Origin of the sequence: Janthinobacterium sp. HH102 (genome assembly GCF_001758625.2) — a bacterium.
Taxonomy (GTDB): Bacteria; Pseudomonadota; Gammaproteobacteria; order Burkholderiales; family Burkholderiaceae_D; genus Janthinobacterium.
On record NZ_CP062062.1, the window covers coordinates 2625370 to 2848423 of the forward strand.

General features: G+C 63.8%; 220 protein-coding genes and 2 tRNA genes (2 of these 222 running past the window's edge). 136 read left to right on the plus strand and 86 right to left on the minus strand.

What is annotated here, in order from left to right; all coding sequences use genetic code 11:
* The 7 genes from JAB4_RS11990 to JAB4_RS12020 all read left to right on the plus strand — a co-directional run.
* Positions 1 to 306: the final stretch of a site-specific integrase gene (locus JAB4_RS11990; protein WP_070221331.1), read on the plus strand. 852 nt of this gene lie to the left of the window's left edge; the window shows 306 of its 1158 coding nt (coding positions 853-1158); the start codon falls outside the window, past its left edge; it ends in the stop codon at positions 304 to 306.
* A gap of 1 nt (position 307) precedes the next feature.
* Complete coding sequence (locus tag JAB4_RS11995) at positions 308 to 841, plus strand: hypothetical protein (protein ID WP_070221332.1); 534 nt, start codon at positions 308 to 310, stop codon at positions 839 to 841.
* Positions 838 to 1080: a hypothetical protein gene (locus JAB4_RS12000; RefSeq protein WP_070221333.1), complete on the plus strand. Its 243-nt coding sequence runs from the start codon at positions 838 to 840 to the stop codon at positions 1078 to 1080. Before JAB4_RS11995 ends, JAB4_RS12000 begins: the two co-directional genes overlap by 4 nt.
* Positions 1077 to 1688: a dATP/dGTP diphosphohydrolase domain-containing protein gene (locus JAB4_RS12005; protein WP_083287120.1), complete on the plus strand. Its 612-nt coding sequence runs from the start codon at positions 1077 to 1079 to the stop codon at positions 1686 to 1688. Before JAB4_RS12000 ends, JAB4_RS12005 begins: the two co-directional genes overlap by 4 nt.
* Complete coding sequence (locus JAB4_RS12010) at positions 1685 to 1936, plus strand: hypothetical protein (RefSeq protein ID WP_070221334.1); 252 nt, start codon at positions 1685 to 1687, stop codon at positions 1934 to 1936. Before JAB4_RS12005 ends, JAB4_RS12010 begins: the two co-directional genes overlap by 4 nt.
* Before the next feature lie 117 nt (positions 1937 to 2053).
* Entirely contained in the window at positions 2054 to 2440 is a 387-nt protein-coding gene (locus tag JAB4_RS12015; RefSeq protein WP_070221335.1) for a hypothetical protein, read from the plus strand.
* 25 nt (positions 2441 to 2465) lie between these two features.
* On the plus strand, positions 2466 to 2960 hold the full coding sequence (locus JAB4_RS12020) for a hypothetical protein (protein ID WP_070221336.1): 495 nt from the start codon (positions 2466 to 2468) through the stop codon (positions 2958 to 2960).
* A 100-nt stretch (positions 2961 to 3060) separates the two neighbouring features.
* Here the strand turns inward: JAB4_RS12020 and JAB4_RS30930 are convergent, their stop codons facing one another.
* Positions 3061 to 3195, minus strand: a complete 135-nt coding sequence (locus JAB4_RS30930; protein ID WP_265334728.1) for a hypothetical protein — start codon at positions 3193 to 3195, stop codon at positions 3061 to 3063.
* Positions 3196 to 3320: 125 nt separating this feature from the next.
* On the opposite strand from JAB4_RS30930, the gene JAB4_RS12025 reads away from it, so the two are divergent.
* The 30 genes from JAB4_RS12025 to JAB4_RS12170 all read left to right on the plus strand — a co-directional run bounded on the left by JAB4_RS12025 (position 3321) and on the right by JAB4_RS12170 (position 28975).
* Positions 3321 to 4985 carry a hypothetical protein gene (locus JAB4_RS12025; protein WP_070221338.1) on the plus strand — a complete coding sequence of 555 codons (1665 nt, stop codon included), beginning with the start codon at positions 3321 to 3323 and terminating at the stop codon, positions 4983 to 4985.
* A gap of 104 nt (positions 4986 to 5089) precedes the next feature.
* Positions 5090 to 5455, plus strand: a complete 366-nt coding sequence (locus JAB4_RS12030; protein WP_227742143.1) for an HNH endonuclease — start codon at positions 5090 to 5092, stop codon at positions 5453 to 5455.
* Positions 5456 to 5650: 195 nt separating this feature from the next.
* Positions 5651 to 6124: a terminase small subunit gene (locus tag JAB4_RS12035; protein ID WP_070221340.1), complete on the plus strand. Its 474-nt coding sequence runs from the start codon at positions 5651 to 5653 to the stop codon at positions 6122 to 6124.
* Positions 6121 to 7809 (plus strand): terminase large subunit, encoded by a 1689-nt coding sequence (locus JAB4_RS12040; protein WP_070221341.1) that lies wholly within the window; start codon positions 6121 to 6123, stop codon positions 7807 to 7809. The genes JAB4_RS12035 and JAB4_RS12040 overlap by 4 nt, the downstream gene beginning before the upstream one ends.
* Positions 7810 to 7812: 3 nt before the next feature.
* Positions 7813 to 9126, plus strand: coding sequence for a phage portal protein (locus JAB4_RS12045; RefSeq protein WP_070221342.1), 1314 nt, complete (start codon positions 7813 to 7815; stop codon positions 9124 to 9126).
* Positions 9104 to 9952 (plus strand): head maturation protease, ClpP-related, encoded by an 849-nt coding sequence (locus JAB4_RS12050; protein WP_070221343.1) that lies wholly within the window; start codon positions 9104 to 9106, stop codon positions 9950 to 9952. Before JAB4_RS12045 ends, JAB4_RS12050 begins: the two co-directional genes overlap by 23 nt.
* A 35-nt stretch (positions 9953 to 9987) precedes the next feature.
* The gene (locus JAB4_RS12055; RefSeq protein WP_227742172.1) at positions 9988 to 11238 is read left to right on the plus strand and encodes a phage major capsid protein; all 1251 of its coding nucleotides are present in this window, start codon (positions 9988 to 9990) and stop codon (positions 11236 to 11238) included.
* 52 nt (positions 11239 to 11290) lie between these two features.
* Positions 11291 to 11452 (plus strand): hypothetical protein, encoded by a 162-nt coding sequence (locus tag JAB4_RS12060; protein WP_175444740.1) that lies wholly within the window; start codon positions 11291 to 11293, stop codon positions 11450 to 11452.
* A gap of 3 nt (positions 11453 to 11455) precedes the next feature.
* Positions 11456 to 11797, plus strand: coding sequence for a head-tail connector protein (locus JAB4_RS12065; protein ID WP_070221345.1), 342 nt, complete (start codon positions 11456 to 11458; stop codon positions 11795 to 11797).
* The gene (locus JAB4_RS12070; RefSeq protein WP_070221346.1) at positions 11797 to 12144 is read left to right on the plus strand and encodes a head-tail adaptor protein; all 348 of its coding nucleotides are present in this window, start codon (positions 11797 to 11799) and stop codon (positions 12142 to 12144) included. The genes JAB4_RS12065 and JAB4_RS12070 overlap by 1 nt, the downstream gene beginning before the upstream one ends.
* A complete protein-coding gene (locus JAB4_RS12075) occupies positions 12141 to 12629 on the plus strand; it encodes an HK97-gp10 family putative phage morphogenesis protein (protein ID WP_070221347.1) in 489 nt (162 codons plus the stop codon). The genes JAB4_RS12070 and JAB4_RS12075 overlap by 4 nt, the downstream gene beginning before the upstream one ends.
* 7 nt (positions 12630 to 12636) lie before the next feature.
* On the plus strand, positions 12637 to 12858 hold the full coding sequence (locus JAB4_RS12080) for a hypothetical protein (protein ID WP_070221348.1): 222 nt from the start codon (positions 12637 to 12639) through the stop codon (positions 12856 to 12858).
* Positions 12855 to 13262, plus strand: a complete 408-nt coding sequence (locus JAB4_RS12085) for a DUF3168 domain-containing protein (RefSeq protein WP_070221349.1) — start codon at positions 12855 to 12857, stop codon at positions 13260 to 13262. The genes JAB4_RS12080 and JAB4_RS12085 overlap by 4 nt, the downstream gene beginning before the upstream one ends.
* A 72-nt stretch (positions 13263 to 13334) precedes the next feature.
* Positions 13335 to 13787 carry a hypothetical protein gene (locus JAB4_RS12090; protein WP_070221350.1) on the plus strand — a complete coding sequence of 151 codons (453 nt, stop codon included), beginning with the start codon at positions 13335 to 13337 and terminating at the stop codon, positions 13785 to 13787.
* 112 nt (positions 13788 to 13899) lie between these two features.
* Positions 13900 to 14328, plus strand: a complete 429-nt coding sequence (locus tag JAB4_RS12095; protein ID WP_070221351.1) for a hypothetical protein — start codon at positions 13900 to 13902, stop codon at positions 14326 to 14328.
* Positions 14329 to 14363: 35 nt separating this feature from the next.
* Complete coding sequence (locus tag JAB4_RS12100) at positions 14364 to 14753, plus strand: hypothetical protein (RefSeq protein WP_139143646.1); 390 nt, start codon at positions 14364 to 14366, stop codon at positions 14751 to 14753.
* Between the two features lie 86 nt (positions 14754 to 14839).
* Positions 14840 to 15010, plus strand: coding sequence for a hypothetical protein (locus tag JAB4_RS12105; RefSeq protein WP_175444741.1), 171 nt, complete (start codon positions 14840 to 14842; stop codon positions 15008 to 15010).
* Positions 15011 to 15135: 125 nt separating this feature from the next.
* Positions 15136 to 20313: a tape measure protein gene (locus tag JAB4_RS12110; RefSeq protein WP_070221353.1), complete on the plus strand. Its 5178-nt coding sequence runs from the start codon at positions 15136 to 15138 to the stop codon at positions 20311 to 20313.
* Positions 20310 to 21779 (plus strand): hypothetical protein, encoded by a 1470-nt coding sequence (locus JAB4_RS12115; protein ID WP_070221354.1) that lies wholly within the window; start codon positions 20310 to 20312, stop codon positions 21777 to 21779. The genes JAB4_RS12110 and JAB4_RS12115 overlap by 4 nt, the downstream gene beginning before the upstream one ends.
* The gene (locus JAB4_RS12120; RefSeq protein ID WP_070221355.1) at positions 21776 to 22795 is read left to right on the plus strand and encodes a hypothetical protein; all 1020 of its coding nucleotides are present in this window, start codon (positions 21776 to 21778) and stop codon (positions 22793 to 22795) included. Before JAB4_RS12115 ends, JAB4_RS12120 begins: the two co-directional genes overlap by 4 nt.
* The gene (locus JAB4_RS12125) at positions 22792 to 23052 is read left to right on the plus strand and encodes a hypothetical protein (protein ID WP_139143647.1); all 261 of its coding nucleotides are present in this window, start codon (positions 22792 to 22794) and stop codon (positions 23050 to 23052) included. The genes JAB4_RS12120 and JAB4_RS12125 overlap by 4 nt, the downstream gene beginning before the upstream one ends.
* On the plus strand, positions 23049 to 23795 hold the full coding sequence (locus JAB4_RS12130; RefSeq protein WP_070221356.1) for a hypothetical protein: 747 nt from the start codon (positions 23049 to 23051) through the stop codon (positions 23793 to 23795). The genes JAB4_RS12125 and JAB4_RS12130 overlap by 4 nt, the downstream gene beginning before the upstream one ends.
* Before the next feature lie 48 nt (positions 23796 to 23843).
* Positions 23844 to 24674, plus strand: coding sequence for a hypothetical protein (locus JAB4_RS12135; RefSeq protein ID WP_070221357.1), 831 nt, complete (start codon positions 23844 to 23846; stop codon positions 24672 to 24674).
* A complete protein-coding gene (locus tag JAB4_RS12140) occupies positions 24674 to 25918 on the plus strand; it encodes a tail fiber domain-containing protein (RefSeq protein ID WP_193725213.1) in 1245 nt (414 codons plus the stop codon). Before JAB4_RS12135 ends, JAB4_RS12140 begins: the two co-directional genes overlap by 1 nt.
* 174 nt (positions 25919 to 26092) lie before the next feature.
* Entirely contained in the window at positions 26093 to 26422 is a 330-nt protein-coding gene (locus tag JAB4_RS12145) for a hypothetical protein (RefSeq protein ID WP_227742144.1), read from the plus strand.
* On the plus strand, positions 26419 to 26856 hold the full coding sequence (locus JAB4_RS12150) for a D-Ala-D-Ala carboxypeptidase family metallohydrolase (protein ID WP_070218204.1): 438 nt from the start codon (positions 26419 to 26421) through the stop codon (positions 26854 to 26856). The genes JAB4_RS12145 and JAB4_RS12150 overlap by 4 nt, the downstream gene beginning before the upstream one ends.
* Positions 26853 to 27248 (plus strand): hypothetical protein, encoded by a 396-nt coding sequence (locus JAB4_RS12155; protein WP_070218205.1) that lies wholly within the window; start codon positions 26853 to 26855, stop codon positions 27246 to 27248. Before JAB4_RS12150 ends, JAB4_RS12155 begins: the two co-directional genes overlap by 4 nt.
* The gene (locus JAB4_RS12160; RefSeq protein ID WP_070218206.1) at positions 27245 to 27544 is read left to right on the plus strand and encodes a hypothetical protein; all 300 of its coding nucleotides are present in this window, start codon (positions 27245 to 27247) and stop codon (positions 27542 to 27544) included. The genes JAB4_RS12155 and JAB4_RS12160 overlap by 4 nt, the downstream gene beginning before the upstream one ends.
* A 102-nt stretch (positions 27545 to 27646) precedes the next feature.
* A complete protein-coding gene (locus tag JAB4_RS12165) occupies positions 27647 to 28435 on the plus strand; it encodes a DNA adenine methylase (protein ID WP_070308432.1) in 789 nt (262 codons plus the stop codon).
* 177 nt (positions 28436 to 28612) lie between these two features.
* Positions 28613 to 28975, plus strand: coding sequence for a hypothetical protein (locus tag JAB4_RS12170; protein ID WP_070308433.1), 363 nt, complete (start codon positions 28613 to 28615; stop codon positions 28973 to 28975).
* Between the two features lie 60 nt (positions 28976 to 29035).
* On the opposite strand, the gene JAB4_RS12175 is transcribed toward JAB4_RS12170, so the two are convergent.
* The gene (locus tag JAB4_RS12175; protein ID WP_070222009.1) at positions 29036 to 30271 is read right to left on the minus strand and encodes a site-specific integrase; all 1236 of its coding nucleotides are present in this window, start codon (positions 30269 to 30271) and stop codon (positions 29036 to 29038) included.
* 536 nt (positions 30272 to 30807) lie between these two features.
* Here JAB4_RS12175 and JAB4_RS12180 point away from each other — a divergent pair.
* Positions 30808 to 32412: a methyl-accepting chemotaxis protein gene (locus tag JAB4_RS12180; RefSeq protein ID WP_070222007.1), complete on the plus strand. Its 1605-nt coding sequence runs from the start codon at positions 30808 to 30810 to the stop codon at positions 32410 to 32412.
* A gap of 57 nt (positions 32413 to 32469) precedes the next feature.
* Here the strand turns inward: JAB4_RS12180 and JAB4_RS12185 are convergent, their stop codons facing one another.
* Genes JAB4_RS12185 through JAB4_RS12195 form a run of 3 tightly spaced genes read right to left on the minus strand, consistent with a single transcriptional unit; the run spans position 32470 to position 35331 of the window.
* Complete coding sequence (locus tag JAB4_RS12185) at positions 32470 to 33579, minus strand: hypothetical protein (protein ID WP_070222005.1); 1110 nt, start codon at positions 33577 to 33579, stop codon at positions 32470 to 32472.
* Entirely contained in the window at positions 33576 to 34529 is a 954-nt protein-coding gene (locus JAB4_RS12190; protein ID WP_175444742.1) for a PoNe immunity protein domain-containing protein, read from the minus strand. The genes JAB4_RS12185 and JAB4_RS12190 overlap by 4 nt, the downstream gene beginning before the upstream one ends.
* Positions 34468 to 35331 carry a PoNe immunity protein domain-containing protein gene (locus JAB4_RS12195; RefSeq protein ID WP_070300497.1) on the minus strand — a complete coding sequence of 288 codons (864 nt, stop codon included), beginning with the start codon at positions 35329 to 35331 and terminating at the stop codon, positions 34468 to 34470. The genes JAB4_RS12190 and JAB4_RS12195 overlap by 62 nt, the downstream gene beginning before the upstream one ends.
* Before the next feature lie 278 nt (positions 35332 to 35609).
* Here JAB4_RS12195 and JAB4_RS12200 point away from each other — a divergent pair, with 278 nt between their 5' ends.
* The 7 genes from JAB4_RS12200 to JAB4_RS12230 all read left to right on the plus strand — a co-directional run bounded on the left by JAB4_RS12200 (position 35610) and on the right by JAB4_RS12230 (position 40955).
* Positions 35610 to 36215 (plus strand): hypothetical protein, encoded by a 606-nt coding sequence (locus JAB4_RS12200; protein ID WP_070221997.1) that lies wholly within the window; start codon positions 35610 to 35612, stop codon positions 36213 to 36215.
* Positions 36216 to 36489: 274 nt separating this feature from the next.
* The gene (locus JAB4_RS12205; RefSeq protein WP_175444749.1) at positions 36490 to 37029 is read left to right on the plus strand and encodes a DUF2325 domain-containing protein; all 540 of its coding nucleotides are present in this window, start codon (positions 36490 to 36492) and stop codon (positions 37027 to 37029) included.
* A gap of 70 nt (positions 37030 to 37099) precedes the next feature.
* Positions 37100 to 37924, plus strand: a complete 825-nt coding sequence (locus JAB4_RS12210) for a TlpA disulfide reductase family protein (RefSeq protein WP_070221995.1) — start codon at positions 37100 to 37102, stop codon at positions 37922 to 37924.
* A 237-nt stretch (positions 37925 to 38161) separates the two neighbouring features.
* Positions 38162 to 38437, plus strand: coding sequence for a metal/formaldehyde-sensitive transcriptional repressor (locus JAB4_RS12215; protein WP_070218310.1), 276 nt, complete (start codon positions 38162 to 38164; stop codon positions 38435 to 38437).
* A gap of 10 nt (positions 38438 to 38447) precedes the next feature.
* Positions 38448 to 39419 (plus strand): CDF family Co(II)/Ni(II) efflux transporter DmeF, encoded by a 972-nt coding sequence (dmeF, locus tag JAB4_RS12220; RefSeq protein ID WP_070218309.1) that lies wholly within the window; start codon positions 38448 to 38450, stop codon positions 39417 to 39419.
* A gap of 91 nt (positions 39420 to 39510) precedes the next feature.
* Complete coding sequence (locus JAB4_RS12225) at positions 39511 to 39852, plus strand: zinc ribbon domain-containing protein YjdM (protein ID WP_070218308.1); 342 nt, start codon at positions 39511 to 39513, stop codon at positions 39850 to 39852.
* A 68-nt stretch (positions 39853 to 39920) separates the two neighbouring features.
* Entirely contained in the window at positions 39921 to 40955 is a 1035-nt protein-coding gene (locus JAB4_RS12230) for an RNA methyltransferase (protein WP_070218307.1), read from the plus strand.
* An 80-nt stretch (positions 40956 to 41035) separates the two neighbouring features.
* On the opposite strand, the gene JAB4_RS12235 is transcribed toward JAB4_RS12230, so the two are convergent.
* Both JAB4_RS12235 and JAB4_RS12240 read right to left on the minus strand, forming a co-directional pair.
* Positions 41036 to 41449, minus strand: coding sequence for a hypothetical protein (locus JAB4_RS12235; protein WP_070218306.1), 414 nt, complete (start codon positions 41447 to 41449; stop codon positions 41036 to 41038).
* Positions 41450 to 41522: 73 nt separating this feature from the next.
* Positions 41523 to 41750 carry a hypothetical protein gene (locus JAB4_RS12240; RefSeq protein ID WP_070218305.1) on the minus strand — a complete coding sequence of 76 codons (228 nt, stop codon included), beginning with the start codon at positions 41748 to 41750 and terminating at the stop codon, positions 41523 to 41525.
* Between the two features lie 126 nt (positions 41751 to 41876).
* On the opposite strand from JAB4_RS12240, the gene JAB4_RS12245 reads away from it, so the two are divergent.
* Complete coding sequence (locus JAB4_RS12245) at positions 41877 to 42554, plus strand: phosphoribosylanthranilate isomerase (RefSeq protein ID WP_070218304.1); 678 nt, start codon at positions 41877 to 41879, stop codon at positions 42552 to 42554.
* On the opposite strand, the gene JAB4_RS12250 is transcribed toward JAB4_RS12245, so the two are convergent.
* From JAB4_RS12250 to JAB4_RS12280, 7 genes are all read right to left on the minus strand, one after another.
* Positions 42551 to 43459 carry a LysR family transcriptional regulator gene (locus JAB4_RS12250; RefSeq protein WP_070218303.1) on the minus strand — a complete coding sequence of 303 codons (909 nt, stop codon included), beginning with the start codon at positions 43457 to 43459 and terminating at the stop codon, positions 42551 to 42553. The two genes, JAB4_RS12245 and JAB4_RS12250, sit on opposite strands and share 4 nt — an antisense overlap.
* A gap of 198 nt (positions 43460 to 43657) precedes the next feature.
* Positions 43658 to 44185 (minus strand): 4'-phosphopantetheinyl transferase superfamily protein, encoded by a 528-nt coding sequence (locus JAB4_RS12255; protein ID WP_070218326.1) that lies wholly within the window; start codon positions 44183 to 44185, stop codon positions 43658 to 43660.
* A gap of 9 nt (positions 44186 to 44194) precedes the next feature.
* Positions 44195 to 48250: a Pls/PosA family non-ribosomal peptide synthetase gene (locus JAB4_RS12260; RefSeq protein ID WP_070218302.1), complete on the minus strand. Its 4056-nt coding sequence runs from the start codon at positions 48248 to 48250 to the stop codon at positions 44195 to 44197.
* Positions 48251 to 48398: 148 nt separating this feature from the next.
* Complete coding sequence (locus JAB4_RS12265; RefSeq protein WP_070218301.1) at positions 48399 to 49103, minus strand: anaerobic ribonucleoside-triphosphate reductase activating protein; 705 nt, start codon at positions 49101 to 49103, stop codon at positions 48399 to 48401.
* On the minus strand, positions 49096 to 49293 hold the full coding sequence (gene nrdD / locus JAB4_RS30935) for an anaerobic ribonucleoside-triphosphate reductase (RefSeq protein ID WP_070218300.1): 198 nt from the start codon (positions 49291 to 49293) through the stop codon (positions 49096 to 49098). The genes JAB4_RS12265 and nrdD overlap by 8 nt, the downstream gene beginning before the upstream one ends.
* A complete protein-coding gene (locus tag JAB4_RS12275; RefSeq protein ID WP_070218299.1) occupies positions 49290 to 51038 on the minus strand; it encodes a ribonucleoside triphosphate reductase in 1749 nt (582 codons plus the stop codon). Before JAB4_RS12275 ends, nrdD begins: the two co-directional genes overlap by 4 nt.
* A gap of 118 nt (positions 51039 to 51156) precedes the next feature.
* Positions 51157 to 51573, minus strand: coding sequence for a hypothetical protein (locus tag JAB4_RS12280; protein ID WP_070218298.1), 417 nt, complete (start codon positions 51571 to 51573; stop codon positions 51157 to 51159).
* Between the two features lie 164 nt (positions 51574 to 51737).
* Here JAB4_RS12280 and JAB4_RS12285 point away from each other — a divergent pair, with 164 nt between their 5' ends.
* From JAB4_RS12285 to JAB4_RS12295, 3 genes are all read left to right on the plus strand, one after another.
* Positions 51738 to 52772: a peptidase U32 family protein gene (locus tag JAB4_RS12285; RefSeq protein ID WP_070218325.1), complete on the plus strand. Its 1035-nt coding sequence runs from the start codon at positions 51738 to 51740 to the stop codon at positions 52770 to 52772.
* Between the two features lie 78 nt (positions 52773 to 52850).
* Positions 52851 to 53747, plus strand: a complete 897-nt coding sequence (locus JAB4_RS12290; RefSeq protein ID WP_070218297.1) for a U32 family peptidase — start codon at positions 52851 to 52853, stop codon at positions 53745 to 53747.
* Between the two features lie 76 nt (positions 53748 to 53823).
* Positions 53824 to 54306, plus strand: a complete 483-nt coding sequence (locus tag JAB4_RS12295; protein WP_070218324.1) for an SCP2 sterol-binding domain-containing protein — start codon at positions 53824 to 53826, stop codon at positions 54304 to 54306.
* Between the two features lie 21 nt (positions 54307 to 54327).
* On the opposite strand, the gene JAB4_RS12300 is transcribed toward JAB4_RS12295, so the two are convergent.
* Entirely contained in the window at positions 54328 to 54591 is a 264-nt protein-coding gene (locus JAB4_RS12300; protein WP_070218296.1) for a heavy-metal-associated domain-containing protein, read from the minus strand.
* Between the two features lie 248 nt (positions 54592 to 54839).
* On the opposite strand from JAB4_RS12300, the gene JAB4_RS12305 reads away from it, so the two are divergent.
* The 15 genes from JAB4_RS12305 (at position 54840) to JAB4_RS12375 (ending at position 73996) form a co-directional block, all read left to right on the plus strand.
* The gene (locus tag JAB4_RS12305) at positions 54840 to 55709 is read left to right on the plus strand and encodes a transporter substrate-binding domain-containing protein (RefSeq protein ID WP_070218295.1); all 870 of its coding nucleotides are present in this window, start codon (positions 54840 to 54842) and stop codon (positions 55707 to 55709) included.
* A 270-nt stretch (positions 55710 to 55979) separates the two neighbouring features.
* On the plus strand, positions 55980 to 57662 hold the full coding sequence (gene aspT / locus JAB4_RS12310; RefSeq protein WP_070218294.1) for an aspartate-alanine antiporter: 1683 nt from the start codon (positions 55980 to 55982) through the stop codon (positions 57660 to 57662).
* A 56-nt stretch (positions 57663 to 57718) separates the two neighbouring features.
* On the plus strand, positions 57719 to 59407 hold the full coding sequence (aspT, locus tag JAB4_RS12315; protein ID WP_070218293.1) for an aspartate-alanine antiporter: 1689 nt from the start codon (positions 57719 to 57721) through the stop codon (positions 59405 to 59407).
* A 69-nt stretch (positions 59408 to 59476) separates the two neighbouring features.
* Entirely contained in the window at positions 59477 to 61087 is a 1611-nt protein-coding gene (locus JAB4_RS12320) for a bifunctional aspartate transaminase/aspartate 4-decarboxylase (protein ID WP_070218292.1), read from the plus strand.
* 178 nt (positions 61088 to 61265) lie between these two features.
* Positions 61266 to 62675, plus strand: coding sequence for a TolC family protein (locus tag JAB4_RS12325; RefSeq protein WP_070218291.1), 1410 nt, complete (start codon positions 61266 to 61268; stop codon positions 62673 to 62675).
* 2 nt (positions 62676 to 62677) lie between these two features.
* On the plus strand, positions 62678 to 63652 hold the full coding sequence (locus tag JAB4_RS12330) for an HlyD family secretion protein (RefSeq protein ID WP_070218290.1): 975 nt from the start codon (positions 62678 to 62680) through the stop codon (positions 63650 to 63652).
* 6 nt (positions 63653 to 63658) lie between these two features.
* Positions 63659 to 64840, plus strand: coding sequence for an ABC transporter permease (locus JAB4_RS12335; RefSeq protein ID WP_070218289.1), 1182 nt, complete (start codon positions 63659 to 63661; stop codon positions 64838 to 64840).
* A complete protein-coding gene (locus JAB4_RS12340) occupies positions 64837 to 65997 on the plus strand; it encodes an ABC transporter permease (protein ID WP_070218288.1) in 1161 nt (386 codons plus the stop codon). The genes JAB4_RS12335 and JAB4_RS12340 overlap by 4 nt, the downstream gene beginning before the upstream one ends.
* 112 nt (positions 65998 to 66109) lie before the next feature.
* The gene (locus JAB4_RS12345) at positions 66110 to 67690 is read left to right on the plus strand and encodes an AAA family ATPase (protein ID WP_070218287.1); all 1581 of its coding nucleotides are present in this window, start codon (positions 66110 to 66112) and stop codon (positions 67688 to 67690) included.
* Positions 67691 to 67692: 2 nt separating this feature from the next.
* Positions 67693 to 68160, plus strand: coding sequence for a hypothetical protein (locus tag JAB4_RS12350; protein ID WP_139143648.1), 468 nt, complete (start codon positions 67693 to 67695; stop codon positions 68158 to 68160).
* A gap of 9 nt (positions 68161 to 68169) precedes the next feature.
* Positions 68170 to 69141 carry a hypothetical protein gene (locus JAB4_RS12355; protein WP_070218285.1) on the plus strand — a complete coding sequence of 324 codons (972 nt, stop codon included), beginning with the start codon at positions 68170 to 68172 and terminating at the stop codon, positions 69139 to 69141.
* The gene (locus JAB4_RS12360) at positions 69138 to 70913 is read left to right on the plus strand and encodes a VWA domain-containing protein (protein WP_070218284.1); all 1776 of its coding nucleotides are present in this window, start codon (positions 69138 to 69140) and stop codon (positions 70911 to 70913) included. Before JAB4_RS12355 ends, JAB4_RS12360 begins: the two co-directional genes overlap by 4 nt.
* Positions 70914 to 70995: 82 nt before the next feature.
* Entirely contained in the window at positions 70996 to 71589 is a 594-nt protein-coding gene (locus JAB4_RS12365; protein WP_070218283.1) for a hypothetical protein, read from the plus strand.
* Positions 71586 to 72965 (plus strand): AMP-binding protein, encoded by a 1380-nt coding sequence (locus JAB4_RS12370; RefSeq protein WP_070218282.1) that lies wholly within the window; start codon positions 71586 to 71588, stop codon positions 72963 to 72965. The genes JAB4_RS12365 and JAB4_RS12370 overlap by 4 nt, the downstream gene beginning before the upstream one ends.
* Entirely contained in the window at positions 72962 to 73996 is a 1035-nt protein-coding gene (locus JAB4_RS12375) for an AAA family ATPase (RefSeq protein ID WP_070218281.1), read from the plus strand. Before JAB4_RS12370 ends, JAB4_RS12375 begins: the two co-directional genes overlap by 4 nt.
* A gap of 118 nt (positions 73997 to 74114) precedes the next feature.
* On the opposite strand, the gene JAB4_RS12380 is transcribed toward JAB4_RS12375, so the two are convergent.
* The gene (locus tag JAB4_RS12380) at positions 74115 to 75107 is read right to left on the minus strand and encodes a GyrI-like domain-containing protein (protein WP_070218280.1); all 993 of its coding nucleotides are present in this window, start codon (positions 75105 to 75107) and stop codon (positions 74115 to 74117) included.
* A gap of 49 nt (positions 75108 to 75156) precedes the next feature.
* Entirely contained in the window at positions 75157 to 76443 is a 1287-nt protein-coding gene (locus tag JAB4_RS12385; RefSeq protein WP_070218279.1) for an aminotransferase class I/II-fold pyridoxal phosphate-dependent enzyme, read from the minus strand.
* Between the two features lie 252 nt (positions 76444 to 76695).
* On the opposite strand from JAB4_RS12385, the gene JAB4_RS12390 reads away from it, so the two are divergent.
* Positions 76696 to 77871 (plus strand): hypothetical protein, encoded by a 1176-nt coding sequence (locus JAB4_RS12390; RefSeq protein WP_139143027.1) that lies wholly within the window; start codon positions 76696 to 76698, stop codon positions 77869 to 77871.
* 40 nt (positions 77872 to 77911) lie between these two features.
* Here the strand turns inward: JAB4_RS12390 and JAB4_RS12395 are convergent, their stop codons facing one another.
* The 10 genes from JAB4_RS12395 to JAB4_RS12440 form a co-directional block, all read right to left on the minus strand.
* Entirely contained in the window at positions 77912 to 78832 is a 921-nt protein-coding gene (locus JAB4_RS12395) for a PfkB family carbohydrate kinase (RefSeq protein ID WP_070218278.1), read from the minus strand.
* Positions 78829 to 80475 carry an alpha-amylase family glycosyl hydrolase gene (locus tag JAB4_RS12400; RefSeq protein WP_070218277.1) on the minus strand — a complete coding sequence of 549 codons (1647 nt, stop codon included), beginning with the start codon at positions 80473 to 80475 and terminating at the stop codon, positions 78829 to 78831. The genes JAB4_RS12395 and JAB4_RS12400 overlap by 4 nt, the downstream gene beginning before the upstream one ends.
* Before the next feature lie 2 nt (positions 80476 to 80477).
* A complete protein-coding gene (gene malG, locus JAB4_RS12405) occupies positions 80478 to 81368 on the minus strand; it encodes a maltose ABC transporter permease MalG (RefSeq protein ID WP_070218276.1) in 891 nt (296 codons plus the stop codon).
* Positions 81369 to 81378: 10 nt separating this feature from the next.
* Positions 81379 to 82890: a maltose ABC transporter permease MalF gene (gene malF / locus JAB4_RS12410; protein ID WP_071650135.1), complete on the minus strand. Its 1512-nt coding sequence runs from the start codon at positions 82888 to 82890 to the stop codon at positions 81379 to 81381.
* 148 nt (positions 82891 to 83038) lie between these two features.
* The gene (malE, locus tag JAB4_RS12415) at positions 83039 to 84259 is read right to left on the minus strand and encodes a maltose/maltodextrin ABC transporter substrate-binding protein MalE (protein WP_070218275.1); all 1221 of its coding nucleotides are present in this window, start codon (positions 84257 to 84259) and stop codon (positions 83039 to 83041) included.
* Between the two features lie 110 nt (positions 84260 to 84369).
* Positions 84370 to 85455 (minus strand): sn-glycerol-3-phosphate ABC transporter ATP-binding protein UgpC, encoded by a 1086-nt coding sequence (gene ugpC, locus JAB4_RS12420; RefSeq protein WP_070218274.1) that lies wholly within the window; start codon positions 85453 to 85455, stop codon positions 84370 to 84372.
* Positions 85456 to 85539: 84 nt separating this feature from the next.
* Positions 85540 to 87177, minus strand: coding sequence for an alpha-amylase family glycosyl hydrolase (locus JAB4_RS12425; protein ID WP_070218273.1), 1638 nt, complete (start codon positions 87175 to 87177; stop codon positions 85540 to 85542).
* Positions 87178 to 87494: 317 nt separating this feature from the next.
* The gene (locus JAB4_RS12430; RefSeq protein WP_070218272.1) at positions 87495 to 88508 is read right to left on the minus strand and encodes a substrate-binding domain-containing protein; all 1014 of its coding nucleotides are present in this window, start codon (positions 88506 to 88508) and stop codon (positions 87495 to 87497) included.
* A gap of 299 nt (positions 88509 to 88807) precedes the next feature.
* On the minus strand, positions 88808 to 90025 hold the full coding sequence (locus JAB4_RS12435; protein ID WP_070218271.1) for a carbohydrate porin: 1218 nt from the start codon (positions 90023 to 90025) through the stop codon (positions 88808 to 88810).
* Positions 90026 to 90245: 220 nt separating this feature from the next.
* Positions 90246 to 91805: an MFS transporter gene (locus tag JAB4_RS12440; protein ID WP_070218270.1), complete on the minus strand. Its 1560-nt coding sequence runs from the start codon at positions 91803 to 91805 to the stop codon at positions 90246 to 90248.
* A 107-nt stretch (positions 91806 to 91912) separates the two neighbouring features.
* Between JAB4_RS12440 and JAB4_RS12445 the strand changes: the two genes are divergently transcribed.
* The 3 genes from JAB4_RS12445 to JAB4_RS12455 all read left to right on the plus strand — a co-directional run bounded on the left by JAB4_RS12445 (position 91913) and on the right by JAB4_RS12455 (position 96012).
* Positions 91913 to 92839 (plus strand): LysR family transcriptional regulator, encoded by a 927-nt coding sequence (locus JAB4_RS12445; RefSeq protein WP_070218269.1) that lies wholly within the window; start codon positions 91913 to 91915, stop codon positions 92837 to 92839.
* A 324-nt stretch (positions 92840 to 93163) separates the two neighbouring features.
* Positions 93164 to 94273, plus strand: coding sequence for a patatin-like phospholipase family protein (locus JAB4_RS12450; protein ID WP_070218268.1), 1110 nt, complete (start codon positions 93164 to 93166; stop codon positions 94271 to 94273).
* 92 nt (positions 94274 to 94365) lie between these two features.
* A complete protein-coding gene (locus JAB4_RS12455; RefSeq protein WP_070300539.1) occupies positions 94366 to 96012 on the plus strand; it encodes a methyl-accepting chemotaxis protein in 1647 nt (548 codons plus the stop codon).
* Between the two features lie 282 nt (positions 96013 to 96294).
* On the opposite strand, the gene JAB4_RS12460 is transcribed toward JAB4_RS12455, so the two are convergent.
* The 4 genes from JAB4_RS12460 to JAB4_RS12475 form a co-directional block, all read right to left on the minus strand.
* Positions 96295 to 96903, minus strand: a complete 609-nt coding sequence (locus JAB4_RS12460; protein ID WP_071650134.1) for a hypothetical protein — start codon at positions 96901 to 96903, stop codon at positions 96295 to 96297.
* Between the two features lie 168 nt (positions 96904 to 97071).
* A complete protein-coding gene (locus tag JAB4_RS12465; protein WP_070218266.1) occupies positions 97072 to 97596 on the minus strand; it encodes a hypothetical protein in 525 nt (174 codons plus the stop codon).
* A 195-nt stretch (positions 97597 to 97791) separates the two neighbouring features.
* The gene (locus tag JAB4_RS12470) at positions 97792 to 98049 is read right to left on the minus strand and encodes a hypothetical protein (RefSeq protein ID WP_139143649.1); all 258 of its coding nucleotides are present in this window, start codon (positions 98047 to 98049) and stop codon (positions 97792 to 97794) included.
* Between the two features lie 433 nt (positions 98050 to 98482).
* Positions 98483 to 98902 (minus strand): hypothetical protein, encoded by a 420-nt coding sequence (locus tag JAB4_RS12475; RefSeq protein ID WP_070218265.1) that lies wholly within the window; start codon positions 98900 to 98902, stop codon positions 98483 to 98485.
* Between the two features lie 205 nt (positions 98903 to 99107).
* Here JAB4_RS12475 and JAB4_RS12480 point away from each other — a divergent pair, with 205 nt between their 5' ends.
* The 7 genes from JAB4_RS12480 to JAB4_RS12510 all read left to right on the plus strand — a co-directional run bounded on the left by JAB4_RS12480 (position 99108) and on the right by JAB4_RS12510 (position 104291).
* Positions 99108 to 99572: an SRPBCC family protein gene (locus tag JAB4_RS12480; RefSeq protein ID WP_070218264.1), complete on the plus strand. Its 465-nt coding sequence runs from the start codon at positions 99108 to 99110 to the stop codon at positions 99570 to 99572.
* A gap of 272 nt (positions 99573 to 99844) precedes the next feature.
* Positions 99845 to 100615, plus strand: a complete 771-nt coding sequence (locus tag JAB4_RS12485; RefSeq protein ID WP_071650133.1) for a creatininase family protein — start codon at positions 99845 to 99847, stop codon at positions 100613 to 100615.
* A 57-nt stretch (positions 100616 to 100672) separates the two neighbouring features.
* The gene (locus JAB4_RS12490) at positions 100673 to 101950 is read left to right on the plus strand and encodes a YncE family protein (RefSeq protein WP_070218263.1); all 1278 of its coding nucleotides are present in this window, start codon (positions 100673 to 100675) and stop codon (positions 101948 to 101950) included.
* 11 nt (positions 101951 to 101961) lie between these two features.
* A complete protein-coding gene (locus JAB4_RS12495; protein WP_070218262.1) occupies positions 101962 to 102567 on the plus strand; it encodes a pyridoxamine 5'-phosphate oxidase family protein in 606 nt (201 codons plus the stop codon).
* Between the two features lie 71 nt (positions 102568 to 102638).
* The gene (locus JAB4_RS12500; protein WP_205602343.1) at positions 102639 to 103010 is read left to right on the plus strand and encodes a VOC family protein; all 372 of its coding nucleotides are present in this window, start codon (positions 102639 to 102641) and stop codon (positions 103008 to 103010) included.
* Between the two features lie 27 nt (positions 103011 to 103037).
* A complete protein-coding gene (locus JAB4_RS12505) occupies positions 103038 to 103373 on the plus strand; it encodes a hypothetical protein (RefSeq protein ID WP_070218261.1) in 336 nt (111 codons plus the stop codon).
* A gap of 279 nt (positions 103374 to 103652) precedes the next feature.
* On the plus strand, positions 103653 to 104291 hold the full coding sequence (locus JAB4_RS12510) for a phasin family protein (protein WP_070218260.1): 639 nt from the start codon (positions 103653 to 103655) through the stop codon (positions 104289 to 104291).
* Between the two features lie 106 nt (positions 104292 to 104397).
* On the opposite strand, the gene JAB4_RS12515 is transcribed toward JAB4_RS12510, so the two are convergent.
* The gene (locus tag JAB4_RS12515) at positions 104398 to 105420 is read right to left on the minus strand and encodes an alpha/beta hydrolase (protein WP_083287128.1); all 1023 of its coding nucleotides are present in this window, start codon (positions 105418 to 105420) and stop codon (positions 104398 to 104400) included.
* A gap of 105 nt (positions 105421 to 105525) precedes the next feature.
* On the minus strand, positions 105526 to 106416 hold the full coding sequence (locus JAB4_RS12520) for a LysR family transcriptional regulator ArgP (RefSeq protein ID WP_035817600.1): 891 nt from the start codon (positions 106414 to 106416) through the stop codon (positions 105526 to 105528).
* Between the two features lie 204 nt (positions 106417 to 106620).
* Here JAB4_RS12520 and JAB4_RS12525 point away from each other — a divergent pair, with 204 nt between their 5' ends.
* Positions 106621 to 107226, plus strand: a complete 606-nt coding sequence (locus JAB4_RS12525) for a LysE/ArgO family amino acid transporter (RefSeq protein WP_070218259.1) — start codon at positions 106621 to 106623, stop codon at positions 107224 to 107226.
* On the opposite strand, the gene JAB4_RS12530 is transcribed toward JAB4_RS12525, so the two are convergent.
* On the minus strand, positions 107227 to 108657 hold the full coding sequence (locus JAB4_RS12530) for a coniferyl aldehyde dehydrogenase (protein WP_070218258.1): 1431 nt from the start codon (positions 108655 to 108657) through the stop codon (positions 107227 to 107229).
* A 147-nt stretch (positions 108658 to 108804) separates the two neighbouring features.
* On the opposite strand from JAB4_RS12530, the gene trxC reads away from it, so the two are divergent.
* From trxC to JAB4_RS12555, 5 genes are all read left to right on the plus strand, one after another.
* Entirely contained in the window at positions 108805 to 109257 is a 453-nt protein-coding gene (gene trxC / locus JAB4_RS12535; protein ID WP_070218257.1) for a thioredoxin TrxC, read from the plus strand.
* Between the two features lie 70 nt (positions 109258 to 109327).
* Positions 109328 to 109849, plus strand: a complete 522-nt coding sequence (locus JAB4_RS12540; protein ID WP_217494554.1) for a MarR family transcriptional regulator — start codon at positions 109328 to 109330, stop codon at positions 109847 to 109849.
* Positions 109846 to 110592, plus strand: coding sequence for a HEAT repeat domain-containing protein (locus tag JAB4_RS12545; protein ID WP_070218255.1), 747 nt, complete (start codon positions 109846 to 109848; stop codon positions 110590 to 110592). Before JAB4_RS12540 ends, JAB4_RS12545 begins: the two co-directional genes overlap by 4 nt.
* 17 nt (positions 110593 to 110609) lie before the next feature.
* Entirely contained in the window at positions 110610 to 110945 is a 336-nt protein-coding gene (locus tag JAB4_RS12550; protein ID WP_070218254.1) for a DUF6616 family protein, read from the plus strand.
* Positions 110946 to 111019: 74 nt separating this feature from the next.
* Entirely contained in the window at positions 111020 to 111598 is a 579-nt protein-coding gene (locus tag JAB4_RS12555; protein WP_217495070.1) for a DUF1287 domain-containing protein, read from the plus strand.
* Here JAB4_RS12555 and JAB4_RS12560 read toward each other — a convergent pair.
* Positions 111567 to 113039 carry a PLP-dependent aminotransferase family protein gene (locus JAB4_RS12560; RefSeq protein WP_070218252.1) on the minus strand — a complete coding sequence of 491 codons (1473 nt, stop codon included), beginning with the start codon at positions 113037 to 113039 and terminating at the stop codon, positions 111567 to 111569. The two genes, JAB4_RS12555 and JAB4_RS12560, sit on opposite strands and share 32 nt — an antisense overlap.
* A 103-nt stretch (positions 113040 to 113142) precedes the next feature.
* Here JAB4_RS12560 and JAB4_RS12565 point away from each other — a divergent pair, with 103 nt between their 5' ends.
* Positions 113143 to 113583, plus strand: coding sequence for a carboxymuconolactone decarboxylase family protein (locus JAB4_RS12565; protein ID WP_070218320.1), 441 nt, complete (start codon positions 113143 to 113145; stop codon positions 113581 to 113583).
* Positions 113584 to 113663: 80 nt separating this feature from the next.
* Positions 113664 to 113960, plus strand: coding sequence for a hypothetical protein (locus JAB4_RS12570; protein WP_070218319.1), 297 nt, complete (start codon positions 113664 to 113666; stop codon positions 113958 to 113960).
* 354 nt (positions 113961 to 114314) lie between these two features.
* Here the strand turns inward: JAB4_RS12570 and JAB4_RS12575 are convergent, their stop codons facing one another.
* Complete coding sequence (locus JAB4_RS12575; protein WP_070218251.1) at positions 114315 to 115490, minus strand: multidrug effflux MFS transporter; 1176 nt, start codon at positions 115488 to 115490, stop codon at positions 114315 to 114317.
* 189 nt (positions 115491 to 115679) lie between these two features.
* On the opposite strand from JAB4_RS12575, the gene epsC reads away from it, so the two are divergent.
* Positions 115680 to 116618 carry a serine O-acetyltransferase EpsC gene (epsC, locus tag JAB4_RS12580; RefSeq protein WP_070218250.1) on the plus strand — a complete coding sequence of 313 codons (939 nt, stop codon included), beginning with the start codon at positions 115680 to 115682 and terminating at the stop codon, positions 116616 to 116618.
* A gap of 82 nt (positions 116619 to 116700) precedes the next feature.
* Here epsC and JAB4_RS12585 read toward each other — a convergent pair whose 3' ends face one another.
* From JAB4_RS12585 to JAB4_RS12605, 5 genes are all read right to left on the minus strand, one after another.
* Positions 116701 to 117180 carry an META domain-containing protein gene (locus JAB4_RS12585; protein WP_070218249.1) on the minus strand — a complete coding sequence of 160 codons (480 nt, stop codon included), beginning with the start codon at positions 117178 to 117180 and terminating at the stop codon, positions 116701 to 116703.
* 73 nt (positions 117181 to 117253) lie between these two features.
* Positions 117254 to 118156 carry a subclass B3 metallo-beta-lactamase gene (gene bla, locus JAB4_RS12590; protein ID WP_070218248.1) on the minus strand — a complete coding sequence of 301 codons (903 nt, stop codon included), beginning with the start codon at positions 118154 to 118156 and terminating at the stop codon, positions 117254 to 117256.
* A gap of 107 nt (positions 118157 to 118263) precedes the next feature.
* The gene (locus JAB4_RS12595) at positions 118264 to 119664 is read right to left on the minus strand and encodes an LLM class flavin-dependent oxidoreductase (RefSeq protein ID WP_070218247.1); all 1401 of its coding nucleotides are present in this window, start codon (positions 119662 to 119664) and stop codon (positions 118264 to 118266) included.
* 3 nt (positions 119665 to 119667) lie between these two features.
* Positions 119668 to 120495, minus strand: coding sequence for a MetQ/NlpA family ABC transporter substrate-binding protein (locus JAB4_RS12600; RefSeq protein ID WP_070218246.1), 828 nt, complete (start codon positions 120493 to 120495; stop codon positions 119668 to 119670).
* A 108-nt stretch (positions 120496 to 120603) separates the two neighbouring features.
* Positions 120604 to 121818, minus strand: coding sequence for an acyl-CoA dehydrogenase family protein (locus JAB4_RS12605; protein ID WP_070218245.1), 1215 nt, complete (start codon positions 121816 to 121818; stop codon positions 120604 to 120606).
* Between the two features lie 279 nt (positions 121819 to 122097).
* Between JAB4_RS12605 and ssuE the strand changes: the two genes are divergently transcribed.
* The 5 genes from ssuE to JAB4_RS12630 are packed head-to-tail and all read left to right on the plus strand — an operon-like array spanning position 122098 to position 126555.
* Entirely contained in the window at positions 122098 to 122718 is a 621-nt protein-coding gene (gene ssuE / locus JAB4_RS12610; protein ID WP_070218244.1) for an NADPH-dependent FMN reductase, read from the plus strand.
* A 24-nt stretch (positions 122719 to 122742) separates the two neighbouring features.
* The gene (locus JAB4_RS12615) at positions 122743 to 123741 is read left to right on the plus strand and encodes a sulfonate ABC transporter substrate-binding protein (RefSeq protein WP_070218243.1); all 999 of its coding nucleotides are present in this window, start codon (positions 122743 to 122745) and stop codon (positions 123739 to 123741) included.
* Between the two features lie 12 nt (positions 123742 to 123753).
* Positions 123754 to 124914, plus strand: a complete 1161-nt coding sequence (gene ssuD, locus JAB4_RS12620) for an FMNH2-dependent alkanesulfonate monooxygenase (protein WP_070218242.1) — start codon at positions 123754 to 123756, stop codon at positions 124912 to 124914.
* A gap of 1 nt (position 124915) precedes the next feature.
* A complete protein-coding gene (ssuC, locus tag JAB4_RS12625; protein ID WP_070218241.1) occupies positions 124916 to 125707 on the plus strand; it encodes an aliphatic sulfonate ABC transporter permease SsuC in 792 nt (263 codons plus the stop codon).
* Positions 125708 to 125724: 17 nt separating this feature from the next.
* Entirely contained in the window at positions 125725 to 126555 is an 831-nt protein-coding gene (locus JAB4_RS12630; protein ID WP_070218318.1) for an ATP-binding cassette domain-containing protein, read from the plus strand.
* On the opposite strand, the gene JAB4_RS12635 is transcribed toward JAB4_RS12630, so the two are convergent.
* Together JAB4_RS12635 and JAB4_RS12640 are read right to left on the minus strand one after the other, a co-directional pair.
* The gene (locus JAB4_RS12635) at positions 126512 to 127222 is read right to left on the minus strand and encodes an HAD-IA family hydrolase (protein ID WP_070218240.1); all 711 of its coding nucleotides are present in this window, start codon (positions 127220 to 127222) and stop codon (positions 126512 to 126514) included. The genes JAB4_RS12630 and JAB4_RS12635 overlap by 44 nt on opposite strands.
* 55 nt (positions 127223 to 127277) lie before the next feature.
* Positions 127278 to 127733 (minus strand): META domain-containing protein, encoded by a 456-nt coding sequence (locus JAB4_RS12640; RefSeq protein ID WP_070218239.1) that lies wholly within the window; start codon positions 127731 to 127733, stop codon positions 127278 to 127280.
* A 149-nt stretch (positions 127734 to 127882) separates the two neighbouring features.
* Between JAB4_RS12640 and JAB4_RS12645 the strand changes: the two genes are divergently transcribed.
* From JAB4_RS12645 to JAB4_RS12665, 5 genes are all read left to right on the plus strand, one after another.
* A complete protein-coding gene (locus JAB4_RS12645) occupies positions 127883 to 128818 on the plus strand; it encodes a hypothetical protein (protein WP_070218238.1) in 936 nt (311 codons plus the stop codon).
* Positions 128815 to 130290, plus strand: coding sequence for a PLP-dependent aminotransferase family protein (locus JAB4_RS12650; protein ID WP_070218237.1), 1476 nt, complete (start codon positions 128815 to 128817; stop codon positions 130288 to 130290). Before JAB4_RS12645 ends, JAB4_RS12650 begins: the two co-directional genes overlap by 4 nt.
* A 138-nt stretch (positions 130291 to 130428) precedes the next feature.
* On the plus strand, positions 130429 to 131604 hold the full coding sequence (locus JAB4_RS12655) for a benzoate/H(+) symporter BenE family transporter (protein ID WP_070218236.1): 1176 nt from the start codon (positions 130429 to 130431) through the stop codon (positions 131602 to 131604).
* Positions 131605 to 131689: 85 nt separating this feature from the next.
* A complete protein-coding gene (locus JAB4_RS12660) occupies positions 131690 to 132421 on the plus strand; it encodes a CPBP family intramembrane glutamic endopeptidase (protein WP_070218235.1) in 732 nt (243 codons plus the stop codon).
* A gap of 32 nt (positions 132422 to 132453) precedes the next feature.
* Positions 132454 to 132993, plus strand: coding sequence for a gamma carbonic anhydrase family protein (locus JAB4_RS12665; protein ID WP_070218234.1), 540 nt, complete (start codon positions 132454 to 132456; stop codon positions 132991 to 132993).
* On the opposite strand, the gene JAB4_RS12670 is transcribed toward JAB4_RS12665, so the two are convergent.
* The 7 genes from JAB4_RS12670 to JAB4_RS12700 form a co-directional block, all read right to left on the minus strand.
* Positions 132969 to 133907, minus strand: a complete 939-nt coding sequence (locus JAB4_RS12670; RefSeq protein ID WP_070218233.1) for a fatty acid desaturase — start codon at positions 133905 to 133907, stop codon at positions 132969 to 132971. The genes JAB4_RS12665 and JAB4_RS12670 overlap by 25 nt on opposite strands.
* Positions 133907 to 134224, minus strand: a complete 318-nt coding sequence (locus JAB4_RS12675; protein ID WP_034782889.1) for a DUF3144 domain-containing protein — start codon at positions 134222 to 134224, stop codon at positions 133907 to 133909. The genes JAB4_RS12670 and JAB4_RS12675 overlap by 1 nt, the downstream gene beginning before the upstream one ends.
* A 71-nt stretch (positions 134225 to 134295) precedes the next feature.
* Positions 134296 to 134766: a gluconokinase gene (locus tag JAB4_RS12680; RefSeq protein WP_070218317.1), complete on the minus strand. Its 471-nt coding sequence runs from the start codon at positions 134764 to 134766 to the stop codon at positions 134296 to 134298.
* 32 nt (positions 134767 to 134798) lie between these two features.
* A complete protein-coding gene (locus JAB4_RS12685) occupies positions 134799 to 135302 on the minus strand; it encodes an OmpA family protein (RefSeq protein ID WP_083287130.1) in 504 nt (167 codons plus the stop codon).
* Positions 135303 to 135318: 16 nt separating this feature from the next.
* Positions 135319 to 136578: a diguanylate cyclase gene (locus JAB4_RS12690; RefSeq protein ID WP_070218314.1), complete on the minus strand. Its 1260-nt coding sequence runs from the start codon at positions 136576 to 136578 to the stop codon at positions 135319 to 135321.
* A gap of 8 nt (positions 136579 to 136586) precedes the next feature.
* Positions 136587 to 137168, minus strand: a complete 582-nt coding sequence (locus JAB4_RS12695) for a YfiR family protein (RefSeq protein WP_227742145.1) — start codon at positions 137166 to 137168, stop codon at positions 136587 to 136589.
* 193 nt (positions 137169 to 137361) lie between these two features.
* Positions 137362 to 139014: a Na+/H+ antiporter gene (locus tag JAB4_RS12700; RefSeq protein WP_070218232.1), complete on the minus strand. Its 1653-nt coding sequence runs from the start codon at positions 139012 to 139014 to the stop codon at positions 137362 to 137364.
* A gap of 194 nt (positions 139015 to 139208) precedes the next feature.
* Here JAB4_RS12700 and JAB4_RS12705 point away from each other — a divergent pair, with 194 nt between their 5' ends.
* The 4 genes from JAB4_RS12705 (at position 139209) to JAB4_RS12720 (ending at position 144137) form a co-directional block, all read left to right on the plus strand.
* The gene (locus tag JAB4_RS12705) at positions 139209 to 140507 is read left to right on the plus strand and encodes a cytochrome c (RefSeq protein WP_070218231.1); all 1299 of its coding nucleotides are present in this window, start codon (positions 139209 to 139211) and stop codon (positions 140505 to 140507) included.
* Positions 140508 to 140531: 24 nt separating this feature from the next.
* Positions 140532 to 140999 carry a (2Fe-2S)-binding protein gene (locus tag JAB4_RS12710; RefSeq protein WP_070218230.1) on the plus strand — a complete coding sequence of 156 codons (468 nt, stop codon included), beginning with the start codon at positions 140532 to 140534 and terminating at the stop codon, positions 140997 to 140999.
* A complete protein-coding gene (locus JAB4_RS12715) occupies positions 140992 to 143310 on the plus strand; it encodes a molybdopterin cofactor-binding domain-containing protein (protein WP_070218229.1) in 2319 nt (772 codons plus the stop codon). The genes JAB4_RS12710 and JAB4_RS12715 overlap by 8 nt, the downstream gene beginning before the upstream one ends.
* A gap of 161 nt (positions 143311 to 143471) precedes the next feature.
* Positions 143472 to 144137 (plus strand): hypothetical protein, encoded by a 666-nt coding sequence (locus tag JAB4_RS12720; RefSeq protein ID WP_070218228.1) that lies wholly within the window; start codon positions 143472 to 143474, stop codon positions 144135 to 144137.
* A 56-nt stretch (positions 144138 to 144193) separates the two neighbouring features.
* Here the strand turns inward: JAB4_RS12720 and fghA are convergent, their stop codons facing one another.
* The 7 genes from fghA to JAB4_RS12755 form a co-directional block, all read right to left on the minus strand.
* Complete coding sequence (gene fghA / locus JAB4_RS12725) at positions 144194 to 145063, minus strand: S-formylglutathione hydrolase (RefSeq protein WP_070218227.1); 870 nt, start codon at positions 145061 to 145063, stop codon at positions 144194 to 144196.
* 56 nt (positions 145064 to 145119) lie between these two features.
* Positions 145120 to 145983, minus strand: a complete 864-nt coding sequence (locus JAB4_RS12730) for an NAD-dependent protein deacetylase (protein ID WP_070218226.1) — start codon at positions 145981 to 145983, stop codon at positions 145120 to 145122.
* Between the two features lie 48 nt (positions 145984 to 146031).
* On the minus strand, positions 146032 to 146703 hold the full coding sequence (gene lepB, locus JAB4_RS12735) for a signal peptidase I (RefSeq protein WP_070218225.1): 672 nt from the start codon (positions 146701 to 146703) through the stop codon (positions 146032 to 146034).
* 163 nt (positions 146704 to 146866) lie between these two features.
* Entirely contained in the window at positions 146867 to 147112 is a 246-nt protein-coding gene (locus JAB4_RS12740) for a hypothetical protein (RefSeq protein WP_070218224.1), read from the minus strand.
* Entirely contained in the window at positions 147109 to 147360 is a 252-nt protein-coding gene (locus JAB4_RS12745) for a hypothetical protein (RefSeq protein WP_070218223.1), read from the minus strand. The genes JAB4_RS12740 and JAB4_RS12745 overlap by 4 nt, the downstream gene beginning before the upstream one ends.
* 126 nt (positions 147361 to 147486) lie before the next feature.
* Entirely contained in the window at positions 147487 to 149061 is a 1575-nt protein-coding gene (locus JAB4_RS12750) for an oleate hydratase (RefSeq protein WP_070218222.1), read from the minus strand.
* Between the two features lie 79 nt (positions 149062 to 149140).
* On the minus strand, positions 149141 to 149683 hold the full coding sequence (locus JAB4_RS12755) for a GNAT family protein (RefSeq protein ID WP_070218221.1): 543 nt from the start codon (positions 149681 to 149683) through the stop codon (positions 149141 to 149143).
* 83 nt (positions 149684 to 149766) lie between these two features.
* Here JAB4_RS12755 and JAB4_RS12760 point away from each other — a divergent pair, with 83 nt between their 5' ends.
* Entirely contained in the window at positions 149767 to 150159 is a 393-nt protein-coding gene (locus JAB4_RS12760; protein WP_070218220.1) for a VOC family protein, read from the plus strand.
* Position 150160: 1 nt separating this feature from the next.
* On the opposite strand, the gene JAB4_RS12765 is transcribed toward JAB4_RS12760, so the two are convergent.
* On the minus strand, positions 150161 to 150745 hold the full coding sequence (locus JAB4_RS12765) for a DinB family protein (RefSeq protein ID WP_070218219.1): 585 nt from the start codon (positions 150743 to 150745) through the stop codon (positions 150161 to 150163).
* Positions 150746 to 150908: 163 nt separating this feature from the next.
* Between JAB4_RS12765 and JAB4_RS12770 the strand changes: the two genes are divergently transcribed.
* Complete coding sequence (locus tag JAB4_RS12770) at positions 150909 to 151898, plus strand: HDOD domain-containing protein (protein ID WP_070218218.1); 990 nt, start codon at positions 150909 to 150911, stop codon at positions 151896 to 151898.
* Positions 151899 to 151937: 39 nt separating this feature from the next.
* Here the strand turns inward: JAB4_RS12770 and JAB4_RS12775 are convergent, their stop codons facing one another.
* From JAB4_RS12775 to JAB4_RS12810, 8 genes are all read right to left on the minus strand, one after another.
* Positions 151938 to 152639 (minus strand): ABC transporter ATP-binding protein, encoded by a 702-nt coding sequence (locus JAB4_RS12775; protein WP_070218217.1) that lies wholly within the window; start codon positions 152637 to 152639, stop codon positions 151938 to 151940.
* Between the two features lie 4 nt (positions 152640 to 152643).
* Positions 152644 to 153357, minus strand: a complete 714-nt coding sequence (locus tag JAB4_RS12780; RefSeq protein WP_070218216.1) for an ABC transporter ATP-binding protein — start codon at positions 153355 to 153357, stop codon at positions 152644 to 152646.
* The gene (locus tag JAB4_RS12785) at positions 153350 to 154312 is read right to left on the minus strand and encodes a branched-chain amino acid ABC transporter permease (protein ID WP_070218215.1); all 963 of its coding nucleotides are present in this window, start codon (positions 154310 to 154312) and stop codon (positions 153350 to 153352) included. Before JAB4_RS12785 ends, JAB4_RS12780 begins: the two co-directional genes overlap by 8 nt.
* Positions 154309 to 155181 (minus strand): branched-chain amino acid ABC transporter permease, encoded by an 873-nt coding sequence (locus tag JAB4_RS12790; RefSeq protein ID WP_035817692.1) that lies wholly within the window; start codon positions 155179 to 155181, stop codon positions 154309 to 154311. The genes JAB4_RS12785 and JAB4_RS12790 overlap by 4 nt, the downstream gene beginning before the upstream one ends.
* A gap of 104 nt (positions 155182 to 155285) precedes the next feature.
* Entirely contained in the window at positions 155286 to 156452 is a 1167-nt protein-coding gene (locus JAB4_RS12795) for an ABC transporter substrate-binding protein (RefSeq protein ID WP_070218214.1), read from the minus strand.
* 60 nt (positions 156453 to 156512) lie between these two features.
* On the minus strand, positions 156513 to 158051 hold the full coding sequence (locus JAB4_RS12800; protein ID WP_070218313.1) for an AMP-binding protein: 1539 nt from the start codon (positions 158049 to 158051) through the stop codon (positions 156513 to 156515).
* 11 nt (positions 158052 to 158062) lie between these two features.
* A complete protein-coding gene (locus tag JAB4_RS12805; protein ID WP_070218213.1) occupies positions 158063 to 159217 on the minus strand; it encodes an acyl-CoA dehydrogenase family protein in 1155 nt (384 codons plus the stop codon).
* 51 nt (positions 159218 to 159268) lie between these two features.
* Positions 159269 to 160093 carry an IclR family transcriptional regulator gene (locus JAB4_RS12810; protein ID WP_070218312.1) on the minus strand — a complete coding sequence of 275 codons (825 nt, stop codon included), beginning with the start codon at positions 160091 to 160093 and terminating at the stop codon, positions 159269 to 159271.
* A gap of 269 nt (positions 160094 to 160362) precedes the next feature.
* On the opposite strand from JAB4_RS12810, the gene JAB4_RS12815 reads away from it, so the two are divergent.
* Together JAB4_RS12815 and JAB4_RS12820 are read left to right on the plus strand one after the other, a co-directional pair.
* Complete coding sequence (locus JAB4_RS12815) at positions 160363 to 162348, plus strand: TonB-dependent receptor (protein ID WP_139143650.1); 1986 nt, start codon at positions 160363 to 160365, stop codon at positions 162346 to 162348.
* Positions 162349 to 162375: 27 nt separating this feature from the next.
* Positions 162376 to 162912 carry a molybdopterin-dependent oxidoreductase gene (locus JAB4_RS12820; RefSeq protein ID WP_227742146.1) on the plus strand — a complete coding sequence of 179 codons (537 nt, stop codon included), beginning with the start codon at positions 162376 to 162378 and terminating at the stop codon, positions 162910 to 162912.
* A gap of 57 nt (positions 162913 to 162969) precedes the next feature.
* Here the strand turns inward: JAB4_RS12820 and JAB4_RS12825 are convergent, their stop codons facing one another.
* Genes JAB4_RS12825 through JAB4_RS12835 form a run of 3 tightly spaced genes read right to left on the minus strand, consistent with a single transcriptional unit; the run spans position 162970 to position 165833 of the window.
* Complete coding sequence (locus JAB4_RS12825) at positions 162970 to 163899, minus strand: alpha/beta hydrolase (RefSeq protein WP_070218211.1); 930 nt, start codon at positions 163897 to 163899, stop codon at positions 162970 to 162972.
* The gene (locus JAB4_RS12830) at positions 163896 to 164759 is read right to left on the minus strand and encodes an alpha/beta hydrolase (RefSeq protein WP_070218210.1); all 864 of its coding nucleotides are present in this window, start codon (positions 164757 to 164759) and stop codon (positions 163896 to 163898) included. Before JAB4_RS12830 ends, JAB4_RS12825 begins: the two co-directional genes overlap by 4 nt.
* 12 nt (positions 164760 to 164771) lie before the next feature.
* Positions 164772 to 165833: a sugar phosphate isomerase/epimerase gene (locus JAB4_RS12835; protein WP_070218209.1), complete on the minus strand. Its 1062-nt coding sequence runs from the start codon at positions 165831 to 165833 to the stop codon at positions 164772 to 164774.
* A gap of 140 nt (positions 165834 to 165973) precedes the next feature.
* On the opposite strand from JAB4_RS12835, the gene JAB4_RS12840 reads away from it, so the two are divergent.
* Positions 165974 to 166582, plus strand: a complete 609-nt coding sequence (locus JAB4_RS12840; RefSeq protein WP_070218208.1) for a TetR/AcrR family transcriptional regulator — start codon at positions 165974 to 165976, stop codon at positions 166580 to 166582.
* Positions 166583 to 166601: 19 nt separating this feature from the next.
* Here JAB4_RS12840 and JAB4_RS12845 read toward each other — a convergent pair whose 3' ends face one another.
* On the minus strand, positions 166602 to 166973 hold the full coding sequence (locus tag JAB4_RS12845) for a flagellar basal body protein (protein WP_034757354.1): 372 nt from the start codon (positions 166971 to 166973) through the stop codon (positions 166602 to 166604).
* A gap of 214 nt (positions 166974 to 167187) precedes the next feature.
* On the opposite strand from JAB4_RS12845, the gene JAB4_RS12850 reads away from it, so the two are divergent.
* The 5 genes from JAB4_RS12850 to JAB4_RS12870 all read left to right on the plus strand — a co-directional run bounded on the left by JAB4_RS12850 (position 167188) and on the right by JAB4_RS12870 (position 171869).
* Positions 167188 to 168330, plus strand: a complete 1143-nt coding sequence (locus JAB4_RS12850) for a CocE/NonD family hydrolase (protein WP_070218207.1) — start codon at positions 167188 to 167190, stop codon at positions 168328 to 168330.
* A 111-nt stretch (positions 168331 to 168441) separates the two neighbouring features.
* Positions 168442 to 169941, plus strand: coding sequence for an NYN domain-containing protein (locus tag JAB4_RS12855; protein WP_139143651.1), 1500 nt, complete (start codon positions 168442 to 168444; stop codon positions 169939 to 169941).
* A 100-nt stretch (positions 169942 to 170041) separates the two neighbouring features.
* The gene (locus JAB4_RS12860; protein WP_070222989.1) at positions 170042 to 170659 is read left to right on the plus strand and encodes a hemolysin III family protein; all 618 of its coding nucleotides are present in this window, start codon (positions 170042 to 170044) and stop codon (positions 170657 to 170659) included.
* Positions 170660 to 170740: 81 nt separating this feature from the next.
* Complete coding sequence (locus JAB4_RS12865) at positions 170741 to 171622, plus strand: LysR family transcriptional regulator (protein WP_070222987.1); 882 nt, start codon at positions 170741 to 170743, stop codon at positions 171620 to 171622.
* Between the two features lie 22 nt (positions 171623 to 171644).
* Positions 171645 to 171869, plus strand: coding sequence for a hypothetical protein (locus tag JAB4_RS12870; RefSeq protein ID WP_070289679.1), 225 nt, complete (start codon positions 171645 to 171647; stop codon positions 171867 to 171869).
* Positions 171870 to 171885: 16 nt separating this feature from the next.
* On the opposite strand, the gene JAB4_RS12875 is transcribed toward JAB4_RS12870, so the two are convergent.
* Together JAB4_RS12875 and JAB4_RS12880 are read right to left on the minus strand one after the other, a co-directional pair.
* Positions 171886 to 174771 (minus strand): EAL domain-containing protein, encoded by a 2886-nt coding sequence (locus JAB4_RS12875; protein WP_070222984.1) that lies wholly within the window; start codon positions 174769 to 174771, stop codon positions 171886 to 171888.
* Positions 174772 to 174924: 153 nt separating this feature from the next.
* Positions 174925 to 175701, minus strand: coding sequence for a transferase spermidine synthase (locus JAB4_RS12880; RefSeq protein WP_070222982.1), 777 nt, complete (start codon positions 175699 to 175701; stop codon positions 174925 to 174927).
* Between the two features lie 163 nt (positions 175702 to 175864).
* Here JAB4_RS12880 and JAB4_RS12885 point away from each other — a divergent pair, with 163 nt between their 5' ends.
* The 3 genes from JAB4_RS12885 (at position 175865) to JAB4_RS12895 (ending at position 178387) form a co-directional block, all read left to right on the plus strand.
* Positions 175865 to 176140 (plus strand): hypothetical protein, encoded by a 276-nt coding sequence (locus JAB4_RS12885; RefSeq protein WP_070222980.1) that lies wholly within the window; start codon positions 175865 to 175867, stop codon positions 176138 to 176140.
* Positions 176141 to 176177: 37 nt separating this feature from the next.
* Complete coding sequence (locus JAB4_RS12890) at positions 176178 to 177329, plus strand: GGDEF domain-containing protein (RefSeq protein WP_070222978.1); 1152 nt, start codon at positions 176178 to 176180, stop codon at positions 177327 to 177329.
* A gap of 89 nt (positions 177330 to 177418) precedes the next feature.
* Positions 177419 to 178387 (plus strand): IS1595 family transposase, encoded by a 969-nt coding sequence (locus tag JAB4_RS12895; RefSeq protein ID WP_070308434.1) that lies wholly within the window; start codon positions 177419 to 177421, stop codon positions 178385 to 178387.
* Positions 178388 to 178403: 16 nt separating this feature from the next.
* Here JAB4_RS12895 and JAB4_RS12900 read toward each other — a convergent pair whose 3' ends face one another.
* Complete coding sequence (locus tag JAB4_RS12900; RefSeq protein ID WP_070300480.1) at positions 178404 to 178742, minus strand: hypothetical protein; 339 nt, start codon at positions 178740 to 178742, stop codon at positions 178404 to 178406.
* Between the two features lie 294 nt (positions 178743 to 179036).
* Between JAB4_RS12900 and JAB4_RS12905 the strand changes: the two genes are divergently transcribed.
* The 4 genes from JAB4_RS12905 to fdhD all read left to right on the plus strand — a co-directional run bounded on the left by JAB4_RS12905 (position 179037) and on the right by fdhD (position 183448).
* Positions 179037 to 180119, plus strand: coding sequence for an ionic transporter y4hA (locus JAB4_RS12905; RefSeq protein WP_070219547.1), 1083 nt, complete (start codon positions 179037 to 179039; stop codon positions 180117 to 180119).
* 163 nt (positions 180120 to 180282) lie between these two features.
* Positions 180283 to 181740 carry a Ppx/GppA phosphatase family protein gene (locus JAB4_RS12910; protein ID WP_070219545.1) on the plus strand — a complete coding sequence of 486 codons (1458 nt, stop codon included), beginning with the start codon at positions 180283 to 180285 and terminating at the stop codon, positions 181738 to 181740.
* A gap of 93 nt (positions 181741 to 181833) precedes the next feature.
* Positions 181834 to 182553 (plus strand): hypothetical protein, encoded by a 720-nt coding sequence (locus tag JAB4_RS12915; RefSeq protein WP_070219543.1) that lies wholly within the window; start codon positions 181834 to 181836, stop codon positions 182551 to 182553.
* Between the two features lie 67 nt (positions 182554 to 182620).
* A complete protein-coding gene (gene fdhD / locus JAB4_RS12920) occupies positions 182621 to 183448 on the plus strand; it encodes a formate dehydrogenase accessory sulfurtransferase FdhD (RefSeq protein WP_070219542.1) in 828 nt (275 codons plus the stop codon).
* On the opposite strand, the gene JAB4_RS30635 is transcribed toward fdhD, so the two are convergent.
* Positions 183424 to 183930, minus strand: coding sequence for a hypothetical protein (locus JAB4_RS30635; protein ID WP_139143652.1), 507 nt, complete (start codon positions 183928 to 183930; stop codon positions 183424 to 183426). The two genes, fdhD and JAB4_RS30635, sit on opposite strands and share 25 nt — an antisense overlap.
* 146 nt (positions 183931 to 184076) lie before the next feature.
* Between JAB4_RS30635 and JAB4_RS12930 the strand changes: the two genes are divergently transcribed.
* Positions 184077 to 184838 carry a GNAT family N-acyltransferase gene (locus tag JAB4_RS12930; protein WP_070219538.1) on the plus strand — a complete coding sequence of 254 codons (762 nt, stop codon included), beginning with the start codon at positions 184077 to 184079 and terminating at the stop codon, positions 184836 to 184838.
* On the opposite strand, the gene JAB4_RS12935 is transcribed toward JAB4_RS12930, so the two are convergent.
* The 3 genes from JAB4_RS12935 to JAB4_RS12945 form a co-directional block, all read right to left on the minus strand.
* Positions 184771 to 190248, minus strand: coding sequence for a CHAT domain-containing protein (locus JAB4_RS12935; RefSeq protein ID WP_070219536.1), 5478 nt, complete (start codon positions 190246 to 190248; stop codon positions 184771 to 184773). The genes JAB4_RS12930 and JAB4_RS12935 overlap by 68 nt on opposite strands.
* Before the next feature lie 266 nt (positions 190249 to 190514).
* A complete protein-coding gene (locus JAB4_RS12940; RefSeq protein ID WP_034757399.1) occupies positions 190515 to 190802 on the minus strand; it encodes a hypothetical protein in 288 nt (95 codons plus the stop codon).
* Between the two features lie 181 nt (positions 190803 to 190983).
* The gene (locus JAB4_RS12945) at positions 190984 to 191676 is read right to left on the minus strand and encodes an ABC transporter ATP-binding protein (RefSeq protein WP_070219534.1); all 693 of its coding nucleotides are present in this window, start codon (positions 191674 to 191676) and stop codon (positions 190984 to 190986) included.
* Positions 191677 to 191997: 321 nt separating this feature from the next.
* On the opposite strand from JAB4_RS12945, the gene egtD reads away from it, so the two are divergent.
* Positions 191998 to 192990 carry an L-histidine N(alpha)-methyltransferase gene (gene egtD / locus JAB4_RS12950; protein WP_083287134.1) on the plus strand — a complete coding sequence of 331 codons (993 nt, stop codon included), beginning with the start codon at positions 191998 to 192000 and terminating at the stop codon, positions 192988 to 192990.
* Positions 192991 to 192997: 7 nt separating this feature from the next.
* Complete coding sequence (egtB, locus tag JAB4_RS12955) at positions 192998 to 194230, plus strand: ergothioneine biosynthesis protein EgtB (protein WP_083287135.1); 1233 nt, start codon at positions 192998 to 193000, stop codon at positions 194228 to 194230.
* A 35-nt stretch (positions 194231 to 194265) separates the two neighbouring features.
* Here egtB and JAB4_RS12960 read toward each other — a convergent pair whose 3' ends face one another.
* The 5 genes from JAB4_RS12960 to JAB4_RS12980 all read right to left on the minus strand — a co-directional run bounded on the left by JAB4_RS12960 (position 194266) and on the right by JAB4_RS12980 (position 199760).
* Positions 194266 to 195876, minus strand: coding sequence for a methyl-accepting chemotaxis protein (locus tag JAB4_RS12960; RefSeq protein ID WP_343216248.1), 1611 nt, complete (start codon positions 195874 to 195876; stop codon positions 194266 to 194268).
* Between the two features lie 331 nt (positions 195877 to 196207).
* Entirely contained in the window at positions 196208 to 197914 is a 1707-nt protein-coding gene (gene leuA, locus JAB4_RS12965) for a 2-isopropylmalate synthase (RefSeq protein WP_070219528.1), read from the minus strand.
* Between the two features lie 354 nt (positions 197915 to 198268).
* A complete protein-coding gene (locus JAB4_RS12970) occupies positions 198269 to 198556 on the minus strand; it encodes a barstar family protein (protein WP_070219526.1) in 288 nt (95 codons plus the stop codon).
* Complete coding sequence (locus JAB4_RS12975) at positions 198553 to 199215, minus strand: hypothetical protein (RefSeq protein ID WP_083287136.1); 663 nt, start codon at positions 199213 to 199215, stop codon at positions 198553 to 198555. Before JAB4_RS12975 ends, JAB4_RS12970 begins: the two co-directional genes overlap by 4 nt.
* Positions 199216 to 199313: 98 nt before the next feature.
* Positions 199314 to 199760: a hypothetical protein gene (locus JAB4_RS12980; protein ID WP_070219524.1), complete on the minus strand. Its 447-nt coding sequence runs from the start codon at positions 199758 to 199760 to the stop codon at positions 199314 to 199316.
* A 178-nt stretch (positions 199761 to 199938) separates the two neighbouring features.
* On the opposite strand from JAB4_RS12980, the gene JAB4_RS12985 reads away from it, so the two are divergent.
* The 6 genes from JAB4_RS12985 to JAB4_RS13010 all read left to right on the plus strand — a co-directional run bounded on the left by JAB4_RS12985 (position 199939) and on the right by JAB4_RS13010 (position 207105).
* On the plus strand, positions 199939 to 200847 hold the full coding sequence (locus JAB4_RS12985) for a patatin-like phospholipase family protein (RefSeq protein ID WP_070219522.1): 909 nt from the start codon (positions 199939 to 199941) through the stop codon (positions 200845 to 200847).
* 70 nt (positions 200848 to 200917) lie between these two features.
* The gene (locus JAB4_RS12990) at positions 200918 to 201325 is read left to right on the plus strand and encodes a heme-binding protein (RefSeq protein WP_070219521.1); all 408 of its coding nucleotides are present in this window, start codon (positions 200918 to 200920) and stop codon (positions 201323 to 201325) included.
* Between the two features lie 295 nt (positions 201326 to 201620).
* Entirely contained in the window at positions 201621 to 202799 is a 1179-nt protein-coding gene (gene carA, locus JAB4_RS12995) for a glutamine-hydrolyzing carbamoyl-phosphate synthase small subunit (protein WP_070219520.1), read from the plus strand.
* The gene (gene carB / locus JAB4_RS13000) at positions 202792 to 206022 is read left to right on the plus strand and encodes a carbamoyl-phosphate synthase large subunit (RefSeq protein ID WP_070219519.1); all 3231 of its coding nucleotides are present in this window, start codon (positions 202792 to 202794) and stop codon (positions 206020 to 206022) included. The genes carA and carB overlap by 8 nt, the downstream gene beginning before the upstream one ends.
* A 163-nt stretch (positions 206023 to 206185) precedes the next feature.
* On the plus strand, positions 206186 to 206662 hold the full coding sequence (gene greA, locus JAB4_RS13005; protein ID WP_034757428.1) for a transcription elongation factor GreA: 477 nt from the start codon (positions 206186 to 206188) through the stop codon (positions 206660 to 206662).
* Positions 206662 to 207105 carry a DUF4149 domain-containing protein gene (locus tag JAB4_RS13010; RefSeq protein ID WP_175444743.1) on the plus strand — a complete coding sequence of 148 codons (444 nt, stop codon included), beginning with the start codon at positions 206662 to 206664 and terminating at the stop codon, positions 207103 to 207105. Before greA ends, JAB4_RS13010 begins: the two co-directional genes overlap by 1 nt.
* A 203-nt stretch (positions 207106 to 207308) precedes the next feature.
* Here the strand turns inward: JAB4_RS13010 and JAB4_RS13015 are convergent, their stop codons facing one another.
* Positions 207309 to 207779: a YhbY family RNA-binding protein gene (locus tag JAB4_RS13015; RefSeq protein ID WP_010397237.1), complete on the minus strand. Its 471-nt coding sequence runs from the start codon at positions 207777 to 207779 to the stop codon at positions 207309 to 207311.
* Positions 207780 to 207821: 42 nt separating this feature from the next.
* Between JAB4_RS13015 and JAB4_RS13020 the strand changes: the two genes are divergently transcribed.
* The 6 genes from JAB4_RS13020 to JAB4_RS13045 all read left to right on the plus strand — a co-directional run bounded on the left by JAB4_RS13020 (position 207822) and on the right by JAB4_RS13045 (position 213296).
* Positions 207822 to 208505, plus strand: a complete 684-nt coding sequence (locus JAB4_RS13020) for an RlmE family RNA methyltransferase (protein WP_070219517.1) — start codon at positions 207822 to 207824, stop codon at positions 208503 to 208505.
* A gap of 202 nt (positions 208506 to 208707) precedes the next feature.
* Entirely contained in the window at positions 208708 to 210588 is a 1881-nt protein-coding gene (ftsH, locus tag JAB4_RS13025; protein WP_035817778.1) for an ATP-dependent zinc metalloprotease FtsH, read from the plus strand.
* A 115-nt stretch (positions 210589 to 210703) separates the two neighbouring features.
* Positions 210704 to 211537, plus strand: coding sequence for a dihydropteroate synthase (gene folP / locus JAB4_RS13030; RefSeq protein WP_070219516.1), 834 nt, complete (start codon positions 210704 to 210706; stop codon positions 211535 to 211537).
* A gap of 38 nt (positions 211538 to 211575) precedes the next feature.
* Positions 211576 to 212913 (plus strand): phosphoglucosamine mutase, encoded by a 1338-nt coding sequence (gene glmM / locus JAB4_RS13035; RefSeq protein ID WP_070219515.1) that lies wholly within the window; start codon positions 211576 to 211578, stop codon positions 212911 to 212913.
* Between the two features lie 137 nt (positions 212914 to 213050).
* Positions 213051 to 213127, plus strand: a tRNA-Pro gene (locus JAB4_RS13040).
* Positions 213128 to 213221: 94 nt separating this feature from the next.
* Positions 213222 to 213296: transfer RNA gene (locus JAB4_RS13045), tRNA-Arg, on the plus strand.
* A 71-nt stretch (positions 213297 to 213367) separates the two neighbouring features.
* Here the strand turns inward: JAB4_RS13045 and JAB4_RS13050 are convergent.
* The 3 genes from JAB4_RS13050 to JAB4_RS13060 form a co-directional block, all read right to left on the minus strand.
* Positions 213368 to 213547 carry a hypothetical protein gene (locus JAB4_RS13050; RefSeq protein ID WP_070219514.1) on the minus strand — a complete coding sequence of 60 codons (180 nt, stop codon included), beginning with the start codon at positions 213545 to 213547 and terminating at the stop codon, positions 213368 to 213370.
* Between the two features lie 159 nt (positions 213548 to 213706).
* Positions 213707 to 214273: a PEP-CTERM sorting domain-containing protein gene (locus tag JAB4_RS30640; RefSeq protein ID WP_070300314.1), complete on the minus strand. Its 567-nt coding sequence runs from the start codon at positions 214271 to 214273 to the stop codon at positions 213707 to 213709.
* Positions 214274 to 214579: 306 nt separating this feature from the next.
* Complete coding sequence (locus JAB4_RS13060; RefSeq protein ID WP_175444744.1) at positions 214580 to 215131, minus strand: GbsR/MarR family transcriptional regulator; 552 nt, start codon at positions 215129 to 215131, stop codon at positions 214580 to 214582.
* A 137-nt stretch (positions 215132 to 215268) separates the two neighbouring features.
* Between JAB4_RS13060 and cydD the strand changes: the two genes are divergently transcribed.
* The 6 genes from cydD to JAB4_RS31020 form a co-directional block, all read left to right on the plus strand.
* Positions 215269 to 216969, plus strand: a complete 1701-nt coding sequence (gene cydD, locus JAB4_RS13065) for a thiol reductant ABC exporter subunit CydD (RefSeq protein WP_070219512.1) — start codon at positions 215269 to 215271, stop codon at positions 216967 to 216969.
* Entirely contained in the window at positions 216966 to 218648 is a 1683-nt protein-coding gene (locus tag JAB4_RS13070) for an ATP-binding cassette domain-containing protein (RefSeq protein ID WP_070308436.1), read from the plus strand. Before cydD ends, JAB4_RS13070 begins: the two co-directional genes overlap by 4 nt.
* 125 nt (positions 218649 to 218773) lie before the next feature.
* Positions 218774 to 220351 carry a cytochrome ubiquinol oxidase subunit I gene (locus JAB4_RS13075; RefSeq protein WP_070222089.1) on the plus strand — a complete coding sequence of 526 codons (1578 nt, stop codon included), beginning with the start codon at positions 218774 to 218776 and terminating at the stop codon, positions 220349 to 220351.
* Between the two features lie 13 nt (positions 220352 to 220364).
* Positions 220365 to 221519 (plus strand): cytochrome d ubiquinol oxidase subunit II, encoded by a 1155-nt coding sequence (cydB, locus tag JAB4_RS13080; protein WP_070222087.1) that lies wholly within the window; start codon positions 220365 to 220367, stop codon positions 221517 to 221519.
* A gap of 173 nt (positions 221520 to 221692) precedes the next feature.
* A complete protein-coding gene (cydX, locus tag JAB4_RS13085) occupies positions 221693 to 221818 on the plus strand; it encodes a cytochrome bd-I oxidase subunit CydX (protein ID WP_070222085.1) in 126 nt (41 codons plus the stop codon).
* Positions 221819 to 222356: 538 nt separating this feature from the next.
* Positions 222357 to 223054: the 5' end (the start) of a methyl-accepting chemotaxis protein gene (locus JAB4_RS31020; RefSeq protein WP_275527856.1), read on the plus strand. 862 nt of this gene lie beyond the right edge of the window; 698 of the gene's 1560 nt are visible here — the first part of the coding sequence; it begins with the start codon at positions 222357 to 222359; the stop codon falls past the right edge of the window.

Consider the following 223054-nt stretch of genomic DNA (forward strand, 5'->3'; position numbering starts at 1 on the left):
CACAGGCTGCGCGGCACGTTCGCCACCATGCTGTCGGAGCAGGGCGTGCCGATCCAGACGATCCAGGCCGTGATGCGCCACAAGTCGCCGATGACCACCATGGCCTACCTGGAGAAAAACCGGGACACGGCGGCGCAGGCGCAGAACGATATCGCCGAGAAAATCGGTTTTGGGCGTGGCGAGAAAGTGGCGGGAGGCACCACGCAAACCCGCATGGATACAGACCTTCATGATTATCATCAGTCATCAGTTGATGGCAAATCGGGCCTCGATTCGGGGTCAACGGAACCAGCACCAGGAGAATAAATTGAACCCTAAAGATCACGTCCTGCGCGAAGTCGTCAACAGCTTGCGCGACATCGCTGTTGAGTTTCACGGAGCCGATCAGCTGCGCGAACGGCTGCGCGCCGCGCTGGCGCCGCTGCTCGATCAGCCGCCGGCCGCCGCCGAGCAAAAGCCCTTCATGTTCGCCATCATGGGACCAGACGGCACGGCACATATCGAAGAAAGCTGTGTCAGCAGCACCGCCAGCCAGCTGGCGCATGAGGTGAATTGCTTGAACGATTCCTCCGATACCGGCTACAGCATAGTTCCCGTCTTCCTGTCGGCATGCGCCCAGGCAGACTCTGGCGACGCCAAAAATGCAGCACGGTATCTGCATCTTCGGAACAAAATGTGTTTTACGTCATCGAGCGACGAGCTGCCAACTATGGCGCTGAGTTCCGCTATCCCCGCGCCAAATCATGACGTACATCACGACTGGTTTGCTGATCGGTTTGATGCCAGTGCTGATGCCGCCGTCGATGCCGACATGGCCCGTACTGAGGAAGACGACGAATGAGCAGCCGCGGCCCAATACCGGCGCCGGAAACACCGGCCGAGGCGGCGTACAAGCGCGACCGCGCCTTGTTGCGCGCGCTGTACACCTGCCAGCCCGTGCTGTTCGACGGCAAGCAGCACTTCCTGCACAGCATGTCTCCCCAGGTGCTGGGCGGCGGCGTATCGACAACTATTTACCTGATGGGCGACGCGACACCGCGCCAGCCCGGCGAAATCACTTTTATGGAGCAAGCGCAATGAGCCATCTTTTGGGCGCAAACCCAAGCTTTGCGATTTTGGATGAGTTGACTGACGCTGATCTCGTAGGCGCGTTGCATGCCAACGCGATCGACACCTTCCCCAGCGTGAACGGTTTTCCTGAGTTGCAAGTATCTGCCACCAATGTTCCTGGCATCCGCAGCGTAGTTTCAGCATGCCTCTCCATCATCGCCGAGCGTGCAGGTGCCCAATATCGGGCGGGTGCGAATGCAGCGCATGGCGAGGTGACGAGCGCATCCCAGGGAGTCGGCGATGTGACCAGTGAGGCAAGAGGAAGCGGTGCGCGCTTCAACTACGGCAAGCCGGATTACTCCCTGATCCCACTGACCACCTTGGCCGACGAGGCGCGCGTGTGGGCCTATGGCAAGGAAAAGTACGCGGCCTGGAACTGGGCCAAGGGCATGGCCTGGTCGATCCCGTTTGCCTGCCTGATGCGGCACATGGCAGCCTGGCAGGCCGGCGAAGAGTGCGATGCTGAATCGGGCCTGCCACACCTGGCGCACGCCATGTGCAATCTGCGCATGCTCACGCTCTATGCGACTAATTATCAAGAGGGTGATGATCGCCCGACAAAGGAACTGCAGCCATGAACCAGACACGACTCGGATCGCTGATCGAGGCCATTATCAATGTGGTGATCGGCTTCGCCATCAACTTCACCGCCAACATGCTGATCTTCCCGCTGTTTGGCTTTCACATCACCGCACGCGATAACCTGCTGCTGGGCCTGATCTACACGGTGATCAGCGTGGCGCGGTCGTACTGCATTCGCCGCTGGTTCAACGCAAAGCTGCACATGCTGGCACAAGCGGCGGCCACGGCGATTAAGAGGAATTGAGCAAAAGCGTTGGCGGGAAAGTGGCGAAGACCACCCCGCAACCCCGCATATTTCCTCATGTTCATGATTATTGTGAATCATCGGTTAAAAGCACCACCAACAACGAAAGGACGAAAAATGTTCAACTTCACATTTCCCTGGACCAAGCGCCGAGAAGCGCGCAAGGCAGCAGAACAGAAGGCGCGCCAGGATGCCGAGTTCGTGAGCGCCATCGTTGCCGTCAGCATGCGCGGTCACGAACGGGCGCAGCGGGCGCGCGCCGATGTCAGTACGGCACCAAGGCGCGCCAGCCAGGCCAGCACCATCTACAGCGCTCCAGAAAATAGCGAAGCGCCACCGAGCAGCTGGGCGCCGGTCAGCGCGCTGTCGCACCTGGTTGCCGGCGGCGGCACGTTCGATGGTGGAGGCGCTTCAGGCGACTGGGGTGGGTCGAGCTGCTCCTCCAGCGGCAGCGACTCGTCATCTGGATCGTCGGACAGTGGCAGCAGCTGCTCATCGGACTAAATTGCAACACAGCACAGGGATTGACATGCAACGAGAAAAAATTACGCTGGGATGGGCCGGCAAGAGCGCACCAGTGGCCGATATCACTTTCGTCGAGGTCGAGGACGAGGTTGTGGCACCAGATGCCCTGGCAGCGCCTTCGCGCGTCGTACTGGCGGTCACCGCGTGGACCGATCCTGAGCCGCTCGACCTGTGTCTTGAATTGTGGGCTGCCTGGATGGCGCACGATGCTGACCGCGACTTGGGCGTCAAAACGATGCGCGGACTGAGTGGGGAGGGGGATGGTCGCGGCGTGGATATGCACGAGGCGCAGCAGGCAACCGACACGCGCATCGCCCAGGCCACTGATGCGATGATCGATAGTATGGCGCGCATACACATCTGGGCGATCTACAATCTGTGCAGCCAGGCCACACCATGGAGGTTCCCAAACGCAGTATTTGCAGACGTTGCTATGGAGGCGCGCGCCGAGTTGGCCCAGCGCCTTAAAAATAATGTGTGCACTGCTGTTCTGTTCTGATATGATTCGTTCATAGGCGGTTTTCGCACGCCTAAACAAAAGCCCGCCTCTTTGCCGACGCGGGCTTTTTGCATTCCAGATCTCCGCCTTTCCCTGGGCTTTAGCCGCTGACCGCTTCGTGCGCCAGCGGCCTTTTTATTTGAGGTGTTCGATGAACCCGCGTCACTACCGAGACATGATCGTCCGCGCTGTGGGCGAGGCCGACGGCAAGACGCTTGGCCTCATAGTCGAGCATGTAGTTGACGCCGAACGCGCTAAGGAAATACTGCGCGCGAACGGGTACGGCGTGGCGGGCTTGTCTGCCAGTGCAACGGCCGCCCTTGTGCCACAAGTAAAACCAACTGAAAGAAAGCCACTTCCATGACCGTCCGCCTGCTGAAACCATACGCCCAGCGCCCTGTTGGTGCTATCGCCACGTTCGACGCAAGTACTGAGGCGGGCATGATCGAAGCCAAGCAGGCATCTGCTGACCTGACAGGTGGCTTTGAATACTTCTTACCGCGTCCAGGGATGAAACTGCAGGTGCCGCAGATTGCCGTTGGATCGCTGACTCTGCGGCCGGCCGAGCAAGCTCCAGCAGTCTTGCCTGAAGGTCAGGTGCTGAACGTATCAGGCATTGCGGGCACTGTTGGCAAAGTACATCGCCTCGACCCGACTGGCGGCAATACACCGCTGCAGTCGTGGACCATCGGTGCTGGTGCGTTGGCGCCTATCGGGGGGTATGCTGGCGAGCAGCGTTTTTTGCTGACTTGTTCGGCAGGCATTATTGATGCAACAGTTCAGAATGGCGCCGCTACTGCGCTGCAGCCCCGTAGCGGCCTGCTTGCCGCGCAATTGGCTGCTGCGCCGCGCAACCGCTTGTTGGTGGCGCCCATGGGCGCGGAGACTCAGACGTATGTAAACTTCGCAACATTTACTTGGCTGATGATCTTGCAGGTTGACGTGCCGTACGATGCTGCGCGGCCCATCCTATTCAATGCTGCCGCCAATGATATCCCTGGCCTGGTCTGCTGCGCTGCTGCCGGCGTAAATGCTGCTGATAAGACTGGCAATACACTTACATGGGTCGCCAGCACATTCGCGGGAGCCGCAACGGGGACCCAGAAAGCTGGCGCAGCTGATCGCCCGAGCGTCACCGCACCCGATTTCATCCCGGTCGCGGCAGTCCCGCGCACCGATGGCGGCCCTGGCTATCTGCTGTATCTGCGGGTCTGCGTGCCTACCGGTGGCACACTGACCAGCAGCCTCAGTATTAATACCGATCTGGTGCAACTCAACAGCCTAGGTAGCGGCATGATGTATTCCAACCGCGCGGGGGGCGATTTTGTTTCGACTGGGCAGGCCGCATATAACCCAGGCGCATCGCGTGGCGATTCCCCGATATGGGGCGTAGAACTCATCGTTCGCGGCCAGGCTGTGAGCATTTTAAATGCTGGCGACTCGATCACGCGTGCGCAGGCCTCGGCTGAGTTCAAGAGCCAGAATATGTTCCAGGTTGCAGCAAAACGTTTGAGCATGACGAAAGCCAGCATCCCGATCAGCAATGCGAATTGCGGCTGGTCCGGCCAGAAAAGCATTCAATACTTCGCACGCTTAAGCGACTTGCTGGCGGTAGTTCGTCCTACGATGGCCGTTTACGCGCCATTCTCGCCAAATGATGATCCGGGCACTGGTACGTTGACGCAGCCCATGGTGGATGGCATGCGCTGGCGCGTGTCGCAGTTTGTCGACGTGTGCCGTGCTGCACAGATCATCCCAGTGCTGTGGACAGGACTGCCCGCACTGAAAGGCTGGAATGTGGCATCTGATAACAGGCGCAAAGCGTTCAATGCTGAGCTGTTGTCGCTGTACGGCAAGGTGGCGGTGGTCACGGACTTTGATGCAGTGCTGAGCGACGGCGCCAGCCCGGCAGCGATTATCGCCGGCATGAGTGATGGTACCCATCCATACGACAACGCCATGAAACTGTTGGCAGATCGCTTTGAGACGGACGTGCTTGCGCCAGCCCTCAAGCTGCTCTCATAGTCCGAGGGAAGTACGATGCTTATTATTGAAACCGGCGGCGCCGGTCTAATGGCCATCTGATGGGGCGTCTGGCAGCGCTCAAGCCGCGTTTGCAGCAGCAGGCCATGAGCCGTGCGCCAGTGATGCAGCCAGGCTCATGGCGCACCGATCAAACGAGCAGCACCAAGCGCGGCTACGGCTACGCCTGGCAGAAGGCCCGCGCCGGCTATTTGCGCAGCCATCCGCTTTGCGTGTACTGCCTGCGTGATCCGGCCTATGCGGCCATCCGTGACATGGCGCCCAGCACGGCCATTTTGCGCTGTGCCGAGTTGGGCTTGGCTGCGCCCATGGCCTCCGTGGTCGACCACATCGAGCCGCATCGTGGCGACCAGGTGCTGTTCTGGAACAAGGCCAATTGGCAGTCGCTGTGCGGCACCCATCACAGCGCAGATAAGCAGCGCGAAGAGGCGGCCCATCGGCGTGGCGAATAGATGGCGCAAAAGCAACATCAGGAAATGTTTCAAAAAAGAAATGTTGAGATTGTGGAAAAATAACAACATGCATCAAAAGAAATATTTCAAAAAAGCAATATCGGGGGAGGGGGGCGAAAAGTTCCCGACCTCTCGCCGACCTAGACCGCGTCCTCTCCCACGCGCAGAATTTTTCCTTCACTGAGGGTTTTGTTAATGGCTTTAACAGGCAAAAAGCGTGCGTTCGCCGATGCCGTTTTGGCCGGCCGCAGCAATAAGGAAGCGGCGATCATGGCCGGGTACAGTCCGGCGACAGCATCGGCCGCCGGATCGCGCCTTGTTAAAGACCCGGCCGTAGCTGAGTACCTCAAGGCGGCGCGCGCCAGCGCGGCATCTGGCGCACCGGCGGCGCTGCCGACAGCCGTTCCACCGGCACGCCCCACGTTCGACTTGAACCGCGCGCTGCAGCATACGGACCCGAAAACGTTCCTGATGGCGGCGATGAACGATATCGAACTTGGCGAGAAGCTGCGCATCGATGCCGCAAAGGCCTTGATGCCCTTTGTGCACAAGAAGCCTGGCGAGGTGGGAAAGAAAGAGGAAAAACTGGATGCGGCACAAAAGGCCGCCGGCGGTCGCTTCGGCGCGCCACCCCCGCCGCCGCGCTTGGTATCTGGCGGCGGTAAATGACACCGCATCCAGAGTGGACGACGGCATGCCACGACTGGGAAACGCGCATTGTTGCAGGCCTTCCGCTGACGCCATGCCCGCCGCTATATCCTGACCAGGCTGCCGCGGCGTGGGCGATTTTTTCCGAACTGCGCATGGTGGACGCGCCCGGCAGCCCGAAGATGGGCGAGGTGGTCAAGCCTTGGGTGCGCGATTTTGTAGAGGCCATCTTCGGCGCATACAACCCGGAGACTGGCCGCCGGTTGATCAAAGAGTTCATGCTCCTGATCAGCAAAAAGAATGGCAAGTCGACCATCGCCGCCGGGATCATGCTGACGGCGTTGCTGCTGAACTGGCGCCTGGAGGGCGAATACATCGTCCTGGCACCAACGAAAGAGATCGCCGACAACAGCTACAAGCCGATGGCGGCAATGATCAAGGCTGATGACGAGCTGGCCGTGATGCTGAAGGTGCAGGACCATATCCGCACCATCACCCACCTCACCACCAACGCGACACTGAAGGTGGTGGCGGCCGATGGCGAGACAGTGTCGGGCAAGAAGGCCATCGGCGTATTTATCGACGAGCTGTGGCTGTTCGGTAAAAACCCGCGCGCCGACGCCATGCTGCTGGAAGCGACGGGTGGCCTGGCCTCGCGCCCCGAGGGTTTTGTTATTTTCGCTACGACGCAATCAGACGACCCGCCTGCTGGCGCGTTTCTGTCCCGGCTGCTGTATGCACGTGGCGTGCGCGACGGGACGATTCATGACCCGGCGTGCTACCCCATTCTGTATGAGTTCCCGGAGAGCATGCTCAAGGCTGGCGCGCACCGGGAAGTGGCGAACGCCTACGTGACGAACCCGAACATGGGCACATCGGTCGATGAGGAATTCATCGCGCGAGGCTTCCGCCAGGCGCAGGAAAAGGGCGAAGTGGAGTTCCGCGGCTTCCTGGCCAAGCACTTGAATGTACAGATCGGCCTGGCGCTGATGTCGAACCGCTGGCCGGGCGCCGATTTTTGGGAGCAGCAGGGCCTGCGCCCGGCGCTGACCTTGGACGATCTGCTGGCGCGCAGCGAAGTGGCCACCGTCGGCATCGATGGCGGCGGCTTGGACGACCTGCTGGGCCTGGCGGTGATCGGCCGCGAGCGCGAGACGCGCCGCTGGCTGCTGTGGACCAGGGCTTGGGCGCACCCCTCGGTGATGGAGCGGCGAAAAAGCGAGGCCGCCCGCTTCGAAGACTTCGCCAAGCAGGGCGACCTGGTGCTGGTCGAGCGCATCGGCGAGGACGTGGAGCAGGTGGCGGCGGCCGTGCTGCAAGTGGAGCAATCCGGGCTGCTCGACAAGGTGGGCGCCGACTCGGCCGGCATTGGCGCCATTCTCGATGCCATGGTCGAGGCCGGCGTGCCGCAGGAAAAAATTGTTGCTATTTCTCAGGGCTGGCGCCTGGGCGGTGCGATCAAGACCACCGAGCGCAAGCTGGCCGAGGGCGTGATCGAGCACGGCGGCCAGCCGATGATGGCCTGGTGCGTAGGCAATGCCAAGGTCGAACCGCGGGGCAATGCCATTTTAATTACCAAGCAGGCTTCCGGGTCCGCCAAGATCGACCCGCTGATGGCGACCTTCGATGCTGTATCCCTGATGGAACTAAATCCGCCGGCGCAAGGTGGCTCGGTGTATGAATCGCGCGGCATAAGGACTGTTTAACCCATGAGTTTATTCGATTTCTTCCGGCCATCTGCAGCGCCGGAGGCCAAGTCACGCCCGGACGAACCGGGTGATGCCCCGATACCTGTCGCCGCCGAGCCGTCGGCACCGAACATCCAGGCATCGACAGGCACCCTGTTCGCCGGCCTGGACGACCCTGACCTGCTTGCCTTCATGCGCACCGGCAGCGAGACCGCCTCGGGCGCCTATGTCAATGCGTCGAAGGCGCTGCAGAACATGGCCCTGCTGCGCTGCGTCACGCTGATCTCGGAATCGATCGGCATGCTGCCGCTCAACCTGGTCGAGCGTGGCGACGAGAAGCGCTATGCCACCGAGCACCCGCTTTATGACATTTTGAAGGCCAAGCCGAACAGCTGGCAGACGGCGTACGAGTTCAAGGCGCTGATGCAGCTGCGCGTCATGATGCACGGCAACGCCTACGCCCGCGTGATCTGGTCGCGCGACCAGGTGCTGCGCCTGATCCCGATGTGTCCGAAACGCGTGAAGGCAGAGCTGGACGACAGCTGGAACATGGTCTACACGTACACCCGCAAGGATGGCCGCCAGATCCCGCTGCCGGCGGAAGAAGTATTCCACCTGCGCGACCTGTCCGAAGATGGCGTGACTGGACTGTCGCGCGTGCGTCTGGCACATGAAGCCATCGGCATCGCGCTGCAGGCCGAGAAGGCTGCAGCACGCCTGTTCAAGAATGGCGTCATGGCTGGCGGTGCGCTCTCCGCGCCCAATGCACTCAGCGACACCGCCTTCGACCGCCTGAAAAACTCGATCAACGAGAAGACCGGCGCCGAGAATTCCGGCAAGTGGATGATCCTCGAAGAGGGCCTCAAGGCTGAAAAATGGGCCAATACGGCCGCCGATGCCCAGCACATCGAGAACCGTAATCACCAGATCGAGGAAATCGCTCGTGCCATGGGCGTGCCGCGCCCGCTTCTGATGATGGATGACACGTCCTGGGGCAGCGGCATCGAGCAACTGGCCATCCTGTTCATCCAGTTCTCGCTGCAACACTGGTTCACGATCTGGGAGCAAGGCATCGAGCGCACGCTGCTGTCGAAGGAAGACAACAAGAAGCTGCGTGCCAAATTCAACGAACGCGCGCTGCTACGCGGCACCTTGAAGGACCAGGCCGAATTCTTTACCAAGGCGCTGGGCAGCGGCGGCCATGCGCCGTGGATGACACAAAACGAAGTGCGCGAGCTGCAAGACCTGGCCCGTTCCAATGACAAGGGCGCAGACGAGCTGCGCGCGCCCGCTAACCAAGCGAAAACACCCAATGACCCTGTTAAAACTGCCTGAAATCAACGCCGCCCAGGGCCTGGGCAACATCCAGTTCGACATGCGCCCTGACGCCCTCGAGCGCTGGGAGCCGGGCATCCGCGCGGCGGCCGACGACGACGGCCCCACCATTTCCATCTACGACCGCATCGGCGAGTCTTACGACGGCGAAGGTGTGACCACCAAGCGCATTTCCGCCGCCCTGCGCAACATCGGCGCGCGCGACGTGACGGTGAACGTCAACTCGCCCGGCGGCGACTTCTTCCAAGGCGTTGCCATCTACAACCTGCTGCGCGAGCACAGGGCCAAGGTCACCGTCAAGGTGATGGGCATCGCCGCCTCGGCCGCGTCCGTGATCGCCATGGCTGGTGACGAGATCCTGATGGGTGACGGCGCCTTCCTGATGATCCACAACGCCTGGGCCATGGCGATCGGCAACCGCCACGACATGATCAAGGCATCCGAGCAGCTGGCGCCCTTTGATGCGGCCATGGCATCCGTCTACGCCGCCCGGTCCGGGCTGAGCGCGGCGGAAGCGGCCGCCATGATGGACAAGGAAAGCTGGATGGGCGCAGCCCAGGCCGTCGAGCAAGGCTTCGCCAGCGGCATCCTGGCGCGCGAGCAGATGGGGCACGATCCCGAGGCCAGCGCCGACACGAAATATCTTGCGATGGTGGAAGCGGCCATGGCCCGGGCGGGGCATTCCCGCTCCGTGCGCCGCGAAGCCATCAAGTCCCTGTTTTCTGGCACGCCGGGCGCTGCTGGAAAAATCGCCACGCCGAGCGCTGGCACCAAAGAAGTAGCAGCGTCACTGCAAACCCTGATCAACAATCTGAAAGGCAAATAATGAAAAAAGTAATGATGACCAGCATCGCCACGGCGATGATCGCCAGCGCCCTGGCGGCGCACGCTGCCCAGGCCAGCCAACCCGTTCCGCGCGGCATCGTGGCGGTGCGCGCCGACGGCGATGTGAATGCGCTGATCGAAGGCGTCAACAAGGCATTCCATGATTTCAAGGCCGAGCACACCAAGCAGCTGGACGAAATCAAGAAGGGCAACGCCGACGCGCTGCAGGCGCTGAAGGTGGACAACATCAACGCCGATATCGCCAAGCTGCAGGCGGCTGTCGACAAGGCCAACGAGCAGATCGCTGCGTCCGCAATGAATGGCGGCGGCGCGGCCCTGAAGGACAAGGAATATACCAATTCCTTCCAGTCCCACATGCAACGTGGCACCGTCGAAGCGAGCATGAACAAAGGCGCTGCTCCAGAAGGCGGTTTTCTGGCGCCAACCGAATGGGATCGTACGATCACCGATCGTTTGCTGGTGGTATCGCCAATGCGCGGTATCTGCTTCGTGCAGCCGACGTCGAAAGACAGCTTCACCAAGCTGTTCAACAACCGCGGCGCGACCTCGGGCTGGGTGGGTGAGGCCGCTGCGCGCCCAGAAACCAATACGCCAACGTTCGGCAGCTTGACCTACAAGCCTGGTGAGATTTACGCCAACCCGTCGGCAACACAGCAAATGCTCGACGATGCCGAGGTCAATCTGGAGGCCTGGCTGGCTGGCGAAGTCGATGGTGAATTTGCACTTCAGGAAGGCGCTGCATTCCTGTCTGGCAATGGTGCTGACAAGCCAACCGGCATCCTGACCTACATTACCGGCGGCGCCAATGCGGCGGCACACCCTTGGGGCGACATTAAAACCGTCGCCAGCGGCTCGGCGGCCGCCTTGACCTCGGATGGCATCATCGACCTGATCCATGCCCTGCCCGAAGAGTACACGGGCGATGCGCGCTTCATCATGAGCCGTACGACCCAAGGCTCGATTCGCAAAATGAAGGATGGCCAAGGCAACTACCTGTGGCAGCCGTCCATGCAGGCAGGCCAGCCTGCAACCCTGTCGGGTTACTCCATCACTACGATGCCCGGCATGCCGGCGGTAGCGGCCAACAGTACGCCGATTTTGTTTGGCGACTTCCGTCGTGGCTACATGATCGTCGACCGTATGGGCATTCGCGTGCTGCGTGATCCGTACTCGAAAAAGCCTTACGTCCAGTTCTACACCACCAAGCGCGTCGGCGGTGGCCTGCTGAACCCCGACACCATCAAAGCCCTCAAGGTCTCGGCATAACTGGAACGCCCCGGTCCACCCCGGCCCGGGGCCGCTATTGAAAGGAAAAATCATGATTTTCAGTAAAGAGTTTCTCGGCGTGCGCGACGGCGAAATCTATCCCGAAACGTTTCAGCCGGGCGATGAATGCCCGCCCGAACTGGTCGATGCGGCGCAGAGCCTGGAAGTGCTCGAAGTGCCTGAAGCGGTCGAGTCGAAGAAAAAGGACAAGTAATCCATGTTCCTGACACCTGAACTGGCCAAGGGCTACCAGCGCATCGTCGGCAACGATGAGGACGACGTGATCGCCCTGATTCTTTCGGCTGCCGAGCGCAACGCGCTGGTCTACCTGAACCGCCAGGTGTTCGCCGACAGTGCCGCCATGGAAGCGGCCATCACGGCCGGTACCGCCGGCGAGTTTCCGATGGTAATCGAGGACGATATCAAGCTCGGCATCCTGAAGCTGTTCGGCGACATGTACGAAAACCGCGAGGACAGCGTGCTGGCCGTGTCGGTGGCGCGGTTGCCGCTGGGCTCGCGCGAGCTGCTGCGCCCGCATCGCATCGGGAATGGCGTCTGATGCGCGCCGGCCAGCTGGACCGTCGAATCACCATCGAGCGCCCGGGCATGGTGGAGGGCGAGTATGGGCCGCAGCCTGGCGGCTGGGTGTCGGTTGCCGCACGCGTGCCCGCCCAGGTCAAGGATGCCCTGCCCAGCAAGTCGGAAACGGTGCAGGAGGGTATGGCTGTGGCCACCCGGCCGGCACGGCTGCGCATGCGGTATTTGCGCGGCATCACTTCCGATATGCGCATCACGCTGCATGGCGACATTGACGAGTTTTTCCAGATCGTTGGCGCCCCGGCCGAGATTGGCCGCCGGGAATGGTTGGAAATGACAATCGAGCAATATTCAACCCAGGGGCAATGATGGCTGACGACCGCAATATCACCGGCGGCAAGGCGCTGGACGATTTCCTCAAGTCCTTGCCGGCCAAGATCGAGCGCAACATCATGCGCTCGGCGCTGCGCCAGGGCGCCAACGTGTTCAAGGCCGAGGTGCGCGAAAACATTCCCGTCGACAGCGGCGAGCTGCGCCGCAGCGTGCGCGTGGTCACCAAGGCAAAGGGCGGTCGGGTTACGGCATCCGTGCGCGTGGGCAACAAGCGCGCCTGGTATGGACACATGGTGGAGTTCGGCACCAAGCCTCACAAGATCGTGCCGAAGAAGAAGGGCGCCCTGGTCATTGGCCAGACCCGCGCCATGGTGGTCGATCACCCGGGCGCCAAGCCCCATCCGTTCATCCGGCCGGCGTTTGACGCCAAGCCGGCCGCCGCCATCGCTGCCGTGGGCGCGCAGATCCGCAAGCGCCTGACCGCCGAGGGCATCAATGTGCCAGCGGCTGAAACCGACTAGGACGACCATGAAAATCAAGATGCTCAAAACTATCCCGGGCTCGACCGACGGCGTGACCGTGATCGAGCTGCAGGCCGGTACCGAATACGACATGACCGACGCCGCGCGCGGCGAGCGCCGTGCTGCTGCCTACATCCGCCGCGGCGAGGCCGTCGAAGTCATCGCGGCCGCCGCTGGCGGCGACCAGGCGGCAGTGGTGCCAGTTCCGCGGCCGCGCGGCAAAAAATGAGCGCAGTCAAAGTCATCCGTGCCTTGCTGACCGCGCATGCACCAGTGCTGGCCCTCGTGCCGGAAGAGCGCATCGTGGCCGGTACCGTGCCGCAGGGTACGCTGTTGCCCGCCATCGGGCTGACGGAGATCAGCCGCGTCGAGATGCCTACAGCATCGCTGTCGCAGCGCGCCGTCCAGGTGACGGCGCGTGTGCAGGTGACGGTGCACACCAGAACGTACCCGGAACAGAAGGCCGTGCTGCAGGCCGCCAGGCTGGGGCCAGGCGCGCATACCGGCACCGTAGCCGGTGTCTTGGTGCGCAGCGTGATGCGCGACATCGTCGGGCCTGACCTGAAGGATGAAGCGGCCAGCATTTTCGAGCAATGCCGCGATTTCAAGGTTGTTTTCGTCGAAGCAAATTAGTACTTCCCCGGTTGTATCAGCCCGCCCGCACCGCAATCCTGCGTGCGGGCTTTTTTATTGAAAGGTATCAAAATGGCATTCGAAAATGATTTCGAGACAGTCGCCGGCACCAAGCTGTATGTGTGCGCGACCCGCCCGGCCGACAACACGGTAGCGGCCTTCGCGGCGCTCACCTGGGTCGAGGTGGGCGACATTACCAACGTCGGCGGCGTGAAGGGGCGCGAATACAGCACTTCCACGCTGGCGACCGTCAGCAACGCCCATGACCGCGAAAAGAAGGGCTCCTACAAGTTGCCCAACGCGGAAATGGAATGCGCCTGGGTCGAAGACGACGCCGGCCAGATCCTGATCGAAGCGGCGGCCAACGACTACACCATCCCTGCGTTCAAGGTCGTCAAGCAGGGCGGCGGCATTCGCTACTTCACGGCCCAGGTCATGAAGTTTGTCGAAAACCTGGGCGGTAGCAACGACACCGTCAAGGGCGCTTTCACCCTGCTGCGCCAGAGCGACACCCTCACCGCGTAACAGCGGCAACCTCACGGCCTCGGCCACCCCTGCACCGACCTGGTCCGCTTCGCCCTTCGAGGGGCGGGCGGGCCTGGCACGGGCATTTATTCCCTCGAAGAAAGGCTTCACCATGTCCAATATCAAAAAATTCGCAGTCGACGAAACCAGCACGTTGCACCTGAAGGACGCCAATGACGACCTGATGTACGCCGATGGTGCAGACGGCAACCCGGACAAGAACAAACCCATGCGCATCAAGCTGTACGGCCCCGGCTCCAAGCAGTACGCCAAGGTGCAGGCCGCCAGCAACAACAAGCTGTTCACCCGCCTGAAGAAAAAAGGCAAGGAAGACCAGTCGGCGGAAGACCAGGCGCAGGAAGGTGCCGACAAGCTGGCAGCCCTCACGCATTCGTTCGAGAACATCAGCTACGACGACCTGACCGGTGAAGCGCTGCACAAGGCCGTGTACCTGGACGAAACCATCGGCTTCATTCCTGCCCAAGTCAACGGCCATCTGGGTGACTGGGCAAATTTTACGAAGACCTCGGCGAAGAACTAAGCCTGTTCGTGCGGTACAGCGCCTGGCTCGGCGCCGTGCCCGAGGCAAAAGAGGGCGCGCGGGCCGACAGCGCCGCGCTGTCGCGCCGCGAACGGATCGAGCGCGACGGTGGCGAAATTGAAACGCCGCCGTTCGACCAGGGCGATTACCTGATTGGCTACCTCTACGAGGTGGGGCCTACCGTGGCGGCCGGCATGGGCGCCGGCCCGGTGACATTTACCGAGATTGCCGCATGGCAGGCGGCGCGCGGCTTCGAGCTGGAGCCATGGGAGGCGCGCCTGCTGCGGCGCCTGTCGATCGACTACCTGGCCGAGTCGCACCGAGCTACCAAGCGGGATTGCCCTCCGCCGTGGGGTGGATCTGTTGCCGTTCGCGTCAGCGCCGACCGTGCATCAGCACGGGCCTTGGAGTTGTTTCTTGCATAGCAGGGGAAAAGCAAAAAGCCCGAACGCGGCAAACGTATCGGGCTTTTTTAATTCAGCATTCAATCTCGACTTGAAAGTGAATATACATGAAGTATACCCCGAAAAATAAAGTGAAGGTGGAGGGAAAGATGAACCAAAAGGATGCCGGGATTGTCGGTAAGCGCCTTGCTGCGGCGGCAGTGATTGCCGCAATCGGAATTGCCATCGGCTCAGCCTGTGCAGGATTGGCGCTCACATTGAAGCTGTTCTTGCAATAAAGACTGCCGCATCCGTAGTGCGGCAGTGCTTCACCAGTAAATTTTAAATACCCCATCACTCGCCTTCAGCGGGTTTTTTTTCGTCCACGCTACCCACGAGGTGGCTTTTTGTTATTGGAAAAGCAATGATTGTGGGTGATATGGAAATCCGGCTTCGCGCCGACATTGCTCGGCTGCAGGCCGACATGAACCAGGCGCGTCGCGTCGTCACGGAAACACAGGACAAGATCAACGCGGCCGCCAATGCCATGAAGACGGCGCTGGCCGGCATCGGCATCGGCGCCGGCCTGGCCGAAATCATCAAAATGGCCGATGAATACGCCAAATTCACGGCGCAGTTGCGCTTGGCGTCGACGTCCGTCGCCGATTACGCCGCTTCCTATGAGGCGGTGAAGCGTATCGCGAAAACATCGCAGCAGGATCTGGCCAGCACGGGGGTGCTGTATGCGCGAATTGCCAACGGCACGCGTGAACTCGGCACCACGCAAAAGCAAGTGGCTGCCATCACCGAGACCGTCAACCTGGCGCTGCGCGTGAGCGGCGCCACGGCAACCGAGTCGGCGTCGGCCCAGCTGCAGCTGTCGCAGGCGTTCGCGTCGGGCACGCTGCGCGGCGAGGAATTCAACGCCGTGAACGAGGCGGCGCCGCGCCTGATGAAGGCGCTGGCTGACGGCATGGGCTTGCCGGTGGGCGCGCTCAAGGCGATGGCGGGTGAGGGGTTGATCACTTCCAACATCATGGCCACGGTGCTGCCGAAGGCGTTGGAGTCGCTGCGTGAGGAAAGCAAGAATATCCAGACGATTTCGGGCGCCTTTACCGTGCTGAAAAATGAAATGCTGGAGTTTTTCGGCATCCAGGCTCAGGCCAATGGCACCGTAGCGATGATTACCAGTGCAATTCGGTTGCTCTCCGAAAATCTGGGAGGGCTGGTAATTATCCTTAAAACGCTGACTGCGTATCAAATCGGTACGTGGTTGGCAACCTGGGTGGCCAAGACGTATCAGCAGGTATCGGCAAGCATTGCCCTGCGAGCTGCTACGGTGGCAGCGGCTGAGGCCGAAATGGCAAGAACTACGACTCTTGTGGCGCAGTCGCAGGCAGCCATCACCGGTCTTGCAGTCACGCATGAGGCTACGCTTGTCAGGCTGCGCTCGGCAAATGCCGACATTGTTGCTGCTCAAGCCGCAATCGCTGCGGCCAGTGCTGCCGGTGCATTAAGTTTTGCACTTCGCACACTGCGATTGGCAACGGCAGAGCTTGCGGTCGCAGAAACGTTGCGAGCTGCGTTTCTGGTAGAGTCCGCCGCGCTTGATCGCGCCAAGGTCGCGGCTCTTGCGCAGCTTACAGCGGCAACGGCTGCGCAGGCCGCCGCCCAAGCAGCTTTGAATGGCGTCACTGCCGCAGGCATTACGGCCGCCGGTGTCGCGTCCAAAGCGATTGGATTCTTGGGTGGGCCAATCGGCGCGATCATCCTGCTGCTTGGTACTGCGGCCCTGGCATGGGAGGTGTTCGGGAAAAAAGCCAAAGCAGCCAATGAACAAGCGGCTGAATCTTTTGAAGAGGCCCATGCCCGGATCATCAAGGCCCTTGATACCCAGATCGATAAGCAGCAAAACCTGCTGCAGCTTAAAAATCTCGGCCTGACCAATCAACAGGCGGAAAAAGAACTGCCCATCATCAAGCAGCTGGAGGCGGCAACCAAAAGGATGGGCGACCTCAATGCGCGTGCTGGTGATTTTGCAGGAATCAGTAACGACGATGCAATTTTCAAGCGCATTGAGTTGAACAAGCAGATTAATGAATTGCTTGAAAAGCAAGCAAAAGCTACCAAGGGCGCGGCCGATGTTGCGAAGGTCACGGGAAACGAAGCCTATAACGAGTGGAAAAAGACCTATGCCACCCGCGAAGAGCAGCGTGCCGCCGAGATCGCCGACCTGAAATCGCGCAATTTGAATGCGGAGCAGTACGCCGACATTCTGGGCCGCATCAATTTGAAGTACGCCGACAAGGGTGCGGCAGCCGGGCTGAAAAAAGAGGAGCAAGCCTATGCGACCCTGATCGCCAGCATCCGCGAGAAGATCGAGGCCGGGCGCTTGGAGAATGCCACCGACGTCGATGCGACCGAGAGCCAGAATCTGCGCATCAAGCTGGAAGAGGAAATCAAGACAGGCAAGCTGAAACTGGCTGACGCGCACCTGATTGTGGCACGCGCGGCGCTGGAGGAACTGGCAGCTGAGGAAAAGATCGCCAAGGCCCGTGCCACGGAAAAGGATGTATCCGCGCGCATTCAGGAAAGCACGCTGGCGCGCCATGACTCCGCCGCGGCGCTTGCGGTGGAATACCAAATGATGGGCAAGTCCAGCGACGCACGTGAATTGGCCATGGTGGCGGTGCGCGAGCAGACGGCGCTGGAAAAGTTCCTACTGCAGGAAAAACTGGCCGGCAAGGCGGTCACCGAGGACCAGATCAAGCGCCTGACGGATGAGGCAGCCGCGCGCGTGCGTGTCGAGCAGGCCACACTGGCGCAGACCAAGGCGCTGGGCTATGCCGCCCAGCTGGCCGACGAGAACCGCCGCTTTGCTGCCGAATCGCTGTTTGACGAAAAGGCGCGCGCTGCCGCGCTGCTAAAAAACGACGCCGCCATGTGGCAAGAGCGCATTGCCTTGGCAGGTGATGGTACCGAGGCCCAGAAGCGCCTGCAGGAACAATACTTGACCTGGTACAGCAACCAGCTGGCCAAGCCCGAGATCGAAGCCAACCGAAAAATGTGGGAATCGATCGATACGACTGCACACGATACGTTCGTGTCCATCTTCGATTCGGGCAAGTCGGCTTTCGACCGCCTGCGCGACACCCTGAAAAACGGGCTGCTGGACCTGCTGTACCAAATGACGATCAAGAAATGGATCCTGAACATCGGCGCATCGGTATCGGGCGGCGGCGCGGCTGGCCTGGCATCAGCCGAAGGCCTGGGCCTGAGCGGCGGCGCGGCTGGCGGAGGCTTGGGTGGCATTGCTAGCCTGGCACAAAGCGCCAAAACGGCCTACACCATCGCCACTCAGGGATTCTCTGGCGTGGCCGCAGGCATCGGCGGCAGCATTGCCACATTGGGCAATCTTTTCGGCTCATCGGCGGTATCTGCGTTCGGTACGGGCATGAGTCTGACTGCTGCGCAGGCCAGCACAGCTGCAGCGGCCTACGGCTCGGCTGGTATGGCCGGCACCGGCTCGGCGCTGACTGCCGGTGCAGCAGCTGGGCCTCTGGTTGCCGCAGCTGCAGGCATTGCCGCGGGGGTGTTGGGTGGCCGAGCAATTTCGGGCCAGTACGGTAGCAACTCGACCGTAAACGTCGGCACTGGTATTGGCGCAATCGCTGGGGCATTCATGGGTGGCCCCATCGGCGCGGCGATCGGCGGCGCCCTGGGCGGCGTAATTGGCGGCATTGGCAATCGCATCTTCGGCATGGGCGACAAGAAGTACGGAGAAACGGGGATCACCGGCACGCTGTCCGGTACCGGCTTTAGCGGTACCGAGTATGCCAAATGGACGCAAAAGGGTGGCTGGCTGCGTAGCGACAAGTCGGACACGGACCGCAAAGCCGTCGACGCCACGACGTCCAATGCGTTTGTGGAGACCTACGCCGCCATTCGTAACGTCTCTGCCACCCTGGCCAATACGCTGGGCATCGATACGTCCAGCCTGGCCACGCGCGCCCAGGCGCTCAACATCAACCTGACCGGCCTTACCACTGAAGCGGATCGGATGGGCGCCGTGACCAAGTTCTTTGAAGGTGTCGGCAATGCCATTGCCGTCGAACTGCTGCCCAATGTCGGCCAGTTCAAGCAAGGGAACGAAGAACTGAGCGTCACCTTGCAGCGCGTGGCCGGAAATTACGCCGGCGTCGACGCTGCGCTGCAGCTGATCGGCCGCACATCGCAAGAGGCCTTCGGCGCTGTGGGCGTCGCCACCATTGGCGCGCGCGAAAACCTGATCAAGCTGGCCGGCAGCCTGGACTCGCTCTCCAGCGGGACCAGCTTCTTTTCCGAAAACTTCCTGACGGAAGCCGAAAGGATGGCGCCCGTGCTCTCGACCGTGGCCGATACGCTGGGTAAGCTCGGCATGGCCGGCACCACGACCATGGACGATTACAAAAAGAAGGTGCTGGGTCTGAACCTGGCCAGCGCGGCGGACCAGGAGCTGTACATCAAGTTGCTGGCTCTGGCGCCCGCGTTCAAGGCGGCATCGGATTACAGCAGCCAGCTGGCCGCCGCGACGGGCAACTATGCCGCCGTGGTCAAAACGGCCAGCGAGATCGCCAGCGAGCGGATGGATCTGCAGAAACAGCTGAACGAGCTGACGAAAAGCGAAACGGAACTGCTGGCCATCCAGCGCTCCAGCATCGCCGCCGTCAACCGTGCACTGTTCGACCAGGTGCAGGCCGCCAAAGCGGTGGTCTCAGCCAAGGATGCACTGGGCAAGGCCTACGAAAAGGAATCGGCCGCAGCCCAGACGGCGCTGGATAAATCGAAGTCGTGGGTGGCGACCTTGAACAGCCTGAACGACAGCATGGCCCTTGGCGGCCAGTCCGTGCTGACGCCGGAGCAAAAGTATGCCGAGGCGCGAGCCCAGTTCGAGAAGACCCTGGCGGCGGCAAATGCCGGCGACACGACGGCGCAGTCCGGGCTGTCGGCTGCCGAGCAGGCCTTCTTGACGGCATCGCAGGTAGTCAACGCCTCGGATGCGAAGTACGCGGCGGATTACGCGCGCGTCATCGCCGCCAACCAGGACGCTGCCAAGTGGGCCTCCGCTCAGGTCGACGTGCAGCAGGCCAGCCTGGACGCCCTCAAGGCCCAGGTGTCGGGCCTGATCACCATCAACGACAGTGTGCTGACGGTGGCGCAAGCCATCGCCAACCTGCATGCCGCGATGGGCACGGCGACCGGCCTGGGCGTGCAGTTCGACGGTTCCCATGCCGGCGGCCTGGCCAATGTGCCGTTTGACGGCTACGCGGCCGAGCTGCACCGCGGCGAAGTGGTAGTGGATGCGCAAGCGGCCGCTGCCATGCGCCGGTATTTCGGTGGTGCGCCAAGCCAGGGCGGCGGCAACAACGACGCCCTGGTGGCCGAGATCAAGAGCCTGCGGGAAGAGGTCAAGGGCTTGCGTGCCGATCAGGACAAGCAGACCGGCGCCGCCATCCAGGCCACAGTCGAATCGAACGCCGTTGCCGCGAAAACCGTGGTCGAGGGCGTTGATAAATCTGCCCGGGCAGCCGCTCGGGTGAAACAGGTGGAGTACAGTAAATGACAGATGCACAATTCCTGGAGTGGCTGGAGACACCTTCGGCCATTCGCATGGTGCTCATCGAGGTGCAAGTGAACGTGGCCGGTCAGGAGGTGACGCGCTATATCGCCTCCCGACCGTACCTCACCGGGCCGCTCGAGGTGCCGGCGAACACCGAGTATCTGCCTCTGGCCACCGGTGGCCTGGCCTTTACCGAGCAGGTCAGCCTGACGGGCGAGGCGGGCTTGTCCGGCGGTGATATCGAGCTGGACAATGCTGATGGCGCGCTCGATAGCTGGCTCGCCGACGTCTGGCGAAACCGGCCGATCAAGGTCTGGTCGGGCGACCTGCGTTGGCCGCGCGTGGATTTTCGCCTGGTCTTCGACGGCATCATTGCCGACGTTGGCAGCACGGACCGCAATTCCATTAACCTGGCGCTGCGCGACAAGCTGCAGCGCCTGGACACGCCGATTACCGAGGCCAAGCTGGGCGGCGTTTCGACAAACAAGGATGTAACGCTGCCCATTCCGCTCGGCGAATGCCACAACGTGACGCCGCTGCTGACGAACCCGGCGACGCTGGAATACGGGTTTCTCGGTGCTGTCGAGTCGATATTCGAGGTGCGCACCAACGGCAAGCCGGTGCCGATCACGGTCGACAACGCGACGGGCCGCTTCAAACTGACTATCAACCCGCTGGCCAATGCGGTGACGGCCAGCGTGCAGGGTGACAACGTCGGCGGCTATGCGCCCCGTATCGCGCCGCTGGTGCAGCGCATCGCCACCGGCTACGGCAAGGTGGAGGACCGTTTTACTGCCGCCGACCTGGACCTGCTCAACCTGGCCGCCTTCGATGCCGCGCACCCGCAGCTGGTGGGCCTGTATGTGTCGGACCGGACCAATCAGGCACAGGCTATCCAGCAGCTGGCGGCCAGCGTGGGCGCGCAGGCGCTGATGTCGCGCACCGGCAAGCTGCGCCTGATCCAGATCGCGTTGCCGGCCGCCGGCGTGCCGGTGGAGATCGGCCCCGACCAGATGCTGGAAGGCTCGCTGCATCCGGCTCAGCGCCTGGCGGTGGTGGCGGCCGTCAAGATCGGATACGACCGGAACTGGACCGTGCAGGCCAACCTGACGACCAGCATCCCGCCCGCGCATGCCGATCTGTACGCCACGGAATGGCTGACGGAGACGGTGGTCGATGAGGTGGTTAAGGCACGCTACCGCTTGACCGATGATCCGCCTCAAGTCGATACCTGCCTCAAAACCACTGAAGACGCGCACGCGGAAGCGGCGCGGCGCCTGGCGCTGCACAAGGTGCAACGCACGATTTACGAGTTTGACGGGGAGCCGGAGATGATGCTGTTGGAGCTGGGGCAGCCTGTGGTGCTGCGCGATAAGCGTTTTGGCCTGCAGGACGGCGCGCCTGGCGTGGTGGTGATCCTGTCGCCATCGTGGCTGACCGGCCGCGTCACCGTCGGGGTGTTGGTATGACCCCCATCGGCGGTACCCGTGACCGCTTGATCATGAACACCGTGCCGCGCTTCGAGCCGGCCAACGATCGCGTGCTGCTGCTGGCGGCGACGGCGCAGGCCTTCAAGGTGGCGGCCACGACAATCGCGGCGCCGGCCAGCATTGATTTCACGGCCGGGCTGGTAAATATGCAGGGCCAGGTGGCATTCTCCGCCAGCAATGCCAGCGTGCTGACGCGCGTCGGCAACGTGGCCACGCTGACGTATGGCGGCATGGTGGGCGAGAGCGTGACGATCACGGCCAGCATCGTGTCCGATGGCCTGACCTATACGGCCAGCCAGACCGTCAGCAAGATATTTGACGGCGTGACCGGCAATTCCTCGCGCGTTTGCTACAGCAAGACCAGCCTCTCCTCGCTGGCCACCGCCCCGGCAACGATCAGCACGGAGGGTAGCACGTCGTTCCCACCGCTCAATACCTGGGGCGCGGGTACGGTGTGGGAGGGATCGCCGCAGGCCTTTGGCGCCGGCGAATCGCTGTACCGGTCCGACGGCATTTTCAATCCGGCCAGCGGCACCACAAGCTGGGCCGCGCCCTACCTCAACGCATTGAAGGTGGGGCAGCTGAGCGCGATCAGCGCCGATCTTGGTCAGGTGACGGCGGGCGACATTTACAGCGCGACGCTGCATGGCGGCGCCGGGTATCCCTCCAGTAATTACGGCTGGCCCAGCAACGGCGGCACTGGCTTTCATTTGAGCGCCCAAGGTTTGCTTATCGGCAATATCAACGTGCCAGGTGGATTTTTCCAGCTGTCGAGTTCTGGCTATTTTGAAATGCCAGGGCTGACTGTGACCCCCGGATCAGCGGGATCCGCACCGATTGCAAAGTTTTCCGGGGAACTTGTGTCGGCCACCGGAACGATTGGCCTGTTGCGCAGCCGGGCAACTGGCGGGCGTATCGAAATCGCTGGTGACGCTATTAAAATTTTCGATGACTTCGGTACTCGGCGCGGCGTATTTGGGAACCGCGAAACATGAAATATGGACTGACACTATATAAGCCTGACGGCACAGTGCTGGTCAGATCGGAGAGTTTTGGTATCGTATTTGTTGACCTGATGGTCATAACGCCGGGCATGACTGCAGTCCGAGCATTTCCCGCATTCACCGGGCGCACGTTTAAGACACTAAGTGGCTCATTGGCACAACTGAGCTACCCAGGTGGGGTGCCGACAGTTTCTGTCGATGGATCTGAATTTAAAAAAATTGAAAAAATATATATCTTCTCTTTATGAAATTCGGAATCCATATTGAAAATAATGACGGTGGGCTGATTCTTTCTGCGGAAAGCCCGGGTCTGGCCTACATCGGCTCGGCGCCTTTCATCGGGTCGGCTGATGAGCCCGGCTCTCCCAGCACGGCGAAGGTGTTGGGCCGCTACCGTATATCTTCGATAAACGAGCCGCTGGTTTTCATCGAACTGGTGCCAGGCGCGCTGTTCAACGTCTATTCGGTGACGCTGTCGGCCAGCAACACGTGGGACATCTTGGTCTATTGCTCAGACGTCTCCGGTGGAAGCGGGGCTATTCCGACTGCTCGGGTGGCTACCGTCCATTGTTTCGCCCCACTTGTTGGTCCTGTGAGTAGCGGATATGGGTTTTGGCTATTTGATGCCGCCGGAAACTGCACATTTGATCTTGGCGCCAAGATGATCATGCCGCGTGCCATTGGCGAGTTCCCCGCAGCGACTCCTCCTCCCGACTCGTTTGATCTGCAAAGCTACGCAATACCAAGCATGGCACGCCCCGCGATTTGCGGCCTTGCCGACGGCGTCGGATCGAGAGGGTTGGTTAACATTTCCGGCTCGGGAACCTCGACGGAACTCGATTTTTCTGGCGCTTTTTTATTCCGCGCTCCCAGCACATTGGACCGAACGCAAATGTGCGTCTATGCGGAGCCTGTTGACATTCCGCCATTCGCGCTGCGAATGCGCTACCGCGCCAGCACCGTACTGCTCATTGATATGGCAGATTATTAATACTAAATTTTGGGATAACGACATGACCCACAAAGAGCTGGCGACACCATGAGCAACCTGCGCATCATCTACGACAATGCTGGCGACCGCGCCGTGCTCTCTGCATCCAGCCAGGCCGGCGCGCTGGGCCCGGCCAACCTGCAGCGCGGGCGCAAGTCCGCAGTGCTGCGCTCGGTCGGCACAACCCTGACCATCACCGCGACGCTGCCGCTGGGCGAGATCTTGGGCGGCGTGGTCCTGCCATTCTGCAACCTGACTTCGAATGCCAAAATGCGCGTGCGCGGCTATACCGCGCCAGGCGATGCCGTGCCGGCGATTGATACCGGCCTGATCCTGGCTTGCGCCTATGCACCACTGGGCGCCTGGGACTTTGGCGCTACGGCACTGGCGGTCAATGCCTTTTCGTTTGGCGGCGGCGCCTATGCTCGGGCCTGGTTCCCGCGCAAGACCGCGCGTCATTTTGTGATCGACCTCGCCGACCCTGGCAATCCCGCCGGCTACATCGAGTGCTCGCGCTTGGTGATGGGGAATTACTGGGAGCCGGAGAACAACGCCAGCTACGGCGCCAGCGTGACGCCGCTCGACACATCGACGCTCTACAGGACGGCCGGTGGTGAGCAGCGGGTTGCCGCTGGCAGCACCTACCGCAAGTTGTCTTTGCCGCTCGAGCACATGACCCCGCTGGATCGCGCCGCCGTGTGGCGCCTGGTGCGCGGCAGCGGCAAGCGCCTGCCGATTCTGGTGAGCCTGTTTCCTGACGATGCTGATCCCGAGCTCGAGCAAACCCACCAGCTGTACGGCCGCCTTGCTGAACTGGCCGCCATCTCGACACCGTATTTTCAAACCTATGCAACATCGCTTGATATCGAGGAGCTGTAATGGCAGACATTTTTTACGCGGGCATGCCGGACTGGCTCGACGCGCTCAATCAGTTGGCGAATGGGCAACTGGAGCCAATTCAGGTCGACTGGAACGCTATGCCCGGCTCCATCAAAGCGATCCTGAACAAGCCGATCCTGGCGGCCGTGGCTACATCGGGTAGTAAAGGCGACATTGGCCTCGGCAACGTCGACAACACCAGCGATGCCAACAAACCGGTGTCGATCCTGCAACAGGCAGCGTTGGACGGAAAGGCAGCCAAAGGCAGCAAGGCTGATGCTGGACTGTCCAACGTCGACAACACCAGCGATGCCAACAAACCGGTGTCGATCCTGCAACAGGCAGCGTTGGACGGAAAGGCAGCCAAAGGCAGCAAGGCTGATGCTGGACTGTCCAACGTCGACAACACCAGCGATGCCAACAAACCGGTGTCGATCCTGCAACAGGCAGCGCTCAATTTGAAGGTGAATGCGGCAAGTCCGAGCACCACTGGTACCTGGTCGCATAGCGGTGGGTCGCTATCGTTGAATTCCGGCGCGGCCAATTGGGGATCACTCGGCTCGGCCTCGGCGAGTTCGTCGTACCTCGCATTTATTCGGGGGGGAACTAGTGCACCCGCAGGGTACATCGGCACAGATGGCGGGGGGGTTATTAGTGGTGGCAGCGGCACCAATCTAGTGCTGAGAGCAACTAACTACTTACAGTTGGGGGCCGATTCAGGAGCTGTCCTGCCGATTACCGACGCTACGGCAACCTTCGGTTCTTCGGGCTACCGCTGGACGAATTCATATTTCACGGTGTCGCCGACCATCACGTCTGATGCGCGCGAGAAAGACAGGTTTCGCGTACTCACTCCCACTGAGATCGCGGCAGCCGCTGACCTGGCACGAGCGATTGGAGTCTACCGCTGGAAAACCGCAATAATGTTGAAGGGAGACGGTGCCCGCGAACATATCGGGCCGACAGTCCAGGCCGCGATACAGATCATGGAATCGTACGGTCTCGACCCGTTCAAATATGGATTCATCTGCTACGACTCGTGGCAGGGAGGAACCATCGAGCATGCGGCCATCGAGGCGACAGACGACCGGGAAATGCAGGCAGCATGGACGGAAACGATTCCCGCCGGTGACCGGTACGCATTCCGCTACGACGAGTTGAATCAGTTTATCGCGGCAGGTTTCGAAGCGCGCCAGGCCGCAATCGAGGCCCGGCTCGCCGCCTTGGAAAGCGCAGTTCCGTAATTTTACGTCGTTGACTTACAGCAATCTAGCCGCCTCCGGGCGGCTTTTTCATTTCCACCACCTGAAAGGCACTACATGGCCATCGAAACAACCGCCGCCGGCGGCGCACTGATCAAAATTTTTGGCATTCCGGTCCTGGCCGGCGCTGCCGCAACTTCACTGGGATTCATGTTCATGTGGCCAAAAACAGCCAAGGAAGCGGGCGTACGCTTCTTCGTCACCATTCTCTTTTCCGCCCTGATGGGTCCGGCCTTGGTCGTGGTCGTGCGCAACTGGGCGCCAAGTCTGTTCGACAGCGCGCGCGCCGTCGCCGTGCTGTACGGCAGCGACCCGGCCCTGGGCTTCCTGTTCATCGCTGCGCCGCTGATGGTGGCCGCCGGCTTGCCCGCCTGGTGGGTGCTGGGCGCCACGGTGCGCTGGCTCGACAAGCGCAAGGACAAGGACATCGGAGAGCTGGCACGCGACGCGGCCGCCATCGTCAAGGACGTGCGGGGTGGCCTGTGAACCTGAGCCCACATTTCGGTCTGGCCGAGCTGGTCGCCTCGCAGGTGGCCACCCGCCAGGGCATCGACAACGCGCCTGCACCCGCCATCGTCGCCAACCTCACGCGCCTGGCCGCGCTGCTCGAGCAGGTGCGCGCGCTGGTCGGCGCGCCCATCGCCATTTCCAGCGGCTACCGCTCGCCGGCGCTGAACAAGGCCGTGGGCGGCGCGGCCAGCAGTGCGCACGTGCTGGGCCTGGCCGCCGATATCAGCACGGCCAAGCTGGCGCCCAAGGCGCTGGCCCTGCTGATCCGGCAAAGCGATATCGCCTTCGACCAGCTGATCTACGAGGGCACATGGGTGCACATCGCGCTGTCGGCCAGCGCGCCGCGGCGCCAGGTGCTGACGGCCAAGTTCGCCGGCGGCGGCGTCAGCTACGTGGCGGGCATCGTATGAGCGCCCTGGGCGCGCTGGCGGGCGCCGCCGTCAGCGGAATCTGGAAGGCGGCGGCCATTGTCCTGGCCGGTGTTCTGCTGGCTGTTGCCAGCTCCACCGGTACCGGCTGGTGGCTGGCCGCCAGCGACCGTGACACCGCGCGCGCGGCGCTGGTGCTGGAGCAGGGCGTCACCGCTGCGCTGCGGGCCTCGATCGGCGAGCAAAACCGCGCCATCGATGGCATGGCCAAGGCAACCCTGGCGGCGCAGGAGCGCGGCGCCGCGGCGCAGGCGGCGGCAGCTGCCAATGGCAAGAAATACGACGCGGCCCTGGCGAAGGTCGTTGGCGTGCGTGCAACGACCTGCGACGAGGCCATGCCGGCCGTCAGGCAGATCCTGGAGGGCGTGCGATGAAAAAGGAAACCTTCAACTTGACCAAATTGGCATGTTTGGCCATGGCCTTGCTGCTTGTAGGCTGCACCAGCGCGCCGCCGGCGGTGCAGCGAGTCGAAGTTCCCGTCTTCACACCATGCGTAAAGGAGGTGCCGCAGCGCCCGGTCTACGAATTCGACCAGCTGGCACCAGCTGTAACGGATGGCGAGATCGTCCTGGCGCTGGCACGGGACTGGCCGCACGGCCGGAAGTATGAAGTGGAACTGGAGGCAGTAATTGCGGGCTGTATTCTGCCAGATGAAAAAGCAGAGCGCTGATTGTCGCTGCGCTAACAGCGGCAATCAGCCGGTGAAGCCTGGTGAGTGGGCTTGGATTGCTTCATGGGAGGAATTCAACTTTACCACTAGGAGGTACACATTTTGGCATTACCCATCATCCCTTGGATCGGCGGCAAACGACGCCTGGCTGACCGCATCATCCCGCAATTTCCGCCTCACACTTGCTACGTCGAGGTTTTCGCCGGCGGCGCCGCGCTGTACTTCATGCGGCCGCCGGCCGAGGTCGAAGTGCTGAACGACGTCAACGGAGAACTGATCAACCTGTATCGCGTCGTGAAGTGCCACCTGGAGGAATTCGTGCGCCAGTTCAAGTGGGCGCTGTCGAGCCGCGAGGTGTTCAAGTGGCTGCAGGACACGCCTCCGCATACACTGACGGACCTGCAGCGCGCGGCGCGCTTCTTCTACTTGCAGCAGCATGCCTTCGGCGGCAAGGTCGACGGGCAGAATTGGGGCACGGCCACGACCGCGCCGCCGCTCAACCTGCTGCGCATCGAGGAGAACCTGTCGGCCGCGCACCTGCGTCTTTCTAGCGCCTACATCGAAAACTTGGACTGGTACAAGTGCATGGAGCGCTACGATCGGCCGCATACTCTGTTTTACCTGGACCCGCCGTACTGGGAGACGGCCGGGTATGGCGTGGAGTTTGAATTTGCCCAGTACGAGAAGATGGCCGAGCTGATGGCCAGGCTGAAAGGCAAGGCCATCTTGAGCCTGAATGACCACCCTGACATCCGGCGTGTGTTTACCGACTTCCAGATGGATACAACCGGCATTCAGTACAACGTGGGCGGAGGTGGTAAGGCAGTCGAGCGCAGCGAACTGATTATTTACAGCTGGGATAAGGCAGCCGAGCCAGCTGGATTGTTCTAAGTCCAGGCGGCCGGGCGTGCAGACGTCTGCACGCTCGGCCGATGTTTACTTTACAGCCCTCAAAGTTTGGATATACTGTATGGATATACAGTATATTGAGGTGTTGCCGTGCTTGTAATAGCAGCAAAATTATATTCCGATCAAGGTGTGCCCTTGCCTCGGCACAGGGAAATTACCTTGCGCTATACGGCCGTAGGTAAGTTTTCGATGAATGAGGGCTATGAAAAAGACTTCGGGCGAACCGTGCGTGTGGCGAATTTGTGGCCAATCGGCGGCGGAGACTCCATACTTCCGACTTTGTATGACGCTGCCATTGTGTGGGTGGGGGATGGGATGTTGCGGGTCCGTGGATTTGAAATCAACCCCATGACCAAGGCTCATGTAGCAATGGCTTGGGGTGCGGAGATTGTGGCAGATCAGCGGCCTGGACGAGTACTGGCGCCACTTGATGGAGAAACAGAGATTTCAGTGATCACCACTCAAGCGGATCTGGAAAAAGCGGTCGCAGCCCGAACTGGCCCTGCGCAGTGGAAGCGCTGAAATTTGATTGCGTTGGAAAATAAGAAAAACCGTAGGAAAATGCAAAAAAAGATTGCAAGCCTACACTGATGCCCCGTGGATGGCTGTCACGCTCGCGACGACTGGGACGGAGTTGCAGTAGTTCGACCAGACCTGCATCAGCAGGATGCGTTTCTCCAGCAAGTCGCCCCGGCGATACGCTGCCTCGACCTTATCTGGCAAGCTGTGCGCCAGCGCATGCTCACAAACCTCGCGCGGGAACGAGTTTGCAACCGATTCGGAGCACCAGTCGCGGAACGTCGACCGGAAGCCGTGCACGGTGATATCGTGCCGATTCATCCTGCGCAACACCGCCGTCAGGCTCATATCAGATAGTGGTGTTGCCTTTTTGCTCCCTGGAAAAACATGCTTCTCCACGCGCGGCATCTGCTTGAGCAGAGTAATCGCCTCGGTCGACAGCGGAATACGGTGCTCTCGCCCGGCCTTCATGCGCATAGCCGGTATGGTCCACAGGGCACAGTCCAGGTCAATCTCCTCCCATACGGCGCCACGAACCTCGCCAGATCGGGCTGCGGTTAGGATCGCAAATTCCACGGCGCGCGCTGACATGCCTTCGCGCTGGCGCAGATCTTTCATGAACTCGCCCACATCCTGCCACGGCAGGGCAGGGTGGTGCTTCACCCGCCCCAGCTTGCCGGGATCCGCCAGCAGGTTATCTAGGTGGCCGCGCCAACGGGCCGGGTTTTCGCCCATGCGGTACTTGCTGACGGTCGCCCAGTCCAGAATGCTCTCGATGCGGCCCCGCAACCTGGTGGCTGTCTCCGTCTTTTCCTGCCAGATAGGGCTGAGCACCTTAACCACCAGGCCGGTATCGACGGCGGCCACAGGCAAGTCACCAATAAACGGCGCGGCGTAAGTCGCCAGTGTGTTCTCCCACTGCTCCGCGTGTTTGGCGTTCTTCCAGCTGCCACGGTGCGCTGCGATGTAGGCGCCGGCGCATTGGTTGAACGTGATGGCCCGAGCGCGGTCCAGCGCATCGGTCAGCTTGTCGGCCGCGCGAGTATCCAGTGGGTCTTTTCCTTCCAGCAGCAGCGCCCGGCAATCTCGCGCCTTGCCGCGCGCCTCGGCCAGGGTTACCGTGTGCACGGCTCCAAGGCCCATTTCGCGCTGCTTACGCTCCCGCGTGTAGCGGAAGATCCAGCTCTTCGTGCCAGTCTTCGACACCTGCAGGTACAGGCCGGCGCCGTCGCCGAAATAGCCTGGTGTTTTTGCCTTGCTTACTGCCAACGCTGTCAATTTTTCGACCGTGCGTGCCATTGCCTACCCCCATTCCTACCCACATATCAAGCACGGATTTTACCGCACTCAAGCGACACCAAGCGGACTAATTGGCAAAAAAAACTCATGAATTCAAGGGCGTAGAGGGGTCTAGCGGCATTTGCCGGACGCCAATTAGGCGGACACCGTCTCCGCCAGAATCAAATAAAAAAGCCTCCCCTGCGGGAGGCTTTTTTATTTGTCTGGACGGAACGGTGGGATTCGAAGACGGAGCGCCCTGAAGGGCGCGCAGGCTCTCCGAATCGCCCATCTGCCGCGCCCGCGCGGCCCCGTTGGCCGCTGCGCGGCCAACGCCGTCCCCTCATCTCAGGCAGTAGCGGCCAGCGCCTGCGCCGGCCTCTGCGGGCGCCTGCGCCAGCCTTTGCTCAGCAAGAGATTCTTTTTCACCGCATTCAGCCCAATCCCCTTAAAAAGTTGCATAATCCACAAATGCCGCGCAGAAATTTCATACTGGCCAGCGCGGCCTATGCCGGCGGCATTGACGGCATGGTCCGGATAAACGAGGGGGTACGCACATGCAGCTGCTTCGCCAAGTCAAACTGTCGCGCCGGCTGGCCTTGTTGGTCGCCATCTTTTCGCTGGGCCTGATCGTGTATGGCGGCTGGTCGCTGCGCGTGTTGCACGAACTGAAGGTCAACGGTCCCGTATATCACCGCATCGTACAGGGCAAGGACCTGGTGGCCGACGTGCTGCCGCCGCCGGAATACATCCTCGAATCGTATCTGGTCGCCTTCCAGCTGATGGCGTCCGAAGACAGAAGCGCGCAAGACAAGCTGGTCGAACGCCTGAAAACCTTGAAGGCCGAGTACGACACGCGCCATCAGTTCTGGCGTACCCAGGATCTCGATCACGATATCGCCGAAGCCTTGCTGACGCAGGCGCATGCCCCTGCCGTGGCATTCTATGAGACGGCATTCACGCGCTTCATCCCGGCGCTGCAGGGGCAGGACAAGGCGGGCGTGGCCACTGCCATGGCGGCCATGGCCGCCAGCTACGACAGCCATCTGGCGGCCATCAACCGCGTGGTCGACATGACCAGCAAGCGCTCGGCCGCGTTCGAGACCGAATCGGCCGACAAGGCACGCTCGGCAACCGTGCTGCTGGCGGGCTTGCTGCTGGCATCGCTGGGCGTCAGCATCGCCGGCGCCTTGCTGATCAGCCGCAGCATTACCGGCCCCTTGCAGGAGGCGTTGCTGGCCGCGCAGAGGGTGGCGGCCGGCGACTTGAGCAATCGTGTAGACAAGCGCTTTTCCGACGAGCCTGGTCAATTGCTGCAGGCCCTCGAAGCGATGAATGGCAGCCTGTCGCACACCGTGGGCCAGGTGCGCAGCAGCACGCAAAGCATCACTATTGCTTCGCGCGAAATCGCGGCCGGCAATTTCGATCTGTCATCGCGCACGGAGGCGCAAGCCAGTTCGCTGGAAGAAACGGCGTCCGCGATGAAGGAGCTGACCAGCACGGTAAAGCAGAATGCCGACAATGCGCGGCAGGCGAACCAGCTGGTGGTGTCGGCGTCGGAATTTGCCGTGCAGGGCGGACAGGTGGTCGGGCGCGTGGTCGATACCATGGGCGCCATCAATGCCAGCTCGCGCAAGATCGTCGATATCGTCGACGTGATCGACAGCATCGCTTTCCAGACGAATATCCTGGCCTTGAACGCAGCGGTAGAGGCTGCCAGGGCGGGCGAGCAGGGACGCGGCTTCGCCGTCGTCGCCAGCGAAGTGCGCAGCCTGGCGCAACGTTCGGCCAGTGCCGCGCGCGAAATCAAGGCCATGATCGGCGATTCGGTCGAGCGCGTCGACGCGGGCAGCAAGCTGGTGGACGAGGCGGGCGCCACGATGGACAAGATCGTGGCATCCGTGAAGCAGGTGGTCGACTTGATGAGCGAAATCGCCGCCGCCAGCCAGGAACAGAGCCTGGGCATCGAACAGGTCAACCAGGCCATCACGCAGATGGATGAGGTCACGCAGCAGAACGCCGCCCTGGTCGAGGAAGCGGCGGCCGCCGCCGGCAGCCTGGAAGAGCAGGCGGCCAGCCTGGTGCGGGAAGTGGGCGTGTTCAAGCTCGATGCGGGCGGCGCTGCCAGCGCGCTGGCGGCGCCCGCGCATCCGGGCCGCTGACAGGCTGGCTGGCGGTCAGGACGCCGTTCAGCTTGGCGTTTCCTGGGCGTGGCTGCGCTATGGCGCGCGGGCCGCTGCCGTGGCTTGCTTGTCGCACGTTGCCAAGGTACCTGTGCATGCGGAAAACGTTTCCAGATAGGTGATGGTTTTCTCGTACTCGTCGATCAGGTAGCGCAGCTGATATGCCATCTCGACAGATTCGCCCGTGCCTTTGTCCCGCAGCCTGTACATATCTTTCAAGAAGCGTTTTCTTCGCGCCAGTTCCGCAGCCAGGCGCGCCTTGCGCTCGGCGGCCGGTGGCAGCGGATACGGCTTGCCATTGATGGATCTGACGCCCTCGGGCGTCAGATCCAGGTCCTTGCCGGGGGCGCGAAATTCCACGCTCATGCTGCCATCCGCCTGCACCAGTATCAGCAGTTCGTCGGCGTCGCTGTTGGCTGGCAAGGTCACGGCCAGCACTTCAGGCTTGCCCTTGGGCAGCCAGCGATATTCGAGCTTGACCTGCAACGGCGCTGCGGCCTGCGCCGGCAGGTAGAAGCAGCAGCTGGCGGCGCTGCTCATGTAAGAACTCAGTGGATCGGTATCGACAGCGTTGTCGGGATCGCCGACGGAACTGATGCCCACCTGTATCATGCGCGGACTGTAGTTCAAGGTACTGACCGTTACCTTGCGCTCACCGGCGCCGGGCGTGTACGCGTGCAAGCCCCGCTCACCGCGCTCGTTGCCGCCCGCAAGCAGGGGCCGGTGGAACAGGGGGGTAATGCCGAAGCTCGCGATACTGCTGATATAGCCGGTATCGGACGGGCCGACGCGCGAGTCGCTGTTGCCCGGCGTGTGGTAGAGGTAGCCGATCTCGTCCAGCGATAGCGCGCTGACCATGCGGTCTTGCTGAAACAGTGGCGGTGACGCGTAGCTGTCGCCGTTGCCCATGACTTTGGCGTAGATGGGGCCCGTCCATGGACCATGGCCGCCAAAGCGCGCGAGTACCACGTACTCGCCCAGCAGCGATTTTACTTTCAGGACATCCTTGGTCTCGCCAGTGACGGGGTCGATGATGGAATAAATGCCCGGAAAGGGATTGGTGGCGACACGCCACAGCGTGGGCATGGCAAAGCAGAGTCCGGCAACGATGGCGATGCCGGTGGCGATGGCAGTGCTGGTTTTCATGCTTCGTCCAGTCGTTGTTGCTGCGTGTCCTGCGTTGCCGCAGTGGCGCCGGGGGCGATCCCTTTCATCCGGCAGAACGCCACGAGGTCGGCCGGATAGAAGGGCGCGCCGCGATAGCCGCTGTCATCGATATCGAGCACGCAGGTGATGGCGGCCGCTTCCCAGGACCAGTAGCCCCAGAACGAGGTGTCGCGCCGGTGGCTGTCGTAATAGGGCTCGCGGCGGCTGGCTGCATACCATTGCTGCAGATAAGCGTGCATCAGCGCAGGACGGGCATCTTTTTCTGCCGCGAATATCTTGAGTGTATTGACGTAGGGCAGATGGCGCGTGCACTTTGGCCAGGCGGCATCCCTGCCGGCGACGAAGCATGCCAGCAGCCGCTCCAGCAAGCCATCCTTTTCATGGTTATTGAAATCGATGACGGGCGCCAGCCGGGGCAGCAAACTGCCGCAGCCCAGCAAAATGCCTAGGCAGACCATGCGGTTGACCTGCTCGTAGCCGTCGCCGGGCAGGGCGAAGTGGGGAAATCCCTGTTCGGCTTCGCCGGCCTGAGCGTCAAATGCCATGTCATAGCGGGCAAACGCCAGCCAGTAAGCGAGTATCGTGGAGTACGCGGCGCGCAACTCATCCAGCGCGTGACCGGCGCTGTAGGCGAGGGCTAGCTGGTCGACGCCATCCAAGGCCCGCTGGCGCGTGGCCGTCATGAAATTTTCTGGTGGAATATGTTGCAGCACGTGCGCCGGCTGTTGCAAACCGGCTGCCACCATGTCGTAGCACTCATCCTGGCTTTCCTTGCTTTTAAGGTAGATAGCATAGGACAACCGCGCTTCCCTGCGCCGGGCCAAAAAATCCCGCTCGTTCAGCGTCTGCATCCTTGCCCCTTGCTGATTATGGTTGCGGCCATGTAACTTCGCTGGTGTAGCGGCCTTCCTTGCGTAGCCGTCGCGCATAGTCGACCAGATCCCTGGGGTACACCAGATGCGCGGCCTGGCTATCGTCCAGGTCGAGCAGGAAAACCGTCGCTCCCGCTTCGAATGCCCAGTAGCCGTAGTAGCCGGCATAGCCTTCTTCGCTGATATTGAGATGCTCGTTGTACCAGCGCGGATGATGTCGCATGGCCGGATACCACTGTTTCAGGTATTTCTGGAGCAGGGCCAAGGTAGCGTCCTCATCCTCCTCATAGAACACTTGCAGCAGGGTGTCATAGGGCCTGGCGATGATGCAGGCGTCGAGTGCTTGTCCATCCTCCACATATCCGTCGATCAATTGCTCGAACAGGCCATCGCGGCCACGGTGGCTGCGCAGCACGTGGATGATGCGCAGCACCGAACGGTGATCGCGCAGCAGGATGGCAATGCTGAGCAGTTGCAAGGTGTCCTCATAGTCGGACAGGACGTAAAACTCTGGTGCTCCCTCATATTCGTAGGGCCCAAACTCTGGAAACTCAAGCGCCGCATCCTGCTGATAGAGTTGATCGACCGCATTCCATTCTTCAAACTTATCCACGATGCCCGCGATGCGCGGCGCCAAGGCCTCGATGGACTCGCCCGCCGTATAGTCGAGCATCCAGATCCAGAGTTCTTCTAAATACAAAAAATGATGGACGGAAGCATTTTCCTGCGCTGAGTCGGCGACCTTTTTGTTTTCCAGTCCTCCTGCAATCAGCGCAAATTGATTGCTGCGCGTTTTGACATACAGTTCTTCATCCAGAAATTGCTGGCGGCGCCGCTCGGTGAATGGGCGTTTGTTCATCTTGTCTGGCTGCCGTCGTGATCGACGCGTAAGGAAGATGCGTTTACATGGAAAAATGCGGACATTGCCTGGGACTCCGTGTGATGAGGGAAACGTACTGGCAGTTGATGTAATGACTTGTTTGCAAGATTACATACTAGAAATAGTGATTCAACAAGCGTGATTCAATTGAATCGTGTGCCAGAAAGAAATATTCAAAATAGCTACCATGAGCGACTCGATGGCGTGCCGCAGGTATTTTTCGGCCGTCATCGTCTTTTACGTGAACCGGAGCAAGCATGAGCAAGATCAAATACGCGGCCGCAGCGGCCTTATGGGCCAGCCTGTCGCCCGCCATGGCGGCGTCCACCCCGGCCGCACCACCATTCCTCGATGTGCTCGCCTATCAGTACGCCAATTGCGTCAAACCTGCCTACCATCAGGCCGACCTGCTGGTACAGGACGGGGCGGGGCGCTACCAGATCGACGTCAAGGGGGAGGCCTACACGGTCGAACTGCAGGAACGCATGGGCTTTTCGCTGCAGGCGGGCACAGGCGGCCCCGTGGCGGCCGTCGTCAAGCTGGACCGGCCGCCACAGGGACAGTTCGCGGAGCAGGCGCGCTGGCGCGAGCGCTGGCTGCGCGACGTGGCCGAGCGCAGCGGCGTGGCGCTGGACGAGCGGGCGCTTGCGGGCGGCGCGCGCCTGCTGGCCGTCAACAAGGGTGAGATCAAGGGGAACTATGTGGGGCAGTCGCTGCTGATCGATCCGGTACGGCAGTTGTTCATCGATATCGCGTGGCCGAACACGCTGGATATCTATCGCGGCCCCGATGCCCTGCGGCAGGTGCGGCAAGTGCAGGACGATGTCTGGAAACGCATGCTGTCCTGCCCGCCGGCCGCGTGAAGCCGGTCGCCTTCGCATATCCCTGCTGCGTGCACGTGCATACACAAATAATAATGATTCTCATTTATAATTCAGCGCTATGGGGGTGCAATGGGCTGGCGCCATGGCGCCACGGGTAGTGAAGGAGGGCATGATGGGCAGTGTGTATGGCAACGAGGACGCGATCGCGCACGAGCATCGCGTACTGATGGGCGAATATGGGCGGGCGCAGGCGCGTTGCAGTGCGCAGCTGGCGGCGCAGGCGGCCCGCATCACGCAGCTGGAGTCGGAATTGATGCGCGCGCGGGCGCAGGTCGTGATCCGCGATTCCAGGCTGGCGCTGGCGCGCGATGAACTGGCCGAACTGGCGGCCAGCGTGCCGGGCTTGCCGACGCGAGCCCGGCTGGCCCGCCGGGTCGAGTGGCTCAGCGAGCGCGTGCAGGACCTGATGCGCGAGCTGCTGCGCCTGCAGTGGCTGCCGGCGCCATCCTTGCAGGCCGACGTGCGCGAAAAAGCCGTGCTGTATGTGGGCAATTATTCAAGTCTGGCACCGGGCCAGCACGCGGCCGGCGCCAACGTGGCGCAGCTGGCCATCGAGCAGGCCGGCGGGCGCTTCCTGCACCATGCGGGCGGCGATGACGGCGCCGACGACGCGGCGGCGCTGGAAGCCGGTCTGGTGGCGGCCGATCTGGTGATTTGCCAGACGGGCTGCGTCAGCCACGATGCCTACTGGCGCGTGCATGACCATTGCAAGCGCACGGGCAAGCAGTGCGTGCTGGTGGACCAGCCGCAAGCCATGCATTTCGTGCGCAAGGAGGCGCTGGCCGATTTTTGATGCCGGATTAACGCCTGCTTAATCCGCATGGGGCAGAATGGCCACCCATTCGATGTTATAGCGAGCGCCCATGCTGTCCCTGCAAATCGGTCCCCTGGCCCTGCCCACGGGCCTGGTCCTGTTGTTCGTTTCCCTGTGCGTCGCCTACGGCGCGGCGTGGTGGCTGCGGAAGCACCGCCGGCTGCCGGACGCCGGCCCCCTCGTTTCCGACATGCTGATCGCCGGCCTGCTGGGGGCGCGCGTGGCGTTCGTGCTGCGCTGGCACGAACAGTATCTGGCCGCGCCCGGGGCCATCCTCAATATCCGCGACGGCGGCTTCCTGGCGCCGGCTGGCATCGCGGCCGCGCTGGCCATCGCCGCGTGGCGCTGCCGGGGTCCCGCCATGGCGCTCATGCGCCGGCCGCTGGCCATCAGCGTGGCCTGCGGTGCGCTGGCCTGGGGCGTGTTGAGCGCAGGGCTGGGGCTGGCGTACGACAAGCCGGCGGCCTTGCCGGCCGTGGCCCTGCATGCGCTCGACGGCACCTCCACCAGCCTGGCGGCGCTGGCCGGTGGCAAGCCCATGGTGGTCAACCTGTGGGCCAGCTGGTGCCCGCCATGCCGGCGCGAGATGCCCGTGCTGGCCGCCGCACAGCAGGCGCGCGCCGATATCGTCTTCGTGTACGCGAACCAGCGCGAGGATGCGGCCGCCGCCATCGCTTTCCTGGACAGGAGCGGCGCGACCCTGCGCAATGTGGTGCTCGACGACGAGGCGGCGCTGGGCAAGGCGGCCGGTTCCTCGGCCCTGCCCACCACCCTGTTTTATGACGCGCAGGGGCGGCTGGCCGATACGCACCTGGGCGAATTGTCCGACGCTTCGCTGGCCAGCAAGCTGCAGAAGATCGCGCCCGTTCCCTGAGGCGGGTATGCCTTGTTGACTTAGAGCCTATCCCAGTAGGGAGCGTCTTTTGCAAGCAGCACATCAGGAGCGCGGACAAGGCGCGAGGAGGACGCGTGGCGAGCCACGCGACGACGAACAACGCAGTCCCCGCTTCTGAGGGGCGCTTGCAAGAGATGTATTCATCTACTGGGATAGGCTCTTCGCCATGGCGCTTTCTGATAGTATACCCCCCTATAGTATTTATCGGGGTGAATCATGGGCCACACGGCGCACAACAAGACCAGGCTGCTCAATCGCGTCAAGCGCATCCGCGGCCAGGTGGAAGGCCTGGAGCGGGGACTGGAAGAGGGCCGCGACTGCGGCGAAGTGCTGCAGCTGATCGCCGCCGTGCGCGGCGCCGTCAATGGCCTGATGGCCGAAGTGATCGAGGAGCACTTGCGCGAGCACGTGGCCAGTCCTGATCTCTCCGGCGAAGAGCGGGCCAGGGGCGCCGACGACATCGCGGGTATCCTGCGCACCTACCTCAAATAAGGAGATCGTCATGAAAACGCAATCCCTGAGCGAAGACCTCTCCGCCTGGCAGCACGAACACGTCTTCGGTGCCGCCAGCGACAAGGCGGAACGCCGCGCGCGCATCGTCATGTGGATCACCTTGGCCACCATGGTGCTGGAAATCGTCGCCGGCTGGTGGTACAACTCCATGGCCCTGCTGGCCGACGGCTGGCATATGAGTTCACACGCGCTGGCCATCGGCCTGGCCGCGTTTGCGTATGCGGCGGCGCGCCGCTATGCGCGCGACCCCCGCTTTGCCTTCGGCACGTGGAAGATCGAGGTGCTGGCCGGCTACACGAGCGCCATCCTGCTGCTGGGCGTGGCCGTGCTGATGGTGGCCGCTTCCGTCGAGCGCCTGTTCTCGCCGCAGCCCATCCACTATCCGCAGGCGATGGCGGTGGCGGCCTTCGGCCTGGCGGTCAACCTCGTGTGCGCGCTGATCCTCGGCGGCCACCACGACCATGACCACCATCATGGCCACGACCATCATGACCATCACGGGCACCACGACCACCATGGCCATGGCGAAGACCTGAACATGAAGGCCGCGTACATCCACGTGCTGGCCGACGCGGCCACGTCCGTGCTGGCCATCGTGGCGCTGGCCGGCGCGTGGGCTTACGGCTGGCAGTGGCTCGATCCCGTGATGGGTATCGCGGGCGCCGTGCTGGTGGCGCTGTGGGCGAAAAAGCTGATGCTGGACACGGGCAAGGTCTTGCTGGACCGCGAGATGGACCACCCCGTGGTGGATGAAATCCGCGAAGCGGTGGAAATGGAAAGCGCCGGCGACACGCCGCGCATCGTCGACCTGCACGTGTGGCGAGTCGGCAAGCAGCTGTATTCGTGCGCCTTGTCCGTCGTCAGCCGCGATGCCGCATTGACGGCCGCCGAACTGCGCGCGCGCATCGGCATCCACGAGGAAATCGTCCACAGCACCATCGAGATTATTCGCCGGCCTTGATAATGATGGGGAAAAAAGCCCGTTGATGCGGGGGGTAGGCCGTATAATGTCGGCTTTTACAGCACGCGCTGTTCACCAGACAGAGAAGAAAATGAGCACATTACCACCATGCCCGCAATGCCAATCCGAATTCACGTACGAAGACGGCAGCCAGTTGATCTGCCCTGAGTGCGCGCATGAATGGTCGGCCACGGCTGGCGAAGCCGTGGAAGAGGGCGCCCGTGTGTACCGCGATTCGGCCGGCAATATCCTGCAGGACGGCGACACGGTCAGCGTCATCAAGGACTTGAAATTGAAGGGCGGCGGCGGTGTCGTCAAGATGGGCACGAAGGTCAAGAACATCCGTTTGGTCGACAGCGACCACGACATCGACTGCAAGATCGACGGCTTCGGTTCCATGAGCCTGAAGACGGAATTCGTCAAGAAAGTGTAAGACTTTTCCTTGCCATTCGCGGCGCGCCTCGCATTGTTGCCGGCGCGCCGTTTTTTATTTCAGACCCCATGCAAATCGACCATCTCCGCCAGCGCCTGCGCGCCCTGGGCGCCAAGCCCCTGCACGAACAGCGCGTGCTGCGCGACTGGATACAGGGCCAGCCGCACGACCTGGGCCGGCGCCGCGCCGAAGACTTTTTGCCGCTGCCCGTGCGCGACGCCTTGCCTGCGCTCGACCTCGAACTGCAGGGCATGCTGAAACTGCTCAGCACCCATCCGGGTGCCGACGGTTCCGCGCGCCTGCTGGTGGGGCTGCACGACGGCCAGACGGTGGAAAGCGTGCTGCTGCCGCGCGACGGCCTGTGCGTGTCGAGCCAGGTGGGCTGCGCCGTCGGCTGCCAGTTCTGCATGACGGGCCGTGACGGCTTGATCCGGCAAGTGACCAGCGGCGAGATCGTCGCCCAGGTGGTGCTGGCGCGCACCTTGCGTCCCGTCAAAAAAGTCGTCTTCATGGGCATGGGCGAACCGGCGCATAACCTGAACAATGTGATGGAAGCGATCGAGCTGCTGGGCACGGAGGGCAATATCGGCCATAAGAACCTCGTGTTCTCCACCGTAGGCGACCCGCGCGCCTTCGAACGCCTGCCGCAGGGGCGGGTCAAGCCGGCGCTGGCCCTGTCGCTGCACACGACGAAGCCGGCGCTGCGCGAACAGCTGCTGCCACGCGCGCCCAGGCTCACCCCGCGCGAGCTGGTGGACTTCGGCGAAGCGTATGCGCGCCTGACCGGCTATCCGGTGCAGTATCAATGGACCCTGATGGAGGGCGTCAACGATGGCGACGACGAGATGGACGGCATCGTCGCGCTCTTGCAGGGCAAGTACGCGGTGCTCAACATGATCCCGTATAACACCATCGATGACTTGCCGTTCAGGCGTCCCAGCTGGGACAAGGCGCGGGCCATCTCCGCCGCCCTGCACGCGCGCGGCGTGCTGACCAAATTGCGCGATTCGGCCGGGCAGGACGTGGAGGGCGGCTGCGGGCAGTTGCGGGCGCGCGAAGCGAAGGGCAAGGTCATTCCCATCCGTGCCAGCGTGACGGCGTAGGTCGGATTAGCGGAGCGTAATCCGACATTCGCCCATACGCCAACAATGATGTCGCATTACGCGGTGCCCGCTAATCCGACCTACTCGCCCCGCATCCCACCGAGCAAATCGTTTTCATTCAATATCGCAAACGCGATCTCGGGATGCGCGGCCAGGCAGCGGCGCACGGCGGCGGGAATGGCGGCGCGCGTCTTGCGGCACAGGCCGGGCCGCTCCAGCAGGCGGATCTGGAAGCCGCGCACGGTGCGCACTTCGCCGCTGCCCGGCACGATCTGCAATTCCACGCCCAGGTTGCTCTTCAACAGCCGCTGCAGCTTCTGCAGCTGTGCATACGTGGCGATGCCCTCGATGTGCGCCAGCAGGCGCTTTTCTTCCGTCAGGTTCAGGCGCAGGATGGACAGGTCCGCCTGCGGATCGTCGAGCAGGCGCTCGCGCTCGCAGTCGCACAGCTGCGGCGGGCACTCCTTGCGGACTTCAAAATCGACGATGCGCATGCTGGTGTTCCAGTGACGTTCCAATGGCGATCCGGGATCAATCAAGTATCGTCCGCCGCCTGGCGCATGTCAATCAGCGCGGGCTGACGATCAGGCGCCAGCGGATGGCGCCCTGTTCGCTGCTGTGCTGGTGGTGGTTTTGCGGCGGCATGACGTGGCCTTCCGTCGAGACGATTTCATGCGCGCAGCCGTCGCAGCGGTAGATGCCCGAATACGGCACGGCTTCGCCGGGCGAGGTCAGTTCATCGAAACGCGGGTGCATGGAGCGCGCCACGTAGCTGGGGTTTTTGTAGTCGGCCATGGATTCCTCTGGATGTGGGCAGGTCTCCATTCTGGCACACAATCGTGCACGGCCTTGACCGCGTGTCTTGGCGCGCGCGCCGCCCTGTGTTGTAATGTTGATCATCCCGACGGAGTACGCAAGGCCATGAGAACCCGCATCAAGATCTGCTGCATCGCTTCCATCGACGAAGCGCAACTGGCCATTGCCGCCGGCGCCGACGCGCTGGGCCTGGTGGCCGCCATGCCGTCCGGCCCTGGCCCGATTCCCGACGCGCGCATCGCGCAGATCGCCGCCTGGACGCCGCCTCCCGTGGCCACCTTCCTGCTGACGTCCGAGACGACGGCGGCAGCCATCGCCGAACACGTGCGCGCCACGCAGCCGTCCACCGTGCAGATCGTCGGCCATATCGACCCCGGCGAAGTGGCGCAGCTGGCGCGCTTGCTGCCGCACGTGCGGCGCGTGCAGGTGATCCACGTGGAGGGACCGGAGGCGTTGGCGCTGATCCCCGCCTACGCGCCCCATGTCCACGCTTTTTTGCTCGATTCGGGACGCCCCGGCGCGGCTGTGCCGGAGCTGGGTGGCACGGGCCGCACGCATGACTGGTCCGTCAGCGCGCGCTTCGTGCGCGCCAGCCCCCGTCCCGTCTTCCTGGCCGGCGGCCTCGATGCGAACAACGTGATGGAGGCGCTGCGCCAGGTACGCCCCTACGGCATCGACCTGTGCTCGCGCGTGCGCACGGACGGCCAGCTCGATGTCATGAAGCTGGCCTTGCTGATGGCGGCCGTGCGCGACGCGGATGCGGCGCTGTATGCGGAAGGCTAAGCCGTAGTTGCCGATGCGTTCATCTCGCGCACGAACGCTTCCGTAAACGCGGCCACCATGCCGCTGGCCGCGCGCGGCGAGATCAGACCGACGACGGAGTGCGATTCCTCGTCCGGCAGCGCGATAAAACGCACGCCGGGCGGCGCCACCAGGCGCATGCTGTCGGGGACGATGGCGATGCCCATATTGGCTTCGATCAGGTTCAGTTGCGAGGTCTTGCGCGACAGGGCGCGCGCCGCCTTCGGGAAGAAGCCCTGTGCCAGGCACAGGCCCGCCACCAGGTAGCTGAGGCCACCCCGGTCCTTGTGCGGGATAGAGACGAACGCTTCGTCGCGCAGGGCGGCGATCGTCGTGCGCTCCAGCCCCGCCAGCGGCGACATCGCCGACACGGCCACCACCAGTTTTTCCGCGTACAGTTCGCGCACGACGATGTTGGCGTGCTTGCGCAGGGTGGGCAGGCGCACGAGGCCCAGGTCGGCGCGGCCTTCTTCGATATCAAACGCCTGGTTTTCCGACGAGCCTTTCGACACGTCGAGCGAAACGCCGGGGAATTGCGCCAGCAGCCGGTTCAGCACGGCGCCGATGGCGGGCGTGAGGGTGACGGAACTCGAATGCAGCAGGCGGATGATGCCTTGCGCGCCTTGTCCCACGTGGCGCGTCTGGCGCACGGTTTCGTCGATGTCGTCGAGGATGCGCTTTGCCCGCTCATAAAAGACCTGTCCGGCGGGCGTGAGCTCGATATGGCGCGCGTCGCGCGTGAGCAGCAGGGCTTGCACCTCGCCCTCGAGCTCCTTGATTTGCCGGCTCAGGGCCGACTGCGCGATGTACAGCTTTTCCGCCGCGCGCGAGTAGCTGCCCGCATCGACGACTTCGACAAAGTAGCGGAACTGTCTGATGGAAATCAATCGTATGCCTTTTCGAGATCGGAGACTGCCTGATTTGATATTGGCCTGGCCCCGGCGTTCGCGCTACAGTGGCCTGGTCTGCTGTCACTGCAAAGGAAAGACCATGCTGGAATTGATCGGGGTGCTGGGACTGCTCGTCAGTATTATCGTAAAACTGATTTTCGTCCAGATCGGCGGCGCGGCCGAGGGCAAGGAGGACTAATATGCCAGCGTCGCCACATACGGTGCCGACAACGCCAGCGTTTTCAGGCGGCAGGCCGGTGCGGCCCCATCCCACTCCGCCAACTGCTTGCCCGCGCACTTGAGCGCCGCCTCGCGCGCCGTCCACGCCTGCGCCAGGCGCCGCGGGCGCTGGTCTGCAGGGCAGTCGGCCAGCTTAGCTGCCACCTGCGGCCCCAGGTAATCGCGTGCCAGATGGAACCAGTCGGCAATCTCCTGCACGCGCATCACGTCGATGCCGACGGGCCCATACAGGCCGAGGGCGGCCAGCGACAGTCCCTCGTCATGGCTGAACGACAGGCCCGCCGCGCGTCCTGCCAGCAGCAAACGGGGAGGGGCGCCCGGCGTCGATTCCACTGAAATCGCCCCGATGTCCAGGTTTTGCCACTGCGCCGCCGCTTCGCGCACGGCCTGGCGCAGGCGCGCGCGCGCTTCGATACGTGACGGCGGCGGCACGATGCCGATCACCAGCATGCCGTCGCCCGCCCAAAGCACCGTAAAATCCATCAGCTGCAATCAGCTACGCAAAGGCGCGGCCGGGCAGCCCGCCCAGTTGCTGCCGGCGGGGATGTGCTCGCCCTTCATCACCAGGGTCAGCGGTCCCAGGCGCGCATTGTCGCCCACCTTGGCGCTGTACAGCACGGAGCTGCGCGGCCCCATGTAGACGCGCTGGCCGATCTCCACGTGGTCGATCTTCATCACGCGGTCTTCAAATAGATGCGTTTGCGGGCAGGTGAGTGCATTCAATTCGCTGTAGTCGCCGATGTGCACGCAGTCGAATTCCGTGATGTCCGTCGTGTCCATGTAGACGCCGCGGCCGATCTTGCAGCCGAACAGGCGGAAGGCCAGCGGCAGCCACGGCGTGCCGCGCAGGTAGCGCATGAAGTTGGGCACGGCGATGCCTTCATACAGGTTGGTCACGCCTTCCGAAATCCACACGAACGGCGTCCACATGGGCGCCGCGTGTTTGCGGTAACGTCCCAGCAGCAGCCACTTGAACAGCACGACGACCAAAAAATTGCCGATGCCGTAGGCGATGCCGGCGATCGCCAGGTCGCTCACCACTTCGCCCCAGCGCCCGGCGCCCGCGATCGGCATCACGTCCAGCACCAGCGTATAGCCGACGGCGATCACCACGGCGTGCGGCGCGACGATGCGGAACGCTTCGATCAGGCTGCGGCCCAGGCGGCGCAGCAGCGACGGCTTGAACGTCAGGTGCTCGGCAAAGCCGCTGACCTGTTCGCGCGCGGGCAAATGCATGGGCGGGGAACCGAGCCAGGTATCGCCGCTGTGCATCTGCTCATTGCGCGGCGCGTGCGTGTGCACGCCGATCAGCACATGTTCGGGCAGCACGGTGCCGTCCGGGATATAGCTGCCGTTGCCGACGAAGCTGCGGTGCGAGACGACGGTGGGGCGCATGGTCATCCAGCCGCCGTCGATCTGCTCGTCGCCCAGCATGACGGCGTCGGCGATGAAGGTGTCGTCGCCCAGTGTCAGCATGTCGGGCACGACACCCAGCGCCGTGGAAATCTCGGCGCCCTTGCCAACCTTGGCGCCCAGCAGGCGGTACCAGTAGGGCGCGTACACGGTGGCGTAGATGCCGTGCAGGACGTTCAGGCTCGATTCCTGGATATGGCTGACCAGCCACTTGGCGCAATAGATATTGCTGTGCACGGGCGAGCTGCCCGGCTTCAGGCGCGGCAGCGCGCCCCAGCGGATGGCGGCCGACAGCAGGGCCGTGAGCACGATCAGCACGGCGCTGGCGGGAAAGGCCAGCAGGAAGTAGCGGGCCAGCTGGGTCGTCACGTCGCGCCCCTGCAGCCACGGCATCATTTCGCGCTCGTCGAACCAGTCGATCAGCACGAAGCTGGGGAAGACGGGCATGAAGAACAGCACGGCGATGAGGACCATGCCGAAGCAGAAGAACACGGTTTCGCCCGTCAGGCGCAGGCGCGAGACGGCGGGGCGCGGCGGCTGGCTGGCCCGGTCATAGGGGCCGATGTCGCGCGCGGGCGATCCCGTCCAGACGCGCCCGGCCGGCACCGAAGCGCCGTCGGCCAGTGCCGACTGGCCCTCGAGGTGACCGAAGGCGCCCACTTGCGTATTGCCTTCCAGGATAGCGTAAGAGCTGATGCAGGCATCGTCGCCGATGCTGATCTGGCCCAGCAGCAAACGGCCCCGTTCCACGCGGGCGTTTTCAAAGTTGACGGCATTGCCCACGCTGACGTTGTCGCCGATGGACAGCAGGTCGGGCGCGCGCAGGGTCATCGAGCCGATGACCACTTCCTTGCCCACTTTCGCGCCCAGCGCGCGCAGCCACCAGCTGTTCAGGGATGAGCCGCTGAGCAGATACGCGGGCGCCGATTCGACCAGGCGGTCGGCCAGCCACCAGCGGTAATAGGTGACGCCCCACAGCGGATAGCTGCCCGGTTTCAGACGCCCGGCGATCAGCCACTTGCCGGCAATCGCAATGGCAAATTCGGCCAGGGTCGCCAGCAAGAACACGCCGATCGAGGCGGCGATGGCGCGCGGCACGGTGTCGCCCGTGTCGCCCGTGAAGAAGTGGTAGGTGAAGAACGGCGCCATCCACTGTGCCATGCGCAGGGTGACGAGGCCCGGCACGGCCGCTGCCTGGGCCGCGCCGCAGATCCAGCGCTTCCAGGCCGACGGTGGCGTCCAATCCGCTTCCGGCGTGGCCAGCGCGGGCGCTTCGTTCAGCACGGCGGCGATCTTGCCGATCTGCCGGTTCTGGTAAATGTTGCGTACCGTCATGTGGGCGTAGGCCGGATCGGCGCGCAGGGCGGACGCCAGGCGCGCTGCCAGGAAGGAGTGGCCGCCGAGGTCGCTGAAGAAGTCCAGCTGGCGCAAGATGGCCTGGCCCGGGAACAGCTTGGCCAGGGCCGCGAACAGGGCCGCTTCGGCCGGCGTTTCCGGCACGTCCGAGATCCCCGCCTCGCCGGCGGGCGGGGCAGACAGGGGCATGGCTTTCAAGGCTTTTCTGTCGATTTTTCCCGAGGTCAGGCGCGGCATCAGCGGCAGCAATTCAAAGCGGCCCGGCACCATGTAGGGCGGCAGGTGCAGGTTCAGGGCCGCGCGCAGGGTTTTCGCCGCCAGGGCGTCGCCGGGCGCCTCGTCGCTGCCGACGATGTAGGCCACCAGTTGGTCGATGCCGTCATCCTTGCGCAACAGGACGGCCACCGTGCCCACGCCCGGCTGCTGCGCCAGCACGGCTTCGATCTCGCCCAGCTCCACGCGGAAGCCGCGTATCTTGACCTGGTCATCGGCGCGGCCCAGGCACAGCACCTGGCCGTCCGCATCGATGCGGGCCAGGTCGCCCGTGCGGTACAGGCGCGCGTCATCGTCGCTGGTCGCCCACGGGTTGGGCAGGAATTTTTCCACCGTCAGATCGGGCCGGCCCAGGTAGCCCTCGGCCAGGCCGGGGCCGATGATGCACAGTTCCCCCGTTTCGCCGCGCGCCAGCAATGTCAAGGGACGGTTTTCTCCCGGCTCGGCCACCTGCAGCACCAGCAAGCCGTAGTTGGGCAGCGGCGTGCCGATGGTGACGGGTTCGCCGGGGCGCAGCCGCGCCAGGCTGCACGAAACGGTCGCTTCCGTGGGACCGTAGGTGTTGAACATGGCGCGGCCCGGGCGCGACCAGCGCTCGACCAGGGACTCGGGGCACATCTCGCCGCCCAGGTTGATCAGGCGCAGGCTCGGTACTTCCTCGGCGAACAGGGCCAGCAGGGTCGGCACGGCATGGAGCACGGTGACGTGGTTGGCGGCCAGCGCGCGCGGCAAGGCTTCCGGGTCGCCCGAAATCTCCTTGGGCCCCAGCCACAGGGTGGCGCCCACCAGGTAGGCGATCCAGATTTCCTCGAACGACATGTCGAAGGCGACGGAAAATCCCTGGTAGACGGTGTCGCTTTGCGTCACTTCCAGCACGGCGTTTTCGCTGCGCAGGAAGTGGCAGATGCTGCGCTGATTGATCAATATGCCCTTGGGCTTGCCCGTGGAGCCGGACGTGTAGATCACGTATGCCGGGTGTTCGGGCAAGACTGTGCCGCGCGCGGGCAGCAGTTCGCCCGGCGCGGCGGGGGCCAGCAGGCTTTCCGCGGTCCACACGGGACGCTGGACGCCAGCCTGCTCCAGGCGCGGCGCGAACTGCGCGCAGCTGACGACGCCAGCGCCATTGGCGTCGTCGAGGCACACCTGCAGGCGTTCGACGGGCGTGTCTTCATCGACGGGCAGCCAGGCGGCTCCCGCCTTGGCGATGGCCGCCTGCATCAGCAGCAGATGCGCGCCGCGCGGCAGCCACAGTCCCACGATGTCGCCGGGCTTGACGCCGGCCGCCATCAGGCGCGACGCCGCCAGGCCCGCCTGCGCATCGAGTTCGGCATAGGTGATGCGGCGCGCGCCATCGATCAGGGCGATTTGTTCGGGACAGCGGCGCGCCGTCGCTTCCAGCAGGTCGGCCAGCACTTCCTCGCGCAGCAGATCCGGTCGCGGCGGGCCGTACAGGATGTCGGCGTGGGTGGAAGGGATGCCTGGGCTGACTGCGGTGAAATCGTTCATGGATGACGCTTATCTGTAATGCGGTGTGAGGAATCTGACGGGCTGCGCATGGTGCGCGGCACAGTTGATACATTACAGCACGCAAGACATTTCAGCGTTGCAGAACGGGGAATTTTGCGGGACTTTCAATAATTATGTGGCTGCACGATCAACTGCCATGATTGCGGAATGTAAAACGGGGAAACATGGCGCCGATTTGCGCCACAGTAGCCGCCGCCGGATAGCCGTGCAGGGGGCGGCCGGACAGCGCCGCGTCCGCGCAGCCTTCGGCGCGGAACTGCTGCAGCACGTAGTTATCGACGCCTTTCGCGGCCAGGGCGGCGGCCAGGGACAGCAGCTGTGCGTCCGGCAGCAGGTCCGGGTGGGTGGTGGTGCGGCATTCGTAGGCGACGCCGCTGGCGAGGATGGCGTCCAGGCAGGCGCGCGCCGGGTCGCCGCTGCCGGCCACGCGGGTCACATGACGATAGTCGGCAAACGGCGCCTTGATGTCGAAGCCGACCCAGTCGACCAGGGGCAGCACTTCCTGCAGGCGCTGCGGATAGATGCAGGCCGTGTGCAGGCCGATGCCGAAACCCAGCGCCCTGACGTCCAGCATGGCGCGCGCCAGCGCCGGGTCCATGCATGCCTCGCCGCCGCTGAAGACGACGGCGTCGACGAGGCCCACGCGGCGCCGCAGCCAGGTCAGTACGTCCTGCCACGGCATGGCGCCTTCGGGCGTGCGCGCCTGCAAATGCGGATTGTGGCAATAGCCGCAACGCCAGGGGCAGCCCTGCACGAACACCACGGCAGCCAGCTTGCCCGGGTAGTCGGTGGCGGAAAAGGGCGTCAGGCCGCCCACTTTCAACTCAGCCATGGCAGGCCGGCTGGCCAACCCGGGCGCTCGCTTCCGTAAAATACTGGCGCTCGTGGAATTCGCCCTGCTTGCCGATGTTGAACGAGGCGACGGGGCGGTGATAGCCCATCACGCGCGTCCAGATTTCGCAGCGCTGGCGTTCGCTGTCGAGCAGGGTGATGGCGGGAGTGAAGTCGGGACGTGCATTCATGGCGTTTCCTCAAGTGATGGAGCAATGTGGGCCTGCTTGCGGGCGATCAGCTCCGCGTCGCAGGTGGGGCAGAATTCATGTTTCCCGGCCAGGTAGCCGTGGCGCGGGCAGATGGAAAACGTGGGCGTGACGGTGATGTAGGGCAGCGAGAAGCGGCTCAGGGCGCGTTTGACCAGCTCGCGGCAGGCGTTCGCGTCCGACAGCGCTTCCGTCATGTACAAATGCAGCACCGTGCCGCCCGTGTATTTGCGCTGCAGCGCGTCCTGCAATTCCAGCGCTTCGAACGGGTCGTCCGTGTGGCCGACGGGCAGCTGCGACGAGTTCGTGTAATACGGATTGTCGACGGTGCCGGCCTGCAGGATGGCGGGATAGCGCTTGCGGTCTTCGCGGGCGAAGCGGTACGTCGTGCCTTCGGCCGGCGTCGCTTCCAGGTTGTACATATGGCCCGTCTCTTCCTGGAAGGCCACCATGCGGGCGCGCACGTGGTCGAGCAGGCGGATCGCCAGCGCATGGCCCTCGGCGGACGTGATGTCATGGGCGTCGCCGCTGAAATTGCGGATCATCTCGTTGATGCCGTTCACGCCCAGGGTGGAAAAGTGGTTGCGCAGGGTGCCCAGGTAGCGTTTCGTGTAGGGGAACAGGCCTTGCTGCATCAGTTCCTCGATGGTGCGGCGCTTGATTTCCAGGCTGGTCTTGCCCAGTTCCAGCAGGCGGTCCAGGTCCGCCATCAAGGCCGCTTCGTCGCCGCGCCACAGGTGGCCCAGGCGCGCGCAGTTGATCGTCACCACGCCCAGGGAGCCCGTCTGCTCGGCGGAACCGAACAGGCCATTGCCCCTTTTCAGCAGTTCGCGCAAGTCCAGCTGCAAGCGGCAGCACATGGAGCGGATCATGTTCGGCTTGAGTTCCGAATTGATGAAGTTCTGGAAGTAGGGCAGGCCGTAGCGGGCCGTCATTTCGAACAGGCGTTCCGCGTTTTCGCTATGCCAGTCGAAATCCTCGGTGATGTTATAGGTGGGGATGGGGAAGGTGAAGACCCTGCCCTTGGCGTCGCCCGCCATCATGATCTCGATGTAGGCGCGGTTGATCATGTCCATCTCCGCCTGCAGCTCGCCATAGCTGAAGTCCATTTCCCGGCCGGCGATGACGGGAATCTGCTCGCGCAGGTCGTCCGGGCAGACCCAGTCGAAAGTGAGGTTGGTGAACGGCGTCTGCGTGCCCCAGCGCGATGGCACGTTGAGGTTGAAGATCAGCTCCTGCATGTACTGGCGCACGTCTTCATAGCGCAGGCTGTCCTTGCGGATGTAGGGCGCCATATAGGTATCGAAGGAGCTGAACGCCTGCGCGCCGGCCCACTCGTTTTGCAGGGTGCCGAGAAAATTGACGATCTGGCCGATGGCGCTCGACATGTGCTTGGGCGGGCCCGATTCGATCTTGCCCGGCACGCCGTTCAAGCCTTCATGCAGCAGGGTGCGCAGCGACCAGCCGGCGCAATAGCCGGCCAGCATGTCGAGGTCGTGGATGTGCAGGGCCGCTTCGCGGTGCGCCGCGCCCACTTCCGGCGGATACACCTGGTCCAGCCAGTAATTGGCGATGACCTTGCCCGATACATTGAGTATCAGGCCGCCCAGCGAGTAACCCTGGTTGGCGTTGGCGTTGACACGCCAGTCGCGCCGGTCCAGGTATTCATTGATGGACGCGGCGACATCGACCTGGCCGCGTGTGGGGGAAACTGCATTTGTCGTCATGAAACCTCCAATAAACACAACATGCGGTGTTTTTATGGAGATTAATCACTAAATATAGTGGCGTCAAAGGGCGCGTGCAGTTGCGTGACGAATCCTTGATGCAGGTGAAAAATCCACGTCAGCCGCTTTTGTTCCAGCGCGTTTCGCGCAGGATCAGCCAGCTCGCGCAAAAGAACGCGGCGCCGCAGGCGGCCACGCTGGCGACGGAGGCGGGCAGCACGTGCGTCCATATTTCCAGCGGCGTGTAGGTGCTCCAGCTGGCCACGCGCGCGTCGAAGGTGACGTAGTTCGCCAGCAGCCAGTAGACGGCCAGCAGGCCCGTGCAGATGGCGGCCTGACGCAGCAGCGGCATCTTGCGGCGCGCGAACACGGCCAGCAGGAACAGCAGCAGCACGCCCGGATACGCGCCCAGCACTTCCGGCGACAGCACGGAGAGGGTCCCTGCATCATAGCCATCGGGCGGGCCGGCCCACTGCACCTGCAGCGCGGTGAGGAACAGGGTGAGCAGGAAAATCAGCAGCGGTTTGCGGGTCATGGCGGGCAATCGGATAGGGAAAAAGTGGGGCATTTTACAGCCAGGTCAAGCAAGTTGAACGCGCGCCAGCCATGCATGCATTCCTTCACCTGTGTCAAGGACTGGGCGGTATGGGCGGGGCTATAGTCTGCACCCTGAGCCGATACAGGACTGTGAATATCATGATGCTTGAATCAACTACCGCCACCCGCGTGGCCGGACCGCTGGAACTGGTCTGCCCCGCCGGCAGCCTGCCCGCCTTGAAAGCGGCCGTCGACAATGGCGCCGACACCGTGTACCTGGGTTTTCGCGATGCCACCAATGCACGCAATTTCGCCGGCCTCAATTTCGACGAAAAGGCCATCGCCGAGGGCGTGCGCTACGCCCACCAATATGGACGCAAGGTGCTGCTGGCGCTGAATACCTATCCGCAGCCGCACAACTGGGCCGTGTGGCGCAGCGCCATCGACCGCGCCGCGCAAGCCGGCATCGACGCCATGATCGTCGCCGATCCGGGCTTGATGGCGTATGCAAGCGAGCATCACCCGCAGCTGCGCCTGCACCTGTCCGTGCAAGGCTCGGCCACCAACTACGAAGCGATCAATTTTTACCAGGAACACTTCGGCATCGCCCGCGCCGTGCTGCCGCGCGTGCTGTCGATGGCGCAGGTCGAGCAACTGATCGCCAAGACGGACGTCGAGATCGAGGTCTTCGGCTTCGGCAGCCTGTGCGTGATGGTCGAAGGGCGCTGCGCGCTGTCGTCGTATGCGACGGGCGAGGCGCCGAACACGCACGGCGTGTGCTCGCCGGCGAAATCCGTGCGCTGGCTGGAAACGCCGAACGGCCTCGAATCGCGCCTGAACGGCGTGCTGATCGACCGCTACGCACCGGGCGAAAACGCCAGCTATCCGACCCTGTGCAAGGGGCGTTTCGAAGTCAACGACGAAGAGTATTACGCCATCGAGGAGCCGGCCAGCCTGAACACGCTGGCGCTGCTGCCGCAGCTGATCGCCATGGGCGTGCGCGCCGTGAAGATCGAAGGGCGCCAGCGCAGCCCCGCGTATGTGGCGCAGGTGACGCGCGTGTGGCGCGAAGCGATCGACGCCTGCCGCGAAGGCAATGCGCGCTACGCCGTCAAGCCGGGCTGGATGGCGGCCATGGACAAGCTGGCCGAAGGCCAGCAGCACACCTTGGGCGCGTATCACCGCTCCTGGAAATAGCAAAACCTGCTGCGCTTCTCGGCCCCGCCGCGAGCCGCTCGCTACGGTTTTGTCACTTAAAAAAATATTGGAAAAGGCATGCTAAAACTCTCTTTGGGTCCCTTGCTGTACTACTGGCCGCGCGCCACCGTCTTCGAGTTTTACCAGCAGATCGCCGGCACCGCCGTCGATATCGTGTACCTGGGCGAAACCGTCTGCTCGCGCCGGCATGAGCTGCGCCTGGCCGACTGGCTCGATATCGCCGACATGCTGGCCGCCGCCGGCAAGGAAGTGGTGCTGTCGACGCAGGCGCTGATCGAGGCGGGCGCCGAACTGGCCACCCTGCGCCGCATCACGGGCAATGGGCGCTACGGCGTCGAGGCCAACGACATGGGCGCCGTGCATTGCATGGAAAAGGGCGCATCCTTCGTCGCCGGCCCCCATTTGAACCTGTTCAATGGCCCCAGCCTGCAACTGATGGCGCGCCTCGGTGCGCGGCGCTGGGTGATGCCGCTGGAAATGGGACAGACGGCGCTGGCCGAGATGCAGCGCCAGAAACCGGAAGGGCTGGAGACGGAAGTGTTTGCCTACGGACGCATGCCGCTGGCGTTTTCCGCGCGCTGCTTCACGGCGCGCAACCGCAACCTGCCGAAGGACGACTGCGGCTACAGCTGCCTGGAAGAGCCGGACGGCCTGCTGCTGCGCACGCGCGACGAAGTGCCCTTCCTCGTACTCAATGGCACGCAGACGCAGTCGGCGCTCGTCTACAACCTGGTGCGCGAACTCGACGCCATGCGCGACATGGGCGTGTCGGTGGCGCGCATCAGTCCGCAAGCCATGCATACGGAACAGGTGATCGCCATCTTCGACCGCGCCCGCCGGGGGCAGGTCAGCGGCATCGGCGCCCAGGCCCAGCTGGCGGCCTGCCAGCCGGCCGGCGCCTGCGACGGCTATTGGCACGGCCAGCCCGGCATGGAACAGCACGCCGCCCATTGAACGCATCGAAAGGAAGAACATGCAAGATCAACTGGAAAGATTGCCCGTCCCGGTCCCGGTCCCGGCCAAGCCTGCCATGAGCAAGCCCGCCGTGTCGTACCGGCTGCCCGAACCGCTGGCCGAATTGCTGTCCAAGCTGCCGCCGTATCCCGCCTCCTGGCTGTTCGTGCAAGGCTTGAACCGCCTGCTGGCGCCGCAATTGCCCGACGACGTGCGCTGCAGCCTGGAGGGGCGCAGCCTGCGCTTGCGCTTGCTGGACGCCGGTATCGCCTTCGATTTTGAGTGGCAGGGCACGGTGTTCGTGGCCGAGCGCTATGTCGACGTGCCGGATCTGTGCATCGCCGCCAGCGTGCATGACTTGATGCTGCTGGCGCGGCGCCAGGAAGATCCGGACACCCTGTTCTTCAGCCGCCGTTTGAGCCTGGAAGGCGATACGGAGCTGGGCTTGCTGTTCAAGAATACGCTCGATGCCATCGAATTGCCGCCGTTCGACCTGCAGTCGCTGGGACCGCGTCGCGTGCTGGCGCATTTGCGCGACCGGGGCGCGCGGGGAGGCTGAGCGGAAAAGGGGAGGCGGCGCTCAGTGGCGGCAGTGGCCGCAGGCGCCGCTGCACGATGGCAATTGTTCTTCATCGGACGCCTCGCCCATGAAGCCGGCGTCGTTGACGGCGGTCAGCAAACGTTCCTGCGTGGCCAGGCGTTCGTCGAATTGCACCGTGGCGCCGTGGCGCGCCAGCGAGACGCAGACGGTGGCGACGCCTGTGACGGCCTCAAGTGCGCCCGTCAATCTGTCGGCGCAGCCTTCGTGATCCATTCCAATAATATTCAAGCGTGCTGTCTGCATGTGGTCCTCTTGTTTTTCAGATAAAAAAACAGCGTAGGCGAGGGGCGCGCATGCCGTCCAGAGCAGCACGCAAGATTTATTTTCTATTTACGGTTTTATTGATCTGGATTAATTCGCACCGCTCCACTTCCGCCTGAATTGCTGTTGTTTTGTACACAGTTTCCATAATCCAGTCGACAAGCGTGCCCCGCTGCGCGATACTGTCATTCTGATAAGAACGCTGATGAAAGCGCTGGAAAGGAGGGGCCATGCAGCGCCGCCCCCTGCTCAAGCTTGCCGCCCTGTGGCCGTTGGGCGCTGCCGCCGCCGGCACGTCGCCGCCGCTGCAGCTCGTGTATCCGCGCCACCAGGCGCTCGATGATCCGCAGCAAGGTTATGTGACGGCCTTGCTGCAAATGGCGCTGTCGCGGTCGGGCCATGCCTATGCCTTGCGCCGCTCCGCACTGCGCATGGTGCAGACGCGCGCCATGCAGGAAATCGCCATGGCGTCAGGCAGCGTCGATGTCGTCTGGGCCATGACGAGCCGGGCGCGCGAAACGCAATTGCTGCCGGTGCGCATACCGATCGACCGCGGCCTGATCGGCTGGCGCGTGGCCCTGATCCATGCCCGCCAGACGCAGCTGCTGCGCGGCGTGCGCAGCGTCGCCGCTCTGGCGCGGCTGTCTGCCGGCCAGATGCGCGACTGGCCCGACTGCGCCATCCTGCAGGCGAACGGCTTGCGCCTCGATACCTCGAGCACCTACGAAGGCCTGTTCCAGCAGCTGGCGGCGGGGCGCATCGACTACTTTCCCCGCTCCGTGATCGAGGCCCAAAGCGAGCTGGCCAGCCACGCGCAATTGCCGCTGGCGCTAGACACCCACCTGGTCATCCGCTACCCGGCCGCACTGTACTTTTTTGTCGGCAAGCACCGGCCGGAACTGGCGCGCCACATTGAACTGGGACTGGAAACCATGCTGGCCGATGGCAGCTTTGCGCAGCTGTTCCAGCGCCATTTCGGCCGTCTCGCGCAGGGCCTGAATCTGTCCCGGCGTTACGTGCTGGAGCTCGTCAATCCGGACCTGCCGGAGGAGACGCCGCTGGCGCGCAAGGCACTTTGGTATCGTCCAAATCATTACTAATGGTTTAGTTGAGCTATGTCAAATGACTGCTTCAATCGTGCGCAGGATGTTTGAGGAAACGCAAAGCGAGTTCAACAGAACACCTGTTGACACTTATAAAATTTTCGCCGAACATCATTCCATCTTGCAACACTTTGCAATACTTTCCCAGCGATAGCCGCCATGGCGGCTGTCGTGCGGACCCGTGCGCCCGTTCAACGGCAAGCCGCCGCCAGCCACCGAACGCTGTGCTCCCTTGTAACCATCCGTTATCTTTTCGAAGGTTTGCCCATGCTCGATTCGATCGCGTCGGTATTGCACCAGGTGCCGGAATTGGCCCTGTTCCTGGCGCTGGCGCTGGGCTACGCGGTAGGGCAGATACGTTTCGGCCCGATCCAGCTCGGCGGCGTGTGCGGCACCCTGATCGCCGCGCTGCTGATCGGCCAGCTTGGCATTACCCTGGACGCCAGCGTGAAAAACGTTTTCTTCATGCTGTTCATCTTTGCCCTCGGCTACGCGGGCGGTCCCCAGTTCTTTGCCAACCTCAATGCCAAGGGCTTGCGCCTGGGAATACTGTGCCTGATCGAAGTGGTGGTGGTGCTGGCGCTGGTGCTGCTGGCCACGCGTTTCCTGGGCCTGGACCAGGGCACGGCAGCCGGCATGATGGCGGGCGCGGCGACGGAATCGGCCGTCGTCGGCACAGCCACGGACGCGATCTCGAAGCTGGCGCTGCCGGCGGCCCGCATCGCCGAGCTGCAAGCCAATGTGGTCACCGCGTATTCCATCACGTATATCTTCGGCCTGATCGCCATCGTCATCGTCACCAGCCAGATTTTTCCGCTGTTGTTGCGCGTCAATCTGCGCGAGGAAGCGGACAAATTATGGGAAAAAATGGGCGGCGCGCAGGCGGGCGCCGACGATTTGCAGGCGACGCCGGAAATGGTCGGCCGCGCTTACCGCATCAGCCGGGGCGCGGGGCGCCGCCTCGATGCCTTGCAGCATATTTTTGCGGGCCGCGCCAGCATCACGCGCGTGCGCCGGCATGGCAAGGTCTTGCCGCTGGAGCCGGCATTGCGGCTGCGCAATAACGACGAAGTGCTGGTGATCGGCCACCGTCCCGCACTGGTGGCGGCCGAAGCCATCCTGGGCGAGGAATTTGCCGACACGACGGGCTTGAACATGGCCGTCTCCGCCGTCGAAGTGGTGCTGCAGCAAGCCGCGCTGGTCGGCCAGCCCCTGAGCCAGCTGGCCTTGCCCACCGGCGTGCATGTGGCGGCCGTCATCCGCGGCGAGCACAGCATGCCGCCCTTGCCCGACCTGGCCCTGCAGCACGACGACGTGCTGCGCCTGTACGGCACGACGGAAGGACGCGAACTGAACACGGCGCTGGCCGCCATCGGCAAGCGCGTACCCACGGGCGACCGCAGCAATATCGTCTACGCCAGCATCGGCATCGTGCTCGGCGTGTATATCGGCGGCTTTACCGCCAGGCTGGGCGGCATTCCGTTTTCGCTGGGCACGGGCGGCGGGGCCTTGCTGACGGGGCTCGTATTCGGCTGGTACCAGGCGCGAAAACCTGGCATGCCGGGCATCCACCCCAGCGCGCTCGACATGATGAAGGATATCGGCCTGGCCACCTTCATTGCCTGCGTGGGCCTGGCGTCGGGACCGCAGGCAATCGAGCTGGTGCGCCAGTACGGCTTGTCGCTGCCGCTGATGGGCGTCTTGATCGCCGTCATCCCCGCCTCGCTGTCGTTGCTGGTGGGCCACTTTTTCCTCAAGCTGGAAGCGCCCGTGCTCTTGGGCGCCATCGCCGGCCAGCAGTGCAGCACCCCAGCCTTGTCGGCCGTGCAGAACGCGGCCGGCAATTCCACGCCCTTGCTGGGCTACACGATCACGTATGCGATCTCGAACGTGGTGCTGCCTCTGCTGGGGCCGCTCATCGTGGCCCTGGCCGGGTCCGTTCATGCATGAGCAGCTTGCAAGAGTACAGGCAGTAAAGAATTCCTTCAACACGAAAGGCGGTCCGCATGGAATGGTTGCATGAGTTATTCAAGAAGTCGCCCGAAATTGCCTTGTTTCTCTCCCTGGCAGTGGGCTACTACATCGGCAAGATCAAGTTCGGCTCGTTTCAGCTGGGCGGGGTCGCCGGTTCACTGCTGGTGGCGGTCCTCGTCAGCCAGGTCGGCGTGGCCATCGATCCCGGCGTCAAGTCGGTACTGTTCGCCCTGTTCATTTACGCGGTCGGTTATGAAAGCGGACCGCAATTCTTCAATTCCCTGGGGCGCCAGTCCGTGCGCGAAATCATCCTGGCCGTCGTGCTGGCCGTGACGGCGCTGCTGACGGTGGTCATCATGGCCAAGGTGTTCGGCCTGGACAAGGGCCTGGCGGCCGGCGTGGCGGCGGGCGGCTTGACGCAGTCGGCCATCATCGGCACGGCCGGCGACGCGATCACCAAGCTGGGCCTGGCGGCCGACGAGGTGGCGCGCCTGCAGGGCAACGTGGCCGTCGGCTATGCCGTCACCTATGTGTTCGGCTCGTTCGGCGCCATCATCGTCTGCGTCAACATCTTGCCTAAACTCATGGGTCGCACCATCCGCGAAGATGCGATCAAGGCGGAAACGGCGCTGCAGGCGGGCGTGCAGGTGCTGGGGCCGGGCCAGACGCCGGCCGCGCCCGACTTGATCGGCCGCATCTACGACGTGGGTCCCGGTGCCGGCCGCACCGTGGAAGAGATCGAAAGCGCTCATCCGAACACGGCCATCACCATCGAGCGCGTGAAACGCAATGGCCAGATCATCGACGTCAGCCCGGACCTGGTGCTGGCCGCCGACGATATCGTGCTGCTGGTGGGCCGCCGCGAAGCGATGCTCAGTGTGTCTTCCCAGCTGGGCAAGGAATTGCTGGCCGTCGAAGGCATGGAACTGGTGATGCAGCGCCGCGACATGGTGCTGACCAACAAGGCTTACCACAACAAGACGGTGGGCGAAATCCGCAGCGCGACGGCGCCGGGCGTGCGTCACGGCATCTTTGTCGTGCAGCTGAGCCGCATGGGCAAGATCCTGCCCATGCAGCCGGAAACCGTCGTGCAGACGGGCGACGTGGTGACCATCTATGGCGCCGAGCAGGACGTCAAGCGCGTGGCGGCCGAAGTGGGCTACATGATCGTGCCGAGCGCCAAGACGGATTTCGTCTACATGGGCGCCGGCCTCGTCGTCGGCCTGCTGGTGGGCTTGCTGGTGGCGCGCATCGGTTCGATTCCGCTGACACTGGGCAGCGGCGGCGGCGTGCTGCTGTCGGGTCTCGTGTTCGGCTGGTTCCGCGCCAAGCGCCAGACCTTCGGTTACATGCCCAGCGGCGCCGTGCAAATCCTCAAGGATCTGGGCCTGGCCGGCTTCGTTGCCGTCGTCGGCCTCACGTCCGGCCTGCAAGCCGTGCAAACCGTGCGCGAACACGGCCTGACCCTGTTCGGCGTGGGCGTCGTGGTGACCATCCTGCCGATGATTCTGACCATGCTGATCGGCCGTTACGTCTTGCGCTATGACAACGTGGCCGTGTTTGCGGGCGCCTTGTCCGGCTCGCGCAGCGCCAATCCCGCGTTCGGCGAAGTGCTGAACGCGGCACAAAACTCGATTCCCACCGTACCGTTTGCCATCACATATGCCCTGGCCAACGTTTTCCTGACCTTGCTGGGGCCGCTGATTGTGGCCTTCGTCTGAGTCTGCATGTATGTGCAAGCACCTTTGCAAGAACCCTCAAAATTATCAGTCTGATAAGGAGTAGCAAAAATGGATTTCAGTAACCCAAGCAAACTCGCCCTGTTGAGCCCCTTCGAATTGAAGGATGCGCTGATCCAGACGGCCAAGCAAAGCAACCGCCTGATGCTCAATGCGGGTCGCGGCAACCCGAATTTCCTGGCTACCACGCCGCGTCACGGTTTCTTCCAGTTCGGCCAGTTCGCCATGACGGAAGCGGAGCGCTCGTATGTGTACATGGACGACGTGGGCGGCTTTCCCACGCGCGAGGGCATTGAGGCGCGCTTTGAAATCTTCGTGCGCAAACATGAGGGCAACCCGGGCGCGCATTTCATCGAGGCGGCCGTGTCGTATGTGCGCGACCAGCTGGGCCTGAGCGCGGGCGACTTCATCTATGAGATGTGCGAAGCCATCCTCGGCTGCAACTATCCCGTGCCGGACCGCATGCTGCGCCTGTCCGAAAAAATTGTCGGCCAGTATATCCACCGCGAAATGATCGGCGACCATCCATTCGTCGGCAACTTCGACATGTACGCGGTCGAGGGCGGCACGGCGGCCATGACCTATCTGTTCGCCAGCCTGAAATCGAACCACATCATCCAGGAAGGCGACACGATCGCCCTGGGCATGCCGATCTTCACGCCCTACATCGAGATTCCTCAGCTGAACGATTACAAGCTGAACACCGTGCACATCGATGCGCCGCAATCGAACAACTGGCAATTCACCAAGAAGGAGCTGGACAAGCTGCTGGACCCGAAAGTGAAAGCTTTCTTCCTCGTCAACCCCAGCAATCCGCCTTCGGTCAAGATCGATGACGAGACCCTGGAATACATCGCCAAGATCATCAAGAAGCGCCCGGACCTGATCATCTTGACCGATGACGTGTATGGCACGTTTGCCGACAATTTTGTCTCGCTGTTCGCTATCTGCCCGTTCAACACCATCCTCGTATATTCGTTCTCGAAATACTTCGGCGCGACGGGCTGGCGCATGGGCGTGGTGGCCACGCATGAGAACAATGTGCTCGACGACAAGATTGCCAAGTTGCCGGAAACCATCAAGAAGCAGCTCGATGCGCGCTATCACTCGATCACGACGGAGCCGCGCGAACTGAAATTCATCGACCGCCTGGTGGCCGACAGCCGCACGGTGGCGCTGAACCACACGGCTGGCCTGTCCACGCCCGTGCAGGCGCAGATGACCTTGTTCTCCTTGTTCTCGCTGATGGATGAAGAGCAAAAGTACAAGCAGTCGATGAAACGCATCGTGCTGCGCCGCAAGGAAGCGCTGTATCGCGAACTGGGCTTGCCGATGGTGCACGACGCCAATTCCGTGCGCTACTACCATCTGCTGGACATGGAATCGCTGGCCGCGCAGATGCATGGCGTGGAGTTTTCGCAGTGGCTGCTGAAAAAACTCAAGCCGAACGAAGCGCTGTTCCGCCTGGCCGAGGAAACGGGCGTCATCCTGCTGCCGGGCCGCGGCTTCGGCACCACGCATCCGTCCGGCCGCGTCTCGCTGGCCAACCTGAACGAATACGACTATGCGAATATCGGCCGCGCCATCCGCAGCATGGCGTCCGAGTTCTTTGCCGTGTTTGAAAAGGAAAAGGAAAAGGGCGGCAAGAAGGCGAAGAAGTAAGCCGCTAGCCGTGTAGTCTGACAAAAACGGGCGCCCCGCATGAGGCGCCCGTTTTTGTCTGTCAGCTTGCGTAACCAATAGTGCAGGCTGGAATGGACATCCGTGGATATAATTGCTATTGTGAAAGTATAAACATGGCAACCCCGTGCTTTCCCCTCATTCATTGACTGGACGCTACATGGGCAGATTGCAAGGACATTTATCATTATTGCTGGCGAGCGCGCTGGGCGCGGCCATGCCGGCCCTGGCGGACCCTCTGACATTCAGCGAAGCGCTGCAGCAAGCGGCAGCCGCTTCGGGCGCCGTGCAGGGCGCCGCGCTCGACGTGCGCGCAAAAACCCTCAAGGCGGAGGCGCTGTCGAACATCGATGGCCCTTCCGTGGACTTGACGGCGTTTCGCGGCCGCCTGTCGACGGACTTGAACATCGATACGAGCGGCTTGTCCGGCGTGGTGGGCGGCATCGAGTCCGTGCTGCCATCGATTCCCGGCTTGCCCAAACCACAGATTCCCAATTCCCTGAGCCGCGAAGTGGTGACGGACCTGACCTCGTTCGGCTTGCTGGGCATGTGGCCGATCTACACGGGCGGGCGCCTGGACGCCGTCAAGGGCCTCGCGTCGAGCCTGACCCTGGCCGCGCAGGCGGAGCGCACGGAAGCGGAAGAACAGCTGGCGACCCTGGTGGCGCAGCGCTATTTTCAATTATTGCTGGCGAAGCGGGTGGTGGCCGTGCGGGCCGAAGTGACGGCCGGCGTGACGGAACATCAGCGCGACGCGGCCAGGCTGGAAAAGGGCGGCCTGATTTCGCGCGCGGAACGCCTGCGTGCCGACGTGGCTCTCGACAGCGCCCGCAGCGACGAGGCGCAGGCGCGCAGCGATGAGGAAATCGCCCAGGTGGCGCTCGACCGTTTGCTCGCCGTCAACACGCAAGTGCTTCCCAGCACGCCCCTGTTCGTCAATAGCTTGCCGGTGGGGACCTTGCAATCGTTCATCAGCACGGGCATGCGTGAAAATGCGAACTGGAAAAAGATCGACAGCAAGCGCGTGCAGGCCGAACAAGCCTTGAAGCTGCACGGCAAGGAGTACGCGCCCACCGTGTTTGCCATCGGTAATTACAACCTAAATCGCGGCAACGAAAAACTCGTGCGGTCGAACTGGGCCATCGGCCTCGTCGTGGCCGTGCCGCTCGTGCACCGCATCAACACAGGCAAGATGATCGCCGCCGCCAAGCTGGACCAGGAGCGCGTGGAAGTGGTGGCGCGCCAGGCCGAGCGCGACATTCCCACCCTGATCGAAAAGAATTGGCGCGCGCTGGAAAACGCCCGCATCCAGTACCTGTCCACGGCGTCGTCGGTGGAGCTGGCGCGCGAAAATATCCGTTTGCAAACGGTCGCTTTCCAGCAAGGACAAGTGACGTCGTTGGAAGTGGTCGACGCGCGCCTGAACCTGGCCAAGGTCGAGACCCAGCGCGCGCAGACTGCCTATAACTATGTGATGGGCCTGGCGCAATTGCTGGAAGCGACGGGCGAGACGCAGCGCCTGGGCAGCCTGGCCGCTGCGGCCGATATCCAATTACCTGTGGACAAATAATAATGAGCACCTCCAAAAAACCATTGGCCATAGTCGCCGCCATCATCGTCCTCGGCTTCGTGGGCTGGGGCTTGTACCAGGCGTTCCAGCCGCAGCGCCTGCCTTTGCAAGGGCAGATGGATGCGCAGGAAGTCAATGTCTCGTCGAAAGTGCCGGGCAGGGTGGGCCAGCTGTACGTCAAGCTGGGCCAGACGGTGCCGAAAGGGGAACTGCTGTTCCAGCTGACGAGTCCGGAAGTGGACGCGAAGATCGCGCAAGCGACGGCCGCCACGCAGGCAGCCGATGCCGTGGCGCAAAAGGCGCAAGCCGGTGCGCGTCCGGAAGAAATCGCCGCCGCGAAAGCCAACTGGGAGCGGGCGCAAACGGGCGCCACCATCGCCAAGACCACGTACACCCGCGTCAACAATATGTACGAGCAAGGCGTGATCGCGCAGCAGAAACGCGACGAGGCGCAAGCGCAATGGCGCGCCGCCGACCAGCTGGCGCAAGCGGCCCGCGCGCAATATGACATGGCGCAAAAGGGCGCCCGTCCGGAAGACAAGACGGCCGCCGCCGCCCAGGCGCGCCAGGTGGGCGCCGTGCTGACGGAAGCGCAGGTCGCCCTGGCGGAAACGAAGATCGCCGCGCCCGTGGCCGGGCAGGTCAGCAAGATCCAGATACAGCCCGGTGAACTGGCGCCGCAAGGCTTCCCCGTGATCACCCTGGTGAACCTCGATGACGCCTGGGCCGTGCTGCAGGTGCGCGAAGATGAAATGGCCGCGTTTGCCATGGGCAGCACGCATACGGCCAATGTGCCGGCCTTGAAGCAGCAAGTGAGCTTCAAGGTCAGTTCCGTGGCCGTGCTGCCCGATTTCGCCACGTGGCGCGCGGCCCGCCCGGGCGGCACGGACTTGCGCACGTTTGAAATCCGGCTGCGCCCCGCCATCAAGGTCGAGGGCTTGCGCCCGGGCATGTCGGTCGTGTTTCCACCGCTCTGATACGCGATGAACGAAGCGGATAAGGGGCCGGTTTCTGCGCTGGCGCGCGAGTGGGCGCGGCTGCGCGGCGACTTCTGGGACTTCGGCATGCTCAGCTGGATTCCCATCGTGCTGTGCGGTATGTTGTGGCTGGTGTTTTCCGCCGGCATCGCGCGCGACTTGCCCATCGTCGTCATCGATAACGACAACTCGACCTTGTCGCGCCAGCTCACGCGCTGGCTCGACGCTTCGCCCGGTGTCCAGGTGGCGGCGAAAGTGGCGTCCAGCGACGAAGCCCTGCATCGCTTGCGCGAGCGTACGGCGTTCGGCTACCTGCTGATCCCCAACGATTTCGAACAGAAACTGCTGGGCGGCAGGCAAGCCACCGTGCAATGGCTGTACAACGCGCAGTTTTCCTCGCACGCGGGCGCCTTGCTGCGCGACGTGCGCACGGTGAGCACGACCTTGTCGGCCGGCATCGAGATGACGGCGCGCGCAAAAAAGGGCATGTCGGGCGTGCAGGCGGCGGCCCAGTTCGAACCGATCCGCACGACACTGAACAGTTTGTACAATGAAAACACCAGCTATGAAGCATTTTTAACGTTGGCCCTGATGCCGGCCATGCTGCAGATCTTCATCGTCGTCGCCGTCGTCACGAGCATCGGACGCGAGTTGCGCGACGGCACGGTGCCGCAATGGCTGGCCTCGGCCAAGGGCAGCTGGCTGCGTGCCGTCGGCACCAAGCTGCTGTTTCCCGTGATCGCCTACTGCGCGCTGGCGCTGCTGTATCTGCTGTTCTTCAGCCTGGCGCGTGGCTGGGCCGTGGCGGGCAGCTTGCCGGCCCTGCTGCTGAGCATGTTGCTGCTGGTGCTCGCGTATTGCGGCATGGCCACCTTGCTGATCGGCGCCACCCTGTCCCTGCGCCTGGCCCTGTCGGGCGCGGCATTTATTACCGCACCGGCCTTCGCGTTCGCGGGCCAGGCCTTTCCCCTGATGGCCATGCCGGCACCGGCGCGCGCCTGGGCGGAAGCCTTGCCGCTCACGCACTATCTGCAATTGCAAACGAAATACTGGCTGGCCGGCGCGCCATGGCGTTATGGCGTGCAGGAAATGCTGATCTTGGCCGGCTTTGCCATCGGCTGCGGCGCCGTGGGCGTATTCCTGCTGGCGCGCCGCGCGAATATGCCTGCGGCCTGGGGGCGCGCATGATCTGGCCGGCTTTTATCGCCACCTGGCGCGCCATGCTGACGGACAAGGGGGCGCTGACCTTGCTGTTTATCGGCGGCATCATCTATTCCTTCTTTTATCCGCTGCCATACTCGACGGAAATCGTCCAGCGCGTGCCCGTGGCCGTCGTCGACCAGGACCGCAGCGCCATGTCGCGCCAGCTCACGCGCTTCGCCATGGCTCACCCCTCGCTGCAAGTCGTGGCCGTCACGCCGGACTTGCCCGTCGCGCAGGATTTGCTGTGGCGCGACAAGGTCATGGGCGTGCTGATCCTTCCCGACGGTTTGCAGACGGACGTGCTGGCCGGCCGCGCCGCCCATGCGCAGGTGGCGGGCAATGGCCTGTACTTGATGCTCAACAAGGTGGCCTTGAACGGCCTGGCGGAAGTGGTGGGCACGGTGTCGGCCGGCATCGAGTTGAAACGCCTGGGTGCTGGCACGCCATCGACCGTGCAGGCCAACCAGCAGCGCTCGCCCATCGCGTTTGACGCCGTGCCCCTGTTTAACGTCAAGGAAGGCTATGGCGCGTATGTCGTGCCGGGCGTGGCGACCTTGATCGTGCAGCAGACCTTGCTGATCGGCATGACCATGCTGTTCGGCACCTGGTACCAGCGCAAGAGCTTCCCCGTGGTCGGCCGGCGCACGGCGGGCGGCTATGCGGGCATGCTGCTGGCGTTTGCCTGCGTCGCTTTCCTCAATTGCTGCTATTTCTTCGGCTTCGTCTTCTGGTTCCAGGATTACCCCCGTGGCGGCAACTTCGGCGGCATGCTGTTGCTGCTGGTGCTGTTCTCGCTGGCGGAGGCGGCGTTCGGCATGCTGCTGGGCATGCTGTTCCGCACGCGCGAACGGGGCACGCAGCTGATGATCGCCACCTCGATGCCCGTGCTGTTCCTCGCGGGCCTGACCTGGCCCGTATCGTCCATGCCCGTCGTGCTGCAATGGCTGCGCTGGCTGCTGCCGTCCACGGCTGGCATCCAGGGCTTTGTTGCGCTCAACCAGATGGGCGCGTCGCTGCATGAAATCCGCCATGAAGTGGCGGGCTTGCTGGCCTTGCTGCTGGCCTGCGTGGCGCTGGGCTGGTGGCGCTGGCGCAAGCTGGAGGAAACCGTTGTCGATTTGAACAAGGCCGAAGGCACTTGATATGCAATAATTTCATTTCCGTAACCCCAGCGAAATGCTGGGGTCGGACCCTGAGGGTCCGACCCCGGTCCTTGGCTTTAGGGGTTGATTCGATGCCTTTTTGATGATTTCTATGTCTGCATTCAATTTGTTCCAGCGCTTGTCCCAAGCCCCCACCAAGCCCAAGGCCGCGCCCGCCGCGCGGCAGTTCGACGTGGCGGATTTGTACCAGGGCCCCATCGCGCTGGGCGCGGAAGGCGAGGCGCAAGCGCGGCCTTTCGATGAAAAGCTGCGCCAGGCCTACTTCTGGATCGTCAACCACGCCATCATCAGCCCCCACTACGACATCGAGTACAACGACGGCCCGTCGCAGACCTATTCCGTGGGCGACAGCCGCCGCACATTGAATTTGCCGTCGGCGCAAAGCTATTCGAGTTTTATTTTGCTGCCGCTGCTGACGTTCGCCACGCGCCGCAAATGCCTGTTTGTGGGCGGGCCGGGACGGGGCAAGACGGCCAGCGCGCTGCTGATGGGCGTGCTGGCCGGTTCCACCGTCAAGGAGGTGAAACGCGCGATGCAGCATGGCCACCCGCAGATGACGGTGGCCGATTTGCTGGGCAATCCGCTGCCGGCCGACCTGGTGAATGCGCAAAGCATGGACGATATCCGCATCGCCTGGCGCGCCTGGCTGGGCATGCGCGTGAAAATCGTCGATGAATACAACCGCATCCCCACGCGCACGCAAAGCGCGCTGCTCACCGTCATGGGCGACAATTACGCGGAAGTGCTGAACCATATTTACGAGTGCCCGGAAGCGGCCTGGTACCTGACGGCCAACGACGACCAGGGCGGCGGCACGTACCAGGTGATCGAGGCGCTGCGCGACCGGGTCGACGTGACGGTGCAGGCGCTGGCCTTCAACCCGCGCTTCCTGAACGAGCTGCTGCTGCGCGTGGAAGAAAACGTGCGTCCCGAAGAGCTGGTGCCGCCCGATATCATCTTCACGGAAGGCGAGGTCGATCAGATCGGCGAGGCGATCCGCCAGGTGGGCATACCCGACGCCGTGCGCCGCCGCCTGGAATTTTTTGCCAGCCAGTTCGAGCTGTTCGAGACGGCCGGCGGCCAGTTCGAATACATGACCAAGGACACGGCCCGTTTGGCCGGTGCCGACCGGGGCGCCGCGCAGGCGGCCGACAATGGGCGCGACCGCCTGAAGGACCTCGGTTGCCAGACTTTGAACGGCATCTCCGTGCGCACCCTGATGGCGCTCATGATCTACGCCAAGGCCATGGCGTATTTCCGCGGCAATGGCGAGGTGGAGCTGGAAGACTTGCGCCAGGTGCTGCCCTTCGTCTTGCATAACAAGCTGCAGCCGGACCCGGACGCGCCGTTTTTCGCGCTGCCGGAAAACGCCGCCTACCGCAGCGACAGATTAGGCTGGCTGCGCCGCCTGTTCGACTTGTCCAACGATGAATTCAACCGCCTGGACCTGGACCGTGACGATCCCGTGGGCGTGCTGTCGGCCGAATTCGACCTGGGCCTCGACGGCGTCAGCGAACGTGAAACCCTGGCGCGCCTGAACCGCATCGAAAAGCTGATCGGCGAACGCACGAAGGGGCGCAAGCTGTACGGCCCCCTGTACGACGACCTGCTGAAATTGAAATACCTGCACCAGCGCTATACCAACTACCGCAGCTGGCTGCGTTCGCAATGAGCGTGCCGCACTGTCAAGGCTTCCTGGAAGCGCTGGCCATGCTCAATGGCGAAGCGAGCGACCTGTGCGCGAGCTACGAATTATCACGCCTGCCCGACGCGCCCGATCTTGCCACGGCGCTGGGCTTGCGCGTGGAAGACCATGCATTGCACGTCATCGCACCCGCACGCGACTTGCCGGCCCCCTTGTGGCACATCAAGCTGGCGCCGTGCGGGCGCGCGCAGCTGGAGCAGGTGTGCCAGCGCTGGTTTTTCTCGTCGCGGCACATGCAGGCGGCGCCACCGGGACGCTTCCGCGCGCAGCTGGTGGCCGCCTTCCTCGCATCGCTCGACGAGGCGCTGGGCGGTTTTTCCACGTATGCCGTGACGATGACGCCGCCCGCCGGTTTCTGGTACGCCATCCACTGGGACGAGATCGCGTTCGAACTGAGCGATGAACGCTATCTGCTGCACTTTTCGCACAGCGACTGACGGGCCGCGATGATCTCTCCTGCCTTTGCCTCGCTACTTGCCAGCGGCCGCGCCCAGTTCAATGCGCGCGCGGCGGAAGCACGCCGGCGCTTTCCCTCGCTCGACATGGCCGCCTTCGGCGCCTTCTTGCTCGACGGCGTCGATCCGCTGATAGTCGCCGTGGTCGCCGCCGCGCCCGAGCGAGCGGGCGGCGCGACCCTCGCTGCCTACGACATGGCCCTGGAACTGGTGGGCCATGGGCTGGCCGGTCCGGCGGCGAAAAATCCGTTCTTGAATACCGTCTGGCGCGAGCTGGCGCCGCAGTTTGCGCCGCTGCTGGCGACGGCGCCCATCGACGTGCTGGGCATGCTCAGCAACGCCGCCATCCACATCGCCTCCGTGGCGGGGGCGCGTCCCGCGCAGTGGCAGCGCGAGCTGGCCGCCCTGGCGCCGCAGGTCGCCACGCTGGCGCAGCTGCGCGCAGTGGGCCAGGTGCTGGCGTGGCGCGCCGGCGTCGCGCATTTCCGCCAGGGCGCGCTGGCCGCCGCCGATACCTTGCCGCCGGACTTGGCGCTGGCCGCCTTTGGCGAGCCGGGTGCGCCATGGCCGCAGGTGCGTGCGCAGTTGCTGGACTATCCGTGGCGCGGCAATGCAGAGGGCAGGGAGTTCGGTAGCTTCACAGGCCTCGGCGGCGACTTCGGCGCGCCGCCGCAAGTGCGCGCTGCGGCGGATGGTTTTATCGTGCGCAGCGGCGAGCGCCATTACCTGCTGGTGGCCGACGCCTTTGGCGCCGTGCTGCACAGCGCCACGGCGCAGGAGTTCGAGCAGGGGCAAACGGGCATGCCGGCGTCCGTGCGGCTCGATGGGACGACCCTGCAGATCGGCGCGCGCCGCATCGAACTCGATGTGCCGACCGGCGACATCGCCATCGCCGCCAATGCGCATACGGTCGCCGTCACGTCGCCGTGGACGCACGCGATCCGCCTGCTGCCGCTCGCATGAACAAGATCACCGACACGGCCTTGATCGACACCTGGCGCGCTGCCTGGCCCGAGGCCCTGGCCGTATGGAGCAAATTTACGCGCCTGCGCGACCCCAGCCTGTGCGCCAGCCGCGTCGAGGCCAGCAAGCAGGGCCTGTCCGGCAGCTTCGCCATGATCCGGCTGCTGGACCAGAGCGTGGTGGTGGACTTGCCGCTGGTGACGGAACTGGGGCTGGACGGCTATGCGCTGGAAATCCTCGCCCATGAAATCGGCCACCATATCCTCGCGCCGGGCAGCGCCGGCGACCAGTTCCGTTTGCTAGCGCGCATGCGCCGCGCCTTGCCCACACTGGAGCAGCACGCGCCCATGGTGGCCAATCTGTACACGGACCTGTTCATCAACGACCGCTTGCAGCGCCAGGCGAATCTGCGCATGGCCGACATCTACCGCAAGCTGCAGCAGGGGCGCACGGTGGAAGCGCGCGCCAAGGGCAGCGGCGGCGTATGGACCTTGTACATGCGCATCTATGAAAACCTGTGGCAGCTGGAAAAGGGAGAGCTGGGCGGAGCAGGGGCTGAGCACGAGGCGGACGAACGCCTGGACACGGACGCCTGGCTGGGCGCGCGCCTGATACGCGTGTATGCGAACGACTGGATGCTGGCGGCGGGCCGTTTCGCCACCTTGCTGCTGCCCTATCTGGTCGACGATACGGACGCCCTGGGCCCGAGCCGCTATCTGCAGGACACGCGCGACGCGGCCCGGGGCTGCCAGACGTATGGCGCGCAGCAGATCGAGGATGACGAGGAAGGCGGCGCCATCCACCCGGTGCACGACAAGCGCATCTCGGGCCTCGATGGCGAGGAGCCGCAGGGCGAGGCGCCGGCCAGGCCGGGCGGCGGCCAGCTGCGCGAGCCGTTCGAGCTGGGCGACATTCTGAAGGCCTCGGGCATCGACCTGAGCGACCATGAAATCGCCATCCGCTACTACCGCGAGCGGGCCTTGCCGCACCTGGTAGCGTTTCCCAGCCGCCCCGCGCCCGAGTCGCAGGAGCCGCAGATGGAAGGGCTGGAAGCGTGGGAAATCGGCGATCCGCTCGAGGAAATCGACTGGCTGCAATCCGTGATGCAGTCGCCGCGCCCCGTGCCCGGCGTGACGACCGTGCGCCGCGTGTATGGCCGCGAACCGGCGCGCGCCATCGACGCCGTGCCCGTCGACCTGGACATGTACGTGGACAGTTCAGGCTCCATGCCGAACCCGCAGGCGCACACCTCGTTTTTGACACTGGCCGGCGCCGTCATCGCCTTGTCCGCCCTGCGCGCCGGCGCGAAAGTGCAGGTGACCCTGTGGAGCGGCAAGAACGAGGTGATGCAGACGCCCGGCTTCGTGCGCGATGAAGACCTGATCCTGGGCGTGCTGACGGAGTTTTTTGGCGGCGGCACCTGTTTCCCTATCCACTGTCTGCGCAAGACCTATGCGGGCAAGCGCGAACGGCCCGCGCACATCCTGATGATTTCCGACGATGGCATCACCACCATGTTCGACAAGGATGAACTGGGCAACAGCGGCTGGGATATTTCCGCCAAGGCGCTGGCCCAGGGCGGCGCGGGCGGCACCATGGCCCTGAACCTGGCGCGCGACTGGGATGGCGCAGCGGCCAGCAAGTGGCTGCAGCAAACCTATGACGACCTGAAACGCGCGCGCCGCGAGCAGGACTGGGATATCCACGCCGTCGAGCGCTACGAGGACTTGCTGGACTTTGCGCGGGCGTTCAGCCGGCGCCACTATGTTTAAATCCGGGGTCAGACCCGCCGGGTCTGACCCCAGCCTTTGCTTTTCGGGCTAAATTTGCACATCACTGTATAAGAAAAGGCCCATGAATATCTCTGGTCCCCACCTCGAAACCTTAACCCACCGCCTGGCCGACACGCCCGTCGAATTCTTCGCCGAGCCCCGTATTGCCGGTGTCGCCAATGCGCAGGCGGTGGCGGTTGCCGCGCTGGTCAACGACATTGTGCTGCTGCATGGCGCGCGTGCGCCGGCCGCGTCACTGCAGGGTTTTATCGGCGCCCAGGTGAAGGCGGACCGCAACCGGCTGGCGCTGGCCATGATCCTGTGCTGGCTGCTGGCCGACGAGTGGTTCATCGCACAGCGGTTGCCGCAGCATGACCTGCTGCAGGTGCTGGGCGAGGCGGCGCGCGAACTGGCCGCCGCCACGCCCGCGCACCAGTTCACGCAAGACCCGGAGCGGCGCGAGGAACTGGCGCGCATCGTGTTGGCGCGCCTGGGTTTTCGGCCCCGCGATGAAAGCGTGGCGCAGGCCACGGACCGCTTGTCTGCCATCAGCGGCACTGAGCGCCGCCGCCTGCTCGAAGCGAGCCGCCTGGCCGAGCAGCGTTCGCGCGAGATCCGCGAGGCGCTGGCGAAGAAGGCGGCCGAGGAATCGGCCGACAAGTGGTCGCGCGAATGACGCTCGCTGGCAAACCTGACGTCAACCTGCCGGGCGGTGCCTGGGAATCGGACCGCGACTATTGTCCCACCCTGACGCCGGCGGGGGCGCGCCTGCTGGAAAAGCTGCGCAGCCATCCTTGCGCGCCCCGGTACCGCAACCGCAGCGGCAACAAGCTGCTGGCGGCGGAGGTCGAAGCGCTGCGCGCCTATGAACAGGACGTCATGGATGCCGCGATCGGCTGGAGCGCCGCCGCGCCGCCGCCCTGGCTGGCGGATTTTCTCAGGACGACCTACGCCACGGTGCCGTATTATCGTGCCTGCGGCTCGCCCCCAGCGCGCCTTGCTGACGTGGCGCCCGTCAGCCGCGCCGAACTGGCCCACGACATCGCCGCCTTCGTGCCCGACGATGCGGACCTGGCGCGCATGATCAATTTCCAGACGACGGGCACCACGGGCCATCCGCTGCTGATCGCCTCGCATCCGCTGGTGGCGGGGCGCTACCTGGCCTTCCACAAGCGCGCGCTGCGCCGCTTCGGCGTGACCCTGCGCCATGGCGCGGGCCAGGTGGGCGTGATGCTGCTGGGGCACCAGCGCCGCTGCTTCACCTATGTCTCCGTCACGCCCACGATGAACGAATCAGGCCTGGCGAAGATCAATCTGCACGTGGACGACTGGCGCCAGCCTGAAGACCGCGCGCGCTACCTGGACGCCATGGCGCCCGAGCTGATCGCGGGCGACCCCATCTCGTTTGCCGAGCTGCTGACCTTGTCCATGACGCACAAGCCTGCCGCGCTGCTGTCCGTCTCGATGATGCTGTTGCCCGGCATGCGCGCGCGGCTGGAAGCGGCTTTTGGCTGCCCCGTGCTCGATATCTATTCGCTCAATGAAGTGGGACCCGTCGCCGTGTACGACGAGCGGGCGGGCGGCCATGTGTTGCTGCAGCACCGCTTGTACGTGGAAATCCTCGATGCTGCGGGACAGCCCGTGCCCGATGGCGTGCGGGGCGAGATCACGGTGACGGGCGGTTTTAACTTTTGCCTGCCCCTCGTACGCTACCGCACGGGCGACTACGCCTCGCTGGCGCATGGCCCCGACGGCCCCGTGCTGGTGGGCCTGGCGGGACGCAGCCCCCTGCGCTACAGGACCATCAATGGCGAGTGGATCAATAATATCGACATCACGCATGCCTTGAAGCCGCTGGCCATCGCCCTGTTCGGCGTGCACCAGCATGGCAACGGCGCCGTCGCGCTGCGCCTGGCGCCGAACGCCATGCCGCAGGCAGACCGGGCGCGTGCCTTGCTCGCGCCCTTTTTCGGCGACATCGCGGTCGAGACCTTGCTGGCGGAAGACAAGATCATTCAATACACCTCGGATTTGCGGGAAGCGGCAGCATGAAGCGCCATAAACGCGGCCTTGTGGTCGGCAAATTTTGCCCGCTGCATCAGGGCCATGAACTGTTGATCAACCGTGCGCAAGACGCCTGCGAAGAGCTGCTGGTGGTCAGCTACACCAAGCCTGAATTTCCCGGCTACGAGCCGGCGCGCCGGGAACGGTGGCTGCGCGCGCAATTCCCGCGGGCGCACATCGTGGTGCTCGACGATGCGCGCCTGGCCGCCCTGTGCGCGGCGCGCGGCGTGCCGGCGCGCGCGCTGCCGCACAACGACGCCGATGGCGACGACCATCGCCACTTCATGGGCTGGCTGTGCTGGACGGTGCTGGACTTGCCCGTCGATGCCGTGTTTAGCAGCGAAGAGTATGGCCCCGGCTTTGCGCAGGTGCTGGAACGGCATTATGCAGCTGGCGCGGTGGCGCACGTGAGCGTGGACCAGGCAAGAACCCTGGTGCCCGTGTCCGGCACTGTGGCACGGCAAGACCCGCATGCGCACAGCGCCTTCCTGTCGCCCGTTGTGCGCGCCGATTTCGTCACGCGCGTGTGCGTGCTCGGCGGCGAGTCGAGCGGCAAGACGACTTTGACGCAAGCGCTGGCGCGGCATTTCGAGACGGCCTGGGTGGCCGAATACGGCCGCGAACTGTGGGAAAGCCAGGACGGCGTGCTGGCCTATGATGATTTGCTGAAGATCGGCCGGGAACAGCTGCGCCGCGAAGCGCAGGCGCTCCTGGTTGCGCGGCGCTGGCTGTTTTGCGATACCTCGCCCATGACCACGTATTTTTACTGCATCGAGATGTTCGGCAGGGCCGAGCAGGAATTGGCGCAGCTGGCCGAACACCGCTATGACCTTATGCTGCTGTGCGCGCCCGATTTCCCCTTCATCCAGGACGGCACCCGCCGCGACGAGGATTTCCGCGCGCGCCAGCATGCGTGGTACCAGGCCGAGCTGGCGCGGCGGGGGATCGCCTATGTCAATGTGTCAGGTTCCGTGGGTGACAGGGTCAGGCAGGTGGCGCAGGTGCTGACGGGACCTTAATGGCGGATGCGTGGCGTACGCGGCGGTGTCGGATTACGCTGCGCTAATCCGACCTACGCTGTTACCGCCAAGGCCGCGCGGCACGTAGCCGTGCATGCCGCGTAATCCGACGAGATTGTTACAGCGGCCGCACGGGGATGCAGATCTCGCAAGAGAATTCGCCGGTGGCCGGGTCCATCGCCGTGGCGGCGGCAAAGCGCTCGAAGCAGGGGCGCTCGTCCCACTGCAGGCCGCTGGCCGGCAGCCATTCGCGCGCCATGCGCGTCCACGCGTCGGGGATGGCGCTGGACGGTCCCTTGAATTGCGCCACCGCATAACGCCCGCCTGGCAGGGTGGCGAGGCTGGCGCGTCCGCCTGACTGGAAGCCGTCGGGCACGGCGACGCAGGCGTCGTAGCGGCATTTTTCCGGCGGCGTGATGCTGGGATCGTCAAGGCCGATGCCGTAGCAGGTGGCGTCGCCCAGGCCGTGCGACTGCATCCACGGTGATACGGTGTCGCGCCAGAAGGCGCTGATGGCGGGGCCGTAGGGGCCGATATGGCGCTGGCAAGCGACAGTGGCGGGCGGCAGGTCGAGGATGGTGACTTGCATGGGACTCTCTCTATCAAGTGGATTGGAGTGCCCATGGTGCGGGAAGTTCGGCCCGTATTCCTGATCGGTATTGCGCATGGCCTGATCCGGATTGCTATCTTGCCGGCGCAGGCGCATGGCTGCGAGCATGGCGGCGTTTTTCGCGGCAATGCCGGCGCGCCAGGCTGTCGGCGTGCAGCCGAATTTCAGCTTGAAGGCGCGCGCAAACGCTTCGCCGGAACCGAAGCCCGTCGCCAGCGCGATGTCGAGTATCGACTCGCCGGGACGGCAGGCCAGCCGCAAGGCGGCCGATTCCAGGCGCCGGCGGCGCGCATAATCGCCCAAGGTTTCACCCATCCAGGCGGCGAACACGCGGTGAAAGTGGAAACGGGAAAAATGCGCGACATCTGCCAGTTGGGCCAGGTCCAGCGGCGTGTCCAGGTGGCGGTCGATATGGTCGAGCACGGCATTCATGCGGCGCGCGTATTCGGCGCGGAACAGCCCGGACGCCCGCTGTTCAGGGGGAATAGGAGGGGAAGACATGCCGCCGATTATGGCATGAACTCCCCTGGGAACGGCGCGAAAAAAAGCCTTACGCCGCGTTCAAGGCCTGTTCCAGGTCTTCGCGCAAGTCGTCGATATGCTCGATGCCCACGGACAGGCGCAGCATGTCTTCGGACACGCCCGCCTTGGCCAGTTCCTCGGGATTGAGCTGGCGGTGCGTGGTCGATGCCGGGTGCGTGGCCAGCGACTTGGCGTCGCCGATGTTGACCAGGCGCGTGAACAGCTGCAGGGCGTCGAGCACGCGGGCGCCGGCCGCGCGTGGATCTTCGCCGGCGGCCAGTTTCAGGCCGAAGGACAGGATGCCCGAGGCGCGGCCGTGCATGTATTTTTTCACCAGCGCGTGGTCCGGGTGGTCTTCCAGGCCCGCGTAATTGACCCACGCGACTTTCGGATGCTGCTTCAGGTGCTTGGCCAGGGCCAGCGTATTGTCGCAGATGCGGTCCATGCGCAGGGCCAGCGTCTCGATGCCCTGGATCAGCTGGAAGGCGGAGAGCGGCGAAATGGCCGCGCCCATGTTGCGCAGCGGGACGACGCGCGCGCGGCCGATGAAGGCGGCGGGGCCGAACGCTTCCGTGTAGACGACGCCGTGGTAGGACACGTCCGGTTCGTTCAGGCGCTTGAAACGCTCCTTGTGTTCGGCCCACGGAAATTTGCCGCTGTCGACGATGGCGCCGCCCACGGTGGTGCCGTGGCCGCCCAGGTATTTGGTCAGCGAATGGACGACGATGTCGGCGCCATGCTCGATGGGGCGGAACAGATAGGGGCTCGGTACCGTGTTATCGACGATTAGCGGGATGCCGTGCGCATGCGCGATTTCGGCCAGTTTCGCCACGTCCGTCACGTTGCCCAGCGGGTTGCCGATCGATTCGCAGAAGATGGCCTTGGTGCGCGCGTCGATCAGGGCGGCGAAGGTCTCGGGCTGGCGCGCGTCGGCGAAGCGCACTTCGATGCCGATCTGCGGCAGGGTGTGGGCAAACAGGTTGTAGGTGCCGCCATACAGCTGGCTGGCGGAGATGAAATTGTCGCCCGCTTCGGCGATGGTCTGGATCGCGTAGGTGATCGCCGCCATGCCCGATGCGACGGCCAGCGCGGCCACGCCGCCTTCCAGCGCCGCGACCCGCTTTTCCAGCACGTCCTGCGTGGGGTTCATGATGCGCGTGTAGATGTTCCCGGCGACCTTGAGGTCGAACAGGTCGGCGCCATGCTGGGCATTGTCGAAGGCGTAGGCCACCGTCTGGTAGATGGGGACGGCGGCGGCCTTGGTGGTCGGGTCGGGGGTGTAGCCGGCGTGCACGGCCAGGGTTTCGATTCTCATGTGGTCTCCGGTTCGAATGGGCTGCGGTGGTGAAGCGTTTGAAATTCGCAGCCATTGTGCCATGCCCCCGTTAACTGCTTGCTACGCTTGATAGAATATTAAGTTATAAGCTAATTGCTTCCTCAAATTTTGCGCGCGCAGCAAGCGCGTCAACGTCCTGGGTACGCTGCAGTATCCACACGCTGCACTGGCGAACACAACACCGGCCGGCAGTGCGCAGCGACGTTATTAATTTCGTTTGACTAATTGGCCATGTCGCGCCGCTTTCAGATGGCAGTGGCTTTGCGCGTACTTCAAGACAACCATGGCAGTACGCTTGCCGTCCATCCCCTCCTTTTTGGGAGCACGCAATCAGATTGCGCCGGCGCCGCATACCCGCCGTCAGCAGGTGCTAGACTACTTGATCAACTGACCCAACGGCAGGAGGAAAATGTGACTGTTCCTAACGAAACATGGTCCGAGCGCTTCGAGCGCGAATTCGAAGCTGGTTTAGCACTCCTTCGGCGCCGTCCGCTACTTGCCATTATTTTTGCAGGTGGATTGATTTTTTTTGCATGGCATCAGTTTTTCAAAACAAAAGATTTGTCGCCCGCCGCACCGCCTGCTGCGCCACCAACAGCGACGCAGAAAATGCTCCCACCCACAAGCGTGGGCGACGTGGCGTCGGCTACGAGTGAGTCCATGGCCCAGCCGGTTGCGCAAGCAATTACACCGACACCATCGCAGTCTCCAGTATCGGACACGCCTCCCGCCATATCTGCTACGACCGAAACGGCGACGCCTCCAATGACCGTTCGCCGGCTAGCCACAGTTGCGTTGACTGATTATTTTGATAAGCCGATTCTGATTGGCGATACGAGAAAGGACGTGCTAGAAAAAATCCCCAATGCAACTTTTGGCCAAAGGGGCCCAGGGATATTCGCCAGCATATCAACGAAATTTCTCGACCAATTCCCAGGCGTTGCAACTTTATTTTTTTCAAATGACGGGGTGACTCAAGTTAATTTTCTTTATGGATTTTCAGGTTCAACGATGCGAAATTATCGGCTGCATGGCACTGACGATGATTGGGAAGAAAAAATAACGACTAATGGCGAGGATATGACATACGTCGAGGCGACTGCAAAATGCGCATCTTTTCAGCATCTACGAGCGGAATTGACCCGGAAATTTGGAGCCGCAAAATCGATACGTGATATTCCTTTTATCGCCCCGGAAAATGATTCACGGACCAGAAGTTATAGGCAGCCAGTGGAAGATCGATTCGATGCGACCTATACTAATGCGGAAGTAAACTTGCACATCGTGGCTTATGATTTTGCATTCATACGTGAACAGACTCACACAATCATGGCAAAAGATAAACTGTCGCACAGATCTTGCTCCATTCGTGCGGAGTTCACTAAAAACGTCAAGACGATTGAGTGACTTGCAATCTCGCCCTTAGGCGGCTCACGTCCCCCCAGGCTTACCAAGGCGGGTTTGCTTGGGAAACAGCGTCGTATTGCTGCAGCTCTGCCTGGCCGATGAACCGTTCATGCGTGCCATGCTGGGCGCAGGCAAACGCGCCGCCGATGGCGCCGCGGCGCATGGCTTCGTCGAGCGGCAATCCTGCCAGCCAGGCGTGCAGGAAGGCGGCGACGAACGAGTCGCCGGCGCCATTCGTGTCCACCACGGGCAGCTTCAATCCCGCCGTCGGAGTGTGGCGCACGGACGCGCTGCCCCGTTCCAGCAGGTAGGCGCCGTGCGCGCCCGCCATGGCGATCACGGCCTGCGCGCGGCCTTGCGAAATAATTTCGCGCATGACGGACTCCGTACGCTCGCCCAGCGCCGCCGTGCTGAGAAACACCAGGTCGGCGCGCAGCGCAAAGACCTTGTGGTGCGGGTTGACGCCATCCCAGTCGTGCAAATCGGTCGACACCGTCGTGCCGCAGGCTTGCGCATCGTCAAACAGTGCGGCCACCCAGTCCATGATGGAAAAGTGCGCGTGGCGCGCCGGCCCCAGGTAGGGAAGATAAAACGCGGCCGGCATGCGCAGGTCTTCCGGGTGGCGGCCGTCGTACAGCGACAGCCGGCGCCCCTGTGGGTCGACCAGGTTGACGCTGCGCCGCGTGCCCGACGGTTCGACGATGTGTGAAAAATCGAGCTTGGTCTCTTTATAGCGCTGCAGGATGGCTGCGCCTTGCGCATCGTCGCCGATGAAATCGATGAACTTGCAGCGCAGGCCCAGCGCGTGGCAACCGAGCGCCACGCCATTGCCCGTGTGCGCCACGTAGTCGCGGATGGGCGGCACGTGCAGCGAATCGGCCACGGGCAATCGCAGGTCGGGAACGCGCACGATGGTGTCGATGCCGGCGCCGCCAACTACTAAAATGTCATAGGTACTCATGGTGCTGCCTTTTCTAACAGGACGGTGCCGGTCGCGTGTACCGCGACGGCACCATCTTTGACGATGTAGGTTTGCTGCGTGTAGGCGTCGCGCAGCAGGGCGCCATCGGCAAAGACACCGTGGACTTTCAACGAGACGGCGCCTTGCGCCTCGGGCACGGCGATGATGGCGTCACCATCCATCACGCGGGCGAAGGCGTACGGCTTGTCGTTGATGAACCGGTGTTCACCGCGCGCCAGGCCAGGGTGGCGCAGCCGGAACTGGCCCAGCTTGCGCGCATGCGCGAGGGTGGGAGCATCGAGCGACGACCAGTTCATATCGGAGCGGGTCGCCTGCTGTTCGTCGCCGATGGGCGCCGTGCCAGGCAGGCGCGCGCTTTCATCGCCATAGAACAGCTGCACGCCGCCCGGTGCCAGCAGCAGGGCGCTCAAGCCGTGCTTCAATTGATCGCGCGGGAACAGGCTAGTGTCGTGCGAGGAGATGTACGACAGGATGTCGTAGCGAGGCTCATTGCCAATGCGCTTGCCTAGCAAGCCCGCGTACTGGCGGTACACGCCGTCGATGCTTTTCCAGTCGCCGCCCGCGCGGTGTTGAAAGTCGAAATTGATCATCGAGTCGAAGCCGGCATCAAACCAGCTGCTGCGCTCGGGGCCATGGCCCCACGCTTCGCCCGTCATCCAGAACGGTGCGTCGTCGATCTTCTGTTCGGGATGGCGCGTCTTCCAGTCCTTCAATGCTTCCGTGGCCGCTGCGCGCAGGGCCAGCCAACTGGCCGGCTCCACGTGCTTGACGGTGTCGGCCCTGAAACCGTCGACGCCGAATTCGCGCACCCAGTCGGCCAGCCAGTGCACCAGATAGCCGCGCACCGTGGTGCCGGGCAGGGCGACGGCACGCGTGTCCGTCTTGCGCTGCAAAATTGGCGGCAAACCCACGGCCTTGCCGCTCTCCGTGCGGAAGTCGGGCAGGTAGGCCAGCTGCATCGTGTAGTCGTCCTTGCCGCCATCGGAATAGCCGGGCAGGCCGGCGCGTACCCAGTCCGGCCCCCACCATTGCTTGAATTCGAAGTTGTTGTAGTCGATGAAGCTGTGATAATCGCGCAGCGCGGCCTTGTCATGGCCGGGCCACAGCACGGGCACCTTGTATTCGGCCAGGGTGCGCAAGTCCGCATAGCCGGGGTGGTTCAGCACCACGTCGAACAGCACGCGGATGCCTTGCGCGTGGGCGGTGGCGATCATCTCGCGCAGCTCGTCGCGCGTGCCCATGTTGGCGTCCATCGTGGTGTAGTCGAGCGCCCAGTAGCCGTGGTAGGCGTAGTGCTGGAATTGCTGCTTGCCGCCCACTACCCAGCCGTGGATCTGTTCGTACGGTGCCGTGATCCACAGGGCATTGACGCCCAGTTCCTTGAAATAGCCGGCTTTGAGCTGCTGCGTGATGCCGGCGATGTCGCCGCCGTGAAAGCTGCCCACGTCGCCGCCTTGCGGGTCGGCGGCGCGGCCGTAACTGTGGTCGTTGCGGGGATTGCCGTTGGCGAAACGGTCCGTGACGGCAAAGTAGACGATGGGGTTGTCAGCGAAGCTGAAGCTGCCTGCCTGCGCCGAAGCGCACAGGAGCAGGGCGGCCAGCGTGGTCAGGGAGCGTCGCATGGTCAGCCCTTCACGCCGCCAGCCGTCAGGCCGGAGATCATCCATTTTTGCGCCAGCAGGAACACGGCCGTGATGGGCAAGCCGGACAAAATGGCCGCCGCGGCGAAGTCGCCCCACAGGTATTTTTGCTCGTACAGGAACAGTTTCGAACCGACGGCCAGGGTCAGGTTGTTCTGCTCATGCAGCAGCACGGACGCGATCGGGTATTCGATGATGGCGCCGATGAAGGACAACAAAAACACCACCATCAGGATGGGCACCGTCATCGGCAGCAGCACGTAGACGAAGGCCTGCCACTGCGTGGCGCCGTCGACCTTGGCCGCTTCCTCGATCTCGACGGGGATGGTTTGATAATAGCCCTTGATGGTCCAGATATGCAGGGCGATGCCGCCCGTGTAGGCCAGCACCAGGCTGCCGTGGTGGTCGATGCCCAGCCACGGCACGTAGCTGCCCAGCACGTCGAAGATGGCGTAGATGGCCACCAGGGCCAGCACGGCGGGGAACATCTGCAGCAGCATCAGCGCGGACAGCGTCTGCGACTTGAAGCGGAATTGCATGCGCGCGAACGCATACGCGCAGGTGGTCGACAGCAGCACGGTGACGGTGGCGCTCATGCTGGCCACCTTGATGGAATTCCACAGCCACAGCAGCACGGGGAAGTCCGGCTCGACCAGGGCGCCGTTGGGCGCCTGGTAAGACATGCCCAGCGCCAATCGCCAGTGCTCGAAGCTGATCTCGGGCGGGATCAAACTGCCCGAGGCGAAGTTGCCTGGTCGCAAAGAAATCGACAGGATCATCAGGAAGGGGAACATCACCAGCGCGATCAGCGCGATCACGGCGACGTGGGCCGCCAGGATGCGCCAGCGGTTGGAACGGTCGACAACGATAGCCATATGCTGTCCTTTATGCTTTGTTCATGCGCGTCAGGCGCATGTTGACCAGCGAAATCGCGGCCACGAGGAAGAAGATCAGGGTCGAGATGGCGGCGGCCAGGCCAAAGTTCTGGCCGGAATCCTCGAACGCGATGCGGTAGGTGTAGGACACGAGCAAGTCCGTCGTGCCGGCCGGTAACGTTGTGTCGAGGAAATCGGGACGCCCGCCCGTCAGCAAGCTGATCAGCACGAAATTATTGAAGTTGAAGCCCAGGCTGGCCACCATCAGCGGCGTCAGCGGCTTGATGATCAACGGCAGGGTGATCTTGAAGAAATTCGTCAGCGGTCCCGCGCCGGCCAGGGCCGACGCTTCGTACAGGTCCGACGGGATCGCCTTGATGAGACCCATGCACACCACCATCATGTAGGGGTAGCCGAGCCAGGTGTTGACGATCAGGATCATGGCCTTGGCCAGCGTGGTGTCCGAGAACCAGGCGGGCTTGATGCCGAACAGGGCGTCGAGCACGAGGTTGATTTCGCCGAAGTTGTTGTTGAACAGCCCCTTGAAGACCAGGATGGAGATAAAGCCCGGCACGGCGTAGGGCAGGAACAGCAGCGTGCGGTACAGGCCGCGGAAGCGCAGCGCATCCCAGTTCAGCAGCACGGCCAGCACCATGCCCAGGCCCGTCGTGGTGGCCACGCTGATCAGGGCGAAGACGATGGTCCAGACGAAAATGCGCAGGAAGGGGCCGCGGAACGCTTCATCGGAGAAGATTTTCACGAAGTTGGCAAAGCCCACATTGACCTTGAAGCCCGGTTCCAGTTTGCTGCCGTCCGGCATTTCATAAAAGCCCGTCTTGAAGTTCGGCGTCACGAGTTCGCCCGTGGCGACTTTTTTGAGGGTCTTGTCCGGCAATTGTTTGTAGACATGCGCGACGGGGCCGAATTCGCGCAAGCCCACCATGCGCAGCTCGATCCTGTTCGGCAGGATAAGCGTCAGCAGCTTCAAATCCTTTTGCAGGGCGATGATGTCCTTGATGGGCAGGGCAGGGGCCAGCACGGGCGCCTGCACGGGGTCAGCCGGCGCCACGTCCACCTTCAGCGGGACGGCGCGCTTCAGGGCCAGCGGCGGCGTCAGCAGCACTTCGCCCGTGTCCGGGCTTTCCAGGCGCAAGCGGTATTCCTTGTTGTCGGCATGCACGGTCATGGCATAGCCGGCGCTTTCCACGCGCTGCGTCTCGTCGAGCAGGTATTGCGTGGCCCTGTCATAGGTGAGCAGGTTGCGCGAACTGAAATTGGTAAAGCCGATCGACACCGTGTACACCATCGGCAGCAGCACGAAGACGATCACCGCCGTGATGCCGGGAAACAGATAACGGTAGGCATAGGCGCGCGGCGACGTGAAGACAAACGTCGTCAGGGTCAGCAAGCCGAGGAAGACGGCGGCCAGCATGGTCTGGCCGGAAATGTACAACATGAAGAGCAGATACAGACCCAGCGCCATGCTGATGGTCAATACCGTAGGGCCGATAAACTTGCGCACGATGGGATACCTGTGAAGATGGATGCTGGATGTCAAGCGTGGTGGCGTAGGTCGGATTAGCGGCTGCGCCGTGTAATCCGACATCAGCCGCCAACAATGTTTGTCGGATTACGGCCCTTCGGGCCTAATCCGACCTACCTAAAGCTAATTAATTGGCGGTCGTAATCCGCTTCGCCGCCGCATCCAGGCCATCCTTGGTCGTCTGGCGGCCCTGGGTGATGTTTTCCAGCGCCGATTGCATCGACGACCAGAAGCGGCCCATTTCCGGATTGTTCGGCATCGGGCGGCCCGCTTGGGCGCTTTCCATCGTCGCCTGGATGTTCGGATTGGCTTTCAATTCCGCGAACAGCACCTTGTTCGCTGGCGTGCCCAGCGGGACGTCGGCGTTGATGGTTTTCAGGCCATTGAGCTGCAGCATCTGGTTTTCCAGAAATTCCGTCGCCAGGTCCTTGTTCGGACTGGCTTTCGAAATCATCGCACCCAGCACGCCCACGAATGGGGTGGCCGTCTTGCCTGCCACGGTAGGAATCGTCGCCACGCCGTAATTGATCTTCGATTTGCGCGCATTGTCCCACGACCATGGGCCGTTGATCATCATGGCGATCTTGCCCTGGTTGAAGCCCGCTTCCATTTCCGCGTAGCCCGCGCCCTTCGGCATGGCGCCGCTGTTGATCAGAGTCATCAGCGCATTCACGCCGGCTTGCGAACCGGCATTGTTCACGCCCGTTTTCGCTGCATCGTAGCGGCCGTCGGACTTGACTTCAAACGGGAAGCCGCCGCCCGCGCCCAGCAAAGGCCACGTGAAATAGGTATTCGTGTAATCCCACAGGATGGCTTTCTTGCCTTGTGCGGAGAGTTTCTTGTCCAGCGCGGCGATTTCCTCGAAGGTCTTAGGCGGGGTCGGCACCAGGTCCTTGTTGTAGACGAGGGCGACGGCTTCGATCGAGATCGGGTAGCCCCAGGTCTTGCCGCCCACGGTAAAGGCATTCCAGGCCAGCGGCAGGATGGCGGCGCGCGCTTCCTTGCTTGGCGTTACTGGTTGCAGCAAGCCTGCGTCGATCCAGCCGCCGATGCGGTCATGCGGCCAGATCCAGATGTCCGGGCCCTTGCCGGCGGCGGCGGCCTGCTGGAATTTGTTCGGCGCATCTTCCGGGTGTTCGACGACGACCTTGACGCCCGTTTTCTTGGTGAATTCTTCGCCGACCTTGGCCAGGCCCTTGTAGCCTTTGTCGCCATTGATCCAGATCAACAGGGTGCCTGCTTCGGCCGCGTTCGCCATGCTGACGGCGGCCAGGTTGCCGATGCCGGCCAGGGCGGCGGCGATCAGGGTGGTTTTGATGAAGCTGCGTTTCGGGTGCGTGAAGGACATGTCAATCTCCAGTATCTTTTTTTATGCTAAGTTTATGTTGAGTATCAAGGCTGAAACGATGCAACCAGGCCAGGCGGCGCCTGTAGCGCCTAGCCCCTAAAGCGGATAGATCAGGTGCGGGTCTGGCCGTGCTCGTCGAACACGTGGACGCGGGCGGGCGCCACCTGCAGCGATACGGACTGGCCAATCGCCCAGTCCGTATCCGCATCGGCGCGCACCACCAGCGGCTCGTCGCCGCCCGGGACGTGCACATACAGATAGCTGATGTCGCCCAGTTTTTCCACCGCCTGCACGGTGGCCGTGATGGCGGCAGCGGCACCGGGCGCGCATGCCTGCACGTGCTCGGGGCGCGCGCCGACGGTGACGGGCATACCGCTGGCCAGCGGCTGCGTCAACGCCGCCTGCAGCATGCCGCCCGCGTTGGTGGCGATGGTGGCCACGCCGTCGATATAGCTGTGGATCTTGCCTTTGAGGAAGTTCATGCGGGGCGAACCGAGGAAGCCGGCCACGAACAGGTTGGCGGGATGGTGGTACAGCTCGAGCGGTGCGCCCACCTGTTCGATGCGTCCCGCGTTGAGCACGACGATGCGGTCGGCCAGGGTCATCGCCTCGACCTGGTCATGCGTGACGTAAATCATGGTCGAGCGCAATTCGCGGTGCAGATTCGCCAGTTCGATGCGCATCTGCACGCGCAAGGAGGCGTCCAGGTTCGACAGCGGTTCGTCGAACAGGAAGACGTCGGGTTTGCGCACGATGGCGCGGCCGATGGCGACGCGCTGGCGCTGGCCGCCCGACAAGTCTTTCGGCTTGCGTTCGAGCAAAGGTTCGATGCGCAGGATTTGCGCGGCGCGCTGCACGGCGTCGGCGATCTGTACTTTACTCATGCCGGCCAGTTTCAGGCCGAAGGCCATGTTCTGTGCCACGCTCATGTGCGGGTACAGGGCGTAGCTCTGGAACACCATGGCGATGCCGCGCTTGGCGGGCGGCACGTCGTTCATGCGCGTCTTGCCGATGAATAAGTCGCCGCCGCTGATTTCTTCCAGGCCGCAGATGCTGCGCAGCAAGGTGGATTTGCCGCAACCCGACGGGCCCACGAAGACCATGAATTCGCCATCGGCGATCTCCAGGTCGATGCCGTGCAGGGTTTGCACGTCGCCATATGCCTTCTTCAGGCCTGTTAATTTCAGTCCAGCCATGTCGTCCTCGTTCTCTCAATTTGGCCCCGCTGATGCGCGGGGCTCGTTATTGTAATTGGCGGCATGGCCGCCAAAGGGTACTGTTTAAGCGTGCGTGCCGAACCAGCCGCCATGCGGGGGCAGGCTGATCTGCTGGCCATCTTTACTGCCTGGCAAGCCGTGACCGGCCAGGCCGGCTGCTGGCCCCGCGTCAGGCCAGGCGAAGGTGACCGCCTCCGTGCCCAGGTTGAAGGCGGCCAGCACGGACGGCTGTCCCGGCAAGTCGCGGCGCAGGGCCAGCACGGGTTCCGGCGCATCGAAGAAGACGATATCGCCGCGCAGCAACTGCGGCAGGGTGCGGCGCCAGGCGAGGATGTTTTGCGCAAAGCGCAGCGGCGAGCCGGCATCGTTTTCTTCCACATCGACGGCGCGCGCCAGATGCTCGGGCGGCACGGGCAGCCAAGGTTTGGCATTACTGAAGCCGCCATGCGGCGCATCGGCCACCCATGGCATCGGCGTGCGGCAGCCGTCGCGGCCCTTGAACTGGGGCCAGAACGGGATGCCGTACGGGTCTTGCAGCGCTTCGAAAGGAATGTCCGCTTCCGTCAGGGCCAGCTCGTCGCCCTGATACAGGCAGGGCGTGCCTTTCAAGGCCGCCTGCACGGCCAGCACCACCTTGGCCAGCGACGGCGACGGGTTCTCGCCGCCCCAGCGCGTCATCACGCGCACGCTGTCGTGGTTGCCCACGGACCAGGATGCCCAGCCGTCGGCCACTTGCGCTTCGAATTCTTCCACCTGCTTGCGGATATGCGCGGCGGAAAACTCGGCCGTCAGCAAGTTGAAACTGTAAGCCATGTTCAGCTTGTCGGCACCCGTGTAGGCGGCCATCGTGGCCAGCGCATTGTCGTCACCCACTTCGCCGATGGAAATGGCCTGGTATTCATCAAGGATGGCGCGCACGCGCTGCAGGTAGGCGATGTTTTCCGGCTGCGTCTTGTCGTACATGTGCGCCTGCATGCCGTACGGGTTGATGGCCGACACGCTGCTCGCATCGCGCTGCGCGGCGGGCGGATTGTCGCGCAGCAACTGGTCGTGGTAGGGGAAGTTGCAGGAATCGAAGCGGAAACCGTCGACGCCGCGCTCGAGCCAGAAACGCAGGTTGTCCAGCTGCGCTTGCTGCACGGCCGGGTTGTGGAAGTTCAGGTCGGGCTGGCTGACGAGAAAATCATGCAGGTAGTACTGGCCGCGGCGCGGCTCCCATTGCCAGGCGGAACCGCCGAACACGGAGAGCCAGTTGTTCGGCGGCGTGCCGTCCGGTTTCTGGTCGGCCCACACATACCAGTCGGCCTTGGGATTGTCGCGGCTGGAGCGGCTTTCCACGAACCACGGGTGGACGTCGGACGAGTGCGACAGCACTTGGTCGATCATCACTTTCAGGCCCAGTTCATGGGCGCGCGCCACCAGGCGGTCGAAATCGGCCAGGGTGCCGAACATGGGATCGACGTCGCAGAAGTCGGCCACGTCGTAGCCGAAGTCTTTCATCGGCGACGTGAAGAAGGGCGAGATCCAGACGATGTCGGCGCCCAGGGCGGCGATGTAATCGAGCTTGGAGGTGATGCCGGGCAAGTCGCCGATGCCGTCGCCATTGCTGTCGAGGAAGCTGCGTGGATAGACCTGGTAGATGACGGCGCTGCGCCACCAGTCGGCGGGCAGGTGGGCGAGATTGTTCTGGATGGTCGGCATGAATGATTTCTTAAAAGTGCCTGTAGCCGTGGCTATCAGGGCGGCGCTGCTGGTTGGTAGGCGAACGTCTTATTTTAAAATTCAAAGCGCTTTGGGTATGAAATGAGTATAGTTCAAAGCGCTTTGAAAAGTAAAGCGATACACGCGCCAGACATACGATTTTTTTATGAGGGTGATTCAGGAGGGCAAAACAGAGCGGAAGAGGGCGTTTTACGAAACCCCAAGCAGAGGCTGGGGTCGGACCTGAGGGGGAATGCGTCCCAATGGGATGCATTCCAATGCAGTGACCGACCCCTGTAGTTTGCTCTAGGGGTAAATCAGGCGTGGATTACTGGTCCCGCCGACTCGCCCGGCAGCAGTTCGCACGGCCACAATTCCTGCAGGTCGGTGACGGGCGTGCCGTCCATCAGGGCCAGCAGCATGTGGATCATCTTCGCGCCGGCGCCGCGCGGGTCGGGCTGGACGACGGTGGTGACGTTGTGGCCAGCCAGGGAATCTTCCATCACGCCCCAGACGATCAGCGACATTTCGCGGCCGATGGCGATGCCCGCGTCGAGCAGGGCGCGCACGGCGCCCACGCCCGACATGTGGTTGTCGACGATGACGGCGGTGGGGCGCGGCGAGCGGGCCAGCAGGCGCTGCATGGCCTGGTAGCCGGCGCGGCGGTCGTGCGCATTGTCGACAAGGTTGTCGGGATCGACGGCCAGGCCGCCCGCCTGCATGGCGTGCTGGAAACTCTCGACGCGCTGGCGCACGAAGTTCAGGTCTGGCGTGGCGCTGATCAGGCCGATGCGCTGGTGGCCCAGCTGCGCCAGGCGCTCGACGGCCAGGCGCATGCCCGCTTCGTTGTCGTAGTCGAACCACGCATGCGGCTGGTTCAGCTGCGTGCGGCCATGCGCGACGAACGGCATGCCCTGCTGCGCCAAGTAGGCGATGCGCTCGTCGAACGGTTTCGTGCGCCCGACGATCAAGCCATCGATGCGGCGGCCCTTGACCATGCGTTCATACGTGTGGAATTCGTTGGTGGCCGAGGCGGGCGCGATCATCATGTCCATCTGCTGCGCTTCCAGCGCTTCGGACATGCCGCCCACGATGTCGATGAACATGGGGTCGGCCAGGTCGTTCGGCATCAGCGGGTAGATGATGCCGACGATGTTCGTGCGCCCCACAGCCAGGCTGCGCGCCATGGGATTGGGGCGGTAGCCGGCCGCCTGCGCGGCGGCCAGCACCCGCTCGCGCGTGCGTTCGCTCACTTCCGGATAGCCATTCAAGGCGCGGCTGACGGTGGTTTCGGATATTCCTAGCGTTCTGGCGAGATTTTTGAGGTTCATGAATGCTGCGTATGGGGTGGGTCGGGAGCGATGCGGTGCGATGAAGGGTAGTTTATCTGATAAATGCCGGAATGATCAGGGGTATGACCTGCGGCGGCGGCGCCCAAAAAAATACGCGGGCAAACCCAGGGGCGCCCGCGCTAAAAGAGGATACTGCTGAATCACTACATTGAAGCTGCCGGCCATCGCGTGCAGCGGCGAAATGGTGGGTCCGGTTACTGCCTGCCCCGAAATGCGGGCGTTGTTGCTGCCACCGGCAAGCGTCCGGGGACGCTTGCCGACGTTCTAGATGCCGGCGATTACCACCAGCTTTCCACCTGGAAGCCCATCGAGCTGCCATTGGTCTTGCCACCGAACACGCCCGTCGACGACAGCGCCGATTCCGCCGCGGCGGCCGACTGGGCTGCCTTGTTCCATTTGGCGTAGGTGTAGAAGGCGCGCAGCACGGGGCGCGACCAGAAGCTGTTGCCGGCCGACAGTTGCGGCGCGAAGGTCAGCTTGGTCAGGTTGCGGCTTTCGCCGCCTTCCGGCTTGACGATGTCGTGGCCCAGTTCCACGGCCAGGCTGTAGTTGTCCGTGAAGTGGTAGACGGGGCGCGCGCCGATCGACGTCCACTTGCTGCTCACGCCTGCCGTTTCCTTGTCTTCGTAGACGAAGGTACCCATGCCCGACCAGGAACCTTTGGGCTGGATCATGATTTGTTCCGTCAGGCGCACGACCTTGTCATCCTTGCTGGCGCCCAGGCTGAAGCCGCCCGTGTTGGCCGCGCTGCCTTTGCCGTACTGCAGTGCCACCTTGTTGAAGCCGCCCAGCAGATTGCCTTGCGTATGCATGATGGTCAGCAAGTGGCCGCTGGCGATGGGGGCTGCGCCTTGCGCGTTGCGTTTCTGGTTGAATTGCAGGCCCAAGGTCAGTTCGCCGTCCGGATTGACCTTGATGCCGGAGAAGCGCAAGTCGTGGGACAGTCCCATGCGCTTGCTGTCGCCGTCGTCGGCCGTGCGCACGATGGCGTAGGCCAGCTTGGCCGCGCCCAGGTCGATGTTTTCCAGGCCGGCGCCAGGGCCGCTGTTATTCCAGAAGTAGTAATCGGTGATGTGCACGTCCTGGCGGTCGTAGTAGCGCTTGCCGACCCAGGCGCGCGCTTCGGCGAAGGCGCCCGTGCCGATCTTGTCCGCCACCACGTTCATTTCGCGCCACGACGGGTCCGATTGTTCCCAGTCCTGGTTCTGGTTGACGGAGAACGCCACCAGGGTATTGATGCGGAAGGTGGTGCCGTTCGCTGCCTTGAAGGCTTCGCCGCCGAATTTCAGCTCGCCGTAGGTTTCGCACTCATTGCCCAGGCGATATTTGGACGAGGCGCCGGCCAGGCCGAAACACGCTTCCTTGCCGCCTTCGCTGCTGGTGCCGATGCCCGAGCGGATGTAACCGCCGAAGTCGATCGGCAGGGCAGCCTGGGCCGACGCGCTCAAGGCCATGAGCACTGCCGCTGGCAACGCTTTCAAGAAAAATTTGTTCATTGTGTCTCCAGTGTTTTTATAGATGTGGGATCGGCGCGCATCACTTTGCACAACCAAAGCGCTTTAACTATGTTTCAAAGCGCTTTGAGTATAGTTCAAAGCGCTTTGATAAGTAAACTCGTTTTGTTCTTGGCGTTGTTCGGAAACTTTGTGGGTGTTGCGGAGAAACATCAAAGGCGGGCGACGGCGCGTGGGCGCCGCCGTGTATGGCAGGAGGAGATCAGGAGGGAGTGTCGCAGGCGGGCAGGGTGGTCGAGTCCGTTGCGGCAAGGGCAGGATGCCGCAGGAAGACCAGAATCAGCAGGGCCGAGGTCGTCGTAATGCTGGCCAGCACATACAGCAAGTGGCAAAAGGCCGTGCCGTACGCTTGCGCCAGTTCGGCGGCGCCAGCCTGCGGCAGCAGGGTGGCCGCATGGCGCAGCTCGCCCAGCGCCAGGAAGGAGCCCGCGTGCGCCGCCTGTTCCGCGCCGATGCCGGCAAGGTCGACATGGCCCAGCGCCGCGACAGTAAACGTGCCCAGCAGCGCGCTGACGATGGCCAGCGCCAGGCCTTCGCCCGCCACCCTCGTCGTGTTAAAGATGCCGGCCGCCATGCCGGCCCGCTCGACGGGCACGACGCTGATGGCCAGGCCATCCATCAAGCCCCAGGGCAGGCTGATGCCGCAGCCGATCAGCAGCAGTGGCCCCAGCAAGCTGGTGGGCGACTGGCCTGGCGCGCAGGTCGACAGCCACAGCAAGCCGCCCGCCGCCAGCAGCAGGCCGCTGGCGCAGATGTGCGCGGCGGCAAGGCGTTGCGCCGCCAGGCCGGCCAGGACCGGCAGCACCAGCATGGGCGCGGACAGGGCGATCATCATGCGTCCCGCCTCCAGCGGGCTGTAGCCTTCGATGCCGATGAAGCGGGCCGGCAGCAATACGAGCAGCACGACGAAGGAAAACGCGGGCGCGGCGGCCAGCAATTGCACGCCGGCAAAGGCGGGCAGGCGGAACAGGGTCAAGTCCAGCATGGGCCGCGCGGCGCGCCGCTCCACGCGGATGAACGCGGCCAGCAGCAAGGCCGCGCCACCGAGCAGCGCCAGGCTGGCGGCGCTGGCCCAGCCTTTGTGCGGCGCCTGCAGCAAGCCATAGGTAAACAGGGAGAGCGCGCCCGTAAACGTCAGGGCGCCGGGCCAATCGACGCCTTGCGCTTGCGGGTCGCGCGTTTCGCGCATGGCGCGCGCGGCGGCCAGCAGGGCGGCCAGGCCGGCCACGGCCGTGACGATGAAGATGGCGCGCCAGCCCGTGTGCGTGATCAAGGTGCCGGCCAGGAAGGGGCCGAAGGCAAGGCCCACGCCGAAGGCCGTGCCGATCAGGCTGAAGGCGCGCGCGCGGGCCGGGCCGTCGAATTCCTGAGCCAGGGCCGCCAGTCCGCTCGACAGGGCCATGGCGCAGCCCAGGCCCTGGACGGCGCGCAGCACGTCGAGCCACAGGATGGCGGGCGCGGCCGCCAAGGCCAGCGCGGCGGCGGAAAACACAGCCATGCCCAGCAAGAACACGCGCTTGCGGCCATAACGGTCGGCCAGCGCGCCGGCCACCATCAGGCAGCCGCCAAAGCTGAGCATGAAGGCATTTGTGATCCAGGCCAGCGCCAGCGGCGTGCCGCGCAGGTCGGCGGCGATGGCGGGAATGGCGATAGCCGGCCCCGTAAAACTGAGCGGCATGCACAGCGCAGCGAGGCAGACGGCGGCCAGCACGAAGGCGCGCCGGGACGCGGAGGCAGGCTGCATGCGGTGATTCGTATCCATGGGAATGATTCCAGAAAGAGGGAATTCGATGATAATATGGATGTAATCCATGAAAAAGTGGCTGAAAATCCACTCATAACGGACAAATATTCCCTAATTGAGGTCGCATGGATAATTTGAACGGCATAGCCGCCTTCGTGCGCGCGGCGGAAACTTCCAGTTATGTGGCGGCCGGGCGGCTGCTCGGCGTGTCGGCTTCGGCCGTGGGCAAGAGCGTGGCGCGGCTGGAAGAAAAGCTGGGCGTGCGCCTGCTCAACCGCAGCACGCGGCGCATCAGCCTGAGCAACGAGGGCGCGCTGTTTTACGAGCGCTGCCAGCGCATCCTGGCCGACCTGGGCGATGCCGAGGCGGAACTGTCGCACCTGGCCGAGGCGCCGCGCGGCAAGCTGCGCGTCAGCCTGCCCGTGATCGGCTACCGCATCATCCTGCCCCTGCTGGCCGATTTTACGCGCCAGTACCCGGAGATCGAGCTCGACCTTGATTTCAACGACCGCCTGGTCGACGTGGTGGCCGAGGGCGTCGACGTGGCCGTGCGCAGCGGAACGCTCACGGATTCGCGGCTGATGGCGCGCGAACTGGGGCCGTTTGCCTTTGCCATCGTCGGTTCTCCCGCGTACTTCGCCCGCCATGGCGTGCCGGCCACGCCGCGTGCGCTGGAAGGGCACGCCTGCGTGCGCTATAAATTCCCCACCACGGGCAAGTTGCAGGAATGGGCGCTGCAGCGCGCCGAGGGCGACAGCAGCGGCGAGCTGCGCTTGCCGACCGCATTGACCTGCAACAATATCGAAGCCTTGATCGGTGCCGCCACGCAGGGCGTGGGCCTCGCCTATTTACCCGACTTTATCGTGCGCGACGCCATCGCACGCGGTGAACTGCAAGCCGTGCTGGCCGACAGCTTGCTGTACTCGAGCAAGTTCTGGGTGCTATGGCCGTCGAGCCGCCACCTGTCGCCCAAAATCCGTGTCTTTGTTGACCATCTGTGTACCCACCTGCATTTTTCCGCGTCCCCTCCCGACCCTGCATCCATCGCTTGATACCTCTGGCCCCCGCGCTGGCGGCGGGTTGGGGAATATTCCTACCCCAAAGCGATTAATCCTAATCCGCTAAATTTATATTTGCTGCGCCGCATCAAGCAATGCCGCACAGCATCAGCTTATGCCCTTCCTGAATACCAGTCATACGTTATTGAAATTGCCATAAGGAATTTATTTATGTTAATTTCATATCTGTTTCTGCAACATTGCATCGCTTCGGCGGTTGCGGGGACATGTGCAGGATTAGGCGCCATAAGCGTGTAGTAACCAACAATTAAGGGGTGACTGCCCCGTTCCGTTCAGGGAGTGTGCATGAAGACAGTGATGACGACGCCGCCGGATCCGGCGCCAGCCGCGACCGCGAAACCGGCCCGCAAAACGGGTTTGCTGCTGGGTGGCGGTGCACCAAATTCCACCCTGATCGCCGGCGCGCTGGCCGCTTTCCTCGATGAGGGCATCGAGTTCGACGTCATTTCCGCGTCCGGCGCGGGAGTGCTGATGGGTTTGCTTTACACGACGCCGCACGAGGCCACGCCGCGCCAGGCCTTGCAAAGCTGGGCCGACACGGGCGTGGCCGACAGCATCTACAAGATGATCCCGATCAACTACAAGGTATTCCAGAAGCCGGGCATGCACGCGAGCACCTTCCGCGACGCTTTCCAGCCGCCGGCCAACAATCCTTTTTTTCAGGCGTTCCAGCAAACGTTTGCGGGCGTGCCCACGGCCTGGTCGGACTGGGGCAAGCTGATGGTGTCGTCGCTGTCGCCATCGGACCTGTCCGCGAAAAGCCTGGGCCTGTGCGCGCATTTGCCCTTCCTGGAAAAAGCCGTCGACTTCTCGGGCGTGGCGCGCATGCGCCCCGATTTCTACATCAATGCCTACAACCTCAGCGAGCACCGCATGCAAATCTGGGGCAAGCACGAGATCGAACCCATCCACGTGCGCGCCGCGCTGTCGTTTCCCTTCCTGTATGCGCCGACGACCATCGACGGCGACGACTACATCGAAGGCGCGGCCCTCGACACGCTCAATTTCGACCCGTTTATCGAAGGCAAGGGCGAGCACTATGACGCCGACACCCTGGTCATCCTCGACATCCTCGGCGACGAGCGCCTGTTGCGCAAGCCGCGCAACCTGTACGACGCCTGGGTGCGCTCCATCATCACGCCGCTGGTGAAAATTTCCAAGAGCGAGCTGCGCCTGTTTGAGCTCGAGCACAACACGGATGCGCGCACGGGCCAGCCCAAGCGGCGTCTGCTGAAGCTCGACTTGATGGGCGGCATCCCGGAACAGCACTGGCCCGACACCCTGGACTGGTCGAGCTCGAACATGCAGCTGCTGTTCGACGTGGGCCACAAGGCGGGCCTGGCGTTTTGCCGCCAGCACGGCGACTTGCTGCGCCGCACGCCTGACGCAGCCCCGCTGGCGGCCTAAGGCCGCGCCGCCTGCAGCCGGTCCTGGCCACCTGATCGGCAGCTACTCATCCCGCCTGGCCTTGCCAGGCCACCTTTTTACTGTGAAACACCATGAATATCACCAAGCAACTCATTCTGACCCTCACCATCGCCTTGCTGGCCCTGCTATTGCTGGGCGCCGGCGGCGCCATCCAGCTGCAGCGCGCCCAGGAACGTTTCGACACCGTGCAAAACCGCATCATTCCCAGCATCCAGGGCTTGAATGCGGCCAAGGGTTTCCTGGCCGATTCGCGCCTGGCCGGCTATCGCCTGTCCGTGTTCTCGAATCTGGCCGACAAGACGGCGCTGGACAAGGCCGTGGCCGACGCCAACACGAATTTCGACAAGGTCATCGCCACCTACCGCGCCGAGCGCCTGTACGATGCGACGGACAGCAAGATGCTCGACGCCGACCAGGCCGCCATGGAAGCGTACCGCCGCGCGCTCGTGCCATTCTTTGCCGCCGCCTACGCGGGCGACATGGATGGCGTGCGCGCCACCTTGCTGGCCGGCACGCCGCTGGCCATCACGGCCGCCGCCGCGAAAAAGAGCATGGATGACCATATCGCCTACAACAACAAGCTGGTCGATGATGTCAAAGCGGAAAGCCTGGCCGCCTACGACACGGCGTTCAACACCATGCTGGCCGTGCTGGGCGTGGCCGTGCTGCTGACGGGCGCGCTGGCCTGGCATATCTACCGCACCATCAGTGGCGGCCTGGGCAATATCGAACATACGCTGGAGCGGGTCAGCGCCTCGATGGACCTGTCCGCCGCCATGCCCGTCGAGCGCATGGATGAAGTGGGCCGCACGGCCACCGCCTTCAACAAGTTTCTGGAGCGTATCGTCGGCGTGATCGCCACCGTGCGCGCCTCGGCCGATACGGTCAGCGTGGCGGCTGCGCAGATTTCCGCCGGCAACGCGGACTTGTCCGTGCGCACGGAGCAGCAGGCGTCGTCGCTGGAAGAAACGGCCTCCAGCCTGGAAGAGCTGACTTCGGCCGTGCGCCAGAATACGGACAATGCGCGTCAGGCGAACTCGTTGGCCGTGTCTGCCTCGGATGTGGCGCGCAAGGGCGGAGCCGTGGTGGCGCAAGTGGTCGGTACGATGGGTTCGATCAACGAATCGGCGAAGAAGATCGCCGACATTATCGGCGTGATCGACGGCATTGCCTTCCAAACCAATATTTTGGCGCTGAATGCGGCCGTCGAGGCGGCCCGCGCGGGCGAGCAGGGCCGTGGCTTCGCCGTGGTGGCAACGGAAGTGCGCAACCTGGCGCAGCGTTCGGCAGCGGCTGCCAAGGAAATCAAGGGCTTGATCGAGGATTCGGTAGATAAAGTCAACACGGGCAGCGCGCTGGTCGACCAGGCGGGCGCGACGATGGAAGAAATCGTCGCCAGCATCCGCCGCGTGACGGACATCATGGGCGACATCGCCAACGCCAGCCACGAGCAAAGCGCCGGCATCGAGCAAGTGAACCAGGCCATTTCGCAAATGGACCAGGTCACCCAGCAAAACGCGGCCCTGGTGGAAGAGGCGGCGGCCGCCGCATCCTCGCTGCAAGACCGCGCCGTCGAACTGGTCGATGTGGTGGCCGTATTCCGCCTGCGCGGCGATGCCAAGGAAAAATCATTGAAGGTGGCGGGCGGCTTGCCGGCCCCGGCTTCAAGCGCCGCCAGCCGGCGCCTGGCGCTGCCGGGCCGCAGTGCCCGCGCCTAAACTTTGTGACTGCCCCGGTACGCCGGTTTTTTTTTGCGGCGCAACCGTCCGGTACGCGAGCGTTGACGTTCTGCGCCTGTGGCGAGGGTCGTCAAGTTGCCCGGGCGGGCAGGGCGGAAGGAGGGGGGGCACCCGGCTCTTCGCCAGTCCGGGTGCCTGTCTCATTTTCGGGCGCGTGAGTCCGCTTACGCCCCAAAGCGGACTGTCGCTCTTACTACGTTGACAGGATGATGTGGTATCTACCTACACTTCAGTCATGGGGGGGAAATCGTCTGACCTTTGCTAGACGCGACAGGCACTAAACTGTTCTGCAATAATATACGACCGTCCAAATTCAAGTACTTGCAGTCGCCCATAGTCCACGTGCTTTGAACCGTCCCAGAGCTTTGGCAGGCACCCGGGTAACGCGTTCGTGATAATGGGCTTGTCCTTTAACGCCTCTAGAACGTGTTTTGCCACCGACTCAGGGAATCGCCCGAGTAGTCCGTAGTTCGAACTGGATATTCCCCTAATGGTCGGCACCGCATTCATAAATCTCACGATGCTTTCTGGCCGGCCCATGACTTCTATGCAGCATGAACAAACAATTCCGAACAAAATCTCAGGCGCCACTGAGTTTTGGGAAAACATAATGTCAACTACCGGCTCTAAAAAAGGCTTCAGTAATGGGGAATTACTCGAAACGGAAAGGGCCTCGGTTCCACTTGAGCAAAGAGACTCCTCGACTACTCCGAGGCAAGAAATCTCCCACAGTTCCGGGTCACGGCCATCGTGAAATTGAATCGACAAATTTAACTTAAGGTCATCTGCAAACCAGTTAGCATCGACAAGTCGAATCCAACCTTCAGCATCATCAAAGTTTTCGTTTAAGGATTCGAGTAAATCTTTCATATGCATCAGTACAATTTTGTTATACCCGACCGTCCGTTTTTGGCCGGTTGCCGCCGTTCATGTGAGACAGCTTCCGCCCCAAACCGGAAGTTCAGGAAGCGTCTAAGCGATCATTCAGCCTGTAAATTTAGCCGCGCTCACGCTTTGGGCGGCGAGCTGACAAACTAATCAGTCCAAGCAGCTAACATCATCAAGAATCCAATTTCGGCGACCTTGCTGCCATTCAGAAAGCGAGTCAGGCGAAATGTAAGATGACCAATTCTCGATATATTCGGCGATGGCTGCCGACGTTTGGTCATTAGTACGTTCGAGGTACGACAAAGTCTCATTAAGCCCCGCGCCGATGAAATACCACCCATCTAGCTCACCAATGTCCTGATTAAGGTACTGCGCCCTCCATATATTCACCGTATCGCTTGGCTCTGCGCAGCAGTAAAGCAGAAATGCGCAGTGGTAGATACATTCGGAAAACGCCCCATTGTCCTTCACAGTTCCGTCCCACAGCGCATTCCGGAATGCAATCTCTTCATCGAAGAGACGAAGCAACAATTGCCGGAATTGCTGGGGTTTTCGATCAACGATGAATCCATACATCGCCAATCGGTCATCAGGGTTTCGAAGACGCGCCGCCAAGGTGGGAGGTATTGCGCCAGTTTCCAAGACTTGGATGAGTTCGTGCTGGATTAGCTTCATTGTCAGCTTCCCGGTTGGTTCAGCTGTTCCTTGCGGTGTTCGCTGGAACAAAGTGTTGGGCGAAATTTTAAGAAAACTTCCACCATGGCTGCGGTGCCGCAGTAGTATTTAAATGTCCGCTTCTGGCCGGTTGCCGTCGTCGGCAGGTTCAGCCCCAAAACGGACATCTGAACGCAGGCTTGACGATATTGAATTCTACCCAAGGTCGAGATCTTCGTTCGCCACATCAAATGCAAGGAGCATCTCCACGCCCTCCTGATCGTCGCAGTCAATCAATAGCTCGCCGGAATCGAGTATGTCGGTGATTGGAACCGTCATGCCGAATGTGCCGCTCAATCCAATCTGAAGCGACATCCCTGGGGAAACAGTTCCTGACGATAATGAGCCTCGAACAATTGCTAACTGGCCGTTGCCATAATCTTCGATCGAGGTGCAATGAAAATTTGTTCTCACGAGCAGCCTAATATAAATGATCAGCGGCGCAGCTAAGCTCGGCTGAAGGAATAGTTAAAAGCGCGACCGCTGCGCCTGGCCGGCTGCCGTCGCCAGCAGTTTTCGCCCCACTGCCGACGTTCAGCCCGGACCTGCGGGTGCTCGCGTGCTTAGGTTTTTTCGGGCTTTGCGATGAGAAGCCAGGGGATGGCAAACGGGCCTGTCAGAGCGACTATCATGTCCCTGACCGCAGTTCTTTTCAGAAGGCGTCGTGTGGCAATCAGGTGGCAAGCCACTGCCGAAAGCAGCCAGATCAAAGCGGGGGATGTATGTCGTCACTGTGAACTCCGATCATAGTTGCGTTGCATGCAGGCGATGATAGCAGGCTCATCTTGGCGGTGCAATTCGGGACCGGACATCGTCCTGGCTGTTGGCTCCTGGCCGGACCCGCTTCTTAATCAAAGACAAGTCGCTGCCCCACCTCGAATGCATTCTCATGGCAATGAAACAGGATGCACGGCGTGTCGTTCGAATAGACCATCGCGTCGTCACGCGAAGGGACAAAAATATCCGACCAATTATCGACCAGGAACACACTGCTGCATACGAAGCATTCGTCTTCTCCAAACACAACTACGACCTGCTGACTTCCCTGCATACGGGCACGTAACCATCTGGTCGCGCTGGCCACATCATCGCCGAATGCGAACCGTTCGATGGAGCCAACGGTGTTAACGTCCAGGCCGGGATGCGTCTTCGAATCATGAAGGCGCACTACATCATAGGCACGGCGAGCCCCCTCGGCATCAAGCCAAATGATATCCGCTACGTGATGCTTTAGCTCTTCAACCCTCCAGTGTGTTGCTTTCATCATTTCTCAATATTCAAGGTGCTCACGGTCAGCGTTTTTAGGATAGCATCGTGCCCAGGTGTAAATGCATGCATTGTCATTTTTTTATCAGGTGCGCGCCTGCTCAATGACATGCCGGTTCAGCCTGGCTCGTAATGGCCCGGCTCTGTCTGTGGCAAGTACCGCCAGAATTCAATGATATTGATATGAATAGGGAGAATCCCCATTGATGCAAATCGAAGAGAGCATCCACATAGCCGTCCCGCCCATGGTCATCGATCAAATCTGGAGCGAAGTCGACCGATGGCACCTGTGGGATCCGGATACAAAGCAAGCCCGGCTTAATGGGCCATTCGCCGCTGGAACTCAGGGCAGGATAGTCCCGAATAAGGGGATGGGGATTGCGATGTTGGTTACCGAGCGCTCCGCAGGCAGCTCGTTCACCGTCGAGGGCTACATCCCCCTGTTCCGCATCCACTTCGAGCACACAGTTACTGCCGTAGACGGCGGATCGGCAGTCGTTCATCGCGTGTGGTTCACTGGCGCGCTTGCCTTTCTGTTCGGGCCAGGCGTTGCCAGACAAGTCCGGCAAGGGCTACCCAAAACGATGCGCTCGCTCAAGGCCTATGCCGAGAAGCGCCACGCGCCTCTCCATGATGGTGAGGCGGGCGGGGCGAAGGTGAGCACCGCCTGACAGATAGTTTCCCTTAGTCAATTCCTTGCAAAGCACCGCGTCAAATTAACGTGCCCTTCCCGTCATGATGGAATACAATTCCTGCGTGGCAGCCAGCTTGCCTGGCAAGGCCGGGCACGGCGCCTTTGACCTCGGAAAGATGTTGGCTTATGACTCTGCAGTTCCCCCAGCGAACGGCGCCGTGTGCGCCATCCACGCTTCGTATTTCACGCAAGTCCCTTGTTTCCCTGTTCGTCCTGACGTTGTCGCCTCTGCTGGGTACGGCGCCCGTCATGGCTGCCGCGCCTGCCGGCAGCAGCGTCATGCTGGAAGAACTGACCAGCACGGAGCTGCGCAGCCGTATCGATCACGGCGCCACGACCGTACTCGTGCCGATCGGCGGCGTTGAGCAGAGCGGGCCGTATATCGCGCTGGGCAAGCACAATGTGCGCGCCGGCATGCTGGCGCGCCAGATCGCACAGCAGCTGGGTAACACCATCGTCGCCCCCGTCGTTTCCTACGTGCCGGAAGGCGCGATTTCGCCGCCGGCCGGCCACATGCGCTTCGCCGGCACGATTTCGATACCGCCGGCCGCCTTCGAGGCCGTTCTGGAAGGGGCCGCCGCCAGCCTGCGTCAGCATGGCTTCCGCGACATCATTTTCCTTGGCGATCACGGTGGCTACCAGAAGAACGAGCAGAACGTGGCGAATAAACTCAACCGCGCCTGGGGCAAGACACCTGCGGGCAAGGAAGCGCGCGCCTACGCCTTGCTCGATTACTATGACATCACGCAATCGGCCTATATTGCCGAACTGCAGAAGCGCGGCCACAGCAGCGCCGAGATCGGCCTGCACGCGGGCTTGGCGGACGCGGCCTTGATGCTGGCGACGGACCCGTCGCTCGTGCGCAGCGAGGCCATGGCGCACGGGGCGAAGCCGGGTGTGGCGGACGGCGTGCGCGGCGACGCGACGCGGGCAACAAAGGAGCTGGGCCAGATCGGTATCAAACTGCAGGTGGACACCTCGGTGGCTGCCATCAAGCAATTGCTGCAACGAAATAAGTAAATCTTCCGCTGGAAGTGCTGAACTTCCGGCTTTTGCAACGAAACGACGCGAAAACACATGAAAAAATCTCAACGACGCACCATCGTCACCTTGTCCGCCCTGGCTGCCGCACTGGCCGGCCTGGGCGTGGCCAGCCAGGTCATCGGCGCCAGCACGCCGGCCCCGGCCGCTGTCGCCGCGGCGCCGGCGGCCGCCTATTCGCCGCTGCCGGGCATGCCGCCGCTGGTGGACCCGAAAAACGTGTACGGCAGCATCGCCAGCAGCAATATGAGCCCCGTCGTCAAGGATCACCTGCGCCGCGTCTACGTGCCTAATTTGCGCTCGAACGACGTGTACGTGATCGACCAGGACAGCCTGAAAGTGGTCGACAAGTTCAAGGTCGGCAGCGGCCCGCAGCACGTCGTGCCGTCGTGGGACTTGCGCACCCTGTGGGTGGCGAACAATGCCGAGCGCACGGACAAGGGCAGCCTGACGCCGGTCGACCCCTTGACGGGCAAGCCGGGCAAGGAAGTGCCCGTCGATGATCCCTACAATATGTATTTCACGCCGGACGGCAAGTCGGCCATCGTCGTGGCCGAAGCGCGCCACCGCCTCGATTTCCGCGATCCGAAAACCATGGCGGTGCAGTATTCGATCGACACGCCCCAGTGCGGCGGCATCAACCATGCGGATTTCTCGAATGACGGCCGCTACGCCATGTTCACCTGCGAATTTGACGGCACCATCGCCAAGATCGACCTGGTGGGCCGCAAGGTCGACGGCTACCTGAAATTGCAGATGCCGGCCAAGCGCTTTGCCGAGTCCGGCCCCGTGGGCGGCCCCGCGAATGAAATCTGCAGCGTCAAGAAGGGCATGCCGCAAGACATACGCATCTCGCCGGACGGCAAGAAATTCTTTATCGCCGACATGGACGCCGACGGCGTGCACATCGTCGATGGCGCCACCCTGAAGGAAATCGGCTTCATCCAGACGGGCGTGGGCGCGCATGGCCTGTACCCGAGCCGCGACGGTAAAAAGTTATACGTGGCCAACCGCGGCACGCACCGCATCCACGGCAAGCCGAAGGGCAAGGGCAGCGTCAGCGTGATCGATTTCGCCACGGAAAAAGTCGTGTCGAACTGGCCGATTCCCGGCGGCGGCAGCCCCGACATGGGCAATGTGAGCGCCGACGGCAAGTATCTGTGGCTGTCCGGCCGTTTTGACGACGTGGTGTACCGCATCGATACGAACAGCGGCGACGTGTCCAAAGTGAAAGTCGGCCAGGAACCGCACGGTCTGACCGTCTGGCCGCAGCCGGGCCGCTATTCGCTGGGCCATACGGGCAATCTGCGCTAAGCGGGGGGCGCATGGAAATCGATTCGCTGGAGCAACTGCGCGCGCATTATCCGCCCGCGCAGGGGCGGGCGCTGAGCAAGCAGCTCGACCACCTCGACCCGCATTGCATCGCCTTCATCGGGCTGTCGCCGTTCGTCGTGCTGGCCACGGGCGGGGCTGGCGGCCAGCTCGACGCCTCGCCACGCGGCGGCGCGCCCGGTTTCGTGCATGTGCTCGATGCCCATACCCTGCTGCTGCCCGATGCCAAGGGCAATAACCGCCTGGACAGTTTCAGCAATATTGCCGAGATGGGCAGGGCGGGACTGCTGTTCATGATTCCCGGCGTCGATGAAACCTTGCGCGTGAATGGCGAGGCCAGCCTCAGCGATGATGCGGCGCTGCTGGCGTATTTTGCCGGCGAGCGCAACCCGCCGCGCCTGCTCATGCGCCTGCGCGTGGCCGAAGCTTATTTGCACTGCGCCAAGGCCTTGATGCGTGCGCGCCTGTGGGATAGCACGGCCCAGGTCGAACGCTCCGTCTTGCCGACGATGGGCCGGATGATCGGGGACCAGACGGGAAGTATTGGCCCGCTGGAAACACAGGAGCAGATGCTTGCCCGCTACGCGCAGGATCTGTAGCTTTGCTTGCTTAAAAGGCAATGCTGGCGCATACTGCGCTTCCTTTCCCACTACCTGCAAGGAGCGCCATCATGATTCTTGATCACATCGGTTTGACTGTCAGCGATGCACAGGCCAGCAAGGCTTTCTTTTCCGCCGCCCTGGCGCCTCTGGGCGTCTCGGTGGTGATGGAAGAGCAGGGCTGGGTTGGCATGGGCAAGGATGGCAAGCCCGATTTCTGGTTCGGCGTGGGCGGCGCGGCGCATGCCGGCATGCATCTCGCCTTCGCGGCCGACAACCGCGCCCAGGTGGACGCGTTCTACAAGGCCGCGCTGGAAGCGGGCGGCAAGGACAATGGCGCGCCCGGCATCCGCGCCATCTATCACCCGAATTACTATGGCGCTTTCGTGCTGGGGCCCGATGGCCATAATGTCGAAGCCGTCTGCCACCGTCCCGAGCCTTGATGCCGGGCATTACCTGAAGAGAGCAGCATGAAGCACAGCGCCACCCTGTTTGCCGATGATGCCGGCCGCTATGCCTACGTCAAAGCGGGTTTCTCCTGGCCGGCCCTGTTCCTGGGTTCGTTCTGGGCGGTCGCCAAGCGCCGCTGGTGGCTGGTGCTGCTCATGTTGGCAATGGATGTGTGCCTGTGGTTTGGCAGCCATCTCGCCACCGAAATGCGCATCGGCCCGATGATGCTGCTGATGGCCGGCGCGGAACTCAGTTACCTGCTGGCGCGCGGCTGGTACGGCAACCGCTGGCTGGAAGCGTCGCTGCGCAGCCATGGCTACAAGCCCGTCGTGCCGGGCACGGGCGCCGCTGGCTGAGCTTGCCTGACACAGATTTCCCTTTCCGTTACTGACGTTTGCCAAGAGCAAGCCGTCCAGCCCAAACTTTTTGCGCAGCCTAGCGCACCTTTGATCCAGATCATGCCTCACCTGCGGTGCTCACGTAGCCTTGGGACTCGCGTTGCAAAGCATCTTCCCACCAATCGGATATGTTTTTTCGCGTTTCGTGGCGTAGCCCGGCTGTCTGTCTCACCGTTCGACAGCCGGTGGTGTCGCCATCTGTTTATGTCCACCCAACCGCTATTAATGAGGAACTCCATGTATCCATATTCCCGTAGTGTTACCCCCGCCGCCAAAAATCACCTGGAAGCGCAGCTGGCTTTCTTCAATGGCCTGTCGAAGTCGCTGTTTCAATCGATGCAGCATTTCAGTGACCTGAACATGCAACTGGCGCAAGGCTTGCTGGAAGAAAGCACGGTCACCAGCCAGAACCTGTTGACGGTCGAGCGCGCCGAAGATGTATTCCAGGTGGCCGCCGCCTCGGGCCAGCCAGCCGCCGAGCAACTGCGCAAGTATCAGCAACAGGTGTCGCGCCTGGCTGCCGATACGCAGGTCGAACTGGCCAATGTGGCAGAGCGTCATGTGAATGAAACGAGCCGTACCGCCAAGGCCCTGGCTGAAGAAGTGGCCCGCACCGCTTCGGAAGAAACGGAGAAAAACGTGCGCAAGCAGCAGGAAGCGATGCAGCGCATGGCCGAACCGTTCCAGGCCTATCAGCAAAACGGCGCTAACCGCGACCAGCAGCGCGGTGCGCAAAGCCGTGACGGTCAAAGCCTGCAAAGCGCCAGCCACCAGGGCAGCCAGCAGTCGTCCGGCAGCGAAAGCTCGGCCAGCGGCAGCGCATCGCAAGCGGGCTCCGCTCAAAGCAAGAGCAGCAGCGCCAGCCGTAAAGAGTAAGTACGAAGCTGCTTGCAGCTGAGCCGCATCGCGAGGGCCGAGCCTTGCTCTGCGGCCAGCCGGCACGCGGCATTGTGCGTATTGGTTTGGGCAGAGCGCCCGCCCTTCACGGGGCGGGCGTTTTGTCGTATGCGTGCAGCTCCGGGGCTGGCGTGCCTGAGCCAGGTGAGCGGGGCGGCAAGGCTGGGCCTGCCGGCGAGCCGGTATCTGACAAGACTGCGGGCAAGACCGCTGACGAGACCGCGTTGCCGGCGCCACTGTTCGCATCGATGAAGGCGCTGACGGCGTCCAGCGTGGGCGCCAGCCTGCGCAACGGGGCGGCCAGCGTGGCGACCAGGGTGGCGTGGCCCACATGGTCGAAATAGGTTTCCGTCACGGACCGGTGCAGCGCGCGCAAGGCACTGGCCAGGCCGCCTGTGTTGCGTTGTGGATCGACCAGCTTGTCCTTGCCGGGCTTTGGAGCGATCAGCAGGGCGGGAGGGGCGTCGGCCGTCACGTGGTGAATGGGCTGCGAAGCGGCGGGCGTGTCCGGGTAAAAGAACACGGGCCGGGTGATGGTGTTTTCGATCGGCAGGAAATCATAGGGGCCGGCCAGGCCTATCCAGCCCCGCAAGTCGTGCGGACGCATGCCATGGCGCGCCAGCAGGCTGGCGTCGAGCGCCAGCATGGCCGCATTGTAGGCGCCGGCGCTATGGCCCATGACAAACAAACGCGTCGGGTCGCCGCCATGGCGGCTCGATTCCATCGCGGCCCAGGCCACGGCGCGGGCCGCATCCTGCAATATCTCGGGGTAGTGCACGTCCGGATACAGCCGGTAGTCGGCGATCACGGCCAGGTAGCCGCGCGCCGCGAGCGCGTGGCCGACGAAGGCATAGTCGGCGCGCTCGCCCGTCGTCCAGTTGCCGCCGTAAAAGAACACCACCACGGGAACGGGGCCCGTGCGGGTCTTGGGCGCGTACACATCGAGTTTCTGCCGTGGCAGTGGACCGTAGGCCAGGCCGCGCGTCACTTGCGAGGCGCTGCCGGATGACAAGACATTGATGGCGGTCAAGGGCGAGCAGGCGGCCAGGCCGGCAGCGAGCGGGATGGCCGCCAGCAAACCGAGCAGGGTGGTGCGCAGGATCGTCATGCGGGCTCCCGATGGTGATGGTGGATGCTTGCAGTGTAGGCCAGGCTGGGCAGGGTGCACACGGGGAAGTTGCTGTTTGGTATAGATAAATGTTGCATGCGTCAATCAATCCTGTAACAGCCATTTGCGCGCCGTGGCGATGACGGCGTCCGACAGGGTGCGCGTGAGAGGGGTCTGGATATCCCAGGCATGCCAGGTCAGGGGCACGTCGAGCGCCTGCCCGGCCGCCACGTCGACCAGCCTGCCGGCGGCCAGCGCCGTTTCCGCCTGCAGCAAGGGCACCATGCCATAAGCATAGCCCGCTTCGATGAAGCGTACGAAGTCGCGCGCCGAACCGAGCACATGGTGCGGATAGCGGCCCGTGTAGCCGAGGCGGTGCTGCAGGTAGCGCTCGTGCAGCGCATCCTTGCTGCCAAAGGTGATGGCGGGCGCCTGGCTGACGGCTTCCACCGTAAAACCATGGGGAAACCACTGCTGCGCGAATGCGGGCGAGGCCACGCACAGGTAGCGCATGCCGCCCAGCGGCGTGGCCGTGGTGCCGGCCACCAGGTCGTTGGCGCTGGTGACGCAGGCAAACACGCGCCCTTCGCGCAGCTGGCTCAAGGTATGGTCCTGGTCGTCGAGGCGGATATCGAGCAGGCAGGACGGCGGCGACAGCAGCGGCCCCAGCGCTTCCGGTATCCACGTGGCGGCGCTGTCGGCGTTGACGGCGATGGCCAGTGCCGGCAATTGCGTCGTGGGGCCGGGCTGAGCGTCGAGCGCCGCTTCGAGCAGCTTGACTTGCCGGTAATGGGCGATCAGACGCTGGCCCGCTTCCGTGGGCAGGGGCGGGTGGCTGCGGATGATCAATAACGTGCCTTCCAGGTTTTCCAGGGTGCGGATGCGCTGCGACACGGCCGGCTGGCTGATCGCCAGCGCCTGCGCGGCCTTTTCAAAGCTGCCCAGGCCGATCACGGCGTCGAGGGCTGCCAATCCACGGTAATCGACGACGCGCATAAGTTTCTCTTATATATGGTTAGAATCATTCATTATACTTATATTTACTTTTTCTTTACACTGTTGAAATAGGGTAATAACTCCACTCTCCCGCGCGGTCCCCCTGGTTCCGCACCACCCTCCACCTACCTCTGATGACTTTGCCGTTGCCGGCAGAGCGTGGGCGGCCGTGCGCGTGATGGAAAGCAATGGAAAGGAATCGATATGGACAGCGCAATTTTCTTGAAAGGCATGGGGCTCGGCGCGAGCCTGATCGTGGCCATCGGCACGCAAAACGCCTTCTTGCTCAAGCAGGGGCTGAAGCGCCATTACGTGCTCACCTGCATTCTTGTATGTTTGCTGTGCGACGCCATCCTGATCACGGCCGGCGTGGCAGGCATGGGCACCTTCATTGCCGACAACCCCAATTTCCTGCTGTGGGCCAAGGCGGGCGGCGCCACTTTCCTGATCGCCTACGGCTTGCGCGCGGCCAAGTCGGCCTGGCGCCCGACGGCCCTGACGGTATCGGCCGCCAAGGCGCCCGAAGGCTATTGGGCCGTGATCGGCGCGGCGCTGGCGTTCAGCCTGCTGAACCCGCACGCCTTCCTCGATACGGTGATCCTGCTTGGCTCGATCGGCGGCCAGCATGAAGGCGTGGGACGCTTTTACTTCGCCGGCGGCGCCATCATGGCTTCGGCCCTGTGGTTCTTCCTGCTGGGCTTTGGCGCCCGCTACCTGGCGCCCGTGTTTGCCAAGCCCATGGCATGGCGCGTGCTCGACGGCATCATCGCCCTCGTCATGTGGGCCATCGCCGCCTCGCTGTTCCTGTAATCAGCGGGTCAGGAAGTTCAATATGCGGCTGGCCAGCTTGCCGTAAGGCGGCCGCAGCAGCGTCAAAGGGCTGTAGCGTGCCTGGTAGAACACGGGCCGCAGCTTGCTGAAAGTGTGAAAACCTTCGACGCCGTGGTAGTGGCCCATGCCGGACTCGCCCACGCCGCCGAAGGGCAGATCATGCTGGCCCACGTGGAACAGCGCGTCGTTGACGGACACGCCGCCCGACATTACCGTGTCGATCAGCATCTGCACGGTCTGCTTGTCGTTGCTGAACGGATAGATGGCCAGCGGGCGCGGCCCGCCGTTGATGCTGGCGACTACGGTCTCCAGCTTCGCATAGCCGCGCAGGGGCAGGATGGGGCCGAAGATTTCCCGCGTCAGCAGCAGGCTGTCCTCGGGCGCGCCCAGCACGATGTGCGGCGCGATCTTGCGCGTGGCCCGGTCATACGCTGGCCCCGGCAGCAGCGAAATCACTTGCGCGCCCCGTTCCCGCGCTTCATCCAGGGCCTGCAGCAGGCGCTCAAAGGCGGCTTCGTTGATGATGGAGGTGTAGTCGGGCGTATCGAGCCGCGGGTAGCGCGTGGGCACGATCCGGCGCGCATGCTCGACGAAGGCGGCGATGGCGGCCTCGGGCAGCCAGGCGTGGTCGACGCTGGTGCAGATCTGGCCCGCATTCAGGTACTTGACGAACAGGATGCGTTCGGCAGCCGTGCGCACGTCGAAATCGGCGCAGACGATGGCCGGCGCCTTGCCGCCCAACTCCAGCGTGACGGGGCACAGATTGCGTGCGGCCGCCGCCATGACGGCCCGGCCCGTCTGGCCGGAACCCGTAAATAGCAGATGGTCGAACGGCAGTTGCGAAAACGCCATGCCCACGCCGCCCGTCTCGTCGAAAAACTGCAGCTTTTCCGGTGGGAAATAGGCGGGCATGGTCTCCATCAGCAGCCGCGCCAGGTGGCGCGAGTTCTCGCTCATCTTGACCATGGCGCGGTTGCCGGCGGCAAAAATGTAAGTCAGGGGCACCAGACTCAGGTTGACGGGGAAATTCCACGGCACGATGACGCCTACCACGCCCAAGGGCTGGGGCAGCACGCGGTTGCGGGCGCCCGGAAAATTGCGCCAGTCCACGCTGCGGCGCTGCGGTGTCATCCACTTTTTCAACTTTTTCAGTACGTGATCGATGCCGTCGATGGCGGGGAATATCTCCGCCAGCAAGGTTTCATGGTGGGAACGGTTGCCATAGTCGGCGCTGATCGCCTCGCACAATGCCAGCTTGTGGTCGCGGATGTAGCGCTGCAGGGTTTGCAGGTCGCGCTTGCGCTCGGCCAGGGGCGGCACGGGGTGGGCCAGACAGGCGGCGCGCTGCAAGGCCAGGGCGGCAGCGAGTTCGGCGTGCTTCAGTTCCATGTTGTTTGCGACATCAGGCATGTTGCTCCTTGGCCGGCCGGGCAATACGCGCGCCGTTCCAGCGCACTATAGGCGAGTATTGGCAAATGTGCCGCCAGCGAGCCGACGCTGCCGCGCGATACCCCGTAAAATGTCCGTCAACTTGACGCTACGCTTTCCAGGAATGCCATGACCTCGACCACGCCAGACTCCCTGCACATCGTGTGCCCCCATTGCGACGCCGTCAACCGCTTGCCGGCGGCCCGGCTCACGGAACAGCCCACGTGCGGCAAGTGCCAGAAGGAGCTATTCACGGGCCAGCCCGTGGATCTGGCCAGCGCCCGTTTCCTCAAGCATATCGAACGCAGCGACATTCCCGTGCTGGTGGACTTCTGGGCGCCATGGTGCGGCCCGTGCCGCAGCATGGCGCCATTCTATGTGCAAGCAGCCAGGACCCTGGAACCGGCGTTTCGCGTCGTCAAGGTGAATACGGAAGCGTCGCCGGACCTGGGCAGCCGTTTCAATATCCGCAGCATTCCCACCCTGGCCCTGTTTTTGCGCGGCGTGGAAGTGGCGCGCCAGCCGGGCGCCATCGATGCCAACGCCATCATCGCGTGGGCGAGGGACAAGGCGCGTTTCTAGGCACAAGGGAAAGCCGTTCAGGTTTTCCATTTGACATTTAGTATGGCTCCATATTATATTGCGCCATATGATAAAACTCGAACAGAAATACACGGCCTTGCTCGGTGAGGTGCAGCGCCGCGCCAGCGGTCTCGACATGATGCAGTCCACGGCGCGCTTGCGCCTGTGTTTTGAAGTGCTGGGCCTGGCATCGGCCATCGATGGCGATTGCGCCGCGCGCCTGGGCCGGCATGGCTTGTCGGAAGGCAAATTTGTGCTGCTGGCCCTGCTGCGCGACGTGCCTGATGGACTCTCGCCGCACGCACTGGCCGAGCGGGCCGGCGTGACGCGCGGCACCATCACGGGCTTGCTCGACGGCCTGGAGCGCGACGGCTTCCTGGCGCGCCATCCTGATCAAGTCGACCGGCGCAAGCTGCTGGTGCGCCTCAGTGCCAAGGGAGCAGCGGCGGCCGCCACCCTGGTCGATGAGCACGCGCAATGGATCGCCAGCCTGTTTGCCGATTTCACGCCGGACGAGATGCAGTTGTTGAGTGGACTACTGGAAAAAGCCTGGCGCAAGACGGATAAGGGTGAAATGCAGGGTGTTGCATGAGCCGTGGCGTCGCCGACATCGCGCCCGCGCGCCTGGCCCTGCTGAACCAGGGAGCGGTGGCCAGCGCCACCCTGACGGAAGGGCTGGCCATCGATTTTGCCCAGCTGCTGGCCACCGCCGTGCCCAATCTCGGCGCGGCCCGGCTGGAGCGGATGCACGCGCAGGCCGCCGCCGGCATCACCGGGCGCATGGCGCTGGCGGCGCAATTGCTGCTCGATGCCGGCACCGACCTGGCGCTGCTGCAAGCGCACCCGTCCGACACGGTGCGGGGCTGGGTCTGCTTTGCCATCGCCGCCCAAGCGGGCTTGACCTTGCCGCAGCAGCTGGCCGCCATGCGGCCGCTGGCCGACGATGGCCATTTCGGCGTGCGCGAATGGGCCTGGCTGGCGCTGCGTCCCCGGCTGGCCGAGCATTTGCTGGATGCCATCGCGCTGCTGGCGCCATGGACGGCGGACCCGTCGGAAAGAGTGCGCCGCTTTGCCTGCGAAGCGCTGCGCCCGCGCGGCGTGTGGTGCGCGCATATCGCCCGGCTAAAGGAAGAGCCGCAGCTGGCCTTGCCCCTGCTGCAAGCCTTGCGCGCCGACCCGGCCGTCTACGTGCAGGATTCCGTGGCCAACTGGCTCAACGATGCGGCCAAGAGCCAGCCGGACTGGGTGCGCAGCCTGTGCGCGCAATGGCTGCTGGACAGCCCCGCTGCCGCCACGGCACGCATTTGCAAGCGGGCGCAGCGTTCGCTTACTTGATTCTTTGGAGGACAAACATGCATTACCTGTTAGAACTGTACAGCCCGAAACCGGCCTGGCTGGCCCTCGACGGCGCCGCGCGCCAGGCGTATTTCGCCACGGTGGGCGCCGGCATGGCGGCCTTGTCGGGCAGCGGCGCCGAAGCGCTGGCCATGGGCGCCATCAACGGCGGCAAGCTGCATGCGGCACCCCAGCAATTCTATGCCGTCTGGCGCTTCCCGGACGAGGCGGCACTGGACGCCTTGCTGGCCGGCATCGCCGCCACGGGCTGGCATGATTATTTCGACACCGTCAATGCGGCCGGCCCGGCCGTGGATTTTCCCGCACACCTGGCGCAGCTGGCCGCCGTCTAAGCGTACGGCGTTTTCCTTGCCGCTGCGGTAAAGTTGGCATTTCCATCTGATCACCGACGTTGATGCCAATCAAAGTGTTCTCCCTCCTGATGCTTGCCCTGGCGCCCATGCTGGCGTCGGCAGCCCCTGCCACCCCGCAAGCGCTCGTCGCCGCCGCCCGCAGCCAGGTGGGCGTCACCGTGCAGTACGACCCGCGCTACGAGCGCCTCGCCTATCCGGGCGGCGACGTGCCGCCCGAACGCGGCGTGTGCACGGACGTGGTCGTGCGTGCCTACCGTAAACTTGGGCAGGATTTGCAGGTGCTCGTGCACGAAGACATGCGCAAGGCGTGGCAGGTGTACCAGCAGCAGGGACGCTGGCAGATGAAGGGGCCGGACCGCAACATCGACCACCGGCGCGTGCCGAACCTGGGTACGTATTTTGCCCGCCACGGCACCAGCCTGCAGCCAAGCAAGGAAGCAAACGCTTACCGCGCGGGCGACATCGTCACCTGGCGCCTGCCGCGCAACCTGACCCACATCGGCATCGTCAGCGACAAGCAGTCGTGGGGCGGCGTGCCGCTGATCATCCACAACATCGGCGAGGGCGCGCGCGAGGAAAACATTTTATTCAGCTATCCGATTACGGGGCACTATCGTTGGCAACCCCGCTGAGGGGCAGGGGCGCGATCTCTTGCAGGATCGCCAGCACCCTGGCCAGCGCCGTGTCGATATCGAGCTTGTCGATGGCGCCATAGCCGAGGAACAGGCCTTCATGGCGGGCTGGACCGTGGTAAAAACCGGCCAGCGCATACAGGCTGACGTCGGCCAGGCGCGCGCGGCGCAGCAATTCCGCGATATCGAGCGGCGCCTGCGCCAGCGCCGCCACGTGGAAGCCGGCGCTGGCCGGCACCAGGCGGAACCATGGGGCCAAGGGGCCGTTGAACCAGTGCTGCAGCCGCTCGCGCCGCCCCGCATAGATGTCGTGGCAGCGGCGGATATGGCGCAGCAAATGGCCATCGCCGATGAACTTGGCCAGCGCATGCTGGCCCAGGCTGGCCGTATGGCAATCGCTCAGGTATTTCACCGTCTGCATGGCGGCCACGAGGGTGTGCGGCAGCACGACATAGCCCAGGCGCAATTCCGGCAGCATGATCTTGGAAAAGCTGCCCACGTGCGCGACGATGCCGTAGCGGTCCATGCTTTGCAGCGCATCCTCGGGCCGGCCCTCGTAGCGGAAGGCGCTATCGTAATCGTCCTCGATGATGATGGCGCCCAGCTGCTGCGCCCGTTCCAGCAAGGCATGGCGGCGCGCCATGCTCATCGGCATGCCGAGCGGAAATTGATGGGCGGGCGTGACATAGATCAGCCGCGTGCCGTCCGGGATTTGCGCGACGATGAGGCCATCCTCGTCCACTTCGACGCCCACCACGCGCGCGCCCTGGCTGGCGAACACGGCGCGCGCCACGGGGTAGCCGGGTTCTTCCACGGCAACCGTGTCGCCCGGCTCGAGCAGGGTCAGCGCGAGCAGGTGCAAGGCTTGCTGCGCGCCGCTGGTGACGAGCACCTGCTCCTCGGTGCAATGGATGCCGCGGCTGAAGGCGGCATGGCCGGCGATCGCCGCGCGCAAGGCGGGCAAGCCTTCTGCGGGGCCATAGCGGCCGCGCGCCTGGCCGCCCTGGCGCAGTGCATGCAGCATGCAGGCGCGCCATTCATCCTGCGGGAAATGCGCGGGCGTGGCACGTCCGCCGATGAAGGCGTAGCGTGCCGGCGTTTCCTGGCTGGCGCGGCGCAGGGGCGTGGGTGTCGCTTCCCAGCGGGCGATGCGCTGCGCGCTGGCCAGCGGCGTGCTCGCATGGCGGCGCTGCGGTGAGGCATGCGGCGTCTGCACGAAGCTGCCCACGCCCACTTTGCCGACCAGCAGCTTTTCATAGCCGAGCTTTTCATATACGTCGGACACCGTCTTGCGCGACAGGCCCAGCTGGCTGGCCAGCAGGCGCGAGGGCGGCAATTGCTGCCCATCCGTCAGCCGGCCCGAGCGGATCGCTTCGCTGAGCTGGCGGTACAGCTGGCCGCCCAGGTCGCGCGTGCCGTCGATCAGGATGTGTAATTCCATGGAGTATGTATTGGTGGTCTGCTGTTTTTCGGGGGGATTGGCCTGCCGCGCGTACTTCCTGCGCTTCTACAATGATGCATCTCTCATTATCAAGGAATGCATCATGACACAGCAACGACTCGATTTCACGCAAGCCTCGCCCGACGCCGTCAAGGCCATGTATGCGCTGGAAGCGGCCATCGCCAAACTGGGCGTGGAACATTCGCTGCTCGAGCTGATCCGCCTGCGCGCGTCGCAAATCAATGGCTGCGCCTTTTGCGTGGACATGCACACGAGCGACGCGCGCAAGGCGGGCGAAACGGAGCGCCGTCTGTATGCCGTCTCCGTCTGGCGCGAAACGCCGTTCTTCACGCCGCGCGAACGGGCCGTGCTGGCCTGGACGGAGGCGCTGACCCTGCTGCCGCAAAGTCAGGCGCCCGATGACGTGTATGCGGCGCTGGCGCAGCAATTGACGCCGGCGGAAATGGTCAACGTGACCCTGGCCATCGGCTCCATCAATACCTGGAACCGCCTGGCCGTGGGCTTTCGCAAGATGCCTGAATAAGCTCTTTGTTCGTTCGCGAACAGACGATAGGCTGGTCCCTGTGTAGGCTGGCAGGACGATTGATCAGCCAGGGAGCAGCCATGCAAGTACATATCGGGGAAGGCGCCGAAAAGACGCCGCAGCAGGAGGAAGAGGCGCGCCGCGAATTCATCGCCGAACTGTGGCGGCGCTTCGAAGCGTTGCAGGAATGGGCCGTCAGCCACTGGCCGGACCAGCAGCACCCCCTCAGTTCCGCCGACTTCGTCGAGACGCGCAAGGAGATATTGAGCTTGCGTTCGCCGGCCGGTTCCTTGAACCAGCCATCGCTGAACAATGAAGCGGAACCGGAGCAGGGCGGGGCGCAATACCAGGATGTGACGCCGGCACCGTGGCCGTAACCTTGGCCGTCATCGTGCCTCTATCTTGGTTGTAGGTCGGATTAGGACCGAAGGGCCGTAATCCGACAACATGGTTGGCAGATGCAGTCGGATTACGCGCTTGCGCGCTAATCCGACCTACGCTTCTGCCTTCCCTTGCGCAAACACCCAGCAAACCAAACTCACCAGCAGGCCCGCCATTACGCCATACGCCAGGTTCAGCGCGCTGTCGAACAGCAGCGGCGCCACCAGTCCCGACACCAGCGCGAACAGGCCGTAGGTCGGCTTAGGTCGTAGGTCGGATTAGCGCTTGCGCGTAATCCGACGTCACCCGCCAACAATGTTGTCGGATTACGCGCTTTGCGCTAATCCGACCTACGTTTCGGCTTTGCCTTGCGCAAACACCCAGCAAACCAAACTCACCAGCAGCCCCGCCATCACGCCATACGCCAGGTTCAGCGCGCTGTCAAACAGCAGCGGCGCCACCAGTCCCGAGACCAGCGCGAACAGCAGCATCTGGATGAACGACTGCATCGACGACGCCAGGCCGCTGTTGTTGGGGAAGTGGTTCAGGGCCATCAAGGTCATCGGCGGCATGGCGATCGACAGGGCGAACGAGTAGAAGAACAGCGGCAGCACGGCCCATGGCACTTCGGCGGCAAACACATAGTTGTAGCCGATGTTGGCCAGCGCGGCGATCAGCATCAAGATGAAGCCGGCCCAGATCATCTGGCGCTGGCTGTAGCGATGGGCGATCTTCGCCGACAGGGCCGAACCGAACACCATGCCGCTGATCAGGGGAATGAACAGCCAGGCGAAGGCCGTTTCCGGCAAATGCAGGATGTTGATGATGAAGTAGGCGGCCGAACCGATGTACAGGGCGAAGCCGCCAAAGGCGGCGCCGATGGCCGTCGACAGCAGCAGGAACTGACGGTGGCACAGCACTTTCCAGTAATTGACGGCGATGCCGCCCAGGTGGAAGGCGTGGCGCTGCTCCTTCGGCAGGCTTTCCGGCAGCGCGCGCCAGACGACGACGAACATCAGCACGCCGAAAGCAGTGAGGAACCAGAAAATCCAGCGCCAGCCCAGGCTGACCTGCAGCCAGCCGCCCAGCACGGGCGCGATGGCCGGCGCCAGTGCGAACACCATCATGATGTGCGAGAGGATTTTCTGCGCGGCGGCGCCGGCATAGCGGTCTTGCACGATGGCGCGGCCGATCACGGAACCGGCGCCCGCCGAGAGGCCCTGCAGCACGCGCCAGGCCAGCAGCCAGCCCAGCGATGGCGCCAGCGCGGCGCCCACGGAAGCGATCACATACAGCACCAGCGAGACGAGGATCACGGGACGGCGGCCGAACGAATCGGACAGGGTGCCGTAAAACAGCATCATGAAGGCGAACGTGAACAGGAAAAAGCTCAGGGTCTGCTGCACCAGCAGGGGGCTGGCATTGAAATCTTGCGTGATGGCGGGGAAAGACGGCAGATAGGTGTCAATTGCAAGCGGTCCGACCATCGCCAGGCCCGCCAAAATCCAGGTTAATAATTTAGTCATGTTGAAGAGTGTTTTTGTTAGTCCGTCATTTTACGCTAGCGGCGGGAATCGGGTCCGGTGCTGCGGCGGCCTGCCATCCATATGCGTTTTTCGTATATGGAACCTTGAAATTCTTCGTTTGCATCGCTTGCCGTCACCGTTAAGCTGGGGCGACCCGGCTTGTTGGCCATTTTCTGGAAGTGATACGCCATGCACAGTATTTATCCGGCGGCGCCCGCCGACGACACGGCCCAGTGGAACCTGGGACCCGTGATCCAGGCCCTGCGCAGCTCGCGCGAAGACAAGCACAAGATCCGCCATAACGGCAGGGTGCGTGAACTGCCGTCGCGCGAAGCGCTCACCACCATCGTCAACGGCCTGTCGGCGGCCCTGTTCCCCACGCATTACGGGCGTCCGAATCTGACCGATGAAAGCATCGACTATTTTGTCGGCGACACGCTGAACACCACCCTGAACCGGCTCAGCGAGCAGGTGCGGCGCGGCTTGCTATTTTCCATACCCGCTGGCGATGAACAGAACGGCGCCAGCGACGACGCAGCGCTGGCGCAGCAGGCGCGCGACATCACGCGCGCGTTTGCCGCCAGCCTGCCCGACATCCGCGCCCTGCTGGTGTCGGACGTGCAGGCCGCCTATGCGGGCGACCCGGCCGCCACCTCGGTGGCCGAGATCATGCTGTGCTATCCGGGCACCATCGCCATCTTGTACCACCGCCTGGCCCACCAGCTGCACGCGCTCGGTGCGCCGTTCCTGGCACGCCTGATCGCCGACATCGCGCACACCCTGACGGGCATCGACATCCACCCGGGCGCGCACATCGGCGCATCGTTCTTCATCGACCATGGCACGGGCGTGGTGATCGGCGAGACGGCCATCATCGGCCAGCGCGTGCGCCTGTACCAGGCCGTCACCCTGGGCGCCAAGCGCTTTCCCGCCGATGCTTCCGGCGCGCTGATCAAGGGCACGCCGCGCCACCCCATCGTCGAGGACGACGTGGTCATCTACGCGGGCGCGACCGTGCTGGGGCGCATCACCATCGGCGCGGGATCGACTATCGGGGGGAATGTGTGGCTGACGCAGAGCGTGCCGGCGAATAGCAATGTATCGCAGGCGCAGATGCGCAACGATTGAGAAGAATGAAAGGAAAAACGAACCCCAGCGCAGAAACTGGGGTCGTACCCTCAGGGTACGACCCCGGTATTTGCGGTTGGGTTTACTTCACCGTCAGCGCTTCATAGCGGGCCACGGGCACGCCATCTTTCAGCAGCAACAGTTCCTGGTCCGCGTAGCGGTAGCCGTTGACTTCGCCCAGGGTGGTGAGCAACTCGCGCTCGAGGTCCATGTCCTGCGGCTGGCACATCATCATGGTGCCGGCCAGCTGCCCAAAGTTCAAGGTGCTGACGCCATCGCTGGTGTAGCCGCCCATCATCTGGTTGCAGCCGCTGTGGCCACTGGCGCGGCCTTCGGCCAGCAGCAGGGTCACTTCGCGCTGCTCGGGCGCTTTGCGCACGATTTTCTTGCCCTTCAATTCCTTCAGCTTCCACTGCGTCCCTGCCAGCTTCGGCGCCGGCTTGGCGGGCGAGGTGGCGCCTGGCGCCGCAGCGGCTGCGTCGCTGCGCACGGGCGTTTGCGCGCAGCCGGCCGTGATGGCAACGATGGCGGCGAGGGGAATCAGTCTGGCAATCTTGAACATGGCATTTCCTTCTTCAAATGAATGACGTCAGATTAGCAGATACGCGCCGCGCCGGCGTGCACGGTTGACAAGCCTATCGCTCCTGCTCCAGCCGCGCCTCGAGCAAGGTGCGCGCCACCGCCACGTAGGCGCGGCAGGCCTGCGGGTCGACAAACGCTTCGCTGCCGGCCGTGGCGCTCGCTTCCAGGCGTTCCCACAGCTGCGATGCTTCCGGGTGGGCCGAGATCAGCACGTCGCAAGGCAGCTTTTCCAGGGTCTCGAAGCTGCGGCGCAGGTCCGCCACCGCGTTCGGATACTCGCTGCTGGCGCTGAACTTGAAGCCGGGGCGCGAGACGGCGTTGAGGCTGTCCGCGTAGACCATGTTCAGGCAGCGGGGGCCGTCGCACGATTGCCACGTCCAGCTCAGGCCCCCGGGCGTGTGGCCCGGCGTGGCGTGCGCCGTCAGTTGAATCGGGCCGACATTGAACTGGCCGCCGTCGCGCGCCAGACGCATGTCCTTGACGGGCGGGTACTTGGGCAGCGCGTGGTATTGCGGGTCGTCCGGTCCCACTTCGCCCGACGCCAGGTCCAGCGCGGCCGACGGGCTGGCGGCCACCAGCGCATTGCTGCGCCGCTGCAGCTCGGCCAGGCCGCCCGCGTGGTCGATATGGCCGTGCGAATTGAGGATCAGCTTGACGTCCTCGATGCGAAAACCCAGCGCGCCGATATTGGCGATGATCTTCGGCGCCGATTCCGGCAAGCCGCCGTCGATCAGCACATGGCCCTGCGGCGACGTGATGAGCACGGAACTGAGGCCTTTCACGCCCACATAATAGGTATTGCCGAAGATGCGGAACGGCGTCTGGTCGGCATTCCAGGCGGCGCAGACTTCGCAGTCCGGCGTCTGCGGCGTGGCTGGCGCAGGTGTTTGCGCCTGGGCGGCGGAGCTGGCCAGCAGCATTGCCAGGAGCAGCGCGCGTGGTGGTGTGAGGGGCATTGTGATCCTTATCCGTGTTGCCAGTGTGACATATGCTGACACGGAACGGGGCGCGATGCAAACGCTGGCAGTCATGCCGGCCAGGGCGTCGTCTGGCTAGCAGGCGCTCAGGCGGCGGCCAGCGTGGCGCCGGGCGGGGCCAAAGGCGCGATGCTGACCTGGCGGCCCGCGTGACTGGCGGGCAGGCGCGGGCCCTGGCCGAAGACCTTGTGGCGCAAGCTGCCTTGCTCGTACTGGGTGCGGTAGCGGCCGCGCCGCTGCAGTTCCGGCACGATGTGTTCCACCACGTCGGCCATGCTGTCGTGCGCCACGGCGAAGGCGAGATTGAAGCCGTCGATGCCCGTCTCGTCCAGCCAGCTTTCCAGCTGGTCGGCCACCTGGCGCGCGTCGCCCACGAGCACGGGGCCGCGCCCCCCGAGGCCGATGTATTCCGCGGCCTCGCGCACCGTCCACGTGCGGTCCGGGTCGGCCTGGCTGAACGAGGCCAGCGCCGAGCGGCCGGCCGGGGAATCGATGTAGTCGATGGTGGCGTCGAGCGGATAGCGGCTGAAATCGACGCCCGTCCAGCCCGACAGCAGCACCAGCGCCGCCTCGATGTTGACGTGGCGCAGATAGTCGGCGTGCTTGGCGCGCGCTTCTGCTTCCGTGGCGCCCGTGATGATCAGCGCCTGGGCGTAGATCAGCAGCGCCTCGCCATCGCGGCCGCTTTGCCGCACGGCGGCGCGCAAGTCGTCGGCGTAGCGCTTGACGACCGTCTTGCTGGGGCCACTGACAAACGTCGCTTCCGCGTGGCGCGCCGCGAAGCGCGTGCCGCGCGGCGAGGTGCCCGCCTGGTACAGCAGCGGCGTGCGCTGCGGCGACGGCTCGCACAAATGGATGCCGGGCACCTTGTAGTGGCGCCCGGCATGGTTGATCGGATGGACCTTGGCCGGATCGGCGTAGATGCCGCGCGCCTTGTCGTTGACGACGGCGTCGTCGTCCCAGCTCTTTTCCCACAGCTTGTAGACCACTTCCAGATATTCGTCGGCCAGGTCGTAGCGCTCGTCGTGGCCCAGCTGCTGGTTCAAGCCCAGGTTGCGCGCCGCGCTGTCGAGGTAGCCGGTGACGATATTCCAGCCGATGCGCCCGCCGGTCAGGTGGTCGAGGGTGGAAATGCGCCGCGCGAACGTGTACGGATGTTCGTAGGTCAGGGCGCAGGTGACGCCGAAACCCAGGTGCGTGGTGGCCTGCGCCATGATGGGCACGAGGGCCAGCGGGTCGTTCAGCGGCACCTGCACGCCGTGTTCCAGGGCCGCATCGAGGCTGCCCCGGTAGACGTCATACACGCCCAGCACGTCGGCGAGAAAAACCGCGTCGAACAGGCCCGCTTCCAGCAGCCGCGCCAGTTCCGTCCAGTGCGCAGGATCGGTATAGCGGTGGCTGCGGTCGCGCGCATGCGTCCACAGTCCCGGCGACTGGTGGCCGACGGTATTCATCTGGAAGGCGTTGAAGCGTATCGTCTTGGCCATGGCTTATTTGGCTGCCGTCTGCAAGGCTTGCTGGTAGTCGGGTTTCGAGTAGCCGGCAAAGTGCTTGTTCGTGATGTCAAGGAATTCGCGCGAGCGGTAGGCGGCCGCCAGGTCCTTGGCGAACGGCTTGTCCTTGTCGGCCGTGCGGATGGCCACCAGGTTGATGTAGTTGGGCGAGATTTTCTCGGCCACCAGCGCCTCCGTCAGTTTCAGTCCCGAGGCCAGCGCGTAATTGCCGTTGATGAAAGAGTAATCGGTGTCGCCCAGCGAGCGTGGCAGCTGCGCCGCTTCCAGCGGCAGCAGCCTGATTTTCTTCGTGTTGACGGCGATATCCTTTTCCGACGCGCGCACGGGGTCGAAGCTGGCGCGCAGCTTGATCCAGCCCAGCTGGTCCAGCAGCACCAGCGCGCGCGCCTGGTTGGTCGGATCGTTCGGCAAACCCACGGTCGTGCCTTCCTTCACGTCGTCCAGGGTCTTGTGCTTCTTGCTGTAGATGGCGATCGGCGCCGTGGGTATCGTGATCAGGTCCGTCAGGGCCAGCTTGTGCTCCAGCGCGAATTTCTTCAGGTAGACGATGTGCTGGAACACGTTGGCGTCGAGCGAACCCGCGGCCAGCGCGAAGTTCGGCTGGATGTAGTCGTTGAATTCCACCAGCTTGACCTTGTAGCCCTGTTTTTCCAGGATAGGCTTGATGCCCAGCTTGATCTGGTCCGCGTACGGCCCGGCGCTGGTGCCGATGGTGATCTCTTTCGGGTCCTTGGCGTGGGCGAAGCTGGCCGTCAAGGCCAGGGCCAGGGCGGTGAGGACGATGCTGCGGCGGGCGATGGTCATGTTAACTCCTGCTTAGTGAAGAACTGGGGTCAGACCCGCCGGGTCTGACCCCGGAAGTCCGTTAAATTGCCTGCGGCGCAAATGTATCGATTCGCCCAGGCCGTGGTTTTACGAATATGCCGTCGGCTCGGGCACCGTGCCGGTCAAGGCAAAGCGTCCCAGGTCGCGCAGCTTGTAGTCGATGGGGTCATGCAGGGTATGCACGCGCACGTTGCGCCAGTAGCGGTCGAAGCCATACCGGGCCGAGGTGGAGCGCGCGCCCGTCAGTTCGAACATCTGGCTGCTGATCTCCAGTCCCGCCTTGTGCGCCAGGCATTTGGCTTCGGCCACGGCCACGGCCAGCAAGCCCCGTTCGCGCGCCGTCACCAGCGCGCCTTTGCGGAAGACCTTTTCCAGTTCCTGCGCCGCCGCGTCGGCCAGCACTTGCGCGGGACGCAGCAAGAGCCACAGCTGGCCGTAGCGGTGCTGTATCAAAGGGTCATCCGTCGCTTGCGCCACGCCCGAGGCAAACCAGGCTTTCGCCTGCTCGCCCGTGTAGCGGCGCGCCGCTTCGAACGCGCCTTCGGCGATGCCCAGGTAGAGATTCGCCATGATCAGCTGCGCGATCTGCGAGCGCACCGTGGCTTGCGGCGTGGCGGCCTGCGCGGGCGCCTGCAGCACCAGCTCCCGCGGCAGGGCTACCGCCTGGAAATGTACGTTGCCGCTGTCCGTCTGGCGTTGGCCGAAGGAGTCCCAGTCCGCCTGCACGGTCACGCCATCCTGGCGCGTGGGCAGGGCGGCGATCAGTGCCGTCTGCGTGGGCGCGTGCCAGGCGGAGACGGTCAGCCAGTCCGACCCCACGGAGCCGGAAGAAAAGCTCTTGATGCCGTCGAGGACGTAGCCGTCGCCGCTGTCGCTGGCCGTGACGCGCTTGTCGAGGGGATTCAAGGCATTACCCCAGAACAGGCGCTCGTCAACGGTCAAGGTAAGCAGGCGGCGCTGTTGCTGCGCGCTGCCGTACAGCTGCAGACCCGCCAGCTGCAGATGGTGGAAGCCGAAGACATGCGCCAGCGCGCTGTCGGCCCGCGCCAGGATGCGGATCACCTGGTACACGAGGGGCCACGACGCGCCCTGGCCGCCGAATTCCACGGGAATCGACAGGGTCAGCAAGCCTGACTCGCGCAGCCATTCGCGTTCCTGCGCCGCATGGCCGCCGGCCTGGTCGCGGGCATTGGCCGTTTCGGCCAGGCGCGCGGCCAGCGCGGTGGCGATGCTGATGGCGTCCCGCAGGGGTTCCGGCACAGGAGGCTGAGGATGGGCGGCATGGAGTAAAGCGCTAGACATGGGACGGATTCCAGAAAGACGATGACGCCGATATTGCACCGCCGGGCGCGCGCCGTACACGAAGAAAACCGCGCATGGATATGCGAAAAAAGCCATGTGGGGATGAGCGCCTTCGCTTGCGGGGCGTCAGGCCTGGATAGACAAAAAACGCATATCGAAGCGCGAAAGCATTCGTTTTATCGGGCCGCTGATGGCGATAGGCTGCAAGCATCCAAGCATCCAAGCATCCAAGCATCCAAGTAGCCAAATCAAACCATCACGTACAGGGACGGGCATCACATGAGCATCTTGTTATTGGGCGGCAGCCCGCAACTCCCATCGAGTTCCAGCCGCTTGCTGCTGCATATCGGCGAACAGCTGGCGCTGCAGAGCCACAGCTACGCCCAGCTGCATGTGCGCGACTTGCCGGCGCGCGCCCTGCTGCTGGCCGACTACGACGACGCGGCGATCGCCCGCGCCGTGCGCGCCGTGGCCGACGCCGACGCCATCGTGATCGCCACGCCCATCTACAAGGCGTCGTATACAGGCTTGCTGAAAGCCTTCCTCGACCTGCTGCCGCAAGATGGTCTGGCCGGCAAGCTGGTGCTGCCGCTGGCCACGGGCGGCGGCCACGCCCACACCCTGGCGCTCGACTATGCGCTGCGCCCCGTGCTGCATGCGCTGGGCGCCAAGCAGGTCTTCACCAGCATCTATGCCAATGCGCAGCAGCTGGCGTGGCACGAAGAGGGGGGCTTGAGCCTGGACGCGCCGATCGCCGCGCGCGTGCAGGCCGGTATCGAGGAGCTGTCCACCGGCCTGTTCGTGCTGCAGGGCCGGCGTCCGCCCGCGCCAGTCGATATCTCGTTACCCGTGCGTTCGCTGCAAGACCAGCCTTACGCCCCTCAGTATCAAGCCGCCTGATTATTCACCGACCAAGGAAGCACCATGACACACCGCCACGCACAACGCCTCTCGCGCCGTACCACTCTGGGCTTGCTGTTTGCCGCCGCTGCCGGCGTGATGGCGGCCGGCATGCCGGCCACGGCGCAGGCGCAGGCCAAGGGGGAGGTCCGCATCGGTTATCAGAAATACGGCACTCTGACCTTGTTGAAGGGGCGCGGCACGCTGGAAAAACGTCTGGCCGAGCAGGGCGTGGGCGTGAAATGGACGGAGTTCCCTGCCGGCCCCGTGCTGCTGGAAGGCTTGAACGTGGGCAGCATCGATTTCGGCACCGTGGGCGAGGCGCCGCCGATCTTTGCCCAGGCGGCCGGCGCCAACCTGGTGTATGTCGGCAATGAGCCGGCGTCGCCCGCCAGCGAAGCCATCGTCGTGCCCAAGGGCTCGGGCTTGCGTACCCTGGCCGACTTGAAGGGCAAGAAAATCGCCCTGAACAAGGGCTCGAACGTGCATTACCTGCTGTTGAAGGCGCTGGAAAAGGCCGGCGTCGCGTACGCCGACATCCAGCCCGTGTTCCTGCCGCCGGCCGATGCGCGCGCCGCCTTCGAGCGGGGCAGCGTCGACGCCTGGGCCATCTGGGACCCGTTCCTGGCCGCCGCCGAAAAGCAGCTGGGCGCCCGCGTGCTGGCCGATGGCAAGGGCCTGGTGGCGAACTACCAGTTCTACCTGGCATCGCGCACGTATGCGGAAAAAAATCCCGAAATCCTGCGCATCGTGCTCGATGAAGTGGCCAAGGTCGATGACTGGGGCCGCAACAACCCGGACGAAGTGGCGACGATCCTGTCGGCACAGACGGGGCTGGGCAAGGAAGTCGTGGCGCTGGCCGCTACGCGCTATGCGTATGGCGTCAAACCCGTCTCCGTTGACGTCATCGCCTCGCAGCAAAGGGTGGCCGACGCGTTTTCCGCTCTGAAGCTGATTCCGAAACCCATCCTTGTCAAGGATGCGCTGCTGCCGGCGCGCCAGCTGGCCACCAGCGCAAAATAAGGAATAAATATCATGTCATTGAATGTCTTCTGGTTTATCCCGACCCACGGCGACAGCCGTTACCTGGGCACCTCGCAGGGCGCGCGCCCCGTCGATGCCGATTATCTGCGCCAGGTGGCCGTGGCCGCCGACACGCTGGGCTACGACGGCGTGCTGCTGCCGACGGGTCGCTCCTGCGAAGACGCGTGGGTGGTGGCGTCGTCCCTGATCAGCGTGACGCAAAAGCTCAAATTCCTGGTGGCCGTGCGCCCCGGCCTGTCCACGCCCGGCCTGGCCGTGCGCATGGCGTCCACGTTCGACCGCTTGTCGAACGGGCGCCTCCTGATCAATGTCGTCACGGGCGGCGACCAGGGCGAGCTGGAAGCGGACGGCCTGTTTGCCGACCATGCCAAGCGCTACGAGATTTCCGATGAATTCATCAAGGTCTGGCGCGCCACGCTGGCGGGCGAGGGCGGCGCGGCCGGCTACGATTTCGAGGGCAAGCATATCCAGGTGAAGGGCGCGAAAACCCTGTATCCGCCCGTGCAGAAGCCGTATCCGCCCCTGTATTTCGGCGGCTCGTCGGAACCGGCGCACGAACTGGCGGCCGAGCAGATGGACGTGTACCTGACGTGGGGCGAGCCGCCCGCCGCAGTCGCCGAGAAAATCGCCGACATCCGCGCGCGCGCAGCAAAAAAAGGCCGTACGGTGCGCTTCGGCATCCGATTGCACGTGATCGTGCGCGAGACGAACGAGGCGGCCTGGCGCGCGGCCGATGAACTGATCAGCCACCTGGACGACGACATCATCGCCAAGGCGCAGGCGGCCTTCGGCAAGATGGATTCCGTGGGCCAGCAACGGATGGCGGCCCTGCATGGCGGGCGGCGCGACAAGCTCGAAGTGTCGCCCAACCTGTGGGCCGGCGTGGGCCTGGTGCGCGGCGGCGCGGGCACGGCCCTGGTCGGCGACGGTCCGACCGTGGTGGCGCGCATGCAGGAATACGCGGACCTGGGCATCGACACCTTCATTTTCTCGGGCTACCCGCACCTGGAAGAGTCGTACCGCTTCGCCGAACTGGTGTTTCCGCTGCTGGGCAAGGGCAAGGCCGTGGGCGAGCAGTCCTTGAGCGGCCCCTTCGGCGAAGTCATGGCCAGCAATATCGTGCCGGCCGCGCCGCAGAAAAAGGCGGCCTGAGATGGCGACGGCCGCCGTCAAGAGGTTGCCCGGCACGCCATGGCGGAATGTCTTGGCGCCATGGGCCTTGCCCGTGGCGCTGCTGCTGGCCTGGCAGCTGGCGGCGCAGTGGGGCTGGCTGTCGAGCCGCATCCTGCCCGAGCCGTGGGCCGTGGCGAAGGCTTTCTGGCATCTGGCCGTGTCGGGCGAATTGTGGCTGCACCTGAAGACGAGCTTGTGGCGCGCGACGGTGGGTTTTGTCATCGGCGCGGGACTGGGCTTGCTGCTGGGCCTATTGACGGGCAGCTTCCGCCATGCGGAAACCCTGCTCGACACGACCTTGCAAATGGTGCGCAACATCCCGGCATTGGCCCTGATTCCGCTGGTGATCCTGTGGTTCGGCATCGACGAGACGGCGAAACTCTTTCTGCTGGCCGTCGGCGTCTTCTTTCCCGTCTACCTGAACACCTTCCACGGCATCCGCTCGGCCGACCAAGGTCTCATTGAAATGGCGAAAAGCTATGGCTTGTCCGGCTGGCCTTTGTACCGCGACGTGATCCTGCCGGCCGCCATGCCCTCCATTCTGGTTGGCGTGCGCTTTTCGCTGGGGCTCGTGTGGGTGCTGCTGATCGTCGCCGAAACCATCTCGGCGCAGGCTGGCATCGGCTACATGACCATGAATGCGCGCGAATTCTTGCAAACGGACGTGGTGCTGGTGGGGATACTGCTGTACGCCTTGCTGGGCAAGCTGGCCGATTTGTTCTCGCGCCGGCTGGAACGCCACTGCCTGCGCTGGAATCCCGCTTACCGCTAATGATTGAAGAGGACACCATGCTGCTTGCCCCCATCCAGATCGAAACGGATTTTTTGTCGCACTTCGTGCAGTACGACCCGGCCAGCGCGCCGCCGCAGGCGAAGACGGCGCCATCCACCCCTTTGCAACGGCGTGGCGTCCCCCTGGAACTGGCAAACCTGAGCAAATCCTACACCAGCCGCCCCGTGCTGAAAAACGTCGACCTGCAGCTCGAGGCGGGAGAATTTGTCGCCATCGTGGGACGCAGCGGCTGCGGCAAGAGCACCTTGCTGCGTTCGATCGCGGGGCTGGAAAGCATCGATGAAGGCAGCGTCGCCATCGGCAGCGGTGTCGGGGCGCCCGACATCCGCATCATGTTCCAGGAGTCGCGCCTGCTGCCATGGAAGACGGTGCTCGACAACGTGGCCCTGGGCTTGCCCCGTTCCGTCGGCGCGGCGGCCGCCTCGCTGTGGACGGTGGGCCTGGCCGAGCGGGCGGACGACTGGCCGTCGGCCCTGTCGGGCGGGCAGAAGCAGCGCGTGGCGCTGGCGCGCGCCCTCGTGCACGAGCCGCAACTGCTGCTGCTTGACGAGCCCTTGGGCGCGCTCGACGCCCTGACGCGCATCGAGATGCAGCAGCTGATCGAGTCGCTGTGGCTGGCGCGGGGCTTTACGGCCGTGCTGGTGACGCACGACGTGGCCGAAGCGGTGGCGCTGGCCGACCGCGTGCTGCTGATCGAGGATGGCCAGATCACGATGGACGTGCAGGTGGACTTGCCGCGGCCCCGTCAGCGCGGCCATGCTGCCTTCGCCGCGCTGGAGCAGGCTATCTTGTCGCGGGTGCTGCAGCCGTCTCGGCCAGGACAATAAAGCCATCGCCATCGACGGTCGCCACGATGCCTTCATAGCTGGCGATGGCCGGGTGGCGCGTGGCCAGCGGGTGCGCATGCGTGGCAGTGACGACGATGACCTTCGCGCCGGCCGCTTCTCCCGCCTCGATGCCGACCGAGGCATCCTCGAAGACCAGGCAATCCACGGGCGCCACGCCCAGTTTTTCCGCCGCCAGCAGGTAGCAATCGGGTTTTGGTTTGCCAGCCTTGACGTCTTCCGCCGTCACCATGATCGCGGGTATCGGCATGCCGGCCGCCTTCAGGCGCGCCGTGGCCAGCGCGCGCGGCGCCGAGGTGACGATGGCCCATTGCGCGGGCGGCAGCGACGTCAAAAAACGCAGCGCGCCCGCGATTTCAATAATCCCTTCCACATCGATGATTTCCGCATCCGTGATGCCCTGCGATTCGCGCTGCGCATCGATGCCGGGCAAGCGCAGCTTGGCGATGGTGTCGACCGAGCGCGCGCCATGGATCGTGGGCAGAAAGGCAGCCACGTCGAGGCCCTGGCGCTGCGCCCAGGTGCCCCAGATGCGTTCGGCGGCGGCGATGGAATTGATGACGGTGCCGTCCATGTCAAAAAGAAAAGCTCGGTAGCGGCCGGCGGCCGATGGTGTTGGGGATGACGACGGCGAGGGCAGTGCGGACATGGCTTCCTTCCAATTGATGGGCTGGAAGCCATTGTAACGGCAGCCGGTTTTTATTTCACAGGTAGACCGATTCAAACCTGGCCACGGGCGCGCCATCCTTGAGCAGGATCAGGTACTCGCCATCGAAACGGTAGCCCGTCACGCTGTTCAAATTGGCCAGCACGGCGCTTTCCAGCTGCATCAGCGGCGGCGGGCAGGCCATGCGCGTGCCGGCCAGCTGCGTGAAGCGCAGGGCCGTGCCGGCCAGCGTGTAGCCGCCCATGACCTGGTTGCAGCCCGTAAAACCATGGACCTTGCCATCGTCGGTGAGCGTGATGCGCACTTCGCGCTCCTGCCCGGGCGCCATCGTCACGGGGGCGCCATCGAGCTGCGTCAGCTTCCAGTAGGTATTCGTCAGGCTGTACGTGGGCGTCAGGCCCGTGTCCGGCCTGGCGCTGTCGGAGGTGGCGGCGCAGCCGCCGGCCATGGCGATGGCGGCGGCGAGGGAAAGGTATTTGAGGTGATGCAGCATGGAAGGCTCCTGGGAGGGGGGAATGCCCGCAGACTAGCAGGTTTTCCGTGCCGTTTAGCGCACGGCAGCGGCGATTGTTTCCATTTTGCCAGTCCTGGCATTACACTCATGCTTTCCATTGTTTTAACCTTGATCGGGGAGCCGGGCCGATGCTGCAAGCGCAAGCGCTGGATAACCGACTGGTCGCCACCACTGGCGACGACGTGCTGGTCGACCGCATCGTGCCCGGCGCGCCGCTGGTCATCGCCTTCGGCTTCGTCTCGTGGACGACGCGTCCCGCCTTCGATTTTTACGGGCGCCTGAGAAAGCTCGAGCAGGCCAGCGGCCAGCCGCTGAACAAGATCCTCGTGCGCGATTCGGGCAATGCCTGGTACCACCGCCGCATCGCGGGCCTGGGCAATCATGTCGACGAAACGGCGCAAGCCTTGCGCGATCTCGTGCGCCGCATCGCGCCAAGTACCGTCACCACCCTCGGCCAGTCCATGGGCGCGTACGCGGCCGTCATGTATGGCTTGCTGCTCGAGGCGCAGCAGATCGTCGCCTTCGGGCCGCTGTCTTTTCTCGACGTGCAGCAGGCGCGTTTGTATCACGAGCTGCGCTGGCTGCCCGTGATGGAGTCGCTGGCGCAGGATCCTCCGGCCTCCCGTTATTACGACCTGGCGGCCCTGTGCCGCGCCAGGGCCACCGAATATACGCGGATGCACCTGCTGTTCGGCACGCGGCCTGACGCGGCCAACGCGGGAGGCAGTGCCAGCGAATCGGTCAACCTCGACGCCATGCACGCACAGCGCCTGGCGCCATTTGGCCGCTGCACCCTGCATCCGTTCCCCCACTCGGGCCACGCGGTGGTGCAGCACCTGATCGACACGAAGCGCATCAATGGCTTGCTGGCCAGCTGCATACTCGGTCTGACCTTGGACGATGAACCGATGCCGGACATCAGCCGCGAATGGCAGGACTGGGTGGCGGAAAACCTGCGCCTGGGCTGCGCCGGCGAACAGCTGGTGGCGGTGCTGCAGCAGCACGGCTTTTCGCTGGCCAGCAGCATGGCGGCCGTGGATGCGGCGCGCGCCAAGGCCATATGACGCCGCAGTTCGAACTCGACACCCTGAAAATCCGCATCGCCGCTCCCGGACTGGCGGCGCTCGACCTGCGCGTGCGCGTGCAGCGCGCGCTGCGCCAGCTGATACTCGACGGCGTGCTGGCGCCCGGCGTGCGCCTGCCGGCCACGCGCACGCTGGCGCAATCGCTGGGCGTGTCACGCGACACGGTGGAAATGGCGTATGCGCAGCTGCGCCTCGATGGCTATCTGCGGCGCCAGGCGGGATCGGGCAGTTTCGTCTCGCCGACGATAGGCGCGAGCTTGCTGGGCAAGCCTGCGACGACGCTGCCGTCCTTGTCCGCGCAGCCGATGGCGCTCAGCGCGCGCGGCGCGCAGATACTCGCCAGCGGCGGCGTGGCCGACCAGCAAAGCGTGAAGGCGTTTGCCACGGGCTTGCCGGAAACGCGGGCCTTTCCGCTCGATGTGTGGGAGCGCTTGCGGCGCCAGGCGGCCGGCGAACACCATGCGGGCATGCTGCTGCACGGCGACCCGCAAGGCGCGGAGCCGCTGCGGCAGGCCATCGCCGACTATGTGAACCTGGAGCGGGGCGCGCGGGCCACGGCCGGCCAGGTGCTGGTGCTGAGCAGCACGCGCCAGGCCCTGTACCTGTGCGCGCAGGTGCTGGCCGACGCGCATGGCCCCATCCTGATGGAAGATCCCGGCTATTTCGGCGCGCGCAAGGCCTTCGAGATGGCGCAATTGCAGATCGTGCCCGTGCCCGTCGATGCGCATGGCCTGTCCATCGACCACCTGCGCGCGGACCGCAGCGGGGCCAGCACGATTTATGTCACGCCGTCGCATCAATACCCGACGGGCGCCACCCTGGCGCTCGAGCGCCGCCTCGCGCTGACTGCCTGGGCGGCCGAGCGCCAGGGCTGGATCATCGAAGACGATTACGACAGCCAGTTTCACTACGCGGGCTTGCCGACGGCTTGCGTGCAGGGGCTCGACGCACAGCAGCGCACGATTTACCTGGGCACCTTCGCCAAGTCGCTGTATCCCGGTCTGCGCATCGGCTACATGGTGCTGCCGCCCGCGCTGGTGAAACCGATGACGTATGCGCGCAGCATTCTCGATGGTCATACGCCGCAGCTGGACCAGCTGACACTGGCCCGTTTCATCGCCGATGGCCATTTCGCGGCCCATGTGCGCGCCATGCGCAAGGTCTACGCCGTGCGCCGCGATGCGATGGCGCAGGCCGTGCAGCGGCATTTGCCGCACGTCGTCACGGCGCAGCTGCCGCCGGGCGGCTTGCAGATGCCATGTCTGCTGCACGAAGGCAGGGACGAGCTGGACACGCTGCGCCTGGCGGCGCAGGCGGGCATCGTGCTGCCTGGCCTGAGCCGCTTGTACGCGACGCCGCCGGAACGCGGCGGCTGGCTGCTGGGCTTTGCGGCGCTCACGCCGCACGAGATCGACAGCGGCATCGTCCGCCTGGCGCGCGCGCTGGGTTGATTGTTCAAGTGGTCTGTTGGATGTGAATAAATTGGCCTGTCTGAGCAGTCCATGCGAAAGCTAAGATGCCCCTTTTCACAATCAGGCAAGGGCACACGCATGCAGACAAGTTCCACACCATCGGCCTCGATCGATAACATGGCGCAGGCGCGCTGGCGCGACCTGGCGTCCCCCATCATGGCGGCCTTCATCTCCGTCCTCGTCAACTATGGCGGCACCTTCGTGCTGGTGTTCCAGGCGGCCCAGCTGGCCCAGCTGAGCGCCGCGCAGACGGCGTCCTGGGTCTGGTCGCTGAGCATCGGCGTGGGCGTGACGGGCATCTGGCTCAGCTACCGCTACCGCGCTCCCATCATCACGGCCTGGTCCACGCCCGGCGTGGCTTTCCTGGCCACCGTCATGCCGCATACGCCGTATGCCGAGGTGATCGGCGCCTATATCATTTCCGCCATCGCCTTCATTGTGCTGGGCATGTCCGGCGCCTTCGAGCGCCTCGTGCGGCTGATACCGGGCGGCATCGCGGCGGGATTGCTGGCCGGCATCCTGCTGCAGTTTGGCGTCAACGCGTTTGGCGGCGCCAGCGCCGATCCCGTGCTGGTCGTCGTATTGCTGCTGTCGTACGCCGTGCTGCGCCGTTTCACGGCACGTTTTGCCGTGGTGGGCATCATGCTGATCGGCCTGGCCCTGCTGCTGGCGCAGGGGCGCATCGATGCGCAAGGCATCGAACTGGCCCTGGCCGCACCCGTGTTCGAGATGCCGCGCTTTTCCGTGGCGTCGCTGCTGGGCGTGGCGCTGCCCCTGTTCCTGATTACGCTGACGGGGCAATACATGCCCGGCATGCTGGTGCTGCGCAATGACGGCTACGCCGTCAGCGCCAATCCGATTTTGACGGTGACGGGCCTCGGTTCGCTGCTCATGGCGCCGTTCGGCGCGCACGCCTTCAATGTGGCTGCCATCACGGCCGCCATCTGCACGGGCAAGGATGCCCATGCGGACCCGTCGAAGCGCTATGTGGCGGGCCTGGCGTGCGGCGTGCTGTACATCCTCGTGGGCATCTTTGGCGTGACCCTGGCCAGCCTGTTCATGGTCTTGCCGCGCCCCTTCATCACGGCGCTGGCGGGCCTGGCCTTGCTGGGCGCCATCGGCAACAGCCTGGCGCAGGCGATGGCGGACGTGCGCATGCGCGAAACGGCCCTGATTACTTTCTTGGCTACGGCCGCGAACGTGACCCTGCTGGGCGTGGGCGGCGCCCTGTGGGGACTGGCGGCGGGGCTGGCTGCGCATGGGCTGATGCATGGCTGGCGCAAGGCGGCATAGCAAGACAGGTTGCCCATGTTGCCAGGCGGCGCATACAATTGCTGCGCCCGTGCCCGTTGGCACCGTACTTTCTCCGATGTGAACGATGGACGACCTGACTTCCCTGGCGCAGTATCTGCTGGCGATCACGCCTGCCTTCCTCGTCTGCGCCGCCATGCTGCTGGCTATTCCCCGGACGGTACCGCTGCTGCGCGTACTCGTGCATATCCTGTTTTTCGTGCTGGCGCGCGACGCGATGACGGCGCACGGTTACTGGCAGGTGGCGGCGGGCGGCTTGCGCTTCACGGCGCCGCCACCGGTCTTGCTGGCGCTGGGCGCCATGTCGCTGGGGCTGGTGGCAAGCACGTGTTGGCTGGAAAGCGAGGCGCGCGGCCAGATCCGCTGGCTGGGCATGCGGCCAGCCCTGTCCGTGCTGCTCGGCGTGGCGGGCGCGTGCGTGATCGTTGCGCTGGCGGCGGGCTTGAAAGCGCTGTTCGGCTTGCCGCTCTTGCCGCCCGTCGCGTCATCCACGCTGCCCTTGCTGCTGGGTTTTGCGCTGGCGGCCAACTGTTATGAGGAATTGCTGTTCCGCGGCTTGCTGCAGCAGCAATTGCGCGCCTGGCTGCCCGCCTGGCGCGCGGCGCTGGTGTCGGGCATGCTGTTCGGCCTGTGCCACGCCTTTCTCGCCACCACCGTCACGCAGGTGGGCGCGCCCATCCTCGTGTTTACCGTGATCGAAGGCGTGGTGGCGGGGCTGGTATATTGCCGTGCCGGCTTGTTGGGCGCATCGCTGGCCCATGGCCTGGCGATTTTTGCGCTGGCGGCCGGCTGGGTGTGAATGTCTACTAATTAATGAAAAGCGAGAAAGCGATGCCTGTCAGTTCCTACCTGAATACCCGTCCTGTGCTGGGCGAAAGAGTCTACCTGCATGACACGGCGCAAGTGATTGGCGACGTGCAGATCGGCGACGACTGTTCCATCTGGTGCAACAGCGTGCTGCGCGGCGACGTCAACCGCATCGTCATCGGCGAGGGCAGCAATATCCAGGACTTTTCCATGGGCCATGTGTCGCACAGGAATGCGGCCAAGCCCGATGGCTCGCCCTTGACCATCGGCAAATACGTGACCATCGGCCATTCCGTGATCCTGCACGGCTGCACGATTGGCGACGAATGCCTGATCGGCATGGGCAGCATCGTCATGGATGACGTGGTGGTGGAAAAGCACGTGATGCTGGGCGCGGGCAGCCTGGTGTCGCCGGGCAAGGTGCTGGAAAGCGGCCATCTGTATGTGGGCCGGCCCGCCGCCAAGGTGCGCGCACTGACCGAGGCGGAAATCGCCTACCTGCGCTATTCGGCCGAGCATTATGTGCGCGTCAAGAACAATTATCTGGCCGGCGGCGACGCCTGACCGCCAGCGCCCTCAAGGCGGCGCAGTTCCGGCCGCGGCGCCAGGTCGTGCGGCAGGCGCAGGCCTGACACGAGGCCCAGGCGCCGCAAGAGCAGCAGCATCCACCAGCCCGGGTCCCATTCGCCCGGCAGCAGGCCCAGCCTGGCTGAGCCTGGATACGCGTGATGGTTGTTGTGCCAGCATTCGCCCATGGTCAGCAGCGACGTCAGGCGGATATTCCTGCCTTGTACGGCGGCGCCATGGACCTCGAAGTGCATCTGCCCATGGTTGTGGGCGAAGTAGCCGATCAGCCAATGGCCGAGCACGCCGGCGCTGACCCGCGCGCAGACACCCCAGCACACGAAGCCCCAGCCGCCCCAGGCATAGAACAGCACGGCCCATGGCAATTGCTGCAGCATCCAGCTTCTTTCCAGGAAACGGTAAAAGCGGTCGAGCGCGATGCGCGTCTCGATGGCGATGTGGGGCGGGTGGTCGAGTTCCAGGCGGCAGAATAATTGCCACCAGGCATCACGCCAGAAGCCGGCGCCGTGGCGCAGATAGGGATGGCAAGCGGGCAGGCGCTGCGCATAGTCGCGCAGCTCGTGCTGGCGCAGCAGGCCCAGCGGGCCGCTGAGGCCCACCAGCACGCCCAGGTAGACGAGTACATATTCCAGCCATGGCGGGCATGCAAAGCTGTTGTGGATCAGCTTGCGGTGGCTGCCCAGCGAGTGGCCGAACAGCAGGACGACGGCCGTGCCGGCCGCAAACAGCAGCAGGCCCATCCAGCTGAAGAAGAGCAGGGCGCCCGTCACGGCGCCGGCCAGCATGGCTAGCAGCCACAGCGATTGCAGCGGCGCGTAACGCACCGTGCCGTCGAGGACGCTGCCGGCATGGGTGGCGCGGGCGCGGTGGCCGTCCAGGCTGGCTGCGGACATCAGCCCTTGGGGGCCGACGACGGTTGCGTGTACTTGTCGAAGTTGGTGATGTAGTCGTTGAAGTTGTCGGTCAGCATGCGCTTGTACTGTTCCGTGAAGAAGGCCACGGCGCCTTCCTTCTCTTCCTGCATCTTGGCCACGTCGTTGCTCTTGCTGGCGACGAGGAAGGCGTTGAAGCGGGCGGCCGCGTACAGCAGCGAGGTGGCCACTTCATTGCCGCCGCTGTGCATGCATTGTTCATTGGCCAGGGCGATGACCTGGTCGGCGCGTTCCCAGAATTCCGGGCCCGGTGCTGGTTTTGTCGTTGGTGTGCTCATAGAAATCCCTCATGAAAGTGCGCGCCAGTCTACACAGGGGGGCGCGGGCTGTCCAGCCGCGCGGCTGCCTGTCAGGGCGCTTGCAGGATCTGTGCGACCAGCACGGCCAGCGGCTGGCGGACGTCGAGCACCATGCCGGCTTCGTCCGGCAGCAGCGGCTGCAGGGTGGCCAGCTGGCTGTCGAGCAGGCTGGCCGGCATGAAATGGCCGGGGCGCTGCAAGCGGCTTTCCAGCACGGCGCGCGGGCCGTCCAGGTGGGCAAAGCGCAGGGCAGGATCGCCTTCGCGCAGCACGTCGCGGTAGGCGCGCTTCAGGGCCGAGCAGGAGACGACGAGGCCGCTGCCTTGCGCGCGGGCCGTGGCGATCCGGTCGCGCAGGGCGGCCAGCCAGCCGGCCCGGTCGGCATCGTCGAGCGCGATGCCGGCGGCCATCTTGGCCACGTTTTCCGGAGAATGCACGTCGTCGCCTTCCACGTAGGGCACGTGCAAGGCCTCGGCCAGCAGGCTGCCGACGGCGCTCTTGCCGCAGCCGGACACACCCATTACGACCCAGCGCACGGCGGGCACGCCCATGGTCAAGGGGCCGAGACGATGACGGTGACGCGGCGGTTTTCCGCCTTGCCCGTCTTGCTGGCATTCGAGGCTACCGGTTTGCTCATGCCCAGCCCCTTGACGCTGATGTTATCGCGTGGAATGCCCGATGCGCTCATGGCGTCGGCCACCACGTTGGCGCGCGCCAGCGACAGCTTGTTGTTGTAGGCTTCCGTGCCTTCGTTATCCGTATGGCCTTCCACGCGCATGTGCGTGATGCCCACTTTCAGCAGGGCGGCGCTGATTTTCTGGATGGCCATGCGGCTCGGCGGCGTCAGCTTGGCGGCGTCGAATTCGAACAGCAGCTTGTCGGTAAAGCTCAGTTCCCAGCCTTCGTCGGTCTGGTTGAAGCCTTGCTCCTTCAGGGTGGCGACTTGCTCGGGGCTGAACAGCGGTTTGGTCTCGGGCGTGCTTTGGCAGGCGGCCAGCAGGCCCAGCATGAACAGGCCGAGTAAGCCGCGGCGTAATTGCTTGTAGATGAATTGCATGGTGTTGCTCCTTGGTTCAGGGGTGAATATGGGGTTGCGGCAGGCGCGCCACCTGGCGCGTGCCGCGCTGCGCCTGCTTCGCGCGGTACATGGCTTCGTCCGCCGCGCCGACCAGCGAGATGGCGTCGATGGCGTGATCGGGGAAGACGGCCACGCCGATCGTCAGCGAGCTGACGATGCTGTTGCCGGTGGGCAGTTCAATGGCTTGCGCCATGGCGGCGATGATGTTGTCGGCGATGTGCATGGCGTCGCTGCTGTTGCGCAGCGGCTTGAGCACGATGGCGAATTCGTCGCCGCCCAGGCGCGCCACCAGGTCGCCCTCGCGCAATTGCTGCTTGATGCGCGCGGCGATCGTCACCAGTACGCGGTCGCCCGAGGCATGGCCGAAGGTGTCGTTGATGTACTTGAACCGGTCGCTGTCGAGGAACAGCACGGCCACCTTGCCATTGCCGACCCGCGCTTCGAGGATGGCGCGTTCCAGTTCCGCTTCCATGAAGGCGCGGTTCGACAGGCCCGTCAGGCTGTCGTGGTTGGCGCGGTGCGACAGCGAAGCGTGTTCCTTCTGCAGGTGGCTTTGCCACGCTTCCAGTTCGTCGAGCAGGGCGTTGAAGTCGTCATTGATCTGGTTCAGCTCGGCAATATTGGCGGGCGGCACGCGCAGTTCGAACGAGCGGTCGCGCCGCACGCGGTGGGCCGTTTCCGCCAGGTGGCGCAGCGGCGACGTGATCTCCGTTTCCATGCTGCGCGACAGGCGCACGGCGACGACCAGGCTCAGCACCAGGCAAGCGAGCAGGCAGGTCAGGCCGCTGAGCAGGAAGGGCAGCAGGCTGCGGCTGTGCGGCACCAGCCTGATGCTGCCGATCGCCTGTTCGTTGCGCGTGATGGGGAAGGTCAGCGAATCGGGCAGCATCCAGCCCGTCAGCGCGCGTTCGATGTAGTAGCGCGTGCCGTGCTCGCCCCGTTCCCAGCGGGCCAGCACCTTGCCGGCCTGGTCGCTCACCTGCGCCTGGTCGATATCTTCATTGACGCCGATCAGGGCCAGCGCTTCCCTGGCGGCCAGGGAGTCGCCAAAGACGACGGCCCCTTCCACCGTGTAGCTCATCGAACGGGCCACCAGGCGCAGGTTCTGGTCCGAATACACGCGCAGGGCCAGCAGCGCCACGGCCGTCAGGGTCAGGCCGGCCGCCAGCACGGCGATCAGCGACACGCTCAGGTGGGCGCGCCGCAGCACGCTGTCGAGCGTGGGGCGGGGCTTGCGGGCAGGCTTGTTGCTCATGCGGGCGCTCATGGCGGCGGTCCCTTGCGACGTGCAATTTGCAAGGCGTTCGGATGCACGCGCAGACCGCTGCGGGCGATGGCGTCGAGGTTGACGTCAAAGCCGATCTGCCCCTCGGCCAGGCGCAGGCAGAACATGGTGCCCACAGTGCAGGCCGTGCCCGGTTCGGCGACCGATAAAATCGGCTTGCCGATGATCTGCGTCAGCAGATGCTCGCGTTCGCCCTCGGGCAGGCTGCCCAGGTAGACGACGTCGCATTCGCTCGCGGCGCTTGCCAGCGCGGGGATTTTCACGCGGATGCGCTGGCCCAGGCTGGAGGCTGGCGTGTCGACGATGGCCGCGCCGTAGTGGGGCGCACCGAGCATGCACACGCGCACTTCCTGGCGCGCCACGGGCCAGCGCACATAACTGATGATGCCAAACAGGACCTGGGCCACTTCGGCCGGACGCCTGGCGTCGGCCGCCGCGCCCGCTTGCGCCCACGCCGCGCACGGCGCCAGCGCAGCGCAGGCGAGCAGCGCGGCCAGCAGCACGACAGCGGGCAGGACGGACGGCGTGGAGCGCTGCCGGTGGCGGGGGGAGGAGGGCACGGCGTCGGTGTCTTTATGCAGGTCGGTGGCTATTCAAATAGTTACTCAGCAACACAGACTGTACGGAAGTCCGTGTTGAAAGTAAATCACGGCATGACGCCATAAACCTTGCATTATAAACACGAATGTGAAAACTTGCATTCTTTACCATGAGAATTACTTATCAACACTGCCGTGGCGCGCTAAAGTGTTGCTATTCTTCCAGTGTCGCTTCCAGCAAGTCGATTTCGCGCAGCAGGCGCAAATGGATGGTGTCGTCCAGTTCGCCCGAGATGCGGCGGCGGAACAGCTCGTCGCGCTCGGCATTGAGCGCTTCCAGGCGCAGCGCCCGTTCGGCCTTGGCCAGTTCCTGCAAGCGCATCGCCTCGTCGTTGCTGCTTTCGCCATAGGCGAGGCGGCGCCGGTAGGCTTCGATCAGGCGGTTGGCCGCCTCCGTGACGACTTGCTGCTTGTCATTCTTGTCGATGCCTTCGCACACTTTTTCCAGCCGCGCGATGGCCGCTTCAGCGGCGGCGGCGCGGGCATTGCGCTCTTCCGTCGAACGGCGCGCGGGCGGCGCGAATACGAGGCCCTTGGTCAGCAGGGGCAGGGTGACGCTGGCCAGCAGCAGCGACAGCAAAATCACGCCCATAGCCAGGAAGATGACGAGGTCGCGCGCGGGAAAGCGCGTGCCGTCGGGCAGGAACAAGGGCAGGGTCAGTATGCCGGCCAGGGTCAGCGCGCCGCGCACGCCCGCGAACGACGCCACCAGCAGCAATCGCAGGCTGGGGCGCGCCAGCAGCGCCGCGTCCTTCGGCTCGCCCGCCACCTTCTTGTGGTGCTTGAACAGGGTCAGTTTCATCGAGATGAAGACCCAGAGGAAGCGCATGAAGGTCAGCCCTACCGTGATGGCGATGACGAACAGCGGCAATTTCCAGGCGCTGCCGGCGCCGATTTCGGCCGATGCGGCCGGCAAGCCGGCCACGGTGGCGGGCAGTTGCGCGCCCAGCATGACGAAGATCACGCCATTCAAGACCAGTTGCACGGTATCCCAGACGGCCTTGCGCTGGGTGCGCGTGGCGGCCAGCGGACGGCCGATCAGGTCGGCATAATGCATGGACACGCCCGCCGTGGCGGCGGCCAGGATGCCGGAGCCGTGGATTTGCTCGGCGCCCAGGTAGGCGGCGAACGGGATCAGGATGCTGATGAGGATTTGCAGGCCAGGCTCTTCGCCAACCTTGCTCACCAGCCATTTATTCGCCAGGCCCACGCCCCAGGAGATGCCCAGGCCGATGACGATGCCGCCGCCCGCTTCCTGCAGGAAACTCAGCGAGGCGGCGCCGATGGAAAAGCCGCCCGTCATCATGGCGCCCACGGCAAACGTGAAGCAGACCAGGCCCGAAGCGTCATTGAGCAAGGATTCGCCTTCGAGGATGTGCATCAGGCGCGGCGGGATCGGGTTGCCGGCCGCGATGGCCGAGACGGCCACGGGGTCCGTCGGCGAGAGGATGGCGCCCAGCGCGAAGGCGACGGCCAGCGGCACGCTGGGGATCAGCCAGTCGATGAAGAAACCCATGCCCAGCACGGTAAACAGCACCAGGCCGATGGCCAGCATCAGGATCGAGCGCGCGTCGGAAAAGAAGGCGCCCTTGGGAATGCGCCAGCCATCGAGAAACAGCAGCGGCGGAATGAAGAGCAGGAAGAAGATGTCGGGATCGAGCGGCACTTGCACGCCAAACAGGGCCAATCCCGTACCGCCGGCGATCTGGATCAGCGGCAGCGGCAGCTTGACCCAGCGCGAGCGGGCGAGAAAGCCGCACAGGACGACGGTCAACACGAGGATGAGGATGATGGTAACGGTATGCATGAAGAAGCGGCGGCGTGCTGAAACGCTGATTATAAGGCGCAGCCCGCCTGCGGCACGACCTCCGTGTCATTGCGTACATACAACAAGTCACAATCGCGGTAAGATTGTCACTGTGGCCTTGTTGCGGCCGCCATTGGCTGGCGGTCCGTGCGCCTTGCTTTTACCCTGGCCTTTACTTTTCATTGGTTCCTGTTTTGCTCAAGAAAATCCTCACCGGCCTGCTGCTGTCGCTGGCATTGCTCATCGTCGCGGCGCTGGCCGCCTACCTGTATTACTGGCGCCCCGCGCTGGCGCCCATCGATCCGCCCGCCGCCACGGCTTTTTCCCCGCAAGTGGTGGAGCGGGGCCGCATCCTGGCCGGCATGGGCAATTGCGCCGCCTGCCATACGGCCAGGGGCGGCGCCGAGTACGCGGGCGGGCACGGCCTGGCCACGCCGTTCGGCACGATCTATGCGACGAATATCACGCCCGACAGGCAGACGGGGATCGGCCGCTGGTCGCTGGCCGCCTTCCAGCGGGCCATGCGCGAAGGCGTGGGCCGCGATGGCGCGCATTTGTATCCCGTCTTTCCGTACACCCATTTCAACCTCGTTTCGGACGCCGACCTGACGGCCCTGTACGCGTATTTCATGACGCTCCCGCCCGTGTACGCGGCGGCGCCCGCCAACAGCGTGCCGTTCCCCTTGAACCTGCGCCCCTTGCAGGCGGGCTGGAAGCTGCTGTTTTTCAAGCCGGCCAGCTATCGACTGGACCCCGCGCAAGGGCTGGACTGGAACCGGGGCCGCTATCTGGCCGAGGGTCTGGCCCATTGCGCCGCCTGTCACACGCCGCGCAATGCGCTGGGTGCCGAGCTTGCCGGTTCGGCCTATCTGGGCGCGTCCATCGACCACTGGTATGCACCGGCCTTGACCAGCGCCAATACGGCGCCCCTGCCGTGGACGCAGGACGAGCTGTACGCCTTTTTGCGCACGGGGGCGACGGCCTTGCACGGCGTGGCGGCAGGTCCCATGTCGGCCGTCGTGCACGAAGGCATGGGCGCGTCGCCCGATAGCGATATCCGTGCCTTGTCCGTGTATTTTGCCGGCGTGGCCGGGGCCGAGCAGCGCAAGGTGGATGCGGATGCCGTGGTGAAAGCCGGCATCGAACGCTCGCAGCGCGTCAGCCTGGTCGACAACGACCGTGGCGCCAGCCTGTACGTGGCCGCCTGCGCGTCGTGCCATTCGAACAGCGATGGAAAACCCGCGGCCTTGCGCCCGGAACTGAGCCTGAACAGCGCCGTCAGCGCGCCCGATCCCGCCAACCTGATCCAGGTGATATTGCATGGCATCGGCAAGGACGAAGCCATGTCCGGCGTGCTGATGCCGGGCTTTGCCGCCTCGCTGACGGACAACGACGTGGCCAACCTGGCCGCCTATCTGCGCCGCAGCCGCAGCCACCAGCCGGCCTGGACGAACCTGGAAGCGGCCGTGGCACGCGCGCGCGCCGGCAAGTGATACTTGAAAGTGTCTTAAATATTTATGTATAACATTACCGTCAATGGCCAGCCCTTCGGCACCGAGGCCGACGCCGAAACACCGCTGCTGTGGGTGCTGCGCGACGAAGCCCATTTGAAAGGCACGAAGTTTGGCTGCGGCATCGGCATGTGCGGCGCCTGCACCGTGCACGTCGATGGGCGCGCCATGCGCTCGTGCATCACGCCGATTGCCGCCGTGGCCGGTTGCGCCATCACCACCATCGAAGGCCTTTCGCCGGACGGCACGCATCCGCTGCAGCGCGCGTGGCTTGCCACGCAGGCGCCCCAATGCGGCTATTGCCAGTCGGGCCAGATCATGCAGGCGGCTACCTTGTTGAAAGATTATCCGCAGCCGACCGATGCGAATATCGATGCCGTCATGAGCGGCAACCTGTGCCGCTGCATGGCGTATGTGCGCATCCGCAAGGCGATCAAGCTGGCGGCCGGCATGCAGGAGGCGCCCGGTGTTTAAGTTGCCGAAAGAAAATTCAGGGGCCCGTGCTCCTTCGCCGGGCCGGCGCGGCTTCCTGATCGCCGCCGCCGGCACGGGGTTTACCCTGGCCTTCCTGCGCGCGGACAGCTCATCGGCCGCCAGCAAGGCGGCGCCCGCGCCGCCGACAAAGTCCACCGCGCCCGAGTTCGATCCCAGCATCTGGTTCCAGATCGGCCGGGACGGCATCGTCACCGTCAATATCGCCAAGGCGGAAATGGGCCAGCACATCGGCACGGCCCTGGCGCGCATCGTTGCCGAAGAGCTGGAAGCGGACTGGAGCAAGGTACGCCTGCATTACGTGGACACGGACCCGAAATGGGGCTTGATGGTGACGGGCGGCAGCTGGTCCGTCTGGCAGAACTTCGATCCGCTCAGCCGAGCCGGCGCGGCCGGGCGCCTCGCGCTGGTCGAGGAGGGCGCGCGCCTGCTGCGCGTGCCCGTGTCCGCCTGCCACGCCCGGCTGGGCGTCGTGCATGGCCGGGGGCGCTCGATCAGCTATGGCGACATCGTGCGCCGTGGCAAGCTGGCGCGCCAGTACACGCCCGAGCAACTGAAAGCCATCGTGCTGAAAACGCCGCAGCAGCGCAGGCTGATCGGCCAGCAGGTGCAGGCGCTCGATATCCCCGCGAAAATCAATGGCACGGCCGTGTACGGCATCGATGCGCAGGTGGAGGGCATGCTGTACGCGCGTCCGAAGATCCCGCCCACGCGCTACGGTGCCAGGGTGGTCTCCATCGACGACTCGGCGGCAAAGAAAGTGAACGGCTATCTGCGCAGCGTGGCGCTGCAGGACCCCAGCGGCACGGTGCCCGGCTGGGTCATGGTGGTGGCCGAAACGTATGCGGCCGCCATGCGCGCGGCCGACCTGGTGCAGGTGAAATGGCGGGCCGGCGCGGCGGCCCACGTGTCGGAGCAGGACATCGTCAGCTATGCGGGCAAGCAGCTGGCCGATGCGGGCCTGGGCGCGCGCGTGGTCGACGATGATGGCGTGGAGCAAGCGTTCAAGGATGCCAGCCTGCAACTGGAACGCCATTACACGACCAGCACCGTGCTGCATTTCCAGCTGGAACCCGTGAACGCGCTGGCGCAGGAAGTCGACGGCGTCTGGCATATCCATGCAGGCAATCAATGGCAATCGCTGATCCTGCCCGTGCTGGCGCAGGCGTTGAAGGTGCCGGAGAGCAAGGTCATGCTGCATACCTATCTGCTCGGCGGCGGCTTCGGTCGGCGCCTGAACGGCGATTATTGCGTGCCGGCCGCGCTGGCGGCGCAAGCCGTGGGGCGCCCCGTCAAGATGATCTGCACGCGGGCCGACGACGCCCGTTTCGATTCGCCCCGTTCGCCGTCCGTGCAGCATGTGCGCATGGCGTTCGACGACGCCGGCAAGGTGTCGGCGATGGTGCACGAGGCCAGCGCGGGCTGGCCCACGCAAGCGATGATCCCCGCCTTGCTGGCCAAGGATAAGCAGGGCCATCCATATGACCCGTTCGCCATCGCCGGCGCCGACCACTGGTATGCGGTGGGCGCGCAGCGTGTGCGGGCCGTGTCGAACGACCTGGCTAACAGCAGTTTCCGTCCCGGCTGGCTGCGCTCCGTGGGGCCGGGCTGGACGAATTGGGCAGTGGAAAGTTTCATGGACGAGGCGGCGCAGGCGGCCAAGGTCGACCCGCTGGCGTTTCGTTTGTCCTTGCTGCAGGCCACGGGGCGCAATGCGGGCAGCGCGCCGAATGCCGTCGGCGGCGCCGCGCGCCTGGCCCACGTGCTGCGGCGGGTGGCGGACAAGGCGGGCTGGGGCACGGCCATGCCGCCCGACACGGGCCTGGGCATCGCCGCCACGTTCGGCCAGGAACGCGACATGCCCACCTGGACGGCCTGCGTTGCCCGGGTGAAAGTGGACCGCAGCACTTGCATGGTGAAAGTCGAAAAGCTGTTCATGGTGATCGACGCGGGCAGCATCGTCGATCCCGATGGCGCGCTGGCGCAGGCGGAAGGGGGCGCTTTGTGGGGCGTGAGCATGGCCTTGCATGAAGGCACGGCTTTTCTCAATGGCGAAGTGAAGGATACCAACCTGAACACTTACACGCCGTTGCGCATGGCCGACGTGCCCGAGCTCGACATTGAATTCGTGGCCAGCACGGCAACGTCAACGGGCATGGGCGAGCCGCCCACGACGGCCGTGGCGCCCGCGATCGGCAACGCCATCTTCGCCGCCGTAGCCTCGCGCGTGCGGCATTTGCCGATCCGCCCGGAAGCCGTGCTGAAGGGACTGGACCGGCACGGCGCCGTCTGATGCGGGCGCAGGGCGAATTTGACGTGCGCCGCGCGCGAACGGACGCAGGCTGGTACACTGAGGCTTGCCGCTCAGGGCGCGCAGGCGGTGCCCGTTCCGGCAAGATCAGCGCAAAATCTGTGCAATAGCAGCTTGATTTCAGCTCGATAGCGGAGGCAGCCATGCAAGAACAATTTGTCAGCATCACGGCCGATGAACTTCAAATGGACGGCGTGCTTGAAATGCCCGAGCGGCCCGTGGGCATCGTCCTGTTTGCCCACGGCGCGGGCGCCGATAGCGACTATCTGGGCGCCTCCAGCCACGCCACTTCCCAGGATTTTTTGCGAGCGGGCATCGCCACCTTGCGCTTCGATCAGGGCGGTATCGAGCCTGGCGGCGGCAGCAATGGCCACGCCTACTTCGTGCGCAGCGATATCGTGCTGCTGGCGCGCCAGCTGGAAAAAGCCCTGAGCTGGCTGCAAATCGACCCGTCCACCCGACGCTTGCCCTGCGGCCTGTATGGCTATGGCACCAGCGCCGCCGTCGTGATGCAGCTGGCGGCCTGGCGCAGCGCGGAGATCGCCGCGCTGGCCGTGTGCGATGGCCAGGTGGAAATGGCCGGCAAGGCGGCGCTGGAAAACGTGCGCGTGCCATCGTTGCTGATCGTGGGCGGGCGCGACCCCGACGTGGCCGGCCTGAACCGCATGGCGTTTGCCACCTTGCGCTGCGACAAGCAGCTGGAACAGATCGCCGCCCCTGGCGGCCCCGACACGCGCCACCAGGCGGCCCTGCTGGCCACGGACTGGTACACGCGCCATTTCAACGGGCATACCAGCACGGCGCAGTAATTCAATCGGCAAGTGCGTCAGGCAAGGGCGTCAGGCAAGGGCATCAGGCAAGTGCTTCAGCCAAGGGCGCGCAGATTCCGCGCATGGAAGCGCACGTGCTCTTCCATGAAACTGGCAATGAAGTAATAGCCGTGGTCGTAGCCGGCATGGCGGCGCAGCCGCAAGGGCTGGCCGGCGTCGCGGCATGCCGCTTCGAACACCTCGGGGAACAGTTGCTCGGGCAAAAACTTGTCGGCCAGGCCCTGGTCGATCAAGATGCCTTCGGGGAACAGAGGCGGCCGGCCCTGCAGGCCGCGCATCAGCGCGCTGGCGTCGTACGGCTGCCAGCTGGCCGCGTCGCCGCCCAGGTAGCCCGTAAACGCTTTCTTGCCCCACGGACATTGGCTGGGCGCGGCGATGGGGGCGAAGGCGGAGACGGAGCGGAACAGGTCCGGGTTGCGCAGGGCCAGCACCAGCGCGCCGTGGCCTCCCATCGAATGGCCGAAAATGCCCGTGCGTTGCGCATCGATCGCCAGTTCCTGTTCCAGCAGCGCGCGCAATTCCAGGATGTAGCTGTACATGCGGTAGTGGCGGCTCCAGGGCGCCTCGGTGGCGTCCACGTAAAAGCCGGCGCCCGCGCCGAAATCCCAGGCATCCGTCTCGCCCGCGATATTCGCGCCACGGGGGCTGGTGTCGGGGGCGATCAGGATCAAGCCTTCCTCGGCCGCCACGCGCTGCGCGCCGCCCTTGATCATGAACGTTTCTTCCGTGCAGGTCAGGCCCGCCAGGTAAAACAGGGCGGGGCGTTTGGTGGTGACGGCGCTGCCCGGCGCCATGTCGGGAATGAAGGCCGAGAAACGCATAGGCAAGCCGATGGCTTGCGCGTCGTGGCGATAAAAGCGTTGTACGCCGCCAAAACAGGCGTGTTCACTCAACAGTTCCAGCATGAATTCTCCTCGTTAATTGCACAGTATAGCCAGAGCGGCGCGGGGCCGGCACGGGATCAGCCCAGCATGGCCGCTAATGCAGGCAAGATGTCTTGTGCCGGGGCATCGGTCTTGAATGCCAGCAAATGGTCGGCGCGCGTCTTGCCCATGTTGATGGCGGCCACGGGCTTGCCCGTCTCGGCCGCCATGCGGCACAGGCGAAAGCTCGAATACACCATGACGGACGAACCCACCACCAGCAGGGCGCTGGCCGCGTGCATCTTGCTTTCGGCTTCGGCCGCGCAGGCGGCGGGTACGCCATCGCCGAAAAACACCACGTCGGGCTGCAGGGTGCCGCCGCAGCGGGGGCACACCGGCACGTGGAAGGTGGCCAGCTGGGACGGCTCCAGCAAGGCGTCGCCGTCGGGCGCCGGCGTGGCCGTGGCGCCCAGCATCCGGGGATTGTCGCGTTCGAGCTGATCCTGGATCAGGCGGCGCGTATGGCGGGTCCGGCAATCGAGGCAGATCACGCCATGTATGCTGCCGTGCAACTCCGTGACGGCGGCGCTGCCTGCCTGCTGATGCAGGCCATCCACGTTTTGCGTGACCAGGCCGCCGATCTGCTGATGCCGTGCCAGTTGCGCGATGGCCAGGTGACCGGGATTCGGCGTGGCGCGCGCCAGGGTCGGCCAGCCCACCATGCTGCGCGCCCAGTAGCGGCGGCGCACGGCTTCCTGGCGGCGAAAATCGGGGCCTTGTACGGGGGCATTGCCGCGCCGCACGCCTTCCGTGTCGCGGTAAGCGGGTATGCCGGACGCCGTGCTGATGCCCGCGCCCGTCAGCAGCAGCACGTCGGGATGGCGCCGCAGGAACTGTGCCAGCTGCTCGAGGGCGGCATCGTCGCTGACGCACTGCTGACTGGATGAAGGAAAGTTTTGCATGATGCGCCATGCTAACCGAAAAGCATGGCGCCGTTGCGAGGGCGAGGTTTACTCCAGTTTCATGCCGAAACGTTGCAGCCGTGGCTGCCAATGCTCCTGAATATCGGCCGAGACGAGGATGCGTTCGGCCTTGCCGATCAGCAGTGCGCGGGGCACGAAACCGAAGTAGCGCGAGTCGGCGCTGTTGTCGCGGTTATCGCCCAGCATGAGGAAATGGTCGGCCGGCACCGTCACGGGGGCAAAGCTGCGCGCCGCACCGGCGATTTGCGGCAAGACCTGGATGCGGTGCTGCTCGGTCGCGTTGCGCTCGCTGATGCGCTGCGCCGTCAGCTGGCCCACGTGGGCGATGGTTTCGGGCGCCGTGTCGAGCGCCGTGTACTGAGCCGACTGGCCATTGATGACCAGCTGTTCATTGCGCATTTCCACCGTGTCGCCGGGCAGGGCGATGATGCGCTTGATCAAGCGCGTGCCGTCTTTCGGCGAGGAAAAGGTGACGATGTCGCCCCGTTGCGGTTCACCGAGGCGCTGCAGCACGATATCGGTGAGCGGCACTTTCAGGTTGAAGGCGAGGCGGTTGACGAAGACCACGTCGCCCTCGAGCAGATTGGGGCGCATGGACGCCGACGGAATGGGATTCCAGTCCGCCACGGCCGTGCGGAACACGCCGAACAGCAGGAGAAACATCAAAAAACCTTTGTTGGCGCGCATCCATGTGCTCATGTCGGCTCTTTCGCTGGGCTGTGCCCGTGATGGTGTAGGGAGGCGCCATTGCTGCTGGCGTCCTATGCACGATGCACGGCGAGGCTGAAGCCAGTCTTAAATCCAGCGCATGCGGGGCCGATGGCGTGACCGCTGTTGCGTGCACGCATCACCATGCCTGCCATCAGGGATGGCGGCACGGCGCTTGCGTGTCGTCGTTGCCGTTCGGCAGGCGCTTGCCATGCATTTCATCCCACAGTTCGCCCAGCGCCACCAGCAGGCCGCCGGCCACGAGGGGGATCGCCACCAGCCATGGAATGCTGTCGAGCCAGGGACCCAGCAGGATGGCCGAGGCCACGGCGATGACGAGGGCGCTGCACCAGAAACGGCGCGGATGCCGGAGCGTGAACAGGTAATGAAGGTGCTTCATACATCCTCCTTGGTGAGCATGCGGAACAGCCGGGCGGCCAGGATGCTGCTGACGGCGATGACGATGCAACCGTCCAGGAAAAACAGCACCTTGCCCACCAGGTGCATGCCCTGTATCAGGTAGGCGGGCAATTCCTGCGCTTCCGCCCATTGCGTCATGCGTGCCAGCACGATGGCGGCGGCAAAGATGACGAGGGCCAAGGCCAGCACCAGCAGCACATGTTCGAACAGGCGTAGCCGCAGTTTCATGTTGGACTTGGCAAGGTAGGGAAGATTCCCGGACCTTGACGTTATCAGTCCGATATCGCCGTGCTTTGCGCTGTCACAAAGGCGCGCCCGATAGGATGAAAACGACGTTGGCGCGGGAAAATGGGCTTATGTGAAGGCCTTGATGACGGCATCGAGCTTGACCTTCAGCGACTTGTCGTGCGCGTGGATGGCCGGCACGTCGCGCTGCACGCCGAGCAGCTGGTAGACGGCCGTCTGCGCCGCGCGCACCGAGTATTCCACGGTAAACACGACATCGTCGGCGATTTCCACGAACTGGCTCACGAAGGCCAGGTTGACGGAGCCGGCCGGCACGGGCAGCGGGCGGTCGCTTTTTGCGCGGGGCATGAACATGCTGGTGATGTAGGGCATGCGGCAGGGAATGCAGTTGGCCGTGGCCATCATGTCGAGGTCGAAATTCAGATGGCCGCACAGCTCGCGCAGGATTTCCTCGCCGCTGCAGTCGGACATGGGCTTGGCGACGAAGTTGCCGATGCGGTCGGGGTGCAGCGCATAGCCCCAGAACACTTGCACGCCCTCGGGCTGGCCCGCGAAATGGGGCTGGTGCGCCAGCACGATGGACATGAACCAGTTGCTGTCCTTGAAGGTGACGAGGCCGCCCGTGCCCGCGCTGTTGCCCGTGAATTGTTCCATCCTGTCGAAGAAGGCGCTGTCTTTCAGGGTGACCGTGTACGAGGCCCAGTACGATTCGGGAATGCTGCTGTTGAAGGCGGCGGGGCGACCCAGTTGCGGGCGGCCCTCGGCCAGCTTTTCCCACAGGCGCCAGCCGTGGCTGTCGTTCTTCGTGCGCTTGGCCGGCGCGCTGTGCATGCTGCCATAGCTCGATGCATCCGTCATCGAGGCATTCTGGAAAAAGACCAGGTCGCCGGCAGCGACAGGAATCACGTCGGCCATGCCGCGGCGCTGGCAGGCAATGGCGGTGGCGCTCAGGCGGCCTTCGGATTCCTGCACTTCGATATCGGTTACCGCGCAATCCATGATGACGTTCACGCCTTGCTCCTGCAGCCACGCGACCAGCGGACGCACCAGCGAATCGTACTGGTTGTAGACGGTGCGCTTGACGCCGGCCAGCGTCTCGATGCGCGAAAACTCCATCATGAAACGGTGCAGATAGCGCTTGAACTCGACGGCGCTGTGCCAAGGCTGGAAGGCGAACGTGGTGGCCCACATGGTCCAGAACTTGGTGTCGAAAAATGCGGGCGAGAGCCAGTCCGTGATGGCGCTGCTGCCCAGGACGTCTTCATCGGCTTCCGTCAGCTTCAGCAGTTCCAGCCTGTCCTGCATGGAAAAGCCCATGCTGCTGACGTCGACCTTGAAACGGTTGCGGTCAACGAGGCGCGCGCGCGAGTGGGGAATATGCCGTTCGTTGAAGGCGATGGTTTCGTCGTAGACGCTCTGGCCCGCATGCTCGAGCGAGGGGATGCTCTTGAACAAGTCCCACGTGCATTCGTAATTGTCGGTGGTCAGCATGCGCCCGCCGCGCAAGGTGTAGCCATCCTCGGCATTGCCGCCGCCATCGAGGCTGCCGCCCGTCACGGGCGCCGCTTCGAAGATGGTGATGTTGCTGCCTTGCATGCCGCCGTCGCGTATCATGAAGGCGGCCGCGGCCAGCGAGCCGATGCCGCCGCCGACGAGGTAGGCTTTTTTATCTGTATTGTGCATATTGTTCCCTGAGTGTGATATTTGCCTATTTTATAACATCAGGGCAGAAGCGGCCTCACAATAGAGCAACTGCTCGGTTTTATTCCATGCCGGCGTGCTCGTTGCGCCGTTCAAAATACAGCAAGTCCGACCAGGCGCCCTGGAAATGCATGGCTTTTTCCGAGCGCCCATACTGGTGAAAGCCGTTGCGCTGCATGACCGCGACCGAGCCCAGGTTTTGCGGCCGCGCCGTCGCTTCCAGGCGCCACAGTTCCAGTGGACCGAACGCTTCTTCCAGCAGCAGGGCCACGACGCGCGTGGCGTAGCCGCGTCCGCCGAATCGTTCGCCGATGCGGTAACCGAGCGCCGCCTTGTTGAAATACGGGCGCGTGACGGCCGTCAGGTTGACCCTGCCGATGATTTGTCCGTCCAGCCTGGCCAGATACTGGTAGGCGCGGTCCTGCTCGCGCTCGCGCTGCGCCTGCTCGATGGCGGCGGCGATGGCTTCCTCGCTATAGTAGGACGGCGCCCGGGCCGTGACCCAGGATTCAAAATAGGCGCGGTTTTCCAGTTCGAAGGCGAGCAAGGCGCAGAGGTCGGCGCTGGTCGGAGGGGACAATTGGAGGCGGTCGATGTCTGGCATGGGATCTGGTCCGAAAGAGATGCGCCATTATAATCAGCTGGCGCATTCCGCCGCACACCCGTTTCTAACCATGAAGGAGCAGCATGCTGTCCCATCTCTGCCTCGGCACCAACGACTTTCCCCGCGCATACGCCTTCTATACGGCCTTGCTGGGAGAACTCGACCTGATCGAAAAATTTCATGATCCGGCCAAACCCTGGGCGGGCTGGATGGCGCGGCAGGCGCCGCGTCCCCTGTTCGTGCTGACGGCGCCGCACGACGGCTTGCCGGCTACGTCCGGCAATGGCCAGATGACGGCCTTGCTGGCGGCCAGCCGAGCGCAGGTGGACCGCTGCCACCAGGCCGTGCTGGCGCTGGGCGCCGTGTGCGAGGGGCCGCCTGGCTTGCGCCCCCATTACCACGATAATTACTATGGCGCCTACTTCCGCGACCTCGATGGCAACAAGCTGTGCGTCTGCTGCCACGGTGAGGAGTAACTCAGCGTTCTGCCCACACCTCGTCTTCCGTCCAGCCCAGTTCCAGAAAATCCTGCGCCCGCTCGTCCGCTTCGCCGGCGCAATAGAATTCGTCGAGCTGCGGCGGCGCGATGCGCGTGCCGGCCAGCATGGCGTGCACTTGCCCCCGGTGGTGGATCTGGTGCTGGAACACATGCGCCAGCAGGCGTTGGCGCGTGTCGACTTGCGGCGTGTCGCGCAAGATCGTCACGGGCCGCGCCAGGTCAAGGTCGCACAGACTGCGGCAATGGGCGATCAAGCGCAGGTCCGATGCGCGCTGCGCCGCGTGCAGGGCCGCGCAATCGGTGAACGGTTCATCCTGTGCAAAGAAGACGTAGCAGTCGGCATGGGGCGCTTCGCCGCGCAGCTCGCGCTCGAGCGCGTCGAGATAAAACCAGTCGCATGTGAGGATGTGGTTCAAGGTGAACTGGATGGTGGGAAAAAAACTGACGCGCGTGGCCTGAAACTCGGCCCGGGTCAGCTGCCCGCACGCTTTCAGCAGGCGGTGGTTGGCCCAGGCGTTGTTGTACGCCTGGCTGGTGATGTAGTGCGCAAGTGGATTGTTCATGATGGATCGCTTGTTAGGCAGGACAGGGGGCATGTCATGCTACTTTAGCATGTTGCGGCAGGTGGACAAAGCGCTCACGCCCGCCGCACCGGCGCCGCTGTCATCAAGTAAAATCGCGGGGCGGATTTCGCGATAGTGATGCACATAGGGCTGGAAGAATAAAATGGGTTGGATAGGAAAATTACTGAGCGGCGGCGGCGACAAGGCTGCGCACCTCACGGCAGCGGCGGCGCCCGAGGCGGCACGGCAGCCGGCCACCATCACCGAAATCGATGCCATTTACTACCGCTGGCTGGCGGCCGCCGGTTCGGCGCAGGCGCCGGCGGAGGCGGAACAGCAGATTCTGGACGAATTGGCGCGCCTGGTCCGTGAACCGGTCGCTGGCGCTGCGCTGATACCGCGCATTCCGGCCATCATTCCCCAGTTGATGCGTACCTTGCAAGATGAAAACATGAGCGCGGCCAAGCTGTCGGCCCAGCTGGCCCAGGACGTACTGCTGGTCGCCGAGGTCTACCGCGAAGCGAACCGGCCCCGCTACCATTCGCGCTACAACGCCAGCCCGTCGATCAACAACATGGAAGGCGCCATCATGCTGCTCGGGCAAAACGGCATGCGCATGCTGCTCGCCCGCGTCGCCTTCCGTCCCATCGTCAGCATGCAAAGCGGCGGCCTGACCATACGCACGGCGCCGCTGATCTGGCGCCAGTCCGAGAAATGTGCACTGGCGGCCAACCTGGTCGCGCCGGCCATGCAGGCCAACGCCTTCGACGCGTATCTGGCGGGACTGATGGCCAATGTCGGCCTGGTGGTGGCCTTCCGGCTGATCGACCAGATGCATGCGCCCGATGCCTTTCCGCAATCGGACGCCTTCATTGCCCAGGTGTTTGCGCAAGCGCGCATCTTGTCGGTACGGATCGCGGAATTATGGGAGTTTCCCGTGTCCGTCACCCGCGCGATCGCTCAGGTGGGGCAAGCCGATGCCGATCCGCAGGCGCAGGCGCTGGCGCTGGGCGAGCGCTTGAGCAAGCTGCGCATGCTGGTCGATACCGGCCGCTTTCCTGCCGATGATCCCTTCGTGATGACGGGACTGAGCAAGGCCGAGCTGCAGGTGTTTGACAAGCTGGCCGATGACGAGGACGACGACGAGGAGTGATGGCCGCAGGCCGCTCAACCTCGGCGGCGGCCATGCCGCTCAGCGCGCAAAATACAGCGCGTGCAGATGCTCGAGGTCGACATCGACCGCCGCCTGCGACAGCGCCACCTTACCGCTTTGCATCAGGTAGACGTGATCGGCCACGCCGACGGCGCGCGCCGTGTTCTGCTCCACTAAAATGATGGTGCGCTTGCCGTCGTTCAGGCGCGCGAGGATCTCGAACAGCTCGTTGACCACCAGCGGCGCCAGGCCCAGCGACGGCTCGTCGATGATCAATAACGACGGATCCGACATCAGGCCCCGCGCCATCGCCAGCATCTGCGCCTCGCCGCCGGAGAGCGAGCCGGCCAGCTGGCGGCGCCTCTCGTGCAGGCGCGGGAACATGGCGTAGGCTTCGGCCAGGCGCGCCGGCATGTGGCTGCGGTGCTCCTTCGGAAACGCGCCCATGATCAGGTTTTCTTCCACGCTCATGTCGCGGAACGTCATGCGCCCCTCGGGGATCATCGTGACCCTCGCATCGCTCATCTTCCAGGTGGGCGTGCCGTTGATGGGTGTGCCGTCGAGCGCGATGCTGCCCGCGTCCACGGGCAGCAGGCCCATGATGGCGCGCAGCAGGGTCGTCTTGCCGGCCCCGTTCGGGCCGATGATGGTGGTCAGCTTGCCCTTCTGGATCGAGAGCGACACATCCCACAGCACATTGATGGCGCCATAGCCGGCGCGCAGATTACTAATTTCAAGCATCGTTTCAGGCATGCGCTGCTCCCGTATAGCTTTCGATGACGGCCTGATCGCGGAATACGCAATCGGGCGTGCCGTCGGCGATCAGCTGGCCAAAATTGAGCACGGCCACGCGCTGGCACAGATTGCTGATGGTCTCGATGTCGTGCTCGATCATGACGATGCCCACGCCAAAGGCGGCGTGCAAGTCCTTGAGCATGCCCATGAAGCGGCGCTTGCCGTTCGTTTCCAGGCCCGCCAGCACTTCGTCTAACAGCAGCAGTTTCGGATTGGTGGCCAGCGCCTTGGCCACTTCCAGCGCTTTCAATTCCGTCAGCGCCAGTTCGCTGGCCGCGTCGCGCTGCGCCTTGTCCGCCAGGCTCGTGAAATCGAGGATTTCATCGATCTTGCGCATGTCCACCTTGCCGGTGCCGAAGCGCTGCGCCACGACGAGGTTTTCGCGCACCGTCAATTCATGCATCGGCTGCGGGATCTGGAAGGTGCGGCCCAGCCCCAGGCGCGCGCGCTGGTACATGGGCGTGGCCATGATGTCGCGTCCCTCGAAGCGGATGCTGCCGCCGGTGGGGCGCACCAGGCCGGAAATGGCGTTGAACAGGGTGGTCTTGCCGGCGCCGTTCGCGCCCACCAGGCCGATCACGTCGTGGCTGCCCACTTTTAACGTGACAGAATCGACGGCCGTCAGGCCGCCGAAGCGCACGGACACATTATCGAGTTCAAGCATGTGCTTTCTCCTTCGCTTTGAACATTTTGCGTAGCAGCGGCAGCAAGCCGTTCGGGCTGAAGACGATCATCGCCACCAGCAGCACGCCCAGCACCAGCTGGTGGCCCGTGGGGATCAGCGACTTGAAAATGAGCTGGTCGACCAGGTAGACCACGACGGCGCCCAGCACGGGGCCGAGTATCGTGCGGTAGCCGCCGAAGATGGCCGCCACGATCGGCAAGGTCACCCACAGGCTGTTGAAGGCGTAGTCGGGCTCGAGGAAGTTGATGTAATGGGCGTTGAAGGCGCCGAACAGGCCCGCCATGAAGGCCGACACGAGCAGCATCGCGCCTTTCAGCAAGGTGCTGTTGACGCCGACGACGCGCGTGGCGTCCTCGCTGTCGTGCATGGCGCGCAGGGCGATGCCGTAGTGGCTGGCGCGGATGCGGCTGTAGGCAAAGGCGCACGCCACCACCAGGGTCAGCACGACCAGGTAGGCGCCCGTCTTGCTGGCCAGGTCGAAGCCGAAAACGGTGGGTAAGGCCGGGATATTGTTGATGCCGCCGGCGCCGCCCGTCACGGCACTCCATTCCGTGGCCAGGATGCGGAAGATGTGGGCGTAGGCGAGGATGGCCAGCGCAAAATACGGCCCGCGCAGCCGCAGCACGGGCAGCATGATGACGGCGGCGATGGCCGCGCCCGCGCCGCCCAGCAGCATGGCGGCAAACACGGGCAAGCCCAGTTTCACGGTGGCCAGCGCGGAGACATACGCCCCCACGCCGAAGAACGCGGCATGGCCGAAGCTGACCATGCCGCCCAAATTGCCCAGCAGGGCCCAGGACATGGCCACGCCGCCGATGATCAGGGCCGCCACCACCATGCTCATCACATACTGGTTGGCGCCCAGGGCCAGCGGCACGGCGACATACGCGGCCAGCAGCAGGACTGCCGTGGAAATCAGTGTCGAGCGCTTCATCCGCGCCTCCGTTGTGCGCCGAACAGGCCGTTCGGCATGATGAACAGCACCAGCAGGAACAGCACCATGCCCGACAATTCCTGCAGCGCGGAGCTGGCCAGGGTGACGGTCAAGGCTTCGGCCACGCCCAGCAGCACGGCGGCCAGCAGCACGCCGGGAATCGAGCCGATGCCGGCCAGTACCGTGATGATGAAGGCTTTCACCGTCAGCGCGCCGCCGTAGGCAGGCTGGATCACGCCATAGCTGAACAAGGCGACGCCGGCGAAGGCGGCCAGGATGCCTGCGACCAGGAACGAGACCAGTTCCGTGCGGCCCGGATCGATGCCCATCAGTTTGGCCGCGTCGCGGTTACTGGACACGGCGCGCACGGCGCGGCCATACCAGCTGGTCGACAGCCAGCGCCACAGGGCCGCCATCAGCACCAGGCTGACGCCAAAGAAAATTACTTCACTGCGCATGCTGAAAAACGGGCCGATCTCGAAGCCTTCCTGCAGCCAGCTCGATGAGGTCGAGCGGATGTCGGCCTTCCATACCAGCAAAATGAAGTTGGTGAGGATCACGCCGATGCCGTAGGTAAGGATCAGCGAATTGATTTCGCGGTCTTTCTTGATGCGGCTGACGATCAGGTAGACGCCCACCGACGTCAGACTGACGATCACCAGCGCGATGGGAATGGCGAACATGGGCCCCAGGCCCAGGCCGGACTCCACGCTGTAGGCGATGTAGGCGGCCAGCAGCACCAGTTCGCCGTGCGCCAGGTTGATCACTTTCATGGTGCCGAAGACCAGCGCCAGTCCCAGTGCGATCAGGGCGTAGGAGCCGCCCTGCAGCAAGCCCGAATACAGGGCTTGCAAGATTAATTCTGTCATATCGTCATCCCGTCAGGCGGCCCAGGCGCATCGCGAAGAGGCACCAGGACCGCCGTTCATCGGTGCACGCCCGGCGGGCGCGCTCGTGTGCAGCGGGAGGCTGCTTACCAGGGCAGGGCAGGATAGTTCAGCTTGCCCGTCGCGTGTTCCTTCGGCCAGACGATCACCACTTTCTTGTCCTGGTGCTGCGCCATGCGGTGCACGAAGTTCTGGTTGTCGCCGTTGGCGGCGAACTGCACGCGGCCGATCAGGGTTTCGCGGTCCGTCTTGCGCATCTCGTCGGCCACGCCGCCTTTCTTGAGCGTGCCCTTGTCGGCCGCGCGCGCGATCGCTTCGAACAGCAGCATCGACTGCACGTAGCCGAACTGGCCCAGGTAGTCCGGCTCCTTCTTGTACAGCTGCTTGTAGGCGTCGCTGAAGGCCTTGCCGTCGGCCGTCTTGAATTCCGTCGGGAAGGGCAGCAGGGCCGTGCCGAAGACGTTCGGCATCAGGTCGGGGAAGTCGGCCGCCATCTTCGGCGTGGCCAGCGACCACACGCCCACCATGGCCTTGATCTTCGGTTTCAGCACGCGGGCGGCGCGGATGATGCCCACGTAGTCGTTTTCGTAGCCGACCATGGCCACCACTTCCGATTTATCCTGCAGCTTGATCTTGTTGATGATGGGCTTGAAGTCGGTAATGGCCGGGTCGAACGAGTGCGTCGTCACCTTCACGCCCTTGGCCGCCAGGGCCTTTTCCACGTCCTTGGCCAGGCCCGTGGTGGCATCCTTGGTCGAATACACGATGGAGACGGACTTGGCGCCCACATCCTGCAGCAGTCCCAGCATGGCTTTTTCGTAGCCGGCCGTGTTATTGATGCGGAAAAAATTCTTGCGTCCGCTGGCCACCAGGCTGTCGTCCACGCCGCCCGAGGTGATGTAGACCAGACCCAGTTTATTGGCCGTGTCCGAGGCGGGCGAGATATTGTTCGAGCCATAGCCGCCCGTGATGGCCACCACGCCCTGGCTGGCCAGCTTTTCCACGGCGGCGATGGCTTTGGCGGGCGCCGATTCGTCGTCGACGGTGATGATCTTGATGGTGTGCTTGCCGTTGGTCTTGTTGAATACCTCGGCCGCGACCATGATCCCTTCCTGCATGCCGGCGCCGACCCGCGCCAGGTTGCCCGTCAGCGGGATTTCCGCGCCGACCAGGAATTCGTCGGCGCTGGCCTGTGCCATCCAGGCGCTGGCAACCAGCGCTGCCATGGCGATGCGTGTATAGGTGCGTTTCATCGTGTCTCCTCCGGTGATGTGGCTTGGTTTTATTGTCGGGTCTGCTACTACATGGTCAACTTATCGTGCATTCTGCGCCATTTGCCGCAGCTGCCCCTTTAAAATCTTGCCCGTGGCCGCTGCCGGCAGCGCTTCCATGACGATGATGGCGGACGGGCACTTGTACGGCGACAGGGTCTGCGCCAGCCAGGCCTGCAATTCTGCCACGCTGGCGGGCTGGCGCGGGTCCAGCTCCACGTAGGCGATGACGTCCTCGTTGCCATCGGCCAGGGTGCGCCCGACCACGGCCGACTGCACCACGGAAGCGTGGGCGTTCAGGGCCGTTTCCACTTCCAGCGGATACACATTGAAGCCGGAGCGGATGATCAGTTCCTTGGTGCGGCCCACGATGAACAGGGCGCCGTCCGTATCCTGGCGCGCCATGTCGCCCGTATTGAGCCAGCCGCCGTCGCGCATGGTGGCCGCCGTCATGGCCGGTTCGCGGTAATAGCCGGCCATGATGTTCGGCCCGCGTATCCATAATTCCCCCGGCTGGCCCGGCGTCACGTCCTGGCCGGCCACGTCCACCACGCGCACTTCCACGCCGGGGATCGGCATGCCCACGGAATCGTCGCGGCGCGGCGTTTCCAGGCGCGTCTGGCTGATGGTGGGGGCGCTTTCCGTCATGCCGTAGCCATTGTGCAGCGCGGTGCCCAGCAGCTTTTCCACCTCGCGCTTGAGCGACGGCGCCAGCGGCGAGCCGCCCGCATACGCAAAGCGCAGCCGCGTGGGCAGCGGCGTATCGGCGCCGCCCAGGGTTTGCAGCAGCTTGGCGTACATGGCGGGCACGCCTTGCACGATGGTCAGTTCATCGTCCTTCAGTGCCGAGAGCAGGCCGTCGACGGAAAAGCGCGGCACCAGGTACAGCGCGGCGCCCGCATACAGGGTGCCCAGGGCCACCGACGCCAGGCCGTACACGTGCGAAATCGGCAGCACGCCGTAGGCGCGGTCGCTGCTGGTCAGGCCGCGCAGGGTGCTGGAGACGGCGGCGATGAACAGCAGGTTGCGGTGCGTGAGCATCACGCCCTTCGACTGCCCGGTGGTACCCGTCGTGTAGATCAGCGCGGCCACCTGTTCGTTGCCGGGCACCGTGTCTTCCGCGATGGCCGCCTCGTTCAAGTCGCCCGCCAGCAGCTCGCCCATGCCGTCGACCGTGGCGCTGGCCGCGCCCAGACGCGCCGCATGCGCGGCCGCTTCCGGCGAGGCGCCGGCCAGGAACAGCAGGCGCCGCGCGGAACTGTGCGCGGCGATGGTGTCGATCTCGCGCGCCGACAGGCGCGCATTGACGTTGACGATCCACGCGTCGATGCTGGCGGCCGCAAAAATCAGCGCCACCTGCAGCGCGCAGTTCTCGCCCACCACCATCAGGCGGTCGCCGGCGCGCACGTTCAGCTGGCGCAGCAGCTGCGCGGCGCTGTCCACACTGTGCTGCAGCTGGGCGTAGGTCCAGCTGCGCCCACCTTCATGCAGCGCGGGCGCGTCGGGCGCGCGCGTCGCCCAATAGATGGAGATGGCCGACAGGCGCGCCGGCAAGTGGGCCAGCAGGGCGGGAATGTCCATCGCGGCCTTCTTCACTTTTGTGCTGCCTTGATCATGTTGCGGGCGATGACGATCTGCTGGATCTGCGTCGTGCCTTCGTAGATGCGGAACAGGCGCACGTCGCGGTAGAAGCGCTCGGCCGCGTATTCGCTGATGTAGCCGGCGCCGCCGTGGATCTGCACGGAGCGGTCAGCCACGCGGCCGCACATTTCGGAGGCGAACAGCTTGCAGCACGACGCTTCCGTCGAAATGTCTTCCTTGTTGTCGCGCCGCCGCGCGGCGTCCAGCACCATGCTGCGCGCCGCGTAAATCTCGGCCTTGCTGTCGGCCAGCATGGCCTGGATCAGTTGGAACTCGGCGATGGGCTGGCCGAACTGCTGGCGTTCCATCGCGTAGGCGAGGGCGTCGGCCAGCATGCGTTCGGCCGCGCCCACGCAGACGGCGGCGATGTGCAGCCGGCCCTTGTCGAGTACCTTCATGGCTGTCTTGAAACCCACGCCTTCCTTGCCGCCGATGATGTTGGCGGCTGGTACCCGGCAATTTTCGAAGATGACGTCGCAGGTATGTGCGCCTTGCTGGCCCATCTTTTTATCGATTTTTCCCAGCGAGAGGCCCGGCGTGTCCTTTTCCACGATGAAGGCGGAAATGGCCGAGGCGCCCCGCTTGACGGGGTCCGTGCGGGCCATGACGGTAAAGATGCTCGCTTCGGGCGCGTTGGTGATGTAGCGCTTGCTGCCGTTGAGGATGTAAAAGTCGCCGTCGCGCACGGCCGAGGTGCGCAGCGAGGCCGCATCGGAGCCCGATCCCGCTTCCGTCAGCGCGAAGGAGCCGATGATCTCGCCGGCCGCCAGCTTGGGCAGATAGTATTGTTTTTGCGCTTCCGTGCCGTCGATCACGATGCCTTGCGAACCGATGCCGTTGTTCGTGCCGATCAGCGAGCGGAAGGCGGGCGAGGTGCGGGCGATTTCAAACGCGACCCGCACTTCCTCTTCCATGCTCAGTTCCAGGCCGCCGTAGGCTTCCGGAATGGACAGGCCGAACAGACCCAGTTCGCGCATTTGCGCCACGATGGTGGGCGGGATCGTGTCCGTTTCAGCCACCAGCGCCTCGTTCGGCACCAGCACTTCGCGCACGAAACGGGCGATGCTGTCGAGCAGGATGTTCAGGGTTTCTTCGTCGCGTATCATCGGGTTCCTCGGCGCTTTGATTTGATCTGTTGTTGAGAGGGGGCGCGCAGTCTAACCGCGGCCCAGGTTTTTTTCCACTGTCTTGACCAGGGCGACCAGGCGCGGTCCCAGGTCCGATTCGAGTTTTTCGCGCGACAGCAAAAAGGCGGGGCCGCCGCAATTGAAGGCCATCACCTGTTCGCCGTCGGCGCCCAGCATGGGCACGCCCACGGCATGCACGTCGTTCTGCCATTCGCCGGCCGAGATGCAAAAGCCCCGGTCCTGGTAATCCTTGAAGCCTTGCTCGATGCCGGCCTTGATGCGCGGCCAGCGCTCCGTCTCGTGCACGCGCGCATGGTCCATCAGGTAGTCGCGCTCGGCCTGCGGCAGGATGCACAGCAGGGCCTTGCCCATGGCCGTCGTCATCAGGGGAATGCGCGAACCGACGTCGAGGCGCAGCGTGACGTTGGCGCTGCTGCGGCACGTTTCCACGTACACCATGCTGAGGCGGTCGCGCGTGCCCAGGGACACGGAGGCCTGCGCATGTTCGGCCAGTTCCTCCATCAGCGGGCGCGCCATCTTGCGCACGTCCAGGTTCGACAGCATGCGGTAGCCGAGGGCCAGCACGCCGGCGCCCAGCTGGTACTTGCCCAGGCTGTCCGAGTAATTGAGGTAGCCGAGTTTGGTGAGGGTGTAGGTGAGGCGCGAAATGGTGGGCTTGGGGATGCCCGTGCGCTTGGCCATGTCCGCATTCGACAGGAAGACTTCGCCGGGACGAAAGCACCGCAGCACTTCGAGGCCGCGCGCCAGCGCGTTGACGAACTGGCGGTCCTTGCCTTCTTCGTCATCGCTGAAGACGATGATTTCCGGATCGGCTGCGGCCTGAATATTTGTCATATTTGCATTCATTTGCTGGCTCCCTGGAAATCAGTTTGCCTAGCCGACTCGCGCATGTCAACCGTTTTGTGAAACATTCGTTCGCACAGCGAAATGGTGCGGTGCATGAAAAATCGCCGGAAAATTGACTTGCGCGCCCGTTTTGCCTCTCCCCGCTTGAGCATCGTTATATACATCTGTATATTGCGCTGTTGGATGACGGCCGCCGCACGAGTGGCCGCTTTTTTGCATATCGCTATATAAGGCGATATATAACGGAAGAGAACAAGATGACGATGGTGAAACAGGTAGTGGCAGGCGCCGTGATGCTGGCGCTGGCGCAGCAGGTGGCTGGCAAGGAAGACGTGGATGCGGCGGCGCCGTTCGTGCTGGGCACGGTGACGGTGATCGGCCAGCGCGAGCAGGGCCAGGTGGAACAGCCGGTGGGTGCGCAGGTGAGCCGCGTTGAGATGCGCCGCTTTAACCGCGACAACGTGGGCGACGCCCTCAATTTGCTGTCCGGCGTGTCGCTGTCGACCAATGCGCGCAATGAGAAAACCGTCGCCATCCGCGGCTTCGATGCGCGCCAGGTGCCGCTGTACATCGACGGCATTCCCGTCTACGTGCCGTATGACGGCTATGTCGATTTCAACCGCTTCACGACCAGCGACCTGGCCGCGATCCAGGTGGCCAAGGGCTTCAGTTCCGTGGCCTACGGCGCCAATACCCTGGGCGGCGCCATCAACCTGGTGTCGCGCAAACCGACGGCTTTGATGGAAGGCGATGCTTCAGTGGGATTCGGTTCGGGCAGCGAGCGCCAGGTGTCGGCCAACGTGGGCACCAACCAGGGCCTGTGGTATCTGCAGGCGGGCATGTCCTACATCGACAGCGACGGTTTTCCCCTGTCGTCCGACTTCCGCCCCACGGCCACGGAAGATGGCGGCATGCGCAACAACGCCTATCGCAAGGATCATAAACTGTCGTTCAAGGTGGGCTACACGCCGGGCGGCGCGCACGCGGGCGATGAATATGCGCTCAGCTACTACAAGCAGCATGGCGAAAAGGGCCAGCCGCCATCGACGAACCCCGTCGGCGCGCGCTACTGGCAGTGGCCGTACTGGAGCAAGGAAAGCGTGTATCTCGTCTCGCAGACGCGTCTGGGCCAGCAGGAACGCCTGAAACTGCGCCTGTACCACGACAGCTACGACAATGAAATCACCTCCTATACAAACGGCAGCTACGCGACCCTGAAGACCAGCGGCCAGGGCAGCGTCAGCGGCGGGCGCAGCATCTATAACGACCGCACGAACGGCGGCGCGGTGGAACTCGAATCGTTCCGCCTGGCCGCGCACAGCCTGCGTTTTGTGGCCAGCTACAAGGCCGACGAGCACCAGGAACTCGACGCCAGGGGCGTGCGCACCACCTGGTACAAGGATGCCCTGTGGACGCTGGGCGCGGAAGACAGCATCGCCCTCAATGCGGCGACGGAACTGTCGCTGGGCGTGTCGCGCAATGCACTGCGCCCGGACACCGTCTACAGCGCCGGCAACGCCTACACCTTGCCCGAGAATCAATCGGCCACCGACCTGCAGGCGGGCCTGTTCCGCAAGACCGGTCTTGCATCGCGCGTGTACGCCACCGTGGCGCGCAAGTCGCGCCTGCCGACCCTGAAGGATCGCTACTCGCAGCGCCTGGGCACATATATTGAAAACCCGGCCTTGCGCGCGGAAGAGGCAATGAATTATGAGCTGGGCTACCAGGCAACCGTGCGCGGGATGGCGCTCGATGCCGCCCTGTTCTACAGCGACGTGAAGGACAAGATCCAGAGCGTGGCGAATGTGGCGGGCGGGCGCGCGCAGATGCGCAACGCGGGCAGGGCGCACATCAGCGGCGTGGAGCTGGGCGTGCGCGGCCGCGCCGGCGCCTGGCTCAATTTTGGCGGCAACTACACCTACACGGACATGAAAAATGTCAGCGACCGCGCCATCCGACTGACGGACGTGCCGCGCCACAAGCTGACGGCGCACGCCGTGCTGCACGCGGCGCGCCAGGTCGACGTGGTGGCCATCGCGGAAGCGAATAGCGGGCGCTGGGTTTCGAACACTTTGGCCCTGGGCGGCTTTGCCAGCGTGAACCTGAAAGCCGTGTACCGCCCCTTGCCGGCCTTGACCCTGGAAGCGGGCGTGAACAACCTGGCTGACCGCAACTATGCGCTGGCCGACGGTTTTCCCGGCGCTGGCCGCACTTGGCTGGCCAATGCGCAATACCAGTTCTGAGTTTTCACTGTCATGAAAGGACACAGCATGTTGAAGAAAATATTCCTTGGTTTGGCTTCGGCCGCACTGCTGGCGGCGGCCCCCGCATGGGCCGACCCGGCGCCGGCGCGCGAGAACATGAGCCGCGCGCTCGCCGTCACGGGCAAGGTGGCAACGCCGTTGACCCTGACGGTAGCCGACCTGCGCAAGCTGCCGCAAGCCAATGGCGGGGACATCGCCGTCACGCGCCACAACGGCGACAAGGCCGAAACCATCACCAGTTACAAGGGCGTGCGCCTGCGCGACATCCTCGACAAGGCGGCGCTCGATGCGCCCGGCCACAACGACGTCAAGAAGCTCGCCATCATCGCCACGGCCACCGATGGCTATGCGGTGGTGTTTTCCTGGGGTGAGCTGTATAACGCGCCGGCCGGCGAGGGCGTGATCGTCTACTACGAAAAGAACGGCAAGGCGCTCGACGACAGCGATGGCGAGATCGCCCTCATCTCGGCGAAGGATATCCGCACGGGTCCGCGCCATGTGAAGTGGCTGAACGGCGTCGAGGTGCGCAAATTGGTGGAATAGAGGCATGCTGGGGTCTGACCCGCCGGGTCAGACCCCAGCATTTTTCTAGTGGACTATTTACGCAAACATGGCACTTTTCATTGCTTGGCCCGCCACGTCGAACAATCCCCGCGCCTTTGGTGCCAAGCCCTGCATGTGTATCGACGCATGGATCATGCCGTCGAGCTGCACGCATTGCGCCGCCACGCCGTCGTCGCGCAAATACCGCGCATAGGCTTCGCCCTCGTCATGCAGCGGGTCGTACTCGCATACCAGCACCGTCGCCGGCGGCAAGTCCTTGAGCGACGTTGCCCGCAGGGGCGCCGCGTAGGCGTTCGCGCCGTCGGCCGGCTCGTTCAGGTAGGCCGACCAGCAAAAGCGCATGGCTTCCCGCGTCAGCGAGTGGCCCTCCGCATAGCGCTGGTAGGACGGCGTGTCGAAGGCAAAATCGAGCGCCGGGTACAGCAGCAGCTGATGCGCCAGCGCGGGACCGGCCTGGTCGCGCGCCATCAGGGCGGCGGCGGCCGCCAGGTTGCCGCCCGCGCTGTCGCCGCCCACGGCCAGCCGTTTCGCATCGATGCCCAGCGCCGCCGCATGTTCGGCGACCCAGCACAACGCGCGGTAAAAGTCGTTCAACGGCACGGGGAACTTGTGCTCGGGCGCCAGCCGGTAGTCGACGGAAACGATCACGCAGCCGGTGGCGTTGGCCAGCGCACGGCAGGGATTGTCGTACAGGTCCAGCGAGCACAGACACCATCCTCCGCCATGCGCAAAGACGATGGCCGGCAGGGGCTGGCTTGTGTCCGCGCCGGCGGGCACGTAGGCGCGCACGGTCAGCGCATGCTCGCCCGGCAGCACGTAATCCGTGATGGATGCGACGTCTTCCAGGGGGCCATGCAGCTGGCGCAACCCCGTTTCCGTGGCCGCGCGCAGGTCCGCCAGCGAGGCGGGCGGCGGCGCATCTTTTATCTCTTCCAGCCAGGCGGCAATCAGCGGATCGAGGCTCATGCTGATTTTTCTCCGGCCAGGAAGGGCAGCAGGTGGGCGATGAACGCTTCCGGCTGTTCTTCCATGATGAAGTGGCCGCATTCGGCAACGATGGCGCCTTTCAAATTGTCCGCCTTGCCCTGCATGGTCAGCAGCGGCGCGTCGTTGGTCGCATGGTCGGCGCCGATGGCCAGTACCGGCATGGTCAGGCTGCGTTTTGCCCGTTCCAGATTTTGACGGATGGTTTCGGGTATGGCGCGGTAGTAGGCAAAACCGGCGCGCAGGGCGCCCGGCGTGGCATAGGCATCCGCATACACGTCGACGGCGACCTTGTCGCGGCGGTACGACCAGCGGTCGAAAATGAAGCGGATGTACTCGCGCTCCTTGCCCGCCGTGAGCATTTCCGGCAAATCGAGCACCTGGTTGAACATGAAATGCCACAGGAAGATGTTGTCGGACGGCGCGACGAAAATCGGCGGCGCGGGCGCCAGACCGGGAATCACGGCTTCCGTCAGCGCCAGTTTCGTCACGGCCTGCGGGAAATCGCTGGCCAGCGCATAGCCGACCCACATGCCGATGTCGTGACCGACCACGTCGTATTGCGCGTGGCCCAGGGCCAGCATGGCGCGGTGCAGGGTGGCGGCAACGGCGCCCGTGTCATAGCCGCCGGCCGGGCGGTCCGAGTGGCCGCTGCCCGGTGGATCGATGGCGATGGCCTGGTAGCCGCTGGCGGCCAGCGCCGCCATCACGTGGCGCCAGGCATACCAGGTTTGCGGCCAGCCGGGGATCAGCAGCACGGGTTTGCCGGTGCCGGGACCGGCGATGACGCAATGCAGGCGCTGGCCGTCGATGCGGACGTAGTCGTGAATGTAGTCGTTCATATGTTTCCTTGATTAGTGATGCTCGATGCCGAGCAGGGTATTGATCTGTTGTGCGCTGACGGGGGCGCCGGCGAAGTCGTCGAAGATCTTGTCGGTGACGGGAATGATGTGGGCATTGATGAAGGCCACGCCTTCGCGCGCGCCCACCTCCTGATCCTTCAGGCAGCATTCCCATTCCAGCGTGGCCCAGCCCGCGTAATCGTTTTGCGCCATCTTCGAGAAGATGGCCTTGAAATCGACCTGGCCGTCGCCCAGCGAGCGGAAGCGCCCGGCGCGGTTTTCCCACGACTGGTAGCCGCCGTAAATGCCTTGCCGCCCCGTCGGATTGAACTCCGCATCCTTCACATGGAACATGCGGATATGGTCCTTGTAGATATCGATGAATTCCAGGTAGTTCAACTGCTGCAGCACGAAGTGGCTGGGGTCGAACAGCATCTTGCAGCGCGGGTGGCGGCCTACGCGCTCGTAAAACATCTCGAAGCTGATGCCGTCATGCAGGTCTTCGCTGGGGTGGATTTCGTAGCACAGGTTGACGCCCTGTTCCTCGCACACGTCGAGGATGGGCAGCCAGCGGCGTGCCAGTTCGTCGAAGGCCGCCTCGATCAGGCCGGGCGGGCGCTGCGGGAAAGGGAACAGGTAGGGCCAGGCGAACGAGCCGGAAAACGTGCCCATGTCGGTCAGGCCCAGGCGTTTCGACGCCATGGCCGCCAGCTTCACCTGTTCGATGGCCCACTCGGTGCGCGCCGCCGGCTGGCCGTGCAGATGTGCCGGGGCGAAGCTGTCGCACAGCGCGTCATAGGCCGGGTGCACGGCCACCAGCTGGCCGAGGATGTGCGTCGTCAGTTCGCTGATGACGAGGCCATGGCTGGCCAGCATGGCAACGAGGTCGTCGCAGTATTGCTGGCTGTGCGCCGCTTGCGCCACGTCGAACAGGCGCGCATCCCAGGCGGGAATCTGCAGGGCCTTGAAGCCCATGCCGGCCGCCCACTCGGCGATGGCAGGCAGGGTGTTGAAGGGCGCCGTGTCGGCGGCGAATTGTGCCAGGTGCAGGCTTGGTCCTTGGATGGTTTTCATATCGGCTCCTATTGTTTGTTGATCGACAAAGAATAGGCGAAATTGTTGGCGCGGTCAAGCCCGTGATGCAAAATAAATGGCGAACGCGGCGCGGGCGCCAGGCGTTATACTGGCCGCCACTTCGCAAGCAGAGGATCAAGATGGCAGGAAGACCGAGGGAATTCGACCGCGCGCTGGCGCTGGCAAAAGCGCGCGACGCGTTCTGGACGCGCGGCTACGAGGGGGTGTCGATGGCGGACCTGGTGGCGGCGCTGGGCATCGCCTCGGCGCGCATCTATGCGGCGTTCGGCTCGAAGGAGCAGCTGTTCCGCGAAGCCGTGGAACTGTATGAAACGGGAGAGGGCGCATTTGCCGTGCATGCGCTGGCGGCCAGCCTGAACGTGCGCGATGCGGTGGCGCGCATGCTGGAAGAAGCCGTGCTGCTGTATACGCGCAGCGGCCAGCCGCAAGGCTGCATGGTGGTCACGGCCGCCACCAACACGAGCGCGGAAAACGCGGGCATCGCCGACTGGCTGGCGCAGCACCGCCGCGCGCGCACGCAAGCCGTCATCGAGCGGCTGCGCGCGGCGCAGCTGGCGGGAGAGTTAAAAGCGGAGGCGGACGTGCAGGCGCTGGGCGACTACTATGCGGCCTTGCTGCATGGCTTGTCGGTGCAGGCGCGCGACGGCATTCCGGCCGAACGGCTGCTGGCGCTGATCACGCCGGCGATGGCGCCATTGGCGCTGGAAATGAACAAGCAGACTATCTAAGCGCTAGTGACTGTTGTGCTTAAGTCTTGACGTCGATCAGGCTGCCCAGTGCCTGGTCGGCCGCCTTGACGACGTTCGCCGACAGGTTGAAACCGGCCTTGTAGACGAGGTTATCGGTCAGTTCGGAAGCGAGGCCCACGCCGTTCGGCCGGCTTTCGGCCGCCTTGGCCGCATTGGCATTGGCGCCGCTGACGCTTTCGCTGGCGGCCAGCTTGCGCCCCTCGACGGAGAGGGTGACGCCCGTGCCGGCCGGGCTGGCTTCCTGGAACTGGGCTTGCTGCGGCTGGAAGCCCGGCGTATTCGCATTGGCGATATTGTTGGCGGCCACATCCAGCGCGCGCTGGTTGGCGGTCAGCCCCGAGGTACCGGTGGTGAGGGCGGATATGGACATGGCAACTCCTTCAGAATACGCCCAGTTTACTCCCGTCTGCGGAAAAAGTGTGGTGGTGCAAGGCAACAATTTTTCCCGCAGGTGCTTGCCGCAAAAAATATGTACGTCACGTAATTTTTTTATATTGTTCTGTGGCATTTCACTGCCTAGACTGGCAGGGAAGTCATCCACGGAGTCCGTCATTTTCCACCTGCTACGCCCCATTTTTCTGGGTTTGCTGCTCAGCCTGCCTTGCCTGCCCCTGAAAGCCCAGCTTGTTCCCTCCCAGCTACCGCTCGATGCGCGCCTGAACGAGCAAGTCATCATGGTGCCGGCCGGCGACGGCTTGCGCGAGACGCTGGAGACGACGGTGTTCCGTCCCCCCGGCTCCGGCCCGTTTCCCTTGCTGCTGATGAATCACGGCAAGCAGGCCGGCGCGGCCCGGCTGCAGCAGCGCGAGCGCTTCATCTATATGGCGACCGAGTTCGTGCGCCGCGGCTATGCCGTGATGCTGCCGATGCGCGCCGGCTTTGCGCGCTCCACGGGCGCCTACCGCGATTTCGGCTGCGACATGCTGGGCAACGCCCAGGGCCAGGCGCGCGACATGCTCGCCGCACTCGCGTATGCGCGCCGCCAGAGCTGGGTCGACCCGCAGCGCATCGTCGTCGCGGGGCAGTCGTACGGCGGCATGGCGGCGCTGGCACTGGCCACACGGATGGTGCCCGGCGTGCGCGGCGTGCTCAATTTTGCGGGCGGCTTGCGCGTCGACATGCCCGGCTGCGACTGGCAAGGGGCGCTGACCAAGACCTTCGCCACCCTGGGCGCCTACAACCACATTCCCAGCCTGTGGCTGTATGGCGCGAATGACGCGTATTTTTCGCCGGCGCTGGCGCGGCGGCTGTTCAATTCCTTTACCGGTTCAGGCGGCCGGGCGCAGCTGCTGGCCTATGGCCCGTTCAAGCGCGACGCCCACCTGACCCTGGGCAGCCGCGATGGGGTGGCCGTGTGGCTGCCCGCTACCGAGCGCTTCCTGGCGAAGATCGGCATGCCGGTGCGCCAGGTCTACCGCGTGGCCGAGGCGCCGGCGCCGCCAGCCACGCATTTCGCGCCGCAGGACGATATCGCCGCCGTGCCCTACCTGGAAGAGCAGGGCCGCGCCGCCTATCGCGTCTTCCTGGAAAAAACCGCGCCGCGCGCCTTTGCCTTGTCGGCCAGCGGCGCCTGGGGCTGGGCCGAGGAGGGCGAAAGCCCCGATGTGCGCGCGCTCGCTTCGTGCCAGCGCCGCAGCAGCCTGCCATGCCAGCTGTATTCGGTCGATGAAAGCGTTGTTTGGCCCGTCGCCGGCGCCAGCGCGAGCGCCGCCGGCGGCGCGCAATAGGCTGCCGCGCACGATAGTTGTCGCCGAAACGGGGGATGGGCGAATATACTAGTCGAAAAGGGAGGCGTTGCGCTTCCCGTCCGCCCTTATCATCAGCGAGAATTCACCCTTATGGCGTCATCCCCAGAAAACCTCAGCATGGCCGTGTTTTGCGACTTCGAGAACGTCGCGCTCGGCGTGCGAGATGCAAATTACGAAAAATTCGATATCAAGCCCATCCTCGAACGCTTGCTGCTCAAGGGCAGTATCGTTGTCAAGAAGGCATATTGCGACTGGGACCGTTATAAAAGTTTCAAGGGCACCATGCATGAGGCGAACTTCGAACTGATCGAAATTCCCCACGTGCGCCAGTCCGGCAAGAATTCGGCCGACATCCGCCTCGTCGTCGATGCACTGGACCTGTGCTACACCAAGGCCCATGTGAACACCTTCGTCATCATCAGTGGCGATTCCGACTTTTCGCCGCTGGTGTCGAAACTGCGCGAAAACGCCAAGCAGGTGATCGGCGTGGGCGTCAAGCAGTCGACCTCCGACCTGCTGGTGGCCAACTGCGACGAATTCATTTTCTACGATGACCTGGTGCGCGAGAGCCGCCGCACGGCCGCCAAGCGCGACGCGCGCGAAACTCCGGCGGCCAAGCGCTCGCCCGACGAGGAAGTGCGCCGCAAGGAAAAATACGAGTCGCGCAAGACGGAAGCGATCGAAATGGCCGTCGCCACCTTCGACGCGCTGGTCTCGGAGCGCGGCGACAGCGGCAAGATCTGGGCCTCGATGCTGAAGGAAGCGATCAAGCGCCGCAAGCCGGACTTCAGCGAATCGTATTACGGTTTCCGCACCTTCGGCAACCTGCTGGAAGAAGCGCAGACGCGCGGCTTGCTGGAATTCGGCCGCGACGAGAAATCGGGCGCCTATGTCTACCGCAGCAGCGGCCTGGTGCCTGTCGCTGCGCCCGTGAACGGGGAAGTCGCCAGTGACGTCATCGCCAGCGGCGAAGCCGGCGCGACGGCGGAAGAGGGCAATCACCGCGATGGCGGCAGCCGCCGCGATTCGCGCCGCAATGGCCGTGGCGGCCGCAAGCAGAACGAGCAGCGCCGCGGCGAGTCCGCGCCACAGGCTTTTGTGCCGGTGGCCGACGTGGAAACGGCCGTCGAGCAGTATGCGCCCGCGCCGCAGCCGGAGATCGTGCATGAAGTGGCCGAAGCCGCAGTCGAGGTCGTGGCGGAAGAGGGCAACGCCAAGCGCGGTTCGCGCCGCAATGGCCGTGGCGGCCGCAAGAACGGCGATGGCGGCCGTGAAGCGCGTGCCGAGGCCGTCGAGGTGGCGGTGGCGGTGGCGGAAGCCATGCCTGCGCCCGTGCCTGAACCGGTAGCCGAAGCGATCGTGGAAGCGGCCGCCGAAGCGAAGCCGAAGGCCAAGCCGCGCACGCCGGCGCGCAAGACGGCAGCGGCGAAGAAGCCGGCCAAAAAGGCGGCTGAAGCCGTGGCGGAAGCGGCGCCTGTGATTGCGGCGGCGCCGGTGGACGTGGCCGTCGTGGCGGAAGACAAGCCGGCCAAGGCCCCGCGCAAGGCCCCGGCACGCCGTCCCGCGCGCAAGAAGGCGGAAGCGGCTTGATTGACCGCTCGCAGCGGAAGGCTGGGGTCAGACGGGGACGCCGAGTCCCGACGGGTCTGACCCCGGGTGTCTGTTGCGTCTTAGCAAAGCGGTGTTAAGCATGTACCACGGTGAACGGTTCAACAGCATTTCCCATACGGTGGGCGCCGCGCTGGCGGCCATCGGTGGCGTCATCCTGATCGTCGCGGCGGCCCGCACGGGCGACCCCTGGAAAATCGTCAGCTGCAGCGTGTATGCGGCCATGCTGCTGACCCTGTACCTCACTTCCACCCTGTACCACAGCGTGCGCGGCAAGGCCAAGGCCGTGCTGCAGCGGCTCGACCATTGCGCCATCTACCTGCTCATCGCGGGCACCTACACGCCCTTCATGCTGGTGACCCTGCGCGGTCCCTGGGGCTGGTCGCTGTTCGGCGTCGTCTGGGGCCTGGCGCTGTTTGGCATCGTGCAGGAATATGTGTACGCGAAAGGCGCGCGCATCCTGTCGCTGGTGATTTACGTGGCCATGGGCTGGCTGATCGTCATCGGCATCAAGCCGCTGCTGGCGGCGCTCGAGTGGAACGGTTTCCTGTGGCTGGTGGCGGGCGGGCTGTGCTACACGGGCGGCATCGCTTTTTATGCCACCGATCACAAGCTGCGCCATGGCCACGGCATCTGGCATCTGTTCGTGCTGGCCGGCAGCAGTTGCCACTTTATCGCCATTTTGTTCTACGTTGCCTGACGTAGCGCGCAGCCGGGCCACCCTCGCTGACTATTGCCTGTAATCCATTATAATGCCCTGATCTGTGAAACAAGGGCAAGAATGGATATCAACTCGGACGACCTGAAAATCTTCGTCACCGTCATCGACAGCGGCACCCTGAGCGCGGCCGCCGTGCACCTGGGACAAACCACCTCCGGCGTCAGCCGGGCGCTGTCGCGCCTGGAAGACAAGCTGGCCACGTCGCTGCTGACGCGCACCACGCGGCGCATGGAGCTGACGGAAGAAGGGCAGCTGTTCCTGGACAAGGCGCGCGCCATCCTCGCTTCGATGGAAGACGTGGAAGAGTCGATCCGCATCCGCCGCCAGAAGCCGGCCGGGCGCCTGTCCGTCGATGCCGCCTCGCCCTTCATGCTCCACTGCGTGGTGCCCCACGTGGCCGAATTTCGCGCCATGTATCCGGAGATCCGCCTGGAGCTGACCAGCAACGACCAGATCGCCGACCTGCTCGAGCACCGCACCGATATCGCCATCCGCATCGGCGCCCTGGTCGACTCGACCCTGCATGCGCGCGCCCTGACTGCCAGTCCGCTGCACGTGCTGGCCACGCCCGCCTATCTGGCGCGCCACGGCGAACCGGCCACGCCGGAAGCGCTGGCCGGCCATGCGCTGCTGGGCTTTGCCCAGTACGACCTGGGGAATAACTGGCCGCTGCGCCACGCAGCGGGCAACAGCCTGCAGATCGTGCCCGCGCTGGCCGCCTCCAGCGGCGAAACCCTGCGCCAGCTGGCCCTGCACGACCAGGGCATCGTCTGCCTGTCCGACTTCATGACGAAGGACGACATCGCCGCCGGTCGCCTGGTGAAAGTGCTGCAGCCGTTCTACACGGGCTACCGCCAGCAGATCCATGCCGTCTACTACCGCAACACGCAGCTGGCGCAGCGCATCAGCTGCTTTCTCGAATTCCTGCAGCACAAGCTGTAGGCCGGGCATGAACGAGAAGGGCATGCAGTGCCCCACCTGCGGCGAATACGGCGACCTGATTCTTGCGAAAGTCAGAAAAACGGGGCAGGAGGTGGTCGTTTGCACCGAATGCGACAACCTGTGGGCCGAGCCGGGCAGCGCGCCCGACATCGATGCCAGCGAGGGCGTGGCGGAGTTTCTGGCGGCAGCCGGCCTCGCTGACGACTGGGAGGAACTGGCGCTGCTCGCCAGACTGCCGGCCGGCTAGCCTGCGCGCACGCGCGTCAGGCCGCAGCGTTCGCTTCCTTCGTTTCGGCCCGCAGCAGCAGTTCCACCTCGTGCGCAGGCAGCGGGTGACTGAAGTAATAGCCTTGCGCCTCGTCGCAGCCGTGCTGACGCAGGTAATCGAGCTGCTCGGCCGTTTCCACGCCTTCGGCCACCACGCGCAGTTTCAGATTGTGCGCCAGGGCGATGATGGAGACGACGATGGCTGCGTCGTCCGCGTCGCGCGCCACGTCGCCGACGAAACTGCGGTCGATCTTCAGTACGTCGATGGGGAAGGTGCGCAGGTAGGCGAAGCTGGAATAGCCGGTGCCGAAGTCGTCGATCGACAGCTGCACTCCCAGTGCCTTCATGTCGTGCAGCTGGCTGACGGCCAGCGCCACATCGTGCATGAACAGGCTTTCCGTCAGTTCCAGTTCCAGGCAGGCGGGCGGCAGGCCCGTTTCCAGCAGCACTTCGGCGATCGAGGCGACCAGGTTCGGCTCGTTGAACTGGCGCGCCGACAGGTTCACGGCCAGGCGCAGCGTGTCCAGCCCCGCCGCATGCCAGCGTTTCACCTGCGCGCACGCCTCGCGCATGACCCAGGCGCCGATCGGCACGATCAGGCCCGTATCTTCCGCCAGCGCGATGAAGCGCTGCGGCGCCACCATGCCCAGTTCCGGATGCTGCCAGCGCAGCAGCGCTTCCACGCCGACGATGCGCCCGCTGGCCAGGTCCAGCTGCGGCTGGTAATGCAGCACGAACTGTTCGCGCTCCAGGGCGTTGCGCAGCGCCGTCTCGATGCGCAGGCGCTCCAGGGTGGCCTGGTTCATGGCCGTCGTGTAGAACTTGATGTTGTTGCGGCCCTGTTTCTTGGCGCAGTACATGGCGATGTCGGCCTGCTCGATCAGGTTCTGCGTCTCGCCGTTCAGGGTCACGTCGCCGGGAGCGTCGTAGCGCGAGATGTCGTAGACGGCTACGCCGATGCTGCAGGTGACGAAGAATTCCTTGCCATCCAGCAATACCGGCTGGGCCACGGCATCCATCACGCGCTGCACGATGGCGGCGCTGAGCGCTTCGTCGGCCTGTTCGCACAGGATGGCGACGAATTCGTCGCCCGACAGGCGCGCCACCGTATCGGTTTCCCGCAGGCTGGCCTGCAGGCGCGTGGCGATGGTTTTCAGCAGCAGGTCGCCGGCCTTGTGACCGAGGCTGTCGTTGACGAACTTGAAGCGGTCGAGGTCGATCAACAGCACCCACAGCGCGCGGTTCTTGCGGCGCGACAGGGCCATCGCTTGCGCCAGGCGGTCGCGCAGCAGGGCGCGGTTGGGCAAGCCCGTCAGCACGTCGTGGTGGGCGATGTGCTGGATTTGCTGCTCGGCCAGCTTGCGTTCCGTGATTTCGGAACCCGTGCCCCGGTAGCCGCGAAATTCGCCGAACTCGTTGAACAGCGGTTCGCCATTGACGCTGAACCAGCGCAGCTGGCCATTGCGGTCGTGCATCGCATATTCGAGGTTGGAAAAGGGCAGGTGGGCTTCCAGATTGGCGATATGCTGCTTGCCCCAGCGCGAATTGCGCATCTCCGGGTTGTTGTCCCAGCGCGTCATGCCGATGAAGCGTTCCAGCGGCATGTTCGACTTGTCCGTGAAGCCGCTGGTGATGTGGGTGAAGCAGAAGTTGGCGTCCTGCTCCCAGTACCAGTCCGAGGACAAGGCCAGCAGGCGGCGGAAGCGCTTTTCGCTTTCCTGCAGGGCGCGCTCCGTGCGCTGGCGCGCGCGCACGTCGGCGCTGAGCAGCTCGTTGCTGCGCTTGAGGTCGGCAGTGCGCTGCTCCACCAGCAGCTGCACGCGGCGCGAGCGCTGCGTCAGCGATTGCACGAAGGCGGCCGTCAGCAAGCTGAACAGCAAGCCCATGATCACGGTGAACAGCGAGCCCAGGTGGTCGGCCAGGAAGGGCCGCGGATGGGCCACCACGCGCACGTGCCAGGGCCGGCCGGCGGAAAAAAAGGCACGGTCATAATGGCTGTGGTAAGCAAAGTGCAGCCAGCGCGGCAGCACCTCCCAGGTGACGCCCGCTTCGTCGGCAGGCGCCTGGCCGTGCCGGAAGATCAACTGGCGCGGGTCGGCGCCGGCGTCCGCATAGACGCTCAGTTCAAGCTGCGGGTCGCCCAGCAGGTCGGCGCCGGCGAGGATTTTCTGCACCAGTTCGCCGGCGCGCACGATGGCCGCCGTATCGCCGATCAGCGCCGCGCGCCGCTGCTGCACCGTTTGTAGTGGCACGCCGTGGCGGTACACGGGCCGTACGATGACGAAGCCCTGCTGCGGTCCCTGCGCCAGGGTCAGCAGGCCTGTGGCGGTGGTCTGGCCGCTGATGATCGATTGTTCCAGCGCGCGCGCCAGCATGCCGCTCGGGCTGACGTTCAGGCCGAAGGCGGGGCGGTTGCCCTGCAAGGGTTCGAGATAGTCGACCACCATATAGCTGGCCCGCGTCGTCGCGGGCACGATGACGCCGTCGCGCATTTCCATCATGGCGTAGTCGGGCACGATGCGCCGCAGCTCGGCTTCGAATGCCGCGCGCTGCGCATGCGGCACGATGCGGTGGAAATTGAAGGCCTGGATGAACGGGTGGCGCTGCAGCAGCGGCGTGGTGAAGTCGTGGAACTGTTCGCGCGTGACGGGCACGACGGCGGCAAACAGCTGGTTCGTCGTGGTCAGCACCTCGACCGCGTCGTCGAGTCCCTGCTCGATGGCGGCCACCCTGGCGCCGGCGCGTTGCTGCAGGCTCAGGCTCATCTTGTCGTATTCGAGCTGGCTGATGGCGGCGAACAGCACGGCCGTCACGCTGACGCCGCAGGCGAAGGTCAGCGCGGCCGCGGCGGAAATCGACAATGGCAGGCGGCCACGCAGCATGGTTTTTCCTATCTCACTTCATGGACACAATTGCTCGGCAGCACCTGCCGGCCCGCGCAGGCCGTAGTTTGTCATAAACCACATCCATCATGCGAATTTTGTACCAGATCGCTGCTAATAAGCAACAATATAGATGGCCATGGCGGACGACTATCAGTTGTCGCGTGCGCCTGATTGCCGGCGCAAACGCCACAGTTGCCATGCCGGCAGCAGCCGGTTCAGGAAAGCCAGGCCGCATACGCGGCGCCAGCGCACCAGGCGCACGACGCGCACGGCGCGGCCGTCGGCGCCTTGGCCTTGCTCAGGCTTGGCGGCGAAGATGATGCGGTTGTTGCCGGCGATGCCGTCGAAGTGACAGACGGCGCCGCGGAAGGTGAGCATCAGGCGCGCCAGCATGGCGGGATAGTGCTCGTCGTAACTGAACAGGTTGGCCGCCAGCACGCCGCCGGGCAACAGGGCGCGCAGGCAGTCCGCATAGAAGCGCGCGCTGCCGAGGGCGGGCGGCAAGCCCGTTTCGTCGTAGCCGTCGAGCAGCAGCACGTCGGCGCAGCCCGGATGCTGGCGGATATAGCTGACGGCATCCGTCTCGATGATGCGCAGGCGCGCGTCGTCGGGCGGCAGCATGAACTGCTCGCGCAGGGCGATCACGTCGGCGCGCAATTCCAGCACGGTGATGCGCGTGTCAGGCAGGTGGCGGTGGCAGAATTTCAGCAGCGAACCGCCGCCCAGGCCCACCATCAGGATGTGCCGCGGGCGCGGCACGAACAGGGTAAAGCACATCATGGCGCGCGCATAGCGCAGCAGCAGATGGTCGGGGCGCGACAGCAGCATTTCGCTCTGGATCATGCCGGGCTGGAATTCCAGGCGGCGCCGGTCGCCACAGGTATGCACCTGCGGGGCAAGTGGGGTGGTGCTTCTGTGTTCCGGCATGGGACGACTTCGCTGAGTGGACTGGGGAAGATGCTTTGTTGCATTCAGAGAAATCTGATAAGCTCCCGTGAGCATACCCGATTAATCCGCGCCGAGCATGCGTATATGCAGATATACGGCGCGCGGCGGCACGGCCGCGCAGTCGGGCACCATGGAGACAAGCATGTTTTTGGATCACCCCATCATTACGGCGACGAACAGTTTTACGGAGCCTGACCGCATCGAGCGGCTGACGCGCGTGTACGGCTACGCGGCGGCGCTGGCGGACCAGGCCGGCAATGTCGGCTTCATTGAAAAAGTGGCGCAGATCCACGACCACAAGGGCACCCTCATCGTGTTCTGGCACGAAGCGCCCAGCGACGTGGAAAAGCAGTATTTCGTGCAGGCGTGGGCCAGCAAGATCGGCGACGGCAGCACCAATGTCGAACACGAAATCTGACACAGCGTGCCGCGGCGGCGCGGCGATGGCGTAGCCCATGGATATCAAGACCCTGGTACTGGCCCTGGCGCTCGGCAACCTGAGCCTGTGCGCGGCCCTGTTTTTCTTCGAATACGAGCGCAAAAAGTCGCTCAGCATGTCCACCTGGGCGGTGGCCAAGCAATGCCAGGCCATCGCCTGGTGCCTGCTGTATTTCCGCGGCGTGCTGCCCGATTTCCTCTCCATCCTGCTCGGCAACAGCCTGCTGTTTGCCGGCATGGCGCTCGATGCGGGCGCGCTGTGGCAGGCGGCCGGGCGCGGCGGCTGGCGACGTTATGTCTTGCCGGCGCTGGGCCTGTCGGTGGCCCTGTTTGCCGCCTGCTACCTGTTCGACGTGGCGCCGCTGCTGCGCAGCGCCGGCGGCTCGCTCATCGTGGCCGGCTTTTTCCTCGCCGGCGTGGCCGCCCTGTGCCTGAAATGGCGCGAAGCGAGCATGCTGCGCCGCTTCCTCGTCGTCAGCATGGGCGTGCTGTCCTTGCTGATCGCCGCGCGCGGCGTGCTTGCCGCCACCGTTCCCGGTTTCGATGCGGAGCTGATGCAGCTGGCCGGCTTCGGCGCCCTGTACCTGATGATGCTGACGAACGCCTTCGGCTATCTGCTGCTGTCGCGTGAAAAACTGGGCGGCGAGCTGGCGCGCCTGGAAGTGCTCGACGCGGCCACGGGCGTGCCGAACCGGCGCGGCTTTTACCAGGCGCTGGCGCCGTGGATGGCGCTGGCGCGCCGGCCCGGCTTGCCGACGGCGCTGGTGGTGCTCAATATCGACCATTTTAAAAGAGTCAACGACAGCTACGGCCATCCGGTCGGCGACGCGGTGCTCAAAACCATCGTCGACACCTGCCGCCAGCAGCTGCGCGACAGCGACCTGATGGGCCGCCTGGGCGGCGCCGAATTCGCCATCCAGCTGCCGCGCACGACCCTGGCCGATGCGCTGATGGTGGCCGAACGCATCCGCGCCGCCGTCGAAGCGCTGCCCGTCAAGACGGAGCGTGCCGTGCTGCAGCTGACGGCCAGCCTGGGCGTGACCACCATCCGCGCCGAAGACAGCACCGTCAGCCTGTTCAAGCGGGCCGATGAGGCGCTGCAGGCGGCCAAGCAGGCGGGCCGCAACAGGGTGGTGGAGGCGCAGGGCGCCAGCACCCTCGATATCTAAGGCTCTGTTCCCGCTAAGTAGGGGAAGTTCAGGAATCTTTCCCAGCCCCGGCTGTCTGACTGTACCTATCAGACAAACGGGAGCCTTTCATGCAGTCAGCCGAATGGAAAACCTTCATCACCCAGTTTGCCGCACTGAGCCGTCGCCAGCGTCAGGCGAGCACTGCTCTGCTGCGCGGGGCAGGATCGCAGAACGCCACCGTGGCACTGCTCGAAAGCGTGGCCCGGCAGCGGTTACACTGTCCCGCCTGCAACAGCAGCCATGCGCACCGGCACGGTCATGCGCATGGACTGCAGCGCTACCGTTGCGTGCCGTGCGGGCGCACCTTCAATGCGCTCACCGGCACGCCGCTAGCCCGCTTGCGCCACAAGACCTTGTGGCTCGACTACGCCGATTGCCTGCTCGAATCGGCTTCCGTGCGCAAGGCGGCAAGCCAGCTGGGCGTGCACCGCAACACCGCCTTTCGCTGGCGCCACCGGTTTTTAAGCCTGGCCAAGACGGACCGGCCCCATTGCCTGCATGGCATCGCCGAAGCGGACGAGCTGTATGTGCTCGAATCGGAAAAGGGCGCGCGGCATCTGACGCGTCCGGCGCGCCGCCGTGGCGGCCATGCCCACAAGCGCGGCATTTCCAGTGAACAAGTCTGCATCCTGGTGGCGCGCGACCGCACGGGACAAACCCGCGATTTCGTCACGGGAAAAGGGGCGCTGACCAAGGCGCAGCTGCATGCTTGCCTGCCACCGGTGATCGACAAGGACATTTTGCTGGTCACCGATGGCCATGCCGCCTATCGGGCCTTCGCGCGTGAAGCGGGCATCAGTCACCAGGCCGTCAATGTGCGTGCCGGCATCCGCGTGCAGGGCGCCGCCCACGTGCAGAACGTCAACGCGTATCACAGCCGCTTGCGCGGCTGGCTGCGCATCTTCCATGGCGTGGCCAGCCGTTATCTGCCGAATTACCTGGGGTGGCGCTGGATACTCGACGCCGGGCGCATCCGCTCCCCAGAAACATTATTGAAGGCAACACTGGGCGAGTTCCCACATTTGACGGTGACATAGCCATATCTAAACCGGATTATTTCTTGTGCGAGCCCAGCCAGCTGGGTTCCTTGCCGCATTCTTTGGGCAAGAACAGCGCATCGAGGCCCGGATCGCAGCGCCGGTCAGGCGCCTTCATCGGCTCGACGCTGAGCCATTCGCTCTTGGGCAGTATCTTTTCTTCGCGTGGCGCCACGGGCGGCGCGGGCGGCAGGCTGTCTTGCCAGCGTGCCTCCGGGGCAGGCGCGGGCGCGGTGGCCCAGTTGGCGTCAACCTGCGCTGCCTGCGCCGGCGGTGTGTCCGCCTGCGCGGCGGCGCACAGCAGGCTGCCCGCGAAAAAGAACGCGCACATGGCTGTGCTGTTTATGGAAATCATGGTTTGTCCTTGGTCGGTGCCTGGAAGGCGGACCCTGCATTATGACGGCGGCAGCAAGCAAAAAGACAAGAAAATTGCAACGGCATGTTACCAAAGGGACTATAGTTACTGGTAGCAAGCAGGTGCACTGTGGCAAGGTGATTGAAAGGCGGGTCAGGCGCGGGTCGCCGTCATTCGAGATGTGTATTCCCTAACTTGCATTTAAGCTAGGCAAGTTATGCTGTGGCATGCACGCCAGGCTGTCCTTTGCCGTCCGCACCGCGCCCCTCTTTTTTTACTCTTGCCAGGCTCATAATGAAAATGCTCAAATCCCTGCCTGTATGGCCGCTTGCCGCCCCGCTTGCCGGCTGGCTGTTCCTGTTCGGTTCCACCCTCAATCTCGGCGGCGCCTATCAGATCCTGCTGGTGGCTGGCCTGATCGGCAGCGTGCTGGCCGCCGTATACCACGCGGAAGTGGTCGCGCACCGCATCGGCGAACCGTATGGCACCCTCGTGCTGGCGCTGGCCGTGACGCTGATCGAGGTGGCGCTGATCGTCTCGCTGATGCTGGCTGGCGGACCGGAAACGACGGGGCTGGCGCGCGACACCGTGTTTGCCGCCATCATGATCATTTTGAACGGCATCGTCGGCATCTGCCTGCTGCTGGGCGCCGGGCGCCACCGCGAGCAGACCTTCGGCCTGCTGGGCGTGAGCGCGTCGCTGGCCACCCTGGCGGCCATCGCCATTTTGACGCTGGTGCTGCCGAACTACACGTCGAGCGCCGCCGGCCCTTACTACAACTCCAGCCAGCTCATTTTCATCGCCGTCATCTCGCTGGTCCTGTACGGCACTTTCGTGCTGGTGCAGACGGTCCGCCACCGCGATTACTTCCTGCCCAAGGAAGCCGTCGGCGATGAAGAGGTGCATGCGGCGCCGCCCACGCCCACCGTCGCCTGGGTCAGCGCCGGTGCGCTACTGGTGTGCCTGGGCGCCGTGGTGCTGCTGGCCAAGTCGCTGGCGCCCGCGCTGGAGACGGCCATTGCCGCCATGGGCGCGCCGAAAACCCTGGTCGGCATCGTCATCGCCGCCATCGTGCTGCTGCCCGAAGGCCTGGCCGCCGTGCGCGCCGCGCGCGCGAATCGCCTGCAAACGAGCTTGAACCTGGCGCTCGGCTCCGCGCTGGCCAGCATCGGCCTGACTATTCCGGCCGTGGTGGTGGTGTCGCTGGCCACGGGCCTGACCATTACGCTGGGACTCGATATCAAGTCGACGGTGCTGTTGCTGCTGTCGCTGATGGTGGCCACCCTGTCGCTGGGCACGGGCCGCACCACGGTCATGCAGGGCACGGTGCACCTGGTGATTTTCGCCGTGTATCTCTTTACCACCATCGTCCCATAAGCTGCCGCACGGCTGCCGTTTTGTCACAATCCTGTCACGCCGCTGTCATACGATGAGGGTAGTGTGGTAGGATTTTTAAATCGTTTAAATGATTTATATAGTTTAGCAACTGAATTTGCCAACTTTTTCAGTTGGCACAGTCATGACAAGACAAGAGGCCAGTATGTATGCAGCGGTGGACCTGGGGTCCAACAGTTTTCGTTTACACGTCGGCAAGCATGATGGCGACACCATCCGCGTGGTCAAGAGCGTGCGCGATCCGATACGCCTGGCCGCCGGCCTGGACGCCAATGGCGACCTGACCGAAGCGGCCATGCAGGGCGCACTGGCCTGCCTGCAGCGCTTTCGCGCCATTCTCGCCGGCTTCGAACTCGATGCCGTGCGCGTGGTGGCCACGTCGGCCATGCGCGTGGCGCGCAACGGCGCCGTCTTCCTGCCGCTGGCCGAGCAAGCCATCGGCTACCCGATCGAAATCATCTCGGGCGAGGAAGAGGGGCGATTGATCTACATGGGCGTGGCCAATGCGCTGGCCATTCCCGGTGAACGCCGGCTGGTGATGGATATCGGCGGCGGTTCGACCGAACTGATACTGGGGCGCGGCAATGATATCGAACGCGTCGAATCTTTCAGCCTGGGCACGGTCAAGCAAAGCCTGTCGTTCTTCATCGGCGGACGCATCGACGCGCCGTCGTTCGAGGCGGCCATCCTGTCGGCGCGCAGCCATTTCGAGGATGCCGCGCCGCCATACCATCCGCAGCACTGGAAGACGGCCTACGGCTCTTCCGGCACCATCCGCACGATCGCCGACATCATCGCCCGCAACAAGCTTGGTGACGGCTTGCTCACCAGCGTCAGCCTCGATGCGCTGGCGCGCCGCTTCATCGAACTCGGTCACACCAGCCGCATCGACATGCCGGGCTTGCGCCCCGACCGCGCCAGCACCATCGTCGGCGGCCTGGCCATCTTGATCGGCCTGTTCCGCGAATTGGCCATTCCCGCCATGACGCCGATCGAGGCGGGTTTGCGCATGGGTGTGATGTGGGATCTGTACCTGCGTTCGACCAAGCGCGACCGCCGCGAACAGTCGGTGCAGGGCTGCATGGAGAAATTCCATATCGACCAGCAGCGCGCCGGCCGGGTGGCCGAGCAGGCGCTGGCCATGTACGCGCAGCTCAAGCCCACGTCCGATGCCCTCGTGAAATGCCTGCGCTGGAGCAGCCTGCTGCACGAGGTGGGTCTGGCCGTGTCGCAGACGGGTTATCACAAGCATGCATCGTATATCGTGGAAAATGCGGACTTGCCCGGTTTTACCACGCGCGAACAGAAGACCATGAGCCGGCTGATCCTGGCGCAGAAGGGCAACTTGCGCAAGATAGGCGAAGTGCTGTCCGATCCCGATTTCGCCAAGGCCGTGCTGGCGCTGCGCCTGTCGATTCTGCTCATGCATGCGCGCATCGAGGCCGACTTCAGCGAACTGCGCCTGCGCATGAAGAGCCGCATCGAACTCGACATCAAGCGCGGCTGGGTGGCGCACCATCCCACCGTGTCGTTCTGGATCGAGAAGGAGCAGGAATTCTGGGATGAGGTCGGGGTCGATTTCACCATCCGCGCCAGCGCCTAGAAGGTCATGGCATGCGCATGACTTGATGTGCAGCAAGCAAGATTTCAAAAAACAGTATATATTGTTTATATTATTTACTAGATTGGAGAATCCATGACCAAAACCACCCCAGCGAAAAAGGCCGACAGCGCGCCCGTATCGATGTTCCCGACCAGCGCATCGATCAACGCGGCAGCGGCCAAGGCCGCACCGGCCGCCAAGCCTGCAGTGAAGCCCGCCGCGAAGCCGGCAGCCAAGCCGGTGGCCAAGGCCGCCGTCAAGCCAGTGGCCGCCAAACCGGCCGCTGCGAAGCCGGCGGCAGCGAAACCGGCTGCCGCCAAGCCCGCCGCCGCCAAGGCGCCAGCCGCCAAGCCGGCGGCCAAGGCCGTCGTGGCCAAGCCCGTTGCCAAACCTGTCGCCAAGGCCGCTGTCAAGCCTGCCGCCAAGACGGCAGTAAAAACCGTTGCCAAGCCAGCGGCCAAGGTTGCTGCAAAGCCCGCCGCCAAGCCGGCAGCGAAAACCGCCGTCAAACCGGCTGCCAAGGCTGCCGCCAAGCCTGCGCCAGCGAAAAAAGCGCCGGTCGCCAAGGTCGCCGCCGTCAAGGAAAAAGCCCGCAAGCCGAAACTGGTGCGCGACAGCTTCACCATGCCCGAAGCGGAATACGAAGTCCTGGGCCAGGTCAAGAAAGCCTGCCTGAAGGCCGGTTTCGAGATCAAGAAAAGCGAATTGCTGCGCATCGGCGTGGCGCTGATCAGCCAGATCGACCTGGCCACGCTGCAAAACGTGCTGGCCGGTTTGCCGCAGCTGAAAACGGGCCGTCCGAAGAAGGATTGATGGCGCGGGCAGGGGCCGCCCCCTGCCTGGCCGTTCTGGTTTACCATGGGGCCTGTGATAGTTCCCCATGGTTGCCATGTTAGAAGAAACAGAGATCGAACGCGCCGGCTTCGTCGAGCGCGCCATTGTCCGCCACTGCGGCGGCGAATCCACTGCCGCCATCGACCACGTCGCCGAGGAAATCCCCGTCGCGCTGGTCTTCAATGGCATTTCCCACGTCGTCATGATGGCCACCCCGCGCGACCTGGAAGCGTTTGCCTACGGTTTCGCGCTGACGGAAGGCGTGGTGGCATCGGCTGCCGCCATCTTCGATTGCGAAGTGTTGCTGCGTCCCGATTCCGCCGAAGTGTCCTTGAGCATCGCGCAGGAGGATTTCGTGCGCCTGAAGGACCGGCGCCGCCAGCTGACGGGCCGCACGGGCTGCGGCGTGTGCGGCATCGACAGCATCGACATGCTCGATTTGCTGCCCGCGGCGCTGCCGCCATCCCTGATCCGCGTCGACTTGCCCGCCGCGCTGGCGCGCGCATCGGCCGGCTTGCGCGAACACCAGGCGCTGATGCGGGAAACGGGCGGCGTGCACGCGGCCGCGTGGTGCACGCCCGACGGCGACATCGTGCACGTGTTCGAGGATGTCGGCCGGCACAATGGTCTCGACAAGCTGATTGGCTACCTGGCGCTGCACGATATCGACATGCGGCGCGGCTTCGTCTTCCTGTCCAGCCGTGGCAGCTACGAGCTGGCGCGCAAGGCGGCGCGCATGCAGATACCCTTGCTGGCGACGATTTCCGCCCCCAGTTCGCTGGCCATTTCCATCGCCACGCAGGCCGGCATGAAACTGGTGGGTTTCTGCCGTCAGGACGCGTACGTGGACTACACGCCGGATATCGGCATCTGAACATTCGCAGCTTGCAGCAGCACCGGCACGGACTTCGACGTCGGCGTGCCGGCGCCGTTGGCCGTGCCGGCCAGCGGCACCAGCGCATTCGTCTCCGGGTAGTAGGCGCCCAGGCAGCCGCGCGGGATGTCATAGGAGACCAGCCGGAAACCGTCGGCCCGGCGTGCCACGCCATCGTCCCAGGCGCCTATCAAATCGACCATGTCGCCATCCTTAAAACCCAGCATGGCGATATCGGTCGCATTGGCGGCGACGGCCTTGGCGCCGTTTTCGCAAAAGGCGAACGTGGACGCGTGGTGGCGGTCGGGCCAGGCGCAGCCGGGGCAATCGAAACCGTCCGGCTGGTTTTGCGCCAGCAGCGCCTTCAGATTCCCGGGCGCGACGCGCTCCTGGCGCAGGCTGATGGCCGCGTGTTTCAAGGCGTCCCAGCCGGCGGCAGGCTTGGTGTAGGGCGTGATGTGGACGGCGTCGGTGTCTGTCATGGACTCTTTCGGCTGGGCGAGTGTGGTAATTATGCACGATCCCCGCATGGCATTGCCTTGCGTCATGGAAATGACATTCGGCTGTCATTTTCCTGACATATTAGGCAAGTACGCTGGAGTCGTCTTGATCACAGGGGGATGAAACCATGCAAAACATAATCGCATCAAACGAAGCCAAGGCCCGGCCGGTCCAGCTGGTGCTGAGCCAGGCCTCCACGGCGGCGGAATTGCGCGAAGTCCAGCGTTTGCGTTACAAGGTGTTTATCGAGACGATGGGATTGACGTCGCTGGCCAACGCCGATGGCCTCGACAGCGATGAATTCGACGCGCACTGCGATCACCTGATCGTGCGCGACGCCGACACCCTGAAAGTGGTGGGCACCTACCGCGTGCTGAGCGCGGCCAAGGCGGCCAAGATCGGCCGCCTGTATGCGGAAAACGAGTTCGACCTGAGCCGCCTGAAGAACCTGCGCGGGCGCATGGTCGAAGCGGGCCGCGCCTGCATCCACCCGAAATACCGGGGCGGCAGCGTGATCATGCTGCTGTGGTCGGGCCTGGCCGAATACATGCGCCGCGAGCGCTGCGACTACCTGGTCGGCTGCGCCAGCATCAGCCTGGCCGATGGCGGCCATAACGCCGTCGCCGTGTACCAGGCGCTGGCGGAAAAGCACATGGCCCCAAGCGAGTACCGCGTCACGCCGCACCTGCCTTTCCCCATCCACCAGGTGGAAGCGGCGCACAAGCCGCAAGTGCCGCCGCTGATCAAAGGCTATCTGCGTTCGGGCGCCTGGATTTGCGGCGAGCCGGCCTGGGATCCTGATTTCGAAAGCGCCGACATGTTCATGATGATGCCGTTGGCGAATCTGGACGAGCGCTATGCGCGTCATTACGGGGTGGTGCCTGGCTAAGGCTGCCAGGGCTCGCGCCGGGCAGTGAGGCCTGCAGCTGGCTGGCCAGCGCCTGCACGGCGCTGCGCAAGCCGGTCTCCGGGCTGTCGGGCGGCAGCAGTTCGAGCAGGAAGCGCAGCGGCGCCGTGATCGTTTCGGGTTCGCCGATGCTGCCGTGGCGCCGCACGGCGTCGTGGTACAGGGCCAGGAAGGCGGCGCGCGCGGAAGAGTCGAAGGACTGGCCGTCCGGCGCCTGCCACAGGGCCGCCAGCAGGGCGGCGCGCACGGGGGCGCCGGCGTCGATGGCGCGGTGTTCATCCGCGTGGCGCTGGCGCGCATAGGCGATGGCGTCGTGCAGCAAGTCGCCCAGCTGCGGATCGAGCGCGCGCCAGGCACCGCCGTCGCCATGGGCTTTCAGCAGCAGGGCGCCCGCCAGCACCTGGAAAATCAGGTCGCAGTCGGCCGCGCCGCTGCGCCGCCGCGCTTCTTCCAGCGCGGCCAGGCAGGCGTCCGTCATGGCGCGCAGGGCCGATGCGCCGGAGTTTCCTTCGCGGCAGGCCAGGCGCGCCTGCAAGGCCCAGTAGCGTCCCAGCAGGGCCAGGCGCTGCGCCGTGGGCGCCAGTGCCACCAGCAGGTCGATATGCTGTTTTCCATCCTGCAGCAGCTGGCGTCCCTGGGCCGTGTCGGGCACGGCGGGCACTTCGATGCCGGCACCCGCATCGAGGCCGCACAGGGCCGCGCCCTGGCGTATCTCCATTTCCGCCCAGTGCGCGAGCGCGCGCAAGCCCACCTTGCCGTCGGCCGCGCTGTGCGCCGCCCGGTAGTGTTCGATGGCGCGCAGGGTGTTCTCCAGTCCACCGAGACCGGCGCGCGTGGCGGCCATGTTTTCGCGGATGTCGGCGCAGCCGAAGAAGCGCGCGCGCACGGCTTCCTCTATGCTGCCCAGCTTTTCCTCGATGGCCGCGCGGCGCGCAGGATCGGCACCCGCCAGGCGCGCGTGCAGGGTTTCCAGGTCGGCCAGCAAATGGCCGTGGTAGTGGTAATCGGGCGCTTGCCAGGGCCGGCTCTGCGTGTTCGGAAAGCGGTAGCGGTCGTCGCCGTACGCCTGGTAGGCGCCCCAGGTGTTCGAGGCGGGGAACTGCAGATACGCCGCCTCGCGCGCCAGGCGCACGGCGTCGCCGAAGTATTCGCCGCTCAGCATGGCGTGATAAAAGCTGTGCGCGAAGATGCTGGCTGCCTGGTCGTCGATGCGCCAGCCGGCCGCGATCACCGCCTGCGAGCCCATTTCAATGAAGGCCGTGGCCAGGCTGGCGGCCAGTTTCGACCACGGCGCGATGGCGTCCGGGCGCATGTCGCCCAGGTGGCAGCAATTGATGAAGACGAATTGCGGCACGCGCTTCAATTTCCCCACCTGCGCCGCCGTCAGCCGCGTCTTCGGTCCCAGCACCAGGCCCGTATGGGCGATGCCGGGGCCGGCCACTTCGCCATGGCCGGCCAGGTGGATGGCGAAATAGCGCTCGTCGAACAGGTGCACCAGCACGCGCTGCGCCTGCGGGCGCAGCAGCTCGCGCACCTGGTAGCCGTACGCGCCGAACATGCGCGCCACGTCCTGCGCCTCGGCCTGCGCGGCGGGCAGCTCGGGCAGGCCGGAATCGGTGTCGCCGATCACCAGCACGCTGTTGCTGGGCGGGCTGACGGCGGGCGGCTTCTCGCGCAGGCTGGCCAGCTGGCGCACCATGCCGATGCGCGTCGACAGGGGGCTTTCCTCGCTGCCCGCCTCGTCGCGCATCAGTTCCCACGGGTAGATGGCGGCGCTCTGGTCGACGGCCAGGATCAGGCCGCGCATCTCGGGGATGGCCGCTTTCAGGCCATTGGGCAGCATCAGTTCGTACAGGGCGCGCGACAATCCCGGCTGGTCGGTGGTGTTGTCGGTGGCATCCATGATCAGGCCATCGACGGCTTGCCGCTGGTTCGGCTCCTCGTCGACGCTGTTGTGGGCGCGGTCCGTCAGCACGGTGAAGCGCAGGGCGCCCGAGAGATCCGCGGCGACGATCTGCACGCGGCGCCAGCCATTGTCGCCGCTCAGGCTGGGCAAGATGCGCCGGTAGCCGCCGGGGCTGTGGCGGATGCGCCGCTCGAACGAGAAGCTGCCTTGGTAGCGCGCCTCGGCCATGATCTGCTCGATGGCCACGGCGGCGGCGATGGCGCGCGCCTCGGACTGTTCATAGATGGCGATGTGGCCGATGCGGCAGGCCATGCCCGCGTCTTCGAGGCGCCGGTTGGCGCTGCGCGCGCCGTCGATCAGGGCCCGCGCGCACAGGGCGATGCTCAAGCCGCCGTAGCCGGAACCGGACAGCAGGCTGGCCACGCGCAAGCCGTGCTCGCCCATCGGCGGCGTGGCCACGTGGCCGGCGGCGCGCACTTGCAGGCAGACGCACGCGTATTCGAGCAGGCCGCCGGCAAACGCGCGCGCCAGTTCGCCCGGCGTCAGCTCGCCCAGCGCGCCCAGGCCGATGACGATGGCGCCGCCGGGCCGGCGTGCCGCATCGGGCTGCAGCACCACCAGGGCGGAGTCGGGGCGCTGCGGGAAGCGCCCCAGCGCGTGGATTTCCTGCAGCTTGCCCGCCAGCAGGCGGTCGAGAAAGCTCATGCTGCCGCGCAGCGATTCGGACGCGTAGCAGCCGCTCATGACGGGCGCATCGGCCGAGGCCATGCTGCCGTGGATGATGGATAGGCTCAGCTGCGGCGCGCGCCTTTCCGGCGCGCTGGCGGGGCCGGCGGCGCCGATGGCCGCGTCGAGCAGTTCCTGCGGCTGCGGGTACAGCGGCGTGGCGTCGGGCACGTAGGGATGGAAGCGGGGCGGGGCGCCGCCCGGCGCGTGCGGCGGGTGCCGGGGCAGGGCGGCGCCCTGGCCGCCGTCAAGCAGCTGCGCGATGGCCGGGTAGTATTCCTTTTGCAGCAGCAGGTCGCCATGCGCCACCGGCAGGTAGCAGGCCGCCACGCCGTCCGGCACCGCGCCTAGCCAGGCCGTGCGCCCATCGCCGTCCGGCGACCAGGCCGTCTCGATGGCGCCGTCGCGCAGGCGCAGCGCCACCGGCGTGGCGGCGCAGCCGGCCAGGTAGCTGCAATGGCGCGCGTCGAGCGGGGCCGCTTCCAGCAGGGTCACGGTGGCGCGCGCGGCGGCCAGCGCCGGCGCCTCGGGCGCTTGCCAGCCGCCGGGCAGGCCCGCTTGCGCGTCGCCGGCGGCCAGCTGCGCCCAGGCGCCGGCGTCGAAATAATCGATGCCGCCCGCCTGCGGCCACGGCAGCATGTCGAGCACGCCGGGAAAGGCGCGCACGAAGCCGAGAAACTGGCGCCGCGTGTGCTTCCAGCCGATCCAGCAGGCCAGCATCTGCACCAGCCGGTCACGCCCCAGCAGCACTTGCACCATCGCCTGCGTGCCACGGTTGGCCGTGCCCACCTGCAGCAATCGGCTGCCGGGCAGGGCGCCGAAGCGCTGCCAGCGGTCCTTCAGGGCCAGGCGCGCCACCAGTCCGCCCATGCCGTGGGCGACGATGCGCAACGGTTGGCCGCGCTGTTCGGCGTCGCGCATGGCGTCGTCGAGCACGGGCAGGAAGGCGCGGCACGACTCCTGCAGCGACAAGCGCCAGTCATAGGTAAAGGGCCGCACTTCCTGGCTTTGCGCGAGAAAGCGGGCGAACGGTTCATAGCAGGACTCGAGCCAGCCGGCGCTGACGATGTGCGGCTGGCCCACGGCCAGGCGTTCGATGCGCCCTTCGACCAGGTTGACGGGGTCGAACCAGATGCGGTTGTTGCCCACTTGCAGGTGGCTGCCCATGATGTCGGGCAGCAGCAGCACGATGGGCGCGTGCGCGCGCCGTTTCGGCACTTCGCCGCCGCGCGCCAGCGGGCCGTGCTCGATGCCGGGCAGCGGCTGGTAGGCGGTCTCGTCGCCGGCGAGCGCCTGCACGGCGGCCTGGCTCGATGGCGCGCGCTCGAAGTAGTTCAGGTGGTGCGTGTGCGGCCCGCGCAGCAGCAGTTGCCGCACGGGTGTGCTGCGCGTGGCGCCGCCGGCCATCGAGGCGCAATTGACCACCAGGTCGTTCTGCCCGCCGTACAGCTGGTCGTCGAGGCAGTCGCCCAGCCAGCCCAGCAGGCCGTCGCCGCTGCACGCGCCGGCCAGCACGTGCAGCGGACTGGCCACGCGCACGTCGGGCGCGTTGAGCAGCGCCACCAGGGGCGAGTCGGGCATCATCGCTTCCAGTCCCGGCAGGATGCGCGCGTCGCAGCGCTGCTGCACCACGGCCAGCAGGAAGGCCATGGCGCCGTCGGGAACGCCGCCGTGCAGCAGCAGGTTGAACATCACGCTGGCCCAGCGGTCCAGGCGGCCCGACATCAGGGTGGTGCCGCGCGACGGGCAAGCCACGCGCACGAAACGGGCGATGCGGATGGCGCGTGTTTTCAGTTCCACGCTCAATTCGCGCAGGCGCACCGCATCCGCGTCGTAGCCGCCGCGTCCGCCCAGCCGCGCCTGTGCCGTGAAGTGTTCGATATCGTGGCTGTTGAACGCTTCGCCGCCCACCGTGTTTTCGCTCAATCGCTCCAGGCCGTCGCCGGCCAGGTCGACGGCGCCGCGGCTGTCGATGCGCTGCGCCCGGGCCAGCAATTCGCCCACCAGCCCGCCGCGCGAATGGGTCAGCAGGTGCAGCACGGCGCCGTGCGGCAACTGGCGCACGAGGGCCAGCGCGTTCTCGATGGGACTGTCGCTGAGGCTGCGGTGCTCATAGCCGTAGATGCGGTTGCCGTACTGCGCCGCCAGTTGCGGCGCCAGGCCGTTGCGCCACAGGCCGGCAAAGCTGCGCTGGGTCGACGAGGCCGTGCCGTGCAACAGCAGCAGCACCGGTTCCGGCCCGGCGGGCAGGCTGGCGACGGCCGTCATGCCGCCCGCCTCGATGCCGCAGCGGTACAGGCCCAGCCGTTGTTCCAGCTGGCGGTCCTGGAAGGCGCCGGCCGCCGCCAGCGCCGTCATGGCGGCGGCGCCGCAGCGGTACACGCGCACGGCCCGCAGCATCCAGGCGCCCAGGCCGTCGCGGCTGGCGCCGGGCGGCGGGCGCGCCGCCTGCGGGCGCAGGGCCAGCCCCACTTCGATGCTGGCGGGCGCGCCGTCGCGCGCCAGCGTGGCCGGCCCCAAGTAGCGTGGCAGGTCCAGGCTGCCTGCCAGCAACGAACTGCCGTCGCACAGCAGCAGCTGCACCACGTCGGCCGGGCCGATATCGAGGGCGATGCGGCAGCTGCCGATGCCGCGCGCGCTCGACAGCACGTGGGTTTCGCTGTGCCAGCCGGGCGCGGCGGGGCAATCGCCGGCGCTGGCGAGCGGATCGCGCGTGAGCGTCAGGCGCAGCACGGGCGGCGCAAGGGGATCGCTGGACATGCGGTTGGGATCACTGGTTAAAAGCTGACCTTGATGCCTGCGCGGACTATGCGTGTTGTGTCAGATCAAGTATGTGTGGAAATGCAGGGGGAGAAGCTGGGAGGGCTGGCGCGGCAGGGCAGAGAAACGGTCAGCATGGTTTGGGCTGGGTCTCTTCGCTATCGTGCTCGGATGTTGTGCGGTGAGCGAACTACGCGAATTGTATGGCAAAAGTTCATGGCGCCGGGGACCTGGGTGCCTGGCATGGCATTACAACAGCGGGTGGTTCAATGGACTGGTGTGGCGGACAGTTCCTTCAGTTCGCGGATGGTGATGTCCGATTTTTCATGCATGCGCAATAAAATCGTTGCACCGACCGACAGTTTGCCGTGCCGAATCTTGCTGATGATGGGAGGCTGAACTTCCAGGACGCGGCACAGTTCCGCATCATTTTTCAAGTTCAGCTTCTCGATCAGGGTATCGAGCAGCTTGTTGGGCACAAAACTCGATGGTTCGAGCGCACGCGCCCGGTTCATCGCTTCAATCATTTCCAGCTTCTTTTGTCGAACGTTCATTTACTCCTCCTTCAGGTTATGCAAGGGACGAGACCACTTTTTATATGGTCCCGGCTATAGTTCGTCATCGCAGTACGGCTGTCTGGGTGACGTGACAACATTCGCGTTACAACATTGATAACCAGGCAAGTGTTTTCAATAATACTACGATAACAAAACTTGTGACAGATGGTCAGTTAAATTAACTGATTGTTTGATCAATTTGGTTGACGGTTGTTGTATTTTGTAAGCCGCTTTTCGTCAGAATCATGGTCCGGTCCGCCATTTCGGCGGCGGCCAGCGAGTGAGTGACCATGATCGCGCAGCTGCCGTTGGCTTTGATTTCGGCGCGCAGCAATTGCAGGATGCTGTGCGCCGTGTCCGGGTCGAGGTTGCCGGTGGGCTCATCGGCCAGCACCAGCGCCGGCTTGTGCACGAGTGCGCGGGCGATGGCCACGCGCTGCATTTCGCCGCCCGACAATTGCTGCGGAAAGTCGCCGCCGCGTCCGCCCAGGCCGACGGCCTCGAGCATGCTGGCGGCACGCTCCTGGGGCAGTCCGTTGAGCAGCAGCGGCAGGGCCACGTTTTGCAGCAGGGTCAGGTGCGGCAAGACGTGGAAAGCCTGGAAAATAAAGCCCATGCGGGCGCGACGCAGCCGGGTGGCGGCGGCGTCATCGAGGCTGGACATGGCAATGCCGTCCACCAGGATAGGGTGCGCTTCGGCACCCGCATCGGGCGTATCGAGGCCGGCGATCAGGTTCAGCAAGGTCGACTTGCCCACGCCCGAATCGCCCATGATGGCGATGAATTCCCCCGCCTTGAAGCGGCAGGAAATGTTGGCCAGCACGGGACGGGCATTGGCATAGGACTTCGACAGATGGCGCAATTCGAGCATGGTGATCTTGATTAATAACGGCTATCGTAAAGGGAGGCACGCGGGGGAGAGGGGGGCCTGGGAACTGCAAGGGGCGCGGATTGTTTGGCCGGCAATGTGTAGTATACGACAGCCTTATCATTTTTGCTGGGTAATACCAATTTTATGTGCATGCCGGCTGTTCGACCTTAAGTTACCTGCCGCACGGCTGGCTTGCGCGGATTCCGCTATGATGGAAAAAAGTCATCGGCAAGGCGCCCGCACACCGCTGCGGCAGGGGCGGCGCGCCCGGTGGCTGACCGTGCAAGCCCTTCGTGAACCTCATATTGACGACGCCAGCCCATGACCATGCCACTCGCGCAACAGCAGTCCGATTTGTATCCCGCCAGCAACGCCAGCGCGGCCAGCGCCACTCCTGTCACGATAGCCGAGATCAGCGCAGGCCTGTTGGCGCGCGATGCGTGGACGTCGCCCAAGTATCTGTACGACGCGCTCGGCTCGAAACTGTTCGAAGCCATCTGCGCCTTGCCCGAGTACTATCCGACGCGTACCGAGGCGGCCATCTTCGCGCGCCACGGCGCCGAGATCGCGCACGCCGTGGGGCCGGGCAGCACCCTGATCGACCTGGGCGCGGGCAATTGCGCCAAGGCCGCCAGCCTGTTTCCGCTGCTGCATCCGGCGCAATATGTGGCCGTGGATATTTCCTACGATTTTCTCAATGAATCGCTGAGCCGGCTGCAGCAGCGCTTTCCGCATATCGAGATGACCGGTCTGGGCCTGGATTTCTCCAGCCGCCTGGACTTGCCCGACAGCGTGCGCGACGCGCGGCGCCTGTTCTTCTATCCCGGCTCGTCGATCGGCAATTTTGCGCCTGAGCAAGCGACCGCTTTTTTGCGCCGCCTGCGCGCGAACGCGGACGGCGATGGCGGCCTGCTGATCGGCGTCGACCTGATCAAGGACGACGCCATCCTCGACGCCGCCTATGACGATGCGCTGGGCGTCACGGCCGCTTTTAATCTGAACATGCTGCGCCACGTGAACGGCCTGATCGGCGCCGACTTCGACGTGCGCGCGTGGCGGCACCACGGCTTTTTCAACGCCGACGAGCACCGCGTCGAAATGCACCTGGAAGCGCGCAGCGAACAAGTTGTCCATTGGAAAGGTGGCCAGCGCCGTTTCGCGAAAGGCGAACGCATCCATACAGAGGACAGCTATAAATATACGCGCCCGGCCTTCGTCGGCTTGCTGGAGCAGGCGGGGTTTTCCACCGTGCAAGTCTGGACGGACCCGCAGCAGTGGTTTGCCGTCATTTATGCGCGCATCATCAGGGACTAAGAAAAAGATGCTGATCGATCATTACAATACAGTGCGCCAGCACTCGCTGCGGCTGGCCGAACCCCTGTCCGACGAAGATTGCGGCGCCCAGTCGATGCCGGACGCCAGTCCCGTCAAATGGCACCTCGCGCATACGACCTGGTTTTTCGAAACGTTTATCCTGGAAAGCATGGAAACGGCGTTCGCGCCATTCCACCCGGCCTTCCGCGTGCTGTTCAACTCGTATTACAACGGCGTGGGCGAGAAGCACCCGCGCGCTCAGCGGGGCTTGCTGACGCGCCCCGGCATGGCGCAGGTGCGCGCTTACCGGGCCGACGTCGATGCGCGCATCGCGCGCCTGCTGGCGGGCGAACTGGCGCGCGACGAACGCGAACGGCTGACCATGCTGCTGGCGCTGGGCCTGGAACACGAGCAGCAGCACCAGGAATTGCTGTTGACGGACGTCAAACACTTGCTGGCGCGGAGCGCCCTGTTTCCCGCCTATCTAGACGGCGCGGTGGCGCCGGCGCGGCAAGCCGCGCAGCCCACGGCCTGGCTCGCCTTCGACGGCGGCCTGGCGCAGATCGGCCATGCGGGCGACGGCTTTTGTTTTGACAATGAATTGCCGCGCCACCCGCAATACGTGGCGCCGTTCGAACTGGCCAGCGCGCTGGTGACGAATGGGGAATTTCTCGCCTTTATCGAGGCGGGCGGCTACCGCACGGCGCATTGGTGGCTGGCTGAAGGCTGGGACTGGGTCCGCACGCAACAGCTGTCCTGCCCGCTGTACTGGCAGTGCGACGAGGCGGGCCGCTGGCAGGAATTCACTTTATCCGGCTTGCGCCCGCTGGACCCGCAGGCGCCGGCCACGCACTTGTCGCTGTTCGAGGCCGATGCGTATGCGCACTGGGCCGGTGCGCGCCTGCCGACGGAAGCGGAGTGGGAAGTGGCGGCGCAGGGCGTCGACATGCAGGTGGGCCAGCTGCATCCGGCGGCCGGCGCGCCGGGAACGGGACTGCGGCAGATGTTCGGTCATTGCTGGCAGTGGACCAGCAGCAGCTATGCGCCGTACCCGGGCTACCGCACGGCGCCCGGGGCGCTGGGCGAATACAACGGCAAGTTCATGCTGAACCAGTATGTGCTGCGCGGCTCGTCGTGCGCCACGCCGGCCGGCCATGCGCGCGCCAGCTACCGTAATTTCTTCCCCGCCGGCGCGCGCTGGCAATTTACGGGCATCCGCCTGGCGCGCCAGGTGGCATAAGCAAAGGTGGAATAAGCAAAGGTGGAATAAGCAACTTAGTGCAGGCGCGGGACGGCGGGCGCGTCAGGGCGGGGCGGTGCCTTGGCGCTCGCGTTCTGCTCGAGCTTGAACTGGCTGACGAGGGTTTCCAGGTCGCCCGCCTGTTCATGCATGGCCGCCGCCGCCGCGGCCGCTTCCTCGACCAGGGCCGCGTTCTGTTGCGTCGTCTGGTCCATCTGCATGATGGCCGCATTGATCTGCTCGATGCCTTCGCTCTGCTCGTGGTTGGCGACGCTGATTTCACCGACGATGGCGCTGACCCGGCCCACGCTGGCCACCACTTCATCCATCGTGGCGCCCGCCTGGCTGACCAGCTGCGCGCCCTGGCCGACCCGCGTGACGGAGTCGGCAATGAGTTCCTTGATCTCTTTAGCCGCCGCCGCCGAGCGCTGCGCCAGGTTGCGCACTTCCGACGCCACGACGGCAAAGCCGCGGCCTTGCTCGCCGGCACGCGCCGCTTCCACGGCCGCATTCAGTGCCAGGATATTCGTCTGGAAAGCGATGCCGTCGATGACGGCGATGATGTCGACGATCTTGCGCGACGAGGCATTGATGGCGTCCATGGTGCCGATCACTTCCGCCATGGCCGAGCCGCCGCGCTGCGCAATGGCCGACGCCGAGCGGGCCAGACTGTCGGCCTGGCGCGCATTGTCGCTGTTGCTGCGCACGGTGCCCGTCAGTTCGATCATCGACGAGGCCGTCTCTTCCAGCGCGCTGGCCTGCGCCTCGGTGCGGGCCGACAGGTCGGCATTGCCGCTGGCGATCTGGCTCGACGCCACGGCGATCGTACCCGTGCCGCCGCGCACTTGCCCCACGAGGGTGGCCAGGTTGGTGTTCATGTCGCGCAAGGCCTGCAGCAGCTGGCCCGCTTCATCCTTGCCGTCGGCCACGATCTTGCTGCTCAAGTCGCCTCCAGCCACGGCTTGCGCCACGCGCAGTGCATACGCGATCGGCGTGGTGATCGAGCGCGTGACCCGCCAGGCAAAGAGCACGCCCAGCAGCAGGGCGGCCGTGCCCAGGCTGGCCATCAGCACATTCGCCGCGGAAATATTCTGCTGGATTTGCTGGCCGCCATGCACGACCACGCCGCGCTGAATTTCATTCAGGCGGTTCACCGTCTTTTGCAGTTGGTTCAGGGCGGGCAGGGTATCGTCGCGTACGTGCTTGGCCGCTTCCGCGCGCTGCCCCGCCACCAGCAGCTTGTCTGCCTGGCTGAACGAGACGACATAGGCCTTGCGCTGCTGCTTCAGGGTGGCCAGCAGTTCCTTGCCTTCCGGCAGCACGATCAGGCGGTCGAGGATGGCCAGCGCATCGGTGATGGTGGCCTTGTTGGCATCGATTTCGCCATGGATGGCGTTGGCGCGGGCTGGATCTTCATGGATGAACAGTTCCAGTACCAATGCCGCGTTCGAACGCGTCGTGCTGCGGATGGTGGCGATGGCGTCCGCCTTGGCCCAGTCTTTCTCGATGATGGACTCGCTGAGCGCGCCGATCTTGTCCAGCCGGAACAGGCCCGTTCCCACCAGCACTGCCATCAGCAGCAGCACCACGCCAAAGCCGGCACCCAGGCGCGCGCCTATCTTCATATTCGTCAATTTCATACTCATTCACTCATTCCCTCGGTAGCGAAAGTAATCCTCAAGAAATTATTGGCAATTTATAGCGAACAGAAACAGATGTGATGCTAGGCGCGCTCTGCGACGCAGTGCAAGCACTGCTAGCGGAGGGCAACAAAGCAGCACGCTGTTTATGGAAGCTAGAAATGACAAGAATTTATTGGGGGTTACTTTTAAATCTGTCCCCGGTGGTCTTATTATGAGTCGATTATACGGCGCGTGATACTTCTTTTACAGCAACAATTGCCTTACGGAAATGAAAAAGCGGCACGGCGATCAAGCCGTACCGCTTTTTTTCCCTGTGCGAGAGGGAATGCAGTCCTTAGACGGCGCTCGCCGCCACGTTGGCCGTCGTTGTTTTTTCGGCTTCCGTCTGCCCGATGCGGCGGTTCACGGCCGACAGCACGGCCTTGAACGAGGCGGTGACGATGTTGCTGTCGATGGCGGCGCCGAACAGGGTCGGGCCGTTATCGAGGCGCAATTCCACGTAGCACGCCGCTTGCGCGTTGGCGCCGGAGCCGATCGAGTGTTCGTGGTAATCCATCAGCTTGATGTCGAGACCGAGCGCATTGACGAAGGCGTCGATGGGGCCGTTGCCACCGCCTTGCAGGGCCAATGGCGTCTGGCGGTGCGACAGGCTGATGTCGATCTGCACGGACTCGTCGCTGCTGGTGTCTTCCACCATGCGGTGCGAAGCGTAGGCGTACGGCGCCGTTTGCTCCAGGTATTCCTTCTGGAAGATTTCATGGATATCCTGCGCGGCGATTTCGCGGCCCGTGGCGTCGGCCACGGCTTGCACGGCGCGCGAGAATTCGATCTGCAGGCGGCGCGGCAAGACCAGGCCGTATTCCTGTTCCAGCAAGTACGCCATGCCGCCCTTGCCGGACTGGCTGTTGACGCGGATCACGGCGTCGTAGCTGCGGCCCAGGTCGGCCGGGTCGATCGGCAGGTACGGCACTTCCCAGATGCTGTCCGGTTGTTGCTTGGCGAAACCTTTCTTGATCGCATCCTGGTGCGAGCCGGAGAAGGCCGTAAACACCAGGTCGCCCGCATACGGGTGGCGCGGGTGGACGGGCAACTGGTTGCACTCTTCCACGCACTTGCGCACGGTATCGATATCGGAGAAATCGAGGCCGGGGTGCACGCCTTGCGTGTACAAATTCATCGCCAGGGTGACGAGATCGACGTTGCCCGTGCGCTCGCCATTGCCGAACAAGCAGCCTTCGACGCGGTCGGCGCCCGCCATCACGGCCAGCTCGGCCGAGGCGACGGCCGTGCCGCGGTCGTTATGCGGGTGCACGCTGATGATGATGGAATCGCGGCGCGCCAGCTTGCGCGACATCCATTCGATCTGGTCCGCATACACGTTGGGCGTGCTGCATTCCACGGTCGACGGCAGGTTGATGATCATCTTGTTGGCGGGCGTCGGCTTCCAGATGGCGCTGACGGCGTCGCAGATATGCTTGGAGAAATCGAGTTCCGTGGTGGAAAACGATTCCGGCGTGTATTCAAAGCCCCATTCCGTTTCCGGATGCTGGGCCACCAGCTGTTTTACGAGGGTAGTGCCGGTGGTGGCGATAGTCGTGATTTCTTCGCGCGACATGCCGAACACGACCTTGCGGAACACGGGCGCCACGGAGTTGTACAGGTGGACGATGGCGCGTTTGGCGCCGACGACGGATTCCACCGTGCGGCGGATCAATTCTTCGCGCGACTGGGTCAGCACGATGATGGTGACGTCGTCCGGGATGCGGCCTTCATCGACGAGCTTGCGCACGAAGTCGAAATCCGTCTGCGATGCCGAAGGGAAGCCCACTTCGATTTCCTTCAGGCCGATGGCGATCAGCATCTCGAAGAACCGCAGCTTCTTTTCCGCGCTCATCGGCTCGATCAAGGACTGGTTGCCGTCGCGCAAGTCGGTGCTCATCCAGATCGGCGGTTTGCTGATGATCTGGTTCGGCCATTGACGGTCGGTCAATTTAACTGGAGGAAAGGCGCGGTATTTGGAAGCTGGGTTTTGCAACATCATGATCGGGTACTCCTGAAGATAGGGGGGGAAATCAATGGTTGTGGCGCAAGCTTGCCGGGCGGCCACGCAACACTAGGCCAGGCAAGCGATCGGTAGCGGTAGCAGTGCGGCCGCGATGCCGGCAGGGGCGGTCGCAGCGGGGATTACGTGTACGTATGGGGATGGTGCAAACATCATCAAACCTTCCAGGGTTTTTGAAACGCGCCGGCGTGTGGCCAGGCGAAGCAATGCGGCAAACTTATGCGCGTGCTAGTAGTAGTCGCGATAGCGACAGCAGGGAAGGGGAGGAATGTTTGAAGGAGGACATGCACTCAATGTAAGGGATGTCGGGCGGGGCTGTCAAGCGTTTCCGTTTTACATGTAGTGCACGTGTGATGCCCCGTTCGGCATTTCCTGCTGCGCGCGTTCCAGGCAGCGCCGCAACAGGGCCGCATCGCGGGGCAGCCGCGACGCGAGCTCCTGCCAGCCCAGCAGCTCCAGCTGTTGCGGCATGTCCACCAGGCCCGTGATGGCATCCCAGAAGGCATCCCAGTTCATGCCATAGAAGGAAGGGAAATCCAGTGCGGTTGCCAGGGCGGCATGCAGCTGGCGCGGCGAGTTGATGTCGCTCAAGTCGACGCTGATATGGGTTGGCCTGTTCACAGTATGCCCTTGAGCAAGTTCTGCAGGTTTTGCCGCATGCCGCCCACCACCGCCTCGTGCTGCTCCAGGATGGCGGGCGCATCCTTGAACGGTGCCGGGTCCAGGTACAGGCGCGGCAAGTCGGCCACGGCCACGCCGCGCGGGCCGCCGCGCAGGATCTCGTCCACGTGCTTGTTGATCGAGTCGATGGCCGCCTGGATGCGCGGCGTGGGAGATGCCGCCAGGCAGGCGGCCAGCGCGGCGTCGAGTTCGGCGCGCGCTGGCGCTTGCGGCAGCACGGGGGCGGCGATCTGTTCCAGCGGCGACATGTTGACGGCGGGCTTGCGGCACGCGAGCAAGGCATCGAGCGCCATCAGCCGGTGCGCGCCGCCCCGTTGCAGCCAGTCAACGATTTGCGGCCACGGCGTGCCCAGCAGGGCCGCCGCCACGCCCCATTGCCCCGCCACGGGCGAGCCGATATTGTTCTCTAGCCAGGCGATTGCGGCCGGGTTGCCCGTGTAGGCCAGCAGGATGGCGTTCGACGAGCGCAGCGCGGGCGCCTGCGTGGCGAGTACGGTGATCAGCCAGGCGAGGGCGCCGTCGGGCGGCTGCCGCGATAACTGTTGCGCAAATGGGGCGCTCAGGGCGCGGCTGTCGGAAAATTGATATTCGTCGGACATGTTGACTGATTCGGCGAGTGATAGGCGGTTGGGACGATTCTGCATGCGAGCCAGCTACCCAGCGGGTGCTCTTCGCTTGGCCCATGGCCCGGACGCTGCTATTGCTCCGATTTTTGGCAGCGAGCGGAAAATGGCAAGGCGGTGCTGTTTTCAAACGGGGAATTGAATTCGCCCTTTACTTGCGTCAAGTTGCCGCTAAAGCGCATGGTCAGCGGGCCGCTGCTTGGCCCCGCGTCATATGTGCAAGACAAGCTGTCGCCGCTTTGCCGGCAATCGTAGAAATTACTCGCTTTGCCGCGCCCGTCAATGATGTGGGTGCCTTGCGCGCCGTGCCGGTCGGGGGCGTCGAAGCTGAGTTCAATCGTGTGCTCCCCCTGATCATTGGGAATCTGTATGTTACCCGTGCAGGTGAAGCCCGCCATCCTTTCCGCGATGCTATCTGGGCGCTGCGCCGCGGCGGGGGTGGCGTTGGCGCAGGCTGCACCGAGCAGGACGGCAACGAGCAAGCATGGGTGCGCGATGAAGCGGAACAGGTCTGTTTTCATAAGCCAGGAGGTGGTGAGGTGGGTAACCAGGCGCCAGTCTAGCAGCCGGCGTGGCGCGCACGGTTCGCAATCTTGTCACTATAAACATTTAAGACCGCCTTCAGTGCGGCCGGCCCCGCTTGCGCTACAATCGGCTCTCCTTTATTGCCACTGCCGCGCGCGGTTCTCTTCTGCCACCATGTTCCCTAAACGCCTGACCCTGCTTGCCCTGGCCGCCTTCGTGCTGGCCGGCTGCGATACCACCGCCCCGAAACCCGTACAAGTATTGACGCCGCCCGAACCCGTCGTCGCTCCCCGCAAGATCAAGATCGGCCTGGCGCTGGGCGGCGGCGCGGCGCGCGGTTTTGCGCACATCGGCGTGATCAAGGCGCTCGAATCGCAGGGTATACATGCCGACATCGTCACCGGCACCAGCGCCGGCAGCGTGGTGGGCGCCCTGTATGCGGCAGGCAATTCCGGCTTCGCCCTGCAAAAGATGGCCTTCGACATGGACGAGGCGGCCATTTCCGACTGGGCCTTGCCCCTGTTCGGCAAGTCGTCCGGCGTGCTGAAAGGCGAAGCGCTGCAAAGCTATGTCAACAAGGCGGTCGGCGGCGTGTCGCTGGAAAAGCTGAAGATTCCGTTTGGCGTGGTGGCGACCGACCTCAAAAATGGCCAGCCGATCCTGTTCCAGCGCGGTAACACCGGCATGGCCGTGCGCGCCTCGTCGGCCGTGCCCGGCGTGTTCCAGCCCGTGACGATCGCCGGCCATACCTATGTCGATGGCGGCCTCGTCGCTCCCGTGCCCGTGCGCTTTGCGCGCGACATGGGCGCCGACTTCATCATCGCCGTGAATATTTCGTCGCAAACGGATACGCAAAAGGCCATCAGTTCGATGGAAGTCATCATGCAGACCTTCGCCATCATGGGGCAGCGCATCAACCAGTTCGAATTGAAAGATGCGGACGTGGTGATCCAGCCCAGCCTGGGCACCATGAAAGGGAACGATTTCAACAGCCGCAACCAGGCCATCCTGGCGGGCGAGCAGGCGACGTTTGCCGTCATGGCGCAACTCAAGCAAAAGCTGAAAGCCAAACGCGAGCAGTAGGCGATCATGACGCGATCGCGCCGCTGCGCATTTCGTATACAATTTTGCTTTAACATAACAAGGATGTCTCATGCAATCGAAACCGATTTTGACCCTGGACGACGTAAAGAAAATCGCTGCCGCCGCCGAAGCGGAAGCGGTCAAGAATAACTGGGCGGTCACGATCGCCATCGTCGACGACGGCGGCCATCTGGTATGGCTGCAGCGCATGGACGGCGTGGCGCCGATCTCGTCGCACATCGCCCCATCGAAAGCCAAGACGGCCGCGCTGGGCCGCCGCGAATCGCGCATCTATGAAGAGATGATCAACGGCGGCCGCGTGTCGTTCCTGAGCGCGCCGGAAATCGACGGCTTGCTCGAAGGCGGCGTGCCCATCGTGTACGACGGCCACTACGTGGGCGCCGTCGGCGTCTCGGGTGTCAAGTCAGCCGAGGACGCGCAAATTGCCAAAGCGGGCATCGCCGCTTTGACGGCCTAAGTAGTAACCGATATTGCTTTGCAAGCCGCTCCGCGCAAGCCGGGCGGCTTTTTTCATGGGGCGCAGAATTTATGTTGCTGCGCAAAAAAATGCCGGGCTTTCTGAATTTTCTTCCTTGTGGAAAAGCTTCCTTTTGGTTATAATTCAAAGGTTTAGCCAATCACACATATACCGTAGCGACTACCCATCCCCTCATTCAAAATGACCGTTGAAACACCCTGAGTGCATCTGGCTCGGGTATCTAGGCGGTCGGTCTGACGTGGCGCAGCTACGGTAACTTTATCAGGAGTTGCCCTTGCCGCCATTTTTTTCTGGCCCTGCCGTTCCAGCCATATTAGCGCTTGCTGATGGAACGATCTTTAAAGGTTTTTCGATCGGTGCCGCCGGTCATACCACGGGCGAGGTTGTTTTCAACACCTCGATGACCGGGTATCAGGAAATCCTTACCGACCCAAGCTATTGCCGCCAGATGGTCACCCTGACCTATCCGCATATCGGCAATACGGGCGTCAATCCCGAAGACGTCGAGTCTTCCAAGGTACACGCCGCTGGCCTCATCATCCGCGATCTGCCATTGCTGGCATCCAATTTCCGTTCCACGCTCTCCCTGTCCGATTACCTGAAAGCTGAAAATATCGTCGCCATCGCCGGCATCGATACACGCAAGCTCACGCGCATCCTGCGTGAAAAAGGTGCGCAGGGCGGTGCCATCCTCGTCGGTACGCAAGGCAACGAGCCATCTAGCGCCCAAGCGCTGGAACTGGCCCGCTCCTTCCCCGGCCTGGCCGGCATGGACCTGGCCAAGGTCGTCTCGGCCAAGGCGCCGTATGAATACCGCGAAACGGAATGGACCCTGGGCGAAGGCTACGGCCAGCTGGCTGACGCGGACGCGAAATACCACGTGGTCGCCTTCGACTACGGCGTCAAGCGCAACATCCTGCGCATGCTGACGGCGCGCGGCTGCAAAGTCACCGTGCTGCCCGCGCAAGCGACGGCGGCCGACGCCCTGGCACTGAATCCGGACGGCATCTTCCTGTCGAACGGCCCCGGCGACCCGGAACCGTGCGACTACGCCATCGCGGCGACCCGCGAGTTGATCGAGAAGGGTATCCCGACCTTCGGCATCTGCCTTGGCCACCAGATCATGGCGCTCGCTTCCGGCGCGAAAACCTTGAAGATGAAGTTCGGCCACCACGGCGCCAACCACCCGGTGCAAGACCTGGAAACGAAGCAGGTCTTGATTACCTCGCAAAACCACGGTTTCGCGGTCGACGCGGCAACTCTGCCCGCGAATTGCCGCGTGACCCATGAATCGCTGTTCGACGGCTCCCTGCAGGGCTTTGCCCGCACGGACAAGCCGGCCTTCTGCTTCCAGGGCCACCCTGAAGCGTCGCCGGGCCCGATGGATGTTGCTTACCTGTTTGACCGCTTCATCAACTTGATGGCTGCGGAGGAGAAAAAGAAAAATGCCTAAACGTTTAGATATCAAAAGTATTCTGATTATTGGCGCTGGCCCGATCGTGATCGGCCAGGCCTGCGAATTCGATTATTCCGGCGCGCAAGCGTGCAAGGCCCTGCGCGAAGAGGGCTACAAAGTCATCCTGGTCAACAGCAATCCTGCGACCATCATGACGGACCCGGAAATGGCCGACGTGACCTACATCGAACCGATCACCTGGTCGGTTGTCGAGCGCATCATCGCCAAGGAGCGTCCTGACGCGATCCTGCCGACGATGGGCGGCCAGACGGCGCTGAACTGCGCGCTGGACCTGTTCAACAATGGCGTGCTGGCAAAATACAACGTCGAGCTGATCGGCGCGTCGCCGGAAGCCATCGACAAGGCCGAAGACCGCTCGAAGTTCAAGGACGCGATGACCAAGATCGGCCTCGGTTCGGCCCGTTCCGGCGTGGCGCACTCGATGGAAGAATCGTGGGCCGTGCAGCGCACCCTGGGCTTCCCGACCATCATCCGTCCATCGTTCACCATGGGCGGTTCCGGCGGCGGCATCGCCTACAACGAAGAAGAATTCGAAACCATCTGCAAGCGCGGCCTGGAAGCATCGCCGACGAAAGAGCTGCTGATCGAAGAATCGCTGCTGGGCTGGAAAGAGTACGAGATGGAAGTGGTGCGCGACAAGGCGGACAACTGCATCATCATCTGCTCGATCGAAAACCTCGACCCGATGGGCGTGCACACGGGCGACTCGATTACCGTCGCTCCTGCGCAAACGCTGACGGACAAGGAATACCAGATCATGCGCAATGCCAGTCTGGCAGTGCTGCGCGAGATCGGCGTCGACACGGGCGGCTCGAACGTGCAATTCTCGATCAACCCCGTCGATGGCCGCATGATCGTCATCGAGATGAATCCGCGCGTGTCGCGTTCGTCGGCCCTGGCATCGAAAGCGACGGGTTTCCCGATCGCCAAGATCGCCGCCAAGCTGGCCGTCGGTTTCACCCTGGACGAGCTGCGCAATGAAATCACGGGCGGCGCCACGCCGGCATCGTTCGAACCGTCGATCGATTACGTCGTCACCAAGATTCCCCGTTTCACGTTCGAGAAATTCCCGACCGCCGACCACCACCTGACGACGCAGATGAAATCCGTCGGCGAAGTGATGGCCATCGGCCGTACCTTCCAGGAATCGTTCCAGAAAGCCTTGCGCGGCCTGGAAGTGGGCGTGGATGGCATGAACGAGAAGACCAAGGACCGCGAAAAGATCGAAGAAGAACTGGGCGAGCCTGGTCCTGAGCGTATCTGGTACGTGGGCGACGCGTTTGCCCAGGGTTTTACCCTGGAAGAAGTGCACCAGCTGACCAAGATCGACCCATGGTTCCTGATCCAGATCAAGGAAATCGTCGACCTGGAATTGTGGCTGGACACGCAGAAGCTGGAAAACCTGGACAAGAACACCTTGTACAAGTTGAAGCAGAAGGGCTTCTCGGACCGCCGCCTGGGCTTCCTGTTACAGACGACCGACACGGCCGTGCGCCAGCAGCGCCATGCGCTTAACATCCGTCCCGTCTACAAGCGCGTCGACACCTGCGCGGCCGAGTTTTCGACCGACACGGCGTACATGTATTCCACGTACGACGAAGAGTGCGAATCGAATCCGACCGACAAGAAAAAGATCATGGTGCTGGGCGGTGGCCCGAACCGTATCGGCCAGGGTATCGAGTTTGACTATTGCTGCGTCCACGCGGCCCTCGCCATGCGCGAAGACGGCTACGAAACCATCATGGTCAATTGCAACCCAGAAACGGTTTCGACCGACTACGATACCTCGGACCGCCTGTACTTCGAGTCCTTGACCCTGGAAGACGTGCTGGAAATCGTCGCCATCGAAAAACCGGTGGGCGTGATCGTGCAGTACGGCGGTCAGACGCCATTGAAACTGGCGCTGGACCTGGAAGCGAATGGCGTACCGATCATCGGCACCTCGCCCGACATGATCGACGCGGCCGAAGACCGCGAGCGTTTCCAGCAGATGCTGCACAAGCTGGAACTGCGCCAGCCGCCTAACCGCACCGCGCGCACGGAAGCCGACGCCCTGGCGCTGGCGCAGGAAATCGGCTACCCGCTGGTCGTGCGTCCATCGTACGTGCTGGGCGGTCGCGCCATGGAAATCGTCCACGAGCAACGCGACCTCGAGCGCTACATGCGCGAAGCCGTCAAGGTCTCGCACGATTCGCCGGTGCTGCTGGACCGCTTCCTGAACGACGCCATCGAGTGCGACGTCGATTGCATCTCCGACGGCGAAACGACGTTCATTGGCGGCGTAATGGAACACATCGAACAGGCTGGCGTCCACTCGGGCGACTCGGCTTGCTCCTTGCCGCCGTATTCGCTGGCACCGGAAACCATTGAAGAACTGAAACGCCAGACGGCGCTGATGGCCAAGGGTTTGAACGTGGTCGGCCTGATGAACGTGCAGTTCGCGATCCAGAAGCAAGAGATCGATGGCGCAATGAAAGATGTCGTCTTCGTGCTGGAAGTCAATCCACGCGCGTCGCGCACCGTGCCTTTCGTCTCGAAAGCCACGGGTCTGCAACTGGCGAAGATCGCCGCGCGCTGCATGGTCGGCCAGTCGCTGGCGTCGCAAGGCATCACGCAGGAAGTCGTGCCGCCATATTTCAGCGTCAAGGAAGCCGTGTTCCCGTTCGTCAAGTTCCCGGGCGTGGACACCATCCTCGGCCCTGAAATGAAATCGACGGGCGAAGTCATGGGCGTGGGCCTGACCTTCGGCGAAGCGTTTGTGAAATCGCAACTGGGCGCCGGCGTCAACCTGCCAAAATCGGGCAAGGTTTTCATCAGCGTGAAAGCGTCGGACAAGCCGCGCGCCGTGCAAGTGGCGCGCGACCTGGTCGAGTCCGGTTTCACCGTGGTCGCCACCAAGGGCACCGCCGCCGTGATTGCTGCTGCCGGCATCGCCGTCACGCCAGTGAACAAGGTGATCGAAGGCCGTCCGCACGTGGTCGACATGATCAAGAACCATGAAATCGTGCTGGTAATCAACACCGTGGAAGAAAAGCGCAGCGCCATCGTCGATTCGCGGGCCATCCGCACGTCGGCCCTGGCCTCGCGCGTGACGACCTACACGACCATCGCGGGCGCGGAAGCGGCCGTCGAAGGCATCCGCCATCTGGATGAGTTGCGTGTGTATGATTTGCAAGGTCTGCACAAGACCTTGAACTAAGTGCGTTTGCAGTGACCGCCGTTAGGCGGTACACTGCATGCTTATCAACCACAGAGTTCCGTGCAGAGCAGCGCGCGGCCTCTGTGGTTTTCACTTGGTAAGTCCGTTAACCGTGGCAAAACACGGACAACGGCGCCGATAACTAGCAGATAGTAGAGATAACATGACCTCAGTCCCATTGACCAAATACGGCGCAGAACTCCTGAAGGAAGAGCTGCATCATTTGAAGACCAAGGAACGCCGCATCGTCATCGATGCGATCGCCGAAGCGCGTTCGCACGGAGATTTGTCGGAAAACGCCGAGTACGATGCCGCCAAGGAACGCCAGGCCTTCGTCGAAGGCCGCATCGCCGAGCTCGAAGGCAAGCTGGGCGCAGCGCAAATCATCGACCCGACCGCGCTCGACGCGGAAGGCCGCGTGGTGTTTGCCTCGACCGTGAACCTGGAAGACCTGGAATCGGGCCAGAAAGTCACGTACCAGATCGTGGGCCTCGATGAAGCCGACCTGAAAATGAACAAGGTGTCCGTGACGTCCCCGATCGCCCGCGCGCTGATCGGCAAGTACGCCGGCGACGTGGTGGAAGTGCAGGCGCCGTCCGGCCCGCGCGAATACGAGATCCTGGAAGTACTGTACATCTGATGCTGGGCCGCGTGCGCTTCCTCGTTGCCACCCTGTGGGCGGGCAGCCTGTGGACCATCGGCTTCGTCGTGGCGCCCACCCTGTTCGGCACCCTGAGCGACCGCGTGCTGGCAGGAAACATCGCCGGCAGCATGTTCCGCGCCGAGGCGTGGCTGTCCATCGTCTGTGCGCTGGTACTGCTGGCCTTGCTGCAATGGGCGCCCGGTGCGCTGGAGCTCAAGCGCCGCCGCCTGCTGGGTGCGCTGGTGCTGTCCATGCTGGTGTGCGCGCTGCTCAGCCATTTCGGCATCACGCCGCTGATGGCCGAACTCAAGGCGCAAGCGCCGTCGGGCATCATGGACGAGGCCATGCGCAGCCGCTTCGGTATGCTGCATGGCGTGTCGACCCTGATCTTTGCCGTGCAGAGCCTGCTGGCGGGCGTATTGATCTGGAAACAGCAGTAATCGGCTGTGGTGTTGTCGGATTACGCGCTGCGCGCTAATCCGACCTACATGACTGATGGTCGATATCGTAGGTCGGATTAGCGGCGCCTTGGCGCCGTGTAATCCGACAAGCGCAATTGCAATAAAAAAGCGGAGCAGGGGATATCCCGTGCTCCGCTTCTTGTTTCAAGCCCGGCCGCCTCGCGGTGGCCGGGTGAACAGGCTTACTTGCTGCCCAGTGCGCTTTTCTTGGCGCTTTTCTGACGTGGCTTGGCACGCTTGATGGAACCGCCTTCGGTAACGCGCTCATTGCCCTTGATCATGACTTTCGTCACGCTCGGGCGCTTGGTGCCGCTGGCGCTGGCCTTGACGATGGTCACTTCGCGCATGCCTTTGCCGGCGCTGACCTTCTCCTTAACCACTTCTTTTTTCGGACGGTAGATTACCAGCAGTTTGCCAATATGTTGTACCGGGGCGGCGCCGAGATTGCCGCAAATCGTATCGTACATTCCGACGCGGGCTTCGCGGTCGTCGCCGAACACGCGGACTTTAATCAGGCCGTGCGAATCCAGGCCAAGGTCGATCTCTTTGAGGACAGCAGGTGTCAAGCCCGCTTCGCCAATGATGACGATAGGCTTCAGCGCGTGTGCTTCGGCGCGCAGTGCGCTGCGCTCTACGGGTGTAAGTTTTAGCATAATAATATTTAGTAATTCCCTTAAAAGCAGTATTCTACGCGAATGGCAAAGAAGAAATTAAACAAAAACTGGTTGCACGACCACATAAATGATCCTTATGTGAAGTTGGCGCAAAAAGAGGGCTACCGCGCCCGGGCAGCATACAAGCTCAAAGAAATCGATGAAGACGAGAAACTGATCAAACCTGGCCAGGTGATTGTCGACCTTGGTTGTACTCCCGGCAGCTGGGCCCAGTACACGCGGCGCAAGCTGGCCGGCAAGGATGGCGGCGGGGTCAATGGTACCCTGATTGGCCTGGACATGCTGGAAATGGAGCCGATCGCCGATTTCCACTTCATCCAGGGCGACTTCCGCGAAGCGCGCGTATTGCGCCAGCTGGAAGTGGTGTTGCAAGGCCGCAAGGTCGATCTGGTGCTGTCGGACATGGCGCCCAACCTGTCGGGCATTGCCACGGCGGATGCCGCGCGCATGGAACATCTGATCGACCTGGCCATCGAATTTTCGCAATTGCACCTGAAGCCGTCTGGCGTATTGCTGGTGAAATGCTTTAAAGACATGGGTTTCAGCCAGATCGTGGAGAAATTCCGCGCTGAATTCAAGGTCGTGGTACAGAAAAAGCCGAAGGCCAGCCGCGATAAATCGTCGGAAATCTTCCTGATGGGCCGTGGAATCAAGAATCCGCTGAAAAATGCCGTAGAAGAAGATGATCCCGCCCTTGATATTTAAGAGGGAATCCGCACATGGGAACGAGAAGTGCAGTAGCGTCTGATGGCATAAAAGCCTAAATTGTTTATACTGCATTTTTTTGCGTGAACGCGGTTTTTTCGCGCGCACGGATCGGCGGGCTTTGGCACGGCCCGCTTATTGCGAGTAAAATCGTGTTTCTAGCTATAGGTAAAGAGATGCGCACTGCATCCAAGGAGTCTTCGTGAATAACATGTTTTCCAAATCTGCCATCTGGGTAGTCGTATTGCTGCTGTTGTTCATGCTGTTCAAGCAATTCGACAGTCATGGCGCCACAGGCGGCAGCAAGGCCATCGCTTATTCCGATTTGCTGGATGAAGTCAAAGCCAAGCGCGTCAAAGATGTCGTGATCGAAGGTTCGTCGATCACCGCCAAGCTGATGGACGACACCAAGGTGCGTACCACTGCCACCAGCCTCGACAAGGGCCTGATCGGCGACTTGCGCGACAATGGCGTGCATTTCGATGTGCGTCCGCCCGAGGAAGCGTCTTTCCTGCAAACTATTTTTGTTTCCTGGTTCCCCATGCTGCTGTTGATCGGCGTCTGGGTCTTCTTCATGCGTCAGATGCAAGGCGGCGGCAAGGGCGGGGCATTCTCGTTCGGCAAGTCGAAGGCGCGCATGATGGATGAAGCCAGCAACACCGTCACCTTCGCCGATGTCGCCGGTTGCGACGAAGCGAAAGAAGAAGTCAACGAAGTGGTCGACTTCCTCAAGGATCCGAGCAAATTCCAGAAACTGGGCGGCCGTATTCCCCGCGGCGTGCTGATGGTCGGTCCTCCTGGCACGGGTAAAACCCTGCTGGCGCGCGCCATCGCCGGCGAAGCCAAGGTGCCGTTCTTCTCGATTTCCGGTTCTGACTTCGTGGAAATGTTCGTCGGCGTGGGTGCCAGCCGCGTGCGCGACATGTTCGAAAACGCGAAAAAGCATTCGCCATGCATCATCTTCATCGATGAGATCGACGCTGTCGGTCGTCACCGCGGTGCCGGCATGGGCGGCGGCAATGACGAGCGCGAACAGACCCTGAACCAGTTGCTGGTCGAGATGGACGGTTTTGAAGCGAACTCCGGCGTCATCGTCGTGGCCGCCACCAACCGCGCCGACGTGCTCGACAAAGCCTTGCTGCGTCCGGGCCGCTTCGACCGCCAGGTGTCCGTCGGCTTGCCCGATATCCGCGGCCGCGAACAGATCTTGAACGTGCACATGCGCAAAGTGCCTATCGGTACCGATGTGAAAGCCGATATCCTGGCCCGCGGTACGCCTGGTTTCTCGGGTGCCGACCTGGCCAATCTGGTCAACGAGGCAGCCTTGTTCGCCGCCCGCCGCAGCAAGCGCCTGGTGGAAATGGCTGACTTTGAAGATGCGAAAGACAAGATCTACATGGGTCCCGAGCGTAAATCGATGATCATCCGCGAGGAAGAGCGTCGCAACACGGCTTACCATGAGTCCGGTCACGCCGTCGTCGCCAAACTGCTGCCGAAGGCCGATCCCGTGCATAAAGTGACGATCATGCCGCGCGGCTGGGCCCTGGGCCTGACCTGGCAGCTGCCGGAGCACGACAACTTGTCCGCCTACAAGGACAAGATGCTGGAAGAAATTTCCATCCTGTTCGGCGGCCGTATTGCCGAAGAGATTTTCGTGGGGCAGATGTCCACCGGCGCGTCGAACGACTTCTCGCGCGCCACCAAGCTGGCCCGTTCCATGGTGACCCGCTTCGGCATGTCCGACAGCATGGGCGTGATGGTCTACGAAGACAGCGAAAACGAAGGTTTCTTCGGTGGCGCCACCAAGACGATCTCGGAAGCGACCCAGCAAAAGGTCGATGCTGAAATCCGCAACATTCTCGACAAGCAATATGCTTTGGCGCGCACCTTGCTGGAAGGCAACCGCGACAAGGTCGAAATGATGACGAAAGCGTTGCTGGAATGGGAAACCATTGATGCAGAGCAAATCAATGACATCATGGCCGGCCTGGAGCCGCGTCCACCGAAAGTCATTCCGCCACGCCGCAATGCGGGCGACAGCGGCACGGGCGGCATCTCGCCAAACGTGACGGCACCAGCCTGATTAGTGCGGCCCTGACGGGCGGCACGCAAGGGGATGGCAAGAACGAGGGTAAGGAGCAATCCTTGCCCTTTTTCGTTGCCGCAGCAGTTTTTTCCTGACGACTACAAAGATTCACATGCGACACTATTTGCAATTCGGCCGTTTCGGCTTCAACCTGTCCGGCGCGCAGGCGCTGGTGATGGGCATCCTGAACATCACGCCCGACTCGTTTTCCGATGCGGGCCAGTATCAGCACCTGGAATTTGCCCTGTCGCGCGCCGAGCAGATGATGCTTGATGGCGCCGACATCATCGATATCGGCGGCGAATCGAGCCGCCCCGGCGCGCCGCCGCTGCCGCTGCAGGACGAGCTTGCGCGCGTCATGCCGGTGCTGTACGCCTTGCGCGACTGCGGCAAGCCCTTGTCCGTCGACACGTACAAGCCGGAAGTCATGCGCGAAGCCATCCTGGCGGGCGCCGACATGATCAACGACATCAACGGTTTTCGCGCGCCAGGCGCCATCGAGGCCGTGCGGGACAGCGATTGCGCGCTGTGCATCATGCACATGCAAAACGTGCCAGAAACCATGCAAGCCCAGCCGCAGTACGACGACGTGGTGCGCGAAGTCATCGACTTCCTGCGCGAACGCATCGACACCATGACGGCGGCCGGCATCGCCCGCGAACGCCTGTGCGTAGATCCCGGCTTCGGCTTTGGCAAAACGGTGGAGCAGAACTACGCTTTATTGCGCGCCACGCGCCAGCTGCGCAGCGAGCTGGACCTGCCTGTGCTGGCGGGCCTGTCGCGCAAGTCGATGATCGGCGCCGTGACGGGACGTCCCGTCGAGCAGCGCCTGGCCGGCAGTGTTGCCGGTGCGCTTGCGGCGGTAGCGCAAGGCGCGGAAATTATTCGTGTGCATGATGTAGCAGAAACCGTCGATGCCCTGAAGGTCTGGCGCATGGCGCACTGAAGCTGTAAGATTCATTATAAACAACAAAAGAGAAATTTATGACGCGTAAATATTTTGGCACCGATGGCATCCGCGGCCTGGTGGGCACCGCTCCGATCACCCCCGATTTCGTCATGCGCCTCGGTTATGCGGCCGGCAAGGTGCTGGCCAAGTCGGAGGGCGGCAAGGCGCGTCCGACGGTACTGATCGGCAAGGACACGCGCATTTCCGGCTACATGCTGGAAGCGGCGCTGGAAGCGGGCCTGTCGGCCGCCGGCGTGGATGTGATGCTGGCCGGCCCCATGCCGACGCCGGCGATCGCTTACCTGACGCGGGCGCTGCGCCTGTCGGCTGGTGTGGTCATTTCCGCCTCGCACAATCCGTATCACGACAATGGCATCAAGTTCTTTTCCGGCCAGGGCACCAAGCTGCCCGACAGCGTGGAACTGGAAATCGAAGCGGCGCTCGACGAGCCCATGGCTTGCGTGGCGTCGGACAAGCTGGGCCGCGCCAAGCGCCTCGACGATGCCCAGGGCCGCTACATCGAATTTTGCAAGAGTACCTTCCCGAACGAGCTGGACTTGCGCGGCCTGAAGATCGTCGTCGATTGCGCGCATGGCGCCGCCTACCATATCGCGCCGCACGTCTTCCATGAACTGGGCGCGGAAGTCATCGCCATCGGCAACAAGCCCGATGGCTTCAACATCAACGCGGGCTTTGGCGCCACGGCAACCAAGGCCATGGCCGAAGCCGTCGTCGAGCACGGCGCGGACCTGGGCATCGCCCTCGACGGCGATGCCGACCGCCTGATCATGTGCGACGCCACGGGCCGCTTGTACAACGGCGACGAATTGTTGTACGTCATGGTCAAGGACCGCCTGGCGACGGGTCCCGTGGCCGGCGCCGTCGGCACGTTGATGACGAATATGGCGCTGGAAGTGCTGTTCAAGCAGCAGGGCATCGGCTTTGCGCGCGCCAAGGTGGGCGACCGCTACGTGCTGGAAGTCATGAAGGAAAAGGGCTGGATACTGGGCGGCGAGGGCTCGGGCCATTTGCTGTGCCTGGACCGCCACACGACGGGCGACGGCATCGTCTCTGCGCTGCAAGTATTGTCCGCGCTCAAGCGCAGCGGCCAAAGCCTGCAGCAATGCCTGGCCGAACTGGTGCTGTTCCCGCAAACCCTGATCAATCTGCGCGTGGCGCCCGGTTTCGACTGGCAGAAGAATGCTGCCATGGTGGCCGAGAAGGAACTGGTCGAGGCCGAACTGGGCGACACGGGCCGCGTGCTGATCCGCGCTTCGGGCACCGAACCGCTGATCCGCGTGATGGTGGAGGCGAAGGACAAGGAGAAGGCCGAGTCGATGGCGCGCCGCATCGCCGACAAGGTCGGCAGCTGAAAACGCCCAAGGCGGCGTTGCACTGCCTTGCCCTGAACGTTTTCAGCAAGCCTCTTCAAGCAGGCGCGATAGTTATTTCCATCTAATTCGCCTGGGGCAATTGACGAAATTGGGCAGGGGCGTTATTATCTTGTCTTCGGAGTGTGGCGCAGCCCGGTAGCGCACCTGGTTTGGGACCAGGGGGTCCAAGGTTCGAATCCTTGTACTCCGACCAAAGTCATAAGCGGGCTGTCAGAAATGACAGCCCGTTTTCTATTGTGCGACGCCTTGGCATTGCTGGCGCGCATAGACTAAAATGCTGCACCTTTCCGCCCATCGTTCAACGGATAGGACAACGGTCTTCTAAACCGTGAATGGGGGTTCGATTCCCTCTGGGCGGACCAGTTCATGCTGGTCATGCACGCGACAGCCTGTCGCATTGCCATCACTCTTCATCTTTTGCCTGCCTGCCGTGTCACGGCTGCGCAAACAGTACCACGCTCAGCAAATATAACAGCGGCGCCGCGCACAGCAGCGCGGATAGTAGCGACCCCATTTTCTTGCTGGCCAGCCGGGCCAGGCGCAGCCGTTCCCGCGCGGGCAAGTGCTGGCGGATCACGCTGCGCGCGCGTGGCTGAAACGGTTGTTCGTGCATGAGATCTCCCTCGTCGATCAGCAGTGGATGCCGTCGAGCATAGCGAGAGGGATCTAAAAATGGTGTAAAAAGCGTGCCTGGCGCCGCAAGCGCGGCGTAAAGATGCGGCTGGCATGGAGGCGGCAGCGGGCGCCGTTGCGCCGCTGCCGCTGGTGATGCTTACTTTCCCTGGCGGCGGCGTGCCAGGAAGCCCAGCAGGCCCAGGCCGGCGAGCAGCATGGCATAGGTTTCAGGTTCCGGCACGGCGGAAATGAAGGCCCTATAGTTGCTCAGATCCTTGGGCAGGCCTTCCACCGTGAACGTGGTGCCGGCAGCCACTGGCGCGGCCCAGTGGAACACCAGTTCGCCCTGGCCGAAGTGGATGGCCAGATAGTCATAGGCGGCCGCGCTCGTATAGGAATTGACCCCGCCGCTCAGGCCTGCCGTGGTGCCGGCAGTGCAGCCCGAAGTGGCGCTGTCGCAATACGAAACGGCGGCGCCCAGGCTGCTGCCGAACACGCCATTGATATAGCCCTGGATGTCCGAGGGGCTCTGCGGCACCAGATTATCGTCATAATATTTCACCTCCAATGCCGGTGATGGCGAATAGGTGACGGTGCTGCCGGCGATGACGAAACCGCTGGCCGGCCCCACATCAACCCAGGTGGCCGCTTGCGCTGCACTTGCCAGTACGGTCATTGCGGCCAGCATGGATGCCTTGACGGCAATGCTTTTTATGCTTTTCATGAAAATCCCCTTGTGCTTGAGACAGTTGCTACATCGTGTAGGGATACGCCCCTGCCTGCCGAGGAAGTCATCCCATTGCCCGTTTTTAGCTGCTATTTCCTGCGCGTATTGAGTACGCAAATGCAAGCTTACTCTTGATGTAAATTAATACAATTTTAATAATTCTATTGGTTTGCTTGACAACATCGCATACGGCTATGTATGGATGTGCCAGCGATGGCCAACATGACGTTAGGAAATAGCGTGACAAGGCGCGCCAGCTTGTGCTAGCGGCGTTCGGACTTGGGAAAAGGGGAGGCGGGTGCTTCAGTCGCTGTTGTTGCTGACGCCAAACAGGCGATCCTTGGCGTTGAGCAGCTTTTGTACCTTGGCGCCCATTTTCATCAGTTGCGCCATCGATTCGGGCGACAGGCGCTGCAAGTCGTCGAACCAGGTGTTGGCCAGGTCGACCAGTTCATACATTTCGCGCATGCGCTCCTGCGCATATTGATCCACGGGTTCCGTGGCCGGCGCCAGCAGCGCTTCGCGCAGCACCGTCAGGGTCGGGGCCACCTCGCGGCGGCGGCGCTCGGCGGCCACCACGCGGAAGATTTGCCACACGTCGCCCAGCGAGGAAAAATACTCGCGCCGGTCGCCGGGGATGCGCGACTGGCGGATCAAGCCCCAGCCCTGCAATTCCTTCAGGCCGATGCTCACGTTCGAGCGCGAAAAACTCAGGTGCTCCGCGATTTCATCCGCGTGCAAAGGATGCTCCGCGACAAACAACAAGGCGTACACTTGCCCCACCGTGCGGTTAAAGCCCCAGCGGCTGCCCATCTCGCCGAAATGGCTGACGAAGGTCAGGATCAGCGGCGTCATTTGGATATTTTGAGTTTTCATAATTATCTGAATTTTTTCACGCCAAACCGCCAGGGTCAATTGATATATGTCATGTTTCGCAGTATTATACAAAAAATCGAATTTACAGAAAATTCTGAAAACTCAAAAAATATAAGATGACGACCTCGCCACTGTCCTTGCCCCGCTTTATTCTTCCCCGTGCCGCCAGTCTGGCGCAAGGCGGCGCCGCCTTGCTGTGGCTGCCGCAAGCGGCCTTGCTGGCCTGGGCCGTGCAAGCCATGCTCGATGGCGCGCCGTGGCGCGCGGCCCTGTTGCCGGCCGCAGGCGTGCTGCTGCTGGGCATGCTGCGCGCCGGCTGCGAAGCGTGGGGCGCGCGGCGCATGTATGCGGCCGCGCGCGCGCACCTGTCCACCTTGCGCGGGCAAGTGGCGCAGGCGCTGGCGCGCCGTTCGCCGCTGGACCGCCGGCGCGCGCAGTCGGGCCAGGCGGCCAGCGTCATCGCCGAGCAGGCCGAAGCCATCGTGCCGTATCTGGTGCGCTACAAGCCGGCGCGCTGGAAAGTCATGCTCGTGCCGCTCGTGATCCTCGCCGTGGTGACGCCGCTGTCGTGGATCGCCGCCTTGATCCTGCTCATCGCCGCGCCCCTGATTCCCGTCTTCATGGCCCTCGTGGGCATGGGTGCGCAGGCGGCCAGCCGCGCGCAGATGGTGGAAATGGGCAGCATGAACGCCTTTCTGCTGGACCGCCTGCGCGGCCTGGCCACCTTGCGCGCGCTCGATGCCGTCGATGCCACGGCCGCGCGGCTGGACGCCTCGTCGCAATCCGTGCGCCGGCGCACGATGGTGGTGCTGCGCATCGCCTTTTTGTCGTCCGCCGTGCTGGAACTGTTTTCCGCGCTGGGCGTGGCCATGGTGGCGGCGTTCATCGGCTTCTCGCTGCTGGGCAGTCTCGATTTCGGCACCTGGGGCCGCGAACTGACGTTGGGGCAGGGCTTGTTCATCCTGCTGCTGGCGCCCGCGTTCTTCGAGCCGCTGCGCGAGCTGGCCGCCGTCTGGCACGACAAGGCGGCTGGCGAAGCGGGCCTGGCCGGACTGGACGACCTGGCCGCCGAGGGCGTGCCTTTGCCGGGCTTTGGTGCGGAAGTTGCCGCCGTCTCCGCCGCCGCCATGGCGGTGGCGCCGCCGCCTGCCATTGACATCCATCAACTGCGCTTTGCCCATCCCGGCGAAGCGCCCGTGTTCGACGGCTTTGACTTGAGCGTGCGCGCCGGCGAACACGTGGCCCTGCTGGGCGCCAGCGGCGCCGGCAAGACCACCTTGCTGTCCCTGCTGGCCGGCTTGCTGCCCGCCGGCGGCGGCGACATCCGCATCGGCGGCGTGCGCCTGAATGACGGTACGGTCAATACCGTGCGCCAGCGCATGGCCTGGATGGGCCAGCGTCCGCACGTGTTTGCCGCGTCCGTCAGCCAGAACGTGACACTGGGCCGGGCAGGTGCGAACGCCGCGCACGTGACGCAGGCGCTGCACCTGGCCGACCTGGCCAGCGTGGCGCAGGCGCAGCCGGCCGTCATGCTCAGCGATGGCGGCCAGGGCTTGTCCGGCGGTGAAGCCGTGCGCCTGGCCCTGGCCCGCGTGGCCGTGCATCCGCATGCGGACTTGTTGCTGGTCGATGAGCCGACGGCCCACCTGGACAGCGAAACGGCGGCGCGCGTCACGGACGCCTTGCTGGCCCTGGCAAAAGGCAAGACGATGCTTGTCGCCACGCACGACCCCGTGCTGGCTGGCCGGCTGCAGCGCACGGTGCAAGTTGATGCCCAGGCGCATGCGCAGACGCAGAAGGCAGAGGCGCGCGCATGAAAACATCGCTGATATCGCACCCCGTGCTGCGGCAATTGCTGCTGGCCCAGCCCCGCAAGCTGATCGGGGGCGCCGTGCTGGCGGCCCTGACGGCCGTGGCCGGCATGGCCTTGCTGGGCTTGTCCGGCTGGTTTATTACCGCCACGTCGATCGCCGGCTTGCACGCGTCCACCGCCATCGTCTTCGACGTGTTCGGCCCGTCGGCCGGCATCCGCCTGCTGGCCATCGGCCGCACGGGCTCGCGCTATGCGGAGCGCCTCGTCACGCACGACGCCACGTTCGCCGCCCTGGCGGCCATCCGCGTGCAGCTGTTTCGCGGCTGGTCGCGTCCGGAAGCGGCCAGCCGCCTGCTGCGCCAGCCCGCCAGGCTGCTGTTCCGCCTGACGGCCGATATCGACGCGCTCGAATCGCTGTATCTGCGCCTGCTGGTGCCCGCCTTCACGGCACTGTGCGTGGCCCTGCTGGCCGGCGTGGCGTTGGGCGTGATGCAGTGGCAGCTGGGCCTGGGCCTGGCCGCGTGGCTGCTGGCCGCCGGCGGCGGCATCAGCTGGTTTCTGGCGCGCGGCGCCCGCCGTCCCGCCATCGTGCGTACGCGCGCCATCGAAAAACTGCGTTCCGCCACCATCGACCTGGTTGCGGGCCAGACGGACCTGGTGATGGCGGGCCGCATCGACGCCCAGTGCGCCGCGCTGGGACAGATCGACCGCTCGCTGGCGCAAGCCGATGTTGCCCTGCTGCGCCTGGAGACGGCGGCCGGCGCCGCGTATGGCGTGGCGGGCAGCGCGACCCTGGCAGGGGTGCTGCTGGCCGTGGCCGCGCTGGTGGAACAGCAAACGTTGAGTGTACCGCTGGCGGCCCTGGCCCTGTTGATTGCATTGACAGCCGTGGAACCGTTTGCGGGACTGCGCCGCGGCGCGCTGGAAGCGGGGCGCATGCTGCTGGCCATGCGCCGCCTGGCGCCGCGCCTCGATGCTCAGGAGATCGCAGTGCCGCCGGCTGACGGCGCACCGGGCTTGCGCCTGGAACATGTCAGCGCCGCGCATGCGGGCAGCCATGTCGCCATCTTGCACGACGTATCGCTGCACATCGGCGAGGGCGAGCGCGTGGCCTTGATCGGCCCCAGTGGCGCGGGCAAATCGACCTTGCTGGCCATCGCCGCGCGCGAGCTGGCGCCGCTGTCGGGCACGGTGCACGCGGGCCGCGCCTGTTTGTTCACGCAGAAGACGGAATTGTTCCAGGACAGCTTGCGCGACAACCTGCGCCTGGCCGACCCGTCCGCCAGCGACGCGCAGCTGTGGGCGGCGCTGCAGGCGGCCGGCCTGGACGACGAGGTGCGGGCCTTCGCGGACGGCCTCGATACCATGCTGGGCGAGGGTGGCCTGGGCTTGTCCGGCGGCCAGGCGCGCCGCTTGGCGCTGGCGCGGCTGTTCCTGCACGCATCGACCTTGTGGCTGCTGGACGAGGCGACGGAAGCGCTCAATGCGCAGACGGCGATCGATGTCCTGCAGCGCCTGGCCGCGCGCAGCGAAGGGCGCAGCTTGCTGATCGCCACCCACTTGCGGCGCGAAGCGGCGCTGGCGGACCGGCTGATCAGCCTGCGCGATGGCCGTATCGTCGGCGACGCGCGCCGTGGCACGCCAGCCTTCGAGGCGGCGCTGGCGGGCCTGCGCGGCGATTAAGGCATCAAGGAAAGACTGGAGGCACAGGCGGCGCTGCCTGACAGCTTTGCAACAACAGCGCCAAGCGAAACAGCATCAGATAGATACCAAGTTTACACACAGTAGGGAAATACCAAGGAAATCATATGGACTTCGATATTGTCGCTTTATCCAGACTGCAGTTCGCGCTGACAGCTCTGTACCACTTTATATTCGTTCCGCTGACGATAGGGCTGTCAGTGATCCTCGCCATCATGGAGACGGTCTATGTGATGACGAACCGCCCCATCTGGCGCGACATGACCAAGTTCTGGGGTGTCTTGTTCGGCATCAACTTCGCCATGGGCGTGGCGACGGGCGTCGTCATGGAATTCCAGTTCGGCATGAACTGGAGCTATTACAGCCATTATGTGGGCGACATTTTCGGCGCGCCGCTGGCCATCGAGGGCTTGATGGCTTTCTTCCTGGAAGCGACCTTCGTCGGCCTGTTCTTCTTCGGCTGGGACAAGCTGTCGAAGCGGGGCCACCTGGTCACCACCTGGCTGGTCGCCATCGGCTCGAACTTCTCGGCCCTGTGGATTTTGATCGCCAACGGCTGGATGCAAAATCCCGTCGGCGCGGCCTTCAATCCGCAGACCATGCGCATGGAAGTGACGGATTTCGGCGCCGTGCTGACGAACCCCGTGGCACAGGCGAAATTCGTGCACACGGTGTCGGCCGGCTATACGGCGGCGGCCATCTTCGTGCTGGGTATTTCCGCCTGGTATCTGCTGAAGGGCCGCCACGTGCAGCTGGCCAAGCGCTCGATGACGGTGGCCGCCTCGTTCGGCCTGGCTGCCACCTTGTCAGTCGTGGTGCTCGGTGACGAAAGCGGCTACCTGTCGTCCGAACACCAGAAAATGAAGCTGGCCGCGATCGAAGCCATGTGGACCACGGAGCCGGCACCCGCCGCCTTCACGGCCATCGGCTTTCCCGACGCGAAAGCGCGTGAAACGCATTACGCCGTGCATATCCCGATGGTGATGGGCTTGATCGGCACGCGTTCGCTGACGACGGAAATCCCCGGCATCGAGCAATTGGTCGACCGCGGCGAGCTGCTGATCCAGGATGGCATCAAGGCGTACGACGCGCTGCAAACCATCCGCAGCGTGGCGCCAGGTGCGCCTGTGCCGCAAGAGGCGAAGGACGTGTTCGAGTCGAAAGGCCAGTCCATGGGCTATGCCTTGCTGCTGAAACGCTATGTCGACGATCCGCGCCAGGCCACGCCCGAGCAGATCCGCCAGGCCGCGCTCGACACCGTGCCGCCCGTGGGTCCCTTGTTCTGGTCCTTCCGCGTGATGGTGGGCCTGGGCATGTTCTTTATCCTGTTGACCGGCACCTTCTTCATTCTGTCGACGCGCCGCACCCTGGACAAGCACCGCTGGCTGCTGAAGCTGGCCGTGTTCGCCATCCCGTTGCCGTGGGTGGCCATCGAGGCGGGCTGGATCGTGGCCGAAGTGGGCCGCCAGCCATGGGTCATCGAAGGCGTGCTGCCGACGGCCGTGGCCGTCTCCAACCTGGGGGCGTCGACGCTCCTGATTACCATCGCCGGCTTTGCCGCCATCTACACCGTGCTGTTGATTATCGAGATGAAGCTCATGCTCAAGGCCATCCGCAAGGGGCCGGAAGAGACGCCGCGGGCTCCCGTGCCAGCGGCCGCAGCCATTCATACTCAACGCGCCTGAGGAGGACCAGACCATGATTTTGCATGAAATGATTTCGTATGAAACCCTGCGCCTGATCTGGTGGCTGCTGATCGGCATATTGCTGGTGGGCTTTGCCATCACGGACGGCTTCGACCTGGGCACGGGCATCCTGCTGCCGTTCGCCGGCAAGACGGACCTCGAGCGCCGCGTCATCATCAACAGCATCGGTCCCGTGTGGGAAGGCAACCAGGTATGGCTGATCCTCGGCGGCGGCGCCATCTTTGCCGCCTGGCCGCAGCTGTACGCCGTCTCGTTCTCTGGCTTCTACCTGGCCATGTTCGTCATTCTCGTGGCACTGATCGTGCGCCCCGTGGCGTTCAAGTTCCGCAGCAAGCGCGAAGACCCCCGCTGGCGCGCCCGCTGGGACGCGGCCCTGTTCGTGGGCGGCTTCGTGCCGGCCCTGATCTGCGGCGTAGCCATCGGCAACGTGCTGCAAGGCGTACCGTTCCGTTTCTCGCCGGACATGCACATCTTCTATGACGGCAGCTTCTTTGCGCTGCTCAACCCGTTCGCCTTGCTGTGCGGCCTCGTCTCGGTCGCCATGCTGGTGATGCATGGCGCCACCTGGCTGCAAGTGAAAACGGACGGTGCCGTGGCGGAACGTTCGCGCCGCTACGGCAGCGTGGCGGCAATCGCCACGGTCGTGCTGTATGCGGCAGCCGGCGTGGCCCTGTGGCTGTGGGTCGATGGCTACCGCGTCACCAGCGCCGTCGTCGTCGATGGCCCGTCGAACCCGATGCTGAAAACGGCGCAAGTGCACGTGGGTGCCTGGTTCCTCAACTTTGCCGCCCATCCGTGGACCTGGATCGCCCCTGCGGCCGGTTTGCTGGGTCCCTTGCTGGCGTTCGCCTTGCTGCGCGCGCGCCGCGAAGTGCCCGCCTTGCTGGCCAGCGCGGCCAGCATCGCCGGCATCATCCTCAGCGTGGGCGCGGCCATGTTCCCGTTCATCCTGCCATCGTCGATCGACCCGCGCGCCAGCCTGACGGTGTGGGATTCTTCTTCCAGCCACATGACCCTGTTCATCATGCTGGTCGTCACGGCCGTCTTCATCCCCCTCATCGTGGCGTATACGACGTGGGTGTATAAAGTGCTGTGGGGTAAGGTTGACGGCAAAGCCATCGAAGACGACAGCGGTCACGCTTATTGAGAACACCTAACTAAACCTACTGCGCGTCGCCCTTTGCGGCCGGCGATGCTCACCGTACTGGAGTACGGTTGCGCTTCTCGACCACAAATCGCTGCCGCTCACTACGGTTTTGTTAGGTGTCGTTAGTTTGATAGTAAAAACGATCAAGCTGGAATTGAAGAAAGGAAATAATTATGTGGTACTTCGCCTGGATACTGGGTCTTCCGCTGGCGGCGACGTTCGCCGTGCTCAATGCGATGTGGTATGAAGTCGCCGATGGCGACACGACGCCCGAGCAGTACCGCGACACGCCGAACTAGTCGCGCCTGAATTTGATCTGCCCCGCCCGGTGCAATGGTTTTGCCATTGCCGCCCGGCGGGGCATTTTTATGGTTTTTCGCGGATTTCAGTCAAGCAAATCCCGCCATGCCGTGAAAGAGGAAAGATTTGTTGTACGGCCAACACGGTATTCGCCGCCGTACCGGCAGAACTTCACTGAGCCGTGCCGAACGCACGGCTTTTCATTGCCCGCTCCCTGCATTGTCATCGACGCGACGTACGTCCGCGGATCGAGCCGGTCTGCACAGGCGGAAATTCGCTAACACTTGCCCTTGCACACTTCACATCATTTGATAATAAATTTGTGATTTTTGTTTTGTTTTTGTTGTTTTCATTTATTTTTATTAAATTTACTTTAAATCGCCAAAATTTGGCTGTAAAATAAGTTGCTTCTTATAAATATGGAGTAATGATTTGGCAATGAATTTGACTTCGAATGATCGCCTCTCACTCATGCGAGAGCAATGTCATCTCGGTAGCTGAACCAGAGGCAAGCATAGTTAATTCAAGGAAAATATTATGAGCATGATAAGGGGACTCAAGCTAACGCACCGTCTGGCTGTACTGATTGTGATCTTTTCGGTCGGTTTCATCCTCTATGGCCTGTGGTCGTTCAAGACTCTGCAAGAATGGAAAGTGAACGGCCCTGTTTATCAGAAAATAGTGCAAAGCAAGGATCTGATTGCGGACGTGTTGCCACCGCCGGAGTACATACTGGAATCCTATCTGGTCAGTTTTCAGCTGCTGGCGACCGAGGATCGTGCCGAACAGGCGCAGTTAATCGCACGATTTAACACGCTCAAACGTGATTACGATGAGCGCCATGCATTCTGGAAGGGCGCGACACTGGATGCCGATATCGCCGGGCTGCTGCTGAACAAGGCGCATGCGCCGGCGCTGGCCTTCTACACGGTTGCACTGCAACAGTTCATCCCCGCAATAGAGGCACAGGACAAGGCCGGCGCCACCGTTGCGATGAAAAAAATGACGATCAGCTACGCCCAGCATCTGCAGGCCATCAAGCAACTGGTCGAGATGACCAGCCAACGCGCGTCGGCGATAGAGGCGGATTCGAGCGCGCGCATCACGGTGGCGGGCAGCTTGCTGTTGGCGATACTGCTGGTCTCGCTGGGCACGGCGATTGGGGTGGCTGTGCTCATTAGCAAGAGTATTACCAAGCCACTGCAGGACGCCGTGCACGTTGCCCGCATTGTCGC

Coding starts and splice junctions, on each gene's coding strand:
- JAB4_RS12570 (WP_070218319.1), top strand. CDS start 113,664: ATGCAAGTACATATCGGGGAAGGCGCCGAAAAGACGCCGCAGCAGGAG.
- JAB4_RS30640 (WP_070300314.1), bottom strand. CDS start 214,273: ATGAAAAGCATAAAAAGCATTGCCGTCAAGGCATCCATGCTGGCCGCA.
- JAB4_RS12175 (WP_070222009.1), bottom strand. CDS start 30,271: ATGGCACGCACGGTCGAAAAATTGACAGCGTTGGCAGTAAGCAAGGCA.
- cydB (WP_070222087.1), top strand. CDS start 220,365: ATGATTTTGCATGAAATGATTTCGTATGAAACCCTGCGCCTGATCTGG.
- JAB4_RS12530 (WP_070218258.1), bottom strand. CDS start 108,657: ATGCCTGATGTCGCAAACAACATGGAACTGAAGCACGCCGAACTCGCT.
- JAB4_RS12655 (WP_070218236.1), top strand. CDS start 130,429: ATGGCGCAGGCGCGCTGGCGCGACCTGGCGTCCCCCATCATGGCGGCC.
- JAB4_RS12115 (WP_070221354.1), top strand. CDS start 20,310: ATGACAGATGCACAATTCCTGGAGTGGCTGGAGACACCTTCGGCCATT.
- JAB4_RS12720 (WP_070218228.1), top strand. CDS start 143,472: ATGCAAGAACAATTTGTCAGCATCACGGCCGATGAACTTCAAATGGAC.
- trxC (WP_070218257.1), top strand. CDS start 108,805: ATGACCTCGACCACGCCAGACTCCCTGCACATCGTGTGCCCCCATTGC.
- JAB4_RS13070 (WP_070308436.1), top strand. CDS start 216,966: ATGAAAACATCGCTGATATCGCACCCCGTGCTGCGGCAATTGCTGCTG.
- JAB4_RS12210 (WP_070221995.1), top strand. CDS start 37,100: ATGCTGTCCCTGCAAATCGGTCCCCTGGCCCTGCCCACGGGCCTGGTC.
- folP (WP_070219516.1), top strand. CDS start 210,704: ATGCGACACTATTTGCAATTCGGCCGTTTCGGCTTCAACCTGTCCGGC.
- JAB4_RS12810 (WP_070218312.1), bottom strand. CDS start 160,093: ATGACAAATATTCAGGCCGCAGCCGATCCGGAAATCATCGTCTTCAGC.
- JAB4_RS13075 (WP_070222089.1), top strand. CDS start 218,774: ATGGACTTCGATATTGTCGCTTTATCCAGACTGCAGTTCGCGCTGACA.
- JAB4_RS12300 (WP_070218296.1), bottom strand. CDS start 54,591: ATGCAGACAGCACGCTTGAATATTATTGGAATGGATCACGAAGGCTGC.
- greA (WP_034757428.1), top strand. CDS start 206,186: ATGACCTCAGTCCCATTGACCAAATACGGCGCAGAACTCCTGAAGGAA.
- JAB4_RS12140 (WP_193725213.1), top strand. CDS start 24,674: ATGGCAGACATTTTTTACGCGGGCATGCCGGACTGGCTCGACGCGCTC.
- lepB (WP_070218225.1), bottom strand. CDS start 146,703: ATGAGCACATGGATGCGCGCCAACAAAGGTTTTTTGATGTTTCTCCTG.
- JAB4_RS12475 (WP_070218265.1), bottom strand. CDS start 98,902: ATGATGAAAGCAACACACTGGAGGGTTGAAGAGCTAAAGCATCACGTA.
- JAB4_RS12065 (WP_070221345.1), top strand. CDS start 11,456: ATGTTCCTGACACCTGAACTGGCCAAGGGCTACCAGCGCATCGTCGGC.
- JAB4_RS12940 (WP_034757399.1), bottom strand. CDS start 190,802: ATGAACGTTCGACAAAAGAAGCTGGAAATGATTGAAGCGATGAACCGG.
- JAB4_RS12515 (WP_083287128.1), bottom strand. CDS start 105,420: ATGACGATCCTGCGCACCACCCTGCTCGGTTTGCTGGCGGCCATCCCG.
- JAB4_RS12985 (WP_070219522.1), top strand. CDS start 199,939: ATGTTCCCTAAACGCCTGACCCTGCTTGCCCTGGCCGCCTTCGTGCTG.
- JAB4_RS12195 (WP_070300497.1), bottom strand. CDS start 35,331: ATGAACAAACGCCCATTCACCGAGCGGCGCCGCCAGCAATTTCTGGAT.
- JAB4_RS12160 (WP_070218206.1), top strand. CDS start 27,245: ATGAAAAAGGAAACCTTCAACTTGACCAAATTGGCATGTTTGGCCATG.
- JAB4_RS12710 (WP_070218230.1), top strand. CDS start 140,532: ATGTATAACATTACCGTCAATGGCCAGCCCTTCGGCACCGAGGCCGAC.
- JAB4_RS12435 (WP_070218271.1), bottom strand. CDS start 90,025: ATGAACAAATTTTTCTTGAAAGCGTTGCCAGCGGCAGTGCTCATGGCC.
- JAB4_RS12845 (WP_034757354.1), bottom strand. CDS start 166,973: ATGTCCATATCCGCCCTCACCACCGGTACCTCGGGGCTGACCGCCAAC.
- JAB4_RS12280 (WP_070218298.1), bottom strand. CDS start 51,573: ATGACCCGCAAACCGCTGCTGATTTTCCTGCTCACCCTGTTCCTCACC.
- JAB4_RS12455 (WP_070300539.1), top strand. CDS start 94,366: ATGAATATCACCAAGCAACTCATTCTGACCCTCACCATCGCCTTGCTG.
- JAB4_RS12760 (WP_070218220.1), top strand. CDS start 149,767: ATGCTGTCCCATCTCTGCCTCGGCACCAACGACTTTCCCCGCGCATAC.
- JAB4_RS12205 (WP_175444749.1), top strand. CDS start 36,490: ATGCGCGCGCGGGCGCAGGTCGTGATCCGCGATTCCAGGCTGGCGCTG.
- JAB4_RS12255 (WP_070218326.1), bottom strand. CDS start 44,185: ATGGATTTTACGGTGCTTTGGGCGGGCGACGGCATGCTGGTGATCGGC.
- JAB4_RS12370 (WP_070218282.1), top strand. CDS start 71,586: ATGACGCTCGCTGGCAAACCTGACGTCAACCTGCCGGGCGGTGCCTGG.
- JAB4_RS12235 (WP_070218306.1), bottom strand. CDS start 41,449: ATGCGCATCGTCGATTTTGAAGTCCGCAAGGAGTGCCCGCCGCAGCTG.
- JAB4_RS12480 (WP_070218264.1), top strand. CDS start 99,108: ATGCAAATCGAAGAGAGCATCCACATAGCCGTCCCGCCCATGGTCATC.
- JAB4_RS12355 (WP_070218285.1), top strand. CDS start 68,170: ATGATCTCTCCTGCCTTTGCCTCGCTACTTGCCAGCGGCCGCGCCCAG.
- JAB4_RS12105 (WP_175444741.1), top strand. CDS start 14,840: ATGAAGTATACCCCGAAAAATAAAGTGAAGGTGGAGGGAAAGATGAAC.
- JAB4_RS12795 (WP_070218214.1), bottom strand. CDS start 156,452: ATGAAACGCACCTATACACGCATCGCCATGGCAGCGCTGGTTGCCAGC.
- JAB4_RS12025 (WP_070221338.1), top strand. CDS start 3,321: ATGACCGTCCGCCTGCTGAAACCATACGCCCAGCGCCCTGTTGGTGCT.
- JAB4_RS12885 (WP_070222980.1), top strand. CDS start 175,865: ATGTTTTTGGATCACCCCATCATTACGGCGACGAACAGTTTTACGGAG.
- JAB4_RS12855 (WP_139143651.1), top strand. CDS start 168,442: ATGGCGTCATCCCCAGAAAACCTCAGCATGGCCGTGTTTTGCGACTTC.
- JAB4_RS12390 (WP_139143027.1), top strand. CDS start 76,696: ATGTCGCGCCGCTTTCAGATGGCAGTGGCTTTGCGCGTACTTCAAGAC.
- JAB4_RS12180 (WP_070222007.1), top strand. CDS start 30,808: ATGCAGCTGCTTCGCCAAGTCAAACTGTCGCGCCGGCTGGCCTTGTTG.
- JAB4_RS12340 (WP_070218288.1), top strand. CDS start 64,837: ATGATCTGGCCGGCTTTTATCGCCACCTGGCGCGCCATGCTGACGGAC.
- JAB4_RS12125 (WP_139143647.1), top strand. CDS start 22,792: ATGAAATATGGACTGACACTATATAAGCCTGACGGCACAGTGCTGGTC.
- JAB4_RS12670 (WP_070218233.1), bottom strand. CDS start 133,907: ATGTCCGCAGCCAGCCTGGACGGCCACCGCGCCCGCGCCACCCATGCC.
- JAB4_RS12430 (WP_070218272.1), bottom strand. CDS start 88,508: ATGAACCTCAAAAATCTCGCCAGAACGCTAGGAATATCCGAAACCACC.
- JAB4_RS12075 (WP_070221347.1), top strand. CDS start 12,141: ATGATGGCTGACGACCGCAATATCACCGGCGGCAAGGCGCTGGACGAT.
- aspT (WP_070218294.1), top strand. CDS start 55,980: ATGCTCGATTCGATCGCGTCGGTATTGCACCAGGTGCCGGAATTGGCC.
- JAB4_RS12790 (WP_035817692.1), bottom strand. CDS start 155,181: ATGACAGAATTAATCTTGCAAGCCCTGTATTCGGGCTTGCTGCAGGGC.
- JAB4_RS12975 (WP_083287136.1), bottom strand. CDS start 199,215: ATGTCCGACGAATATCAATTTTCCGACAGCCGCGCCCTGAGCGCCCCA.
- JAB4_RS12905 (WP_070219547.1), top strand. CDS start 179,037: ATGAAAATGCTCAAATCCCTGCCTGTATGGCCGCTTGCCGCCCCGCTT.
- JAB4_RS12360 (WP_070218284.1), top strand. CDS start 69,138: ATGAACAAGATCACCGACACGGCCTTGATCGACACCTGGCGCGCTGCC.
- JAB4_RS12945 (WP_070219534.1), bottom strand. CDS start 191,676: ATGCTCGAATTGCGCCATCTGTCGAAGTCCTATGCCAATGCCCGTCCC.
- JAB4_RS12330 (WP_070218290.1), top strand. CDS start 62,678: ATGAGCACCTCCAAAAAACCATTGGCCATAGTCGCCGCCATCATCGTC.
- JAB4_RS12200 (WP_070221997.1), top strand. CDS start 35,610: ATGAGCAAGATCAAATACGCGGCCGCAGCGGCCTTATGGGCCAGCCTG.
- JAB4_RS12045 (WP_070221342.1), top strand. CDS start 7,813: ATGAGTTTATTCGATTTCTTCCGGCCATCTGCAGCGCCGGAGGCCAAG.
- JAB4_RS12775 (WP_070218217.1), bottom strand. CDS start 152,639: ATGCTTGAAATTAGTAATCTGCGCGCCGGCTATGGCGCCATCAATGTG.
- JAB4_RS12575 (WP_070218251.1), bottom strand. CDS start 115,490: ATGACTAAATTATTAACCTGGATTTTGGCGGGCCTGGCGATGGTCGGA.
- JAB4_RS12830 (WP_070218210.1), bottom strand. CDS start 164,759: ATGAACGACTACATTCACGACTACGTCCGCATCGACGGCCAGCGCCTG.
- JAB4_RS12685 (WP_083287130.1), bottom strand. CDS start 135,302: ATGCAATTCATCTACAAGCAATTACGCCGCGGCTTACTCGGCCTGTTC.
- JAB4_RS12245 (WP_070218304.1), top strand. CDS start 41,877: ATGAGAACCCGCATCAAGATCTGCTGCATCGCTTCCATCGACGAAGCG.
- JAB4_RS12285 (WP_070218325.1), top strand. CDS start 51,738: ATGCTTGAATCAACTACCGCCACCCGCGTGGCCGGACCGCTGGAACTG.
- JAB4_RS12450 (WP_070218268.1), top strand. CDS start 93,164: ATGACGACGCCGCCGGATCCGGCGCCAGCCGCGACCGCGAAACCGGCC.
- JAB4_RS12215 (WP_070218310.1), top strand. CDS start 38,162: ATGGGCCACACGGCGCACAACAAGACCAGGCTGCTCAATCGCGTCAAG.
- JAB4_RS12650 (WP_070218237.1), top strand. CDS start 128,815: ATGACGCCGCAGTTCGAACTCGACACCCTGAAAATCCGCATCGCCGCT.
- JAB4_RS12145 (WP_227742144.1), top strand. CDS start 26,093: ATGTGGCCAAAAACAGCCAAGGAAGCGGGCGTACGCTTCTTCGTCACC.
- JAB4_RS30930 (WP_265334728.1), bottom strand. CDS start 3,195: ATGCTCGACTATGAGGCCAAGCGTCTTGCCGTCGGCCTCGCCCACAGC.
- fdhD (WP_070219542.1), top strand. CDS start 182,621: ATGGTTGCCATGTTAGAAGAAACAGAGATCGAACGCGCCGGCTTCGTC.
- JAB4_RS12745 (WP_070218223.1), bottom strand. CDS start 147,360: ATGAAACTGCGGCTACGCCTGTTCGAACATGTGCTGCTGGTGCTGGCC.
- JAB4_RS12375 (WP_070218281.1), top strand. CDS start 72,962: ATGAAGCGCCATAAACGCGGCCTTGTGGTCGGCAAATTTTGCCCGCTG.
- JAB4_RS12690 (WP_070218314.1), bottom strand. CDS start 136,578: ATGAGCAACAAGCCTGCCCGCAAGCCCCGCCCCACGCTCGACAGCGTG.
- bla (WP_070218248.1), bottom strand. CDS start 118,156: ATGCCCCTCACACCACCACGCGCGCTGCTCCTGGCAATGCTGCTGGCC.
- JAB4_RS12915 (WP_070219543.1), top strand. CDS start 181,834: ATGACCAAAACCACCCCAGCGAAAAAGGCCGACAGCGCGCCCGTATCG.
- ssuD (WP_070218242.1), top strand. CDS start 123,754: ATGTCATTGAATGTCTTCTGGTTTATCCCGACCCACGGCGACAGCCGT.
- JAB4_RS13015 (WP_010397237.1), bottom strand. CDS start 207,779: ATGCTAAAACTTACACCCGTAGAGCGCAGCGCACTGCGCGCCGAAGCA.
- JAB4_RS12080 (WP_070221348.1), top strand. CDS start 12,637: ATGAAAATCAAGATGCTCAAAACTATCCCGGGCTCGACCGACGGCGTG.
- egtB (WP_083287135.1), top strand. CDS start 192,998: ATGCTGATCGATCATTACAATACAGTGCGCCAGCACTCGCTGCGGCTG.
- JAB4_RS12930 (WP_070219538.1), top strand. CDS start 184,077: ATGCAAAACATAATCGCATCAAACGAAGCCAAGGCCCGGCCGGTCCAG.
- JAB4_RS12865 (WP_070222987.1), top strand. CDS start 170,741: ATGGATATCAACTCGGACGACCTGAAAATCTTCGTCACCGTCATCGAC.
- JAB4_RS12260 (WP_070218302.1), bottom strand. CDS start 48,250: ATGAACGATTTCACCGCAGTCAGCCCAGGCATCCCTTCCACCCACGCC.
- JAB4_RS12700 (WP_070218232.1), bottom strand. CDS start 139,014: ATGCATACCGTTACCATCATCCTCATCCTCGTGTTGACCGTCGTCCTG.
- JAB4_RS12840 (WP_070218208.1), top strand. CDS start 165,974: ATGGCAGGAAGACCGAGGGAATTCGACCGCGCGCTGGCGCTGGCAAAA.
- JAB4_RS12085 (WP_070221349.1), top strand. CDS start 12,855: ATGAGCGCAGTCAAAGTCATCCGTGCCTTGCTGACCGCGCATGCACCA.
- JAB4_RS12155 (WP_070218205.1), top strand. CDS start 26,853: ATGAGCGCCCTGGGCGCGCTGGCGGGCGCCGCCGTCAGCGGAATCTGG.
- JAB4_RS12640 (WP_070218239.1), bottom strand. CDS start 127,733: ATGCTGCATCACCTCAAATACCTTTCCCTCGCCGCCGCCATCGCCATG.
- glmM (WP_070219515.1), top strand. CDS start 211,576: ATGACGCGTAAATATTTTGGCACCGATGGCATCCGCGGCCTGGTGGGC.
- JAB4_RS12600 (WP_070218246.1), bottom strand. CDS start 120,495: ATGACCATCGCCCGCCGCAGCATCGTCCTCACCGCCCTGGCCCTGGCC.
- JAB4_RS12505 (WP_070218261.1), top strand. CDS start 103,038: ATGAAGCACAGCGCCACCCTGTTTGCCGATGATGCCGGCCGCTATGCC.
- JAB4_RS12510 (WP_070218260.1), top strand. CDS start 103,653: ATGTATCCATATTCCCGTAGTGTTACCCCCGCCGCCAAAAATCACCTG.
- JAB4_RS12615 (WP_070218243.1), top strand. CDS start 122,743: ATGACACACCGCCACGCACAACGCCTCTCGCGCCGTACCACTCTGGGC.
- ssuC (WP_070218241.1), top strand. CDS start 124,916: ATGGCGACGGCCGCCGTCAAGAGGTTGCCCGGCACGCCATGGCGGAAT.
- JAB4_RS12060 (WP_175444740.1), top strand. CDS start 11,291: ATGATTTTCAGTAAAGAGTTTCTCGGCGTGCGCGACGGCGAAATCTAT.
- JAB4_RS12225 (WP_070218308.1), top strand. CDS start 39,511: ATGAGCACATTACCACCATGCCCGCAATGCCAATCCGAATTCACGTAC.
- JAB4_RS12565 (WP_070218320.1), top strand. CDS start 113,143: ATGACACAGCAACGACTCGATTTCACGCAAGCCTCGCCCGACGCCGTC.
- ugpC (WP_070218274.1), bottom strand. CDS start 85,455: ATGGCTGGACTGAAATTAACAGGCCTGAAGAAGGCATATGGCGACGTG.
- JAB4_RS12130 (WP_070221356.1), top strand. CDS start 23,049: ATGAAATTCGGAATCCATATTGAAAATAATGACGGTGGGCTGATTCTT.
- JAB4_RS12365 (WP_070218283.1), top strand. CDS start 70,996: ATGAATATCTCTGGTCCCCACCTCGAAACCTTAACCCACCGCCTGGCC.
- JAB4_RS12425 (WP_070218273.1), bottom strand. CDS start 87,177: ATGCCGACCATCCAGAACAATCTCGCCCACCTGCCCGCCGACTGGTGG.
- JAB4_RS12750 (WP_070218222.1), bottom strand. CDS start 149,061: ATGCACAATACAGATAAAAAAGCCTACCTCGTCGGCGGCGGCATCGGC.
- JAB4_RS12190 (WP_175444742.1), bottom strand. CDS start 34,529: ATGCGCGACGGCTACGCAAGGAAGGCCGCTACACCAGCGAAGTTACAT.
- JAB4_RS12990 (WP_070219521.1), top strand. CDS start 200,918: ATGCAATCGAAACCGATTTTGACCCTGGACGACGTAAAGAAAATCGCT.
- JAB4_RS12400 (WP_070218277.1), bottom strand. CDS start 80,475: ATGCGACGCTCCCTGACCACGCTGGCCGCCCTGCTCCTGTGCGCTTCG.
- JAB4_RS12395 (WP_070218278.1), bottom strand. CDS start 78,832: ATGAGTACCTATGACATTTTAGTAGTTGGCGGCGCCGGCATCGACACC.
- JAB4_RS12500 (WP_205602343.1), top strand. CDS start 102,639: ATGATTCTTGATCACATCGGTTTGACTGTCAGCGATGCACAGGCCAGC.
- JAB4_RS13060 (WP_175444744.1), bottom strand. CDS start 215,131: ATGACGCCGCTGATCCTGACCTTCGTCAGCCATTTCGGCGAGATGGGC.
- JAB4_RS12680 (WP_070218317.1), bottom strand. CDS start 134,766: ATGGGTGTGTCCGGCTGCGGCAAGAGCGCCGTCGGCAGCCTGCTGGCC.
- JAB4_RS12545 (WP_070218255.1), top strand. CDS start 109,846: ATGAGCCGTGGCGTCGCCGACATCGCGCCCGCGCGCCTGGCCCTGCTG.
- JAB4_RS12440 (WP_070218270.1), bottom strand. CDS start 91,805: ATGGATACGAATCACCGCATGCAGCCTGCCTCCGCGTCCCGGCGCGCC.
- aspT (WP_070218293.1), top strand. CDS start 57,719: ATGGAATGGTTGCATGAGTTATTCAAGAAGTCGCCCGAAATTGCCTTG.
- JAB4_RS12585 (WP_070218249.1), bottom strand. CDS start 117,180: ATGTTCAAGATTGCCAGACTGATTCCCCTCGCCGCCATCGTTGCCATC.
- JAB4_RS12800 (WP_070218313.1), bottom strand. CDS start 158,051: ATGGACATTCCCGCCCTGCTGGCCCACTTGCCGGCGCGCCTGTCGGCC.
- JAB4_RS12875 (WP_070222984.1), bottom strand. CDS start 174,771: ATGCTGCGTGGCCGCCTGCCATTGTCGATTTCCGCCGCGGCCGCGCTG.
- JAB4_RS12380 (WP_070218280.1), bottom strand. CDS start 75,107: ATGTCTTCCCCTCCTATTCCCCCTGAACAGCGGGCGTCCGGGCTGTTC.
- JAB4_RS12785 (WP_070218215.1), bottom strand. CDS start 154,312: ATGAAGCGCTCGACACTGATTTCCACGGCAGTCCTGCTGCTGGCCGCG.
- JAB4_RS12290 (WP_070218297.1), top strand. CDS start 52,851: ATGCTAAAACTCTCTTTGGGTCCCTTGCTGTACTACTGGCCGCGCGCC.
- JAB4_RS12560 (WP_070218252.1), bottom strand. CDS start 113,039: ATGGAATTACACATCCTGATCGACGGCACGCGCGACCTGGGCGGCCAG.
- JAB4_RS12980 (WP_070219524.1), bottom strand. CDS start 199,760: ATGAAAACAGACCTGTTCCGCTTCATCGCGCACCCATGCTTGCTCGTT.
- epsC (WP_070218250.1), top strand. CDS start 115,680: ATGCACAGTATTTATCCGGCGGCGCCCGCCGACGACACGGCCCAGTGG.
- JAB4_RS12385 (WP_070218279.1), bottom strand. CDS start 76,443: ATGAGAATCGAAACCCTGGCCGTGCACGCCGGCTACACCCCCGACCCG.
- JAB4_RS12675 (WP_034782889.1), bottom strand. CDS start 134,224: ATGAGCACACCAACGACAAAACCAGCACCGGGCCCGGAATTCTGGGAA.
- JAB4_RS12645 (WP_070218238.1), top strand. CDS start 127,883: ATGCTGCAAGCGCAAGCGCTGGATAACCGACTGGTCGCCACCACTGGC.
- JAB4_RS12485 (WP_071650133.1), top strand. CDS start 99,845: ATGGCTGCCGCGCCTGCCGGCAGCAGCGTCATGCTGGAAGAACTGACC.
- JAB4_RS12020 (WP_070221336.1), top strand. CDS start 2,466: ATGCAACGAGAAAAAATTACGCTGGGATGGGCCGGCAAGAGCGCACCA.
- JAB4_RS12050 (WP_070221343.1), top strand. CDS start 9,104: ATGACCCTGTTAAAACTGCCTGAAATCAACGCCGCCCAGGGCCTGGGC.
- JAB4_RS12755 (WP_070218221.1), bottom strand. CDS start 149,683: ATGCCAGACATCGACCGCCTCCAATTGTCCCCTCCGACCAGCGCCGAC.
- JAB4_RS12880 (WP_070222982.1), bottom strand. CDS start 175,701: ATGCCGGAACACAGAAGCACCACCCCACTTGCCCCGCAGGTGCATACC.
- JAB4_RS12765 (WP_070218219.1), bottom strand. CDS start 150,745: ATGAACAATCCACTTGCGCACTACATCACCAGCCAGGCGTACAACAAC.
- JAB4_RS12120 (WP_070221355.1), top strand. CDS start 21,776: ATGACCCCCATCGGCGGTACCCGTGACCGCTTGATCATGAACACCGTG.
- JAB4_RS12960 (WP_343216248.1), bottom strand. CDS start 195,876: ATGAGTATGAAATTGACGAATATGAAGATAGGCGCGCGCCTGGGTGCC.
- JAB4_RS12110 (WP_070221353.1), top strand. CDS start 15,136: ATGATTGTGGGTGATATGGAAATCCGGCTTCGCGCCGACATTGCTCGG.
- JAB4_RS30635 (WP_139143652.1), bottom strand. CDS start 183,930: ATGACAGACACCGACGCCGTCCACATCACGCCCTACACCAAGCCTGCC.
- JAB4_RS12095 (WP_070221351.1), top strand. CDS start 13,900: ATGTCCAATATCAAAAAATTCGCAGTCGACGAAACCAGCACGTTGCAC.
- JAB4_RS12030 (WP_227742143.1), top strand. CDS start 5,090: ATGAGCCGTGCGCCAGTGATGCAGCCAGGCTCATGGCGCACCGATCAA.
- fghA (WP_070218227.1), bottom strand. CDS start 145,063: ATGCTGGAACTGTTGAGTGAACACGCCTGTTTTGGCGGCGTACAACGC.
- JAB4_RS12550 (WP_070218254.1), top strand. CDS start 110,610: ATGCATTACCTGTTAGAACTGTACAGCCCGAAACCGGCCTGGCTGGCC.
- JAB4_RS12040 (WP_070221341.1), top strand. CDS start 6,121: ATGACACCGCATCCAGAGTGGACGACGGCATGCCACGACTGGGAAACG.
- JAB4_RS12070 (WP_070221346.1), top strand. CDS start 11,797: ATGCGCGCCGGCCAGCTGGACCGTCGAATCACCATCGAGCGCCCGGGC.
- JAB4_RS12780 (WP_070218216.1), bottom strand. CDS start 153,357: ATGCTTGAACTCGATAATGTGTCCGTGCGCTTCGGCGGCCTGACGGCC.
- JAB4_RS12240 (WP_070218305.1), bottom strand. CDS start 41,750: ATGGCCGACTACAAAAACCCCAGCTACGTGGCGCGCTCCATGCACCCG.
- ssuE (WP_070218244.1), top strand. CDS start 122,098: ATGAGCATCTTGTTATTGGGCGGCAGCCCGCAACTCCCATCGAGTTCC.
- JAB4_RS12345 (WP_070218287.1), top strand. CDS start 66,110: ATGTCTGCATTCAATTTGTTCCAGCGCTTGTCCCAAGCCCCCACCAAG.
- JAB4_RS12335 (WP_070218289.1), top strand. CDS start 63,659: ATGAACGAAGCGGATAAGGGGCCGGTTTCTGCGCTGGCGCGCGAGTGG.
- JAB4_RS12320 (WP_070218292.1), top strand. CDS start 59,477: ATGGATTTCAGTAACCCAAGCAAACTCGCCCTGTTGAGCCCCTTCGAA.
- JAB4_RS12820 (WP_227742146.1), top strand. CDS start 162,376: ATGTTGAAGAAAATATTCCTTGGTTTGGCTTCGGCCGCACTGCTGGCG.
- JAB4_RS12740 (WP_070218224.1), bottom strand. CDS start 147,112: ATGAAGCACCTTCATTACCTGTTCACGCTCCGGCATCCGCGCCGTTTC.
- JAB4_RS12005 (WP_083287120.1), top strand. CDS start 1,077: ATGAGCCATCTTTTGGGCGCAAACCCAAGCTTTGCGATTTTGGATGAG.
- JAB4_RS13010 (WP_175444743.1), top strand. CDS start 206,662: ATGCTGGGCCGCGTGCGCTTCCTCGTTGCCACCCTGTGGGCGGGCAGC.
- JAB4_RS12460 (WP_071650134.1), bottom strand. CDS start 96,903: ATGAAAGATTTACTCGAATCCTTAAACGAAAACTTTGATGATGCTGAA.
- malG (WP_070218276.1), bottom strand. CDS start 81,368: ATGGCTATCGTTGTCGACCGTTCCAACCGCTGGCGCATCCTGGCGGCC.
- cydD (WP_070219512.1), top strand. CDS start 215,269: ATGACGACCTCGCCACTGTCCTTGCCCCGCTTTATTCTTCCCCGTGCC.
- JAB4_RS12825 (WP_070218211.1), bottom strand. CDS start 163,899: ATGAGCCTCGATCCGCTGATTGCCGCCTGGCTGGAAGAGATAAAAGAT.
- cydX (WP_070222085.1), top strand. CDS start 221,693: ATGTGGTACTTCGCCTGGATACTGGGTCTTCCGCTGGCGGCGACGTTC.
- JAB4_RS12660 (WP_070218235.1), top strand. CDS start 131,690: ATGGACGACCTGACTTCCCTGGCGCAGTATCTGCTGGCGATCACGCCT.
- JAB4_RS12135 (WP_070221357.1), top strand. CDS start 23,844: ATGAGCAACCTGCGCATCATCTACGACAATGCTGGCGACCGCGCCGTG.
- JAB4_RS12010 (WP_070221334.1), top strand. CDS start 1,685: ATGAACCAGACACGACTCGGATCGCTGATCGAGGCCATTATCAATGTG.
- JAB4_RS12445 (WP_070218269.1), top strand. CDS start 91,913: ATGGATAATTTGAACGGCATAGCCGCCTTCGTGCGCGCGGCGGAAACT.
- JAB4_RS12000 (WP_070221333.1), top strand. CDS start 838: ATGAGCAGCCGCGGCCCAATACCGGCGCCGGAAACACCGGCCGAGGCG.
- carB (WP_070219519.1), top strand. CDS start 202,792: ATGCCTAAACGTTTAGATATCAAAAGTATTCTGATTATTGGCGCTGGC.
- JAB4_RS12635 (WP_070218240.1), bottom strand. CDS start 127,222: ATGTCCGCACTGCCCTCGCCGTCGTCATCCCCAACACCATCGGCCGCC.
- JAB4_RS12325 (WP_070218291.1), top strand. CDS start 61,266: ATGGGCAGATTGCAAGGACATTTATCATTATTGCTGGCGAGCGCGCTG.
- JAB4_RS13050 (WP_070219514.1), bottom strand. CDS start 213,547: ATGCACGAACAACCGTTTCAGCCACGCGCGCGCAGCGTGATCCGCCAG.
- JAB4_RS12890 (WP_070222978.1), top strand. CDS start 176,178: ATGGATATCAAGACCCTGGTACTGGCCCTGGCGCTCGGCAACCTGAGC.
- JAB4_RS12090 (WP_070221350.1), top strand. CDS start 13,335: ATGGCATTCGAAAATGATTTCGAGACAGTCGCCGGCACCAAGCTGTAT.
- JAB4_RS13020 (WP_070219517.1), top strand. CDS start 207,822: ATGGCAAAGAAGAAATTAAACAAAAACTGGTTGCACGACCACATAAAT.
- JAB4_RS12525 (WP_070218259.1), top strand. CDS start 106,621: ATGGACAGCGCAATTTTCTTGAAAGGCATGGGGCTCGGCGCGAGCCTG.
- JAB4_RS12630 (WP_070218318.1), top strand. CDS start 125,725: ATGCTGCTTGCCCCCATCCAGATCGAAACGGATTTTTTGTCGCACTTC.
- JAB4_RS12015 (WP_070221335.1), top strand. CDS start 2,054: ATGTTCAACTTCACATTTCCCTGGACCAAGCGCCGAGAAGCGCGCAAG.
- JAB4_RS12815 (WP_139143650.1), top strand. CDS start 160,363: ATGACGATGGTGAAACAGGTAGTGGCAGGCGCCGTGATGCTGGCGCTG.
- JAB4_RS12900 (WP_070300480.1), bottom strand. CDS start 178,742: ATGATTTCCATAAACAGCACAGCCATGTGCGCGTTCTTTTTCGCGGGC.
- JAB4_RS12490 (WP_070218263.1), top strand. CDS start 100,673: ATGAAAAAATCTCAACGACGCACCATCGTCACCTTGTCCGCCCTGGCT.
- JAB4_RS12895 (WP_070308434.1), top strand. CDS start 177,419: ATGCAGTCAGCCGAATGGAAAACCTTCATCACCCAGTTTGCCGCACTG.
- JAB4_RS12465 (WP_070218266.1), bottom strand. CDS start 97,596: ATGAAGCTAATCCAGCACGAACTCATCCAAGTCTTGGAAACTGGCGCA.
- JAB4_RS12035 (WP_070221340.1), top strand. CDS start 5,651: ATGGCTTTAACAGGCAAAAAGCGTGCGTTCGCCGATGCCGTTTTGGCC.
- JAB4_RS12265 (WP_070218301.1), bottom strand. CDS start 49,103: ATGGCTGAGTTGAAAGTGGGCGGCCTGACGCCCTTTTCCGCCACCGAC.
- JAB4_RS12805 (WP_070218213.1), bottom strand. CDS start 159,217: ATGATACGCGACGAAGAAACCCTGAACATCCTGCTCGACAGCATCGCC.
- JAB4_RS12495 (WP_070218262.1), top strand. CDS start 101,962: ATGGAAATCGATTCGCTGGAGCAACTGCGCGCGCATTATCCGCCCGCG.
- nrdD (WP_070218300.1), bottom strand. CDS start 49,293: ATGAATGCACGTCCCGACTTCACTCCCGCCATCACCCTGCTCGACAGC.
- JAB4_RS12230 (WP_070218307.1), top strand. CDS start 39,921: ATGCAAATCGACCATCTCCGCCAGCGCCTGCGCGCCCTGGGCGCCAAG.
- JAB4_RS12870 (WP_070289679.1), top strand. CDS start 171,645: ATGCAGTGCCCCACCTGCGGCGAATACGGCGACCTGATTCTTGCGAAA.
- malE (WP_070218275.1), bottom strand. CDS start 84,259: ATGTCCTTCACGCACCCGAAACGCAGCTTCATCAAAACCACCCTGATC.
- dmeF (WP_070218309.1), top strand. CDS start 38,448: ATGAAAACGCAATCCCTGAGCGAAGACCTCTCCGCCTGGCAGCACGAA.
- JAB4_RS12860 (WP_070222989.1), top strand. CDS start 170,042: ATGTACCACGGTGAACGGTTCAACAGCATTTCCCATACGGTGGGCGCC.
- JAB4_RS12295 (WP_070218324.1), top strand. CDS start 53,824: ATGAGCAAGCCCGCCGTGTCGTACCGGCTGCCCGAACCGCTGGCCGAA.
- JAB4_RS12935 (WP_070219536.1), bottom strand. CDS start 190,248: ATGTCCAGCGATCCCCTTGCGCCGCCCGTGCTGCGCCTGACGCTCACG.
- JAB4_RS12910 (WP_070219545.1), top strand. CDS start 180,283: ATGTATGCAGCGGTGGACCTGGGGTCCAACAGTTTTCGTTTACACGTC.
- JAB4_RS12055 (WP_227742172.1), top strand. CDS start 9,988: ATGATCGCCAGCGCCCTGGCGGCGCACGCTGCCCAGGCCAGCCAACCC.
- JAB4_RS12520 (WP_035817600.1), bottom strand. CDS start 106,416: ATGCGCGTCGTCGATTACCGTGGATTGGCAGCCCTCGACGCCGTGATC.
- egtD (WP_083287134.1), top strand. CDS start 191,998: ATGACCATGCCACTCGCGCAACAGCAGTCCGATTTGTATCCCGCCAGC.
- JAB4_RS12605 (WP_070218245.1), bottom strand. CDS start 121,818: ATGTCTAGCGCTTTACTCCATGCCGCCCATCCTCAGCCTCCTGTGCCG.
- JAB4_RS12595 (WP_070218247.1), bottom strand. CDS start 119,664: ATGGCCAAGACGATACGCTTCAACGCCTTCCAGATGAATACCGTCGGC.
- JAB4_RS12835 (WP_070218209.1), bottom strand. CDS start 165,833: ATGAAAACCATCCAAGGACCAAGCCTGCACCTGGCACAATTCGCCGCC.
- JAB4_RS12185 (WP_070222005.1), bottom strand. CDS start 33,579: ATGAAAACCAGCACTGCCATCGCCACCGGCATCGCCATCGTTGCCGGA.
- JAB4_RS12275 (WP_070218299.1), bottom strand. CDS start 51,038: ATGACGACAAATGCAGTTTCCCCCACACGCGGCCAGGTCGATGTCGCC.
- leuA (WP_070219528.1), bottom strand. CDS start 197,914: ATGATGTTGCAAAACCCAGCTTCCAAATACCGCGCCTTTCCTCCAGTT.
- JAB4_RS12305 (WP_070218295.1), top strand. CDS start 54,840: ATGCAGCGCCGCCCCCTGCTCAAGCTTGCCGCCCTGTGGCCGTTGGGC.
- JAB4_RS12770 (WP_070218218.1), top strand. CDS start 150,909: ATGGGTTGGATAGGAAAATTACTGAGCGGCGGCGGCGACAAGGCTGCG.
- JAB4_RS12730 (WP_070218226.1), bottom strand. CDS start 145,983: ATGCAAAACTTTCCTTCATCCAGTCAGCAGTGCGTCAGCGACGATGCC.
- JAB4_RS12665 (WP_070218234.1), top strand. CDS start 132,454: ATGCCTGTCAGTTCCTACCTGAATACCCGTCCTGTGCTGGGCGAAAGA.